This window comes from Bacillus sp. FSL H8-0534, from assembly GCF_038005885.1.
Taxonomy (GTDB): Bacteria; Bacillota; Bacilli; order Bacillales; family Bacillaceae_G; genus Bacillus_A; species Bacillus_A pseudomycoides.
Map to the genome: position 1 here is coordinate 3,443,699 of NZ_JBBOUC010000001.1, position 230,686 is coordinate 3,674,384.

The window sequence follows — 230,686 nt, forward strand, 5'->3', positions numbered from 1 at the left end:
GTACTATCGATTACGAATGACCATCGTTTACTCGTTATTTTAATTGGCTTTTCATTTGGCGCATTTTTGGAAGGAGCAGCAGGATTCGGTGCACCGGTAGCAATTACAGCAGCGCTTCTTGCTGGTCTTGGTTTAAATCCGTTATATGCAGCAGGACTTTGCTTAATTGCAAATACAGCACCGGTAGCGTTCGGAGCGATGGGAATTCCAATTACAGTTGCGGGGCAAGTAACGGGTATTGATCCCCACAAAATTGGACAAATGGCTGGACACCAATTGCCGTTTTTATCATTGTTTGTTCCATTCTTTATCGTATTTTTAATGGATGGCTTCAAAGGTATAAAACAAACATGGCCTGCATTACTTGTAGCAGGTAGTTCCTTTGCAATTACGCAATTTATTACAGCAACGTTTTTAGGACCAGAACTTCCAGATATTACATCAGCACTTGTCAGCTTAGTATGTTTAGCATTATTCCTAAAAGTATGGCAGCCGAAAGAAATCTATCAATCTAATCAAGCAAATGCTGAAGCGGCAGCAACAACGACGGCTGCATCCATGCCGAAATTAACAGTAGGAAAAGTTGTAAAGGCTTGGTCACCATTTATTATTTTGACAGTGATGGTTGTTATTTGGAGTCAAAGTTTCTTTAAAGCATTATTTGCTCCAGGTGGGACGTTAGAAAGTCTTGTCTTTAAGTTTCAAATTCCAGGTCTGCACAATTTAGTCATGAAGGCAGAGCCAATTGTAAATAAACCAACGCCTTATGAGGCAGTATTCAAACTTGATATTTTATCAGCAACTGGAACAGCAATTTTAATCGCTTGTATCATTTCTATCATTATTTTAAAAATGAGTGCAAAACAAGCTATAGAAACATTTGCAGAAACGTTACAAGAATTAAAAATGCCAATTCTATCTATCGGTTTAGTATTAGGATTCGCATTCATCGCAAACTATTCTGGTTTATCCTCAACACTCGCGTTAGCATTAGCAGGAACAGGTGGATTATTCCCATTCTTCTCACCATTCCTTGGCTGGCTCGGTGTATTCTTAACAGGATCAGATACATCGGCAAACGCGCTATTCTCCAATTTGCAAGCTATTACAGCACAGCAAGTTGGTGTGAAAGAAGTATTGCTTGTTGCTGCAAATACAACAGGTGGTGTAACGGGTAAAATGATTTCTCCGCAATCGATTGCGATCGCGTGTGCAGCAGTAGGTCTCGCTGGAAAAGAATCTGACTTATTCCGCTTCACAGTAAAACATAGTATATTCTTTGTAGTTATTGTTGGTATTATGACATATGTACAAGCTTATTATTTAACGTGGATGATACCTTAAGTAGATAGCCACCAACTTAACACAAACAAGCCAGGTGCTGAAAGTACCTGGCTTGTTTATGCCTAAAATGATACATACACTTAACCCGATGGTTACGCACGGCATGAAAGACTATTCATCCTCGAATAAATACCCTTCCAAGTTTATTGATCCCTCTATAAATAAGTATGCTGATGAAAAGAATAAAAATTGCAAAGAATTCTTCGCCTGCGTCCTCATCTTTCCAGTGAACTTCAAACAGCCAACCGATTCCGTAATTTGCAGTAATCCAGATAGAAAATAATGTCCAAAAATGCATCCAACTTCCCCAAAACAGAGCAGAAAAGAAGGCTATAATTGACGAGCCTCCAAACCAGAGGACAAAAATGATACATATTGCGAAAAACGTAAATCGGAAGATAGATCCCAAACAACCCATTATAATTTCACTCCTGATCTAAACTTTACTTTACATATGTGAATAAATAATATGACTAACTTTTTAGGTGTTCTGATTTTAGCTGAACATGGGTAAGTTTTGACCCCCACCTCAAAATTCAGTGGAAACAAAGAAGTTAGGTGGGAGATGAACTGCCTGTAAAAGCCCGATTGGTCGGGTTAATAATCAGTGGTTCAATAGGGAGTATCGACTAGCAGATAAAAAACGACATGTAAAAATTGTACTTCATGCCTTTGCATTTTTCTGATTATCGTGTATGATGGGAAAGTATTGAAAATTAAATCAGTGATAAACTAGGGGTGCCCAAGAGAAGCGTGGGCTGAGAGAGAAGTGCGAGAACTTCTTAACCCTCTGGACCTGATCTGGCTCGTACCAGCGTAGGGAAGTTAACGGCTTTACATAACTATGTCTTTATGAGCCAGGTCCTTGTTTTACTATGGACCTGGCTCTTTTTATTTTGGCATGCGCTGGTCACTAGTTCTTGTCCTTTTCACAAGTAAAGCGAAAGCGGCTCGGTCAGAATGGGAGGGGATGGAGCTTCAGCTGAAGAGGCGAAGCCACCGATCATTCTAGCTGCTGAAGCGGGAATCGAATTGCCCAGAAGGTGGCCCGAGATTCTGAGCAAGTTCGATTTGCCTGAAATGATAAAGGGGAGGAAACACAAATTATGAAGCAATCTGTTTCAGCTGAGCAAATTGAATTGAAGTCGAGTTTACCAGGAAGTCAGAAAGTCTATGTGGATGGCCCGCGTGAAGGTATGAAAGTACCAATGCGTGAGATTGAGCAAAGTGATACAAACGGTGTACCAAATCCGCCGATTCGCGTGTATGATACAAGTGGTCCGTACACAGACCCTGAGTACAAAGTAGAGCTGGAAAAAGGAATTCCAACACCTCGCCGTGCTTGGAGTGTTGACCGTGGAGATGTAGAAGAGTATGAAGGACGTGAAATTAAACCGGAAGATGATGGCGTGAAGGCTGCTTCTCAGCATACACCTGTGTTCCCGCAGATGGATCGTAAACCACTTCGTGCAAAAAAGGGCGCAAATGTAACGCAAATGCACTATGCACGTAACGGTATCATTACATCTGAGATGGAATATGTTGCGATTCGTGAAGGTGTAGAGCCTGAGTTTGTTCGTAAAGAAATCGCAGAAGGACGTGCGATTTTACCAGCAAACATTAACCACCCAGAAGCAGAACCGATGATTATCGGACGCAATTTCCACGTGAAAGTAAATGCGAATATCGGTAACTCTGCAGTTTCTTCTTCTATCGCGGAAGAAGTAGAGAAGATGACATGGGCAACGCGCTGGGGTGCAGATACAATTATGGACCTATCAACAGGGAAAAATATTCATACGACTCGTGAATGGATTATTCGTAATGCTCCTGTACCAGTTGGAACAGTGCCGATTTATCAAGCGCTAGAAAAAGTAAATGGTATTGCTGAAGATTTAACTTGGGAAGTATACCGTGACACGTTAATTGAACAAGCGGAGCAAGGTGTGGATTACTTTACAATTCATGCAGGTGTACTACTTCGTTACATTCCAATTACAGCAAAACGTACGACAGGAATTGTTTCGCGCGGTGGTTCTATTATGGCGCAGTGGTGTTTATTCCATCATAAAGAAAACTTCTTATACACTCACTTTGAAGAAATTTGTGAAATTATGAAACAATATGATGTTTCCTTCTCTCTTGGAGATGGATTACGTCCAGGTTCGATTGCAGATGCGAATGATGAAGCGCAATTCTCTGAGCTTGAAACGCTTGGTGAGTTAACAAAAATTGCTTGGAAGCATGATGTTCAAGTTATGATTGAAGGACCAGGGCATGTACCAATGCATTTAATTAAAGAAAATATGGATAAAGAACTTGATATTTGCCAAGGCGCACCATTTTATACACTTGGACCTTTAACAACGGATATTGCACCGGGGTATGATCATATTACATCGGCGATTGGTGCAGCGATGATTGGCTGGTTTGGTACAGCAATGCTTTGTTATGTAACACCGAAAGAGCATTTAGGCTTACCGAACAAAGATGACGTTCGTGAAGGGGTTATTACGTATAAAATTGCGGCGCATGCGGCTGATCTTGCGAAAGGACACAAAACAGCGCAGCAACGTGATGATGCTCTTTCAAAAGCGCGTTTTGAATTCCGCTGGCGCGATCAATTTAACTTATCGTTAGATCCTGAACGGGCAATGGATTTCCACGATGAAACATTACCAGCAGAAGGAGCAAAAACAGCTCATTTCTGTTCCATGTGTGGTCCGAAGTTCTGTAGTATGAGAATTTCACATGACATTCGTGAATATGCAAAAGAAAATGATTTAGAAACAACAGAAGCAATTGAAAAAGGCATGAAAGAGAAATCAGAAGAATTTAAAGAAGCTGGTAGTCACTTATATCAATAATTGGATTTGAGATGGGGGTACGAATGCCCACAAATAGTGGGGGATATGTACGGCTTCCGAACACCTTTTAACTTGATTGATCACGTGTATCTAATTTAAATATAGAAGAAGCCTCCTTTGCTAAGACGGTAGCAAAGGAGGCTATTGTTTTTTAGAGGGAGAAGAAAAGTTGTACCCAGTAGAATAAGAGGAATAATGTTACGATTGTTGAGAGTGGGATGACGATAAGGGATACGCTTAAATAATCTTTCCACTTCACTTTAATTTTATTTTGTTTTAGGATGTACATCCAAATGAGGGAAGCAAGTGTACCGATTGGTAATAATAACGATCCCATGTCACTACCGATAATATTTGCAAGATAAATTGTTTTTAGAGTGACTGGATCGAGTCCCATCTCGGTTAATGTAATGGTACCAATCATTAATGCGGGGTGATTATTAAAGACGTTGGAGAGAAGTGAAACCAATCCACCCATTGTAAAGCTTGCGTATAGTAGATGCTGGTTAACAATCGGTTCGAGCCACTTTACAAGAAACGTTGTTAATCCTGCATTGTGAAGCCCGTAAATAATAACATACATGGAGAATGCGAAGATCAAAATGTGCCACGGTGTCTTTTTTAAGATATCGACAGGGTTTGTACGTAAATAGTACCATCTCCATACAAGGAGAACGAGTGAACCGAGTACAGCTACAATTTCAATTGGTATGGATAGGAAGGAAGCGACGAAGAGAAGACAGCGCATAAGGAATACGAAAAGTAATACCTTTAACATAAATTTTGTCCGTTTTTGTTTTGTATCAACGGAATTTTTTCCTTTTAGAGGATGGAAATTTTTTGTGAAGAAGATTTCTTCAATATCATAAGAAGAAACTGGTAATTTTTTAGGTAGTTTTCTCTTTAAAACAGTGTACATGAGCCATGACATAAATAGTAGTCCTAGTGTTGCAGGTACGAACATCATTGCAGTGTGCATATAAAGTGTCATGTGTACGATATTTAATGCGATTAAGTTTACGATATTACTTACACCAATTGGTGCACTTGAAGCAGTAGCAATTAAAGCACCACTTAGTAAATACGGAATTTGTTGGTGTGGTTTTAATTGAAGGTTTTTGAGAAGTAAAATTAAAATTGGAGTTGTAATTAAGATGCTGCCATCGTTGTTAAATAAAAGAGTCATGAGGAAGCATAGTAATTGAATATACCAGTATAAACGGTGACCAGAACCTTTTGCTAGATTTGCCAGTTTTGCAGCCGCCCAATGGAAGAAGCCGAAGCTTTCTAATATAACGGCCATAACGATGGTTGCTAAGATAGTTATGGAGGCGCCTCCTATTTTACTAATAATATCCATAACATCCGGTTTTGATACAAGTCCTGTAAGGAGAATGATACCGGCACCAATTGCAGCGGGCCATGCTTCATTCAATCCCCGTGGTCGCCAAAAAATGATGATCATGGTTAAGAAGAAGACGACGATTGTAATCAATATTTCAGTACTCATTGTTAGCCTACCTTTCTTTTTTACTTGAGCAAATAGATTTGAGCTTGTCTCAAGTGTATACAGCATTATATTCAAAAAAAAATAAGAAGAACTAGGCATGTACCTGAATCTAGTGAATATGTGTATTTGATGTTAAAAGGCAAATATAGATACGAGAGAGATAACTAGTGCTTTTTGATAGAGAGAAGAACCTATATAAATACAAATTGAAAAAACGATTTAAAACCTATTTTTCAGATGGGAGAGAGCGTCCGCCCGAGCATAGAAGCGGTCAGGTCCTGCCCCATGCCGAGTGAAAACAAAAGGGGAGAACGAGTGGGAATCTTCTTTTGTTTTCATAGCCGCGACTTAGTATGAAGGAAAAACAAAATGGATATATATATGGTGTTTTTGTTTGTAAAGATGTAGAAATTATTTAGGGAGTCATTATTATAAAGAGAAGCTACTCTAGACATTTTAGTAAATGTTTGGAGTAGCTTCTCTTTAAATCGTTATTTTTCTTTGAGGAACGTTCGATCCTTTAAGAATAAATTCCAGAAGAAGATAAAGCCTGGAAGCAAGATCGCGATGCCGATTGCATAGAGGATGAGCAGCGCATAGAATGTTTCTTTCGTTGTAAAGCTTGTAAAGACAGTAACGTCCGGATAAATGATATACGGTAAATGCGCGACGCCGTAAGCGTAGCTAGCAAAGGCATATTGTGCAACAACTGCTAAAACAGCGATGCGAGGCCAGCCGAGTGAATCGTATTTTTTATTTGTCCACCAAAGGGAAGAATACCCGATTACAAATAAAAGAATGGAGACTGTGAACCATGGAAACTGCTTAATTAATCCTTGCATGAGCCAATGTGTTTCTGGTTCCATAACAACCAGGGCGATAATGGCTGTAACGAGCGTCGCCGGACCAAGTACGATGGCGTTTCGTCTGTAGAGTCGATACGTATCCTCTGAGCGCTGCTCTCTTGCAAAGTCAGCTAGAAAAAGAGAGGATAGGAACAACTCTGAAGTTAACCCAAATAACATATACCAATAGATTACAGGGCTTGATAGAAGTTTCCCGTATAATAGCACTTCTTTTCCACTAGAGGTCGTAATATAAGCACCTTCTGTTACTGGCAAAACTGTAATTAATAAGGCTGGAATTAAGAGCCCTGTAATACCAGAAATAAAGCGCAAGATATGCTCATACTTCGGTACGGAATATGCAAAAACCATGAATGTGCTACGAATGGCAACGAGAACTAAAATTAATGTCACCGGTACAAACATCACTGTTGCGAGTGTAAAAGCTGCTTTCGGAAAGAAGCCAAGAAATGCGACAACGACAAAGACGAGAAATGTATTCGTTACTTCCCATGTTGGTGATAAATAACGATTGGCAAGCTTTCCGGCTAGTGTCGGGTGCTTTGCGTATACCATGCCCCAAAATCCGGCTCCAAAATCAATGGAACCTAAAATGCTGTATACGAAGATGATGGCCCATAAGATGATAATCGCAATACTTGCCTCATGCACGAGGATCTCCTCCTTGCTGCCCTAGATCATTTTTTAATGGATGTCTTCTAAAGAACGTTCGTAGTACGAAAATCGTTAAAGCGCCAAGACCGATATACAAAATGATGAATAAAATAAATAAAGGCCCGACGAAATCAGCGCGCGTAGCAGCATCCATTGTGCGCTGCATCCCATAAATCGTCCAAGGTTGACGACCGCTACAACTGAAAACCCATCCAAATTCAATGCCGAGCATCATAATCGGTCCGCACGCAGCAGTGGCCCATAGAAGCCATTTTGGTAATTCTGCTCCTTTTTTTCGATAGATAAAGTACCAATATACAAGAGCGATTGCTGCTACAGCAAAAGTGAATGCAGCTGTACCAACCATTAAATTAAAGAACGTATGGGTATAAAATGGCGGCCACGTTTCTTGTGGAAATTCATTTAACCCCTTTACAACGGTATTAGGATTAAATCCAACTAACATACTTAGCATATTTGGGATTTCGAGGGCGTAGTTCAGTTCAAGAGTTTCAGGATCGACAACTCCGCCAATGGACAAAGGAGCATGTGATGTCGTTTCAAATAAAGCTTCTGCAGATGCTAATTTTTCCGGAGAATGTTCATGCAAAGCAATTGCCGATTCATGTCCAGAAAGCCACATCGTAGCACCTGTAATAAATGTAACGACAAGGCCTAAAAATAATCCTTTTTTATGATAAGCGATTTCTCTTGCACCCAGATTTCGTCTTAATAATTTAAACCCAGCGATAGAAGCAATGACTGCCGCTCCTGTTGCATAAGCCGTAATGACAACGTGAAGGGAGCTTGTGAAAAAGCTTGGATTAAAGAATGCTTTCCACGGGTCAACGTTAAAAACAGAGCCATCAGGATTCATAGAAAAGCCTGCCGGTGTATTCATCCATGTGTTTGCTGAGGTAATTAATACGGCAGATGCAGTGGCACCAAGCATGACAAAAAAGAGTGAGATTAATCTCATAAATGGTGGTAATTTATCTGCTGCATATACATAAATGGACATAAATAAAGCTTCTAAGAAGAAGGCGAAAATCTCAATCTGAAATGGAACAGAAATCACTTGACCGACAATTTTGGCGAATCCGGGCCAAAGAAGTGAAATTTGTACACCGACGATTGTTCCAGTAGGGATTGCGACACCAAGAAGGATGGCGAAAGCCTTTGTCCACCTTTTTGCCATAACGGCGTAATCAGAATCCTTTCTCCAGTGATATAATACTTCGCTTATAAAAATCATTAAAGATAGTCCGATTCCAAGTGTTGCAAAAATGATGTGGAATGCTAGTGATGACCCAAAAAAAGCCCGTGACAATGTAACAGTATCCATAATTCTACTCCTCTTCATTTTTGCCATTATTTTCTGATCGGATTGGAAAATTTATTCAAAAAAATGCCAAAAATATATATGTATTTTAAAAAGTGGATATGATATTATGATTTTGAAATCTTCAGAAAATAAAGAGAAGAATATTTTATTTGTGTTTTAGAACAAAATCTTTTATAATGCTTATGCGAACGTTAGTTCTATCTAAGGGGTTTTATTTGTAGAAGGACAAGCTAGAGTTTAACAGAATGTGGAAGTTTACGTAAAACGGAGGGGATGTTTGTATGTATCCTGAAGTCATTAGAAAAATGGCGTTTTCGAAAGAGCATAAAGATTTGTTATTAAAGTTATATAATAAAGAAATTACACGGCGTGAATATGATCACCTTGTGCAATTATTGTATCGCCCTACAAAAGAGGCTAATTAACGTGTGTAAAGGATAGAAAAGTAAGAGACAATCTAAAGGATTGTCTTTTTAATGTTTTCGTATGCTCTACTAAGATTACGGTTAGTCTTATTATAGAGGTGAGAAAAAGTGCGGAAACGTTTGTATATATGGATTGCGTTAACTTTATTTATGGTTTTAGGTGGAATTGTTTTTTGGACTGCACTACAAGGAAATCGAACAGAATATTTTATTATGAGACATATGATGAACGAGAATGGGACGCTCGCAACATATCGCATAGCTGATTCAAAGGTAGGAACGAACGAGGCTACCGGCCGTGAAGCATTATCAGAATCATCAGGGCTATGGTTACAATATACGCTTGATATGGACGATCAATCATTGTTTGATGAACAAGTAAAGGTGATCCAAAATTATTTTATACATCCAGTCCATATTGTTTTATGGAAGATTTCTGAAACAGGAGAAAGACAGGCTGGTACGAATGCTCTCATTGATGATCTCCGCATCATCGAACAGCTATATCGTGCTTATGACATGTATAAAGAAGAGCGGTATAAGCATCTTGCGGATCAAGTGAGTGATGCTGTACTACGTTATAATAAGAAGAAGAAAATCTATGTTGACTATTATGACGCAGATAAGGGCATGCAAAATAACATATTAACGACATCTTACATAAATCCAAGTGCATTCTCTTATATGAAAAAGTACGGAAAAATTTCAGAAACGCAGTATCAGGAAGCTATTCAATTTTTAGCGGATTATCCAAGACGTGGCTGGGCATTCCCGAAAGAATACAAAGAGGATGGTACATTTACATATGAAAACCGGGTGAATCTCATTGATCAATCGTATGTTGCTTACCATCGTAGTTTAGGCGGAATTTCCTCCGAAGCATATTTAGAGTTTATTAAAAAGGTATTCCGCAAAGATGGGAAGTTATACGGTCGCTATGATTTAGAAACAGGAAAACCAGTAGTAGATTTTGAATCACCAGCAGCATATGGGCTAACGATTTTATATGTATTACAAGTAGGAGATAAAAAATTTGCCCAAGAATTGTATGAGCGCATGAGTGAATTTCGGAATGACAATGTATTCAGCAGGTTTTATGGTGGATATGTGACTGGAAAAGAGAACAACACGCATATTTTTGATAATGTGTTGCCGCTATTAGCTGAGACGGAATTGAAAATGGATAAGAAGTAAAATGAAACTTTAATCAGTGGGGAGCTTTATTCCCCACTGATTATGATCCTTCACCAATCGGGATATTACTGCCGGTTACTGCGGGATAAAAATGTCACTGAAAAGTGGCATTTTTATTTTGGAGATTTTTTAAGTACGTGGTGATGAAATGCTCGAGAAATAGTGAATAACGAATTGACGGAACTTCTGAGCTGTTGATGATAAGTAACGCCTTTTTGACCAACTTAATCCAATAGTTCGTTGGCACCTTGGTTCAATAATGCGGAGCTTGTTTGATGAAAGATTAGAATTTCGTAACAAAGTTAGGTTAGGGACAAATGCAAATTTTAATTTTATTATGTTATTTAGTTGTTGCTGGTGGAATTGCTTGGATTACAAGTCACATACAGCATAAAGAAACTTCTGCAGAGCAGGTTTCTTCCTAAAAAGAAGCTGTCCAAAAAATCTTTTTGGACAGCTTCTTTTACTTTTTACTTCTTAATAATGGCAGTAAAGGCAGGAGCGTTGGCCATTTTAATACAGGCGTGGGAGAAGGTCCTGTAATCCATGTATGGAATGGAATCGTGCTACATATAACCATTGTGATGATAGAGAATGTTGCCGTTAGAAGAAATAGTAATAGACTATATAGAATTGTATTTGCCTGTATTGTAAATAGAGATAGTAATTTCGTAATTAGCTGTAAAAAGAAAAAGTGTGCTAAATAGGCTCCGTACGTGTAGTTTCCGATAAAGCGTAATGTTTTATATAAAGCACCTCGCCGCTGTACAATCATGATAGATAGTACGTATAGTATTAAAATTTCACATACAATGTACAGAAACATGGATGGCTTTAAATAGGTAGATACAGTAAGGTGAATGGAATCTACACCATAAAAGCTAAATAGTTCATAGTTGATGAATAAGAATAGAATAAAAAACAAGATTGTTATAAGTGGTATGTGTTTCATTACAAATAAGCGCCAAGCTTGAAGTGCTACAGCAGCGATTCCTCCCATGACAAAGTAAAATGAATAGAAGAAGAAGGAACGATCTGTATAATGCAAAACAGTTGATTGAGTTAGCACTTCACCGTTAAAAATATAGTGAGAAGAATACCACATTAAGAGAAAATAAATGCTAGCGAAAGCGGCCATGTATCGGTATATATCTTGCTGATTTTGTGTTCTTTTTTTAAACCAATAAAATAAGGTGCATAATAAGGGAAACAGCAAATGGATTTGGAACATCATAATGACATACCAAAGATGAGGCGCAGCTGTTCCGAGCAATAGGCTTTTTATCCCGCTTTGCACTGTAACGACTTGGTTTGTTGTCAATAAGTACACGACGGACCAGAAGAAGTAAGGAGCAAGCAAGTGAGCTGTTTTTTCATAGATGTATTCTGTATAGACCATTTGTTTTGTGTATTGCTGAATTAAATGAAATCCAACAATGAAGATGAATGCAGGTGCTGAAAATTTTGCGAGATTAAATAGCATTCCCATAATGAGAGATTGTTCTAGTAGAATATGTCCTTGATTCATTGTATATAGTAAGGAACTTTGCAAAACAACAGCAAGGAACGCAATGCTTTGCAAAACTTTAAACTCTGGGGCGCTGTGTGTCATAGTTTCCATCTCCTTTTCCATACATGATTATAGTACGAAGGAGAGGAAAGGGCTATGGAAACTTTGTGAAAGTTATAACAAATTTGTGGGTATAGTCTGATTAATTTGTAGTTATAAAACAAACTTGTAACATCAAAGAAGAAGCTAGAGTGAATATCTAGCTTCTTCTCAATTTAAGATAATTCATACATCAATGGAATAGGATCCATGATGCATGAATATATTAACCAATTGTATTAGAGATTCTATCAGGTGGCGGCGGATTAAAAGCCGTTAAGTTGTTAGAAACTCTGTCAGGTGGTGGTGGATTAAAAGCCGTTAAGTTGTTAGAAACTCTGTCAGGTGGTGGTGGATTAAAAGCCGTTAAGTTGTTAGAAACTCTGTCAGGTGGTGGTGGATTAAAAGCCGTTAAGTTGTTAGAAACTCTGTCAGGTGGTGGCGGATTAAAAGCCGTTAAGTTGTTAGAAACTCTGTCAGGTGGTGGCGGATTAAAAGCCGTTAAGTTGTTAGAAACTCTGTCAGGTGGCGGCGGATTAAAAGCCGTTAAGTCACTAGAAACTCTATCAGGTGGTGGTGGATTAAAAGCTGTTAGATTAGTAGAAGCATTGCTAAAGCTGAAAGCAGGAAGTGCTAGCAGTGCTACGGCAGGCACTATCAAAAACTTTTTTTTCATAAAAGAACCCCCTCATTAAGTATTCTTGCTAATTATCTTACTTTTTTTTACTTTTTTCAATATTTTTACCAGTCGTTCCGTTTGATAAAAAATTAACTGAGTGTTCAGTTAATTAAATGAAAAACCTTTCTTTATTTTAAAAGAAAAGGTTTTTGTTTCTAGCAATTTTTTATTTTAAAAGAATGATAAGAACTTATTACATTACTTTATTCTTAATCCAGTTTTTACCTTCAACAAGACGAGCTGTCATTACGGCACAAGCGTTATCTCCTGTTACGTTTAACATCGTTGCTGGTGGGTCAATGATTGTACTAATAGCTGCGATAATTGGCAAAGCTTCTGGTGGGAAGCCATATAGAGAAACAATTAACATTTCACCAATCATACCGCCACCAGGAATTGCACCCATTACTGTTCCAACTAATAGGGAAACAACAAGTGCGATTGCCAATGTTTTTGGACTTGAGAATTCCATATTGAAAATCCCGAATAAGAAAGCAATTTTAATTACGCCACCTAAAACAGATCCGTCTTTATGAAGTGTAGAACCAAGAAGGACAACTGTTTCACGAACGTCAGAAGAAATGCCCATTTTTTTCGTTGCTTCTAAGTTTGCTGGAATACTCGCGGCACTACTACAAGTTGCAAGTGATGTAACTGTAGGAGAGACCATGTTTTTCCAAAAGATTTGTACACCTTGTTTGCGTCCTGCAAGGTATGCGTAGAAGGTAAAGAAGACAAAGAAGTATACAAGAGAAGCTGGATAGTATACCATTGCTGCTCGGAAATATGTTCCAAGAAGCTGTGGCCCAAATTCTCCAACTAAGGCTGCAAAGTAAGCAGCTAGTCCAATTGGAGCATAGTACATAATGAAAGAAACAACTTTCATTGAAATTTCTGCACCAGATTGTAAGAAGGTAGCGAATGGTTTTCCTTTTTCGCCAACTGCTGAAGTTGCGATTCCCATTAAAATAGAGAAGAAAATAAGAGCTAGCATATTTTCACGAGAAAGTAACTTTGAGAAATCTGATACTGTAAGGATGCCAACAATTTGATCAGCAACGCTAATGCTTTTTTCAGCCTTATCAGGTTGTGTTAACTCTAGTACAACACCTTGTGCGGGCGGGAATACTTTCACAACAATAATCATAAAAATTGCAGCGATAATACTTGTAAATAAGAAAGTTCCTGCCATGCTAGACATGATTTTTCCGAAACGTTTTAATCCATCCATATTGGCAATAGAGGAAGCAATGCTAAAGAATACAAGAGGTACAACAATCGTAAACATTAAGTTTAAGAAAATGTCACCAAGCGGTTTTAAAGCAACTGCATCGGTACCCATGAAATAACCAATGAAACCACCAATTAGGATGGAAGATAATAAAATAATTGGAAAGCGATAAGCCTTCATCATATATCTCCTCCTATTTAATGTAAAAAATCATACTGAATCATTATAGCGATTTATGAGGCAGTTTACTAGGAAAATACAGATAGATGGAATAGAGTGAAAACGGGGAAAATTTTGTTTTTATGCTCGTCATATGGAAAACAATATAGACATATACATTGGTAACCTAGTAGTGGATATGAAGAGAAATGTGGATAGGATTCCAGCTGATTAAAAGTAAGGAGGGAGTTTAATGAACATTTTACTTTGCTGTGCAGCAGGAATGTCTACTAGTTTGCTTGTAACGAAAATGGAGAAAGCGGCACAGGCAAAAGGGTTAGAAGTAAAAATTTGGGCTGTATCGGGTTCGGAAATACGGAATCATATTGACGAAGCGGATGTGCTCTTGCTTGGACCTCAAGTGCGTTATTTATTACCGAAGATGAAGGAAATGTGTGAAGAAAAAGGGATACCTGTTGATATTATTCACTCTGTACATTATGGGCTTTGTAACGGAGAAGCCGTATTAGAGGCAGCATTGTCAATGAGAGTATAAGGAGAGTGGAGTAGATGGTCCGGTTTTTAGAGAAATATGTTATGCCAGTAGCAGGGAGAATTGCGCAGCAGCGGCATTTACAAGCAATTCGTGATGGGATTATTTTAACGATGCCTTTCTTAATTATCGGTTCATTTTTTCTTATTATCAGCGCTTTACCAATACCTGGATATAACGATTTTATGGAAAGTTTATTTGGGGGGAATTGGCAGAAGGCGTTAGGGTATCCAGTTAGCGCAACATTTAATATAATGTCTTTAATAGCTACTTTTGGAATCGCTTACAGACTGGGAGAACAATATAAAGTAGATGCATTAGCAGCAGGAGCATTGTCACTTGTATCCTTTTTACTAGCAACTCCATTTCAAGTGACACATATTATACCTAGTACGAAGGAAAGTGTAGTAGTAGATGGGGTTATACCTGCTGCATTGATGGGGAGTCAAGGGCTATTCGTGGCGATGATTATAGCACTTATATCTACCGAAATTTACAGGTTTATTATCCAGAAGAAGATGATTATTAAAATGCCGGAAACGGTTCCACCAGCTGTAACACGTTCATTTACTGCACTCATTCCAGGTTTTATCGTTGTGACGGTTGTTTGGATTCTGCGCTTAATTTTGGAGCAAACCACTTTTGGTAGTATTCATAATATTGTAGGGCAGCTTCTGCAAGCTCCGCTCAGTGTACTTGGAGCAAGTCTTTTTGGCGCGGTGGCAGCGGTTATTGTTGTTCATGTGCTTTGGGCATGTGGGATTCACGGGGCCGCAATCGTAGGCGGTGTTATGAGCCCGGTTTGGTTATCATTAATGGATCAAAATCGTATTGCTTTTCAGGCGGGGCAAGATGTCCCAAACACGATAACAGCACAATTCTTTGATTTGTGGATCTACACAGGTGGATCTGGTGCAACGCTAGCACTTGTTGTAGCGATGTTATTATTTGCACGGAGTCAGCAATTAAAAAGTTTGGGTCGGCTATCAATCGCACCAGGCATTTTTAATATTAATGAAATGGTCACGTTTGGAATGCCAATTGTACTGAATCCACTTTTGCTCATTCCATTTATACTTGTTCCTGTCGTTATGACATTTGTTTCTTATTTTGCAATGGAATGGGGGCTTGTTGCTCGGCCAAGCGGTGCGGCAGTACCGTGGACTACACCAATTCTTTTTAGTGGATATTTAGGGTCGGGTGGGAAAATTTCAGGAGTTGTCTTGCAAATTGTTAACTTTATACTTGCATTTTTGATTTATTTACCGTTCTTGAAAATGTGGGATAAACAAAAAGTAGCCGAAGAAAAAGGGGAGTAGGCAATTAAGATGGATATATTAGAGACGCAAGCCTTTCATTTAATTTTACATGGGGGAAATGCGAGAAGTTGTGCGATGGAAGCCATTGATTATGCAAAGCGCGGAGAATTTCAAGAAGCGGAGGCGAAATTGCAGGAGGCCTTACAAGAACTACAAGAGGCACATCGTTTACAAACGGATTTAATACAGAGGGAAGCTGGGGGGGAAAAGACAGAGATTACACTGCTCATGGTTCATGCGCAAGATCATTTAATGAATGCGATTATGGTGAAGGAATTAGCGAGTGAATTTGTAGAGTTATATAAGAAAATGTTAGCGAAAGAATGAGACCTTGCGTATGCAAGGTTTTTTTATGTTTGAAAAAGAGTCAGTTATGACGTAAAGAATACCACTTATGTACCAATCTATTTCTTTTTTTGAAATATATGTAACAATAAGGGCGTAAGGGAGGTGGAAGGCAGTGAAAATTCACCTTGAATTAAATCCATCACAAGATGAGATAGAGATTATTGTTAAAGCAAAAGAAGTGACAGATGAAGTTCAGCAACTTTTAAAAAGGATAGAAGGGGGGAATGTGAAGCAAATTGTTGGAGTATTGAAGCAACAGTATTATTTGTTAGAGCCAAAAGATATTTATTGGTTTTATACAGAGGGGCGAAAGGTAATGGCTCAAACGATGAGAGGAAGTCTTGAAGTGAAATCTCGTTTGTATGAGTTAGAAACAAAATTACAGGGTGATCGCTTTGTACGATTTTCAAAGTCTACACTCGCAAACTTGCAACATGTAATAAACTTTGAAATGTCATTTAGCGGCAGTATGTGTGCACACTTTTCAAATGGAATGAAAGAATACGTTTCAAGAAAATATGTACCGTTTATTAAAGAAGCTTTGAATATGGGAGGAGGCTAGGAATATGGTTACTTTGTTTGATAGGATAGGTGCCAAGGTTATCGCAGGAATGGCGATGGCGATGCTTTATAGCTTATTGTTTTTAGGAATTGGTTATGTAAATGGAATGGATGTATTAGAGACAAAAACACTGCTTACTCACCTTGTAGCATCAAATATTGTAGGGCTGATTTTCTCGTTTGCTTCCTTTGTATTTGAGAAAGAAGAATGGGGCATTTTAAAGCAAACAATCATTCACTTTATCATTTTATTAGGCACATTTTTACCGACTGCAATTTGGGTTGGTTGGGTTCCAAATCATCTCGTTCCGCTTCTCATTTGCACAGGTAGCTTCATCGTTATTTACTTCATTATATGGTTTGCGATGACAATGTATTGGAAAAAGAAAATTGAGGGATTGAATAATAGCTTGAAATAAAGGAATCGAAATGAAGTAGGCCATTTAGTGAAAATCATATTGTTTTGGTGGAGTTCAATGATAAATCGAGAGGCGGTTTAATCACATTTAGTCTTGTATGAATCATAACAGTACCATCAGTGAATCCACTGATGGTACTGTTATGACTGAAAGTCCTCGTTTTTCATAGTTGACATATATGAGTTCTTTCCTCTTAATTTATCCTTTTGTATATTGAAAAATATAATTCCCATAAATTTTTTCTTATTAGAAAGAAAATGAATGTTTTTATAAAAATATTTTATTTTATGTTTTAAGCACAACTAGACAACTAAACACTAATCTATTTTCATACAGATATGTGTTACAAGCGTGTTGTTTTATAACACACTATCAATATTTTGGGTAACACACTTTTCGAAAGCGATAACACACAATGAAAACACAGAGAAAAACGTTAATTTTAGGCGGTTTAAAAAGTTGGCACGGAAGTTGCATTGATAAAAGGCGTAAAGAAAAACAAATAAACAAAAATAGTTTACATGCATAGGGGGACTAATTAATGAATATTTTACTTTGTTGTTCAGCAGGAATGTCTACAAGTTTACTAGTTACAAAAATGGAAGCAGCTGCAAAGGCTCGCGGGTTAGAAGGAAAGATTTGGGCTGTATCTGGGGATGCAGTAAAAAACAATATTGATGAAGCAGACGTATTATTACTAGGACCACAAGTTCGTTATATGCTGTCTTCGATGAAAGCGCTTGCTGATGAGAGGAACGTTGGTATCGATGTTATTAATCCAATGCACTACGGCATGATGAATGGAGAAGCAGTTTTAGATCACGCTTTAACACTTAAAAAATAATTAGGGAGGGAAAGAAAATGCAAAAGTTTATCGCATTTATGGAAAAATATATTGTTCCAGTCGCTGGTAAAATCGGGTCACAACGTCATTTAGCTGCGATTCGTGATGGGTTTATCGCGGTTATGCCACTTATCTTAGTTGGTGCATTTGCATCACTTATTAATGGTTTTCCATCCGAGGCTTTCCAAAACTTTATGAAAGGTACATTCGGAGAAGTTTGGAAAGACGTCGGCGGTGGAATGTGGACAGGGTCTTTCGCAATTTTAGCACTAATTATAGCGTTTACAACAAGTTATAACTTAGCAAAATCTTACGGTGTTGATGGATTGTCAGCGGGTATTATTTCATTTGGTGCGTTAATTATTCTTACACCAACAACGCCGAAAGAGGGCGGATTGAACTTAGCTTGGACAGGATCACAAGGCTTATTCGTAGCAATCATTGTAGCGCTTCTTGTTACTGAAGCATTCCGCTTCTTTGTACAAAGAGAAATTACTTTCAAAATGCCAGACGGAGTACCACCAGCAGTTTTAAGATCATTTGCAGCATTAGTTCCAGCGTTTGTTATTTTAACAGTAGTTGCGGGTATTCAATTAGCAGTGAAATTAGCAGGTACAAGTGTTCATGAATTTATCTTTAATACAATTCAATTACCATTACAAGGTTTAGCAGGTACATTACCAAGTGCGATTGTAATTGTAATTCTTGTTCACGTTCTTTGGTTCTTTGGTTTACATGGTCCAAACATTGTTGGTGGGATTATCGAGCCATTATACTTACCGGCATTAGAAAAAAACATCAAGATGTTCCAAGATGGCGTGTCTTCATTTGATGTGCCAAACATTATTACAAAACCATTCTTTGATACCTTCGTATATCTTGGTGGTTCTGGTGCAACATTAGCATTCTTAGTGGTTGTATTAATTGTGGCAAGAAGTGCGCAATTGCGCGGGGTATCCCGATTATCAATTGGACCTGGTGCGTTTAACATTAACGAACCAGTAATCTTTGGTACACCAATTATTTTAAACCCAATTTTATTCGTTCCGTTTATTGTGACACCAGTTGTATTAGTAATTACTTCTTACATGGCTATATCTCTTGGATTTGTTCCAAAAACAGTTGCGATGATTCCATGGGCAACACCACCCATCATTAGTGGTTACCTTGTAACAGGCGGACACATTTCCGGTGCAATTCTACAGTTATTCAACTTTGTAATTGCGATGGTTATTTATTATCCATTCGTTGTATTATGTGACCGTTCTATTGTTAAAACTGAAAAAGCAGCGGCACAAGGAAATAATCAATCTGTACCTATGTAATACATGATTGTTCTCACGGGTGAAACGAGCTCGTGAGAACAATAACTTTATATCTTGTTCAGAAAGATGGCACACATCTAGAAGAACACCAAAACCAATTTAAGAAAATAATATTTTCATAGACACGTTCAAACTGAAGGGGTATTTTAATCGGTTGAACTATATAGAGAGGGCGGTATTTATGATGACTACAGCAGAACAAATCCCATTCCAATTAATTTTACACAGCGGTAACGCAAGAAGCTATGCGATGGAAGCACTGCAATATGCAAAACAGGGGAAATTAGGGGAAGCAGATGAAGCGATGGCAAAAGCGAAAGAAGCGATTAATGAAGCACATCATTTCCAAACAGAACTCATACAATCAGAAGCAAGAGGAGAAAAAAAAGAGATTAGTGTTCTTTTAATTCATGCACAAGATCATTTAATGAATTCAATGACTGTGAAAGAATTAGCAGCGGAATTTATCGACCTTTATAAAAAGCTTGATACGAAAGGGGAGTAAGATATGAGCGGAATTAAAATTGCTACAATCGGTGGTGGCTCTAGTTATACACCGGAGTTAATTGAAGGGTTTATTAAGCGTTATGATGAGCTTCCTGTTCGTGAAATTTGGTTAGTAGATATTGAAGCGGGAAAAGAGAAGTTAGAAATCGTTGGTAACTTAGCAAAACGTATGGTGAAAAAAGCAGGTTTACCAATTGATATTCACTTAACACTTGATCGCCGCGCAGCATTAAAAGATGCTAACTTTGTAACAACGCAGCTTCGCGTTGGTTTATTAGAAGCGCGCGCGAAAGATGAAGCAATTCCATTAAAATATGACGTAATCGGTCAGGAAACGAATGGTCCGGGTGGTTTATTCAAAGCGTTAAGAACGATTCCTGTTATTTTGGATATTTGTAAAGACATGGAAGAGCTTTGTCCGAATGCTTGGCTGATTAACTTTGCAAATCCAGCTGGTATGGTAACAGAGGCTGTACTTCGTTATACAAGTATCAAAAAAGTAGTTGGATTATGTAACGTTCCAATTGGTATTCGTATGGGACTTGCAAAGATTCTTGAAGTAGATGCGAGCCGTGTTCATGTTGACTTTGCTGGTTTAAATCACATGGTCTACGGATTAGATGTGTATTTAGATGGAGTAAGTGTGATGGACCGAGTGCTAGAACTTGTAACAGATCCGGAAAAGCAAATTACGATGGAAAACATCGCTGCACTTGATTGGGAGCCAAATTTCATTCGCGGACTTCGTGCAATTCCATGTCCATACCATCGCTACTACTATAAAACACGTGAAATGCTAGAAGAAGAAAAACAAGCTTCTATTGAAAAAGGGACACGTGCAGAAGTGGTGAAAAAATTAGAAGATGACTTATTCGAGTTATATAAAGACCCGAATTTAGATAGTAAGCCACCACAATTAGAAAAGCGCGGCGGAGCTTACTACAGTGATGCAGCATGTAGTTTAATTACGTCTATTTATAATAATAAAGGTGATATCCAACCTGTTAATACAAGAAACAATGGTGCAATTGCAAGCTTGCCACATGATTCTGCTGTTGAAGTAAACTGTATCATTACGAAGGATGGTCCAAAGCCGATTGCAGTAGGTGATTTACCGGTTCCTGTTCGCGGTTTAGTTCAGCAAATTAAATCATTTGAGCGCACGTCAATTGAAGCTGCTGTTACAGGGGATTATCATAAAGCGCTGCTTGCTATGACAATTAATCCACTTGTACCATCAGATAAAGTAGCAAAACAAATTTTAGATGAAATGTTGGAAGCACATAAAGAATATCTTCCGCAGTTCTTCAAAAAAGTAGAAAAGTAAAAAGCGGCGCTGACTCAGCCTGCTTTTTTTCATTTTGCAGGAGGGAAAAAATCTATGATTCGATTAATTGTAAATGCAGATGATTTTGGTCTTACAGAAGGTACAAATTACGGCATTATTGAAGGACATGTAAACGGGATTGTGAATTCTACGACGATGATGATGAACATGCCAGGGACGGAGCATGCAGTATGCTTAGCAAAAGAATATAAGGCATTAGGAGTAGGGGTGCATCTCGTCTTAACTGCGGGAAAACCTCTTCTTACAGATGTTCCGTCTCTTGTAGGTGAAGATGGATTGTTTCATAAGCAAAGTGTAGTAAGAGAAGGAAACATAAACCCTGAAGAGGTTAAAGGAGAGTGGACTGCTCAAATTGAGAAGTTTTTATCATATGGATTAAAACCAACACATTTAGATAGCCACCATCATGTACATGCATTGCCTATTTTGCACGATGTTCTGGAGCGATTAGCAGAAAAATATAACGTGCCAATTCGTCGCTGTGCACAAGAGCGAGCGGTACGACCATTTTCTGATGTGTTTTATAGTGACTTCTATAGCGATGGTGTGCAGGAGGATTATTTCGTTAAGCTAAAAGGGCGTGTGCAGGACGGAAAAACAGTAGAGGTTATGGTGCACCCTGCTTACATTGACCCAGAGCTTGTGAAGCGTTCTTCTTATGTAATGGATCGTGTGAAGGAGCTACGAATTTTAATGGAAAGTGTTTTACCAGAAGGGATAGAACTAGTGAGATTTTAATATATATGACGACATAAAACCTTTCTTTTTGGATGGGAGAGAGGATCCGGCCATGCATAGAAGTGGTCAGATCCTTTTTTAGCCCCATGCCAAGTGAAAACCAAGAGAGAAAATGAGTACAGGTCACTTTTTGATTTCCATGGCCGCGATTTAGACGTTTGAAAATCTATAGTAGAAAAGACGGTTTAGTAAGACCGTCTTTTTGTATGGCTAGATAATAGAAAGAATATAACCGCTTAAAGCACCAAGAACAACAACGATCCATGGAGGTGCTTTCCAAAATGCTAATAGACAAAATAAGAGAGAAGCGATAACAAAATCAGTTTTATTCATGATTGTGCTTGTCCAAATAGGGTCATAAAAAGCAGCTAGTAAAATACCGACGACGGCGGCATTAATGCCAAGGAGTGCCCCTTGTACATAAGACAAGCGTCTCACTTGATCCCAAAATGGTAATACACCAATGACAAGTAAGAATGCCGGGAGAAAGATAGCGATTGTCGCAATAGTAGCTCCTAGTGCCCCGTCTAGTACCGTTCCTATGTAAGATGCAAATGTAAAAAGAGGACCTGGAATTGCTTGTGTTAAGCCGTATCCTGCTAGAAACTGTTCTTTTGTCATCATGCCATTTAATACAAATTCATTTTCAAGAAGGGGAAGAACGACATGTCCTCCGCCAAACACGAGTGAGCCAGAGCGATAGAAACTATCAAACATGGTAATCCAGTGCGAAAATGGTCGTAATAGTGGTAACAAGAATAATAAGCTAAAGAATAGTAAGAGACAAAGGACAGCTGTTATACGTGAAACAGGAATATGTGTTTTGCTAGCAGATGGGATTTCATGCTTACGATATAAGACCCAACCGAGAAGACCAGCAAGTAGAATAAGCGTAACTTGTGTCCAAGCGTTTGGAAATAATAACGCAATTGCAGCAGTAATAATTGCAATTGTTGCTCGGTTACGGTCCGGTGTTAATTTCTGTGCCATTCCCCATATTGCATGTGCGACAATCGTTACTGCTACAAGTTTTAATCCATGAATCCAGCCAGCTTCCACCACATGAAATTGCTGGAGTAGTGAAGCGAAAAAAACAAGAACGAGAACTGACGGGAGTGTAAAGCCAATCCAAGCGACTACAGCTCCAAGGAGCCCGCCTCGTGATAAACCGATGCCAATTCCAACTTGGCTGCTTGCAGGACCGGGTAGAAATTGACAGAGTGCCACTAAATCCCCATAGCCCCGCTCATCCATCCATTTTCGTTTTTGTACATATTCGTGATGAAAGTACCCAAGATGAGCCACGGGTCCTCCAAAAGAAGTAAGGCCTAACTTGAGTGATACGAGAAAGATTTCTATTATTGTTTTCAAGAAGAACCTCCTAAAGAAATTTTAAATCTACGAGCATTATATAGTAAGCAGTGTGCTGTCAGGAATGATTGTTATGTAATATTTTTGTAAATATTTCTTGAGTAGAATAACCATCATGAAAAAGCATTTCTGAAAGAGTCATAATTAATCGTGTCCCGGCAATAAATTAGTTAAAGAGATACCAGCTATTCAAATTGAAATTTATATAAGGAGAATGTTGCTAGTATGACAAAACATTTTGTTGCTAAGCTGAAAGGCGGTAATGAATTACCTCCTGTAAAATCGAAAGCCTATGGGGTCGCGGAGCTTATTTTTAATAGCGACTTTACGAAACTACATTATAGGGTGATATTGAAAAATATTGAGAAGGTAACATCTTGTCAAATTCATTTAGGGAAAGGGAATCAGACCGGGCCAGTAGTTGTGTTTTTATATGGACCTGTGAAGCACGGAATTAGCGTAAATGAAGGAACGATAACGGGTGTGGTGTCCACTGAAGATTTAGAGGGACCTTTGCAAGGGAAGACGTTTGAAAATCTTGTGCAGGCAATTGATGAAGCGAATGCATATGTAAATGTTCATACAAAAGCACATGCAAGCGGAGAAATTCGTGGGAAGGTAAAAGAATATATCAGGTCCATGAGCCGGTAAATAAACATGCCCATGAATTTTGAAGTTCATGGGCATGTTTACGTTACTCTTTTTTTTCTGGTTGATTCTTTATGAAGAAGTCCATTACATAAAAAACTTCATCATCTGGAATTTGTATTTCAAATGTATTTTCAATTGGTTGCAATGCTTTTTTTACTTTCATATACATCCAATAATCATCTTGTCTACGTGCTTCTTTATCAGGATAAGGGAGGAGCTTTTCTCCCTTTTGTAGCCGGTCAATCATACAGCTCATATGCAAAATAACTCCCATTAAACTATCGGGGTTTAACTGTAAGGAGATGAGCTCTTGAATTGTATTGAGCGCGTACCGTATTGTTTTAATCATCAGTGCCCCATCATCGCGCTGCATTTGTTGTCCGAGAATATCAGCCATTTTTGCATATGTTTCTTCATAGGTAATTAATTCTTGAATCGGTTGAATGGCTTTGTAGTTTACAATATCTTGGAAATGATAAGTTAAACATGGTACTTGTACATCAAAGTTTGTCACAATACAAATCATATTGCGTTCTTTCTTTATATTTTCGATCATTTTTGTTAAATCTTTTTCATGAACGATACTAATCGGAATAATTTCTATTAAATCTTTATCGAATCGTAAATAGTTTTCAAGCATTTTTTGAATGGCCATTGCGCTTCCTTCTCCTGTTAAACAAGCTGTTAAAATGACTGATTTCATTGGAGCGAGTGGCTTTTTCTTTTCTTCTTGTACATTAAGGTAAAACGGTGTTAAGTTTTTCACGGTTTCGTATAATGCATCTAATGAGTACCCGAGTTGAGCTTTTCTTGCTGCTTCTAATGCGTGCGGCGTACTTGTCATCGAAAGAACGCGTACAGGGATATGAAATTCTGTCTCTAATATATCTCCGATATAGGCGAGTGAACCCATATCGACAAGTAAGAGAAGACCATTTATATGTCCCAGTGTTTTCATGTACACTTTTACTCGTTCTAAGAAATCTTTCGGTGATTCATGAAGCGGCATATCAATTCCTGTTACTTCATCAATACCGAGGAGTTCATTCGCGACATTTGCCATTTCTGTTGCGATACCATTGCCGTGGGCTAAAATTAATACTTTTACTTCTGTTTGGGAAGCAGGAATGGGATCAACAACGAAAAACATCGTTAAGAATCCAGCTTCATCAATTGGCATCGTTACTTGTAATTCTTCTTCTAATAGTTGAATACATTGCATGGCAACTGAGAAAGCTTCTTTATATTTCGTACGAATTTGATTCAGCTGCGGATGATGAATTTGTTTCCCGCCCTGCAGTCGTTGTAAAGTTGTCTGTACATGTAAGTTTAAAGCAAGAAAGACTTTTTCATCAAATGTCTTAGCTAAATGTTTTTCGGCTAGTTCAGCGATTTTTTCGCATACAGAAACAATATTGCGATCGACAATTTTAAAGACATTTTCATGACTTGTCTTTTGTGACATTTGATTAAAATACTGAACGAAAAAGCTTTGGAGATCATTGTCTATTAGTAATTCTAATTCTTCTTCTTCAATACCGCGTGCTTGTAATTCTTCATATTTATGATCAATGTAATCATAAATGGAAGAACGTGAATCTTCTGTTTTATGTTTGCTCCATCCTTCGTCACTCGTAAATACAAATGTTTCGTTTGGCACTTGATACAGATGACGGCTTTTTCTTTCAATAAACAAGCCTTCCTTCATGTACCATGGCAAGTCAGCACTTGAAACGCGGACATGATCTCTTTTCTTTGTTACGAAATCAGAATAGGCTTTCGCACAGGCAATTTGTACATCGGTTTTTAATTGTCCGATATTGTTTGGACATTGATAAAAGACGAAAGCACGCATTGCGTTCGGACTGACATGAATTTTTTTTCGCAGACGAATTGCTTCATTTGTAAAAAAGAGCTGCAAGAGGGCGAAGCGTTCCTGATGCGTTCGCTCACGAAGTGGTGGAAGCGTTACGGTCATCGGAATCCGTCTTGTAAAGGTTTTGAGTAAAAAAGAGTTTGGTTCTTCTGTTGTTGCAGTAATAATTAATACGCGTGCTCGGCGCTCGTTCTCTGTTTCTCCAAGGCGACGATACACACCGCGGTCAATAAATGTGAATAACATTTCTTGACCTTCTGGCGGGAGGCGGTGCACCTCATCCAGGAAGAGAATTCCTTCGTGGGCTTTTTCGATTAACCCTTTTTGGTCACTTGCACCAGTGTAAGCCCCCTTTTTTATCCCGAAAAGTTGTCCAAGCAGGAGCTGTGGATTATTCGCGTAATCCGCACAGTTAAAAACGATAAACGGTGCATCTTTTGGGAGCTGATTTACTTCAATTGCATACTCGTGCATTAAAGAGGCAAACATAGATTTCCCGACACCCGTTTCTCCAAGTAGTAATGTATGCATACCATTTGGAGGATAGAGTACAGCAGCCTTTGCTTTTTCAATCGCAATTTTGAGGCTTGTGTTTTTTCTTGCAAAGGCATCGAGTGAAGTATTATTTTGTGAATGCGTTTCCACGTGGGAGTTGGCTCCTAAATAGAAACGGACAGGGCGTGTTCCCGTTTTGGATAAACGACCATCTTTCACAAGTTTATTTAAATCGCTGCTTACATTTGCACGGTCTAGTTGTAGAAGTGTAGCGAGTTCAGATGCTGTTACACCTTCTGAGTAATTCCCTTTTTGCATTGCATTATAAATGAGGTCCATTCGTTTCATTTTTCTTCACCTCGAAACTTCGTCACTATTTAAAATTTTACACAAAAATGGGAAGTGTGGGAAGAGAAAAAGAATAAACAGCTCTAGTATATACTAAAGCTGTTACAATCTTGCGTCCTTCCAGAAATTCACTTCTGAATGAGAGGAAGGATTATAGGGAAGAAGTGTGTATCCTTTCGCCTTAAGGTAGTCAATTACCTTTGGAAGAATTTTCACTGTAACGCTAGAATCATGCATTAAAATAACTTCAACTTGTTCGTCGCTTTGGTTCATAACACGCTCTAATATAGCAGAAGGATTATGATAACTTTTCCAGTCATATGTATCGATTGTCCAATCCCACATTTTGTACTGAGCGGAAACAAGTGCATCACGATAATTCTTTTTTAAATAAGGCATACTACCATATGGAACGCGAACAAGGTGTGTATCTAAATTTGCTATATGGCGGACAATAGAGCGGGCCTGCTCCATTTCGGTAATTAAAACGGATGGATCACCAGTATATAAACGCTTTACGTCATGAGACATGCTGTGAAGACCGATATAATGACCTTCTTGTATGAAACGTTTCATTGTTTGTGGATAATGTGAAGCCTTGCCACCAATTACAAAGAAGGTTGCCTTTCCCTGCTTTTGCTTTAAGATGTTTAAAATTTGTGATGTGTATTTGTTTGGCCCATCATCAAATGTTAAGTATGCAATTTTAGGCGGAAGGGCCGCGTTCTGAATCGTAGATTGATGTGTAAGTGGGGAGTTAGCGGCTGCTTCAGTATAAGATACCGAACATGTAGTAATACTTAAAAATATAATAATACATTGAAACATTTGCTTCATCAAAATACTCACCCTCAGTCTAACAGTCATGGAGAAGGAGTTAAGATTGTAGTCTCATTATCCTCTTTACATGTATATCTTTCTCCAATAGAAGAACTCTCAAACAAACTATATTTTGGAAATAAAAAATAGCACTCTTTCTTCTTAAGAAAGAGTGCTATTTGAATATTTTACACTAATAAAGGCTATACTACAGTTATTATTCGCGTTTTTTTACTTTTTTATAGAAGGAAATAATTGGTTTGTAACGTTCGTGCACAAGACCAATTACTTCTGCTACGATTTCAGTAAAGAAGATTAAAGCGAACAGAAGGATAATGGATAACCACAATGTTGCGCTAGTGAAAATAATTGCATTTACGCTAAAGAAAATACCAAATGCGTAAATGATAAGTACCGTCGTACGATGAGAAAAGCCCATTGCCAATAGACGATGATGTAAATGCGATTTATCTGGTGCAGAAATTGGTTTTTTATTCACAATTCGTCTGATAATTGCAAATGTGGTATCAAAGATAGGTACACCTAAAATGATAATAGGAACAAGGAAACTGAATAACGTTACACTTTTGTATAATCCCAGTAACGATATAACAGAAATACAATATCCTAAAAATAATGCACCTGTGTCTCCCATGAAAATTTTTGCTGGATGGAAGTTATAGAATAAAAATCCAAGTGTACTTGCAAGTGCAATGAGTGCTAGTGGCAGAATAATAACAGCACCAGTACCCATAGGGCTAGTAAAGGCCATATATGCTAATGTTGCAAGGACGATAGATGAAATCCCAGCGGATAATCCATCTAATCCATCAATTAAGTTAATGGCATTTGTAATACCTACAATCCAAAATACTGTAATTGGATATGCAAGGATACCAAGTTCAGTATCTCCTAAGATTGGAATATACAACACCTGTACTAATAATCCACTTTTTACAATAAGTACGGCAACTAACAGTTGTCCACCGAACTTTACCTTTGCTGATAATTCGTACATATCATCTAAAATACCGATGATGATAATGATAACAGCACCTATAGTAATCGACATCATTCTTTGTTCATATAATCCACTAACAAAGAACCCAACGGCTACACCAATGAAAATTGCCAGTCCACCTAGACGAGGCATAATTTTTTGGTGTACTTTACGTGCGTTTGGCTTATCAGTTGCTCCAATCTTAAATGCTAATTTGATAACGAAAGGAGTAACAACTAATACGGTAATGAAAGATGCCAAAACAGCATAAATCACTTGTGAGTCCATTAATACCCCACCTTTTATATTTTAACGTAATTTTTGAACAAGTTATCTGAAAATTATGATGATTGTTTGCAGGCTCATAACATATGGTATCACAAAAAGATTAGAATTCAATCTTTTTTTCTATTCACTGTAATTGGAAATAGATAAAATATATGACAAGTTTATAATAAATACGATGCCGCACAAGAAGGTTATAATATATCTTATCATTAACTTGTATTGCATAGTTTTTAAATTGTGGTACAGATTTATGACATTTACATATAAGTCTGTTCCTAGTAGGGATGGTAGGATGTGACCGATTCTCTTTACTATAAGTGTTGCACGTTAAAATACGTACGTTTCGCGTTAAAATATGGAAATATAAAATGAGCCAGTAATAAAGCGGTTTGTAAAGAAAAATGTCCAATTGGAGGGCGTTATTTTACAAAATCTTAAAAAAGGAAAGGGCAGGTGTCTCATATAATAGGGAGTGAGGGCTTGCATGCTATCCTATCTCATTTTTATATATTTAAAAGCAACAACTTCATGTCTTAGTATGGGAAAAAGAGTGCCTTAAAGACATCGACATATATTCAGTTTTAGTATGAAAGGGGGAAGCCCAGAATATCTAAACTATAATCTTAGGTATTCTGGGCGGAACATCTAATGAAAATTACGGTGATAGGTACTGGATATGTAGGATTAATTACTGGAGTAGGATTAGCCACATTAGGTCATTCGGTTACTTGTTTTGATATAAATCAAGGGAAAATAGCGAAAATGAAGCAAGGGGAAATGCCAATTTATGAACTTGGTCTGGGGCAATTAGTAGATGCAGCAGTCCAAGAAAAACGATTAGCATTTACATCAAGTCAAACAGAGGCATTTAAACATTCAGATTTCATATTTGTAGCAGTAGGAACACCATCTTTACCGGATGGAACGGCAGATTTAACATATATTCGTAATAGTTGTTATGAAATTGGTATGTGTGCCAATTCAGATATAATTGTGGTTACAAAAAGTACGGTTCCTGTAGGTACGAACGATCAAATGAAAGAATGGATTCAGGAGAAGCTACAAGGGCGGCATATGATACATATGGTATCGAATCGTCATAGGAGCGGAAACAGAAGAAATCGCGCAGAAGGTAGAGAGGCTATACAGTAAGCTGTTAATTGAAACGTTTGTTACAGATATCCGCAGTGCGGAGATGATTAAATATGCTTCAAATGCTTTTTTGGCTACGAAAATTAGCTTCATAAATGAAATTTCTAATATATGTGAGAAAGTGGGCGCAGATGTGTTAGAAGTAGCAGGTGGCATGGGAATAGATCGGCGAATCGGTCCCCATTTTTTACAGGCAGGTATCGGTTATGGGGGTTCATGTTTCCCAAAAGATACAAATGCTCTCGTTCAAATTGCAGGTAATGTTGCGCATGATTTTAGATTGTTAAAAGCAGTAATTGAAGTGAATAACAAACAACAGATGTTGCTTGTTCGGAAAGCTAGAAGCGTAATGGATATGAGGGGAAAGCAGGTTGCGGTGTTAGGAGCAGCCTTTAAGCCGAATACAGATGATATTAGGGAAGCGCCGTCTCTTCTTATTATAAAAGAGTTATTAGAGATGGGAGCAAATGTAATTGTATACGACCCGCAAGCTATTTTGCATGTGCAGCAGTTGTTTGGAGAAGAAATAAAATATACAACTGATTTAGATGAGGCAATCACAGAAGTGGACGCGGCGTTTATTGTAACCGATTGGGAATGCATATGAACGTATCCATTAGAAAGGTATGTGCAACTTATGGGTGAACCTATTTTATTTGATGGGAGAAATTGTTATACTGGGAAAGATGTTGAGAAACATAGAATGGATTACTATTCCGTTGGCAGAAAGAGCATTCGTAATAGGAAAGTTTCTACCGTCTGTTAAGAACGCTTTTTTTGTCCTTTTATCTTCTCAATATATAATGGTGAGTGTAACAATACTATATAAATCCATGTTGATTAGCTGGCATATAAGTTGCGGTTATGAAAACAAAAGGCGATCTCCACTCGTTTTCTCCGTTTGTTTTCACATGGTATGGGGGCTAAAGGGTCTGACCGCTTCTATGCTTAGCTGGACGCTCTCTTCCACCTAAAAGAGAAGATTTTATGTTAGTTTTTCAATTTGTATTTATATAAATCCATGTTGATTAGCTGGTATATAAGTTGCGGCTATGAAAATAAAAGGAGATTTCCACTCGTTTTCTCCGTTTGTTTTCACATGGCATGGGAGCTAATGGATCTGATTGCTTCTATGCATAGCCGGACGCTCTTTCCCACTCAAAAGGGGAGGTTTTATGTTAGTTTTTCATATATCGTAACTAGTGAAAGAAAAGAGGCATTGAAATGACTGAACGTTTAAAAGTAATGACGATTTTTGGAACACGTCCAGAAGCGATTAAAATGGCACCTCTTGTGTTAGAGTTGCAAAAATATCCTGAGAAAATTGAATCAATTGTAGCAGTGACAGCACAGCATCGCCAAATGTTAGATCAAGTATTGAATATCTTTGGTATTACGCCGGATTTTGATTTGAATATCATGAAAGACCGTCAAACATTAATTGATATTACAACACGTGGTTTAGAGGGCTTAGATAAAGTAATGAAGGAAGCAAAGCCACATATCGTTCTTGTACATGGTGATACAACAACTACTTTTATTGCGAGCCTTGCTGCTTTCTATAATCAAATTCCGGTTGGCCATGTTGAAGCTGGACTTCGTACATGGGATAAATATTCTCCATACCCGGAAGAAATGAACCGTCAATTAACAGGTGTAATGGCAGATCTTCATTTCTCGCCTACTGCAAAATCAGCAACGAACTTGCAACAAGAAAATAAAAATGAAGCACGTATTTTCGTAACAGGAAATACAGCGATTGATGCACTAAAAACAACAGTGAAAGAAGAATATAGTCATCCAGTACTAGAGAAGCTTGGAAATGACCGACTTGTACTTATGACAGCACATCGTCGTGAAAATTTAGGTGAACCAATGCGCAATATGTTCCGTGCAATTAAACGCCTTGTTGAAAAGTACGAAGATGTACAAGTTGTGTACCCAGTTCATATGAATCCTGTTGTTCGTGAAACAGCTAACGATATTTTAGGAGATCATAATCGTATTCACTTAATTGAACCACTAGATGTAATTGATTTCCATAACGTTGCAGCACGTTCATACTTAATGTTAACAGATTCTGGTGGTGTGCAGGAGGAAGCACCTTCTCTTGGCGTACCGGTTCTTGTTCTACGTGATACGACAGAACGTCCGGAAGGTATTGAAGCAGGTACATTAAAATTAGCAGGTACAGACGAAGAAACAATCTTTACACTTGCAGACGAATTATTATCTAATAAAGAAGCACATGATAAAATGGCGCAAGCATCTAATCCTTATGGTGATGGCCTTGCTTCAGAGCGTATTGTAGAAGCAATTTTACAATATTTTAATAAAAAATAAGTAGAAAAAAGAGCCGCTCCTCATATCTGTTGATATAAGAAGCGGCTCCTTTCTTTTAAGTAGTAATCTCTACTGATGATTTCGCATTAACCATTCCGCGTTAGCGTTCGTAGACGGAGATTCCTGTTCTTTTTTCTTAGTAGATGAATTTGTTGAATTCGTATCAGAATTAGAACTTGTATTGGTTGTAGAATTCGTGTCTGTTTTATCTTGTCCTAAGTTTTTCAAAATTTCATTACGAACATTTTGAACGCTCATTTCATCTGGAATAAAGTAATAGATATCATTTAGTTTTTTATCTTCACCTTCTAATTTAATCGTTTTTATGTTAGAAGGATCGAATCCAGATAACTTATTATATAAGGCAAGTCCATCGGATACAGGTATATCAGTTTTTACATATTTTCCAACAACCTCCGCTAAATCTTTAATCTTAAAGACTGTAGAAGCGGAATTTAGTTTATGGACAACCGCGGCAAGTACTTGTCGTTGTCTTGCAGCTCGGCCATAATCTCCATTTGGATCTTGCTTTCGCATACGGACATAAGCGAGTGCTTCTTCGCCATTTAATTCTTGCTGTCCTTGTTTAAATTGAATCAGCTTGTAGTAATCTATATCAGATCGTTCCTCGAAATTAAATGGAACATCGACTGTAATGCCACCAACGGCATCGACAATTCCTTTAAAGCCTTTGAAGTCAATTTTTACGTAGTGGTCAACAGGCACACGTAAAAAATTCTCGACTGTGTCTAATGCCATTTTTTCTCCGCCGTAAGCATGCGCCGCGTTAATTTTATCTTTTTTATTTTTTCCAGCAATCGTAACACGTGAGTCACGCGGGATACTCATGAGTGAAACATTTTTTGTTTTTGGGTTAATTGTTGCGAACATAAGAGAATCTGTTCGTCCATTTTGTCCATCCGTTGCATAATCTTCAATTCCCATAATAAGGACGCTGAAAGGTTCTTTTGTAATTTCTACATCTACCGCACGTAATTTTGATTTATCACGAGTAAAGCCACTATACATCTCCATGAGTGAAGAGTAAGAGTTAAACATGTAAAGCCCTACACTACCAATTAAGGACATAAAAATGAGGTAGATAAACAATCTACGTCTGCGCTTTTTTTTCACTCTTCTTTTCTGGAGATGATGATAACGCTCTTCCATACATAAACTCCTTTTAATATATATATGTTATTGTTGCACAATGTCTTGTTCTAAATACAGCATGTCATCTTCTTGTATTGTACATTTCCCATTTGTTAGTTCAATCATCCACTCTGTGAAAGTTTGTTTTTGATCTTCTTCCACATAAGTGTCAAATGTCACATTTTCTAGGTAATGAATCTCTTTAATAGCATATTTTGAGTGGCGTAATTCATTTTCAATTTTTCCAAGTAGTGTGTAATCAATTTCTGTCTTCGTAACTCGCATTAATTTTCGTTCGACAACACCTACATAGTTAATTCCTTCACTTGTACATTTTCCATATGCACGAATTAAACCACCGGCACCAAGTTTAATGCCGCCAAAATATCGTGTGACAACAACAACGGTATCTTTCAATCCACGTTTTTTTAATACTTCTAGCATAGGTACACCAGCTGTACCGCTTGGTTCACCGTCATCATTTGCCTTTTGAATTTGATCTTGCTCCCCAATTAAATAGGCTGAGCAGTTGTGTGTTGCGTTCCAATGCTGCTTTTTTATCTTTTGAATAAATTCTTGTGCTTCTTCTTCTGTTTTCGCTCGACTTATATAGCAAATAAACCGTGACTTTTGAATGACAATTTCGTGCTCACCGTAGCCTTTGATTGTTAAATATTGTAATAACAATGATATACGCCCCTACCTTTCAATATTACTAGTACTTTTTATTGTAAAAGGGGGAGTTTTCAGATTCAAACATTTTTTGTAGGAAAATAGCAAATTCTATTATAAATTTAATATTTTTGTTGTAAATTGTCCAAGTGTTTATTATAATCTTACCCCGGCATTTTTCATACATTAATGCACCTTTTCCTATTTTCGTGTAAAATTAGGAAATAAAAACTTTTTTATAAGGCAGGTACGAAAATGAGAACAGCTATTGTTACTGATAGTACAGCATATATACCGAAGCATATTCGTGAAGAACTCAATATACATATGATTCCATTAAATGTGATTTTTGGAACGAATTCTTATCAAGAAGAAGCAGAAATTACAGCGGATGACTTTTATGTAAAAGTACGTGAACATGAAGAACTTCCAAAAACTTCTCAACCAGCAATTGGAAAATTTGTGGAGCTATTTGAAGAACTGGCAAAAGAATACGATGCGGTGATTTGTATCCATCTTTCAAGCGGAATTAGCGGGACATATCAAACAGCAACGACAGCTGGGCAAATGGTCGAAGGGATAAACGTATATACGTATGATTCTGAAATTAGTTGTGAAGTACAAGGGTTTTATGTGCGTGAAGGTGCAAGAATGGTAAGCGAAGGAAAGGCGCCAGAAGAGATTTTAGCTAGGTTTGATGAAATGAAGCAAACAATAGATGCTTATTTTGTTGTTGATGATCTCCATCATTTGCAACGCGGTGGCCGTTTAAATAGCGCGCAAGCATTTATTGGTAGCTTATTGCAAGTAAAGCCAGTTTTATATTTTAGAGATAAAGTTATTATCCCGTTTGAAAAAATTCGCACACGCAAAAAGGCACTAAAGCGTATCGTTGAAATTTTCGATGAACATGCGAGTAAAGGTATGCCGATGGAAGCTGTTATCATTCATGCAAATCGTGAAGAAGAAGCGAAAGAGTGGCAGCAAGAATTAGAGGAAAAGTACCCTCATGTTACAATCCGCATCAGTTATTTTGGTGCTGTAATTGGAACGCACTTAGGAGAGGGATCACTAGGTCTAGGGTGGTATACAAAATAATAAAAATGTAAAAGCTCTCTTTTTGTAGAGAGTTTTTTACGGATATACGTATGCCTATTTGACAAGTTAATATTTTGAAGTGATAAAATTTAATTTATATAAATACGGATTGAAAGACCGACATAAAGTGAAACTTTAATCAGTGGGGGGCTCCATCCCCCACTGATTATTAGCCCTCGCCAATCGGGCTTTTAGGGACAGTACCTTTTTTAGCCCTATTCCATGTGAAAACAGAAGGAGAAAATGAGTGGGAGTCTCCTTGTGTTCTTCATAGTCGCAATTTATATGTTGGGAAATCAAAATGCATTTATAAAAAATAAGGAAAGTTTTATTACTTACTTTTTATAAGAAACTATTTTATAATAAAGAGGAGGTGAAACATATGGAGCATAATTCTTGTTTATGTCCAAAGTTTGAGTCGGCTTTTACACTTCTTAGTAAAAAGTGGACGGGTTTAATTATTAAATCTTTGTTAGAAGAGCCGAAGCGATTTAGAGAAATTGCGGATATTATCCCAAATATGAGTGATCGTATGTTGTCAGAGCGTTTAAAAGAATTAGAGAGTGAAGGTGTAGTCGTTCGTAATGTGTACCCAGAAGTACCTGTTAGAATCGAATACGGATTAACAGACAAGGGAAAAGCATTAGAAAGTGTTATGAATGAAGTCCAAAATTGGGCTGAAAAATGGGTGAAATAATAGATTGTTCGATGAATAGAGAGAAAAAAGCACAAGGAGTGTTCCTTGTGTTTTTTTTTATAACAAATGTATGACAATTGTACAAAAAAACAGCGCGATTCCCTTAAGATTCTACAAGAAAATACAGGATTAGAAGGGAAATGTCAGGAAATTACAAACGTAATATTACATTTATTTTACAAAATCGTAACATTGATAAAATATCTCCCGAAATATGGTATAAATTTTAATAGATTATATACGGAAAAGAAAAAAAGAAAGCGGTGTAAAAACAAAATGAAAAAGCTAAAAATGGCATCTTGCGCATTGGCTGCAGGATTTATGATGTTTTCAGTGGTAACACCAAATGTATTTGCGGAAAAGATTGAGGATGTAAAAACACAAATTAACACACAAAATGATACTTTACATAAGCAACAACAAGAACGTGACGAGCTTCAAAAACAAATGACCGACTTAAATAAAACGGTTCAAGATTTAGATACGTCTGTTCAAGAAAATGCAGCAAAACTTGATGAAACAACGAAAAAAGTTGAAGAAACACAAGCATTAATCGAGAAGAAAAATCAAAACATTGCAGATTTACAAACGAAAATTGCAAAACGTGAAGAGTTATTAAGAAAGCGTTTAGTAGCGCTTCAAGAGCAACCAAATACAAACGTTGTAACAGAAGTTGTTGTAAACTCTAAAAACATTGCAGATTTAGTAGATCGTTTAACTTCTGTTTCGAAAATTCTTGAATCTGATGAAGATATCATGACAACACAACAACAAGATCAAGCAACTGTGAAAAAAGATGTTGAAACGGTAAAAGAAAAACAAAAAGAATTAAAAGAAGCGCAAGTAAAAATCGAAACTGCAAAGAAAGAACTTGATGCTGAAAAAGCGAAAAAACAAGAAGCAGTGAACGATTTAAGCGGTAAAATGGATACAGTTGTAAACAGCATGACAAGCACAGAGGGTCAATTAAAAGAGCTTGAAAAGCAAGCATTATACTTACAACAACTAGCTGAAAAAGAAGCACAAGAAAAAGCAGCGCAAGAAGCTGCTGCGAAGAAACAAGCAGAGCAAGCTCAGCAACCGGCACAACAAACTGCACCAGCAAATAATGGTGAACAAGCTAAGAAAGAAGATGTTAAGCCAGCACCAGCACCAGCGCCTGCAAATAATGGTGGACAAGCTAAGAAAGAAGAAACTAGACCAGCACCAGCTCCAAAAGGTGGGGTAATTGAAAAAGCGGAAAGTTTAATTGGTATGAAATATGTATGGGGAAGCTCTTCACCGTCAAACGGCGGATTTGACTGCAGCGGTTTAGTCTCGTATGTGTATGGATTAGGGCATCAAACTACTTCTAGTTTATGGGGTTCTGTACAAAAAATTAGCGCATCTGAAGCGCAACCAGGTGACCTTATCTTCTTGCAAGGTACTTACAGAGCAGGTGTATCTCACGTTGGAATTTACATTGGTAACGGTCAAATGATTCATGCTGCTGATGAGAAAACAGGCGTTACTCGCGGTAGCGTAAATAGCAGTTATAACCAAGCTCATTTCTTAGGTTACGGTAGATTATAAGATTTTTAACTAAATAAAACATGTGTATAAAGTCGATAGCTTACTATTTTAAAAGTAGGTTATCGGCTTTTTTGGTTTTTTACGAGAGAAAGAGAAAGGATTATAGTAGAGCTATATAAATATAAATACGCATAGAAAGACCGACATAAAACCATTCCTTTTAGGTGGGAGAGAGTATCCGCTTATGGATAGGAGCGGTCAGTGCCTTTTTTAGCCCCATGCCAAGTAAAAACAGAAGGAGAAAATGAGTGGAGAACTTCTTTTGTTTTCATAACCGCGACTTATATGCTGAAAAATCAAAACGGATTTATATAGGGGGCGTTACTATGCTAGTAGGAAGACAAATGCTACGAGAAGAACTTCCATTTTCGAAAGATGAACTAGATCGTTTGGAAAGACAAGGAGATATTTCTTTGGAAAGAGGTGTAATAAAGAAATCGTCACATTATGTATGTCAGCGCTGCGGAAATGCAGAACCGCGGTTATTTGCATCATTTCTATGTAAACGATGCAACCAAATGTGCACGTATTGCCGAAAGTGCATCACGATGGGGCGAGTGGGAGAATGTACAGTGCTCGTTCGAGATATACGAGATGTAGTATGGGAAAGTTTGCCGAATCCTTTACGGTGGGAGGGCCATTTATCAGCTGGGCAGGAGAGAGTAGCTAGCGGAGTAACAGAAGCAGTACACCAAAAAGAATCTTTTTTTATATGGGCAGTATGTGGAGCTGGTAAGACAGAGATGCTTTTTTATGGTATAGATGAAGCTTTACAAAAAGGCGAGCGGGTTTGTATTGCAACGCCGCGGACTGATGTGGTGTTAGAGCTCGCACCCCGTTTGCAAACTGTTTTTCCAGATGTACCGATTGCTGCGTTATATGGTGGTAGTTTGGACCGTGAAAAGGAAGCAAGGCTCATCGTTTCTACAACGCACCAGTTGCTTCGTTATTATAGAGCATTTGATGTTATGATTGTGGATGAAATTGATGCTTTTCCATATGCGATGGACAAGATGCTTCATCATGCAGTAGAGCAAGCGAGTAAAGAGCGAGCTGCGCAAATTTATTTAACTGCAACTCCGGAAGAAACATGGAAACGTAAGCTATGGAGTGGTAAACAAAAAGGTGTAATCATTCCGGGGCGTTATCATCGTCAGCCTTTGCCAGTCCCAAGGTTCCGGTGGTGCGGTAATTGGAAAAAGGCGTTAAAACGAAAAGAAATCCCGCATGTTGTTTTTGAATGGCTAAAGTATTATCTCCTTAAACAATCTCCTATTTTTCTATTTGTTCCTCACGTACGTTATATTGATGAAGTAAGTGTATTATTAAAAAAATTAGATGATCGCATTGAAGGTGTTCATGCTGAGGATCCAAAGCGAAAAGAAAAGGTAGCTTCGTTCCGAAAAGGAAATATCCCATTATTAGTAACGACGACGATTTTGGAACGCGGCGTGACGGTAGAGAATTTACAAGTAGCGGTGTTAGGGGCGGAAGAGGTCATTTTTTCGGAAAGTGCACTTGTACAAATTGCTGGCAGGGCCGGCAGAAGTCATCGCAGGCCAGATGGTGATATTCTTTATTTTCATTATGGAAAAACAGAAGCAATGATACGCGCAAAAAAACATATTCAATTTATGAATAAAAAGGCAAAGCAAGAAGGGTTGATACATTAATGCATTGTCTACTTTGTCATGATTTTATTTCAGAAAGCGTTAGCTGGTATTCTTTTTTTATTCAGTCTGACAGGCGGTGTATATGTGAGCGATGTGAACGGAAACTTTCCTATATTATAGGAGAAATTTGTGATGACTGCGGCAGACCATTTGAGTCTCTGTCAGAGGAGTATAGAGAAGGTAACCTTTGCAAGGATTGCGTAAGATGGCAGGAAGAGAGAAAGTTTCTACCTATAAAAAATCGATCTGTGTACGTCTATAATGATTGGATGAAGGAAGTATTAGCTCAGTTTAAATTTCGTGGGGATGCTGAGCTTGTTCGTATTTTTCATGCGCACTTTGTAGCTACATTTCGTAAGTATTTTTCAGACTGTCATGCGATGATTCCGATTCCGCTTAGTAAGGAGCGAGAATACGAGCGTGGTTTTAATCAAGCGGAATTGTTAGCATCTTGTTTACCACTTAGTTTTCTACAAACATCTTTAAGTAGAAAAGACACGGAAAAGCAAAGTAAAAAGAAACGTATAGAGAGGCTTTCAGTAGCGAATCCCTTTTATTTTCACAAAGAAGAAATGTTTATTGGGCAGCATCTTTTACTCATTGATGATGTGTATACGACAGGAATTACGGTTAGGCAAGTTGCAAAGTGCCTGTATGATGCAGGTGCTCGAAAAATTTCTAGCCTTACTCTTTGCCGTGGGTAATATATGTATGTCGAAAGATACAATAAAAAGGCGACAAGACTTCTTTGACTTGATATGTTGTCATTCGTTATAGTCAAATTATGGGGTAAATGCCCTTATTTTTAGAGTGAAGGGAATGGAACGAACATGCAAGGAAGAGTAAAGTGGTTTAATGCAGAAAAAGGATTTGGGTTTATCGAGCGTGAAGACGGTGATGATGTTTTTGTTCATTTTTCTGCAATTCAACAGGATGGGTATAAGTCGTTAGAAGAGGGACAAAAAGTAGAATTTGACATTGTAGATGGTGCGCGTGGACCACAAGCAGCGAATGTTGTGAAATTATAATTTCGAACGAAGAGTTTTGTGAGAAACATAGAGCTGGGGTTGTGGCAACGGTTTATATATATTCAATTTGATCTTCCAAAATATAAATTGCGGCTATGAAGAACAGAAGGAGACTTTCACCTATTGTCCCCTTCTGTTTTTTTTGCGTGGCATGGGGAAAAAGTCCTGTCCGCTCTTATGCAAAGACGGACGCTCGTTCTCACCAAAAAGAAATGGTTGTATATGGTTCTTTCAATTTATAACTTTAATTTGATTTCACGGCACATAAATTACGGTTATGAAAGACAAACAGAGACTTCCGCCCATTGTCTCCTTGTGTTCTTACATGGCACGGGGCTAAAAAAGTCCCTGCCCGCTACTAGCCATGGGCGGATGCTCCCTCCCACCTAAAAGAGATGGTTGTGTTTTCGGTCGGTCTTTCCGTTCAAATGATAAAAATGTTGTCAAAAAGTTGTTTCTTTTCTGTAACGAATTGTCCATACTTATATTCGTTATTTACGATGTTAATAGGGTAAAATGTAAATAGAAACGATGCATCTTTTCTTTTCAACAAAAAACGATAAAAAATTTCAATTTCCCTAACTTTTTCAAAAAAGTTAGCAGGATTTTTTAAGCCATTGTCGAAATTGTATACATAGGCTTGAAAGGAGGAATTCATCTATGAAATTCAACATTCGTGGTGAAAATATTGAAGTAACTCCAGCATTAAAGGAATATGTAGAGAAAAAACTTAGCAAATTAGAGCGTTATTTTGATACATTCCCAGAGGTTAAAGTTAATTTAAAAGTATACTCTGACAAGCAACGTGTCGAGGTAACAATCCCATTTACAGATTTATTACTTCGTGCAGAAGAAACTCATAGCGATATGTACGCTGCAATTGATTTAGTGGTTGATAAAGTTGAGCGACAAATTCGTAAACATAAAACAAAAGTAAATCGTAAATTACGTGAAAAAGGCTCTCCGAAAACTGCATTTATCCTTACAGAGCCAGCGGCAACGTTGGAGGAAGTGAAAGAGGATGAATTAGAGCTTGTACGTACAAAACGATTTGATTTAAAACCAATGGATGTTGAAGAAGCCATTTTACAAATGGATATGTTAGGTCATAACTTCTTCGTCTTCACAAATGCGGATACAAATGAAACTAATGTTGTCTATGGCCGTAAAGATGGAAAATATGGATTAATTGAAACAAAATAATAAGTAAAGAACGCAGCTGTAAAAGGCTGCGTTTTTTTATTGTTTATAAAATGTTTTACGTGTAGACTGATGAAACATATGAAAGTCTTTGAGTTTTCACTCTGTTATTTTTGGGAAGACATACCGCTGTCTCAGAATGGAACAGGAAACAAAGAAGTTTAGTAAAGGATGAAATCGCTATAAAACGCCTATTAATCAAAATTTCAGCTAATTTAGGCTATGCGTTTGGCCAGTTGTTGTCATAGCTATAAAACAAGTGTTACAATTATCATTAGGTTTATACTTTTTTTGTTTTTTTAATTAGGAGAGAAAATGCTAGAAAATAAATTTGCGTTTTATAACGACTGATTAGTGAGCAGAAATATAGAGCACGATCGGAAGTTTTATTTTAATAAAAGAGGAGCGTATTTCCTATGATCGGTATTTTAAAAAAGGTGTTTGATGTAAACCAGCGCCAAATTAAACGTATGCAGAAATCTGTGGATCAAATAGAAGGGTTTGAATCATCGATTCAATCGTTAACTGACGAACAATTAAAAGGGAAAACAATTGAATTTAAAGAGCGTCTTACGAAAGGCGAGACAGTAGACGATTTATTACCAGAAGCTTTTGCGGTTGTTCGTGAAGCAGCGACACGCGTTCTTGGTATGCGCCCCTATCCTGTGCAATTAATGGGTGGTATTGCCTTACATGAAGGGAATATCTCTGAGATGAAAACAGGGGAAGGTAAAACATTAACTTCTACTTTACCGGTTTATTTGAATGCTTTAACAGGTAAAGGTGTTCATGTTGTTACAGTCAATGAATATTTAGCGCAGCGTGACGCAGGGGAAATGGGACAACTACATGAGTTCCTTGGCTTAACAGTAGGAATTAACTTGAATAGCATGTCACGTGAAGAAAAGCAAGCTGCTTACGCTGCTGATATCACATATAGTACAAACAACGAGCTTGGTTTTGACTATTTGCGTGATAACATGGTGCTATATAAAGAGCAACGTGTTCAGCGTCCGCTTCATTTTGCAATCATTGATGAAGTCGATTCCATTTTAGTTGATGAAGCGCGTACGCCGCTTATCATTTCTGGACAAGCACAAAAATCAACAGAACTATATATCTTTGCAAATGCATTTATTCGTACGTTAGAAAATGAAAAAGATTACTCATTTGACGTGAAAACGAAAAATGTCATGTTAACAGAAGACGGGATTACGAGAGCAGAGAAAGCTTTCCATATTGAAAACTTATTTGATTTAAAACACGTTGCACTTCTTCACCATATTAATCAGGCGCTTCGTGCACACGTTGTAATGCACCGCGATACAGATTATGTTGTACAAGAAGGCGAAATTGTAATTGTAGACCAATTCACTGGTCGTCTTATGAAAGGCCGCCGCTATAGTGAAGGTTTACACCAAGCGATTGAAGCAAAAGAAGGCGTAGAAATTCAAAATGAAAGTATGACATTAGCAACCATTACATTCCAAAACTATTTCCGTATGTACGAAAAGTTATCAGGTATGACTGGTACAGCGAAAACGGAAGAAGAGGAATTCCGTAACATTTATAATATGAATGTTATCGTGATACCAACAAACAGACCAGTTGTTCGTGATGACCGTGCCGATTTAATTTTCAAAACGATGGAAGGAAAATTCAATGCGGTTGTTGAGGATATTGTAAAACGCCATAAGCAAGGGCAACCAGTTCTTGTTGGTACAGTTGCAATTGAAACATCTGAACTTATTTCAAACATGTTAACACGTAAAGGTGTACGTCATAACGTCTTGAATGCGAAAAACCATGCGCGTGAAGCAGATATTATTACAGAAGCAGGATTTAAAGGCTCTGTAACGATTGCGACAAACATGGCTGGTCGTGGTACGGATATTAAACTAGGCGAAGGTGTAAAAGAAGCTGGTGGCCTAGCGGTTATCGGTACAGAACGTCATGAAAGTCGTCGTATTGATAATCAGTTACGTGGTCGTTCTGGTCGTCAAGGAGACCCTGGTGTGACGCAGTTCTACTTATCAATGGAAGATGAATTAATGCGCCGCTTCGGTGCAGATAATATGAAAGCGATGATGGATCGCCTTGGTATGGATGATTCACAGCCAATCGAAAGTAAAATGGTATCTCGTGCTGTAGAATCTGCGCAAAAACGTGTAGAAGGAAACAACTACGATGCACGTAAACAGCTCTTGCAGTATGACGATGTACTTCGCCAACAACGTGAAGTAATTTATAAGCAACGTCAAGAAGTAATGGAATCTGAAAACTTACGAGGCATTATCGAAGGTATGATGAAATCTACTGTAGAACGTGCTGTTGCCCTTCATACGCAAGAGGAAATTGAAGAGGATTGGAACATTAAAGGTCTGATTGACTACTTAAATACAAACCTTCTTGAGGAAGGTGATGTTAAGGAAGAAGAATTACGTCGTCTTGCACCAGAAGAAATGAGCGAGCCAATCATTGCAAAATTAATAGAGCGTTATGATGAAAAAGAAAAACTTCTACCAGAAGAACAAATGCGTGAATTTGAAAAGGTTGTTGTATTCCGCGTTGTAGATACAAAATGGATGGATCATATCGATGCGATGGATCATCTTCGTGAAGGTATTCATTTACGTGCTTACGGTCAAATTGACCCGCTTCGTGAATACCAAATGGAAGGATTCGCAATGTTTGAATCCATGATCGCTTCCATTGAAGAAGAGGTTTCTCGTTACATTATGAAAGCAGAAATCGAACAAAACTTAGAGCGCCAAGAAGTAGCTCAAGGTGAAGCAGTTCATCCGAAAGATGACGGTGAAGAAGTGAAAAAGAAACCAGTCGTAAAAGGTGAACAAGTAGGACGTAACAACCTATGCAAATGTGGCAGTGGTAAGAAATATAAAAACTGCTGTGGTATTGGGAAATAAGGAAAAGTGGCGCCGACTGTTCAGCCCCGTTGGCTAAGGTTCTTTCTTGTGCGGAAGGTTCTTAGACATGAGGGGCTAGGAGGCAGAACTGGATTAAAAGAAAAGCGGAAGCGGCTCGTTCAGAATATCAGGCGCTCCAAATCGATCTTACACGAAATTTTATTTTCAAAATGGAAAAGTTTTAAAAATATCCATATAATAAAAAGGGACAAACTCTCTCTGTAATAAGCGGAGGGAGTTTCCCTTGTTTTATATAAAAGCGATAGCAATTACATAGAGGTGAAGAGCATGGAATTAGTAGAAATTAGGCAAGAATTAGAGAAAATGGCTAAGAGATTAGCGGCTTTTAGGGGGTCTCTTTGACCTTCCTACAAAGGAAAAACGCATTGCAGAATTAGAAGAAACAATGATGGGTGCAGGCTTTTGGGATGATCAACAAGGCGCACAAACTGTAATTAATGAAGCGAATGCGTTAAAAGAAATGGTTGGGAAGTTTCGTCAGTTAGATGAAACATTCGAAAATTTAGAAGTGACACATGAACTTTTAAAGGAAGAATATGATGAAGATTTACATGAGGAATTAGAATCTGAAGTGAAATCTTTAGTTCGAGAAATGAATGAGTACGAGCTTCAGCTATTATTAAGCGATCCTTATGATAAAAATAATGCAATTTTAGAACTACATCCAGGTGCTGGTGGAACAGAATCACAAGACTGGGGTTCTATGCTATTACGTATGTATACACGCTGGGCTGAAAAACGCGGGTTTAAAGTAGATACAGTCGATTATTTACCAGGCGATGAAGCAGGAATCAAAAGTGTAACATTGTTAATTAAAGGTCATAACGCTTACGGTTACTTGAAAGCAGAGAAAGGTGTACATCGTCTTGTACGTATTTCACCGTTTGACTCTTCAGGCCGTCGTCATACATCGTTCGTATCTTGTGAAGTTGTACCTGAATTTAATGATGATATCGAGATTGAAGTGCGTACGGAAGATTTAAAAATAGATACGTACCGTGCAAGTGGTGCGGGTGGACAGCACATTAATACGACGGATTCCGCGGTTCGTATTACACATACGCCAACGAATACGGTTGTAACATGTCAATCCGAGCGTTCGCAAATTAAAAACCGTGAACATGCGATGAAAATGTTAAAGGCGAAATTATATCAAAAGAAATTAGAAGAACAGCAAGCGCAGTTAAATGAAATTCGTGGTGAACAAAAAGAAATTGGCTGGGGTAGCCAAATTCGTTCTTACGTATTCCACCCATACTCTCTAGTGAAAGACCACCGTACAAATACGGAAGTTGGTAATGTACAAGCGGTTATGGATGGAGAAATTGATCCGTTTATTGATGCATATTTACGCTCTCGTATTTCTTAAGAAAAAAAGCCAACGGACTGTTGGCCTATCGTTGAGGAGATAGAGGGGAATAATGAGGTACATCTTGTCTGTATTGATAAGAGAAGGAGGAAGAGGAGTTGGGTGACAACTTCTCTTTTTGATGAGCTTGGTTTTATGATACAAGGTCGTATATTGTTTTGTAAAAAGTAAAAAATATTAAGAAGCAAGCTATAAATGATAAGGAAGCCGTATAGAATTTTTCCTTTTCTGTTTTGTAAAAACAGTATCTTTATAGTAATTTGCATTTGTTCACAGAATTGAAACAATTGGTGAAAGCTTTATATGAGTAGGGTTCTCATCCTTTTTGTAAAAAATATCCTATGGAGGTTGGTTTTTCTATAAGGGGATAGTTATTATAATGGCAAGTGAGAGCTATGTGAAAGTATGGCTATATCAATAATAAGAAGGATATCAACAATGGGGAGCGATATAAGTGAAAAAGAAATTGTTGGCTATTGCATTAGGAACATCATTAGCTTTTACTATAGGAGCATGTGGAAAGAAAGAAGAAAATAAATCTTCTAATCAATCTGCAAGTACAGATAGTGCAGAGCAAATTTTCAAAAAAAGTTGTGCAGGTTGTCATGCTAGCGACTTATCTGGTGCAACTGGACCTGATTTACGAAAAGTAGGCGGTAAATACGACGCGGCGGAGATTGAAAATATTATCAAAAAAGGACGCGGTTCAATGCCAGCGGAACTTATTCAAGGTGAGGATGCAAAAAAAGTATCAGAGTGGTTAGCAGAACATAAGTAAGAAAAGAGGAAGTGGCTTGTTTAGAATAGAAGGAAGAAGCAAAGCCACTGAGCATTCTAGCCGCTAAAGCTAGAACGTAAAAAAAGTGGAGCTGACTGTTTAGCAGTGTTGGCTAAGGGGCTTTTTTGTGTGGAAGGTTCTTAGACATGATGGGCTAAACAGTCAGTTTTTTGGGCTATTTTATAAAAAGCTAGACTTATAAGATGATTCATAAAATGATATAGACTTGTTTATGATATATATGTATCTATTTTGATTTTAAAATAGATAAACTGCTGCTATGAAGAACAAAAGGTGACCTGTACTCGTTTTCTCTCTTTGTTTTAACTTGGCATGGGGTAGGAAAAGGATCTGACTGCTTCTATGCATGGCCGGATGATCTCTCCCATCTAAAAAAGAAAGGGTTTATGTTTGTTTTTTCAATTTGTACTTATATAGTTAGGAATTAACCTTTTATCGAGGAAAGGGAGCTTTGAATAACTGCTTTTTCTTGTTTCTTTTTGCGCTGTAACATAACTGTAACAAAATTGTATCCGAATTGGAAACCTAATGATGTTACAATGTAGTTTGTAGAATTTTGCTGAAACATGTACATAAGCAACAGTGATAGACTGAAACTGCTGTTACTGTTATTTGAAACAACAGAAATACTTTAATAGGTTTGTAGTACAGCAGAGTGTAAGTAAGGGTGGGAGCTTTTGCTTTCATATTCAGATAGACAGAAAAAGTATGTCGAAAAAAATCATTAAGTATTGGGTGATAAATAATGATAAAAATGACGAATGTTTATAAGGAGTATCCAAATGGTATGAAAGCCATCGATGGACTCACAGTTAGCATTAAGCAGGGTGAATTTGTATACGTAGTTGGACCGAGTGGAGCCGGAAAATCTACATTTATTAAGATGATGTATCGTGAAGAAAAACCAACAACAGGATCTATCAATGTGAATGGACTTGTAATTGAAACGTTAGCAGAGCGAGATGTACCATATTTTCGCCGTCAGCTAGGCGTAATTTTCCAAGACTTTAAATTGCTACCTAAATTAACGGTATATGAGAATGTAGCGTTTGCTTTAGAAGTAATTGAAGAAGAGCCTGATGCAATTCGTGAGCGTGTTACTGAAGTACTGGGTCTTGTAAGCCTTGAAGATCGTGCGGACGCACTTCCAACTGAACTTTCAGGTGGAGAACAACAGCGTGTGGCGATTGCAAGGGCGATTGTAAATAAGCCAAAAGTTGTGATTGCCGATGAGCCGACAGGAAACTTAGATATTGATACAGCACTTGATATTATGAGTATCTTTAAACGTATTAATGAGCGCGGTACAACAATTGTTATGGCAACACATAACGCAGATATCGTAAATACAATTCGTCATCGCGTAATTGCGATTGAAGGCGGAAAAATTGTTCGAGATGAGATTGAGGGAGGATACGGATATGAAGACTAAAACCCTTAGTCGGCATTTACGAGAAGGTGTAAAAAATCTATCCCGTAATGGATGGATGACGTTTGCTTCTGTAAGTGCAGTAACAGTTACATTATTACTTGTAGGTGTCTTTTTAACAGCGATTATGAATATGAACCACTTTGCAACGAAAGTGGAGCAAGATGTAGAAATTCGTGTACACATTGATCCAGCGGCGAAAGAAGCGGATCAAAAGAAATTGGAAAAAGATCTTAGCAAAATTGCAAAAGTGGATTCTGTTAAATATTCTTCTAAAGAAGAAGAGTTAAAACGTTTGATTAAAAGCTTAGGTGACAGCGGAAAAACGTTTGAGTTATTTGAGCAAGATAATCCACTTAAAAACGTATTTATTGTAAAGGCGAAAGAACCAACAGATACAGCTACAATTGCGAAAAAAGTTGAAAAAATGCAGTTTGTAAGTACAGTTCAATATGGTAAAGGCCAAGTTGAAAAATTATTTGATACAGTGAACACAGGCCGTAATATTGGGATTTTGTTAATTGCTGGTCTATTATTCACAGCAATGTTCTTAATCTCTAATACAATCAAAATTACAATTTATGCACGAAGCACGGAGATTGAAATTATGAAACTTGTAGGTGCGACAAACTGGTTTATCCGTTGGCCGTTCTTATTAGAAGGTTTATTCTTAGGTGTACTTGGTTCAATTCTCCCAATTGTTGTAATTTTATCTACTTATAATTCGCTTCAAGGTATGTTTAACCAGAAGCTTGGAGGAACGATTTTCGAACTTCTTCCATATAGTCCGTTTGTATTCCAACTTTCCGGTTTATTAGTGTTAATTGGTGCATTAATCGGTATGTGGGGAAGCGTAATGTCAATTCGTCGCTTCTTAAAAGTATAAAAAGTTGCAAACATAATTCGTACAAGCTTATCATATAGTAGAAATAGGTAAAGGCATCACACAATGTGTGATGCCTTTTGCTACACCACCTGTGTGTTCTGGAAAGGGGAATTCCGCATTGAAACGTAGAGTTGCGATTATTGGAATGATTGTTGCATTTTTAATTGGTGCTGGCGGAATGTTTGCAGGTATGTATATGTTTGGAATCAATCCATCATATATGGCGCAAACAATTACAGGCGATAGTGCCAGCACGAAACAAGGGGATTTAGCTAAAATTAATGAGGCGTATGCACTGATTGATTCGCGTTATGTGGAAGACGTGAAGGATGAAAAGCTTGTTGAGGGTGCGATACAGGGTATGTTGTCGACGCTGAAGGACCCTTATTCCACGTATATGGATAAGGAAACAGCGAAGCAATTTACAGAGTCGCTTGATCCGGAGCTTGAAGGTATTGGTGCTGAGGTGAACAAAACGGATGGAAAACTGATCATTGTCTCTCCGATTAAAGGGTCACCAGCAGAAAAAGCAGGCATTAAGCCAAATGATCAAATTTTATCAGTAAATGGAAACAGTGTAAAAGATTTATCACGTGAAGAAGCGGTCTTAAAGATTCGTGGTAAACAAGGAACGGACGTTACGCTTGAGATAAAGCGTTCAGGAGTAGCAGATCCACTAGAATTTAAAATTAAACGTGAAAAAATTCCGATTTTTACTGTGTTTAGTTCTGTAAAGAAAGAGAAGGAGAAAAATATTGGTTATATCCAAATTACATCTTTCTCTGAAAATACAGCGAAAGAATTTAAAGATCAATTAAAAGAACTTGAAAAGAAAGATATAAAAGGCCTTGTCATTGATGTACGTGGTAATCCAGGAGGTTACTTAAATAGCGTACAAGATATTTTAGGATTAATTATGACGGACAAAAAGCCAATGATGCAAGTTGAACAACGAAATGGTGAGAAAAAGAAATTCTCAACTGCATTAAAAGAGAGAAAATCATATCCGATTTCAGTGTTAATTGATAAAGGAAGTGCATCGGCTTCAGAAATTTTAGCAGGTGCATTAAAAGAGGGCGAAGGATATGATTTAGTTGGTGAAAAAACATTTGGAAAAGGTACTGTTCAGCAAGCTGTTCCGTTTAAAGATGGCAGCAATATTAAACTGACAATGTTTAAATGGCTTACACCAGATGGCAATTGGATTCATAAGAAAGGAATTGCCCCAACGGTGGAAGTGAAACAGCCAGATTATTATCATGCAACGCCAATTCAAATTGAGAAAACACTTTCTTATAATTCAAATGATGTACAAGTGAAGCATGCGCAAGAAATGCTGAAAAGTTTAGGATATGTACCTGGACGTGAGGATGGATACTTTAGTAAGGAAACAGAGTCGGCTTTAAAAGCATTCCAAAATGCAAATGAAATGGAAATGACAGGTCAGCTTGATAAGAAGACAGCTGAAGCGATTCAAAATAAAATCATTGAAAAGATTCGTTCTGGTGAAAATGATCTGCAATTGCAGGCAGCATTAAAATTAATGGCGAAATAAGGAAAAATACAGGCATATTATTGCCTGTATTTTTTTGTATGTGTTTATCCCGCTACTTATGAACGGTAACACTTCTATCTCAAAATTTAGAAAAAGAAAAGAAGGTAGATGGGGGATGGAGAAAACGCCACTGATTAAAGTTTCACTTTATGATAAGATAAAAAGAAAGAATAAATGGTGGTGAAGCGATTCGTGGAGGCGTGGTCTTTTGAGATAATGCGAGCAGTTGGGCGTTTTTTCTTACACCCTGCTGTCTATGTATTTTTGATAAGTAGCATTTTTGTTGGATACTTACGTATATTACGAGAACGAAAAGATTTTTCTTTTAAAGTATATGATATTTGGTTTGAACTACGAACATCCTTATTTTCAGGAGTTGGATATGGATTCGTTGTATCCATCATAACAGTTGGAGCCGGACTAGTTATGTCGCAAGCAAGTATATGGATGATTTTAATTTGGACACTAGTATTTGGACTAGCTGCTCAATATAGATATTTATCTTCTGCTTACACATTTGGCGTGGCGATTGTAGCAGCTTTATTATCTTCTAAACTTCCAATCTCTTTCTTACAGCTTGGAGAAGGAGAAGAGAGTACCATTACATCACTTGCCATTTTACTTGGCTTGATGTTAGTAGTAGAAGGATTATTAATTTCGAAAAATGCGGTGCGGCATTCAACGCCTAAAATGCGTAAAGGAAAGCGCGGTTTAAATATTGGACTACATGAATCAAAGCGTTTATGGCTCGTTCCGATTTTTATTCTTGTGCCGGGAGATGCTGTTACACAATTTGTTTCGTGGTGGCCGGTCATTTCTGTTGGTTCACAAACGTATTCCTTATTCCTTGTACCGTTTTTAATTGGCTTTATGCGAACAATTAGAAGTGAGGAACCGACAGAAGCATTATTATTTACAGGAAGACGTATATTTGGTTTAGCGACCCTTGTTCTTGTTTTAGGAGTGATCAGTTATTGGTGGCCTGTTGTAGCTATTCTTGCGATGGGAGTCGCGATGCTTGGTCGCTTTACTATTGCGATGCGGGAACGTATAGCTGATGAAACGTGCCCAGCATATTTTGCAGCGCGCGACGATGGATTAGTTGTATTAGGTATAATTCCGAATACAGTCGGTGTAGAAATGAATCTGAAGCCCGGAGAGGTTATTACGAAAGTAAACGGTGTAATTCCTAAAAGTGCAGAAGAGTTTTATGATGCGCTTCAGTCCAAGACGACAGGGGCATTTTGTAAGTTAGAAGTACTTGATACAAAAGGCGAGCTCCGCCTTGCTCAAACGGCACTATATGCAGATGGACATCATGAATTGGGAATTGTGTTTGTAGAACAGAATCATAAGTGGGATACGGAAGCAGTGTAATTTAAAAGACCTTGTATATGTAATTTTAACAGAATTAGCGTACCATATAGGTAGGTAAGAAAAAGATACATATATAGGAGGCTGTAAAAAATGATCGTAACAACAACTTCTGTTATTCAAGGGAAAGAAATTATCGAGTACATTGATATCGTAAACGGTGAAGCAATTATGGGTGCAAATATCGTCCGCGACTTATTTGCTTCTGTTCGTGACATTGTCGGTGGCCGTTCGGGTGCATATGAAAGTAAATTAAAAGAAGCACGTGATATTGCGATGGAAGAGATGAAATCTCTTGCGAAGCAAAAAGGTGCAAACGCGATTGTTGGCATTGACGTAGACTATGAGGTAGTTCGCGAAGGGATGTTAATGGTTGCGGTAAGTGGAACAGCTGTCCGTGTGTAGAATATAAAGAAAGAAGCCGTGCTTAATGCACGGCTTTTTGTATGCTTGCTTATGTCGTATATTGTCGAAGTGCCGATATATTTGCAGCATCCTAGCATGTCGAATCATCGATATTTCTTGGGAAATGGCAGCGGCCTCGTCGAGATATAGGGAAGACATTAGAGTGCTTCCTTACAATTCCTGATTTTCTCCAATAACTGCTCATATTCTTGTTCAAGAATTGTAACATCATCCTGTCGATCAGGCATCGAAATCCGACTGATGATTTCTGTTAATTTTGTTTGCAATCGCAACAGTTCTTGCTCGGTAGTGTTTACAGAAGTTTGTTCTGTTCGATTCATATATGGAAGCTTCCTGCTCAAGAGCATGAGCGATCTTTAAGCGCATTCGTTCACCGCCACTCATTGCATCTGAAACGTTTGAAATGTTCCACTTTCCTTTTGCAAAAGTGGAAGTATCCTCCAATGTTTCCTCGCTAAATTGAGGGATAATGGCGATCGAACCATAATGTGAGACAGAACCTTCGTCCGGCTCTATTTCTTTGCTTAATATTTGTAGTAGCTTAGATTTTCCGGCTCCATTGACTCCGACAATGCCGATGCGGTCATTTCCTTGAATTTCAAGCGATTGTACTGTAAATATAGTGCGGTCACCAAAGTTTTTTTCAATATTGCGTGCGAATAAAATGGTCATAAAAAAACCTCCCTAGTTTCACTAGAGAGGATAGACGTCACCCATAGATGTAAAAAAGTGTGTAGAAATAAGCGATGCACATATTTTTACACGATCGCGATAAAAGAAAGTATCGACAAATGGACAGACTAATCCTCTTCTAGTTTTCATCATTTTGTTTCACTATGCGTGATGGATGAATAAATAAGAGAATTAGAACTTCATTGGCCGGGTTACCTTCCTTTCATAATGTTATTTTTATTGTATGCGTATACAAAGAGATTTGGCAAACTAGTTTCTGGTTATTATTTCCGGAATTGTTCATTGTATAGTTTCGCTTTTGCTAATACTTCTTTATCGTTTGAAATTTCATCCGGTGCATTAGCATCACCGATAATGTAGCCTTCAAAAGAAGAACCGATAAAATCAAAGATGTATTGAAATTGTGCGATAAGTGGTAATGCTTTTAACTTTGGATTATCTCCACCAACAATGACAACGTACATCTTTTTTTCTTTCATCTTTTCTTTAAAATGAAGGGATCTATCACGTAAACTTTGTGACCAGCGATCAACAAAGTTTTTCATATGTCCGCTCATCCCATACCAATATAGAGGTGTAGCGAAAATAATTGTGTCGTGTTCTAGCATTTGCTCAATTAGGTTTTGGTAATCATCATCTACTGGTTGAAATCCTTCTGCTTCATGACGTTGGTCTGTAATAGGATGAACGGTATGATCTCGTAAATAAACTTGTTCTGCATCGATACCATCAATCATCATGTGTGTAAGGGCTTCTGTATTTCCATTTGAACGGGAGCTTCCGTGTATAACGAACATATGTAATCATTCCTTTTCCTTCGTTTTTTTTAGGAGTGAAACATGCTTCTGTATATTCGCTTGAATATTGGAGAGCAGTGAAATTTGCTTTGTTACCTCAGCCAGCTTTTCTTCGTAAAGTGTAAGAATACTACTGCATGGATTTTCGTATAATTGTGGTTCAATTTCTAAGCAGCGCAGCATTCTTGCAGTTTCTTCTAAATTTAAGCCGAGCTGTAAGTACATCTGAATGAGTTCAACTTTTCTGGTGGCACTTGCCTCAAAATCACGATAGCCATTTGTAAGGCGTTTCGAAGGAAGCAACCCTTTTTCTTCATAATGCCTTAATGAACGTTCACTGACGCCAGTTCGCTTTGATAATTCTCCAATTCGCACTGCATTTCACTCCTTTCGTATATATTGTAAACCTTCACACTAATGTGAAGGTCAACTCTGTTTTTGTGCAAATGAATGAACGTGGTCTAAAAAGACTTGAATGGCTTTGGAAGGAATAAAGTATTTGCCACGAACGATAGAGAAAGGACGGATGAGTTTTTCGTTTGGAACTTCGACATGGAAAAGTTCTTTTGCTTGTAGCTCTTTCCTTACGGTCCAGTCAGAAAGAATTGCAATGCCGAGCCCAGCAGCAACGGCTTCTTTTACGCTTTGAATGCTGCTAAATGTAAAGAAACGCTTCATTTTTAAATGGTGCTGATGGATAAAACGATCGCTATAGGCGCGTGTTCCAGATCCCATCTCCCTGAGAATCCATACTTGATCTTGAAGTGAAGCTTCGTTAATTGCATGTGCACCCAGAAGAGGATGTTTTGGTGGAACGACTAGTTTCATTTCATCTTTCATAAAAGTCTCTACATCTATATCAGTGTATACGACTTGACCCTCTACTAAGCCAATATCGATTTGGTTGGAACGAATGCTTTGGAGAACTTCTTCTGTGTTGGAGATAAACGTGTGTACTTCCACACGCGGATTTTCATTGGCGTAGCGTGCTAATATTTTTGGGAGTAAATATTCACCAATTGTAAAACTTGCCCCGATGCGCAGTGTACCTGTAACAACGTTATGTAGTTCGTTAATTTCTTGTTTTGCTTCTTCATAAAGGGATAGCATTTGCTTCGCATGTATGTATAGAATATTGCCAGCTTCCGTAACTTGGACGTGTTTTGGAGAACGCTGAATGAGCGTAGTGCCAAATTCGTTTTCTAAATTGCGAATATGCATGCTGACGCCAGGCTGAGAGAGATTGAGCAATTCTGCCGCACGAGAGAAATGCTTTTGTTCTACGACGGTCACAAATATTTTTAAAATATCGACGTTCATGATGTTTGCTCCTTTGCTCTTTTATTATTGATCTAGAGAGTAGCTTCGGCTTTTCTATTGTCTAGCTCCAGCAGCTAAAATCTCCGGTCGTTTCGTCCCCTCGGACCAGGCGAAAAGTGCCTCGTCCGAGGGGGCCCCAACGCTCTGCGATTTTGAACGAGCCGCCTCCATTTTTTTAGTTTATCATAAGTTTTTCTGATGGTTGAGATTGAATATTGGTATTAAACTTATTATTGGAATGCTTTTATAATGGAAGTATAAGAAACATGCATGTTTTAATACGATTATTGGAGTGATCCAAAGTGGAACAAACACTTGTTATACAAAAGAAGAAGCGTCTCGGTTTTTCGCAAGGGATTGGGATTACATTGTTGATTGCGATTAGCGCGAAATATTTAGCGGAGCTTCCATTTTTAAATATTATGGGCCAATTAGTTATCGCTATTCTAATTGGAATGATTTGGAGAGCTACAATTGGTGTTCCAAGCGAAGCGATAGCGGGAACGAATTTTGCGAGTAAGAAGTTACTTCGCTTCGGAATTATTTTGCTAGGTATGCGATTAAATCTTGTTGATATTGCAAAGGCTGGGCCAAAGGTGCTAGTTATTGCAGCGATTGTCATTGCTTTTACACTTGTTGTTGTATACGCATTAACACGTGTTTTTAAAGTAGATAAAACACTTGGGATTTTAACAGCATGCGGGACGGCAATTTGCGGCGCGGCCGCGGTCGTGGCAATTGCACCGCAAGTGAAAGCGAAGGACGATGAAACAGCGGTCGGTGCAGCGATTATTGCTATTTTAGGTACAATTTTTACGTTGATTTATACTTTATTATACCCAGTTCTTGGATTATCCCCGTATGGTTACGGTGTATTTTCTGGAGCGACGCTGCATGAGATTGCACATGTCATCGCTGCTGCGGCGCCAGGTGGAAGCGCGTCTGTTGATATTGCGGTTATTGTAAAATTAACGCGTGTTGCCATGCTTGTACCAGTAGCGATTTTAATTGGCTTATGGTTTAAGCGTAGTGAGGGAAATGGGCAAAAAGGCTCTTGGCGTGATATTCCGATTCCGTGGTTTATCTTAGGGTTCTTGGCAATGAGTGCATTTCATTCATTAGGTGTTATACCGGAAGTGGTAGCAGGCTATATCGTAATTCTTGCTTATATGCTCATTGCGATGGCAATGGCGGGACTTGGTTTAAATGTAGAATTTACGACATTCCGTAAATTAGGAAGTAGAGCATTTGTAGCTGGATTGGTAGGATCTGTTTGCCTTTCTGTTCTTGGGTATATTCTCGTATATGCGTTAGGCTTTATGTAAGGTAACCAAAAGAGACATAGTGAATATGTCTCTTTTTTGAATTTTTTTACAAAAACACTTGAAAGTTACGTTACGTCATCTTTTATAATGAAAGAGGAAAGGGTGATGGAAATGATCTCGATTCAAGAACTTACAAAGGAAACAGAAGTTACGGTAAGAACACTTCGTTATTATGATCAAATTGATTTGTTGAAACCAAGCGGGAAAACAGAAGGTGGACACCGTTTATATAGTGAAGGGGACGTCATTCGTTTGCAACAAATTTTATTTTTAAAAGAAATGGGTTTCTCGTTAAAAGAGATTATGAATATACTAATGACAGATGAATTTAGCTTAAGAGAATCATTGGAAAAACAGCTTGAGTTTGTACAAGAAGAGCAGAAAAAGTTTAATCGGATGGAACGGATTTTACAAGCTGTTGTGTATTCGGCTGAGTTAGAGGGAGAGTTAGATTGGAAAATTATGTTCGAACTTATTCAACTTTCGAGGCAGTCTCCTCGTATACGTGAAATATTTCAAAAGCAAGTGTTTTCAGAGGGTGAGCAAAAACTTCTTCGCAATTTGCCAAATATGAGCGAGGAGGATGAGAATGTTCGAGAATGGGTAGATGTGTTAAAACAGTTACGCAGCTTTATGAAAGAAGAGAAGGATGCATCTCATGATGCCGTGCAAGAAACTATAAAAAAGCTAATGGCTAAGTGTTTGGAGATGGCAAATGGGGATGAAGCATTTCTAGATAAATTATGGGAAGTACGAAAGTCAAAAGAAGACTCGCAGAAGATGAATATGTATCCAATTGAAGAGGAGCTTCTAGTGTATATGGATGAGGCTTTTCGTATATATGATGAGAAGGAGCGCGGAAAATGAGTATACTTGCAGAGTATCGTTGGTATTTCTTAATTGGTGCAGAAATTGTATTTTGGATATCAGCAATTGGTTTCTTTTTACTTCGTTACGGATTTCGATTACGGAAAGCTAGTTTCATTGCTGGCATTGTGTTACTTCTCAATGAAGTTTTTATTTTAGCTTTAGGTGTCATGGATTATTATGAAACTGGTAAGTTTTCTAACTTTCAAATCATTACATTAGTGATATTGCTATATGCACTCTTTTATGGGAAAAAAGATTTAAAGAAATTAGATATACGTGTACAGAAACTCGTTGCAAGGTGGCGGAATGAACCACTTACACATATAGAAGAACCACTAGAGCTAACAGGCTGGGCTTACACAAAGCAGGAGATTGGAGAATGGAGTTTACATCTCGTTTTGTTTATCGTTGTTCATATTGTCTTTTTCTTTATGTATGGATTCGTGCCGATTGAACAGTGGGGAAATTGGCTTGAAAAAGGAATTGTGTTAAATGAGGCAGCCAGCCGTGTGAGTCAAGTTTGGGGAATTGTATTTTTAGTTGATACGGTAATTACATTTTCATATGTGTTTTTTCCAAAAAAAGAAAAAAAGCTGCTGTCCTAATGGGACAACAGCTTTTTCATTATGCAACGTCTTCTTTTTGTTCATTTTGTAGCGTACTATTTTTGTAACCGTAACTGAAGTAGACAACAAGTCCAATTACAAGCCATACTGCAAAGCCAATCCATGTTGTTGCTGGGAGCTGCAATGCTAGATATCCACAGAATAGAACAGCTAAAGCAGGAATCCATGGTACTAATGGTACTTTAAAAGCACGTGGTAGTTCTGGTTGTTTTTTGCGTAAGATGATTACCCCAATGGATACAACGATGAATGCGAATAGTGTACCGATATTTGTTAATTCTGCTAGTTTGTTTAAAGGAATGAAACCAGCAAAGAAAGCAACCATAGTTGCAGTAATCCAACTATTGATAACAGGTGTTTTTGTTTTCTTGTTCACGCGAGAAAGTACTTTTGGTAGTAAGCCATCGCGGCTAATTGCGTAAAATAAACGTGTTTGTCCATATAACATAACGAGTAATACAGTTGTAATTCCAGTAATTGCTCCTAAAGAAATGAAACCTGCGATCCAATCTTGTTGGATGTATTGTAGTGCAAATGCAACAGGGTTTTTAACACCTAACTGATCGTAAGGCACAATTCCAGTTAAAATTAATGAAACAACGATATATAAAATTGTACAGATTGTTAAAGAAGCAATAATGCCGATTGGCATGTTACGCTGTGGGTTTTTTACTTCTTCAGCAGCTGTTGATACAGCGTCAAATCCGATGTAAGCAAAGAATACAGTTGCAGCTCCAGTTGTTACGCCAGAGAAGCCGAACGGCATAAATGGTGTCCAGTTTTCAGGTTTGACATAGAAAGCGCCAACACCGATAAATAGTAAGACAACAAAGAGTTTGATAGCTACCATAATCGCATTAAAGCGAGCTGATTTTTTTGCTCCTCTTGTTAACAACAATGTCATTAGAAAGATAATACAGATTGCCGGTAAGTCTACGTATGTTCCAGCTTCAGGATTATATGCGCTTGTTAAAGCGGTAGGTAATGTAATCCCGAATCCACTTAATAATCCTTGGAAATATCCTGACCAACCAGAGGCAACAGCTGAGGAAGCTAAGCCGTATTCTAAAATTAAATCCCACCCTAAAATCCAGGCGATTAATTCTCCAAATGTTGCATAGCTATAAGTGTATGCACTACCAGATACCGGTACAGTTGATGCGAATTCAGAATAACATAGTGCTGCAAATACACAGGCTAAACCGGATAAAATAAACGATAGAATAAGTGCTGGTCCTGCGTGTTCTGCTGCGGCAACACCAGTAAGAACGAAAATGCCTGTTCCAATAATGGCGCCGACCCCGAGCATTGTGAGATCAAATGCACCGAGTTCTTTCTTTAAAGATGCCCCTTTTTGTTCTGCCTGTGCTAATAATGCTGAAATGGATTTTTTCCGAAATAGATTCATATAGATCCCTCACTCCTTAGTTGTTATAATATTCTGAAAAATATTCCCATTTTGTCGTATCGTGTCGAATCTTTGTAGTTCGTATTCTAAAGTAAAATAATATTTTTGTAAATATTTATTTTTTAGAAAATTCTACCTATTAATATTGTTCTTCTAGTTAATCTCGTGTTGAATGATAGTATAAAGCCAAAACAAGCTGGAGAGGATTTAATATGAGAAAAGGAATTGCCTTATTGTGTTTTCTATTTTGTATTGGAAGCTTAGTAGCATGTTCACAATCGGGCGGTAAAATTGATGAGAATAATGATGTGATTGCAAAAGGACATAAAATTTCTAATTTACATAAATTCGAGAAGTTCTTCATGAATGTTGAAAAAGGTAGAGCGGATAAAATATGCATTGTGAATTATACACATGAAGGAGATCCAATCTTTCAAACGCTAGAATATGTTGGGAGAGAAATCAGCTATAAGGTAGATAATTCTTATGATAAATTTGCTGGTAAAGATAAAGGAATTTACTCCGATACTTGTAAAAAGATAATGAAAGATACTCGTGAAGATATAAGGTATACGCTACATGATTGTGTGAAAGAAACAGGTCATAATGGATATGACCTGTTACGTATATCGGCAAAATAAATGGGATTAAAAAAGGAAGGGGCTTATAAAAAGAAGAAACCTTCCTTTTGCTATGTTTATCCCGCTATTTGTGGGCAGTAAGACTCCCATCTCAAGATTCAGAGAGAAACGAGGAACAACTGCCCGTAAAAGACAGATTTATTAACCATCAGTGGAGATGAAGAAAACCCCTACTGATGGAAGTTTCACTTTATATTGTCGAAAACTTTACCGAATATCTGTTCGTTTTCTTGGTTTTTTCATGGGCATTCGTGGTAAAATGAGAATACAGATTTTTTACGAGGAGGTCGGTTTTGTTTGGAACATCAATTTGAGATTGTCTCAGAATATTCCCCGCAAGGTGATCAGCCAAGAGCGATACAGCAGCTGGTAGCGGGGATTAATAATGGTAAGAAACATCAAGTGTTGCTTGGAGCGACAGGAACGGGAAAGACATTTACGATTTCGAATGTTATTAAAGAAGTGAAGAAGCCAACGCTTGTAATGGCTCATAATAAAACATTAGCAGGACAACTGTATAGTGAACTCAAAGATTTCTTTCCGAACAATGCTGTTGAGTATTTTGTGAGTTATTACGATTATTATCAACCGGAAGCGTATGTACCACAAACCGATACGTTTATTGAAAAAGATGCACAAATCAATGATGAGATTGATAAATTACGTCACTCAGCGACATCAGCTTTATTTGAACGAGATGATGTCATTATTGTAGCAAGTGTTTCTTGTATTTACGGCTTAGGTTCGCCAGAAGAATACCGTGAACTTGTGGTTTCTTTACGCGTTGGTATGGAAAAGGACCGTAATCAATTGCTTCGTGAACTTGTTGATGTGCAGTACGGTCGTAATGATATTGATTTTAAACGCGGAACATTTCGAGTGCGCGGAGATGTAGTTGAGATTTTCCCAGCATCGCTTGATGAACATTGTATTCGGATTGAGTTTTTTGGCGATGAGATTGATCGTATCCGTGAAGTGAATGCCTTAACAGGTGAAGTATTAGCAGAACGTGAACATGTAGCAATCTTTCCGGCATCTCACTTCGTTACACGTGAAGAAAAAATGAAAGTTGCCATTGAAAATATTGAAAAAGAATTAGAAGAACGTTTAAAAGAATTAAATGATAACGGTAAATTGTTAGAAGCCCAGCGTATTGAGCAGCGAACTCGTTACGATTTAGAAATGATGCGAGAGATGGGATTTTGTTCGGGGATTGAAAACTACTCCCGTCATTTGACGCTCCGTCCAGCTGGTTCAACACCATATACATTAATAGATTATTTCCCTAAAGATTTCCTAATTGTTATGGATGAGTCGCATGTAACAGTGCCACAAGTAAGAGCGATGTATAATGGGGACCAAGCGCGTAAACAAGTGCTTGTTGACCATGGATTTCGCTTGCCGTCAGCGATGGATAATAGACCGCTTATGTTTGAAGAGTTTGAAGAGAAAACGAATCAAGTTGTGTATGTATCAGCAACACCGGGTCCATATGAACTAGAGCTTACACCGGAAGTTGTGGAGCAAATTATCCGTCCAACGGGGCTTTTAGATCCGCAAATTGATGTAAGACCAATTGAAGGGCAAATAGATGATTTATTAGGGGAAATCCATGACCGCATTGCGAAAAATGAGCGTGTATTGATTACGACATTAACAAAGAAAATGTCAGAGGATTTAACAGATTATTTAAAAGATGTTGGTATTAAAGTAAACTACCTACATTCTGAAATTAAAACGCTAGAGCGGATTGAAATTATTCGAGATCTTCGCCTTGGTAAATTTGATGTGCTTATTGGTATTAACTTGTTGCGAGAAGGGCTTGATATTCCAGAAGTATCACTCGTAGCGATTTTAGATGCGGACAAAGAAGGGTTCCTACGTTCAGAGCGATCATTGATTCAGACAATTGGTCGTGCCGCGCGTAATGAACACGGTCATGTAATCATGTACGCAGATCGCATAACGAGATCGATGGGAATTGCAATTGAAGAGACGAAACGCCGTCGTCAAAAGCAAGAAGCTTACAACGAGGAACATGGCATTACACCGAAAACAATTCAAAAAGAAGTACGTGACGTGATTCGTGCAACAACAGCTGCAGAAGAAACAGAAGTGTATGAAGCTGGGCCGGCTAAGAAAATGACGAAGAAAGAACGAGAAAAAACAATCGCGAAGATGGAAGCAGAAATGAAGGAAGCGGCAAAGGCACTAGACTTCGAGCGTGCAGCTGAGCTGAGAGATTTACTGCTAGAATTAAAAGCGGAAGGGTGAAAATAGTGAGCAAAGATTTTATCGTTGTAAAAGGTGCGAGGGCACATAACTTGAAAAATATTGATGTAACCATTCCGAGAAATCAGCTCGTTGTTGTGACAGGTCTGTCTGGTTCAGGGAAATCATCATTAGCATTTGATACGATTTATGCCGAAGGGCAGCGCAGATACGTGGAGTCTTTATCCGCGTATGCGCGCCAATTTTTAGGGCAAATGGATAAACCGGATGTGGATACAATTGAAGGGTTATCGCCAGCAATTTCAATTGATCAAAAAACGACGAGTCGTAACCCGCGTTCAACAGTCGGAACGGTGACAGAGATTTATGATTATTTACGCCTATTATTTGCGCGTATTGGGACACCAATCTGTCCGAACCACGGGATTGAAATTACATCACAAACGGTAGAACAAATGGTAGACCGTGTTTTGGAATATCCAGAGCGCACGAAATTACAAGTGTTAGCACCGATTGTATCAGGTCGTAAAGGTGCACACGTGAAAGTATTAGAGGATATAAAGAAACAAGGTTATGTTCGCGTTCGTGTTGATGGAGAAATGCTTGATGTGTCTGAAGAAATTACGTTAGATAAAAACAAGAAGCATTCCATTGAAGTCGTAATTGACCGTATCGTTGTGAAAGAAGGGGTTGCAAGCCGCCTTGCAGATTCTCTTGAAAGTGCATTGAAACTAGGTGGAGGTCGTGTATTAATCGATGTGATTGGAGAAGAGGAGCTTTTATTTAGTGAGCATCATGCTTGCCCGCATTGTGGTTTTTCGATCGGTGAATTAGAACCTCGTATGTTCTCTTTCAATAGCCCATTTGGTGCGTGTCCGTCTTGTGATGGGCTTGGCTCAAAGTTAGAGGTAGATTTAGAACTTGTAATTCCAAATTGGGATTTATCGTTAAATGGGCATGCGATTGCCCCTTGGGAACCGACTAGTTCGCAATATTATCCGCAATTACTGCAATCTGTGTGTAATCATTACGGCATTGATATGGATATGCCTGTGAAGGATATACCGAAAGAGTTATTTGATAAAGTGTTGTACGGAAGTGGAGAAGAGAAGGTTTATTTCCGTTATGTGAATGACTTTGGACAAGTGAAAGAAAGTGATATTTTATTTGAAGGAGTTATTCCAAATATTGAACGTCGCTACCGTGAAACAAGTTCTGATTACATTCGTGAACAAATGGAGAAGTATATGGCGGAGCAGGCGTGTCCGAAATGTAAGGGCGGCCGCTTGAAGCCAGAAAGCTTAGCTGTTTTTGTTGGCGGAAAAACGATTGCGGATGTAACGAAGTACTCTGTTCAAGAAGTTTATGATTTCTTCGAGGGCATTGAACTGACAGAAAAACAAGAAAAGATTGCTCGTTTAATTTTACGTGAAATTAAAGAGCGCGTAAGTTTCTTAATTAACGTTGGACTTGATTATTTAACATTAAGCCGTGCAGCAGGAACATTATCAGGTGGAGAAGCACAGCGTATTCGTCTTGCAACGCAAATTGGTTCTCGTTTAACTGGTGTATTGTATATTCTTGATGAACCTTCTATCGGTTTACATCAGCGTGACAATGATCGCTTGATTCGTACACTACAGGAAATGCGTGATTTAGGAAATACGCTAATCGTTGTTGAACATGATGAAGATACAATGATGGCGGCTGATTATTTACTTGATATTGGCCCTGGCGCAGGAATTCATGGTGGGCAAGTTGTGTCATCTGGCTCGCCAGATGAAGTGATGAATGATGATAATTCATTAACAGGGCAATATTTAAGCGGTAAGAAATTTATTCCGGTCCCACTTGAGAGACGTAAAGGGGATGGGCGTAAGGTCGAGATTATTGGTGCAAAAGAAAATAACTTAAAAAATGCGAAGATGTCATTCCCGCTTGGGACATTTGTAGCAGTAACCGGCGTATCTGGATCAGGAAAAAGTACGATGATCAATGAAGTTCTATATAAATCGTTAGCACAGAAATTATATAAAGCGAAAAGTAAGCCAGGAGCTCATAAGGAAATTAAAGGCCTTGAGCATTTAGATAAAGTTATTGATATTGATCAATCACCAATCGGACGTACACCGCGCTCGAATCCAGCAACATACACAGGCGTTTTCGATGATATCCGTGATGTGTTTGCGCAAACGAATGAAGCAAAAGTACGTGGGTATCAAAAGGGACGTTTTAGTTTTAACGTGAAAGGTGGTCGTTGTGAGGCTTGCCGCGGTGATGGGATTATTAAAATTGAAATGCATTTCTTACCGGATGTATATGTTCCATGTGAAGTATGTCATGGAAAACGTTATAATCGTGAAACGTTAGAAGTGAAATATAAAGATAAGAACATTTCTGAAGTACTAGGAATGACGATTGAAGATGGGGTAGAATTCTTTGCCAACATCCCGAAAATTAAACGGAAGTTGCAGACGCTTGTAGATGTAGGGCTAGGCTATATGAAATTAGGGCAGCCGGCTACTACATTATCGGGTGGTGAAGCGCAGCGTGTGAAACTTGCATCTGAATTACATCGCCGTTCTACAGGTCGTACGTTATATATTTTAGATGAGCCGACAACCGGCTTACATGCACATGATATTGCACGACTTCTAGAAGTATTACAGCGCCTTGTTGAAAGTGGGGAAACTGTGCTTGTTATCGAGCATAACCTAGATGTAATTAAGACAGCAGATTACATTGTTGACCTTGGTCCAGAAGGCGGAGACAAAGGTGGTCAAATCATTGCGTCAGGTACGCCGGAGCAAGTTGTAAAAGAAGAGCGTTCCTATACAGGGAAGTATTTAAAAGAGATTTTAGAGCGTGATACGGCTCGTATGAAAGAGAAGATGAATGAGGTTGAGGTAGGGAGCTAAGCCAATTGGCTAGCTCCTTGTTTTTGTTTGGGAGAGGATTTAGCGTGACAGGTATACAAGTATAAGGGCTGGAATAAGTTGTTATATAAACTCATTTCGATTTTCAGCATACAAATCACGGCTACGAAGCCAAAAGGAGACTCCTACTCATTTCCTCCCTCTGTTTTCACATGGCATGGGGCGAACCTCCTATGCATGGGTGGATGCTCTCTTCCCAAAAAAAAAGAAAGGTTTTCCCTCGCTTTTTTTTATGGTTACTTGGCGTTTGCTATCCATTAGCGTATGATTAAGTATATATATCAAAAGGATGTGTAAGAAAATGAGATGGATTCTATCACTTCTTGTGAATAGCGTCGTATTAATTGTTGTATCAGGTCTTCTAAAGGGAATTGCACCAGACGCATTTTACATAGAAAACATACAAACCGCGATTATCGCGAGCGTTATTTTGTCGATTTTAAATGTATTTGTAAAACCGTTATTAATTTTAATTACGTTACCGATTACTGTTTTAACATTTGGTTTCTTCCTAATTATAATTAATGCAATTACATTAGAGATGACAGATTCTTTGTTAGGTGATGCTTTTAACATATCAGGATTTGGTGTAGCAATTCTTGCGGCAATTTGTATTTCTATTTTAAATATGCTGATTGATAAAGTAATTGTCGAGCCATTATCTGAGAAAAAATAGAAAAATGACAAAAAGAAAAACATTTCATGAATCTCATGAAATGTTTTTTTCTATTTAGTAGAAACCATATTTCTTGTTTTCAGAAAAAAATGGTACAATATCGGTTAGAATGGAATTTTACATCAAATGAGAATGAACCCGCAGCGGAGTGGAGGTTTACATATGCCGAAAGTAAGGACAAAAGATTTAATTGAGCAATTTCAATTGGAATTAGTAAGTGGTGAGGAAGGAATTCATCGTCCAATTGATACAAGTGATTTATCGCGACCTGGAATTGAAATGGCAGGATTCTTTACATATTATCCAGCAGATCGCGTACAGCTTCTTGGAAAAACGGAGCTTACTTTTTTTGATACATTAACAACTGAGCAAAAGCAAGAAAGAATGACAGCTCTTTGTACAGAAGAAACGCCGTGTATTATCGTAACGCGTAGTCAAGATGTACCTGGAGAATTATTGCAAGCATCACGTGAGTTTGGTGTGCCTCTTTTACGCTCTTCCCAAACGACGACAAGACTATCAAGTCGTTTAACAAATTATTTAGAAGGTAAGTTAGCACCAACAACTGCCGTTCACGGTGTATTAGTAGATATTTACGGCGTTGGTGTTTTAATTACAGGTCAAAGTGGCGTCGGGAAAAGTGAAACAGCACTTGAACTTGTTAAACGCGGTCACCGCTTAGTTGCGGATGATAGCGTAGAAATTCGTCAAGAAGATGAAGATACGTTAGTAGGAAGCTCGCCAGATTTAATTGAGCATTTACTAGAAATTCGTGGTCTAGGTATCATTAACGTCATGACGTTATTTGGTGCAGGGGCTGTGCGAAACTACAAGCGTATTACACTTGTGATTAATCTTGAGATTTGGGATCAAAAGAAAAACTATGATCGTCTAGGTCTTGATGAAGAGAAAATGAAAATTATAGATACAGAACTTACGAAGATTACACTTCCAGTTCGTCCTGGCCGAAACTTGGCTGTTATTATTGAAGTAGCAGCAATGAACTTCAGATTAAAACGAATGGGAGTCAATGCAGCACAACAATTTTCTGAGCGCTTAATGAGTGCGATTGAACTAGGAAATCAAGAATAAATTAGGAGAGAGAGGTCATACATATGCTGTTAGGTTCTGTACCACAGCTAGATCGTGTAGCGATTCAACTTGGGCCGTTCCCAGTCTATTGGTATGGGATTATTATTGGGACAGGTGTTTTGCTTGGACTTTGGCTAGCTACGCGCGAGGGTGAACGATTAGGTATTCCAAAAGATACTTTTGTCGATCTTGTTTTAATTGCGGTACCAATCGCGATTATTTGCGCACGCGCATACTATGTTATTTTTGAGTGGGAATATTATGTACAAGACCCAAGGCAAATTATTAATATTCGTCAAGGTGGATTGGCGATTCATGGTGGTTTAATCGGAGCGGTGATTACGGGGATTTTCTTTGCGAAAAAACGCGGTATTTCCTTCTGGAAGCTGGCTGATATTGCAGCACCAAGTATTCTTCTTGGACAAGCAATTGGCCGATGGGGGAACTTTATGAACCAAGAGGCTCACGGCGGTGAAGTAACAAGACAGTTTTTAGAAGGCTTACATTTACCAGAGTTTATTGTGAATCAAATGTATATTGATGGTGTATATTATCATCCAACGTTCTTATATGAATCATTATGGAATTTTGCAGGTGTAATTCTATTATTGTTATTACGCAAAGCGAATTTACGCCGTGGTGAATTATTCTTTACGTATTTAATTTGGTATTCAGTTGGACGTTTCTTTGTGGAAGGCTTACGTACGGATAGCTTAATGTTAGGACCGCTTCGCATTGCGCAAGTGATGTCCATCGGGCTTGTTGTTATTTCTATCATTTTCATTATTGTGAGACGTATAATGGGGCAAGCTGATAAAAGATATTCAGAAAACTAGAGAAAAGTAGCATCTTATATGAGATGCTGCTTCTTTCATATTCAGGCAGTGAAAGGATCGAGCATATGAAAATAAATACAGTGTTATTTGATTTAGATGGAACATTAATAAATACAAATGAACTTATTATTTCTTCTTTTTTACACACGTTAAATAAGTACTATCCAGATCAGTATAAGCGCGAAGATATATTGCCATTTATCGGTCCATCTTTGCATGAGACGTTTCGTTCAATGGATGAGGGCAAGGTAGATGAGATGATTCAGTGCTATCGTCAGTTTAATCATGACCATCATGATGAACTAGTGGAAGAATATGAAACTGTCTATGAAACCGTTCAGGAATTAAAGAAACAAGGTTATAAAATTGGAATTGTGACCACGAAGGCGAGACAAACAGTAGAAATGGGTTTAAAGCTTTCAAAATTAAAGGAGTTCTTTGATGTTGTTGTAACAATTGATGATGTAGAACACGTGAAACCACATCCAGAACCTATTCAAAAAGCATTGAAACTATTGGATGCAAAACCGGAAGAAACATTAATGGTTGGTGATAACCATCATGATATAGTAGGCGGACAAAACGCAGGTACGAAAACAGCGGCAGTGGCATGGACGATTAAAGGTAGAGAGTATTTAGAATCGTATAAGCCGGATTATGTACTAGATAGAATGAGTGATTTATTATCCATTTTGTCTGAATAGTAGATAAGGGGAGAGAGCAAAGTGCGACGGACAACGTGCTACCCTGTTTCAGGAGCAAATTCATTATGGAATGTGTATAAAACAGTATCCTTCTTTAAGGTAATGAAAAATTTTATTGTTATTCAAATTGCACGCTATACGCCATTTTTATCCGTGAAGAACTGGTTGTATCGCACGTTTTTACGGATGAAAGTCGGAGAGCAAACATCATTTGCACTTATGGCTATGCCTGATACTATGTTTCCAGAAAAGATTACAGTTGGAGCAAATTCAATAATTGGCTACAATACAACGATTTTAGCTCACGAATATTTAATTACGGAATATCGTCTTGGAGAAGTAATCATAGGGAATGAAGTGATGATTGGAGCAAATTCCACTGTATTGCCAGGTGTGAAGATTGGGGACGGTGCTATTGTTTCAGCAGGTACGCTTGTTCACCGTGATGTACCAAGCGGTGCTTTTGTAGGTGGAAATCCAATGCGTATCATTTATACGAAGGAAGAGATGGCAGAGAGGAGAAAGTCAATGTTAAAAATGTAACATTTCCCTTCTCTTTTTATGAATAAAAAGGAAATAATTGATTATAATATACTGTTTTGTTTTTTACGGAATCGTTTATACTTATAAATAGAAGAAGGTATGAACGAAGAAAACAAAAAACTGGAGGATATATGGGGAAAAATCAAAGAATATTTAAGGAGAACGGACAAGTTATCTCTTTTAATCAATTAGCTGATTTCTTTTATAAAAAAGGGATGAAGTCTTATCGCAATCATAAATTACAAGATGCGATTAAATATTTTCGAAGAGCGGCACAAAGTGAGAAAGAGCCGTTTATTTTATGTCAATTAGCTACGGTATTATCGGAAGTCGGTGAGTATCAAGAATCAAATCAAATTTTCTTGAAACTGATTCGTTCGAATTCTAATATTGAACAGTGCTATTATTTTGTAGCAAATAATTACGCATATCTTGGCTTGTTTCAGCAGGCGAAGAAGTATGCGGAGCAATATTTAGAGATAGCTACAGAGAAGGAATTTGTGGAAGAGACGTTAGAATTGCTTGAAATTATGGAAGAAGAATCAATGGATGCGGAAGAGTTTGAAGATGAAGATGAGTTAATTGTCATGCAGGAACAAGCGAACCGTTATATTCGCAACGGACAATTAGAAGAAGCAATTGCTACACTTGAAGTTGTTACGAAAGATTATCCGGAATTTTGGTCGGGTTATAATAATTTAGCAATTGCTCATTTTCAGTTAGGAAATGTAGATAAAGCATTAAAGTTAACAGAGATGATTTTAGAGAAAAATCCTGGTAATATGCATGCGTTATGTAATACGCTTATTTTTCTATATTCAATTGGAGAGCATAAGCAAGTAGAAGCGTTAGCGAAGCAACTAGAATCCGTATATCCAATGTCATTTGAGCATCGATTAAAGCTAGGAACAACATTCGCGACAATTGGTCACTTTGCATCGGCATATAAATGGTTAAGGTTATTAAAGCGTCAAGGTTATGAAGGAGATGTCAGCTTTTACTATTGGTTTGCATACTCTGCTTATATGATAAAAGATCAACAGACAGCGGAAAAGATGTGGCAATCTGTTGTAGAATTACACCCTGATAAAAAAGGGAAAGAGCCGTGGAATGCCCTGCATTTAGCTGATGAAGGACAGAATGTTTTGTTTGAAGAGCTGAGGAAATCTTTCCAGCAAAGTACAACGTTAGAAGAGCAAATGTTAGCACTGTATTTAATGAATGAATTAACAACACCTGAGAAGATTGGCTTTTTCTTTGATGTGACGCAGGCGAAAAATCGTGTGCCAATTGTTTCGCAACTGGCAAAATACTTCTTTTTAATGAGCAGTCATAAGAGTATTCCGAGCGAGTTACAACCGTTTGAACAATGTATTCGGATTGCGGATGCCTTATATAACTATACAAATAAAGAAGATGAATTGATTGAAGAGTGCTTACATTTCTGGTTTTGTACTTTTATACGCCTATATACATCTGGGACGGTATTTACAAACGTGTTTGGTTGGTCTGCGGCAATCGAGTATATTGTGCGCGGAGAACAGAGAAATAAAATGACACAGGCCGAACTTGGAAATATATATAATGTATCTGTGGCAACTGTGAGAAAATATGTGCAAGTAGTAAAGCGTACTCACGCGTAGGCAAATCATTGGGAAAAAACAGATGCTAACAGTATAATGAGGGTAAGTTATGGTAGGAATGAATAGGAGTGAATAGTGTGTCAGAAGAAAAAATTTATGATGTCATTATTATTGGTGCTGGGCCAGCTGGGATGACAGCTGCAGTGTATACGTCTCGTGCAAATTTAAGCACGCTTATGCTTGAACGTGGTATTCCAGGCGGACAAATGGCAAACACAGAAGATGTAGAAAACTATCCAGGTTATGAATCTATTTTAGGACCCGATTTATCAAATAAAATGTTCGAGCATGCGAAAAAATTCGGTGCTGAATATGCATATGGTGATGTGAAAGAAGTCATCGATGGCAAAGAATACAAAACAGTTGTAGCTGGTAAAAAAGAATACAAAACACGCGCAATTATCGTTGCAAGTGGTGCAGAGTATAAAAAAATCGGTGTACCAGGTGAAAAAGAACTTGGTGGCCGTGGTGTATCATATTGCGCGGTATGTGACGGCGCTTTCTTTAAAGGGAAAGAACTTGTTGTTGTTGGCGGCGGAGATTCTGCTGTTGAGGAAGGTGTGTATTTAACACGTTTCGCATCAAAAGTAACAATCGTTCACCGTCGTGATGCTCTTCGCGCACAGAAAATTCTTCAAGACCGTGCTTTCCAAAATGAGAAAGTGGACTTCATTTGGAATCATACTGTAAAAGAAATTAACGAAGAGAATGGTAAAGTAGGTAGTGTAACACTTGTAGATGTTAACACTGGTGAAGAACAAGAATTTAAAGCAGACGGTGCTTTTATCTATATCGGAATGTTACCATTATCAAAACCATTTATTGAGCTTGGCATTACAAATGAAAATGGTTATATTGAAACAAATGAACGTATGGAAACGAAAGTTCCTGGTATTTTCGCAGCTGGTGATGTTCGCGAAAAAATGCTTCGTCAAATTGTAACAGCAACTGGCGATGGTAGTATCGCAGCACAAAGTGCACAGCATTATGTAGAAGAGTTGTTAGAGGAATTAAAAACTGTAACAGAAAAATAAGGATGTAAATCCTTTTCGAAGAAGAAAGCTACCTTCGTATTGAAGTGACCCCTGTCAAGTAGACTGTATTCAAAAAGCACAACTAAGTAACCTGAGTTCTATATTTATATGGACTCAGGTTATTTAATTTCTTTTGAAATCTTTGGTGATTATAAAAGTGTATATATTTGCGCACGGCAAATTTAACCTCATCAGCTTTGCGGAAAGAGTATAAATGAAAACACTCTGACTTAAAGTGGCTGAAGAAGTTTTCTATACAAGCATTGTCCCAACAGTTTCCCTTCCGAGACATACTAGCCTTCATCTGATATTTTTTTAGTAATTGATTATATTGACGGGATGTGTATTGGAACCCTTGATCACTATGTAGGAGAATCCCTTTCGCATTTCGCTTTTTCCTTGCCTTCTTAAGTGTATCTAGCACTAATTTAAGGTCGTTTCTACGACTGATTTCATAGGCAACAATTTCATTGTTGTACAAGTCTTTAATAGCGGATAAGTATAATCTCTGTCCATTGAAAATCAAGTAGGTAATATCTGTTACCCATTTTTCATTCGGTTTTGAAGCTTGGAAATCCCTGTTCAGATGGTTATCTGAAATCACATAAGCTTCTTTTTTTCCATAATAAGGTCGTTTTCTCCTAATAATCGCTTTGATACCTAGTTCACCCATCAACCTCTGTATACGTTTGTGATTAACGTGAAGGTTATAGGTGACTTTCAGCCAAACTTGTACTCTTCTGTATCCATAAATTCCCCTAAGTTTTTTATGGCACTTCAATATCTTTTTCTTGATTTTGACATCCTCCGATTGTTTTTCAGAAGGCGTCGAGTGCCGTTTTATCCATTTGTAGTACCCACTTCTGGTTACACCGGCAATATCGCATAGAACGGTAACCGTAAAACCTTTTTCCGACATCTCGTGGATGACTTCAAACTTTCTCGCTTTGGATACAGCTTTCATTCCTCCTTTTACATCCCTAAGAGCTTTTTTAACATTTCATTTTCCGCTTCTAATCGTCTGATCTTAGCTTCTGGATCTTCTGGCTTGATTCTTGGCCTACCTACACCTGGCCCTTTCGCTTTACCACGTTTTTCTTCTAGTCCTTTGATACCTTCAGCCTCAAAGTGTTTCACCCAACGTCTTACTACTGAGTGATCAATTCCTAGTTCTTTAGCGACCGTTTTGTATCCCATTCCTTCTTTAAGGTATAAATCTACTGCTTTTTTCTTAAATTCTATATCGTAAGTTACTCTAATTTTACCCATAGAAAAAATCCCCTCCATAGTAAACAGATTAATGTGCTTTCTTTTTACTGTCTACTATAAGGGGATCATATCATATAGAAGGTAGCTTTCTTTATTTTTCGTTTGGAATGTAAAATATTTGTCAAATTTCTCATGGGACGCACAAGTAGTTATTGTTATACTAGAATTTACGAAAAAAATGATTATGGGAAATGAGGAGTTTATTCAGTATGGAATGGCGTAATATATATCGCGGTTTTTGTATGGGAGTTAGTGATTTAATTCCTGGTGTGAGCGGCGGGACAATTGCTGTTGTACTAGGGATTTATGAAAGATTGCTTGCGGCAATTAGTGGATTCTTTAGTCGTGAATGGAAAAAACATTTAGGCTTTTTAATTCCGCTTGCTGCTGGTGTGGCGGTGGCACTTTTAACATTAAGTCATGTGATTAAGTATTTGCTGGAATATCATTATGAGCCAACACAGTTTTTCTTCCTTGGTTTAATTTTAAGTATTTTACCAATGTTAATGAAGGAAGCGAATGCAAAGGAAACATTTAAAGCAGGACATATTGTTATACTAATCGTTGCAGCGGCTCTTGTAGCTGTAACAGCATTCTTTAAGCCAGATAAAGCGGCAGATCCAATTACTACGTTAACAATTTTAAATACAATTGGGCTATTTTTGGCAGGATGGATGGCGAGTATGGCTATGCTACTTCCAGGGATTAGCGGATCATTTATTTTATTAATCATTGGTGTATATCCAACAGCGATTAATGCATTAACAACATTAAACCTACCGCTAATTGCAGTCACTGGTGCAGGTGTTATGGTTGGATTTGTGGTGAGTAGTAAAGGGATTAGCTACTTATTAGCACATTTTAAAAGTGCAACATTCGCTGCAATTATTGGGCTTGTCATCGGATCGATTGCAGTAGTATTTCCTGGGATTCCAGCCGGTGGTATGTCGATTGTAAGTTCTATTATTACGTTTATTTTAGGGTTTGCGATTGTATCGTATTTTAGTAAGAAAAAGTGATTGAGAGATAGCTCTCAATCACTTTTTTTGTTATTTGTATTTATATTTTTTGTATTTTTTACCAAGAATATACGAAAGCGATCGTTTTGGTGAAAAAGTTACTTGAGCTTACTTTTCTGCTTTATCTTGCCTCTTAACATTTGGTAGGAAAGTAAACCACCTGTAAAAGTACAATTCATGACGGGCTACTTTACTTTATTTGGGGGTGTCAAATATGAAAGTGTCAATATTTATCACTTGTGTTGCAGATGTTTTTTATCCAGAAGTAGGAAAAGATGTCGTGGAAATTCTTGAAGATTTAGGGTGTGAAGTTGATTTCCCTAAAGACCAAACCTGCTGCGGACAGCCTGCTTATAATAGTGGTTATCATAAAGAAACAAAAACAGCTGCAAAACATATGATTAAAGCTTTTGCTAATTCGGAATATGTTGTAGCGCCATCAGGATCTTGCGCTATGATGGTTCACGAGTTTTCTAGTTTATTTTCTGAAAGTGAAGCAGAGTGGAAGAAAAAAGCTACTGAACTTGCAAATAAAACATATGAATTCACACAGTTTCTTGTTGAAGTATTAGGGAAAGAAGACTTAGGTGCGGAGCTTCATAAAAAAGCAACGGTTCATACATCTTGCCATATGAGCCGATTAATGGGGATTAAGGAACCGCCGCAAAAATTATTAAAATGTGTAAAGGGACTGGAAGTTGTTTCGTTACCACATAATTATGATTGCTGTGGATTTGGGGGCACATTCTCAGTGAAAATGCCAGAAATCTCTGAGCAAATGGTCGATGAAAAAGTAAAGCATATTATGGAAACCGGTGCAGAACTGTTAATCGGGATGGATTGTAGCTGCTTAATGAATATAAAAGGACGTTTAACACGCAATGGTTATCCAATTGATGTAAAGCATATTGCTCAAGTATTAAATGAAGATCGAAAATAAGAGGGGGGATATAAAGATGGGAATGAAAATTGGGAATGATCCTTTTCATAAGCGTGCTGAAACAGGTATAGGGGATCAATTCATGAGACAGGCTGTCAGGAAAGCGCAAGATGGTCTTAGAGGCAAGAAATTAAAAGCTACTGAGAGTCTTGGGAATTGGGAGGAATGGCGAGCTTTAGGGGAAGAAATTCGAAAGCATACATTAGAAAACCTTGATTATTATTTGTATCAACTGAGTGAAAATATTGAGAAAAATGGTGGTTTTGTTTATTTTGCAAAGACTGCAGAAGACGCAAGGGAATATGTAAAAGGGATTGTAAAAAAGAAAAACGCGAAAAAAATTGTGAAATCAAAATCTATGGTAACGGAAGAGATTAGTTTAAATGAAGCGATTGAAGAGGCTGGAGGAGAAGTGTTAGAAACGGACCTTGCCGAATTTATTCTGCAAGTGAACGACCACGATCCTCCATCACATATTGTTGTTCCGTGTCTTCATAAGGATAAAGAACACATTTGTGAAATATTTAAAACAAAGTTAGATTATACTGGAACATCTGATCCTACGGAAATGGCGAGGTTTGTAAGGGATTATTTGCGTGATGATTTTTTTACAGCGGATGTAGGGGTGACAGGATGTAACTTTGCTGTTGCAGAGTCTGGGTCTATTTCTATCGTGGCAAACGAAGGAAATGCAAGACTTACCACGACGCTTCCGAAAACGTTAATTACAGTTATGGGAATGGAACGTATTGTTCCAACATGGGAAGAGCTTGATGTATTAGTAACACTTCTATGCCGAAGTTCTGTAGGACAAAAGTTAACCAGTTATATTACAGGATTAACCGAGCCCGGTGGGACAGACGGACCTGAGGAATTTCATTTAGTCATTGTTGATAATGGTCGTTCTAATATTTCAGGAACAGAATTTCAAAGTATCCTTCAGTGCATTCGCTGTGCGGCTAATGTATGTCCCATATATCGGCATATCGGTGGACATGCGTATGGCTCCATTTATCCAGGACCGATTGGAGCTGTGTTGACACCACTTTTAGGAGGATATGATGAATACAAAGATTTACCTTATGCATCTAGCCTTTGTGGAGCTTGTACAGAAGCGTGTCCAGTGAAAATACCGTTACACGATTTATTAATTAAACATCGCCGCCACATTGTAGAAGAAGCGAAACAATCACCTGTGGCTTGGAACGTTGCTATGAAAGGTTTTGAAAAAGCGGTGAATAGCTCCAGATTATTTTCTCTTGCTGCAAAGACCGCTCCGTATGCATTAAAGCCTCTTACAAAAGGGGACAAGATCGAACGTGGAATCGGTCCGTTAAAAGCTTGGACGGATGCGAGAGATTTTCCAGTTCCAGAAAAACAACCGTTTAGAGATTGGTTTAAAAAACGTGAAAAGGAGAACGATAATGGCCATCCAAAATCGTGAGGAATTTTTATTCCAATTATCAGAAAAGCTTGGCAGAAAACGTCCGGAAGCAGTAAAAAAACCGAACTGGTCTTTTTCTCCGCAGTGGACTGTTTTTGACGGATTAACACAAGATGAACTTGTATTGAAATTAATAGAGCAATGCGAGGTAATCCATACACAAGTTAAGCGAACAACAAAGGCCAGGCTTGTTGAAACATTACAATCTTTTCTCACAGAATGGAATATTCAATCTGCTGTGTATTCTAATGATGAACGGTTTGAGGAATATGGTCTCAGTCAATTTTTAAGCAATGAAGGTACAATGCATTTTCGTAAGTGGGGCTTAGATCATAAAGAAGAGAACATAGAATTTGCGAAAGCTGCTGACCTTGGCATTACGTTCAGTGATATCGCTCTTGCTGAATCAGGAACCGTTGTTCTATTTAATGATGGATTAAAAGGAAGGCACGTTAGTCTTCTTCCTGAGTCATATATTGCAATTGTTCCTAAAAGTACGATTGTGCCAAGGTTAACCCAGGCTACAAAAGTCATTCACCATCAAAATAAAGCGGGAGACAAATTGCCAGCTTGTGTGAATTTCGTTTCTGGTCCGTCAAATAGTGCAGATATTGAAATGAATCTCGTCGTAGGTGTACATGGGCCAATCAGAACAGCGTATATTATTGTGGATGATCAATAAGGATTTACGTCTCTTACCAAATAATGAGTTAAAAGATTTGACTTGATCTTTGTATATTGCGTATAAGATATGCCAATTGTGAGGGATTCTATTTTGTAATCCAAAAGCGATGGGAATTAATTTCCATCGCTTTTTTGTTTCTTTAGGCCGGGAGCTCCTTCATTGTGACAAAGTGTTTTTGATAGTATAATGAAATGAGTATGTGATGAAGAAATTCATCATAAGTAGCTGAGGTGAAGAAACATGCAAAGAGTAACAAACTGTGTGTTAATCAAAGATAATGAAGTTCTCCTATTACAAAAACCTCGTCGGAACTGGTGGGTTGCACCGGGCGGGAAAATGGAACGCGGTGAAACAGTAAGAGATTCCGTTGTTCGCGAATATCGTGAAGAAACAGGTATTTATTTAAAGAACCCAGCGTTAAAGGGGGTCTTCACTTTTGTCATTCAAGAAGGTGATAAAGTTGTTTCTGAATGGATGATGTTCTCCTTTTTAGCGACAGATTTTGCAGGAGAAAACAAATTGGAAAGCGAAGAAGGCATCATTGGCTGGCATACATTTGATAAAATTGATGAGTTAGCAATGGCACCAGGAGATTATCACATTATTGATTATTTAATTAAAGGAAATGGAATAATCTACGGTACGTTTGTATATACACCAGATTTTGAATTACTTTCATATCGATTGGATCCGAGCTAAACCGTCAAGGAGGGGATACAATGACAGCGAATAATGATATTAAAATGGTAATTATTACAGGAATGTCCGGTGCAGGAAAAACAGTAGCCTTACAAAGTTTTGAAGATTTAGGATATTTTTGTGTAGATAACTTACCACCGATGTTATTGCCGAAGTTTGTTGAACTTATGGCAGACTCGAAAGGGAAAATGAATAAAGTGGCACTTGGTATTGATTTACGTGGCCGCGAATTTTTTGAACATTTATGGGGAGCGCTTGATGATTTATCAGAACGCACTTGGATCATTCCTCATATTTTATTTTTAGATGCGAAAGATAGCACGCTTGTAACGCGTTACAAAGAAACGAGACGTTCGCATCCGCTTGCGCCGACTGGTTTGCCGTTAAAAGGGATTGAGGCAGAGCGTGATTTATTAACAGACATGAAGGCAAGAGCTAATATTGTACTCGATACGTCTGAGTTAAAACCGAAAGAATTGCGCGAGAAAATTGTTCATCTGTTTTCAACAGAAAATGAGCAAGCGTTTCGTGTAAATGTGATGTCATTTGGATTTAAGTACGGTATTCCGATTGATGCTGATTTAGTATTTGATGTTCGTTTTTTACCAAATCCATATTATATTCCACAGATGAAGCCTTTAACAGGACTGGATGAAGAAGTTTCGTCATATGTGCTCAAATTTAATGAAACACATAAATTTTTAGAAAAGCTGACGGATCTCATTACTTTCATGCTTCCTCATTATAAAAGAGAAGGTAAGAGTCAACTTGTAATTGCAATTGGATGTACAGGTGGGCAACATCGTTCTGTTACGCTTGCAGAATACCTTGGAAAACATTTGAAACCAGAATATATCGTTCATGTATCTCATCGTGATGTGGAGAAGAGAAAGGGCCATTAGGGGATGAAAAAAGAGAGAAAACCTAAAATTGTCATCATGGGAGGAGGAACTGGACTATCTGTTTTATTAAGAGGATTGAAGAAATATCCTGTTGATATTACAGCAGTTGTTACAGTAGCTGATGATGGTGGCAGTTCAGGTAGATTGCGTGATGAGTTAGAAATTCCACCACCAGGCGACATTCGTAACGTACTTGTTGCGTTATCAGATGTAGAGCCGCTTGTGGAAGCTTTATTTCAACATCGTTTTACATCCGGAGAAGGTTTAACGGGTCATGCATTAGGTAATTTATTGCTAGCTGGGATGACGTCGATTACAGGAGACTTTTTCCATGCTATTACAGAAACGAGTAAGGTGTTAAATGTAAGAGGGCGTGTTTTACCAGCGGCCAACCAAAGTGTTGTGCTTCATGCAGAACTGGAAGATGGGCAAATTGTAACAGGTGAATCGAAAATCCCGTATTTTGGGAAAAAGATTAATCGTGTGTTTTTAACACCGGGTGATGTAGAACCACTGTCTGAGACATTGATGGAGATTCAGCGGGCTGATTTGCTTGTTTTTGGTCCTGGTAGTTTGTATACAAGTATCTTACCGAATTTAATCGTGAAAAAAATCGGGGACGCTGTTCTTACTGCAAAGGCGAAAAAGGTATATGTATGTAATGTCATGACACAAGCCGGTGAAACGATGGGGTATACAGCATTTGATCATGTGCAAGCTTTGCATGATCATCTTGGAGCACCTTTCATCGATACAGCGATTGTAAATAATCATGATATTCCTGCTGAATTACGTAAACTGTATGCAAAAGAGCTGTCTGAACCTGTTGTAGTTGATGAAGATCGTTTTGCTGAAAGTAAGATTCGTTTAATTCAAGATGAATTAGCAAAGTATGATGATCAAGTTGTAAGACATGATACATTAAAACTAGCTTCTATTTTATATTCGTTGTTATAAGCATGCGTTATCTCTTTATGAGATAACGCTACTCATTCATATAGGACAAAATTGTTGTTCCCAAATATCGTATAAGGAGGTGGGGCTGTGTCATTTGCATCAGAAACAAAGAAAGAGCTGACAAAGCTTGAGATGAAGGAGTGCTGTGAGAAAGCGGAGTTATCAGCATTGCTTCGAATGAACGGATCACTTTCTTTTTCAAACCGTCGTCTTTCGATTGATATTCAAACAGAAAATGCAGCAATTGCCAGAAGAATTTACACATTGCTGAAAAAAGGATATGACGTAACGGTAGAATTACTTGTTCGTAAAAAGATGCGACTTAAGAAAAATAATGTATATATCGTTCGGCTTGTTGAAAAATCACGTGAAATATTAGCGGATTTGCATATTGTAAGAGAAGACTTTTCATTTATTCGCAATATCTCGCAGGAATTGATTGAAAAGAAATGCTGTAAACGATCGTATTTAAGAGGTGCATTTTTAGCAGGTGGTTCAGTAAATAACCCAGAAACATCATCTTATCACTTAGAGGTCTTTTCGCTATACAAGGAACATAATGATTCTATATGTGAACTGATGAACGGATTTGATTTAAATAGTAAGACGTTGGAAAGGCGTAAAGGGTATATTACGTATTTAAAAGAAGCGGAGAAAATTACGGAGTTCTTAAACATTATTGGTGCACATAATGCGTTGTTAAGATTTGAAGATATTCGTATTGTTCGTGATATGCGTAATTCGGTCAATCGTTTAGTGAATTGCGAAACAGCTAATTTAAATAAAACAATTGGTGCTGCTTTAAGGCAAATCGAAAATATTCGTTACATTGATGAGACGGTGGGAATGGATGTCTTGCCAGATAAACTGCGCGAGATTGCACAATTACGTATTAATTATCAAGATGTAACATTGAAAGAATTAGGCGAGATGGTATCTGGGGGGAAAATCAGTAAATCAGGTATCAATCATCGCTTGCGTAAAATCGATGAAATTGCAGAGAAATTACGCGCGGGGGAACCGGTAGCAAAAAAATAACGGTAAAGGGGAGAAATGGAGCTATGGTTCAAAAACAGGTTGAGGTTGCATTAAAAAACGGCTTGCAAGCACGTCCGGCTGCGTTGTTTGTACAAGAGGCGAATCGTTTTCATGCTGATATTTTCATTGAGAAAGATGGTAAAACAGTCAATGCGAAGAGCATAATGGGAATTATGAGCTTAGCGATTGGATCTGGCAGTAACGTAACGATTATAACAGAAGGGTCAGATGCAGAAGCTGCTTTAGAAGCGTTGGCTGCTTATGTGCAAAATAAACAGTAAAAGCTATCGCATGTAGCGATAGCTTTTTTGGTTGGGTCAATTTGTTGTGTCGAATCGCTGATATATGGTGAGAAATGGTCGATATAAAAAAGGCTATCGCGCGTGACGATAGCCTTTTTGGGTTGCGATTCTAAACGAGCCGCTTCCGCTTTTAGTGATATCCAGCTCCAGCGGCTAGAACAGTCGGTCGTTTCACCCCTTCATTCGAGGCAAAAAGCGCCTCGGAATCAGGGATTCCAACGCCCTCCTGTTCTAAACGAGCCGCTTCCGCTTTTAAGTATATTAACGATTTGTAAAGATTTTATCGATTAAGCCGTATTCTAGTGCTCTTTCTGCTGTCATGAAGTTGTCGCGGTCTGTGTCACGTTGTAGAACTTCTAATGGTTGACCTGTGCGATCAGCAAGAATTTGGTTTAATTTTTCACGTAAGAATAGGATACGTTTTGCAGCGATTTCGATTTCAGTCGCTTGACCTTGTGCTCCGCCAAGTGGTTGGTGAATCATTACTTCACTGTTTGGAAGTGCATAACGTTTTCCTTTTTCACCTGCTGCAAGTAGGAAAGCACCCATAGATGCTGCCATACCGATACAAATTGTTGATACTTGTGGTTTAATAAACTGCATTGTATCGTAAATTGCCATACCTGCTGTGATAGAACCGCCAGGACTGTTGATGTAGATGTGAATATCTTTTTCTGGATCCTGAGATTCCAGGAATAAAAGCTGGGAAACGATTGAGTTTGCTACGTTGTCATCAATTGCGCTACCAAGCATAATGATGCGGTCTTTTAATAGTCGAGAGTAAATATCGTAAGCGCGTTCTCCACGATTTGTTTGTTCAATTACTGTAGGAATTAAATTCATCTGTTATTTCCTCCTTTGAAAGCTTTCTTAGTCTTATAATACAATTATGGTCAATAAAGGTCAAACGAAACCACTTTAAATCAAAAAAATATGTAGTTGTATCATGATTTATTCGCTATGTTTTTGGAATTCCCTGCTTATGTATCTTCAACATCATAACCGAATTATATAAATTTAAACGTAATAGGAGAAGTATAGTATTCGCAAAAAACAAAAGAACGCCTTTTTCGTAGAAGCGTCCTTTTGTTTCCTATTCTTTTAAGAGGTAGGTTACTTTATTTAAAACATGTTCGATTTGTTTTGCATTTTTGCTATACATTTGACTTGCTGATTTCGATTTTGTTTCTAAAGAAAATAATTCAAGATCAGCATGACATTTTTTTAAAGAAGCTAATAGCAATGGCTTATTTTGAGGCGAAGGCATTTGGATTTTGTCATTATAGATGTCGACAGTAAGTTGTCCGTAAGAGTCGATTTGTCCAAGAAAGACATTTTCTATTACAACTCCAATCTTCTCTAACTCCATGTGAAGCCAAGCGCGATTATGACCGCTAGCTGAAAGTGGTTCATCTAGTACATTGCCATCCATAATTACTGTATGTGTTTCCTTTTCGTTCGGCACTTTTAGTCCGATGTCTTTTGCGGTTAGTGGTTGTCTATCCTTTTTCAATAAGACGTTTAATTCGCCATTTGGCTCTAATACAGCAAATTCAACATCAGCTATGTTGAATACATCTTTTTTACGAAGGAGTTCGAGTAATTCATCGCTTGTATATTTTTCCTTTTTCAAATTATCTTCGAGTACTTTTCCATCTTTTATAAAAACAGTAGATTTTCCCTCAAAGAAGTCTCTTACTGTTTTGTTTTTTAAAGAAGCAAGTCCAGCGAAAAAAGGTACGATCGCAAAAACAAGTATACTGGAAACACCGTGGAAAAAGTTTTGTTCTAGCCCAGTCGATACTTCAGCAGCGATATCACCAATTGTCATACCGGCTATGTATTCGAAAAAAGAAAGCTGAGAGATTTGTCTTTTTCCAAGCCATTTTGTGATAGCGAATAAAATAATCAAGATACATAAAGAACGTATAATGACAAGTGGCCATTCTGGTATGTGAATGTGAGGCATATAAATTCCCTCCAGTTTGCCTAAAATCCTTTATATTGTGGTTCTTCCCGTTCTAACATCGAAATTCTGTTCTTTAAATCAGCAATAACACTATCCATTTCTAACATACATTCATGGAAAACGCGTTTTGCTTCTTCGTCAGCCGCGTCTTGTGAAAGGGTACTTAAACTTGCTTGTGCACCTTTTAAACTAGCGAGACATGTTTTTACACTAGCAACAACGGTCATGGGAACACCTCTTATCCTTTTGGTTTAAATAGTAATGCGCCGATAAATCCGAATATAATGGCTGCGGAGATACCAGCACTTGTTACTTTAAACATACCTGTTATAACGCCGACAATCCCGTGCTTTGCCGCTTCTGCCATTGCTCCATGAACAAGGGCGTTTCCGAAACTTGTAATCGGAACGGTTGCCCCAGCTCCGGCAAAATCGATTAGTGGTTCATATAAATTAAATCCATCTAATATAGCACCAGCAACAACAAGTGTTGCCATTGTGTGAGCGGGCGTGAGCTTACCGACATCAAACATAAGCTGCCCGATTACGCAGATGAGTCCACCGATGACAAAAGCCCAGAAAAATATCATTGCTCTACACCTCCAAATTCAATCGATACGGCATGGGCGATGCACGGAATGGTTTCTTCTTGTTGAAATGTAAGAGGAGACAATAAAGCGCCGGTCGCTACGACAAGCATCCTTTTGAACTCACCCTTCTTCATTCGGTTTAATAAATGTCCGTATACGACTGTTGCTGAACAACCTGCCCCGCTTCCACCAGCTAATACGGGTTGGCCTTCCCGATAAATGAGCAATCCACAATCTTGAAATTGCTCGCTCTTTACTTTTGTTCCGTGCTTATGCAGTAAATCATAGGAAATTTCACGTCCGACATGACCTAGGTCGCCCGTTACGATTAAATCATAGTGAGATGCATCAATTTGCATATCGCGTAAATGTGCTTCGATTGTATCGACAGCAGCTGGAGCCATCGCGCCTCCCATGTTAAAGGGGTCAGTTAAGCCCATATCAACAATCCGTCCAATTGTTGCGGATGTCACACGCGGTCCATCTCCTGTACTACTTAAAAGCGCAGCACCAGCACCAGTTACGGTCCATTGAGCGGTAGGTGGTTTTTGACCGCCGTATTCAGTTGGATAGCGGAATTGTTTTTCCACGGCTGTATTATGACTTGATGAACCTGTTAATAAATATTTTGCACCTTTTGCATTTACAATGCTTGCACCGAGAGCAAGGCCTTCCATAGAAGTAGAGCAAGCACCAAATAATCCAAGATAAGGAGTGCCAAGTGTACGACAAGCAAAGCTTGAAGGTGTAATTTGGTTAATTAAGTCTCCGGCGAGTACAAATTGAATATCTTCTTTACGAAGTCTTGCTTTTTCCGTTGCACGGCTACAAGCTTCTTCAAATAAAATTTTATGCGCCTTTTCATAAGAATCTTGTCCGAGCCATAAATCTTCATGAAGAGTATCAAAGTCTTCAGGGATTTTTCCTTTTGCTTCAAATGGCCCACCGACTACACCTGTTGAGATGATAACTGGTTTGTTTTCAAATACCCATGTTCGGTGTCCTTGTAACATTTACAAGCCTCCCCATTGAACAAGAATGGTTTTAATAAGAGCGATTACGAAAGCAGAAAATACACCAAATAAAATAACGGATCCTGCTAATTTAAACATGTTGCCACCTACCCCAAGGACAAAGCCTTCCGTTCGGTGTTCGATGCATGCGGCGATAACAGAATTGCCAAAACCAGTAACCGGTACGGCTGTACCAGCGCCAGCAAATTGTCCAAGACGGTCATACACACCGAATCCAGTTAGCAACATAGAGATGAAAATGAGTGTCGCTACTGTTGGGTTTCCTGCAGACCTTTCAGTGAAATCGAAATAGGTGATATAAAAGGTAGAGATGAGTTGGCCGATAAAACAGATAAGACCGCCAACAAAAAAAGCTTTTATACAATTTTTTAAAACAGGCCGTTTCGGTTCGCGCTGTTGTGCAAATTTTTTATATTCCTGTTGTACAGGTGTTAAATTTTTGTCTTTACTGGACATTTGGATCCTTCCTTTTCTTTTAGAAAACGTACAATTACGTATCGGATTTCACTTCTGATTGAATGAGTTTTAATTGCTTTTTGATCTGATCCTTGTTTACTTCTTTTTTCTTAATTTTGTTCTCCAGGTTATCTAATAGCATGAAAATTTTTCGATCTGTACTTACTTGAATATTGAAAGTAGGATACTCATCGCTCAATTGTTTTTTGATTTTGGTGCGCAGAGGTTTTAAACCGAATCTTTCGTGATGCTCTGGTTTGACAGCTATGTAAAGATCTAAGTTGGAGTTAACGGCTGTGGCTTTTATTATTTCCTCCATAGCAAGTACTTTCTTCTTTGCTTCTTGAGAGATAGACTGATTAAAGGATTCTGTACTCATCTTCGTTAACTTTGGACCATTCTTTTCCTCTGTTCGTTTCGCTTCTTCTTTTTTTACTTTTTTATCTAATGGACTACTACCACAGCCGGTAAATGAGCTGAGTAGTAGTACGAATAACGCGGTTATGATTCCAAGTTTTCGCATTACGATCATTCCATTTCTATTGCTTTATGTAATCTGAGTGAAAAAGGATGATATGGAATCATCCTTTTTCTGTTTCTCAAAAAGTGAGTGCCATGAGATGGTATAGTACTTTCACTTATTGTTGTCCGTATTGAGGCTCTTCTTGCTGAACTTCATCAACACGTGGGTTTAAAGAATCAATAATAGATTGTGTTTGTTGTGCAGCTGTTTGGAAAAGTTGTTTTGCTTGTTGGTTGTCCGTATCAAGAGCGAACCCCTCTAAGCTTGCTTGCGCACTTTTTAATCCAGAAACAGTTTGTTTTAATTTTGTAATTACAGTCATTGAATGAAGCCTCCTTAAGAATATGAATTCAATGATTATAATTTGTGAGTAGCCCCAAAAATATAATTACCAAATTTAGGATTGACGATTTGTTTTTGAAGAAATAGTGAGGAGAGCTTTTTTATATGATAGTAGTTGCGTACATTGACATAAGAAGATATAATTACCAATATATCGTTTATGCGCCCATAGCTCAGTCGGATAGAGCGGTGGTTTCCGGTACCACGTCTGCCGGGGGTTCGAATCCCTCTGGGCGCGTCAAAAAGTCTTAACTTACATTTGTAGGTTAGGACTTTTTTATTTCCTTCTTGTTATATCTGTTCATAAGATTTACTATTAGTATGTGGTTATAAAAAATGATTGTTATATATTCATTTTGATTTTCAAGCGTATCAGTCGCCGTTATGAAGAACAAAAGGTGACCTGCATTTGGTCTCTCTCTTTGTTTTCACTTGGCACGGGGCTAGGCACTGACCGCTTCTTTTTTGAGCGGATCCTCTCTTCCGCTCAAAAAATAAAGGTTTTATGTCAGTTCTTCAACTTGTATTTATATATATTTTTTATTGTTTTCTTTCAATATTATCCATTTTTCAGTTGTAAGATGTAAATTTCATTAATACATATAAATTAATAATATTTGGAATGGGTATCTGCGCAGGATTCTCCTTTTAGGAAACTTATTGTACAATAGAAACAAGGGGGAGATTAGATTGAAGGCAAGTCTTTTACAAGAACAAAGCTTACGTTTGGCCATGACACAAGAGTTAAGACAAGCGATTACAATGCTCCAATATAATGTGCAGGAATTATCGGAGTTTTTGTATGAGCAATCGTTAGAGAATCCCCTTATTGAGTTAGGCGGCTTTGAGAGGGAGAAGAAAAAGAGCTCAAGTAAAAGTACAGGCAAACAAGTTAATAATCAAATGGAAATTTACAGTGTGGATTCGACAACGATTCAGCAACACTTATTAGATCAAATACAGTATTATAAAATAGATGAAGAGCAGCGAAAAGCAGCTTCTTTCATCATTATGAACATGGATGAGAATGGTTATTTACAAGAAACCAATGAAGAATTAGCAGAACTACTTGCAGCACATATTGATGTAGTGGACTGTTCTATGGAGCTTGTCCAGTCATTAGAGCCAGCAGGGGTGGGAGCGCGTAATATTCAGGAGTGTCTATCACTTCAATTGAAGCGCTTACAAAAACGAGATGAGCTGGCAGAAATGATTGTGGATGAACATTTCGTGTATTTTGTTAAGAAAGATTGGCGGAAACTTATCCATGTTATGAAATGTAATAATGAAGAATTACAATCAGCTGTTGATTGTATTACATCGCTTCAGCCAAAACCAGGGCTTGCGTTTAGCTCTGAAAAACCGCTTTATATTGTTCCTGATATGGCTGTTAAAAAAGACGGCGATCGTCTCGTTTTACAAATGAATGAACGTAACATGCCAAGGATTGAAATTCATTCAGAGTATAGTGCACTTCTTCATAATAGTGAAAGTGAGGTTGCTTCTTATGTATCTGAGAAGTATCAGCATGTGCAGTGGATTATGCGCAGTTTAAAGCAACGGAAACAAACGCTTTTGCAAGTGATGGAAATCATTATGAAGAAACAACGTGATTTCTTTTGGCAGGGGCCAGAGTACTTAAAACCACTCTCCTTAAAAGAAGTAGCTGAAGAACTAAGTGTACATGAATCTACAATTAGCCGTGCTACCCGTAATAAATATGTACAAACGCCGCACGGATTGTTTGAAATGAAGTCATTTTTTAGTAACGCAGTGGTTACAACAGAAGATGAGGCTGTTTCTACAAAGCGTGTTAAACAATTGATGCAAGCGCTTGTAGAAAAAGAAAACAAGAAAAAACCACTTTCAGATCAAAAAATTTCAAAATTGTTAGAAGAAGAGCATGAAATCGTTATTTCAAGAAGAACGGTTGCGAAATATCGAGAACAAATGAATATTCCTGCTTCTTCTCTTCGAAAAACAATTGGATAGGTGAAGAAGATGAAGGTTGTTTTATATACGAAAACGGATTGTGGCCTTTGTGAGAAGGCAAAACAGCTGTTGAAAGAAGTGCAACATGAATATTCTTTTGAAATCGAGGAAATAGATATATATGAAGATGATGAGCTTTTAGAAAAGTATCAAATTATGATTCCTGTTGTGGAAATTGACGGAAAACAGGCGGAATGCGGTGTCATTCACAAAGATGTCATAATAAACTATATAAAGAATGCAGTTAAGAGTTGAATAAGTTTCTATCTCCTGTTACAATAATAAACGTAGCAGGGATTATTTTTTTAAACCTAGTGGGACATAAAATGTCACTACGGGACACGAAGTGACCACGAGGGAAAATGAACCGATGCAGTGAGGAGAAAAGATATGCGCTCATGGATTCAAAATACAAAAAAATTATTACCTGATCTGCTACCTGTTATGCAAACGAGAATGCAAATTCTTCAGCACATTCGTCTCATGCAGCCGATTGGCAGAAGAAATTTATCTGCAAGTCTTGGTATGACAGAACGAGTATTGCGAAGTGAAGTACAAGTTTTGAAAGAACAAAACTTAGTTCACGTCGCCTCTTCTGGAATGACTTTAACAGAAGAAGGAACAACTGTGGTTCTTGCTTTGGAAGACTTTATGAAAGAAATTTCCGGGTTAAAGGTTTTAGAAAAACAACTTAAGGAAACATTAGACTTGGATGAAGTTTTCGTTGTCCCTGGTGATAGTGATGAATCACCCTGGGTCAAACTGGAGATGGGCCGTGCTTGTGTGACTTGTATAAAAGACCATCTGACAGCGAATAATATCGTTGCTGTGGCTGGAGGAACAACGCTAGCTGCTGCTGCGGACATGATGCAACTAGATTGCAAAGATTTACATATGCTATTTGTCCCAGCGCGTGGTGGAATTGGAGAAGGTGTCGAATTAGAGGCCAATACCATTTGTGCGAAGATGGCACAAAATACGATGAGTAATTATCGCTTATTGTATGTTCCAGACCATGTAAGTAGCGAAGCATATGCGTCTATTGTGACAGAGCCTTCTGTGAAAGAAGTTCTTGAGTTGATTCGATCTTCCAATATCGTCATTCATGGAATTGGTGATGCGTTAACAATGGCACGGCGCAGAAATACTTCAGAAGCAGATTGGATGAAAATTAAAGCAAGTGAAGCAGTCGGCGAAGCTTTCGGTTATTACTTCAATGAACAAGGTAATGTCGTTCATAAAGTACAAACAGTAGGTATGCAGCTAAAAGATTTACATCATGTATCTCACGTTGTTGCAGTCGCTGGAGGATCTTCAAAAGCAAAAGCAATACAGGCTGTAATTAAACAAGGGCACACTTCGATTCTAATTACAGATGAAGGTGCAGCGAAACAATTAACAAAGGGTATTACCCTTTAATATAATCCCCCAAGGAGGAAATTTAAATGACTAAAATTGGTATTAATGGATTTGGACGTATCGGACGTAACGTATTCCGCGCAGCTCTTAACAACCCAGAGGTAGAAGTAGTAGCAATCAACGACTTAACAGACGCTAAAACTTTAGCTCACCTTTTAAAATATGACACAGTTCACGGAACTTTAAATGCAGAAGTATCTGCTAACGAAAGCAGCATCGTTGTTAATGGTAAAGAAATTAAAGTTATCGCTGAGCGTGACCCAGCTCAATTACCATGGAGCGACTACGGAGTAGAAATCGTAGTAGAATCTACTGGACGTTTCACTAAGAAAGCAGACGCTGAAAAACACTTAGGTGGATCAGTTAAAAAAGTTATCATCTCTGCACCAGCTTCTGACGAAGATATCACTGTTGTTATGGGTGTTAACCACGAACAATACGATGCAGCTAGCCACAACGTAGTATCTAACGCTTCTTGTACTACAAACTGCTTAGCTCCATTCGCTAAAGTATTAAACGAAAAATTCGGCGTAAAACGCGGAATGATGACAACAATTCACTCTTACACTAACGACCAACAAATCTTAGACTTACCACACAAAGATTTACGTCGTGCTCGTGCAGCAGCTGAAAACATGATCCCAACATCTACTGGTGCAGCTAAAGCTGTAGCATTAGTATTACCAGAACTTAAAGGTAAATTAAACGGTGGCGCAGTACGTGTTCCAACTGCTAACGTTTCTCTTGTTGACTTAGTTGTTGAACTTGACAAAGAAGTAACAGTGGAAGAAATCAATGCAGCATTCAAAGCAGCTGCTGAAGGCGAATTAAAAGGTATCCTTGGATACAGCGAAGAGCCATTAGTATCTATCGACTATAACGGATGCACAAACTCTTCTACAATCGATGCATTATCTACAATGGTAATGGAAGGTAACATGGTTAAAGTACTTTCTTGGTACGATAACGAAACTGGTTACTCTAACCGTGTAGTAGACTTAGCTGCATACATGACTTCTAAAGGTCTTTAATTCTTAAGTTTATAAGTTATCAATGACAAAACGAGGGAGAGGGTTTGTTCCCTCTCTCTCTTCTTTCGTTTTAGAAGCAAATGTGATAAGCTTTTGAATGGGTTTTGTCAATCCTAACTAGTCGGAGGGAAATCCAATGAACAAAAAATCAATTCGTGACGTAGATTTAAAAGGTAAACGAGTATTTTGCCGCGTTGACTTCAACGTACCTATGAAAGATGGCAAAGTTACAGACGAGACTCGTATTCGTGCAGCTCTTCCTACAATTCAATATTTAGTAGAGCAAGGTGCGAAAGTTATTTTAGCAAGTCACTTAGGTCGTCCAAAAGGCCAAGTAGTAGAAGAAATGCGTCTTACTCCAGTAGCTGCACGTTTAGGTGAGCTTCTTGGTAAAGATGTGAAAAAAGCGGACGAAGCATTCGGACCAGCTGTACAAGAAATGGTTGCAGCAATGAACGAAGGCGACGTATTAGTTCTTGAAAACGTACGTTTCTATGCGGGCGAAGAAAAGAACGATGCAGAACTTGCGAAAGAATTTGCAGCTCTTGCTGATCTTTTCGTTAACGATGCATTCGGTGCAGCTCACCGTGCTCATGCTTCTACTGCAGGTATTGCAGACTACCTACCAGCAGTATCTGGTTTCCTAATGGAAAAAGAGTTAGAAGTATTAGGTAAAGCACTTTCTAACCCAGAACGCCCATTTACAGCAATCATCGGTGGTGCGAAAGTAAAAGATAAAATCGGTGTAATTCGTCATCTATTAGACAAAGTAGATAACCTAATTATCGGTGGTGGCCTTGCTTACACATTCGTAAAAGCATTAGGACATGAAATCGGACAATCTCTATGTGAAAATGACAAAATTGACTTAGCAAAAGAGTTTATGGAACTTGCAAAAGAAAAGGGCGTAAACTTCTATATGCCAGTTGATGTTGTAATTACAGAAGAGTTCTCTGAAACTGCAACAACAAAAGTTGTAGGTATCGATGCAATTCCTGAAACTTGGGAAGGCGTGGATATCGGACCGAAAACAAGTGAAATTTATGCTGATGTAATTAAAAACTCTAAGCTTGTTGTATGGAACGGACCAATGGGTGTATTTGAAATGACTCCATTTGCAGAAGGTACAAAAGCAGTAGGACAAGCATTAGCAGATGCAGAAGGTACATACTCTGTTATCGGCGGTGGTGACTCTGCAGCAGCTGTTGAAAAATTCGGTATGGCTGACAAAATGAGCCACATTTCTACTGGCGGCGGTGCGTCATTAGAATTTATGGAAGGTAAAGAACTTCCAGGTGTAGTTTGTCTTAACGACAAATAAGTAGCAGCCAAAGAAAAAGGACGGTGCAAAGCATGCGTAAACCAATTATCGCAGGTAACTGGAAAATGAATAAAACTTTATCTGAAGCAGTTAGCTTCGTAGAGGAAGTAAAAGGTCAAATCCCAGCAGCTTCAGCTGTTGATGCAGTAGTTTGCTCTCCAGCTCTTTTCTTAGAGCGCTTAGTAGCGGCAACTGAAGGAACGGACTTAAAAGTAGGTGCACAAAACATGCACTTCGAAAAAAATGGTGCATTCACTGGCGAAATTAGCCCAGTAGCACTTAGCGACTTAAAAGTGAGCTACGTAGTACTTGGCCACTCTGAGCGTCGTGAAATGTTTGCTGAAACAGACGAAACAGTAAACAAAAAGACTCTTGCAGCATTTGAACATGGTTTAACACCAATCGTTTGCTGTGGTGAAACTTTAGAAGAGCGCGAAAGCGGAAAAACATTTGATCTAGTAGCAGGTCAAGTGACAAAAGCACTTGCAGGTTTAACAGAAGAGCAAGTGAAAGCTACTGTTATCGCATATGAGCCAATTTGGGCGATCGGTACAGGCAAATCTTCTTCTTCTGCAGATGCAAACGAAGTATGTGCGCACATCCGTAAAGTTGTTGCAGAAGCTGTTTCTCCAGCAGCTGCAGAAGCTGTTCGTATTCAATACGGCGGTAGCGTAAAACCAGAAAACATTAAAGAATACATGGCACAATCTGACATCGACGGCGCTTTAGTTGGCGGTGCTAGCTTAGAGCCTGCTTCCTTCTTAGGTCTTCTGGGGGCGGTAAAATGAGAAAGCCAACAGCTTTAATCATTCTTGACGGTTTCGGACTACGTGAAGAAACTTACGGGAATGCTGTAGCACAAGCTAAGAAACCTAATTTTGATGGTTACTGGAACAAGTTCCCTCACACAACGCTTACAGCATGTGGCGAGGCAGTGGGTCTTCCAGAAGGTCAAATGGGTAACTCTGAGGTTGGTCACTTAAATATCGGTGCTGGCCGCGTAGTATATCAAAGCTTAACACGTGTGAACGTTGCAATTCGTGAAGGTGAGTTCGATAAGAACGAAACATTCCAAAATGCAATTAAAAGCGTAAAAGAAAAAGGTACAGCTCTTCATTTATTCGGTTTACTTTCTGATGGTGGTGTGCACAGTCACATGAACCATATGTTTGCTCTTCTTCGCTTAGCAGCAAAAGAAGGCGTGGAGAAAGTATACATCCATGCATTCTTAGATGGCCGCGATGTTGGACCACAAACAGCAAAAGGTTATATCGATGCAACAAATGAAGTAATTAAAGAAACAGGAGTAGGTCAATTCGCAACAATCTCTGGTCGTTATTACTCCATGGACCGTGACAAGCGTTGGGATCGCGTTGAAAAATGTTACCGTGCTATGGTGAATGGCGAAGGACCTACTTATAAATCAGCACATGAATGCGTAGAGGACTCTTATGCAAATGGTATCTATGATGAATTCGTATTGCCATCTGTAATTGTTAATGAAGATGAAACGCCAGTTGCAACAATCAATGATGATGATGCAGTTATCTTCTATAACTTCCGTCCAGACCGCGCAATTCAAATTGCACGTGTATTTACAAATGAAGACTTCCGTGAGTTCGATCGTGGTGAAAAAGTACCTCACATTCCAGAATTCGTTTGTATGACACACTTTAGTGAAACAGTAGATGGTTACGTGGCATTCAAGCCAATGAACCTTGATAACACATTAGGTGAAGTTGTTGCGCAAGCGGGATTAAAACAACTTCGCATCGCGGAAACTGAAAAGTATCCGCACGTTACATTCTTCTTTAGCGGTGGTCGTGAGGCTGAATTCCCAGGAGAAGAGCGTATCTTAATTAACTCACCTAAGGTTGCAACTTATGACTTGAAACCTGAAATGAGCATTTACGAAGTAACCGACGCTTTAGTAAATGAAATCGAAAATGATAAACATGATGTTATCATTCTTAACTTTGCAAACTGTGATATGGTTGGCCATTCTGGGATGATGGAACCAACAATTAAAGCAGTAGAAGCAACTGACGAATGTTTAGGAAAAGTTGTAGAAGCGATTCTTGCAAAAGATGGTGTAGCACTTATTACTGCTGACCATGGTAATGCTGATCAAGAGTTAACTCCTGACGGTGGGCCAATGACAGCTCATACAACGAACCCGGTTCCTTTCATCGTTACGAAAAATGATGTTGAATTACGTGAAGATGGCATCTTAGGAGATATCGCTCCAACAATGCTTACACTTCTAAATGTTGAACAACCGAAAGAAATGACAGGTAAAACAATTATTAAATAATTAAATTGCACATATAAAAGGAGAGAAAATATTATGTCAACAATTATTGATGTTTATGCTCGCGAAGTCCTAGACTCTCGTGGTAACCCAACTGTAGAAGTAGAAGTTTACACAGAAAGTGGCGCATTCGGACGCGCTATCGTACCAAGTGGTGCATCTACTGGTGAGCACGAAGCAGTAGAATTACGTGACGGTGACAAATCTCGTTACCTTGGTAAAGGTGTTGTTAACGCAGTAAACAACGTTAACGAAATTATCGCTCCAGAAATCGTTGGTTTCGACGTAACTGATCAAGCTGGTATCGACAACGCTATGATCGAATTAGATGGCACTCCAAACAAAGGTAAATTAGGCGCTAACGCTATCCTTGGTGTATCTATGGCAGTAGCTCACGCAGCAGCTGACTTTGTAGGTCTTCCATTATACCGTTACCTTGGTGGATTCAATGCAAAACAATTACCAACTCCAATGATGAACATCATCAACGGTGGTTCTCACGCTGATAACAACGTTGACTTCCAAGAGTTCATGATCTTACCAGTTGGTGCTCCAACATTCAAAGAATCAATCCGTATGGGTGCTGAAGTATTCCATGCATTAAAAGCTGTATTACATGACAAAGGTCTTAACACTGCAGTAGGTGACGAAGGTGGATTCGCTCCAAACCTTGGTTCTAACCGTGAAGCATTAGAAGTAATCATCGAAGCTATCGAAAAAGCTGGTTACAAAGCTGGCGAAAACGTATTCTTAGGAATGGACGTTGCTTCTTCTGAGTTCTACAACAAAGAAACTGGTAAATACGATCTTACAGGCGAAGGCCGCAGCATGACTTCTGCAGAAATGGTTGATTTCTACGAAGGTCTTTGCAACGACTTCCCAATCATCTCTATCGAAGATGGTTTAGACGAAAACGACTGGGATGGCCACAAATTATTAACTGACCGTCTTGGCAAAAAAGTTCAATTAGTTGGTGACGATTTATTCGTAACGAACACTCAAAAACTTGCTGAAGGTATCGAAAAAGGTATCTCTAACTCAATCTTAATTAAAGTTAACCAAATCGGTACTTTAACTGAGACTTTCGAAGCAATCGAAATGGCTAAACGTGCTGGTTACACAGCAGTTGTATCTCACCGTTCTGGTGAAACTGAAGATGCTACAATCGCTGACATCGCAGTTGCAACGAATGCTGGCCAAATCAAAACTGGTTCTATGAGCCGTACTGACCGTATTGCTAAGTACAACCAATTATTACGCATCGAAGACGAACTAGGTGAAATCGCTGTTTACGATGGTTTAAAATCTTTCTATAACTTAAAAAAATAATTTAAATGTAGTTTTTAATTGTTTAAATTAAGTGATAAAAAACCTCCTATTTATGATAGGAGGTTTTTTTATATGTTTGTAATGCATGTGAGTTAACATCAATAAAACAATTTAATATAATGAACCTGTGATATAAATAGAAAATGTTTAATCAAGAGAGGAAATGGGGTAATGAGAATGGTTAAACTGACTACAGCGATAGATAATGAGGAATCTAATGAAATTACAGAATGGTTAGAAAAATACATCTTTCCAATTGATTTTCTGGAAGACTGCTACTTTGATGTAAACACCATTTTATATTCAGTCAATTTAGCCAAACATCATACAATAGTATGTTCAATTGTTCATAATTCCGAACCCGCCACTTTTTCTCCAGAAGAGCTAAACGCAGCTATATTAGAAGGGTGTAGAAAAACAGGACTAAATGAAGGGTGTTACTATTTTAACGTTAATGTTCATGATAATATTGCAAGGGTAGTAGAGAGTATTGGATCATATAGCTTAAAGAGAGCAGAAAAGAACTATGCGCTATTCCCATTGTATTACCTATTAACAGAAAACAGAGCAGTTGAAGGTGGCACAAGTTATACGGGGCTTATTGGAAGAAATAAAGATTGGATGCTAACAATTGAATTTGCAACGAAGATAAATTTCATAGTACATGGGAGTAAAGAATTTTGTGATGTAGTATATCAGGCATTATATAAAAAGGACACTAGGTAACGTATTAGTGTTCTTTTTATGTTTTTTAGGACAAATTTTTAGGGATATTGTGAACTTGATTCATATATTTAAAGAAATCTATATGAGGATATTTCTTTTTTAAAATAGTAAATCCTAAAAATCAGAAAATATAAACTTTTCATTTTAGGTCAATGTTTTTGACGTAAATTTCGCTCGGAAACCCAGTCATACCAAGGGTGTAAGCGTATAACATATGTCATTTTTGTTGTCAAGTTGATAAATTGCAGCTTTTTACAATTTATACTATGATAAGAATAGAAAACAGAAGATCGTATAAACATGAGGGATGATGAACATGAAGTTTACTAAGATTATTGTCCAAGTTGTAGCTCTTTACGTGTTTTACATGATTGGAACATGGGTGCAAGAAATGTTGAATATTCCAATTCCAGGTAGTTTGATTGGCTTATTTTTGTTGCTTATTTTACTTAGCATGAAGGTTCTTCCTGTGAAATGGTTTGATTTAGGAGCAGAAACACTTGTTGCTATTATGCCGTTTTTATTGATTCCGCCAACGATTGGCTTAATGAATTACGGTGCTTTTTTTATGAGTAAAGGAATTTCTCTTTTCATTACAATTGTAGCGAGTACATTTTTAATTATTATTGTCGCAGGACATACAGGACAATATCTTGCGAATAGAAAGGAAAAAGAATCGCGATGAGCCAAATATTAATCGGAATTGGTTGGGTTATTCTTACATTGTTATTATATCAATTATCTAAAAAGATTTATAAAGTATTGCCAACACCATTTACCATTCCAATGCTTGTAGCAACAGCATTAATGATTGTCTTATTACTTGTGCTGGATATACCATATCAACAATACATGCAGAGTGGTGGTGGCTGGATTTCAAAACTGCTTGGTCCAGGGGTGGTAGCATTTGCTATTCCATTATATAAACAGCGTCATGTGTTGCAAAAATATATTGTACCGATTGCGGGTGGTGTATTAGTCGGAACAACAGTTGCGATTGCAAGTGACTTAGTGATTGCAACGCTTATGGGAACAGATAAAAGCTTAATTTTATCTTCTTTACCAAAATCCGTAACAATGCCAGTTGCAATGAGTGTATCTGAGCAGGTTGGCGGCGTTCCATCTTTAACAGCAGCATTCGTTGTTGTTGCAGGGATTACAGGAACAATTACAGGTCCGCTTTTATTGAAATGGAGCCGCGTTACAAACTCTGTTGGTAAAGGGATTGGTTTTGGATGTGCATCACATATTATGGGTGTGATGAGAGCGATGAAAAACAATGAACATGAAGGTGTTATTGGATCGGTAACAATGACATTGACGGCTATTTTAACTTGTCTGCTTGGACCGCTATTTGCAACCATGTTTATGTAATAGATGAAAGCGAGAGCAATAGGAACAGCTCTCGCTTTTCTGTTGGATTTGTGCTACAGTTAAATTAACTGAATCTTTGTAGGAGGTACGCCAGGTGCATACGTTATTATCAGTTTTACTTATTATTGTATCGATTTTAATGATTGTTATGGTACTTATGCAGTCTAGTAATAGTTCAGGCCTTTCAGGTGCTATTTCAGGCGGTGCAGAGCAATTATTTGGTAAGCAAAAAGCACGCGGAATTGAAGCCGTATTAAACCGTATTACAGTTGTTTTAGCTGTACTATTCTTTGCACTAACAATTGGAGTTACGTACTTAAGCATATAAGTAAAGGTCTTGCTTTTTGACAGATATGAAAAAAGAAGAAGCGTTAGCGGATTCGCGCTAATGGTTCTTCTTTTTTTGTCTCATTTGTATTTCATTATTCGCAAAAAGTTTCTAATTAGATTATGGAAATGGAACTATGGTAAACTAGGGATAGAAACAATAAGACTAGATTATAGAAGAGAAAGAGGAGAAGAAGATGATGAAATTAGCATCTCCGAAACCATTTACATTTGAAGGTGGAGACCGTGCTGTTTTATTACTACATGGATTCACGGGAAATTCAGCTGATGTACGTATGCTCGGGCGTTTTTTAGAGAAAAAAGGCTATACTTGCCACGCCCCAATTTATAAAGGTCATGGTGTACCGCCAGAACAACTTGTTCGTACAGGTCCTGAAGACTGGTGGAAAGATGCTATGGCTGCATATCAACATTTGAAGGATCAAGGATATGAGAAGATTGCGGCTGTTGGACTATCACTGGGCGGTGTATTCTCGTTAAAACTTGCTTATACATTACCGATTTTAGGTGTTGTACCAATGTGTGCGCCAATGTACATTAAGAGCGAAGAAATTATGTACCAAGGTATATTGGCATACGCACGTGAATATAAAAAACGTGAGCAGAAATCACCAGAGCAAATTGCAGAAGAAATGATGGAATTTAAAAAGACACCAATGAATACATTAAAAGCATTACAAGATTTAATTCGTGACGTACGCAATAATGTTGATATGATTTATGCTCCAACATTTGTTGTACAAGCACGCCATGATGAAATGATTAATACAGACAGTGCAAACATTATCTATAATGGTGTAGAGTCCACGTTAAAAGAAATTAAGTGGTATGAAGATTCTACGCATGTTATTACGCTTGATAAACAACGTGATGAGCTACACGAGGATGTATATAACTTCTTGGAGCAACTAGATTGGTAAGATCTAGTTGCCTCTTTTTTTCATGAGGTATTAAAACCATTCTTTTTAGGGTGGAAGAGAGGGTCCATCGATGGATAGAAGTGGTCAGTTCCTTTTTTCGCCCCATGCTGTGTGAGAACAGAAGGAGAGAATGAGTGGAGGTCTTCTTTTATAGACGCAACGTAGGTTCCTGTAAATCAAAATGGGTTTATATAGAAATAAACTTTTGAGATGAGGATTACGCAGCAGAATAAATGGTGAAAAACGAGTGTTTATAGAAGTTTCACTTTATATAGAGTCAATGTTTCGGATACACTAAATAATATGAGGATTTAAAGGAGGTATTTGTGCTTGGAAGACATTATTCAAGAACATATTGATAAATTATTGTTATTTATGAAAGAAGAAGCGTATAAGCCGCTAACGATACAAGAATTAGAAGCTGCTTTTGGAATTGTAGATTCCGCTGGCTTTAAAGATTTTGTAAAGGCACTTGTTATGATGGAAGAGAAAGGACTTGTTGTTCGTACACGTAGCAATCGCTATGGCCTTCCAGAAAAGATGAATTTAGTGCGCGGTAAGTTAATTGGACATGCACGTGGTTTTGCATTTGTCGTGCCGGAAGAGAAGAAGACAGGCGACGATGATATTTTTATCCCGCCCACAGAATTAAATGGTGCACTTCATGGCGATACAGTGTTAGCTCGTATTAATTCACAATCTAGCGGATCACGCCAAGAAGGTACGATCATTCGTATTGTAGAACGTGGTACGAAGGAACTAGTTGGTACATATACAGAATCAAAAAATTTTGGATTTGTACTTCCTGATAATAAACGTTGGACAAGTGACATTTTTATTCCGAAAAGTGCATCTATGGGTGCGGTAGAAGGGCATAAAGTTGTTGTGAAAATTACAAGCTATCCGCAAGATCGTTTAAGTGCGGAGGGGGAAGTTATTCAAATTCTAGGTCATAAAAATGACCCAGGGGTAGATATCTTATCTGTTATTCATAAACATCATTTGCCATTAGCATTCCCGGAAGATGTAATGGAACACGCGAACAGTGTACCAGAAACGATTTCAGAAGAAGATTTAAAAGACCGCCGAGATCTTCGTGATCAAATGATTGTGACAATTGATGGTGCAGATGCAAAAGACTTAGATGATGCGGTAACAGTAACAAGGCTTGAGAATGGTAATTATAAACTTGGTGTTCATATTGCGGATGTAAGTCATTATGTTCATGAAGGATCTCCAATTGATGTTGAAGCAGCAGAGAGAGCAACGAGTGTGTATCTTGTTGACCGTGTAATTCCGATGATTCCACATCGTTTATCAAACGGAATCTGTTCCTTGAATCCGAAAGTGGATCGCCTTACACTATCTTGTGAAATGGAAATTAACAATCTTGGTGATGTTGTGAGCCATGAGATTTTCCAAAGTGTCATTAAAACGACAGAGCGTATGACATACGCTGATGTAAGAAGTATTTTAGAAGATGAAGACGAAGAGTTAATTAAACGTTATGAGCCATTAGTACCGATGTTTAAAGAGATGGGTCAGTTAGCGCAAATCTTACGTGAAAAACGTATGAGACGTGGTGCGATTGACTTTGACTTTAAAGAAGCAAAAGTACTAGTAGATGAAGAAGGTAAACCGACAGATGTTGTAATGCGTGATCGTTCGGTATCAGAAAAGCTAATTGAAGAGTTCATGCTTGTTGCCAATGAAACGGTAGCAGAGCATTTCCATTGGATGAACGTACCGTTTATGTACCGTGTCCATGAAGATCCGAAAGAAGATAAATTAGAGCGTTTCTTCGAATTTGTAACAAACTTTGGCTATGCGGTAAAAGGACGTGCGAATGAAATACATCCTCGCGCGCTGCAACAAATTCTTGAAATGGTACAAGGGCAGCCTGAGGAAGTCGTGATTTCAACAGTTATGCTTCGTTCGATGAAACAAGCTCGTTACGATGCAGATAGCTTAGGTCACTTCGGTTTATCAACAGAATTCTATACACATTTCACATCACCAATTCGTCGTTATCCAGATACGATTGTTCACCGATTAATTCGTGAATATATTATTAACGGTAAAATTGATAACGAAACACAAGCAAAATGGCGTGAAAAGTTACCAGAGATTGCAGAGCATTCTTCTAACATGGAACGCCGCGCTGTTGAGGCAGAACGCGAAACAGACGAACTGAAAAAAGCAGAATATATGCTTGATAAGATCGGTGAAGAGTACGACGGTATGATTAGTTCTGTAACAAACTTCGGTTTATTCGTAGAGCTTCCGAATACAATTGAAGGTCTTGTTCACGTTAGCTATTTAACGGATGATTACTATCGTTATGACGAACAGCACTTTGCGATGATTGGTGAACGTACAGGTAACGTCTTCCGCATCGGTGATGAAATTACAATTCGCGTTATTAATGTAAACAAAGATGAACGCGCAATTGATTTTGAAATCGTTGGTATGAAAGGTAGCCCAAGACGTAAACTCAAAGATCGTCCAGTTGTGATTGAACAGCCAAAAGGTGGTAGAAAGAGACGCAGTGGTCGCGGCGAACGTAATAATGAGCGCGGCGGTGCACGTGACAATGAACGTGGTAGTGGAAGAAAATACGAACGTGGTGGTCAAGGGAAAGAATCCTCTGGTCGTCCAGGGAAAAAAGATGGTAACGGTAAAAAGAAAAAGCCATTCTTTGAAAATGTCCCAGGATTTAAGAAGAAAAAGAAAAAGCGTAAGTAAGAAGGAGGGCTTTGCTTATATACTGAGCGAAGCCACTTCTTTTCTGGTGGTATCTAGTTAAGGCGGCAAGCTCTTCGTGTTTAAGAACCTTCTGCAAAAGAAGATAAAAAGCATCCTCTATGCGAAAGAACCTTAGCCGATCAGAGCCGAACATTCTGAGCGAGCACTTCCACTTTTTCGTAATTTTTGTTAAAATGGTACAAATAGAGGAGGGACATAAAATGCCAAAAGGTAGTGGTAAGGTTATTGCACAAAATAAAAAAGTATTTCATGATTATTTCATCGACGAAACATACGAAGCAGGGCTTGTCCTTCAAGGAACGGAAATTAAGTCTATTCGCGCCGGACGCGTAAACTTAAAAGATGCTTTCGCACGTATACATAATGGTGAAGTTTGGGTGTATAATATGCATATTAGTCCATATGAGCAAGGGAATCGTTTCAATCACGAGCCGCTTCGTACAAGAAAATTACTTCTTCATAAGAAAGAAATCGACAAGCTAATTGGCTATTCAAAAGAAACAGGTTATACGCTTGTTCCAGTTAAAATCTATTTAAAAAATGGATTTGCGAAAATGGCACTTGGTGTAGCACGAGGGAAGAAACAATATGATAAGCGTCATGATTTAAAAGAGAAGGAAGCGAAACGCGAAATCGCACGTGCATTCCGTGATCGTCAAAAGATGTAATACAAAAATTTACATTTGTAAAATGTTGAACGTATGATATAATAATTTTTGTAAGGCCAGTTGAACATTGAAAAACAGCTCATTAAGTAGCTATCACGAATATACTTCGTATGCTCCATTCTTATATGGGGACGTTACGGATTCGACAGGGGTAGTTTGAGCTTAAGTTGCGAGTCGAGGGGATCGGCCTCGTTAAAACGTCAAAGCCAATAACTGGCAAACAACAAAACAACTTCGCTTTAGCTGCTTAATACAGCTTAGCGGTTCCTCCCTCCATCGTCCATGTGGTAGGGTAAGGGACTCAAACTAAGTGGACTACGCCGGAGTTCGCCGTCTGAGGACGAAGGAAGAGAACAATCAGACTAGCAACTTAGAAGCCTGTCGATAGGCCGAAGAGTTCGCGAAATGCCAATATATCGACTACACTCGTAGAAGCTTAAGTGCCAATATCTTTGGACGTGGGTTCGACTCCCACCGTCTCCACCAATACATATTTGGTGGTTTTTTTATTTTGTTTGTAACAAGAAGCATAAGTTTGCCGGAACGGCAAGTTTATGCTTCTTTTTATTTGTGGCAAGGTTATGGTTAAAAAGTAATGAATTCTTTTATTATTTAAAAGTAGATTTAGTGACTATTGTTAAACAGTATATTTTAGATAGAGTAATAAAGTGATAGGGATAATTTTTTACGTTATTATTTTTTTAGGAGATGAATAATTATGATTGTTTTTTGCTATTATTCAGTTTTGTATTTTTGTACGGTAACGTTTGGATTATAAATTATTTATTTTGTATAATCATCTTTTACAATATATGGCTCCAGATTCAACAAGGGTATTTATTTGTATGCTGATAATGTCTAGTTTCTTTTTTCTGATAATAGTATGTGGAGGGGAAATTTCTAAAATATGAAGGACATGGCGAACTGCATATCCTTTTTCAATCCACTTATGAGCTACTTCAAGCGTTTCAGTAAGTGAGGGGTTCTTCTTTGCATAATAAATGCCCCTTATTAGGCTACCTCAAGTATAAAACTATTCTTAGTAGTGTCCAAGTTCATTAGGATAGAATATCCCCTTACCAAATATGAATATAAAACTTTCAATAAAAATCAAAAGAGAGGAGGATCCCTCTCTTTTAATAGTTGTGAATCATTAATTTCTGCTAGGAAAAGGAAACAGAAGTGTCACTGTATAGTGGTTACATATATAAACGATAAATCAAGAGGAACTATTTTTAAGTTCTGTATAATTTATTAGGTGATTGCAATAACAGTAGGAGTAAAGTCAATAAGAAGTACGCCTCTTTCTGCTGGCTGCGGATCCTTTCCTTTTTTAACTCCTTTAACATAGTGACTGACCTTTTGATCACAAACACCATAAGAGTCAAGAGGATTTATGAGATCAAACTCATCTAGAATGAATTTTTCATCAACATCTTCCCTTTTTAAACCGGCACAATTCGTAGTGGCAACCGTACTGGTTCCACCAATCACATTTTTATAGGTGACTAAGTGGACGAAAGTGAAGGGCTCTCCATCTTGATGCAGGGTATTTGGAGAAGCGACAGATTCCTGATCATCTTCTGTGACCATATACTTTACAAAATGTACACCAACATGAACAGGAAGTAATTTGTCATGTGTATCCCAGAAAGTTTCGTTAAAATCATATTTTATTATTTCTTTTAGGAGTTCGCTTTCTTTTATCTCCTCGCTGAGCGAGGGAAAAGCTCGGTACTCTTTAAGGTATTCTGCGTTAAAGCTTCCTTGAAAATACAGAGATTGGGGTTCTCCCTGTTCGTCATAATGATTAGGAAGCCATTGAAAATGATTATCCCAAGGATTAATAATTGCGCGTGAATATCTTCTGTACCTGTGACTCTCTAATGAGTATGTATCTACCGGTAGTCTGTCAAACTCGGCTATCATCTGCATAAGATCTTTTTCTAGGTTTTGAACAGGTAAGTTTGCAAGTTGGAATTTCTTGTATCCGTTTACTTCTAGAGCTTTCTTTTCTTTTAATAACAAATTACTCATTTTGTACACCACCTTTATTATTAAGTTAATCGTTAAAAGTTGAGAAATGAAAATCCCTATTTATAACAAAATATTTATAAAATAATAATAATCTTTAATTTTATATATGTAAAGTAAAAAAAACCCATTAATTATATATTTTTATCTTCATTAAATATATTTAAATGATGGAATTAGGTGTTTTTTTATATTTATGCAATTATTCTTTGCAAAATGAAAACGATTATTGACATTTAGAATTATTTGATTTATTCTAAAATTAGTTAATTTATGGAAAGGGATAGTGGAATGCTAATTAATAGAGTCAGAGAAATGCGCGCACGTCACAAATGGTCTCAGCAAGATTTGGCTAAAAAAATTGGGGCCACCAGACAAACGATTGGATTGATTGAAAAAGGGGATTATGCACCCTCCATAACGTTAGTTTTGAAAATTTCGAAAGCTTTTCAAGTTACAGTAGAAGAAGTTTTTTTCCTCGAAGAGAAAGGATGAGCAAAATGTTACAAAAACTTATAAAGTCTCCTATTGTTCCGATGTTTTTATTTATTCTGTTAATTACTTTTTTTATTTTTTCTCTGTATAATCCTCAGGATGAAAAACAGCTGTTGGCTAGGATATGTCTCTTTCTGCTTACTGCCTTAACTTTCATTTGGACGATCCTGATAAGATACTATAACAAAAAGCATCCTGAAAGCAGAATCCGCTTCTCTGGGCTTCTTCCTTCCGAATTTCTTGACATGGACGAAGGACAGCAATGGGTTACTCTTAAAGCATGTAGAAGTGTTTATATCTTCTTTTCAGTTGGATTGCCGGTTACTGCAGGAATTTGTTTCCTATTTTCTGAGTTTGTTCTTACTCCCTTTTTCGCCATTGGATTTTTGGGTATTGGCCAATACCTGGTGTATTGGCTGACGGTTCGTAAATTAAATAAATATTAAAAAGGAAGTGATGTAATGCTTGAATGGGCACAAGACCAATCGACTGTCTGGCAATTTGTTGTAATTTTTGTTGTTGCTTTCGCCCCTTGGATGGATGTATCTATTGTAGTTCCTATCGGTGTGGCATGGGGGTTGCCACCGCTTGGAGTTGCAATAGTGGCTTTTACTGGTAACTTGCTTTTAGTTTTACTGCTAGGATTTTTCTTTAAGCAATTTTACGCATGGAGAGAAAAAAGGAGAAAGGCAAAAGGAATTACGACTCCCTCCAAACAGGAAACAAGATCCAGAAAAATTTGGGAGCGATACGGTATTCCAGGTCTAGCGCTTCTTGCGCCAATTTTTGTCGGTACTGATATTGCCGCTGTTTTGGCCTTAACATTTGGTTCCTCTCGGACACAAGTGATAAGTTGGATGACTGTTAGCTTAGCTGTTTGGACAACTATATTCACTATCGGTTCCATGTATGGCTTTAGCTATCTAAACATTATTTAATATAGAGGGGTGAATTTATGGAACATCGGCTTTCTTTGCCAGAAGAAATGGTCCTATTAGGAGCGAATCACCTTCGTTTGAAGTATCGTTCATACACAGAAACATATAGCATTGGGTCTATATTTATTGACCTACTTTTAAAAAGGAAAATAGAGTTGGATACAAAGGGAAAAGTTATGGTTGTTGATGCTGATATAACTGGAGCTGATTATTTGGACCAAGTTATCCTTATTCTTGTCAAATCATTTAGAACGAGAAAATTAAAAGCCTGGATTAAGTATTTTCATTTCAAAACCCGGTTACGAGGAAAGATACACAATTCTATTCTTCAAGAACTGCAAAAAAAAGGGGCAATCACCTTAGGTTTAAAAGTTCCTTTTCTACCTCTACGAAAAATCACCGAGATTAATCAATCGCGAGAACAAGTTGTTAAACTGATTCATTCTCAGCTCATCTATAATAGAGTTCCTGATGAACAGACAGTTGTTCTTTTGTATTTGCTGAAAGAGACAGGATTATTAAAAGATTATTTTAATTCAAAAGAAAGAGCAGAAATAATGGACCGTATAAATGGGCAAAAAGACCAGCTTTCAATTGATATAAATTCTATTCAACGGATTGAAAAAGCCATACAGGATATTACAGCTTGTCTTGCCTCTTTAGGTGGTGCACTAGTGACTCCTTAGACGGTAATTATTCCTTAATTAAATGGTGAAGGGAGATACAAAATGAACTCACTAATTATCAATACAAATAATCTAACAAAGACCTACAAAAAAAATATAGTTGTAGATTCTTTAAACATGAAAGTCAGTCAAGGTGAGATTTACGGATTTTTAGGTCCGAACGGGGCAGGGAAAACTACGACTATTCGTATGTTGCTTGGTCTTATTCGCCCCACTAAAGGTGATGTCAAGATATTTGATAAGGACCTAAAGAAGGATCGTTTGTCAATTTTAGGGGAAATTGGATCTCTTGTTGAAACACCGACCTACTACGGTCATCTCAGTGGCTATGAAAATTTAGAAGCTGCCAGACGACTGCTACGAATAGATAATGCAGATAGAGTAAAGGAGGTACTCAAAATTGTCCAGCTAGAAGGTGCCAAGGATAAAAAGGTTAAGAATTATTCCTTAGGAATGAAACAAAGGTTGGGTATTGCAACCGCTTTGTTGAATCGCCCACAGCTTTTAATTCTAGATGAACCAACCAACGGTCTTGACCCTGCTGGTATTCATGAAATACGTGAACTTATTAAAGAAATGCCTGCAAAGTTTGGAATGACCGTTTTGATTTCAAGTCATTTACTTAGTGAAATAGAGTTGATGGCAACTCAGGTAGGTATTATTCAAAACGGGAAGATGCTTTTTCAAGATTCTATTGAGGTTCTAAGGAAAGAAAGTGAACCTAAAATTAAAATAAAAGTCGATAAGCCTTTGGAAGCAGCTAGTTCTCTTAAACATAAAGGCATTGAGGCAAATTTTGAAGAGGAAGAAGGGACTGTGTATATTCAAGAATCTTCCCCATCTATAGCCGGGGAAGCCAACAAGGTACTAGTAGAGGCCGGATTTACAGTCTCCCGCCTGGAAGGTATGAAAAAGTCACTTGAAGATATCTTCTTAGATCTTACAGGGAAAGGACAGAGCTTATAATGGGACCGATATTCTCGTCCGATTTAGTTAAAATAAAACGTTCATGGTTTTGGGGACTTGTCCTATTTTTCCCTGCTGTATTAGTAGGAGGCGTAACTCTGCTGCTGTTGCTGAATGCTGGTGATATACAGCAGGAGGTCTCAGAAGGTAGGAGTTATAACATTTGGGGTACCATATGGATGATTACATTTTACGGCAACTATTTTATTATCCACCTTTCCGTTACAATTTTATGCTCATATATTGCTAATCTAGAGCACCAGGCAAGATCGTGGAAACTTATCTTTTCTATGCCAATATCCAAGACTCAATACTATTGGACGCGCTACATGTGGATATGCTTTGGTGTGCTACTTTCGGGCTTATTTTTAATGGTTGCTATGTGCCTTTCTGGATTTTTATTTGGAGGGAGCGCTACATTTAATGCCTCCAGAATCTTTTATTTTACAATGTTTCCATATCTGACTTCTTTTGCTCTTATTGGGCTTCAGCTATGGATGTCCATGGTATTAAATAATCAGGCGATACCGATGATGATGGGAGGAGTAGGAATAGCCTTGGGGCTATTTTTGATTCAGCTGCCGGGGATTACACAATATCTTCCGTGGGTCCTGCCATACCAGATAACATTTTCAAATGAAAATATCATTACTGATTTTTCTAGTATAGTTAATTCTCCTGACTACCAGTGGGAATGGGTTTGGATTAGCGTTGGCATGGGCTTATTTTTCACTATCATTGGATCGATACATTTTTCCAGTAGAGAAGTAGATTAGGAGGAAGAGTATGTTTAAAGATGTATTATGGAATGATTGGCTGAAGCTTAGGAACTATATGCCGATTTGGATGATTATTCTGATAACACCCTTGTTTCTTACTGTTATTGGAGTGGCCAACTATGTTACTCATATCGATGTTTTTGAAGAGAATGGAATGGTAGGATGGACGGGGGCGTGGACCCAAGTCGAGTTTTTGTACGGAACTGTCCTTTGTCCGCTACTTTCAAGTGTGTATCTGGCAATGCTCTGCCGTTTTGAACATGCAAATGGAGGGTGGAAGCAGCTTTTGTCCTATCCTATTCCAAAAGTATACTTTTATCTATCAAAGATGATATGGGGCTGGCTGTTGGTGGGAATGACAAATGTTATGATGTTTTTGTATTTCCTTATATTAGGGAAAGTGATGGGGGTGACAGGAACATTTCCATATTTCGAATTTCTAGGTCTGTTTCTAAATGGATGGTTGTCCATTCTACCTCTTATAGCCCTTCAAACCTGGCTGGCGATACAATGGCAAAACTTTTCTCTTCCAATTGCCTTGAACTTTGCTTTTATAATTCCGAATATCTTTGTGACAGGTTCAAAGTATGGAAGATATTATCCTTGGTCGCAGCCTGCTTATGCTATGACACCGGAAAATCAACTTGGATTTACACAGACAACCCAAGATTTGTACCTAGCAGTAATAGGTGGTTTTCTCTTGTTTAGTTTAGCCGGAGTCTGGAATTTCATGCGTACTGAAATGAAATAAATACCTATCAAGGAGGGAATTATAGTGAAAAAAGGCACCATTATTGCCATTATGGCGGTAGCAGTAGTTGTTTTAGCTATCTTATTCTTTTTTGGACCTTTAGGGGAAATGTTTGTATAACCTACAATTTAATGTAAAAGATGAGAAGAAATATCCGGAGTCATTTATTAGACTTCGGATACTTCATTTTTAAGAACATATTCTATTTCTATACCCTTAAAAATGAAGTAGCTAAAGGAGATATTTATATAAAAAATTTCATCTAGTCGTTGTGTAAAGCTTAGTTCAGTAATCACCTCCTATAAATTACAGTTTGTCAATCTAAGCGCGACAGTTCATACTGAAAAGCTTTGTGGGCGGTTTTCCAACCTAAATATTTTTTTGTCTTTGAATAATAAGAAGCAGTACTTGATTTAGTTGGTCTTGTGAAATAGGGATCGGCAGAGAACGCTGCTATTTTTAAGTCTTTTTCCACCTGTTGATAACACGAAAATCGTTTTCCTCTATCGACTGTGACTGTTTGAAATGCAGTGGATAGGTGCATGGCAGCTATTTGTTTTATTTAGGATTCCATGGAGTCTCTGTTGGATCCGGAATATTATATATTACAGCTGTTTCTAAAAGAGACGTCCCTGTTTCATTCATAAAGTTAAGTACGTCTAGTTTAAACTCTTTAGTATAGTTTGTATAGGTAGAAACCAAGCCTGTCTCACCTTGATTTTCATATAAAGCAATCCACTTTTGGACATTACTTCGAGAAACCTTGAATTTCCTAGTGAGGCTTTTTTTACTACAATTACGTTTGTAAACAATGTTCAACTATCTTTAATTTGAACTCAGTTTTGTATTTTGACATAAAGAAGCCCCCCAATAGTTAGCTTTTTTGTCTAACAATTGGGGGGCAGTTCAATGAGATGCAGGTTTATTTCTTAACTATATGTTACCATTTTTGCTTGTTGTGACCACAACAGGCGATAAAGTTCACATTCATTAAGCAGAGTATCGTGGCTGCCGATTGCCTCGATACGCCCTTGATCCATAACAATGATAGCATCTGCATCAGTAATAGCTGCCAAACGATGGGCGATAACCAATTGGGTAATACCATTTTTCCGGAAAGTATCATTAAGTTTCTGCTCGGTTAGTGAATCCATCTGACTGGTTGCTTCATCTAAAATTAAAAGAGAAGGGTTCGTAGCTAGAGCTCTGGCTATGGCTAATCTCTGCCTTTGTCCCCCGGATAAATTTTGGCCGTTTTCCCCGATAACCGTGTTATACTTAAGCGGCATTGAAAGGATATCCTCGTGTAGTGATGCTAGTTGAGCTGCTTGCTCCAGTTGGTCTACAGGTAAGTCCTCAAAGAAAGCTATGTTTTTATAAATTGTGTCATTAAACAGGTACGTTTCCTGAAGGACTATGCCAATCTGAGTTCTTAAATCTTCATAATCCACTTGATCCATACTTTCCGATCCATAATAAATAGAGCCCTCGGAAGGGGGATAGAGCCCAAGCAGTAATTTAATTAAAGAGCTTTTTCCACTACCAGTCGGCCCTACAATACCTATTTTTTGTCCTGGTTCTATACTCAATGAAATGTTATGTAAGACAGGTGATTCCCCTTTATAGGCGAAGCTTACATCATCAAAAACTATAGGATTAGTCTTAAAATCGATTTTTGCCGCCTTTTCACTAAGTTGTAGATTTTGCTCTGTTTTTGCAGAGAGTACATCAAAGACCCTTTCAAAAGCACTGAACAAAATTTGAAAGGATTGAAAGTAAGTAATCAGAGAATTGATGGGCGTTAAAAAGGAGAGAGCTAAAGAATTAAATGCTATTAGGGCACCAATAGTCATAAATCCATTAGAAATCTCCCTCATTCCCAGCATTAAAAGAAGTAGCGGAGCAACTAAGCCAATACTGCTTACAATGCTATTTAAAAGACCACTTCGAGAAAACCTCAAGGAGAAGTAATTCATTTGCTCTGAGAATAGTTCTGTCCAGCCATTGAGAATTTTGTCTTCCCTTCGTGTAGACTTAACTAATAGAATACTACGTAGTCCTTCCATCAAATAGCTTTGAGCGGTCCCCTGAACCGCCAATTCCTGTTGTGAATAGCTTCTTATTGAACCTAAAAAGAGAAACATCAGAAAAATTTCAGTTATGGCGATTATTAAGGTTATTCCACTTAAAAATACTGACTGTGTAAACATGGTAATTAAACATATCAAAATCATTGTTACATCCAAAATTATTGCGATTCCGGTAGTTGATAGGATCTCCCGAATCATCGAGATATTGTTCAGTCTTGTTGCAAGGTCTCCTGTATTCCGTTGTTCAAAAAAGGTAAGCGGAAGTTTTAATAGATGTGTTAGATAATCTGCAGATAGCTTAGTACTGATATGTCTTTGAAGCTGTGCAAATAGAATGCTTCTAATATAGGAAAAAAGTAAGCTAGTAACAAAAATGGCTCCTATAATTAAAAAAATATTGCTGATTATAGAGGATTTTTCAAAATCCATGTACCTATCGACAATATAACCTATCATAAAGGGTACGGTCAGGCTAAGGGCCTGAACAAGGATAGAAAATACAATCATTAAAATGCTGTACTTTGGTTTAATCATAGCGTAATAGAGAAGCATTTTGTTACTGCTCTTACTACTACTGGATCCCTTATTTACTCGCTCTGTGCATTCAAACGTAAGCGCTATTCCGCTAAAATGATGCTCTAGCTCCATTAGGTTTATTGTCTTTCTGCCTTGAGCTGGGTCAATAATGGTTGCTGATCCAGAGTTGATTTTATCCAAAACCACATAATGGCTGTGGTCCCAGTGTAGGATAGCAGGCAAAGTAATTTGATAGAGTTGGTCCAGTTTTTCTATTTTAAAAGCATGGCATTTGAATCCATAATTTTCTGAGACGTTCTTTAAAGTTAATGCGCTGACTCCGTTTCTGTATGCTTGGCACTCTTCGCTAAGAATGTAAAGAGGAACTTTAAGTTCGTAGAAAGCAAAAATCATAGAAAGACAGGCTGGTCCACATTCGTTTTGACTCACCTGCCTGATAACCGGAACATTTGTCCAGCGCTTTATTCTTTTTTGCTTCTGTCTAGATGACATTATTTAACCTCCTATAAACTACCTATAGCTCTAGATACCTAGAGCTATAGGTAGTTGAAATTCAAAACTTATTTTAGTGCTGTTATAGACTCCAAGTGAGTTATTGAAGGAACGCCGTTTATATCATAAAGCTTAAGTAGCCCTAAACCGACGCCTGAAATGCCTACCATTGCACCATATGTTTCTAGGTACTGAGGGAGACCGCTTTTCCAACCACCTTGCTGAATTTCATCCAATACATGTTCCCCTACTGCATAGCTGTACTGTTTCCAAAGATCCTCTTTAAGTACTTTACTTGCCAGCAACAGTACAGCTGAATTTCCTGTATCTCCATGACAAAGGGAATGGTCTCTACCGAATCCTTCTTTTATAATGGTCTCTAAACCGACTCTGATTTCAATGTCAATAAGCGAATCGGAGTAACCTGCCTTTTTCAATAGCAGGCGGGATAAAACTACACCCGCTGCTCCATGACACCAAGCACAAGGGAGTTGAGGTAGCTCAGCGGCGCTTGGAAGGGCCCAATTTCTTTTTTCTTCCATGTACAGACTTCGCTCATAGGCTAATCCTTGTTTGAGGGCATCATATAACATTTGCTCTCCGGTAAGTTGATAAAGTTCATGCAAGGCCCAAACAATGCCAGAGGTTCCATGAGAGAAACCAGGCAATGCATCTTCGGAGACAGATATTTTCCAGCCAATTCCTGTAGCTTGAGGTATAGCTTTTTGAAGAATATGTTCCCCGAATTTCTTTGATGCTTCCAAGAAGATTTCATCTCCTGTCTGTTTGTAAAGGTCTAAACAGACAATAAGTGAGCCAGCTGAACCGTCTATAATATCCACTTCCTGCATATATGGAATAGATTCAATAAGCTTTGGCATCACTTTTTTTACTTCTTCCATTAAGGAAGGTTCATCTAATATTTTTGTTAGGTGGTTAAGCGTATAAATATTAGATAATACGCCAGTAAAAGCACCTAATGAAGCATACTTAGGGTAAGCTAATAGCTCCTGAAGAGATTCTTTTATAGGAGGTAAACATTTTTGTATATAGACCCTATACTTCGAATCTCTAGTATATTTATATAAATAACCAAAAAATAGAGCAATACCGCTTATTCCATCATATAAATCATTCCCTAGAGGAGCAATTCTCCAAAGGCTCTCTGCATTGTCAGTAAGGCGGGTCCCGATCCAAGAGACATCCTCTTTTCCATTATTTGTTCCTTGTATAGACCTGGATATCAGGTAATCCGCTACTCTTTTTGCTTCTTCTAAGAACGAATCTCGATCTATTTGGTTATCCGGAACGGAAGGGATGTAGTTTGATTTTTTATCTGATGGAGATGATTCAAGTGCCAGCATTGAAAGCTTAATAATTTGTAGCTGTTCCTCATAATCTTTTGGACCGAGCCTCTCTATTTTGTCGAGTGTTTTTGCCAAGCTACTTGTTTTATAGTAGTTTTCATAGCAACGTCCCTGGCTATCGTAGATATGGGGTTGCCCTGGTTCTGTTGTAAAATACGGAATGTCTCCTTCCAATAAGTCTGCTTTTTCCGCGAGAAGAACCTGCGTTAATTCTGGTTGCATTTCTGTATCAAGCCATAATTTCCCTAAAAGCATCTCTCTGTCTAGGCCATCCCGTAAATAGTCCGGGTGATAGCTGATAGCGAGAAGGTTACCATATCTGTTAGTGGCCCGCAATATCTGCCTTACCCTTGTATTTTTAAATCGGCTAATCTCATTTTTTAGGCAATCTTTGTTCTTGGTTAACAAATCATAAGCTTCCTTGAACCCTGCCATCATGTCATCTACATACATAGTGACACTTACCTGTTTACCATTTAATGTTGGATAATTTGAGCTGGCAGGAATTTTCATGTATCCACGCTCTACTTTTTGTTCATCTGTGTTATTCGACTGAATAACCGGTACTTTGGAAGGATAAATCTGTTCCTCACCATTAGCCATACCACTTATGTTGAGGCCTCGTCCCTCAATTTTATTGTATAATGTGAAAACTGGTAGGATATTGGTAGCCAAAACAGATTGACTTAGTGTTTTAAGTGCTACTTCTTGAGCAGTAACTGATTCGGTTGACTGTACGGCATCTTGATTAAAAAGGGTCTCTAGATCAATTAGCATTGGATATTCGCCGCTGGCAATCAGGTTCTCGTTGTGAAAATCAATAGCATTGATAGAATATAAAAGTGCCAAATAATATCCCATTCTACGATAAAAGTTTTTTACTTCCTGTTCGGCTGAGCATTCTTTATGTTCTATAAACTCACTCCAGCCGTATGTATCCCTATCTAGTAGAGTGATAGGGAGAAGTCTCAGTTTTTTCTCTTTTAATTCGTTAAACCAGCACAAAAGCTGTTGAAATTGTTCATCGATTTTTAAAGACCTTGGCTTATACACTAGGTTCATGTCATCGTTGAACTTTATGATAACTACTCCTTTCCCGCCATTGTGCGAATCGGAGATGTTCGTTTTTATATCCTCGATGACTGTTATAGGAGTACTATTAAAGAAATGCTGTTCGATTGCTTTCTTATCATGCAGAAGATGATCGTAAATTTCTGCAAAATTATCTGCCCATCTAATTGTCTTTCTTGAAAGAATTCTTACTAAGACAGGGTATTGCTTATAAAGTTGTGCTAAGTAATTTTTATCGGTTAAAAGTGTATAGGAAAAATATTTATAACGCTCTTGAGGTGTTTCTCCGACAAGAAGCTCTTTTAATCTTGCTATATTCAATTCCAAAGTTAGAGTTCGGAAGCTCACTTTGCTGAGTGTTTCAGCCAAATTACGCACAAGCTGGAAAAGTACCTTTTCTTTTGATAATGAGATACCATGTTTTTTTTCAGATAATGAGATTGCTTTTTCTATTCTCTCAACCCCGATTTTTAAAAAGGGGAGTAAAAAATTAAAAAAAGCAATTGGCTCATTTGGATTTAGAGCAATTATTTTTTGGAGAATGCGTGGCAATTCTGGTTCCTGATAATTAAATCTTTCTAATTCACCAATAATAGAAAGCCATTCAGCGCTGGAATCGGAATCATAGTTATTACTTATCATTATTTTATGTAAATCCTTGTGTTCTATATTATGTAAATGTAAGTTTTTTAAAAAGAGATCTTCGTTGTTGCCCATCCCGTCTATCCAGTTGCTAATCCGGAGATTGGAATAGTCATCAGGCTGCATTTCTTGAGCGAGATTACTAGTTGTGCTCTTTTGGACCCTTTCTTCTATGAAAAATGCCTTTTTTAAGGCTTGATTTGCAAGCATGGGATCACTCCTATATGTAAATAAAGTCTTTAATAATTATGTAAGAATAATAATAGAGGATTAGGGGTATCATATAAGAATACAAAGTACCTTTAGAATTAGAAAGAAGATAGCAATGCTATCTTCTTTCTAAAGGTATTGCAAAGAACTGAAATAAGTATTTTTGTAATAGTGCTAGCTGTTTAAATCATCTGATCATGATTCGAACAGCTTATGCTATTAGCAAGACCAGCTCCAACAAGACCATGATGGACAAATTGAGCAATCTTTTGTCCATGTACAAGTACCACCGCAATCACCAGCACCCACTACTTTATCCAGATCAGCGTCTGAAAGCTCTGCAAGAATATCTCCTGCAGGATTTACTGGCATCTTGCTAAGTTCTGCTGCTGAAAGAGTAGAACGTTTAGCTGGATCGTTCCAGTATTGGATAATTTTATCATTCATGTAATTCACCCCCCTCTGAAGTAAATTTATAACATTTTATATAAAAAAGCAATATATATTTTGTATTTTTTAAAATTTTTAAAATTTATCCGTTATATATGTATTTGACACTTAAGAGCTGTTGGTAGGTCAGATGAAAGTTTTGTAAGAGCATTTCCTGCAGGGATTACTGGTATTTTGCTAAGTTCTGCTGTTGAAAGAGTAGAGCACCTAGCTGGGGCATTCCAGTATTGGATGATTTTATCATGCGTGAAATTACCTCTTTTATAGTGAGAAATATAGTGATTTATATAAATATATATTTTATATTTTATATTTTTATTTTAGGAAATTTATCTGTTATATATGTATTTGACACTTAAGAGGCTGTTGGCAAACTGGCTGAAAGTTTTTTTGTACCCGGCATAGGTGAAGCTCTGGACTGTAAGGGTGATAGTAGCTGTAGCTTAAGACAAGGGTATGTCATAGCCTGAAGGAAGGCGGAAAGCTTTCTTTTCAACAGTCTATTTCCAAAGTTCTAACGAGTATATACGCCCCGGTTTTTTCTAAGTCTTGAATTTTGTCTGGGGGAACGTTCACATGATGTAATCAGATTGGAGCAAGTTTATATAGAAGAAGGTTATAGGTAATAGACATAGATTTTGAAAAATTCTTCGATAAGATAAAACTATGACAGACCTATGATGACACACTCTCAAAAGATTAAGCATCTTAGATTAATCTGTACATACCTACAAGCAGGAATAATGGACAACGGATTAGTCAACCTAAACACAGAAGGAACTTCACAAGGAGGATTATGATAAATTTTGTATACGGTGGTCCATTGATTCTGCTTTTATCTAATATTATTCTAGATAAATTAAAAAGTCAGGATTTTCCAAATAAGTATTTTAAGATCCAAAGCAGAACTCGGGAAATGATGTTAAGAAAGTAATATATAAAGATGGAAAACCGAATAAAAGAATTGAATTAGTACTTTATTGAATGGATAGGATGCTACAAACTCATGGATACACCATCGAAACTAAAAGAACTTGAAGGTGGGTTTACACGTAGACTGAGAATGATTCTATGGAAGGAGTGGAAGAACCGAAGAACTGGAATCGAACATCTAAGGAAATAATTAGGTGCTGGAGAGAAAGCATACAAATAGGGGATTTTTTGAAATGGATACTGCGAAAACAAGGATTGAAGAGCCTAACGATAAGATTATGAACAATTGCGTGTAATTTTGAACCGCTGTATATGGAACCGTATGTACGGTGGTTTGAGGCCGACAGAAGTTAGTCCCCTCCCTCTATCTCAATTGATTATATGTTGGGATTTTATATTTTATTTAAAATTTATTATTAATATTTAAATTATTACTAATAATATAAAAAAACTCTATTCAAAAGTTAATAAATAGTGGTAAACTTTTACTTGTATTGAGAAAAATGTATTTTTTTTATATAAAATTATTCGGTTTTTTATATTTTGAGGGAGGTCGAATATTTAGGGAATTCTAAAACTATTGAAGTCTTAAAAGAAAAACTAAGAAGTATAGACGATATAAAGGATTTTAAAATTACATTTTGTAATACTAAAACTGCTCTCAGAATAGGAGGTCTTCCTACGGTTTCCTCGTAGAATGTATCTCGGTTCAAGTGTTTAGAATCCATGGATCATGGAGGCGGTCCAGAAGCGTTTTACTAGAATGATATTTCGCTTACTGAAGACGCTCCCAGTATTCTACTTGAGATATTAATGAGAGCTTTCGGTTGTTTTGTTTTCCTGCTTCCAAATGAGGAAGCAAAGATCAATTTGCTATTTTGCAATTATAGTGATACCGAACTTCCGCATTCTGTAATGGAATTAAAAGAGATGAACTCTTTTGATGCCTTCGCAGACAAGTCTATAGTTTGTGTATTAGAAAGTCCCATACTTTCCTTTCTATGCCTCCACATTTACCCCTCATTTTAAAGAATTACTACATGTGGAGTATTTAAAGGGGCAATAAATGGTAAATCGACATGAGAATTAACAGACTCATTTTGAAATATCTGGTGACAACCAATGTTTCATTATCAGAATTGTCTATCTATTATTTACGGTGTGGATCTTTCTTCTCATGCATAAGGAAACAAAGAATCTAAAAAGCAAGAGATTATCTAAAAAAGTTGATACGCCTTTTGATTTTTCACACGATTCGTTAATTCGTATAAAAATTTTTATGATTGACAGTGACTATTCCATTCTGGCTGAATCTGTCAAACATATAATTACTGACGGATGGTTCACTAATTTATTTGAAAAAGAACCCATAGAGACACATCAGCAGCTCAGAAACAGAGGAGAAGTATCACTTAAGAGGATTGAGTTTCAGTATTTATAATACGTTAATTGGTTGAACCACTTTATCTTCGATAGGAGAGCTGCTTCTCTTAAAAGATTGAATATTGAAAAATGATAGATGTAAGATTTCTTGCATTAAATTTTCATATAATTCCAGAAAAGCAGTCGTACTCACTTATGACGGAAATTATCTTGACTTGCAGATAGAGTCTCTTTTGGAAAAAAATTCATCAACATTGTAAAAGAATAAATGTTACACCTTATGTTTACAAATTTATTCTTTATTCATTTCTGCTGCATCTCTATACAGGCTAAGCCGCAGTATATCACCATCATTTCAGACGATGTTCATTTATCAAAATGAACTCATTGATTATTACAAAATTGGTGATCTGCAGATTAGTTTGTAAGTTGAAAGTAATTATACATCCAAATTTGATTTTCTTTTACATATTTATCACTGGGAAATTCTTTTTTACTAAGACTGGAATACAACACTGCTCTTTTAGGAGAAGAAACTATTTACCGTTTTCTTGAATATTATAAAAGGTTAATGGAAGGGGTTGTCGAAAATTAAACTCTCGGAAATTAGTATTGTATCAAACGTGGAGAAACAGAAGTTATTAGTAGATTTCAATAATACCATGGCGGAATACCCGCGAAAAAAAACAATTGTAGATCTTTTCCATGAGCAAGCTATGAAGACACCAGACAGGATCGCCTTGACAATAGGAAAAGATAACCTGTCTTATAGTGAACTGCATAGAAAATCCAACCAAGTGGCTCGCCTTCTTCAGAAACAGGGGGCAGGCCGCGAACAGGTAGTGGGCCTCCTGGTTAATCGTTCGGTTGAGATGATTGTAGGTATCCTCGGTATATTAAAGGCGGGTGCAGCTTATCTTCCGATTGATCCGGATTACCCGGAGGAAAGAATCCGCTATATGCTTGATGACAGCGGAGCCGAGAAGCTGATCGTCCAGTATGCAGAAGACGTTCCCGCTCATTATTCCGGACAGGTACTGGGGCTTTGGAAACGGGAATGGGAGAAAGAAGATCCTTCGGATCTGGAAGCGGAAGCTGGTCCGGAAGACTTGGCTTATATCATCTATACCTCGGGATCTACTGGACAGCCGAAAGGAGTCATGGTGGAGCACCGGAACGTGATACGTCTCTTGTTTAACGATCAGAGTCTCTTTGATTTCTCAGAAAAAGATGTTTGGACATTGTTCCACTCCTATTGTTTTGATTTTTCGGTTTGGGAAATGTATGGCGCCCTGTTGTATGGAGGCCGATTAGTTCTTGTTCCATCTTTTGTGGCTCGTGATCCGGAGGCTTTTGCCGAGCTTCTACTTAAAGAGAAGGTGACCATCTTGAACCAGACGCCTACGGCGTTTTATCAGCTTTCTCACCAGATGAAAAAGCTAAAGCCGGCCGAGATGCCTGTCCGCAAAGTCATTTTTGGGGGTGAAAAGCTATCCCCTCTACAGCTGAAGGACTGGAAAGCGGCCTATCCTTCCACACAGTTGATTAATATGTACGGGATTACGGAAACGACTGTTCATGTCACGTATAAGGAAATCACTGAAAAAGAAATTGAGACTAACATCAGCAATATTGGAAAGCCGATTCCTACCCTTCAAGTGTATGTGCTGGGTAGCCAGAAGAACCTCCTACCTATTGGAGTTGGTGGTGAAATGTATGTGGCCGGGGAAGGTGTGACCAGAGGTTATTTGAACCGGCCGGATTTAACGGAAGAGCGCTTTGTCGAAAATCCGTTCCAGCCGGGAGAGCGGATGTACAAAACAGGCGACTTGGCCCGGTGGCTGGAAGATGGAAATCTGGAGTACCTTGGAAGAATGGATGACCAGGTTAAAATCCGCGGCCACCGGATCGAATTAGGAGAGGTTGAGACCCAGCTACTTCTCTGTAGCGGAATTAGAGAAGTTTTTGTACAAGCTTTTGAAGAGGAACAGGGACAAGCTTTGGCTGCCTATTATACAGCCGAAGAGGAATTGAGTCCTTCGGGACTCCGGATGGAATTGGCCAAAAGAGTTCCATTTTATATGGTTCCTTCTTATTTCATTCAGCTTGAAATGATGCCACTCACTTCCAATGGTAAGGTGGATCGCCACAGGCTTCCGGCTCCGAAAATGAAAGGTGTTATCCATGAGGAGCCCCGGAATCCGCTGGAAGGCCGTGTACGGTCTATCTGGGAAGAGTTTTTAGGTACCTCTCTTGGTGTAAGTGACAGCTTTTTCAATCTGGGCGGAGACTCTATCAAAGCCATCGGATTGATTAGTTTTATGAATAGGAAAATGGACTGGGCTATTCAGATTAAAGATTTGTATGAATATCCAACTATAAAAGAGCTAGTCGCGTATGCCGGTACACAAAGTTTTTCACTGGAAGAGGAACGAATAGAAAAAAGAAAAGAATTGCAGGATTCGAAGAGTAGGTTCCTTACGGAGCACGTCTCTTTAGCTTATAAAGTGGTTGATGTGTATCCAATGAGTGATATCCAGCAGGGAATGGTTTTTTATTCTTTGAAATATCCAGAAGAAGCGTTTTATCATGACCAACTTGTTTATCAGCTAGAGGATGCTTCATTTGAAGTGGAAAAATTAACTGAAGCTATGACCTTATTAATGAATAAACATGAAATTTTACGAACGGGCTTTTTCTTAGATGAAGGATCTGTGCCTCTTCAAGTTGTCTACCAGTCAGTTCCAGTCGATATTATAGAGCATGATCTATCAGTATATACAGAAAAAGAGCAGGAAGATTTTATTGAGCGTTCTCTTTTGGAAGATCGTCAGAATCCGTTTGAGCTAAAAGAGGATCCCCTTTGGAGGCTTCGGGTGTATAGGTTAAACGACCGTCAGGTCGCTTTTGCTTGGATAGTCCATCATGCCATTATGGATGGCTGGAGTGTCGCCTCTTTTATGACGGAGTTAGTAGGCGTATATTTCAAGTTGAAAACTGGTTCTGTAGAACTGTCTCAACTGAAGAGCAGCTATAAGGATTATATAGTAGACCAGATGGTTGTTTCCCAGCAGGAAGATCTAACGACTTACTGGCAGAAGGAGTTGAAAGATTTTAAGAGGCTTCAACTTCCATTTGAAGCTACACAGGAAACTAAAACAACTACTAAAGTGCTAAATCCTGAACTTCTTCAACAACTTAAACGAGTTGCTAAAAAAGAGAAGACTACTATAAGAACAATTTGCCTGACTGCCTACCTCTCTGTAATGAAGTTGATCACGTTTGAAAGTGATATAACTATAGGTTTGGTTGAGAACGCAAGGCCGGTTACTGAGGATGCTGAAAAAATGCTCGGTTGTTTTTTAAACACAATTCCTTTTAGGATTTCTATAGATAAAGAAGAGACTTGGGAGACGCTATTAAGAAAAGTTCATAAAAAACAAATTGATAAGAAAAAATTCGGACGTCTTTCGTTTAAAAGAATATCAGAAGCTATAGGTGCTTCAAGTGCTTTGGATAACCCTGTTTTTGATATTTTATTTAATTTCATAGACTTTCACACATATGAAAATATCAAGAAGCATTCCATAACCCCTAGAAAAGAGAGTTATGAAAAAACCAATACTTTATTTGATTTTTCAATTTCTACAACTCTAAATCAATTTGAAATCAGGATTGTTTCTTCTTTTTCGGATTTAATTATTAAAAGACTTTTAGGCTATTTTGAACGTGCTTTATACATTTTGATTGATAATTTAGATCAGCGGTTTAGGAATGAACAGCTTCTCGAAAATGAGGAAACATTTTCTCTTCTGCATCAGTTTAATAACCAGAAAGTTGATTACCCTCAGGAAAAAACATTGATAAGTCTTTTTGTAGAACAGGCTACTAAGGCACCAGACAAGATTGCTTTAACTCTGGGAGAAGATTGTTTGTCGTATGGTGAACTACATAGAAAATCTAACCAAGTGGCCCGCCTTCTTCACAAGCAGGGGGTAGGTCGCGAACAGATAGTAGGCCTTCTAGTCGATCGTTCACCCGAGATGATTATAAGTATCCTCGGTATATTAAAGGCGGGTGCAGCTTATCTTCCGATTGATCCGGATTACCCGGAGGAAAGAATCCGCTATATGCTTGAAGATAGCGGGGCCGAGAAGCTGATCGTCCAGTATGCAGAAGACATTCCCGCCCATTATTCCGGACAGGTACTGGAGCTTTGGAAACGGGAATGGGAGAAAGAGGATCCTTCGGATCTGGAGGTGGAAGCTGGTCCGGATGATTTGGCTTATATCATCTATACCTCGGGATCTACTGGACAGCCGAAAGGGGTCATGGTGGAGCACCGGAACGTGATACGTCTCTTGTTTAACGATCAGAATCTCTTTGATTTCTCGGAAGAAGATGTTTGGACATTGTTCCACTCCTATTGTTTTGATTTTTCAGTTTGGGAAATGTACGGTGCCTTATTGTATGGAGGCCGGCTAGTTCTTGTTCCATCTTTTGTGGCCCGGGATCCTGAGGCTTTTGCTGAGCTGCTCCTCAAAGAGAAAGTGACCATCTTGAATCAGACGCCTACGGCATTTTATCATCTTTCCCACCAGATGAAAAAGATGAAGCCAGCCGAGATGCCGGTCCGTAAGGTTATTTTTGGGGGCGAAAAGCTGTCCCCTCTACAGCTGAAGGACTGGAAAGTAGCCTATCCTTCTACTCAGTTGATTAATATGTACGGGATTACGGAAACGACTGTTCATGTTACGTACAAGGAAATTACTGAAAAAGAAATCGAGACTAACATCAGCAATATTGGAAAACCGATTCCCACTCTTCAGGTGTATGTGCTGGATGGACAAAAGAACCTCCTGCCCGTTGGAATTGGCGGTGAAATGTATGTTGCCGGGGAAGGTGTGGCTAGAGGTTATTGGAATCGTCCAGAGCTAACGGAAGAGCGCTTTGTTGAAAATCCGTTTCAACCAGGAGAGCGGATGTACAAAACAGGTGACCTGGCCCGATGGCTGGAAGATGGAAACCTGGAATACCTTGGAAGAATGGATGACCAGGTCAAAATCCGTGGGCACCGCATTGAATTAGGAGAGGTTGAAACCCAGCTACTTCTTTGTAGTGGAATCAGAGAAATTTTTGTACAAGCCTTCGAAGAGGAACGAGGGCAAGTTTTGGCCGCCTACTATACGGCGGAAGAGGAATTGAGTACTTTGGAGCTTCGAGCGGATTTAGCTAAAAAAGTTCCGTCTTATATGGTTCCTTCTTATTTTATTCAGCTTGAAATGATGCCGCTCACTGCCAATGGTAAGGTAGACCGTCACAGGCTTCCGGCCCCAGAAGTGAAAGGCACTATCCATGAGGAGCCCCGGAATCCGCTGGAAGGCCGTGTGCGGTCTATTTGGGAAGAGTTTTTAGGTACCTCCCTTGGCATAAGTGACAGCTTTTTCAATCTGGGGGGAGACTCTATCAAAGCCATCGGATTGATTAGTCTTATGAACAGGAAAATGGACTGGACTATTCAGATCAAGGATTTGTATGAACATCCAACTATAAAAGAGTTAGTCGCGTATGCTGGTATACAAAATGTTTCACTGGAAGAAGAACGTAAACGTATAGAAAAAAGAAAAGAACTACAGGATCTGAAAAACAGGTTCCTTGAGGAACACACTTCCCTAGCCCATGAGGTAGTAGATGTGTATCCAATGAGTGATATCCAGCAGGGAATGGTTTTTTATTCTATGAGAAATTCAGAAAAGGCGCTTTATCATGACCAACTTGTTTATCAGCTGGAGGATGCTTCATTTGAAGTGGGAAAATTAACTGAAGCTATGACCTTATTAATGAATAAACATGAAATTTTACGAACGTGCTTTTTCTTAGATGAAGGACCTGTGCCTCTTCAAGTTGTCTACCAGTCAGTTCCAGTCGATATTATAGAGCATGACCTATCAGTATATACAGAAAAGGAGCAGGAGGATTTTATTGAGCATTCTCTTTTGGAAGATCGTCAGAATCCGTTTGAGCTAAAAGAGGGCCCCCTTTGGAGGCTTCGTGTATATAGGTTAAACAATCGTCAGGTCACTTTTGCTTGGATAGTCCATCATGCCATTATGGATGGCTGGAGTGTGGCCTCGTTTATGACAGCGTTGGTAGATGTATATTTCAGGTTGAAAATCGGCCCTGTGGAATTGGTAGGACTGAAGAGTAGCTATAAGGATTATGTAGTGGATCAGATGGTTGTTTCACAGCAAGAAGACCTAACGACCTACTGGCAGCAGGAGCTGTCAGAGTTTAAAAGGCTTGAACTTCCATATGGGGCTGAGCAGGAAGTGGAAGCTTATATTATGGAGCTCAACCCTGACCTACTGCAGAGATTGAAGAAAGTTGCTAGGGAAGAAGGAACGACTCTAAAGACACTTTGCTTAACAGCCTATCTGTTTATGATGCGGATGATTACCTATGAAAATGATTTGACGATAGGTTTGATTGAGAATGCGAGGCCAGTTACACAGGATGCAGAGAAGGTACTTGGTTGTTTCCTGAATACAATACCTTTTCGCATAGAGATAGATGAATCTGGAACATGGCAATCACTGCTTACGAAAGTCCACCGTAAGCATGTGGATTTAAAGAGCAAAGGTCGTTTTCCTTTTAGAAAAATTGCTGAGCTGATAGGGAGAACAGAAGTAAATGAAAATCCTATTTTTGATGCCGTTTTTAACTTTGTAGATTTTCATGTGTATAACGGGTTGGAAGGTTCTCCTTTATCATATGGGGTTAATAGTTATGAGAAGACGAATACATTATTTGATTTTTCCGTGTCAACCACATTCGACCGATTTGAAATAAGAGTGGTGTCTGGTTTCTCAGAGATTGTCTTAAAAAGGTTATTAAGGTATTTTCAATTTATTTTAGAGGCGCTTTCTGAAGATATTCAAAGTAAAATTTCCACCCTTGCTCTTTTGGAACACGCGGAAATAGACAAATTACTTAAACGGTTTAATGAAACTTCGGTGGACTTTCCGAAAGATCGTACTGTAACTCAACTTTTTGAAGGACAAGCAGCGAAAGCGCCTAAAAATGTCGCTTTGGTGTTTGAAAATAAGGTTCTCACATACAAGGAACTCAACGGAATGGCTAACCAGATTGCACGTAGCTTGGTAAAGCAGGGAGTAAAGAGAGGCCAGACGGTCGGACTTCTCACGGAGCGTTCGTTTGAAATGATTGCAGGCATACTGGGCATTCTTAAATCTGGTGCTGCTTACCTTCCAATCGATCCAGGTTATCCGGCGGAACGGATTCAATATATGATTGATGACAGCGGAGCCGAACTTGTAATTCTTCACGGAGGCGTTCTTCCGTACACCTATGAAGGGAAGACCCTTACAATTGAGGAAGCTTTAGAGGAAAGCGATTCGTCCAATCTAGGTAGGATTTCCGGACCAGAAGACCTGGCTTATATTGTCTATACTTCAGGATCTACTGGGAAACCGAAAGGAAATCTGACTACCCATCGGAATGTCATCCGGACGATCATCAACAACGGCTATTTGGAAGTGAAAGAAACAGACACGTTCCTTCAGTTGTCCAATTATGCATTTGACGGTTCTACCTTTGATATTTATGCATCTCTTCTTCATGGAGCTCGGCTGGTGCTTGTTCCGAAGGAAACGGTTGGAGATGCCCTCCGGCTCTCGCGTCTAATCCAAGAAGAACAGGTAACAATTTCGTTCATGACAACAGCGCTATTCAACACGCTTGTGGATGTGGACCTTGAAAGCTTAAAGGGGCTACGAAAGCTTCTGTTTGGTGGCGAAATGGTGTCAGTCAAACATGTGCGAAAAGCATTGAGGGCAATGGGAGAAGACAGGCTCATTCACGTATACGGACCAACCGAAACAACAGTGTTTGCCACGGCCTGCCCTGTCACGGAGTCTATGGTTGACCTCCATACGGTGCCGATTGGGAAGCCGATTAGTAATACGTCAGTGTATATTCTCAGTCGTAGCGGTTATCTACAGCCGGAAGGAGTGCCAGGGGAACTGGCAATTGGCGGGGATGGAGTCTCCCTTGGATATCTGAACCAGTCTGACTTGACAGAAGAGCGTTTTATTGAAAATCCTTTTGTGCCGGGCGAGCGGATTTATAAGACGGGGGATCTTGTCCGCTGGATGCCAGATGGAAACCTTGAGTACTTGGGAAGAATAGACCAACAAGTGAAAGTCAGAGGTCACCGAATTGAGCTTGGAGAAATTGAAAGTCGACTAAAAGAATTTCCAGCAGTCCGCGAGGCGGCGGCCACTATGAAAATAGACAGTCAGAGGCATTCTTACCTTTGTGCCTATATCGTCTGGAAGGGAGAGGTATTGGAAGCTTCTTTGCGCGAGTATCTGGCAGAACACTTGCCAGCTTACATGATTCCAACTCATTTTTTCTATCTGGAGGAGCTTCCGCTTACTCCAAATGGAAAAGTGGATAAAAATAGGCTTCCTGCAGAAAGAAGTAAAGATAAGGGAACAAAGCTTTATGTAGAACCTGTCACGGACACAGAGAAGGCGCTGGCCGAAATATTTAAGGAAATCTTGCAGGTAGAGCAGGTAAGCCTGAATGATAATTTTTTTGAACTTGGAGGACACTCTCTTAAAGCTACGATTCTTTCAGCCAGAATTCATAAAATTATGAGAATAGAAGTAAGTCTGAAGCGAATTTTTAGTTTCCCAACAGTTAAAAAGCTGGCTCAACATATCGATGAGCAGTCTCAAAGCTCTTTTGAGGCAATTAGGCGTACTACCGAAAAAGAGTACTATCCTGTTTCTTTTGCGCAGAAACGAATTTATGTTTTGCAGATGATGGAGGAAAAGGGAACTCATTATAATATTCCAATACTGTTAAAAGTAGATGGGAAGCTGGAACTTGAAAAGGTTCAAGAATCATTAAACTGTCTAATTCAACGACATGAAATTTTAAGGACATCATTCCACTTCAAAGAAGAACAGCTTGTACAAAAAATTCATGATAATTTGGATTGGCCTCTGGTGCATGTCATTGCGCAGGATCCAAATATTGATATTCTTAAAAAAGAGTTTATTCGACCATTCGATTTAAGCTGTGCCCCTCTATTAAGGTCACAGTTAGTACAGATTAATGCTGAATCGCATATACTCATGATTGATTTTCATCACATCATTTCAGATGGAATATCTGTAAATATACTGCTTCAGGAGTTCTATGATCTCTATCACGGACGGGAGCTTCAAGAGGCGACTATCCAATATAAGGATTATGCGGTTTGGCAACAGAGTCAAGTTGACTCCTTAAAGCGTCAAGAGATTTTCTGGAAAAAACGTTTTGAAGGCGAAATTCCTGTGCTGGATATGCATACTGATTATTCGAGACCACAGGTACAGAAGTTCGACGGTGATTTGCTGCAGATGGATTTTAGTAGAGCGTTTACGGAAAGGATTAAACTTTTTTCTTCTCAATCAGATGTGACTCTTTACATGACTATGCTGGCAGCCTATCATGTTCTTCTTCATAAGTATACAGGCCAGGATGATATTGTGATTGGTTCACCGATTGCAGGGCGTTCTCACTCAGACACGGAAAAAGTAGTCGGCATGTTTGTCAATACTCTGGCGCTACGTCATAAATCAAATGCTGGACAATCATTTAGCGAATTTTTAAATCAGGTGAAAAATGAGGTGCTTCTTGCACAAGAACATAGTGGATATCCATTTGAAGAATTGGTCGAAAAACTGGGGATTCAACGTGTGTTAAATCGAAATCCTTTGTTTGATACAATGTTCATTCTTCAGAACATGGAGAAATTTCAAACGAATCATGATGGACTACAACTTAACGTAATGCAGTTAGAAATGGATACATCAAAATTCGACCTTAGCTGGGTTATAGATGAAACTGAAAATCTCCGTTTGTCGGTAGAATACAGCACTAGTCTGTTTAAAAAACAATCTGTGGAAAGAATGGCTACCCATTACATTCATATTCTTGATCAGATTCTAAAAAATCCGGATATCCTGATTGGCCATATCCAACTGGCTACAGAAAGTGAAAAACAGGAGGTTCTTATAAAGTTTAATCAGACCGGGTTTCAGCAGGCGAAAGTTGAAACGCTGCATGGCTTGTTTGAGCAGCAGGTGAATAAAAGCCCTAACAAAGTTGCAATTGTTTCTGGCAACGAGCGGATCACATATAGAGCTCTTAATGCACGTTCAAATCAGCTGGCCAGAGCTTTAAGGAATAAAGGGATCGGAAAAAATCAGATTGTAGGGTTGTTATTCGAAAAGTCCATTGACATGATTGTAGCCATCTTAGGGGTGTTAAAAGCGGGTGCAGCCTATATGCCGATTGATCCGAGCTATCCTGAGGATAGAATATTGTACATGCTCAATGACAGCAGATCAAAGGTTTTAGTCTGTACTAATTCTACATGTGTTCCTACAGAATTTAATGGGAGTATTTTGAAGATTGATGATATTCTAGCTACATCTTTTGAAGTTCATAATCTGAGTGAAACTGCTTCAGCAGAAGATTTATCGTATCTGATATATACCTCAGGTTCCACAGGAAAGCCAAAGGGAGTAATGGTGGAGCATAGGAATGCAGTGCGTCTTTTCTGTAATCAAAATAAAATATTTGATTTTGATGAAGAAGATATATGGCTATTCTTTCATTCCTATTGTTTCGACGTCTCAGTATGGGAAATCTTCGGTTCTTTGCTGAGGGGAGGAAAGCTGGTTGTAATATCTCAAATGGACAGCAGAAGCCCAGAAAAGCTTCTAACGATTATGGAAAAAGAGAAGGTAACTATTATGTGTCAGACACCGTCTTCCTTCGTTCCAATGTCTGCGGAACTTAATAGAACTTTCTACAACTTGAAGATAAGGAAAGTTATGCTGGCCGGAGAAGCTTTATATCCTAACCAGCTAGAGCAATGGAGACAGGTTTATCCTGATACACAGATTATTAATATGTACGGCCCAACTGAAACAGCAGTTTATGCCACATATAAAGTGATGAATCCAGCTGAAACATCTTACATCAGCAATATAGGAGCACCTTTAGAACTTACAAAAGCTTATGTACTCGATAATCAAATGAATCTCCTACCAGCAGGAGTACCAGGCGAACTCTACATCTCCGGTACAGGAGTTGCAAGGGGTTACCTAAACATGGAAGAGTTGACATGTCAGAAGTTTATGACAAATCCTTTTGAGATTGGACAAAGAATGTATCGGACAGGAGATCTCGCTCGTTGGCTTCCAGACGGAAATTTAGAATATTTAGGAAGGAAGGATTCCCAAGTCAAGATAAGGGGTTACCGAATCGAACTGGGTGAGATTGAAGCTTGCTTATTGGCTCATCCTTCAATTGAAGAAGTTATTGTTTCTTCAAGAAAAACTGAGGACGGAAACTTGAACCTCTGTGCGTATTTGATCTCAAACAAAGAATGGAGCGTTTCGGAGCTACGGGCTCATTTATTGAGAACTCTACCAGAATATATGATACCTGCTTTTTTTGTCGAGCTAGACTCTTTTCCGCTCACATTAAACGGAAAACTTGATTACACAGCACTACCTGAGCCGAAATTAAAGAAGAGCGCTGAGAATTACACTGCACCTAAAACAGAAATGGAGAAAATAATGGCTCAAACTTGGCAAGAGGTCCTACGGATTGAGGCTGTTGGTATCCATGATAATTTCTTTGAACTAGGAGGAGATTCAATTAAAGCCATTCAGATTTCGGCAAAACTTCATGAACATCGGTTGAAATTCGATATGAAGGACTTGTTTAAGAATCCTTCTATATCGGATTTGATCCCTTATTTACAGTCTAGCCAGGCTGATGAGGAACAAGGATTGATTGAGGGGAATGTTCCGCTCACGCCAGTGCAGAAATGGTTTTTTTCTCAGCAATATCATGAAGTAGGACACTTTAATCAATCCATGATGCTTTTCCGGAAAAAGCGTTGGAATCCTATAGCCGTAAAGGATAGCATGCAGAAGATTTGTGAGCACCATGATGCCCTTCGCATGGCTTTCTCACTTGAAGGTTTTTCACAGTATAACAGAGGACTGGAAGGTATAGATTTAACGATTGAAGTGCTGGAGTTTTATGGAGCAGAGAATGCAGAGGCCTTGATAGAGAAGGAAGCAACACGGATACAGGGCAGCCTTAACCTTTCAGAGGGGCCGCTTGTAAGACTTGCTATCTTCAATACCGAAGAAGGTAGTTACCTTCTGATAGTCATCCATCATCTGGTTGTTGACGGTGTTTCATGGCGTATTATTTTGGAGGACTTTTCGTATCTATATGATGAAGGAGGATCAGTTCTCCCTGCTAAAACGACTTCATATCAATCTTGGGCGAAAGAGCTATATAAATACGCAAAGAGCCAAAAGCTTCAAAAGGAGATTCCTTATTGGAGAAAATTAGAGTCGAAAATTGTCCCGCCTCTTCCAAAAGATCAAAGTGTTACAGGGGCTTCTATCTACGGGAATACTCAATTAGAAGAATTCTGTCTGGGTGAAGAAGAAACTAAAATCCTTTTAACAGATGCTCATCGGGCCTATCAGACAGAGATAAATGATCTTTTGCTTGCTGCACTTGTTCTCGCGGTTAAAGAGTGGACTGGCAAGAACAGCATGGCCGTTACCTTAGAAGGCCATGGTCGAGAAGATCTGTTAGAAAAAGTAAATTTAAGCAGAACAGTGGGATGGTTTACAAGTATGTTCCCGGTTGTTTTTGAACTAGACTCAGACCATTTTTCTTCAGTAATCAAAGAGGTTAAAGAAAATCTTCGCGATATACCAAATAAAGGTGCGGGGTATGGAGTGATTAAATATTTGGCTCTTGAAAACGATATGGACTTTAAATTTAGTCTCAAACCAGAAATCAGCTTTAATTACTTAGGTCAGTTTAACCATGAGATATTTAACATGCCAATTGGGAAACAGATTAGTATGATTAATGAGAATCCTTATCCTATTCAAATGAACAGTTATGTTTCTGGGCAGCAGCTAAGAATGATATTGCTTTATGATCAGAGGAGCTTTTATAGCAGCAGCATAAAATCCTTTGGAGAGCGTTTCATACATTATCTGACTCTATTGATTAAACATTGTGAAAGTAAGGAAGAAACAGAGAGGACTCCAAGCGACTTCAGTATGACCAAATTGACCACAAGTGATTTAGACGATATTTTTGAGGTCTTTGAAGAGAAGGATTAAATTATATTACATTGGGGGTTATAGGGTGTGTTTAATAAAAAAAACGTAAAAGACCTATACCGACTATCTCCGATGCAGCATGGGATACTATTTCATTGTTTAAATCATCCAAAGGACCATGCTTATTTTGAGCAGATGACGATGGAGGTAGAAGGAAATCTTAACGTAAAACATCTTGAAGTTAGTTTGAATAGAATCGTTGAAAAACATGATGTTTTACGTACAGTCTTTTTGTATTCAAAAGTAAAGGAGCCGACACAGCTCGTTCTAAAAAGCAGAAAAACATCTGTTCAAGTAGAGGATATATCCTACCTAAGCAAAAGTGCACAGCATGATTTTCTGATGAACTTAAAGCGTAAGGACCGGGAAAGAGGATTTGATCTTTCCCGGGATCTCCTTTTTCGGATGGTGGTAATTCGGACAGGAGACGCTACATATCAGATTCTGTTGAGCTTTCATCATATTATATTGGACGGCTGGAGCATCGGATTATTGCTTAAGGAACTGTTTGAGGAGTATAGATGTCAGCAGCACGGCCAATCAAACCAAAATGAGAAATCAATGCCGTTTAGTGCTTATATACGGTGGCTGGAAGAGCAGAATGAAGAAGAAGCAAAGGCTTTCTGGGCTGGATATTTAAATGGATATCAGAATCTGTCGGGGATCCCCTATAAAAAGTCCAATCTATCAAGTGAATATAGAAGGGAAGAACTTCATTTCAGATTAAATTCAGTATTGACAAGGAAGCTGAAAGAGTTGGCTATATCACAGCATGTGACATTAAACATTCTTATCCAGACCTTATGGGGAATTCTACTTCAGAAGTTGAATGATATTGATGATGTTGTCTTTGGCTCAGTGGTATCTGGAAGGCCGTCAAATATTTCTGAAGTAGAAAAGATTGTTGGGTTGTTTATAAACACCATCCCTGTCCGGATTTCAGCGTCAGATGATGAGACGGTTGTCGGGGCCCTTAGTCAGGTGCAGGGTGCTTCATTAGAGGCGAAAAACTATGACTTTATTTCTCTGGCGGATATTCAATCAGTGAAAGCAGCACAAGGGCCAATATTTGATCATATTTTTGCATTTGAGAATTATCCAATGGACTCGTCTGGGGTGAATGGTGATCCTAAACTAGGATTTAGAATAACCGGAGTTACAGCTTTTGAGCAGACAAACTACGAATTGGTTATTCAGCTTCATGCAGGTGAAGAGTTAAACGGAAAAATAACATATAACGGAGCTGTCTATCCTAAAGAGCTCATTAAAAGACTGCCTGTTTATCTCGAGAAGTTGGCCCAGGTGGCAGTAGAATCTCCTTCTACTGTCATTGGAAACATTAGTCTTGCTACAGAGGAAGAACTAAAAATATTTGAGAAGTGGAACCAGACTACTACGGATTATCCGAAGGATAAAGTGCTTTCTGAGTTATTTGAAGAACAGGCAAAACACTTGCCTGAACAGATAGCTCTAGTGTTCGGAGAGCGGTCTATTACCTACAGAGAAGTAAATGAAAAAGCAAACCAGATAGCTAAACATCTACAAAAGTTGGGAGTATCTCGAGGAAAGACAGTTGCTCTTCTGATGGACCGTTCGGCAGAAATGATAATCAGCATGCTTGGTATTTTAAAAACTGGCGGTGCGTATCTTCCTATCGATCCTTCATATCCTTCAGATCGAATTCAGTATATGCTGGAGGACAGTGGTACGGATCATTTAGTCGTTCAGGTACAAAAGCTAATTCCTCATTTCTTTAAAGGCCATGCTCTTGTTTTAGAAGAAGGCGAATGGATGCAGGAAGGGAAGGATGACCTTGCAAAGGAAAATGTACTAGATGACACAGCTTATATTATTTACACATCTGGTACCACTGGGAGACCGAAAGGTTGCCAGATTTCCCACCGTAACGTCATTAAAACAGTAAAAAATAACGGCTATATTGAAATTAAAACGGACGATCGGCTTCTCCAGTTAGCGAATTACGCTTTTGATGGTTCCGTGTTTGATATATACAGTGCCTTGTTGAATGGAGCTAGACTCGTGCTTGCTCCAAACAAAGCTGCTAGCGATCTTAAGGAAATTGCAAGGTTAATGGAAGAGGAGAATATTACGATATCTTTTATGCCTACCGCATTGTTTAATGTAATTGTAGATGAGCAGATATCTTGTTTGAAAAACTTGAGAAAAGTCCTGATGGGCGGCGAGAAGGCTTCTGTAAAACATGTTCGCAAAGCAGTCAATTATCTAGGAGATAACCGGATAATTAATGGTTATGGTCCAACGGAAACAACGGTATTTGCTGTTACGTATGAAGCTGATCATAAAGTAAATTCCTTAGATTGTATTCCTATAGGCCGTCCAATGAATAATACACAGCTGTATGTTGTAAGCCGCTCTGGCCATCTTCAACCAATGGGTGTTCCTGGGGAATTATATATAGGCGGAGATGGAGTCGGTAAAGGCTATTTAAACCAAAATGAGCTTACAAACAAATTCTTTATAAATAATCCTTTCGGTGAAGGTAAGGTATATAAAACTGGTGACTTAGTACGCTGGCTACCTAATGGGACTTTGGAATGCCTGGGGAGATTGGATCAACAGGTGAAACTTCGTGGACATAGAATAGAACTAAGCGAGATAGAGGCTAGGCTAGCTGAATATCCTGACATACAAAACTGTGTAGTAGCTTTAAAAGGAGAAGGATCGAATGGATCTTACTTATATGCTTATTATGTGGCTGAATTGGAAGTAGAAACTGTAGCGTTGAAGAAATTTTTACAGGAAAAGCTTCCTAGTTTCATGATTCCTGCAAGATTTGTGCAGCTGGATGAAATTCCACTCACCTCAAATGGGAAGGTGGACAAAGGTAGCCTGCCTGCTCCTAGCAGCGTGATAGAACTATATAAGGATCCAGAAACAGAGACAGAAAAAACAATAGCAGAGATTTGGCAGGATATACTCGATGTCGAGAAAGTGAGCCTTCATGATAACTTTTTCGAGCTTGGCGGACATTCACTCAGGGCCACGCTACTCGCCTCGCGTCTACATAAAGAGCTTAAAGTCGAGTTGCCTCTCAAAGTGATATTTTCGCGACCGACAGTAAAAGAGCTGGCTGATTATATACAGAGCAACCAGAAAGGCACTTTTGACCGAATTTCGTCTGTAAAGGTAAGTGATTATTACCCAGCGACATCCTCCCAAAAAAGAATTTATTTGGTAGAACAGCTTGAAGAGCACCAAAAAAATACAAGTTATAACGTCCCTGGTGTATTTGAAATTCACGGTAATTTGGATTTGCAACAATTGAATCAAGCTTTTATGTCTCTGATTCAAAGGCATGAGTCACTACGCACAACAGTCATTGCAAGAGAAGGAGAGATTGTGCAGAAAGTACATCAAAAAGCTGATTTTAGTCTAAGAATCACGGAGTGTACAGAAGATGCGGTTGAACGAGTTATAGCTTCTTTTATACAGCCTTTTGACCTTACTAAAGTTCCTTTGATAAGAGCAGGCATCATCAAGTTGAGCAGCAGACGCCACCTACTAATGATTGATATGCATCATATCATTACTGACGGAATCTCCATGAGCATTCTTATGCAGGAACTAGCAGAACTGTATATGGGGAATCAGCTTCCAGAGATTCCGCTTCAATATAAAGATTATGCTGTCTGGATGCAGAGTGCGACTCAAAAAGAGCGTCTCCATAAACAGAAATCTTTCTGGACAGATATTTTTCAGAAGGAAATGCCTATACTTGAGATTCCGACTGATTACTGCAGATCTGTGGAAAAGGATTACAGGGGGGAGATTAGCACCTTTGAGATAGCTCCTAATCTGATTCAGAAGCTAAAGAATTTATCAATCGAACGTGGAGCCACTTTATTTATGACGTTTTTAGCGGCTTATCATGTCATGCTGTCAAAGTACACAGGACAGAAAGAAATTGCTATTGGCACAGCGGTTGCAGGACGGTCTCATGCTGATACTGAAGGAATAGTCGGTATGTTTGCCCATACCATTCCATTGAGGAATGTCCTTGATGATAAATGGACTTTCTCAAAGTTTTTAAGCGAAGTAAAACAGAATGTTTTGCAAGCTTATGAACATGCAGATTATCCAATCGAAGAGCTGGCAGACCAGTTAGGTGGACACCGCTCGATGAATCGAAATCTTCTGTTTGATACTATGCTTACTTTTCAGAATATGGATACTGCTAAGTTGAATATTCCAGGATTACATATTCATCCATATAACTGGAGCTGGAGAAATGCGAAATTTGATTTGAACTGGATTGTGATTGAGGATGATGCTCTTTCCGTATCGATTGAATACAGTACAGCCCTGTTTAAAAGGGAAACGATTGAAAGGATGCAAAGACACTTTAATCATATTCTTATGCAGATTATCAGCAGTCCTGAGATGCCAATTGCTGATATTCAGTTGGCTGGAAAAGAAGAAGTCGATATTCTGGTAGAGGTGTTCAGCGGAAGAAAGGAACACTATCCGAGATCTAAAACGATTCATGAGATCTTTGAGGATAAAGCAGCTGAAGCTCCTGATCAAATTGCTATTTCAATGGAGAAATGTCTATTAACTTATAAAGAATTAAACGAACAGGCGAATCAAGTGGCCCGTAGTCTGCAGAAAAGAGGAGTCGCTCGCGGCCATACAGTAGGGCTTATCTTGGAAAGATCAGCTGAAATGATTGTAGCCATGCTCGGGGTTTTGAAAGCGGGAGGAACATATGTCCCAATTGAGCCAAGCAGTCCTTCAGAACGAGTTCGCTATATGCTTAAAGACAGTCAAACAGAATTCATAGTAGTACAGAGTGAGCAATTAATTCCAGAGGATTATATGGATCAGGTCTTAATTCTTAGTGAGAAAGCGTGGGCTCGGGAAGCCAGTCATAATCTATTGAATAAAAATGAGCCGGGGGATATAGCTTATATCATCTATACTTCAGGATCGACCGGACAACCTAAAGGAAATCTTACTGCTCATCAAAATGTTATTAAGACAATTATAAACAACGGATATATTGAAATCTTAGATACAGATCGAATACTGCAGCTTTCTAATTACGCGTTTGACGGATCTGTATTCGATATTTACAGTGCTCTGCTGAATGGAGCAACTCTTGTATTGATTCCACAGGAAACGGCATTAGATATGAAAGCTCTGTCGGGATATATCCAGAGTGAGAATATTACTGTTTCCTTTATGACGGCAGCCCTATTTAATGCGCTTGTCGACTTGGAACTTTCCTGTTTGAAAGGCATGAGGAAAATTATTTTTGGTGGGGAGAAGGCCTCTGTTAAACATGTAAGTAAAGCTTTTGACTACCTTGGAGAAAACCGGCTGATTAATGGATATGGGCCTACTGAAACGACAGTTTTTGCAGCAACATATGCTGTAGATTCGGCAGTAAAGGTTACAGGAACGGTTCCAGTTGGAAAGCCTTTAAATAATACTTTTCTATATGTAGTAAACCAATATCTCCAGCTTCAGCCTATTGGCGTTCCTGGCGAATTATGTATTGGAGGAGAAGGGGTAGGAAAAGGGTATCTGAATCTTCTAGGTCTTACGGCCGAGCGGTTTGTTAAAAATCCTTTTGGAAATGGAACGTTATATAGAACGGGCGATTGGGTACGCTGGTTACCAGATGGAAATATTGAGTATCTTGGAAGGATGGATGAGCAGGTTAAATTGAGAGGACACCGGATAGAGCTAGGAGAAATTGAAGCTAGGATACTTGAAAATCCGGATATCCAAAATGCTGTCGTGATAACAGCAAATAGCCACGAGTACGGATCCTACTTATGTGCCTATATAGTGTCAGAGGCAGAGTGGTCCGAACAGGATCTACAGACGGAATTAAAAAGGAAATTACCAGAGTATATGATCCCTACTAGCATTATAAGATTGAAAGAACTACCGCTTACGACAAATGGAAAGGTTGATAAAAGAGCGCTCCCAAATCCTTTTGTATACAGAGATCTCCAAGCGGATTACGAACTACCTGTAGGAAGAGAAATAAAAATGGCTGAGATTTGGAAAGAACTGCTCGGCATCGAAAATGTCAGTCGCACAGATGATTTTTTCAAATTAGGCGGGCACTCGCTAAAAGCATCTGTTCTGGTCCATAGGATTCAGAAGGAATTTAATAAAGCAGTATCTCTACGAGAGATATTCACTTCGACCACTCTGAAGGAAATGACCAGATTGACTTATGATTCTAAAGAAATACAGTATAAATCTATTCTTCCAATGGAAGAAAAACCTTTTTATCCAGTTTCCTCTTCTCAAAGGCGTATGTTCGCTGTAAATCAGTTGGAGGGAAGAGAATCTGGAGTTCACTATAATATGCCGGCCATTATTGAGATAGAAGGAAACTTAAATGTCGACCAATTGGCTTCTGCATTAAAGTCCTTGATAAGTAGGCACGAGTCACTACGAACTTCTTTTCATTTGAACAAGCAGGAGCTCACTCAAAAAGTTCATTCTGAAGTTAAATGGAGTATGGATTTTATGCATGCTGATGAAGGAGAAATGCCAGAACTGATAAGGTCTTTCATACAGCCTTTTGATTTAAGTTGTGCTCCTCTCTTTCGAGCAAGTCTTGTAAAACTAAAGGATAACCGCTTCATTTTGATGTTAGATATGCATCACATCATTTCAGATGGTATTTCAGTGGCTGTGCTTTTAGAAGATTTCTCTCTTCTGTATCAAGGGGAGGTACTTCCAGAAATAGCGGTTCAATATAAAGATTATGTGGGCTGGCAACGTGAAATAGCTCAGCAGGAGCACCTGAAAAAGCAGAAATCCTACTGGCTTGAACGCCTGTCAGGAGAACTACCTGTATTAGAGCTATCCACGGATTATAAACGGCCAAAAGTACAAAACTTTGAGGGGAAGACACTAAACTTTGAAGTGTCTGCTGGTGAGCTTGCAAAACTAAAGGATGCCTTCTCAAATGACGATGGCACAACATTGTATATGATTCTACTAGCTGCTTATCATGTTTTACTCTCAAAATATACAAACCAAGATGATATATTGATTGGGACGCCAATAGCGGGGAGACCGCATGCAGAATTAGAACCGGTTGTTGGTATGTTCGTCAACTCATTAGTAATTCGGAATAAATCAGCAGGGAATAAATCTTTTCAGGAATTTCTATCACAAGTTAAGCGTGAAGTATTGAATGCTTTTGAAAATGCAGATATGCCTATCGAAGAACTCATTGAACAGTTGGATATTTCCAGAACTCTGGACAGAAATCCATTATTCGATACTATGTTTACTTTGCAGAATATAGATAACCAAGTTGAAATACCTGGACTTCATTTACATCCTTATAAATGGAACTGGTCTATTTCAAAGTTTGATATGACCTGGGTATTTGTGGAAAAGGAAACACTCCAGTTTACAGTAGAGTATAAATCTAGTCTCTTTAAAGAAATAACCATTAAAAAAATGGCTAACCATTATAATCATATTTTGCAACAAATCATTAGTAATCCAGATTGTCTATTGGATGATATGGAACTGTTAACAGAAAAAGAAAAGAAACAGCTGCTGTTAAAGAACGATATTATGAAACATTATCCAAAGGATAAATCACTGCAGGAGCTTTTTGAAAAGCAAGTAGCGAAAAATCCAGATAATGTGGCGCTGATATTCGAAGACAGGAAGCTTAGCTATCAAGAGCTAAATGGAATGGCTAACCAAATCGCACATAGCCTAGTAAAACAGGGAGTAAAGAGAGGGCAGACAGTTGGACTTCTCACGGAGCGTTCGTTTGAAATGATTGCAGGCATACTGGGCATTCTTAAATCTGGTGCTGCTTACCTTCCAATCGATCCAGGTTATCCGGCGGAACGGATTCAATATATGATTGATGACAGCGGAACCGAACTTGTAATTCTTCACGGAGGCGTTCTTCCGGACACCTATGAAGGGAAGGTTCTTACAATTAAGGAAGCTTTAGAGGAAAGGGATTCTTCCAATCTAGGGAGGACTTCCGGACCAGAAGACCTGGCTTATATTGTCTATACTTCAGGATCTACTGGGAAACCGAAAGGAAATCTGACTACCCATCGGAATGTCATCCGGACGATCATCAACAACGGCTATTTGGAAGTGAAAGAAACTGACCGGTTCCTTCAGTTGTCCAATTATGCATTTGACGGTTCTACCTTTGATATTTATGCATCACTTCTTCATGGAGCGCGGTTGGTGCTCGTTCCGAAGGAAATGGTTGGAGATGCCCTCCGGCTCTCACGTCTAATCCAAGAAGAACAGGTAACAATTTCGTTCATGACAACAGCGCTATTCAACACGCTTGTGGATGTGGATCTTGAAAGTCTAAAAGGGCTGCGAAAGCTCCTGTTTGGCGGTGAAATGGTGTCAGTCAAACATGTGCGAAAAGCATTGAGGGCAATGGGAGAAGACAGGCTCATTCACGTATACGGACCAACCGAAACAACAGTGTTTGCCACGGCCTGCCCTGTCACGGAGTCTATGATTAACCTCCATACGGTGCCGATTGGGAAGCCAATCAGTAACACATCGGCTTATGTTTTAAGTCCTAGCGGTCAGCTTCAGCCGGAAGGGATTCCTGGAGAGCTATCTATTGGAGGAGACGGAGTCTCCCACGGATATCTGAATCGACCGGACTTGACAGAAGAGCGTTTTGTGGAGAATCCTTTCGTGCCTGGCGATCAGATCTATAAGACGGGGGATCTTGTCCGTTGGATGCCAGATGGAAACCTTGAGTACCTGGGGAGGATTGATCAACAGGTGAAGATTAGGGGACACCGGATTGAATTAGGAGAGGTTGAAAATAGGCTGTTGTCACACAGTGCTGTTGCTGATGTAACTGTTGTAGTCAATAGAGATGAAAAGGCTCAATTTTATCTATGTGCTTACCTTATTACGAAATCTGACTGGACTGTTTCAGCAATCAGGTACCATTTAAAAGAAACTTTGCCTGACTATATGATTCCTTCATATTTTGTTGAGGTCGAATCCTTCCCACTCACTTCTAACGGAAAAATTGACAAAAAAGCACTGCCCGAGCCGATAAGTGCGGTGCCAATCAGGGAAGAGTACTCGGCACCTCTATCAGATAGGGAAAAGCTCTTAGCATCTGTATGGGAGGAAGTACTCCGGACAGAACGAGTTGGCATTCATGATAACTTTTTTGAATTGGGAGGAGACTCCATTAAAGCGATCCAAATTGCAGCTAGGCTGAACGAGCATGGATTGAAATTCGAGATGAAAGACTTGTTTAAAAATCCAACAGTATACGAGCTTGTTCCATATATTCGGTTTGCAGCCGCATCTGCAGAGCAAGGCCTAATTCAGGGTGATGTACCTCTGACTCCGATACAGCATTGGTTTTTTGAACAGCAGTTTCCTATACCAGAACACTTTAACCAATCTATGATGCTGTTCCAAGAGGAAGAGTGGAATTGTGAAGCGGTGATGGAAGCTTTCCGCAAACTTTGCGTGCATCATGATGCGCTCCGAATGGTTTATTCTTCTTCGAAGCAGTACAGTCGGGGGACGGAAGCTATTGATTTTACTCTTCAGCGATTTGACTTTAGGGGAGTAACAGATGCAAAACCTTTAATTGAGAAAGAAGCAAACTATCTCCAAGCTAGTCTTAATCTCGCAGAAGGTCTGCTGATAAAACTGGGGATTTTTGAGACTGATGTAGGAAGTTATCTATTAATTATTATTCATCATCTTGTGGTGGACGGAGTATCCTGGAGGATTCTTCTGGAGGATTTCCATCGTCTATATGAGAAAGGAGAAGTTCTTCCACCGAAGACCACCTCTTACCGTGCTTGGGCAAGTGGGCTGTCTGAGTATGCAAGGGGCAGGGCTATACAAAAAGAGATTCCGTACTGGGAAGGTGTCGAATCTATGAAAGTGGCTCCCCTGCCGAAGGACAGGGAAAACGATGGAAGCTTCAGTAAAATAGAAGCTCTGCATTTCAGCCTTGACGAAAAAGAAACACACCAGCTTCTGACAGAAGCCCATCGGGCTTACCAGACTGAAATTAATGACCTCCTTCTTGCGGCACTTGCTCTAACAGTTCAGGAATGGACAGGAGAAAATAGGATGGCAGTCAACCTGGAGGGACATGGCCGCGAAGATCTCATAGAAGGAGCAGATCTAAGTAGGACGGTTGGTTGGTTTACAAGTATGTTTCCAGTAGTATTTGATGTATCTTCAAGTGATCTTGGCGGTGTTATTAAAGAAGTAAAAGAAACATTGCGGAAAATACCAAATAAAGGGGCTGGATATGGGATACTTCAATACCTTTCTGATAAAAGGGTGTTCAAATGGCAAGGAAAGAGAAAACCGGAGATAAGCTTTAATTATCTTGGAAGGTTTGAAGCCGAAGGCACCCAGACGCATTCTACGATGCCAATGGGTTTTCAAGTAAGCCCGATTAATCATTTTTCAAACGGACTGGACTTCAATGGTTTTATCACTTCAGGTCAATTAACAGTTCAAGTAAGCTATGATTCTCAAAAATTTCATTATAAGACTATTGAAAATGTAATTAGGCAATATGAGGAATGGCTAAAAGCCGTTATCAATCATTGTGCCGGAAAGACAGATGCAGAAAAAACACCTAGTGATTTTTCTGATGAAGAACTTACATTTGAAGAGTTAGATGCTATATCTCAGCTTATAGATAATATCTAAATTCTCGTCTTGAGAAAGTTACACTAGCTTTATGGGATGGAGGGATACTTTGAAAGAGAAGAAATTTGATGACATATATAGTCTATCTCCAATGCAGGAAGGTATGCTTTTTCATTCATTGCTCAGTGATAGTGATGCCTATTTTGAACAGATGGCTTTTAAATTCAAAGGCAGTTTAGATTTGCCTGTGTTTGAAAAATGCTTCAATTTGTTAATTGAAAGACATGCTATTTTCAGAAGCGTCTTCCTTCATGAGGGGGTTAGTAAACCTAAACAGGTTGTTCTAAAAGAGAGGAGCATAAAAATTGCTTATCAAAACCTTTCTTCTAAACCTGCAGAAGAGCAGTTTTCAATAATAGAATACTATAAATCACAAGATAAGAAGAAGGGTTTTAACCTCTCGAAAGATCTACTGATGAGATTTGCTGCTTTTCAGACTAGTAGAGAAGATTATACGTTCATATGGAGCTTCCACCATATTTTGATGGATGGGTGGTCTCTTGGAATTGTTTTAAATGAACTATTCGATTTATATGGGAAAATCCGTAACGGGGAAGAGCCAAATCTGGAAAAATCAGCTGAATTCAGTAAGTATATTTCATGGTTACACAAGCAAGATCAGAAAGAAGCTCGGGTTTATTGGGATAACTATTTAAAAGGCTACAATCAAATTGCAAACCTTCCAAGCAGAAGCACTTCTGAGGCTTTACTAGGTTATGAAAGGAAAGAGCTTGTTTTTAGGCTCGGAACCGATATTACCAAGAAGCTAAATGATTTAGCCAGACAGTGCAAGGTCACTTTAAATGTTGTTATCCAAGCAATTTGGGGCGTTCTTCTGCAAAGATATAACAATACTACGGATGCTGTTTTTGGATCAATTGTTTCTGGTAGGCCATCAGAAATACCTAGTGTTGAGAAAATCGTTGGTTTATTTATTAATGCAGTGCCGGTGAGGGTTAAAAAAATTGCCGGCCAGAGCTTCCTGCAGCTAGTTAAGCAGCTGCAGGAAGAGGCTCTTAGGTCCGAACCTTTTAGTTACGTTTCTCTTGCTGATATTCAATGCGGTAAAGAAACGGGAAATCAATTGGTTAATCATATGGTTGTTTTTGAAAATTATCCATTTGATGATTCGATTCAAAGCAGAGAAGGTATGGATAAATACGGGTTCACTTTAACGGAAGTGGACGCATTTGATCAGACAAATTATGACTTTAATCTCCTTATTGGACCTGGCCAGGATTTAATAATAAAAATTATTTTTAATGAACGTAGGTATACACAAGATACAATATATGCCATTTTTTCACATTTAAAAATGATGATAAATACGGTCGTTCATTCACCTGAGGTACAGGTAGATGAAATAGATATGCTTTCTGTTGAGGATAAAACTAGAATTTTGGAAAAGTTTAATTCTACTGGCGGAACTTATCCAAAAACTAAGACTCTCTCAGCACTTTTTGAAGAACAGGTGCTTATGATGCCTTCTCGTACTGCTCTGGTCTTTGGTGACCAGGAAGTTAGCTATTCCAAATTAAATAGAATGGCCAATCAGGTGGCAAGGAGTCTTCGAAGGCAAGGAGTACAGCGGAATCAGATTGTAGGAATCTTAACTGAGCGATCCTTAGAAATGATCGTAAGTATTCTGGGAATTCTTAAGGCGGGTGCAGCCTATCTTCCGATTGACCCGAATTATCCGGAGGAGAGAATCCGCTATATGCTTGAAGATAGCGGAGCTGAGAAGCTGATCGTCCAGTATGCAGAAGACATTCCAGCCCATTATTCCGGACAGGTACTGGGGCTTTGGGAACGGGAATGGGAGAAAGAAGATTCTGCGAATCTGGAAGCGGAAGCTGGTCCAGATGATTTGGCTTATATCATCTATACCTCGGGATCTACTGGACAGCCGAAAGGAGTCATGGTGGAACACCGAAACGTGGTACGTCTCTTGTTTAACGATCAGAATCTCTTTGACTTCTCGGAAGAAGATGTTTGGACATTGTTCCATTCCTATTGTTTTGATTTTTCAGTTTGGGAAATGTACGGTGCCTTGTTGTATGGAGGCCGGCTAGTTCTTGTTCCATCTTTTGTGGCTCGGGATCCTGAGGCTTTTGCTGAGCTGCTTCTCAAAGAGAAAGTGACCATCTTGAATCAGACGCCTACGGCATTTTATCAGCTTTCTCACCAGATGAAAAAGATGAAGTCAGCCGAGATGCCGATCCGTAAAGTTATTTTTGGGGGCGAAAAGCTGTCCCCTCTACAGCTGAAGGACTGGAAAGTAGCCTATCCTTCTACTCAGTTGATTAATATGTATGGGATTACGGAAACGACTGTTCATGTTACGTACAAGGAAATTACTGAAAAAGAAATCGAGACTAACATCAGCAACATTGGAAAACCGATTCCCACTCTTCAGGTGTATGTGCTGGATGGACAGAAGAACCTCCTGCCCGTTGGAATCGGCGGTGAAATGTATGTTGCCGGGGAAGGTGTGGCTAGAGGTTATTGGAATCGTCCAGAGCTAACGGAAGAGCGCTTTGTTGAAAATCCGTTTCAACCAGGAGAGCGGATGTACAAAACAGGTGACCTGGCCCGATGGCTGGAAGATGGAAACCTGGAGTACCTTGGAAGAATGGATGATCAGGTGAAAATCCGCGGCCACCGTATTGAATTAGGAGAAATTGAAGCCAGACTTCTTGCTGTTCCATACATTAAGGAAGCGTGTGTAATTGCGAGGAACGACAATCAGGCGCAGTCGTATCTATGCGCTTATCTGGTTACTAATGAAGTACGGAGTCAAAATTCTATACGCACTTATTTAAAGGGAATGCTGCCAGAATATATGATTCCTGCTTATTATGTCTTTCTAGACCGATTTCCCCTTACTTTTAATGGGAAAATTGATAAGGCTGGACTACCAGAACCACAAAAAGAGAGAGTTGGCAAGTATGAGGAACCAATTAATGATACCGAAAGAGAGCTTGCTGAAATTTGGAGTAAAGTACTGGACATAAAACAGCTGGGGAGAAGGGACCATTTCTTTGAGCTAGGTGGCCATTCATTAAAAGCTACACAGTTGGCTGCGGCCATTCACAAAAAGTTTGAAGCACGTATCCCAATTCAGAAGATTTTTGAAAACCCAATACTAATGGATATGGCCCATTATATTAGGGATTCAGATAAAGAGAATTTCCATGTTATTAAACAGGCTCCAAAGAAAGAATACTACCCGGTTTCTGCTGCTCAGCGCCGAATGTATGTAGTCCAACAAATTGAGGGTGGCACACAATCTACTCATTATAATATGCCTTTAATTTTAGAGCTGGAAGGAACATTAGATATAGATCGACTTTACCGATCGCTATCCAGCTTGGTTGACCGTCATGAACCTCTACGAACCACTTTTCACCTTAAGAATGATCGGTTAATTCAGCGTATTGAGTCCCATTGCAATTTTGAGCTTGAACTAAAAGAAGTAACAGAAGAGAGATTGCCACAAATTATTGATGAGTTCATTCGACCGTTTGACTTAGAAACAGACCTTCCTTTTCGGGTACTTTTGGTGAAAGTGGAACCGACTCGCTATTTTTTCATGTGGGATTTTCATCATATCGTTTCAGATGGCATTTCTGTAAACATTCTTATACAGGAGTTTATCCAATTGTATCAGGGTAAAGAGCTGCCTTCTTTAAGAATTCAGTATAAGGATTTTGCTGAATGGCAACAGACTGCTGAATATAAAAATAGAATAAAAGCCGGAGAAGAATATTGGCTGGACTGTTTCAAAAGTGATGTGCCGGTTCTTGAACTACCGACAGACTTTCCCCGTCCTCCTGTGCAGTCCTTTTTTGGTGAAACCTTAGAGTTTGAAATGGATAGTAAGTTATATCAGAAACTCAAAAGCATTTCAGCAGCAGAAGGCTCTACATTGTATATGATTCTTTTGTCAGCATATACTATTCTGCTTTCTAAATATACAGGACAGGAGGATATTGTGGTAGGTTCTCCTGTAGCGGGAAGGGAACACTCAGATTTAGAAGACGTTGTCGGGATGTTCATCAATACTTTACCACTTCGAAATGAACCAAAAGGAGTTTTATCTGTTAGAGAGTTTATTGCAAATGTTCGATCTGGAGTTCTAAAAGCATTTGAACATGCGGATTATCCACTGGAAGAGCTCATAGAAAAATTGAATATACCAAGAAATCTTAGTCGTCAGCCTCTATTTAATACAATGATGGTTATGCAAAATATGAAAATTGATGAGATTCATATTCCTGGGCTAAATGTAGCGCCATATTCTTGGCGTAGGAGGAATGCAAAATATGATCTCACATGGACCATAATAGAAGATAGTTCACTGAAGATAATGATAGAGTATAGCACTAGTATATTCAGAAAAGAAACGGTAGAGAAAATGTACCTTCATTTCTCTTATCTGCTTTCGCAGATTACTGATGATTTAGACAAACTAATATTCAATATTCAATTAGCTACTCCGTATGAGAGTAGCCGGATTTTGAAAGAGTTTAATCCTCCGGAGGCAGAATATCCAAGGGAAAAGACTATTCATGGAATATTTATGAACAAGGTAAAAAAAGCTCCAGATAAAGTTGCTTTGCAGTATAAAGAGGGTTCTATGTCTTATAGCGAACTACATAGAAAATCTAACCAAGTGGCCCGCCATCTTCAGAAGCAGGGGGTAGGTCGCGAACAGATAGTAGGCCTTCTCGTCGATCGTTCACCCGAGATGATTATAAGTATCCTCGGTATATTAAAGGCGGGTGCAGCTTATCTTCCAATTGATCCGGATTACCCAGAGGAAAGAATCCGCTATATGCTTGAAGATAGCGGGGCCGAGAAGTTGATCGTCCAGTATGCGGAAGACGTTCCCGCTCATTATTCCGGCCAGGTACTGGGGCTTTGGGAACGGGAATGGGAGAAAGAAGATCATGCGGATCTGGAAGCGGAAGCTGGTCCGGATGATTTGGCTTATATCATCTATACCTCGGGATCTACTGGACAGCCGAAAGGAGTCATGGTGGAGCATCGAAATGTGGTACGTCTCTTATTTAACGATCAGAATCTCTTTGATTTCTCAGAAAAAGATGTTTGGACACTGTTCCATTCCTATTGTTTTGATTTTTCAGTTTGGGAAATGTATGGTGCTTTGTTGTATGGAGGCCGGCTAGTTCTTGTTCCATCCTTTGTGGCCCGGGATCCTGAGGTTTTTGCTGAGCTGCTTCTCAAAGAGAAAGTGACTATCTTGAATCAGACGCCTACGGCATTTTATCATCTTTCTCATCAGATGAAAAAGATGAAGCCAGCCGAGATACCGGTCCGTAAGGTTATTTTTGGGGGCGAAAAGCTGTCCCCTCTACAGCTGAAGGACTGGAAAGCAGCCTATCCTTCTACTCAGTTGATTAATATGTACGGGATTACGGAAACGACTGTTCATGTTACGTACAAGGAAATTACTGAAAAAGAAATCGAGACTAACATCAGCAATATTGGAAAACCGATTCCCACTCTTCAGGTGTATGTGCTGGATGGACAAAAGAACCTCCTGCCCGTTGGAATTGGCGGTGAAATGTATGTTGCCGGGGAAGGTGTGGCTAGAGGTTATTGGAATCGTCCAGAGCTAACGGAAGAGCGCTTTGTTGAAAATCCGTTTCAACCAGGAGAGCGGATGTACAAAACAGGTGACCTGGCCCGATGGCTGGAAGATGGAAACCTGGAGTACCTTGGAAGAATGGATGATCAGGTGAAAATCCGCGGCCACCGCATTGAATTAGGAGAGATTGAAAGTCGTCTCTTAACTTATAGTGCCGTTAAGGAAGCCGTTGTTATTTCCGTAACAGAAGAGCAAGATTATAGCTATCTTTGTGCATATATAGTTTCTTTAGGGAAGGTTACGGTTTCTTCCATTCGAAATTATCTGCGAGAAGTTTTACCTGACTATATGATTCCTTCATATTTTGTTGAGGTCGAATCCTTCCCGCTTACTCCTAACGGAAAAATTGACAAAAAAGCACTGCCTAAGCCGACAAGTGAGGTGCCAATCAGGGAAGAGTACTCGGCACCTCTATCAGATAGGGAAAAACTCTTAGCATCTGTATGGGAGGAAGTACTCCGGACAGAACGAGTTGGCATTCATGATAACTTTTTTGAATTGGGAGGAGACTCCATTAAAGCGATCCAAATTGCAGCTAGGCTGAACGAGCATGGATTGAAATTCGAGATGAAAGACTTGTTTAAAAATCCAACAGTATACGAGCTTGTTCCATATATTCGGTTTGCAGCTGCATCTGCAGAGCAAGGCTTAATTCAGGGTGATGTACCTCTGACTCCGATACAGCATTGGTTTTTTGAACAGCAGTTTCCTATACCAGAACACTTTAACCAATCTATGATGCTGTTCAGGGAGGAAGAATGGAATAGTGAAGCGGTGATAGAGGCTTTCCACAAACTTTGCGTGCATCATGATGCGCTCCGAATGGTTTATTCCCCTTCGAAGCAGTACAGTCGGGAAACGGAAGCTATTGATTTTACTCTTCAACGATTTGACTTTAGGGGAGTAACAGATGGAAAACCTTTAATTGAGAAAGAAGCGAATTACCTCCAGGCTGGCCTTAATCTCGAAGAAGGTCCGCTGATAAAACTGGGGATTTTTGAGACTGATGTAGGAAGTTATCTATTAATTGTTATTCATCATCTTTTGGTGGACGGAGTGTCCTGGAGGATTCTTCTGGAGGATTTCTATCGTCTATATGAGAAAGGAGAAGTTCTTCCACCGAAGACCACCTCTTACCGTGCTTGGGCAAGTGGGCTGTCTGAGTATGCAAGGAGCAGGGCTATACAAAAAGAGATTCCATACTGGGAAGGTGTCGAATCCATGAAAGTGGCTCCTCTGCCGAAGGACAGGGAAGACGATGGAAGCTTCAGTAAAATAGAAGCTCTGCATTTCAGCCTTGACGAAAAAGAAACACACCAGCTTCTGACAGAAGCCCATCGGGCTTACCAGACTGAAATTAATGACCTCCTTCTTGCGGCGCTTGCTCTAACAGTTCAGGAATGGACAGGAGAAAATAGGATGGCAGTCAGCCTAGAAGGGCATGGCCGCGAAGATCTCATAAAAGGAGCAGATCTAAGTAGGACGATTGGCTGGTTTACAAGCATGTTTCCTGTGGTATTTGATGTGCCTTCAAGCGATCTTGGTAGTGTTATTAAAGGAGTAAAAGAAACATTACGAGAAGTCCCCCGCAAAGGTGCAGGTTACGGTGTACTCAATTATTTGGTTCCAGCGGAAGAAAATAAAATAAAATATAAGATAAAACCAGAAATTATTTTTAATTATCTGGGACAGTTTGAAATTAATAGCAAAGCGAAATACCCTGTGATGCCAATGGGAGAACCAGTTAGTTTGGAGAATAAACATGGCACGGGTATTGAGCTTACTGCAATTGTTACCGATGGGAAATTACAGCTTAATCTTATGTTTAACTCTATCCAATACAATGTCGGGACAGTCGAAAACATTCTTGACCAGTATAAAAGTCATCTTCTTCATATTATCAACCATTGTGTGGCAAAAGAGAAATCAGAACCAACACCTAGTGATTTTAGCATGAGTCAGCTGACTCAATCAGATTTGGATGATGTATTTGAGGCTTTAAAGAGTGTTAAGTAACTGAAAAATACTATACGATCTGGAGTGATTTGATGTTTGACGTTTCTAGGGTAAAGGATTTATGCCAGTTATCCCCGACACAAAAAGGGATGCTATTTCACGCATTAAAAGATGAAAATAATGATACTTATTTCGAACAGATGGTCTTTCTGATTGAAGGGGAACTTAATGTCCCCTTCTTGGAAGAAAGTTTCAATCGTTTGATTGAAAAATATGATGTGTTAAGGACGGTTTTTCTTTACTCCAAAATTAAAGAGCCAACTCAGGTTATATTAAAAGACCGGAGAACCAAAGTAAGCTTTGAAGATATTTCACATATGTCCCAAGAAGAAAAAACGATCTTTCTAGAAGAATATAAATTGAGGGATCGACAAAAGGGCTTTAATCTCCAAAGTGATATGCTCATTCGCCTTGCCGTATTAAAAACAAAAATGAATCAGTTTCAAATAATATTGAGTCATCACCATATCTTAATGGACGGCTGGTGTATGAGCATTATCTTAAATGATCTTTTTAAGTATTATGTCGATTACATTCAGGACATACCTATTTATCTGGAAAAAGGGCTGCCGTACAGTGCATACATTCAATGGCTGGATGAGCAGGATGATGTAGCAGCCCGAGGGTATTGGAAGAAGTTCCTTGAGGGCTATAGCGGTGTCAAGGGAATTCCATATAATTGGTCTGCGCAGGAACCCGCAGATTTTATGCATCAAGAAATAAAATTCAACTTTAATAAAGATATAACTCGGAAAATCTCTCAGCTTGCCATGTCTAAACAAGTTACAGTGAATAGCGTTTTCCAAACGATGTGGGGTATCATGCTGCAGAAGTTGAATAACACTGACGATGTTGTATTTGGTTCAATAGTTTCTGGCAGGCCAGCAGACATTCCAGATGTAGAAAAGATTGTTGGGTTATTCATAAATACGATTCCTGTAAGAATTACAAGCAGTGAGAATGATACATTTCATCAGTTAGTAGAGAAATCACAGGAGAAGGCACTTGCTTCCAGTGAGTTTGATTATGTTTCGTTGGCAGAAATACAGGAAAACACCAAATTTGGTGAACAGGTGTTTGATCATATTGTAGCTTTTGAGAATTTTCCTGTAGCTATGGACGATTTTGATCATAATCAAGAACAAAAGTTAGGTTTCCGCATTGTGGGATTCGAGGCTTTTGAGCAGACAAATTATAAATTAAGCATTCAGGTTCATTCTGGTGATGAGATTAGCGGTAAGATAATATTCAATGGTAATATCTATAACTCCGAATGGATGAAAAATATCCCTAGACATTTACAAGAGATTGCTACTCAAATCATTGAGAATCCGGAAATCAAGATAAAAGATATACAGATTATATCTGAAAAAGAGATAAAGAGACTAATAGATATGAATACTATCTGTAGGCAATATCCAAAAGAAGAGTCCATCTGTTCACTCTTTGAGGAACAGGCAGCGAAAACACCTAATAATGTCGCTTTGGTGTTTGAAAATAAGGTTCTCACATACAAGGAACTCAACGGAATGGCTAACCAGATTGCACGTAGCTTGGTAAAGCAGGGAGTAAAGAGAGGCCAGACGGTCGGACTTCTCACGGAGCGTTCGTTTGAAATGATTGCAGGCATACTGGGCATTCTTAAATCTGGTGCTGCTTACCTTCCAATCGATCCAGGTTATCCGGCGGAACGGATTCAATATATGATTGATGACAGCGGAGCCGAACTTGTAATTCTTCACGGAGGCGTTCTTCCGTACACCTATGAAGGGAAGACCCTTACAATTGAGGAAGCTTTAGAGGAAAGCGATTCGTCCAATCTAGGTAGGATTTCCGGACCAGAAGACCTGGCTTATATTGTCTATACTTCAGGATCTACTGGGAAACCGAAAGGAAATCTGACTACCCATCGGAATGTCATCCGGACGATCATCAACAACGGCTATTTGGAAGTGAAAGAAACAGACACGTTCCTTCAGTTGTCCAATTATGCATTTGACGGTTCTACCTTTGATATTTATGCATCTCTTCTTCATGGAGCTCGGCTGGTGCTTGTTCCGAAGGAAACGGTTGGAGATGCCCTCCGGCTCTCGCGTCTAATCCAAGAAGAACAGGTAACAATTTCGTTCATGACAACAGCGCTATTCAACACGCTTGTGGATGTGGACCTTGAAAGCTTAAAGGGGCTACGAAAGCTTCTGTTTGGTGGCGAAATGGTGTCAGTCAAACATGTGCGAAAAGCATTGAGGGCAATGGGAGAAGACAGGCTCATTCACGTATACGGACCAACCGAAACAACAGTGTTTGCCACGGCCTGCCCTGTCACGGAGTCTATGGTTGACCTCCATACGGTGCCGATTGGGAAGCCGATTAGTAATACGTCAGTGTATATTCTCAGTCGTAGCGGTTATCTACAGCCGGAAGGGGTACCTGGCGAATTGGTTATCGGAGGAGATGGAATCTCTGACGGATATCTGAACCAACCAGACTTGACAGAAGAGCGCTTTGTGGAGGATCCCTTCGTGCCTGGCGATCAGATCTATAAGACGGGGGATCTTGTCCGCTGGATGTCAGATGGAAACCTTGAGTACCTCGGTAGGATTGACCAACAAGTAAAAATAAGAGGACATAGGGTAGAACTCGGAGAAGTGGAAACAAAGCTTCTTGAATTCCCTGCTGTACGGAAAGCCTTTGCTACGGACTATCAAGATGTTAATGGCCATTCTTATTTATGTGCTTATATTTCAGCTGAAGGAATAATCAATATCGAAGAAATTCGTGATTATATTGCCAAAAAGCTTCCGGATTATATGGTGCCTACTTTTATTGTGGAACTAGAAAAGTTACCACTCAATGCCAATGGAAAGGTGGATAAAAGTAAGCTTCCTAAACCTCAGGTTCTCAAAGAGAAAGAGAGGAAATACTTTGAACCAGTAACTGAAACAGAAAAGGTGCTTGCAAGTATATTTGAAGAGGTACTTAGAGTGCAGCCGGTCGGCCTTCACGACAACTTCTTTGAACTTGGTGGCCACTCACTAAAGGCTATGATCCTTGCCTCTAGGATTCAGAAGCAGCTAGATACGGAAATTCCTATTAAGGCTATATTTTCTTCGCCAACTGTAGAAAAGCTGGCGTCCTTTATTACTGCTGCTGGCAAACAAGAATACCGTTCAGTTAAAAAAGCTTCTAAAAGGCCGTTTTATCCGGTGTCGTTTGCTCAGAAAAGAATGTATGCAGCTCAGAAGCTTGAAGAAGCTAAAGGTGGGACAAGTTATAACATTCCGATTATTGTTGAAGTTAATGGAGAACTTGATATAGAGCGGATTTATCAGGCATTCTGCTCTTTAATGAGCCGACACGAGTCACTCAGGACAGTGTTTCTGTTCAAAGAAGGAGAGCTTGTGCAAGAAATTTGCGAAGAAGTTGAATTCCCATTTGAATTAATCAAGGGTAATTTATTTGAAATGCCGGATATTATTGAAAGTTTTATCACACCTTTTGATCTTAGCAAGGCACCTTTGTTTCGCGTTAAAGTTGTGCAGATTAAGGAAGATCGTAATATCTTAATGATGGATATGCATCATATTATTTCAGATGGTGTATCTACGAATATCCTGTTGCAGGATTTTGCAGAATTGTATCAAGGAAATAAATTGAATGACTTACAAATACAATACAAAGATTATGCAGTCTGGCAGCAAGAACAGAGTCAGATTGAATCATTGAAAAAACAAGAACAGTACTGGTTGAATACACTTTCTGGGGAGCTGCCAATTTTAGAGTTACCGACGGATTTTGTTCGTCCGCCGATTAAACAGTTTTCGGGGAAGACATTCAGTTTTCGGGTCAATAATGAACTGGTGCTTCGTTTGAAAGAAATTTCTTCTGAAGAAGAGTCGACATTTTTTATGATGCTGCTGGCAGCCTATAATATCCTCCTTTCAAAATATACTGGGCAGGAAGATATAATCATTGGTTCACCAATTGCTGGAAGAACGCATGCTGATTTGGAAGAAGTAATCGGTGTTTTTATTAATGTTCTCCCTCTTAGAAATCATCCTGTAGGAACACTTACATTCCGAGAGTTCCTTCTTCAGGTAAAAGAACAGGTGCTGCAGTCTTATGAAAATGCCGATTATCCTTATGAAGAACTTTTGGAAAAGCTTAATTTACAGCGAGACTTTAGTCGGAATCCCCTGTTTGATACAATGTTGAACCTACAGAATATGGAAATGGGAAACTTGGAAATACCAGGATTATCTTTTAATTCCTATAGCTGGGATTACAACAATACAAAATATGATATTAACTGGGACATTGCTGAAACTGAGCAAGGAGAGCTTTATATTTCTATAGAATACAGTACAAGCCTTTTTACCCAAGATACTATAGAAAGAATGAGAGATCACTTCCTCCATCTGTTGTATCAGATAGTTGAAGATCCTGACCAAAAGCTGTCAGATATGATTCTGGTGACAGAGGAAGAAAAACATCAGCTTCTGTATACCTTTAACCAAACTGAAAAGCCGTTCCCGAATGACAAAGCAATCCATCAACTGTTTGAGGAACAGGTTCAGAGAACACCTGAGCTTGTAGCCGTAGTTTTTGGTGACGAACAGCTTACTTATCGAGAGTTGAATTCTAGGGCTAATCAGCTTGCAAGACTTTTAAGAGAAAGAGGAACGGTTAGGGAAGAGCTGGTTGGAATCATGGTAGACCGCTCCCTTGAAATGATTGTCGGTATTCTGGGTGTACTAAAAGCAGGTGGAGCTTATGTCCCACTTGACCCGTCATATCCTGAAGAAAGGATTCGCTATATCCTTGAAGACAGTGGGGTTCAACGCCTCTTAACACAAAGTAGTGTGAAAATTATGGAAGGCTTTACGGGAGAGACTATTCTGATTGATCAGCCTCATGTGTATAACGGAGCTGATGAGAATCTTGAACATATCAATCAGGCGGAAGATCTGGCCTATGTTATATATACATCGGGGTCGACCGGGAAACCGAAAGGTGTGTTAATAGAGCATCGAGGTGTAAGTAATTTGCAGCTCATGGCTGAAACATATGGCATACGGGAGGGAAGCAGGGTCCTTCAGTTTGCTTCTTATAGTTTTGATGCTTCTGTGGGAGATATTTTTCATACGCTATTATCGGGTGCTACTCTTTATATCTGTGATAAGGAGATTTTTCTTTCTGGGCAAGAGTTTGTTAAATGGTTGGAAGAAAACGCGATAAATTCAATTCCTTTTATTCCCCCATCCATGTTAAAAGCACTTCCGTTTGCTGAACTGCCAGATTTACATACGTTAAGCACCAGCGGGGAAGCGTTACCTGTAGATCTGGTGAAAGTATGGGGAAGAAACAGGAAATTTTTAAATGCATACGGACCTACTGAAACAGTAGTGGATGCTACTATTGGCGAATGCAGTCCAGAGCTGAATAAAGTGGTGATTGGAAAACCAATTGCCAATAAGCGTGTTTATATCTTTAATAAAGACCTCCAGTTGCAACCTATAGGAGTTCCGGGAGAACTCTTTATAGGAGGAGAAGGAGTAGCGCGCGGGTATTTAAACAGAGGAGATATGACAAAGGAGCGTTTCATTGTTAATCCATATCAAGTGAATGAAAAGATTTATAGAACGGGAGATGTTGTTCGCTGGCTGTCCGATGGAAATATAGAGTTTTTAGGCCGAAATGATGAGCAAGTAAAAGTCAGGGGCTACCGAGTTGAATTGGGAGAAATAGAGACCAAGCTGACCGAACATGCTTTTGTCAAAGAAGCAGTCGTTGTTCTCAAAGATCGTAATTTATGTGCCTATGTCGTTTCTGAGAGAGACTGGATGGTTACAGAGATGCGCCAGCACCTGCAGAAAGAGCTGCCTGAATATATGATCCCTTCATACTTTATAAGGCTGAATTCTCTACCGCTTACACCTAATGGGAAAATAGATAAGAAATCTCTTCCAGAACCTGATTTTACGATGGACGAAGGAACGGAGTACGCTGCACCTCTCTCTGAAATGGAGAAGCTGCTTGCAGATGTATGGAAGGGAGTTCTACGGGTGGAGCGTGTAGGGATCCATGATAATTTCTTCGAACTGGGAGGTGACTCTATTAAAGCCATTCAGATCGCTGCAAGGTTAAATGAACTCAATTTAAAGCTGAACATGATGGAAATGTTTAAAAATCCAACTATATATGAATTGAGTCCATTTATTGAGTCTTTCCAGACAGAAGCCAAACAGAGTGCAATTGAGGGAACAGTTCCTCTCACTCCTATACAGCATTGGTTTTTAGAACAGGAATTTGAAAGGCCAGAGCACTTTAATCAATCGATGATGCTGTTTAGGAAAGAAGGATGGGAGCCTGAATTGATAGAGAACTGCTTCAGAAAACTGTGCGAGCATCATGATGCATTGCGGATTGCTTTTTCTTTGGATTCTTCCTCTCAGCATAATCGGGGAATACAGGGGATTGAGTGCACTGTAAAAAACTTTGATTTTAGGGGCATGGAAAATTCTGTTTCTTTAATTGAGAAGGAGGCAAATCGAATACAGGGCAGCATCCAGTTTTCTAATGGCTCGCTTTTCAAGCTGGCAGTATTCAACACAGAAGAAGGTAGCCATTTGCTAATCGTCATTCACCACCTAATAATAGACGGAGTATCATGGAGGATCCTTATTGAGGACTTTTACCGCCTATATGAAAAAGGGGATGATTCTCTTCCGGCAAAAACAACTTCTTATCAGGATTGGGCTAATGGACTTGCTCAATACGTACCAAGCCGCAAAAATGAAAAAGAGGTTGTTTATTGGAGAAACATTCAGTCTAAGACAATACCAATGTTGCCTAAAGACTATCAGTATTCAGGTAGGCATCTATATGAAGATTTACAAATAGAAGGGATATCGTTAAACAAAAATGAAACCATCATGCTTTTAACTGAGGTACACAAGGTATTTCAGACAGAAATTAATGATCTTCTTCTAGCTGCTCTCGCAATGACAATAAAGGAGTGGACAGGAGAGAATGCTCTGGTCGTTAGTCTGGAAGGTCATGGAAGAGAAGAGTTGATAGATGGAATGGATCTAAGCAGAACGGTAGGGTGGTTTACAAGCATATTCCCTGTCATCTTTGAACTGGATTCAGGCAATATGGCATCTGTTATTAAGACTGTTAAAGAGACCCTCCGAAAGATACCAAAAAAGGGAGCTGGATATGGAGTTTTCAAGTATTTAAATTCAAGTGTAGCTATAGGAAAGACGATAGATCCTGAAATTAGTTTTAACTACCTTGGAGCTTTTGAAGAAGACGATGTTCAACTCTACTCCAGCATGCCGATGGGCCGACAAATTAGCGGAAAGAACCATCAGGAGCATTTACTTGAATGGAATGGAATGGTCGTAGGAGGAGTTTTACAGATTAATATCAGCTACAATCCAAAGGTCTTTAGGAAGAGCACTATTAAGATGCTGGGAAGCCTTTATCGTCAAAATCTAGTTGCTCTGATGAAGTTTTGTAGCGAAAAAGATGAAATCGAGCTTACTCCAAGTGATTTCAGTGAGAATGATATGACTCTAGACGAGTTGGACAATATTTTTGAAGTTTTCGAATCAAAAAAATAGCCTAGATAAATAAATTAGGAGTGAAGTAGATGTTTGACAGAAAAAACGTCAAGGATATTTATCGGTTATCCCCCATGCAGCAAGGAATGTTATTTCACACAATTAAAGATCAGAAAAATCAAGTGTATTTTGAACAACTGTCCTTTGATATAGAAGGTTCTGTGAACATAGATTTTCTAATAGCTGGTGTTAATGCTCTCATAGAAAAATATGATGTTTTAAGAACTATATTTTTATATGAAAAAATAAAGCGTCCGATGCAGATTGTATTAAAGAACAGAGAAGCATCAGTTTATACTGAGGATATTTCAAGTATGCCTGAGGCACAACGTTCGGCTTACCTAAAGGAATATAAAGAGAAAGACCGGGAGAGAGGTTTTGACCTCTCCCGGGATCTGCTTATTCGGTTTTCTCTTTTTAAAACGGGAGAAAGTACAAATCTACTACTGATAAGCAGCCATCATATTCTGATGGACGGCTGGTGTATGGATGTTGTTTTAAGTGATTTATTCAATTTCTATCATATGTATCTTAATAATCTTCCAGTAAAAGTTGAAAAAACAATCCCGTACAGCTCCTTTATTAGGTGGCTTGATGAACAAAATGAAGAAGAGGCGAGATCTTTCTGGAAGAACTATCTTCACGAATATAAAGAGATATCGGGAATTCCTTATCATAAGCTATCTAACTCTTCAGAAAATGTTAGAGAAGAGTTGCATTTTGGACTGGGAGAATCTCTTACGGGGCAGTTACAGCAGTTGGCCAATATGAATCAGGTTACGATGAATACGCTTATTCAAACATTCTGGGGTATTCTCCTGCAAAAATTAAATGATACAAGAGACGTAGTTTTCGGCTCTGTTGTTTCGGGAAGACCTTCAGAAATTTATGGGGTTGAAAAGATTGTCGGATTGTTTATTAATACTATTCCTGTTAGGATTTCAGCTACTGAAGAAGAAACGATGGTGGGATTAATTAAAAAAGTTCAAGAGCAATCCCTGCTTGCTGGAAAATATGATTATTTATCACTTGCGGATATTCAAAGCAATGGGGAAGTATCAGGTATGTTATTTGACCATATTATGGCTTTTGAAAATTATCCAGTAAACTCTTCGGAGCAAGTAGAACATGCTACGGGGGGGATTGGATTTACTGTAACAGGAATGGAAGCCTACGAACAGACAAACTATGACTTGACGATTCAGCTTCATGCAGGTGAAGAGTTAAAAGGAAAAATAACATATAACGGAGCTGTCTATCCTAAAGAGCTCATTAAAAGACTGCCTGTTTATCTTGAGAAGTTGGCCCAGGTGGCAGTAGAATCTCCTTCTACTGTCATTGGAAACATTAGTCTTGCTACAGAGGAAGAACTAAAAATATTTGAGAAGTGGAACCAGACTACTACGGATTATCCGAAGGATAAAGTGCTTTCTGAGTTATTTGAAGAACAGGCAAAACACTTGCCTGAACAGATAGCTCTAGTGTTCGGAGGGCGGTCTATTACCTACAGAGAAGTAAATGAAAAAGCAAACCAGATAGCTAAACATCTACAAAAGTTGGGAGTATCTCGAGGAAAGACAGTTGCTCTTCTGATGGACCGTTCGGCAGAAATGATAATCAGCATGCTTGGTATTTTAAAAACTGGCGGTGCGTATCTTCCTATCGATCCTTCATATCCTTCAGATCGAATTCAGTATATGCTGGAGGACAGTGGTACGGATCATTTGGTCGTTCAGGTACAAAAACTAATTCCTCATTTCTTTAAAGGCCATGCCCTTGTTTTAGAAGAAGGCGAATGGATGCAGGAAGGGAAAGATGACCTTACAAAGGAAAATGTACCAGATGACACAGCTTATATTATTTACACATCTGGTACCACTGGGAGACCGAAAGGTTGCCAGATTTCTCATCGAAACGTTATTAAAACAGTAAAAAATAACGGCTATATTGAAATCACAACGGACGATCGTTTTCTTCAGTTATTGAATTATGCTTTTGATGGTTCCGTGTTTGATATATACAGTGCCTTGTTGAATGGAGCTAGACTCGTGCTTGCTCCAAACAAAGCTGCTAGCGATCTTAAGGAAATTGCAAGGTTAATGGAAGAGGAGAATATTACGATATCTCTTATGACCACGGCATTGTTTAATGTAATTGTAGATGAGCAGATATCTTGTTTGAAAAACTTGAGAAAAGTCCTGATGGGCGGCGAGAAGGCTTCTGTAAAACATGTTCGCAAAGCCGTTAATTATCTAGGAGATAACCGGATAATTAATGTTTATGGTCCAACCGAAACAACGGTATTTGCTGCTACGTATGAAGCCGATCATCAAATAAACTCTTTGGATTGTATTCCTATAGGCGGCTCAATAAATAATACACAGCTGTACGTTGTAGGCCGCTTTGGTCATCTCCAACCAGTGGGCGTTTCTGGGGAATTATATATAGGCGGAGATGGAGTAGGTAAAGGTTATGTAAACCAAAGTGAGCTTACAAACAAATTCTTTATAGATAATCCTTTCGGTGGAGGTAAGGTATATAAAACTGGTGACTTAGTACGCTGGCTACCTAATGGGAATTTGGAATATCTGGGGAGATCGGATCAACAGGTGAAACTCCGTGGACATAGAATAGAACCAAGCGAGATAGAGGCTAGACTGGCTGAATATCCTGGCATACAAAACTGTGTAGTGGCTGTAAAAGGAGAAGGCTCGAATGAATCTTACTTATGTGCTTATTATGTAGCTGAATTGGAAGTGGAAACTGTAGCGTTGAAGAACTTTTTACAGGAAAAGCTTCCTAGTTTCATGATTCCTACAAGATTTGTGCAGCTGGATGAAATTCCGCTCACCTCAAATGGGAAGGTGGACAAAGGCAGTCTGCCGGAAATACAGGAAACTCATGACCTTCGACATCAAAAAGCAACTACACAATTAGAGCAGCAGCTAGTTGTCCTTTATCAAGAAGTTCTTAACAGGGAGAATATTGGAATCTATGATAACTTCTTTGAATTAGGCGGTCATTCTTTAAAGTTAATGATGCTTACTTCAAGAATATCTAAAGAATTAGCTGTAGATATTTCCTTTAGAGACGTATATGCTAACCAAACTGTAAAGCAGTTGGCAGACCATATAAATTCGCTAGAAAAAAACACCTTCGAGGCGATTAATCCTGCGCTTGAAAGCGAGTTCTATCCAGTATCTTATGCTCAAAAGCGGATGTATCTGGTTCAGGAAATTGAAGGGGATGACAGCACGCACTACAATATGCCAATTGCGTTGAAAATTAAAGGTGCGCTTCAGAAAACAAAAGTAGAGACCATCCTGCAATCATTAGTGGATAGGCATGAGTCTCTTCGTACCTCTTTTCATATTAAGGATGAGCAGATTGTTCAAAAAATTCATCAGCATGTTGATTTTCAGTTTGAAATCATTTCTTCCTCAGGAAGAGATGAATCAGTACTGGTAGAACAGTTTGTACGACCATTTAATTTACAAAGTGGTAGCTTATTTAGAGCGGCCTTAATTGAGAAATCAAGTGAAGATTTTATTCTCTGTCTAGATATGCATCATATTATCTCTGACGGAGTGTCTGCCAATATTCTATTTCAGGAGTTTGTATCTTTGTACCGTAATGAAAAGCTGCCTGAATTATCTGTTCAATATAAGGACTACAGTGTTTGGCAACAGAGAGAAGATCAGGAGCAGAAAATTCGAGAACAGGAGGCATTTTGGCTAAATAGGTTTACTGGAGAGATGCCGGTTTTGAACATGCCTTTAGATTTTCCAGAGCGTGCAGATAAACTGTCCAAGGGAGAGACTTTTCATACGGAAATAAATGCGGATCTACTGGAAAAATTAAGAGACCTTTCTATCAGAGGTGGAACTACGCTGTTTACAACGCTCCTGGCTTCGTTTCATATTTTCCTTTCTAAATATACCAGTCAGGAAGATATTGTGGTGGGTACTCCTATTTCAGGTAGAAGTCATACTGATCTTGAAAGAATTGTAGGAATGTTTGTCAACACATTGGCAATTCGTTTGCAGTCTAATTCTAGCCTTACATTTAATGAGTTTCTTGCCAAAGTAAAAAATGAAGCTGTCCTTGCGTTTGATCATGCAGAATATCCTTTTGAAATGTTGGTTGAAAAGCTGAATCTTTATCGAAATTCCGGTAGCAACCCACTTGTTCACACTATATTTACTTTACAAAGTGAGAGTTCGTCTGCTGATGGAATCCCTGATCTTACGGTAACCCCTTACGAATGGGAGTGGGGAAATTCAAAATATGATTTTACACTTGCTGCAACAGAGGGGGAAAGTTTAAGGATTTCAGTGGAATATAATACTGGAAAATTTAAAAGAAGCACTATTAGGAGAATGCTTAGGCATTTTGAATGGATTTTAGAACAAATTACTAAAAATCCTGATATGTTATTAAAAAGCATTGAGATAGCCACTCCGAATGAAAAGGATATGGTCTTAGAACAGTTTAATAGCACTTATAAACACATTCCAACAAATAAAACTATACATCAGCTTTTCGAAGAACAGGCAGAAAAAACACCCGGATATCCTGCTGTCATATATAAAGATGAGGTTCTTACGTACGGGGAATTAAATAATCAATCAAATAGGCTGGCCAAAATGTTAAGAAAAGCCGGAGTTGGTCCTGAAACAGTAGTGGGAGTAATTATGAATCCGTCTTTAGAAATGGTTGTAAGTACTCTTGCTATTCTTAAATCAGGAGGGGCTTTTTTGCCAATTGATCCTAAATTGCCTGTCGGTAGACAAGTTTATATGCTTGAGGATAGTTCTGCTGATTATTTGGTGGCCCATACGCTTAATCAAATTCCGGAATCTTATGGAGGGAACACTTTTTGTTTAGAGCAGCTATCCTTATCAAACGAAGATGAACCGAACCTTGAGAGTATCATCAAGCCAGACAATCTTGCCTATGTTATCTATACGTCTGGTACAACAGGAAGACCTAAAGGTGTGATGGTAGAACATCTTTCTCTCGTAAATCTGTGTTTTTGGCATAATCACGAATTCCAAGTTATGCCAAAAGACCGAAGCGTAAAATTAGCGGGATTTGGTTTTGATGCTTCTGTATGGGAGATATTTCCTTATTTAATTGCCGGATCTTCTATTTATATAGTAGAAGATGATATTAGGGGGGATGCAGTTGCCTTAAACAGCTACTTTGAGAAAAACGAAATAACCATCAGTTTTCTGCCTACCCAGTTAGCAGAACAGTTCATCCCTCTCAACAATAGCTCATTAAGAATTTTGTTAATTGGCGGAGAGAAAGTTAGAAAAGTAAGTAGTGCACCATATAGAATCGTGAATAATTACGGTCCTACTGAAAATACCGTTGTGGCAACCAGCTGCACACTCTGTGAAAATCAAAGGGAATATCCGATTGGACAACCAATATGGAATAACCAAATCTTAATTCTCAGTCCCGCTGGAAATGTGCAGCCTGTCGGTATTCCTGGAGAACTATATATTGCGGGGAGAGGATTAGCCAGAGGTTATATGAATAACCCTACTCTTACTGAAGAGAGGTTTGTGGAAAATTCTTACTCAGAGGGTAAAATGTATTCAACTGGAGATGTAGCACGATGGCTTCCAGATGGCAAGATTGAGTTTCTTGGAAGACAAGATAATCAAGTGAAGATAAGAGGATTTCGAATAGAGATAAACGAAATAGAATCCTGCCTACTTCAGTATCCATCAATTCAAGAAGCTGTCGTTTTGGCTCATGAGGATGAAAGTAAGCGTTATTACTTATGTGCATATATAGTATCGTCTAATAGAGCTGATTACAGCGAGATTCGGCGTTTCTTACTTGAACAACTTCCTGAATATATGGTGCCAGCTCATGTCATTCAACTTGATCGTATTCCATTAAATCCAAACGGGAAGATAGATAAGAAAAAGCTGTTAGAAGTTACAGAATTCACTTTACCGGTTTCAAAATATACAGCACCAAGTAATCCTCTTGAGAAAAAGTTGGTAGCTATTTTTAAGGATGTTCTAAAAGTTGAACAAATTGGCGTTCATGACAATTTTTTTGAAAGGGGAGGACATTCGCTTAATGCCACTATTCTTCTCTCAAGGATTCATAAGCAGCTTAACGTAGGAATTAAATTACGTGAATTTTTTGCTAATCCTACAGTTTTTGGGACAGCACAGCTCATGCGACAGGAAAAAAATACTCGGTACCTTTCAATTCCGAAAGCGGCAGAACGGCCTTCTTACTCAGCTTCTGCCGCTCAGAAGAGAATGTTTATAGTCGAACAGCTGGATGCCCAGAACGATGGAACGAATTATAATATGCCAATTGTTATGGAAACTAAAGGGAATCTGAGTGCGGAAAATGTTGAAAAATCGTTCAAGTCATTGATAGCTAGACATGAGGCTCTTCGTACGTCTTTCCATTTGGAGGATAGTCATCTTACTCAAGTTATTCATCATCAAGATATACCTTGGAGTTTGGATGTTGTTAGAGCATCAGAATCTGAAATTGAAAATCTTGTAAAGAAATTTATAGTACCATTTGATTTGCAAAAGGCGCCATTATTTCGTGCTGTTTTACTTGAAATTAGTCCAAATCGACAACTTATTATGATGGATATGCATCATATAATAGCTGATGGAATCTCGGCTAATATTCTTTTAAGGGACTTCTGTGCTTTATACCAAGGGTACAGCCTGCCGGACATCACTCTGAACTACAAAGATTTTGCTGTTTGGCAGAAGGAAGATGAACAGATTGAAAAGTTAAAGACCGATGAGGAATATTGGTTAAATATGTTATCAGGGGAACTTCCTGTGTTGGATCTTCCTACCGATTTTACACGGCCACCTGTAAGGCAGTTTAAAGGAGAAACCCTTGAATTTTCAGTGGATAGCTCTATTTTGAAAAAGTTGAAGGAACTCTCAGCTTCAGAAGGGGCAACTTTATATATGACTTTATTAGCTGCCTATAATGTACTTCTTTCTAAATATACAGAAAAAGAAGATATTATCGTCGGGTCTCCAATTGCCGGTAGGCCTCATGCTGATCTTGAAGAAGTAGTTGGTGTATTCATTAATGTTCTTGCTTTAAGAAATAGACCGGAAGGAAGTTTGAGTTTCCGTGAATTTCTTGCAAATGTCAAAACGGAAACATTGAAATCTTATGAATATTCAAATTATCCTTATGAAGAGCTTGTAGAAAAGTTAGATCTAAAACGGGATTTTAGCCGAAATCCTATATTTGATACGACATTTAGTTTGCAGAATTTTGACTTGGACATAGCTATAGGAGAGGAACTGCAATTTAAGCCATATGAGATTGAATGGAAAAGCTCGAAGTTTGACCTAAGCTGGATATGTCAAGAGGGAGAATCTCTTTATATAACACTAGAGTACAGCACTAGCCTGTTTACTCTGGAAACAATCAGAAGAATGAAACATCACTTCCTCCATCTGTTGTATCAGATAGTTGAAGATCCTGACCAAAAGCTGTCAGATATGATTCTGGTGACAGAGGAAGAAAAACATCAGCTTCTGTATACCTTTAACCAAACTGAAAAGCCGTTCCCGAATGACAAAGCAATCCATCAACTGTTTGAGGAACAGGTTCAGAGAACACCTGAGCTTGTAGCCGTAGTTTTTGGTGACGAACAGCTTACTTATCGAGAGTTGAATTCTAGGGCTAATCAGCTTGCAAGACTTTTAAGAGAAAGAGGAACGGTTAGGGAAGAGCTGGTTGGAATCATGGTAGACCGCTCCCTTGAAATGATTGTCGGTATTCTGGGTGTACTAAAAGCAGGTGGAGCTTATGTCCCACTTGACCCGTCATATCCTGAAGAAAGGATTCGCTATATCCTTGAAGACAGTGGGGTTCAACGCCTCTTAACACAAAGTAGTGTGAAAATTATGGAAGGCTTTACGGGAGAGACTATTCTGATTGATCAGCCTCATGTGTATAACGGAGCTGATGAGAATCTTGAACATATCAATCAGGCGGAAGATCTGGCCTATGTTATATATACATCGGGGTCGACCGGGAAACCGAAAGGTGTGTTAATAGAGCATCGAGGTGTAAGTAATTTGCAGCTCATGGCTGAAACATATGGCATACGGGAGGGAAGCAGGGTCCTTCAGTTTGCTTCATGTAGCTTTGATGCATCAGTTGAAGAGATTTTTCACACATTATTGGTTGGTGCTACCCTATTTATTTGCAGCAAAGAACAACTGTTATCTGGTGAAGAATTTGTTCGATATCTGGAGGGAGAATCCATCAGTACCCTTACAGTGCCTCCATCTTTCTTAAGGGCGCTTCCGCAAAGTGAATTGCTGAGCCTTACTACAGTGGTAACAGCTGGAGAACCTTGCTCGAAAGAACTGGCTGCCAAATGGGGCTATAATCGCCGATTTATAAATGCTTATGGTCCCACCGAAGCTACGGTTTGTACTACACTCTCTGATGAAGTAGAGGAAAAAGTAAGTATCGGACGTCCTATAACTAACAAAAAGGTTTATATTATAAATCCATTGGGCCAATTGCAGCCTATTGGTGTCCCTGGCGAGCTTTGTATAGGCGGTGAAGGACTTGCAAGAGGATATTTAAATCAGCCTTCATTAACGGCGGAACGTTTTATTGATCATCCACTACTACCAGGAGCGAGAATATATTGTACAGGTGATCAGGCAAGATGGCTTCCAGATGGACGAATTGAATATTTAGGCAGACAGGATGAACAAGTGAAAATTCGCGGTTATAGAATTGAAATTGGAGAGATAGAGGCTACCTTGTTGAATTGTCCTGATGTAAAAGATGTAAAAGTTATCTGCCGAGAAGATACAAAAGGAAATACTAGTCTCTGTGCGTACGTTGTTCTGAGCGGCGAATTGGAGGCAGGTGGACTGCGACGTTATCTGGCAAGTCAGCTTCCGGAATTTATGATTCCAGAACACTTCCTGCAGCTAGACTCTTTCCCTTTTACCAGCAATGGAAAAATAGATAGGAGTAGACTCCCAAGTCCTAAACAAAGAAGAGTCGGGAAGCATATTTTTTCTTTTGCTGATCCTATAGAGCAAAAATTATCGGATTTATGGGGAGAAATTCTTGATATTCCCAATATAGGGGTTAATGATAATTTCTTTGAATTGGGAGGACAGTCCCTGAAAGGCATAATCTTTGTTTCAAGGTTACAGCAGGAACTGAATATAAAGCTTACCTTAAATGATCTTTTTCTACACCCAATCTTGAAAGATTTAGCTGATAGTATACGCAATAGAATGAATACCGAACAATATAGCTTTACCGTTCAGGAGCCGACTGGGTCTGAGGCAAAAGGAGTAGGAACTGCTAATTTTGATCCGTCTTATAAGATTCCAGCTTATGTTAAGCCAGAATTATATACCGAACAAGAGGTTCTTATAGGCTCAGGGGATATTAAAGTTCCGGCTAAATTGACAATACCAAAGAAGAAAGGCCTAATTCCTGCAGTGGTCCTAATTCCTGGAGACGGCGAAGTAGACCATGATTCGCGCTTATATGCACTTAAGCCGTTTAAAGATATTGCCCTGGGGCTGGCGAGCCAGAATATAGCTGTTTTACGTTATGAAAAACGAACGAACAAACGTTTTAAGTTTTTTAAAGACTATACTGTATCGGATGAATTTACTGAAGATGCAGTTCAGGCAGTAAAGTTTCTAAGGGAAACAGACAAAATAGAAGTAGGTGACATTTTCCTGATCGGACACTGCCGGGGGGGATGGATGCTTCCTGACATCTTGGAGAGAAAAGAAATGGAAGGGGTAGCAGGGGGAGTTGTGCTATCTGCTCCAAATCCTCAGGTTTCTGCAGTTGAGATGCTTCTAAATAAAACAGACTTGTCCGGTTTATCTTCCGAAGAATTGAAACTGTGTAGAGAGCAACTGAGGATGATTCAATACCTTCCTATTGATAAAATTAACACGAAAGAGTTTCGCTTAGCTCCGAGTGTTAAATGGTGGCATAGTTTAAAAGATTATATTCCTAGCCAGTCCTCGATGTTAAAAGATTTTCCGTTCTTAGTGCTTCAGGGAGGAAGGGATATTAATATAACAGAAGATGATTTCGAAAAATGGAAGGAAGTTTTGTCGGAGAATAGGAATGCAGTATTTAGCTATTACAAAAAATTAAATCATGCTTACGTAGAGGGAGAAGGACCTGGAACTATGGAAGAGTATCTGCTTCCTGGTAATGTTCCTGAGTATATAGTAGAAGAGATAGGTAATTGGATCAAAGAAAAAATTAAGGTTGTGAACTAGGTAAACAGGATGCCTATGCAGTTTTAAAATGCATAGGCAATCTAGAGAGTGGGTGGTGAACATGATTGCATTATATGCAGTCAGAAACTCGGTAAGTTGGGATAGTATAGAAGTTGATAGAATATTAGAGACTATTCATCTGGCAGACAAGGTAAGAATCCTTAAATTTAAAAAAAATGAAGATAAAATGAGGGCGCTTCTAGCAGTACTTCTAGCCCGCTATGCTCTTGCTACTGCTCTTCAAATGCCGGAAGGGGAACTGATTGTTGAGCGTCTTGAAAATGGACGGCCTTTTCTTAAAGAACCAGCTGAATGGAAAGGCGATTTTAACCTTACCCATTCTGGCGAATGGGTAGTATGTGCCCTCAACTCTGCTGGGAGAATAGGAGTAGATACGGAGAAGATTGAGGAGATTGATATAAATTTATTTAAGGGTGTTCTTACAAGAACTGAGTTAGAAGTACTTACTGGCAACAAGGAAGATTCCATCCCTACTTTTTTTAGTTTATGGTCTCGAAAAGAATCATTTGTGAAAGCCTTAGGAACAGGATTATCCTATCCTTTGGAAAAAGTGGAGTTTGTCCCTATACCAGATTCTGACAGTTATCAAGTTTACCTGTTGGGTGGGAGCTTTATCACTTCTTGGTATTGTAAAGATTTTTATTTGGATAAGAGATATAGTTTAGCTGTTTGTACCGATAAACTGCCCTTCCCTGAATCCCTAAACTTTCTTGATGCCTCAGACTTATTAAGCGGGCAGATGTCGACAAGCTATGGCAGTATAAATGAATAAACAAAAATATAATAAAATTCAAGGTTAGAAAAATAAAAAAGGAGGAGTCAGCTTGAGTATCAACAAAAATAGTTTTTATTATTATAAACCCCAAAAAAGACCTTTGGTCCGGCTCTTATGTTTCCCCTATGCAGGAGGTAGTGCATTGGCTTACCGCCAATGGAATCAAATTCTTGCTGAAGAAGTAGAAGTTTGCCCGGTACAGCTTCCCGGAAGAGAAAATCGACTAGCAGAAGAGCCTATTCGGTCCCTGCCAACGTTAATCTCTTTTCTTGCAGATGAACTGGAACCTGTTCTTAACAGCTCTATACCGTACGCTTTCTTTGGTCATAGTATGGGGGCTTTAATAAGCTACGAATTGGCTATAGAAATGAAAAAACGTTCATGGCAGATGCCTATAAGGCTATTTTTGTCAGGGAAAAGTTCTCCTCAAGTATCTAAAAGGGAGACACCTACATATAATCTTCCGAAAAGAGAATTCATCGAGGAACTTAGAAAAATGAATGGTACACCAGAAGAAGTATTGGGCAATCATGAGATAATGGACCTGTTTTTACCAATTCTGAGAGCCGATTTTGAACTTGTCGATACTTATCAATATGAAAAATCAAGCATGTTAAGTTGTCCAATAACAGTCTTTGGTGGCATAGATGATCCGTCAATTAAAACAGAGGAATTGAAACACTGGAAAGAACTTACGACAAACAATTTTAATATGCACCTTTTTCCGGGCGATCATTTTTTTATCTATGAAAATGAAAAGAATTTGCTTAAGGTAGTTAATGAAGAACTAACCTATAAATTTCAGAAAACAAGGTAAAAACATTCCTTAATCTTGAAAAGGGCTGTCAGTTTTGACAGTCCTTAACTTGTTGAGAAAGAGAGGCTTTTTCTTGTAACATCATTTTTTATTAACATTTTCATATTTTGAAAAGCGACTGTGAGGATAGCCTACTCACTTATATTTCTTGATTATAGAAATCTGCAGTAGCAAAATCTGTACGACTTCATTTTATTTTTTCTATACTAAATAGATTATTTTTCTCCAGATGTAGATAGCTGGTTTAATCTAATCTTTATTCTATGCGCTTCCTATATGTGACGAGTTACATCCTTGTTCTTATTTTTTCTCATACAGTGAGAGGGAAAGGAATTTATAACAATTTTCGGATTAAATTTAAAGGATTCAAGCCAATTTCAACATGAAAAAAGCGAGTTTTCCTGTACTAAGGAATTGAATCACCAGCTTTTCTTTTAATTACTTACGTAATATTAATAATAATACTGCTCCCTGTAACGTATTATTATTAACGTTTTGCCAGTTCTCGAATGATTCGACTAATTTGGTAGATTCCCTGCTTCAAATCTTTTAAAGAGGCATAGCCATAAGATAAGCGAAGATAACGGTGGGATTCTTGACCATAAATATTCCCTGGGTTAAAAAGGATACCTTCAGATAATGCTTTTATGTAAAGCTCTCTCATTGATAATTTTGGTAGTATTTTCAACCAAATAAAAAACCCGCCCTTTGGTACATCCCATGTGGCTATATCCTTTAAATGAATGTTTAGTGCCTCCAATACTACTGTTCTCCGTATTTTAAGCTGTTCCCTTACAGATTCAAGGTGCTGTTCATATAACCCGCTTGTTAACCATTCAGCAGCAACTCTTTGAGATAACGAACTAGAACCGTAGTCAGTTTGCATTTTAATATCGGATAATCGTTCAATTACAGGTTCTGGACCGACAATCCAACCAATTCTTAAACCGGGGCTTAACGTTTTGGATAAACTACCAAGATATAATACGTGTCCATTTTTATCTAATGCCTTTAATGGGGGAGGAGGTGGAGCATCGATCCATAACTCTCGATAAATATCATCTTCAATTATCGGCAGCTGTTCTTTTTCACATACTTCAAGGAGCTTTTGACGTTGTTTTTCAGACATTAAAATCCCCGTAGGATTATGAAAACAAGGAATGGAGTATAAAAGCGCTCTACCTCGCTGTTTTTTTGATACGGTAACGGAGTTTGGAAAAAGATCGTGTTCACCCATTGGTAGACCTGTAAGCTTCATTCCAGCTGATTGAAACACATGTAGCGAATAAAGGTATGACGGCTTTTCCAGTAAAACGGTTGATCCTCTGTGTAGAAGGCCAACTGAAATCAATTGCAAAGCTTGTAATGCCCCGGAAACAATTAAAATGGAAGAAGTGGAGGCATGAATACCAAATGTTTTTAAATAGTTGCTTAACGCTTCACGTAAAGGCAGAAATCCTTTTGGTTCTTCATATCCGAAAGCCTCTATTTTTTCAGATACCCTTCGTATGATGAGCTTCATTGTATCTAAAGGAAATACATCTTTTGAAAGTTCACCCTTACTAAGCTGAATAAGGTTTGTATTTGTTTCGGCTTGATTAATCTCTTGGACAGTCGCTTGACTTGGTTTAAGTAATCCCGATTTGACATGTTCGTTCCAATCGGGCGAAGGATTTGTAGCTAGTAATGTCCATGTATTATTAACTACGACTGTGCCCATTCCTATTTTTCCTTCAATCAACCCATCTGCTATTAATTCCTCTAAAGCAGTAATGACAGTACTTCGGTTTACTTCGAACAACTTGGCTAATTGTCGCTGGCTTGGAATTTTACTTCCAATTGGCCATTCCCCGTAGGCGATTTTATCTTTTATATAATTAACAATTTTTTGATATTTAAGGGTTTTTTCGGTTCGTTTGCAATCGATACTACTCACTAAAAACTCTCCTTTCACATTCTTTTCGATTCAAAGTGGTTGGGTTAGTAATTGCTCAACTGGTTGGAGACATTTTACCAAATATTTATTAAGATGAGAAATATTAACGAGGTAGAAAAGGTATTGGCTGCTTTCTAATTCTATAAAAGGAAGTGATGAGATGGAAATTAAATGGGATTTTCGTGTTATAGTCGCTTATGGTCTTACTATTTTTCTATGGGCTTCAGCTTTTCCAGGAATACGGGTTGGATTAGAATCTTATTCACCTGAACATCTCGCTCTTTTTCGATTACTAATCGGTTCTGCATTGCTTGTGTTTATTGCTATAATCACTCGTATGCGGTTACCACAATTAAAGGATATCCCTGCTATTTTATTGTTAGGTTTTTTAGGTTTCACTGTTTACCATACAGCTTTAAACATTGGAGAGAAAACAGTGAGTGCAGGTGTTGCGAGCCTTCTTGTCTCAACAACTCCTATTTTCTCTGCTCTTTTAGCCGTTTGGTTTCTACGTGAACGGTTTGGACTATCGAGATGGATTGGATCTATTATAAGCTTTTTGGGAGTAGCTTTGATTTCATTTGCAACAGAGGGAGAGGTTGAAATCACTAGTGGGATTTTGTTTATTCTTTTAGCATCCTGTTCAGAAAGTGTATATTTTGTTTTTCAAATACGTTATTTAAAAAAGTATGGATTTTTTGCATTTACAACCTATACGATTTGGGCGGGTACGTTTTTTATGCTTTTCTTTCTCCCAGGATTAACGAGTGAAATGATGAAATCATCTATAGAATCAACACTTAGTATTGTTTACTTAGGTCTCTTCCCTACGGTTATTCCTTACCTTGCATTAGCGTACGTTACATCACGTGTCGGAGCTTCGGAAGCTACAAGTTCTCTTTACCTAACACCGGCTCTTGCATTTGTTATTGCATGGATATGGCTTGGAGAGGTACCAACTGTACTTACCGTTATAGGTGGGGGAGTCACACTATTTGGAGTTTTGTTCATCCAACTCAAAGTAGATAAATTCCAACAAAAAGCAAAGCAAAATATGCAACACGGAGAAAAAATCTAAGGAAATAAGGATGTATAATGAAAGGAAGATAACTATGATTTCCAAAGATACAGTAAGTTATATCTAATTAATTTTCTGATTAATCAATTTATTTAACTTTCGTTTTACATCTCGAATCAGATATTTAGATAGTTTTCTCCTTTACACAATTGAAAGTATCAATGAACTTTTTAATTTTAAGGGGGTAATTACTCATCGAGTGGACGTAAAAAGATAGAGAACAATTTCATCAAAAATTTCTTAGAAAATATCTGTATCCTTAAAACAATGTTAACGATTCTAACTATTACTTCTGTCTTGTCAAATTCCTTCATAGTTGCCAATATACGCTGCTAGAACCATTCAACCCCTTCTTTTGACTGAGAAATAGGAAATGCTTTTTGCAGTACACGATCTGACTCATCAATGAGATAAGCGCAATGAGTTCGTTTAGCTATATCTATTCCAATTACAAGAGTAGCATCGATAACTTGATTAATTTTGAGTAAAATCTATATAGAGTCCTCTTAATAAATGTTATAAAACTACTTAATTAATCGTAAGAGAAAGGCTATCGAGAATCTCCTGACAGTCTTCTCCTACGATTAATTTATTCTGATCCTATTTTATACTATGTTAAAGGGCCAGGAAGCTCTTCGTTAAGAGTAGACAAAAATTAAGGTAATCATAGAAAGATTATGTAAGTATTTTCTCGTGATAAAAAACCTCACTTTTTAATTTTTTTTAGAATTTCTTTACAGTATTCAAAATAATGAGCAGACTGCTTATATTTTTGGTTTTCCTTAAAATATTCTGCTAATAATTCTGAGTAGTAAATGGCATTACGGTACAAGCAGTTTTTCTCAAAATAGGGAAGTGCAATTTTTTTTGTGTAATATACAAATTCTTCAAATTCCTTGTCGTACAAATGCTTAAGTATTTTATACTCGTGTTTTAATTCTAGGCTTTTTGTTTTCCCTTCTAAACTTTCTGCCTTTTGTATCCATAAAAGTAATTGTCTATTTTCTTTTTTGTTATACAGTGCTTTTATGATACACAATATAGTTATTAATTTTCCATCGTAATTATGATCCTGTTTAAGATCCAAACTCTTTTTATAATGATCTAATGCTTTGGTTTTATCGCCTCTCAGATAATAAAAATGCCCTATATTATGTTCGATAATGCCCAAAGCATCTTCGTTCTCGACCTTCTTTGCAAGTGTGTTTGCCCAATTAAAATTTGTCTCGGCCTCATCAAATTGTTCCATCCACTGATAAAGGATACCTAAAAGTAGGTGACAGTCGCTGCTGCGGTCTAGATTATAAATCTCTCTGAATATGTCAAGTGCTTGATTGGTAAAAACGATTGCCTGAAAGTGTTTTTCAATTTTAGTTGCAGTAAGCCCCAATGAATAAAGAACATCTGCTTTTTCAAGAGAAGGTGTATCACCGTTAAAGAGGGATTCAGCTTCTTTATAAGAGTCAAAAGCGTTTTCAAACTCATTATTCAGATATTCATAGTTACCTTTAAATTTGAAATAATAGAAAGACATTTCCTTTGGGATGTTATTTGAAATTTCTGATATTTTTTTTAAAAGATTTTTAGCTTCTTGAAGCTTTCCTAAAGTTAAAAGAAATCTAATGCTGACAAGCTGAAATAAAGAGTATGGTTCAAAAGAGCTTTTAATTGTAATTTTTTTTGAGAGGCTATTATAGGTTTCAGCAGATTTCTCTGTATCTTTATTAATTATTTGCTGATACCACAAACGGATTTCCTCACACAGCTTTTGGTCTTGCTGAACATCCTCCGTAATATTTAGCCTGGTAAGTAATTCTTCTATAATATCGGAGCTAGCAGTAATCTGGCCATTCTCAATTTTAGATAAGTAGGAAACGGAAATCAATCCTGATGCCAATTCTTCTTGAGTAAGAGACATTTTTGTACGATGAAATTTAATGTTTTGCCCTACATGCAAAATTTCACCCCTCTGATAATGATTTTTTACAATAATTAGTATACAAAAATGTGAGAATATTAGAAAGAGTTAATTTATATTTTAGGGAAATTATTTTTTAAAAAGTACATTTCTTCAGAACTTAGGTTCTGTTTAAGCTTTTATGTCTCAGTCACTTGGTGTTGATTTAACATAGCATTAATTCAGTTGGTAGCTAACTTTGAAGCATTGTAAATTAAGGTTACTAGTTAAAAGTAAACTTTGGTGCATTTTTCCGTTCGATAATGAACATTGTTCAATTGAAATAATTGCTTGAGATAAGCATTTACACATTCTATAGCGGTACGGCACTTAAATATAGTTTTCTAAACTTTTGATACTTTAACTGGTGTTATATATTTTCTAAGAGCCATATTGATTTTCAAGCTTACCTTCACAAATTCTTGTTAACACTGAGAATATAAAAAATAGGAGGTAAAGTGTATGAACTACAAATGATTTTTAGAAGTTTATAATCAAAGGCCTGACCAATTATATCGTCTATTCAAAGCACAAGGAAAAACAATTGAATCTCTCCTGCATAACTTCAAGTTGTTTCGAATCGTGTTTCGGCTCTTGAATTTCACATTTAAAAACTCTACAAATAGTCATAAACCACCTTCATCTGAGGGACTAGATAAACCGAAAGTGAAAAGAATATAATGGTTATATACGCTGGGTATAGATAAAGTTATGTTACAGCATGTTCATGAAAAATGTGGAACAGGTGCACAGAACTTTGCACTGACACGAAGCTTTTTAAGTACACTAAAAAAGAATTTATTTGTATCCATAAAATAAGTAATGAAAACAGGGAAAATAGAATCATTCGAAACATAGCCTACGAGTTAATTTTGATATAATTATCTCTATTGGTATTGGAAGGAATCTGAGTAGTTACGCTTTTCACTTCGTATACATTTTGATAGAGAACATCATTAGCTAAAAGCGGGGGATCTCGACATTTCTTTGATCGTATGTATTTAATTGTTTGGTGTTTTTGTGAAAAATATAATAAATAATAGCGGCTTGATACTCCATTTTATGAATTTGGATGTAAATGGATTCGTAATTATAACCTACAGTTATTGTTTTGAATTATATAATACCTTAGAATGCTTAATTGAATTTTTAGTCAATAAGTGGAAGTAGCTCTATAATTATAACGAAAAGGGAATAAATTATGACATATAGTTAAGTTCGATAAGTCTATAAAAATGTTACTTCTTAGTTATCACAACGACGATGGAATTAATGTCATTAATAGAAAAAATAGCTTCAAATCGTTAGATTGGTTTTAAATCTCTTGTAGGTCAAACAGGATACCTTGTCGTATAATAGTCATAAGGAGTTTTCCTTCAATATTAGAATTTATGTTAGACTTATTCATTTCGAAATTCTGGATAGATACTCCATCTTTTGTGCTTAGAAGATTTGAGCACATCATTCCCCAAATTATAGAATTGATTAAATGTTTATAAAATATAAAATTTTTTATAGGAGGTTAACATGTTTAATGAAAGAGAAGCTTTAAAAGTAAGGCTTGAACAGCTTGTTGAAATGGAAGAAAGAACTCGGAAAATGTTTCAAGAAGAAAGGAAAGAAATTTTTAACCGGCTAAGGGAGCTGGACAACCAGGATAGATTATCTACTTATACAGTGGGGCATTCAGGTAAAATAGAGGATACCAAATATGAACAAATGTATAACTTAGATGAGGAGATTCAAGAGAGTTCGGAAAAAAATGAGTTTAGGAAAAAAGGGTATCACCAAAAAACATGGATTCTTAGAAATGTAGCTATAGATATACTGAAACAACATCAGGTAGCGATGCCGTTGAAGGAATTGAAGAAAGAAATTGAAACAGAAACTGGGGTAGAACTAAGCAATATTTCTTTATTTATGACAAATTTAATGAAGAAGGAAGATAATATTGTAAAAGCTACCCATGGACAGTATATGTACGTAGAGGATAACAGTTAGTACAATATTAATTGACTTGAATTTTTGACATTTACTTCAGTTTAAGTCAAGCCTACGTAGTACGGCCAGAGGTACCTGTGAAATTTCTTCAAAAAATGATTGTACCGCTTCTTTGATAGATGCTTGTGTTGGTGATGATGCCGTTTTTAACCATTTTCATAGCCGGTCGATTGGATTTAAATTTGGTGAGTACAGTGGAAGAGAGACCAACATAAGTTGATGACGATGTTCTCGCATAAAAGCTTGAATGACCTTAAAATGGTTAATGTTCACATCACCTGTAATTATGAAAAAATTTTATTTTTGTACTTGTTTAATACATACTGAAGGACTGTTAAAAAATCTCCTTTTTTACATGAAGAAGCGACTCGGTGTACGAGTTCTCCTGTTTGTGCCCCCTCGGTATCAAAGATAGTCACACTGGCATGATACCCATAAGTTAGAATTTCTTTTTGTTTTCCAACTTCATATCAGGTCGCGTGTAGACTTTGATAAGCATTGGCAGGCATTTCATCCTGATACAAGAGTACTGTATTGTCGGTTAACAGTTTTTTTAGTTATAGGGGAGATGCGGAAAAATGCTGTTTTTTCAAAGCGGCTTTGGCAAGCGTATAAGATGGCGTTTGTACCGAATTTTCAAACGCAATAACATGTGTAAAATTCCAGTTGCACTAATTTCAATATCGCAGGTGTGACGGATATACACTTTCAGAATTGGCAGAGTCCAAGATAGAGTTTTTCTTAGTTCATGATCATTTGATAAACTGATAAGAATTGTTTCATTTAAGGAGTTTTTGGTGACCCTGATTAAGGAAACTTTTACGTTCGGGAGGGAGTGATTTTACGATCTAATAAAAAGGTCCGGTCCACCTTCATTAAATCTCTTCACATATTTGGAAACGGACTGATGATGTATATTACAAATTTCATCTGCTTTTTTATCGGCTTTTCCTTCCATTATAATTTGCACAACTCCAATTCTTGTTCGAAATTTGATGTTTTTCTCCGGTTTTTTAATTTTTAGACACCCATTGATCTTGCACTTTCCGTATCTCTTTTCTTATCAAGCAGTATAGATAGTAACTGGAAAAAATTAGGTATAAGAAGATAGGAGAATTAGTCAGTTATATATAGTTTGAGAAATAAAGAGATTTAGTTGTTGAATATTATGTAATTTAATCGGAAAATTTATAAAATTTTCCTTAAAAAGCTTGATAAATACAAATTATGTATAATTTTACTAATTTGTAAAAAAAGGATATTTAATAATATATGATAAAATCAGTTTAAACGTATATTAGGGGAGAGTGCTATGGAATTTAATGAAAGAAATGCTTTATTAATGAGACTTCAACAATTGGTTGAACATGAAAAAAATCTGGTCGAACAGCTTAGAAACGAGAGGGAAATGATATTTACTAGATTAAATGAGATTGATGAGCTGGACTTCTACTACATGGAAGAGCCAGTTGCAGTAGAAAAAAGGGATTTTTTATTAGTTAAAGGCATCTATTTAAATTGATTTTTACTCTTTATCTCATGTATGAAACATAATCCAAGTTTTAATGAGCCTTTTCCTTACATCTATATGAACCTGCAGAAAGTCGTTTGTTATAGGGTGGCTTTGTGTTTGCAAATCCTAAGATTATGCAAGCGAAGTCAATTCTTATCTTTAAAGTGATTAAGAGGAGAATTCATAGTATGAAAGTAAAGTTAAATTCAAATGATAATTTACTATTTTTAGCGTGGGCCACTGCAATTATTGCGATGTTCGGAAGTTTATATTTTTCTGAAATCAGGCAGTATGAACCTTGCACCCTCTGCTGGTATCAGCGTATCGTAATGTATCCATTCACTGTACTTCTAGGAATAGCAGTGATTAGGAAAGAGTATTGGATTAGTATCTATGCTAGTGTTTTATCTTTAATCGGTGGTGTTATATCTTTTTATCACTACCTTATACAAAATATTTCTTTTTTCTCTGATAATTCTCCTTCCTGTGGAAGGATCCCTTGTAGTGGGAAATATATTAATTGGTTTGGTTTTATCACCATTCCATTCCTTGCATTAATAGCATTTATAATTATTTTCTTATGTACATACATAATTTATAAAAGATTAAAGGAGAAATAAAAAGTGAAGAAAGTGATAGTGTTTATTGTTCTAGTCGTGGCCATCTTCATTATAACTGCTTTTGTTTTTAATAAACAGCAAGCAGTTAAAGTAGAAAATAATCCTTTTGGCAAAGAAAAGCTTCATCCCGCCACTGTTGAACAGCTGGATGATTCCAATTACCAGAACCTTATCTTACCGGAAGAACTGAAAAAAGATTTAGAGAAAAACAAGGAACGCTTTGTCTACTTTTACAGCCCAACATGTTCTCACTGTAAGAAAACTACCCCTATTGTCACCCCATTAGCCAAAGACCTTAATGTTGATCTGGTTTTGTATAATGTTTTGGAATTTCAAGAAGGCTGGGATGATTATAAAATTAAAGAAACTCCTACCATTCTCTACTTTAAAGGAGGCAAAGAGATGGATAGAATAGAGGGAACTAAAAAAGAGGATGTTTTTAAGAAATGGTTTGAATCTAAATTAAACTGAAATGCAGTTGAATAAAATTGTTCAAGTAGGAGGTTGAAAATGTATGATAGAGATTAATGAAAATAAAATACCTTTAGCCATTTATCAACCTAAATTTAATTCTAATTATCAAGATGTTAAAACATTAACAGATATGCTTCTTAAGGCTGGTATGGATAGAAAAAAAGGTATTACATACATCCAAAAGGACGGCAATGAGTTGTTTTACAGTTATCAAGAATTATTAGAAGAATCTAAATGTATTTTAAATGGTCTTTATAAATTTGGGTTAGGACCTTCAAAAAGAGCTATTTTATTAGTAAATGAAATTGAAACATTTGTTCCTTTATTTTGGGCTTGTATTCTAGGAGGAATTACCCCTATACCATTAAAGGCGCCTAATGAGTATCATAAGAAAAATGCGGATATATTAAAGTTATTTAATTGTTGGGAATTATTTGAAAAACCGGTGATTATAGCGGAGCAGGAAACAAAAGAAAAATTAAATGACTTGTTTAGTGAAGGGAAACACAAGGATTTTTTTGCCACATCCATTGCTGAATTGCGAAGTAATTTACCAACAGAAAATCTTTATAAGGCGACAGAGGAAGACGTTGCATTATATTTATTAACTTCTGGTACAACAGGAAAGCCGAAAGCAGCAGAATATAAACATAGTAATATTTGTTTTAATATTATATCTTCTGTAAATGTTATCCAGGCTACAAAGAATGAAGTAATTATGAATTGGATGCCATTATATCATGGGGCTAGTTTGTTTAATCAACATATATTAGGGATGTATCTAGGATGTAACCAAGTACTTACTAGTATTGAATTCTTTTTAAATAAACCTTCTAATTGGCTTGAGTGGATAGATAAATGTAGAGTAAGTATTACATGGGCTCCTCCGTTTGCATTCACACTATTGAATGAACGTTCAGAAGATTTAGATAATAAAGAATGGGATTTTTCTTGTGTTAGATATATTTTTAGTGGTGGACAGTCTATTATATATGAAAAGATTCAAGCATTTTTTAGTTTAATGGATAGATATGATTTGAAAATTGATTGTTTCTGTCCTCAATATGGAATGACTGAAGCTTGCGGCTCTATTACTTTTGGAGATAGTCAGTGGATATGGGATTATGTAGAAATAAATTCGTCATTAGGTACAATAGAACATAAAAGTTTTAAATATCCAGATGTGAAGTGCTTGACAAACTTAGGAAGAAGCCTTCCGGGTTTACAAATTCGTATTGTTGATAAAGATGATCGATTAGTTAATGAGAAAAAAATCGGTAGAATACAATTAAAAGGCCCCATGATTATAGATGGGTATTACTCTAATCTGGAGGGGAATTTAAAAAATTTTACACCTGATGGGTGGTTTAAAACTGGTGATATGGGTTTTTTATATCAAGGGAGATTAACATTAACTGGTCGTGAAAAAGATATTCTGATTATTAACGCTAAAAATTATTATAATTATGAGGTTGAGTCTATCCTTGAAGAAGTATATGGGGTTGAACCAACATATTTAGCAGTAGGTGGAGTGCAAAATCATGAAGAAGAGAATGATCAGTTAATAATCTTCTTTACGCCAATGTGTTTTGAGTTGGAATTTATTGGTTATGTGATTGAAGATATTAAAAAACATATCACACGATACCTTGGAATACAGCCTACTCATGTTATTCCTATACAGAAAGATGAATTTCGGAAAACGGTGACGGGGAAAGTTCAGCGTTTAGGAATGATAGATGATTTCCAAAATGGTAAGTTTGACAGCGTTTTGAATGAAATTTCTGAATATCCTTTGAAGTTCACAGATGATTCATATTGTAATGAATTAATAACCATCGATTACTTTCCGAAAGAAGCTGTTTCACGTGCAAAAATGTATATCGAATTGAAGGAATTATTAAAAAAACAGTCTATTGATAATTTTCTTATTCAATTTAAACAGAAAGTTAATGCAGTCAATAAGATCGACGGCGTATTAGAAAATCATAATAATGAAATGTTGTTTAAACTGAAAAAAGTTTGGGGGAAAGTATTAAACATTAGTGAAATTGGTTTGGATGATCATTTCTTTCAAAGCGGTGGGGATTCATTAAGAGCATTTCAATTGGTTACGGCCTTGAATAAAGAACATGGAATTATAATTGGTATTAGTGATGTTTTTCAGCACCCGACATTAGAATCTTTATCAATGCTCGTGAATCAAAAGAGAAAAGTTGAAGCATTACAAGAAGCGTATCCGGTACCTCAATTAAGTAAGGAGAAATTTTATCCACTTAGCCCGTCTCAGGAAAGCCAATGGTTTGTCTATAAAACCAATCCCAATAGTCCAGTCTATACAACATCTTTTACTTTAAAATTTAAGGGGAAGTTATCTGTAGATAGTTTACAAAAAAGTATACAAGCAGTTATTGAGAGGCATGAAGCGTTAAGAGCAAGGTTTTGTATGATCGACAATGAAGTTCGACAATGGATAGATACATTCATTATTGAGCTACCAATCTTTGATCTATCTAACCCACTACAAATAGAAAAGGGACAAGTTATAAAAGAGCATATAGAGAACGAGATAAATACTCCATTCTGTTTAGAGTCTGAAAAATTGATACGAGTTAAATTGTTAAAATGTAAAGAAAAAGAACATATTTTGATAGTATCTATTCATCATATTGTAGTTGATGGTTGGTCAGCCGAAGTTTTAATTAATGAAATATTAGCAAACTACAAATCTTTTTGCCAACACGAATCATCTGATCTAGAACCACTGCCTATAAAATATATAGACTATATTTTATGGCAAAATCGTTTCATTAATGAGAATAAAGACGGTTTTAGAAGACAGTTGCAATATTGGCTGGAAAATTTATCTGGTACATTACCGATTTTAGCATTTCCGACTGATTATCCACGTCATTCACGTATTACTTATGATGGAAGAACAATAGAAAAAGTAGTAGAATCGGATTTAACTTTGAACCTATTAAAGGCTGCACAAAATTATCGAGTTACACCTTATGTACTTTTATTATCTCTATATGGCTTTCTAATTAGTAACTATACAAATCAAACAGAAGTTGTAGTAGGAACTGTTATGTCAAATAGGACTCCTAATACTGAGAATTTGATTGGTTACTTGGCAAACTCTATAGCTTTGCGTCTAGACTTATCTAATGAGTCAACATTAGAAGGATTAGTGGAGAGAGTAAAGAAAGTGGTCTTACAAGCTCAGGAACATCAACAAATCCCTTTAGAATTGTTAATTAAGGAGATAAAAGGGAAAGATCCAAGTTACACACCGATTTTTCAAACTGTATTTAATTATCAAAATAAATTTGATTACAAATACCAAACGGATGACCTTGATATAGAGTTATCACTAGAGAACAATTTTACATCTAAATATGATTTACTACTTCATGTATATGAAGAAAAAGAAATGTATCGTTTAAAGTTAGAATATAATACTACTTTATTCAATGAAGATACCATGCAAAATTTTATGCAACAGTATTGTAATTTATTGGAAAATATAGCTTTATATATTAATTAATTTATGTAAATTACATTACATTTAGAAGGAGAAGAATATATGAGTAATGAAAAGGAGATATTACCAGATTATGGGCTTGTTAAACCTATAACAATTCATCCTGATTCTAAAGTACCATATTCACTAAGTGCAGTATCTACTGATGAGGAATATGATCTTTACTTTCGTTTACAACGGAATGCATTAGATCTATTAGAATGGTCAAAAAGTTGTATAGATATATATGAAGATCACATTAAAGATTTAGAAGAAACTAATTTAACTGATAGGGAAAAATATGAAATAATAAAAGGTTGGGGAAATATTTTTCAAATTGCTTTAGAGAATTGGATAAAAGCCTGTGAGAAAGAAAAGGGAGAAGAAAGATGACAACTAAGATTGATATTAATACAGCTTCGTATGAAAGAGCAGTATTTCGTTGGAAACAAGGGCATCAAGTGTTCCATGTTATTTTGGTCTGTATGAATACACTATTAGATGATGCTGTAAAAGCAGTGGAATATAGAAAGCTTATTAAGTTACAATCTATTCTTGGACGTCTTTCAGCTCTTTATGATGCGGCGACTGTTTCCATGAAGTATACTGTGAGTTTTCCAGTCGAATGTTATGAAGAGTTTATAAGGCCTTCTATGATGCCCCCTTTCCTGAGTCCAGGATTTAGTGGAACTCAAAACAAAGAACATAAAATTATGATAGAAGGGTTTAAAGAATTGCATGAAACCTTAGTAAATCATCTTGGTCCTAAGAGCGAATGGCCTGCTACTATAATAGAGTCTTGGGAAGAATTATCAAAGGCTCAAGTAAGGAATCGGAAGAATCATGGTTTCGTTTGTCGAGAGTTTGTAGATGATGGCGTTTCACTGCTTAAGGATTTTTATAAAAATAAAGAACATTTAAAATAAATTAAGGAAAGAAGGAATTGAATTGATTACTGTAATGGAGACTTGGTATTTGAAATTAGAATTAAAGGATCAAGCAATTGAATTAATGCAACAAATGGATGATTTGTTAGGTCCAGCTGCACATGAACATCCTGGTTGGGCAGGGCATGCATCATTTTATCAAAATGATAGTGAATTGAACGAAATAAAAGTAATATATCCTTGGAAGAGTAAAGAGCTTCATATAGATTTAGTCAATCAAGAAGAAAAGTTATTAATTGAATTCAATCAAAATTATTGTGTCAAGCCGAGAGAAATACATTATTATCATGAGTTAGAAGTCGAAGTTGAGCATGAACATGATAATCATCATTATCATGTTACTAAATAATATAAATAAGTAGCAATTTACTAGGTAATGTCAAGGGAGCGTTATCTATTAATCAAAATAAAGTAAATATTTAAGGAGGTTATAATATGACTAATCCCATAAAGAGTTTGGGAGACTGGAATCCTACAAAATTTGAGGAACATGGTATAGAATTACTTGGGATGATTCGTGAACACTTTGAAAAAATACGTGAAATCCCTGTAACTTCTAATATTTCTCCAAATGATTTACTAGCGATGCTGGATCAACCATTGCCAGAACATTCTCAATCATTCGAGGTAATAATGAACGACACATGGGAGAAAATTATTCCTCATTTGACTCATTGGAATCATCCTTCTTTCCATGGGTACTTCAGTACTTCAGCTAGTTCGCCTGGAATTCTAGCTGATCTTTTAATCTCTTCTTTGAACGTGAATGCTTTGGTGTGGAAAGCAGCTCCAGCTGCTTCGGCATTAGAAAAAGTTATACTTAAGTGGATCGCAGAGATGGTTGGATATACTCCAGCTGCGGAGGGGATTTTATTAAATGGAGCTTCATTAGCGACTTTTTATGCGTTGGTTGCAGCTAGAGATCAAAGTACCGAGATAGATATAAGAACAAAGGGACTAATTGAGAGTCGAGTTTCTAAAATGCGTATTTATACTTCCAATCAGGCACATAGTTCAGTTGATAAAGCAGCTATAGCATTAGGAATTGGAACGGATAATGTAGTTCATATTTCCACGAATGGACAATATCAAATGATGGAGGATCACCTTGAAAAAGCCATTCAAGATGATTTAAATAATGGTTATTGTCCCATAGCGGTTGTAGCTACTGTAGGTACAACTGCTACAGGAGCTATAGACCCTATTGCTAAAATTTCCCGAATTTGCAAGAAATATAATATTTGGCTTCATGTTGATGCTGCTTATGGAGGGTTTTGGAATTTAGTTCCAGATATAAAGAAGAATACTGAAGATTTATGCGTAGCAGATTCACTAGTTGTCAATCCCCATAAGTGTCTATATACGCCTTTGGAAGTTACTACATTGTTTTGTAGGAGAAGGGGGGCGCTTTCAAATAGTTTTCGCTTAGTTCCTGATTATTTACAAACTGAAAGAGAAGATGGTTCAGTTGATTATATGGATTATTCATTACAACTAGGACGTAGTTTCCGTGCTCTTAAAATTTGGTGGATTATTAGAAGTTTTGGAAAAGATGGCTTATCAAAACGTCTTGAAGAAAGTATTCGTCAGGCTCGATGGTTGGAATCTGAAATAAACAAACATCCCGAATTTGAATGTACAGCCTCCTCACCTTATGCACTTATTTGTTTGCGATATTTTCCTTATGAAGTAAAAAAAGGGCTGAAAGATGCAAACGAGCAGCAAAGGATTATACTACAGAAATATATTGATGAGCTTAATCAATTATTGCTTACAAGGCTTAATCAATCTAAAAAGGTCTTTGTTTCTCATGCAACTATTAACGAGGGATATGTTATTCGAATTTCTATAGGTAATATTCATACTACCGCTGATGATATAGAAAGGTTATGGAGCATAATTCAGGAAGTTGCGAAAGATGTGAAGAAAGAATTTCCTGTTCCTGATAAATGGCTAGCTGAAATTAGTAAATGAAATGTTTTTGGGGGATATATATTAATCGGATTAACCCCGTAATTTTGGACACATGCTCTCTTTAACTCATTATTTTATAGAATTACTTTTTCTTTCACCGGATTACTTTTTTGCATATGAGGCAAGAAATAAATCTTGCCTCATATGCAAATTTTTCTGATTTGTAACGCTTCTGTTTGAGCTCTCCGATAAAATTCATTTCCTAAATGCTAGAATGATCGTACATATCTATAATAGAGAGGATATAAAAGAAACGATTTTTATATCCTATGTAGCCATACTTTATATCTGCCTCCCATAATTAGTTGGAAACAATAACCATTTGTTTACGTGTTAAAAAGTCATTGGTTTAACAAAAATGGTCACCAGCGTCTTCATATAACCGAAATAATCTCGCTTTTGTATGCCTTGTTTCCTTCAATACTCCGTATTCTATCTGTGCTTTTTCTATTGAAGATTTAGTTACTTTTATCATGGTAGCACCCCTTTTTAATATAAAATTTAGTTTCAAACTAAGAACCATTTATAATGATGTATCAGGATTTTTGAAATCTATAATTCCCGTTAAGAATTCATTTATTGTATCTTTTAATCCATTATCTTGAAGTGCTTTTTGAAAAGTGTATATATAAAATCGAAGATATTCTTATTAAGAGCTATTAAATTTACTGTTATACCATATTCGATTCAATTTGGGACCTAATGTTCATTTCAAAAAGACATCTTTAACTAGTAAAGATGTCTTTTTGGTGTTCGTATTTAATCAATCTGCAGCAAATACAAAACTTAGGGTCTTCTAATTTTCATTGTGTAAGAGCTGAGTGGATTTTGCTTCTTTTTTCTGTCCTTTTAAGAAAAACGATACAACGAGGGCAATAACTATAAAGATTAACCCAAACGTAAAAGCCCTTTGGAAGCCGGATGTTAAGCCGTTTAACTTTTCTGCTGGATTCATTGGGTTTGTTGAGTTTTGCATATATTCAGCTGTACCTGAAGACATTTTAGATATAAATATAGCTGTACCAATTGCACCAGCTACTTGCTGTAATGTATTAAAGAGCGCTGTGCCGTGTGGGTAAAGCTCTGGTGTCAATTGATTTAAACCATATGTTTGTGCTGTCATCACAAACATGAGCCCGACCATTAACACGCGCTGTGCATCAAGATAATTTGTGTCAATGTTGTTTCTGGGTTAATGCCTCTGAATAGCCACATAGCAATAGCTACTAATACAAGGCCAGGGATGATAATAGCTTTTGGACTAAATTTATCAAATAATTTACCTGCAATCGGTCCCATTATGGCACTCATAATACTCCCCGGTAGCATGATTAGTCCCGATTTAAAGGCTGTAACAAGTAAAACCGTTTGTAAGAACATTGGTAATAATGTCATTGTTGAAAACAGTGACATCATGACGATGACTATCAATACAACTGATAAAGTAAACATTGGAAATTTAAATGCACGTAGTTCTAAAATTGGATTATCGATTTTTAATTGACGAACAACAAAAATGAATAATGATATAACCCCGATAATGAAAGTGGAATAAACTTTCGGATCTGACCATCCTAAATCACCTGAGGAACTAAAGCTATACACAATACCACCGAAACCAAAAGTTGATAAAAGAATGGATAAGTAATCAACTTTTGGTCGTGTTAACTCGGTGACATTTTGAAGATAAAGATGGGTTATTGGCATTTGGATTTAAATAATATCAAGAGAAAGCTTTTACTATACCACTTTTAGATCGATTAACTAAACCGTTTCAAGTGATGGAACAGTTCTTGCAGCATGAAGAAATTGGTAAAATATTAGAGTCGCAAATGGATGATAAACAATTTATTAGCTTCATAAATTATCAAACTCGTGAAATGAAGAAACAGGAGAATCAAGAACTAAATCGAATTTGTAAAAATCATACGATACCAATGGAATTAATTATCGAATTCTATTCGGGTGTAATTACAACGTTAAGTGCATGGTGGCTTCAAAATAGAAAAAGTGTTTCAGCAGAAGAAATGGATAGATACTTTCATGAAATGATCAATCAAGATATTTTTCAATTGAAAGAGAATGAATAGAGACGTTTCTGGGACAGGGGATGTATGGAAGTATGATTTAATACTTCTAAAATTTATAGGTCAGGATAATTTTGCTATAATATATGAGCATGACATATACGTAGAGGAGTGCTAGAAAATGCGATCATTTAATGTCGATGACTTTATTGCCAGTGTTTTACAATGGATATTAAATACAGCTTTAATCATATTATCCATTGTTCTATCTATCTTTTTAATTAATGAAACAATTACATTTATACAATACATATTTTCCGCAAAGAAATACACATCCTATAAATTAGTTGAAAGTATTATTGTTTACTTTTTATACTTTGAATTTATTGCATTGATTATTAAATATTTTAAATCGAATTATCATTTTCCATTACGTTATTTTATTTACATAGGAATTACAGCTCTAATTCGATTAATTATTGTTTCTCATGAAGAGCCATTTGAAACATTATTATATGCAGGATCTATTCTCATTTTAGTGATTGCTTTATATATATCTAATATGAGGGATTTGAAGAAACATTAAATATGATTTTGATGCAAAGCTATATCGTATATGAAACCATTTTTGCATGAATTACATAAAGCATACTAAAAAGTAGTGCAGACCAAGGTATTGGTTCGCACTACTTTTTTCATTCTAGTGATGAAAAGAGACAAAATGTATGTTTACTTCCTCCTTGACCTTCAAGTTACTTGAAGGATTAGAATGTGAGTAGAGAGTTGTAAGGGAGCGTTTTGAAGTGAAAACTGTTGAGAAATGAAATGAAATGAAGAATGGAGATTGAAAAAATGAGTCAAGAACCTAAACTGCGCCCATTAGAACGAGAAGATTTGAAATTTGTTCATGAACTTAACAACAATGCACATATTATGTCTTATTGGTTTGAAGAACCTTATGAAGCTTTTGTGGAGTTGCAGGACCTATATGATAAGCACATTCATGATCAAAGTGAACGTCGATTTATAGTAGAAAAAGATAATAATATGATTGGATTAGTTGAATTAGTGGAGATTGATTACATTCATCGAAGAACAGAATTTCAAATTATCATTGATCCAAAGTATCAAGGGTATGGTTATGCAGCGTGCGCAACCCGTTTAGCGATGAATTACGCCTTTTCAGTTTTAAATATGCACAAACTTTATTTAGTAGTGGATAAAGAAAATGAAAAAGCTACGCATATTTACAAAAAAGTCGGTTTTACGATTGAAGGCGAGTTACAAGATGAATTTTTTGTTGATGGTAACTACCATAATGCAATCAGAATGTGTATTTTCCAGCATCAATATTTAGAAATGAAATCATAAGTTTTAATGTATGATGAAAAATAAATATTTATCCCGCATTAACGGACAGTAACACTCCCATCTCAAAATTCAGTGAAAGCAAAGAAGTTAGGTGGGAGATGAACTGTCCGTAAAAGCCCGATTGGTGAGGGCTAATAATCAGTGGGGGATGGAGAAAACCCCCACTGATTAAAGTTTCACTTTATGCTTAGTTATCTATAGTAGGATTGGCTCAAGAGTGGAACCAGACGGTACTTTGGTGGAGCCTTTCTTCTTAATTCCATTCAGTTATTTATTTGTTTTTAGTGGTATTATTGCAATATTGTTTGTGGCTATCATTTCGATGTTCAAAAAAGGGAAACTTAATTAATTCAATTGATGTACCGTTTTAGATATATAAAAGGAAGCATAACTTAGGGTTATGCTTCTTTTTTGATTGCCAAAGGGTATGCTTCATCGTTAGTAATAAACAAAGAAGTCCCAATCTTTATAAAAAGATGGGCTTTTTTGTCTAATCATACATCCAATTATAAGTTTTTGATAGTAGAAGGCTAATATCAACAAGAAAGTAATGATAAAGCTTTGAATGGATTAAATTTCCGTACATCAGACATAATAATGCTTAAGAAATTCCAATTAGGGTGAGAAATCGCAGTGTCAACTGCGGATATTGGGTGATTAAAATGTGGAAAATGCTTGTTTCTTATCTTCCAGATTGGAAAGTGTTTGTGCAAACTTTTATAGTATTTTTCGTTCCTTATGTGACCTCAAGAGTTTTTAGTTGGATCCGTACATTAGAGAAAGAGTGATGAGGATGAAAGAGAAGGAATCAAAGATGAGGCAACAAACCGATACATATCAGGATAAGCCTTTTCAAAACGTAACAGATTATTTTACAGGCGATTTTACCTTGGATCTAGAGCTTGTAAAAAAAGAAGTTAGTTATAACTCGGATGCCCACTTTCGAGAGTTTAACATAGGGGGGACAAATATTCGAGCGGCGCTTGTTTTTGTGGAAGGACTGTCGGATAAGGATCTCATTAATATGCATATTTTGAAGTCATTGATGTTTAATTTTTATGAAGAATATAAGAGTGCACCATCTTATGTGGAAGGTACCATTTCAAAAGAGTTTATTAAGAATCGCGTCCTTTCTATTAGTGAGGTAGAAGAAGTCTATTCTATAAAAGAGTTGATGGCAAAAGTGTTGATAGGTTCAACGGCACTTTTAGTTGATGGATTAGCAGGTGTATTAATTCTTGGTACAAAAAAAGGAAAAACACGCAATGTTGAAGAGCCGATATCAGAGGGATCAGTTAGAGGTCCACGGGTAGGTTTCACAGAAGTTTTGTCTGATAATACCGCTCTTTTACGGCTACATGGCGAAAACGGGGGATTGTCATTAACAAAATTTCATGTAGGAGAGCGGGCAAAAAAAGAGTTGGTTATTGCCTATATGAAAGAGATTGCTGATTCGGAATTGGTAGAAGAGGTTAAGAAAAGAATTCAGAAAATCAATATTGATAATGTGCCAGAATCAGGATATGTGGAGCAGCTTATCGAAGATAATTATCTCAGCCCGTTTCCACAAGCACAGAGTACGGAGCGCCCTGATCGCGTCATCGCAGCGTTGATGGAAGGGCGTGTTGCGATTTTATTGGATGGAACACCTTTTGCCCTGATTGTTCCAGTTACATTTAGCATGCTGATGCAATCGCCCGAAGATTATTATGAACGTTGGATTCCAGGCACGTTTATCCGTTTATTGCGTTTTGGAGCAGCTATTATTTCTCTTTTTGCACCTGCTTTGTACATTTCCTTTATCTCATTTCATCCTGGATTAATTCCGACCAAGTTGGCTATTTCAATTCTTGGGGGACGGGAAGGAGTTCCGTTTCCTGCAATTATAGAAGCATTATTTATGGAAATAGCCATCGAAATTTTGCGGGAAGCAGGGCTACGCCTGCCTAAACCGATTGGTTCAGCGATGGGAATTGTCGGTGGATTAATCATTGGACAGGCTGCCGTAGAAGCGGGAATTATTAGTCCAATTATGGTAATTGTAGTAGCGGCCACTGCTATTTCTTCCTTTGCGCTCGCTCATTATAGTGCGGCAATTCCACTACGGATCCTTCGCTTTGTAGCCATGTTTTGCGCTGCCATATTTGGACTATACGGAGTCATTCTGTTTTTTCTCGTTCTATGCAGTCATATAGCGAGATTGAAGAGTTTCGGCGTACCCTATGCCAGTCCAGCTGTTGTTTATCATGTAAGCGATTGGAAAGATTTCGTGATTCGCATGCCACTTCAGATGATGAAACGTCGCCCAAAAATGATGAATATGAAAGATTCGATACGAAAAGGAAGTGAAGAGGAATGATTACCAACTCTAAAGATCGAATTCCGACTTCGCAAGCGGCTGTCATTCTTATCAATTATATACTCGCAGTAGGAATTCTCACCTTGCCCAGAACAGCTGCTGAGAAAGTAAACACACCAGATATTTGGATAACCGTTATTTTAGGCGGATTAATTGCGATGATTGCAGGGATAATCATGGTCAAATTAAGTCAACAATTTCCTGGAAAAACATTTTATCAATATAATCAAGAAATTGTAGGGAAATGGGTAGGAGCGATACTTAGTCTATTTATTGTAGGTTACTTTTTTATGCTTTCTTCATTTGAAGTCAAAACGCTGGAAGGAATAACAAGTTTCTTTTTACTGGAAGGAACACCTGGGTGGGCTATTATCATGCCATTTATGTGGGTGAGTCTCTATTTAAACCTAGGCGGAATAAACTCAATAGCACGTTTATTTGAAATTATATTTCCAATTACAGTCTTTATTTTCTTGCTCACTTCCTTTATGAGCATTGGAATATTTGAGATAGACAATCTTCGTCCTGTATTAGGGTTAGGGATTATCCCAGTACTAAAAGGCTTAAAAACAACAACGCTTGCATATTCAGGTGCCGAAATCATGTTGCTCCTTTTGGCATTTATGAAACAACCACGCCAAGCTGTAAAAGTCGTTCTAATCGGAACTGCTATTCCCTTAATTTTTTATGTCACTACAGTTGTGATGGTTATAGGAACGTTTTCTGTCGATGGGGTATTAATGAGAACATGGCCTACGATCGATCTTATGCGAAGTTTTGAACTCCCTGGTTTGATATTTGAGCGATTTGAGTCTTTATTACTTGTGGTATGGATTATGCAAATCTTCGCAACTTATACAATTTGCTATTATGCTGCTGCTTTGGGACTGGCACAGCTCTTTAATAAAAATATTCATTCCTTTTTGTATGGGTTACTCCCGGTTATTTATATCGTTTCTCAAATTCCGAAAAACATTAATGATCTATTTAAATTGGGGGATGTGATTGGTAATGCGGCGATGATATTATTTGGTATCCTACCACTTCTTCTCCTTGTAATTTCAAGATGGAGGAAGAGAAAGAATGAACCGAAGTGTGAATAATGTACGACTTCTTTTGGCTTTATCATCAGTTCTTTTGCTGCTGGCTCTTACAGGGTGTTGGAGCAGTCGTGAAATTGAAGAGCAGGGGTTCGCGGTAGGGCTGGCATTTGATAAAGGGAAGGAGACGAAAGTTGAGAAAGAGATAGAAGAACATGGAGGAGGTTATCGAAAAAGGAATCTTATAACATCGACCTATCAGTTTGTTAAATCAGAATTATCAGGTAAAGGAAAGGGTGGAGGGGGACAGCAAAAAGCCTACACGAATATTTCTGAAACCGGAGATTCTCTTCACCAATCGATTCGTGAAGTCGCATTAAGAAGGCAGCGCCCTATAATCTTCCATCACACGAAAGTGATTGTTGTTAGTGAAAGTCTTGCACGAATGTATAGTTTGAAGCAGTTACTGGATATTTACATCCGTGATAATGAGATGAGACCAAGTTGCCTCGTGTTAATTAGTAAGGGGCGAGCTAGTGAGACATTGAAATCGAGGGAAGCAGGAGAAATTCCAGCGTTCCTTTTGATTGGAATTGGGGATAATCAATATAGATCATCACGGATTTTACCTCCCGTGCCGCTTGCTAAATTACCAGGAAAGATCCAATCAGGGGCTAGTTTTCTTTTGCCAAATGTGATTTCGATAAATGGAGAAGTGAAATTTGCGGGGGCTGCCGTAATCAAAGGAAAGACAAAAAAGCTGCGCGGTTTTTTGAATGAAAATGAGTTAGAAGGCTTAACATGGATAACTGGGAAAGGGAAAAGCGGTTTGGTGAAGAGTTTTGATGAAAAGACAGGGAAGCCCATCCTGTATGAAGTGAAATCTATGAAAAGTAAAATCCAACCCCACGTTAAAGGAAATAACATCTCTTTTGATGTGAACATCCAATCAGAGGGACGGCTATCTGAAAACTGGGTCGCTTCAGGAGAACCTTTTGAAAATAAATTTCTAAGAAGTGTAGAAAAATCTGCGGAACAAGAAGTGAATCGATTGGTGAAGCGGACATTAAAAAAGATTCAAAAGGAATATCAGGCCGATGTCGCTGGCTTCGGTAACAGATTAAAAATTGAGTATCCAAAAGTATGGAAAAAGGTCGAAAAAGATTGGGATAAAACATTTAGTAAGGTTCCAATCAAATATAGCGTAAAGTTAACTATTGAGGACTATGGTACGGAAGGGACTTAGAAGTGAGATTCTTTATCCCGCATTAACGGACAGTAACACTCCCACTTCAAAATTCAGTGAAAGCAAAGAAGTTAGGTGGGAGATGAACTGTCCGTAAAAGCCCGATTGGTGAGGGCTAATAATCAGTGGAGGATGGAGAAAACCCCCACTGATTAAAGTTTCACTTTATTGCATGACATAGTATGAGATAAATGAAAAAATGTTGGTGGAATAGCGAGTGACCTTCCGCCAACATTTTTTTTGTTTATAATTTCCTGTATGTTTTTACAGTACGAACACAATCTAATATAAGGTATAAAAATGAAAATTTTATTTCTAAATGAAAGCTGGAAAATGGAGGAGCACGAATGAAACATATTGTTGCTTTATTAATCAAATATACTGCAATTAGTGCTGTGTTACTCATGATATTAAGTATTTTTCAAGGTGTTTCTATTCCTAGGGTTTTGTTTATTTCGTTAGTAATTACAGGAGTAGCCTATCTAATTGGAGACTTGTTTATTTTGCCTAAGTATGGAAATACGGTTGCTACAATTGTTGACTTTGGATTAAGTTTTTTAGGAATTTGGGTATTAACTTATTTTCTTACAAATGTTAATGTGCCTCGTGGCATTACAGCAGCTTCATTTTGGTCGGCTCTTCTTATTGGTGTAGTAGAAATACTTTTTCATATCTATATGAAGAGATTGGTTCTACATGAAGATGACCAGTTACGAGGAGTATCTTATCATAAGAGATATGCTACGGAATTCTCAGAGGAGTATATAGATCACGCTATAATACAAAAAAAGCGTTTATCTGAGAAGGTGGAAGATCGAGATAATGAATGGAAATAAAAAGTGGCTTTAGTCACTTTTTATCATTTAATTATATATGATCTAGGGATTAATGGAATATTAGCTCCCATTTATATAAAAAGGAAAAATAAAACCAATTGCTTTTCTTCTCATTATCTGCCAAGCTTAAGGAGATAAAGTGAAACTTCCATTAGTGGGGGTCTTACTGCCCGTTAATGCGGGACAAAATACTTCAGAGAAAGAAATGTATAGGTGAAGAATATGATTGAAATCAAGACTTCCGCACTTAGCGATGGAGAATTTAATAGAGGAGTATTCGCAAAGCGTGATATAAAAAAGGGCGAACTTCTACACGAAGCACCCGTTATCTCTTATCCGAATGAACAGCATGAGTTTATAGAGAAAACATTACTTGCTGATTACGCATTTGAGTATGGAGTGAATCATACGGCAATTCTTTTAGGTTACGGTATGTTATTTAATCATTCTTATACGCCGAATGCGACGTATGAGATCGTTTTTGAGAATCACACGTTTAAATTCTTTGCTTACAAGGATATAAAAGCAGGAGAAGAAATTCTGATCAACTATAATGGTGATGTTGATGATGATGAATTATTATGGTTTGATAGGGAAAAAGAAGAAAACGATAAATAATTAAGTGTAAAAAGAGCACATTCGATTGGATGTGCTCTTTTGTATGGAACAAAAATAAATTTTTGAAACCAAACTGCCCTTCTATCTATCTAATAAATGAAAGGAGGGGATACGATGGATGAAATAAAATTAGTCAAAAAGGCAAGAAAAGGTGACGATGCAGCTTTCGAACAGCTTATTAGTTTATATCAAGATCAATTGTATCGGACTGCTTATCTGTATGTACAGAATAAAGAAGATGCACTAGATATTGTACAAGAAACAGTTTATAAAGCGTATTTATCCATAGAGCAATTAAAGAAACCGAACTATTTTTTGACATGGTTGACACGTATTCTTATACACAATGCCTATCAGCTATTAAGTGAAAAGAAAAAAGTGAAGAAGATAGAGGACGGAAGAGAAGCGGATACATATGGCGAGATGCCAAATAAATTACATCAAATTGAACAAAATATCGACTTACAAGAAGCAATTCAAAAATTGGATGAAAATTATCAAACAGTAATCATTTTATATTATTATCATGATCTTTCAATCAATAAAATTGCTTGGCAAATGAATATACCAGAGGGAACAGTAAAGACATATTTGCACCGGGCAAGAAAAGCGTTAAAAAATTTATTAGGGGGGAGTGAAGAGAATTGGATAAGCAGTGGTTTAATGACGAGGTAAATAAAATTGATGTTCCAAAAAAAGAATTAAATTTGACTATACAAAAAGGGATTGCTAGAGCGAAGGCGGAAAAACCTGTTAAAAGAACATATAAGAAAAGAAGAATCGCTTTGTTAACTGCCGCTTCAATCTGTATAGGTGTATTAGGCTCTGGATTTGTGTTTCCACAAATGAGCCGTGTCTTGGCGGAAGTTCCGATTATCGGGAAAATTTATTCGCATTTTCATGATACAATTGGTCAAAATCTGTCGGCAAGTAAGCTTGTAACAGAGTTAAATCAGCAGGCGGTGAGCAATGGGATTAGCGTAACAATGAATAGTGTTTATTATGATGGTGGTAGAATTGGCGTTACGTTTAAAGTAGATAATCCAGATCAAGTGGTGATAAAAAATAATCCTGGTAGTGGTTTTTATTATAACTTTAAACTTGTTGATGGAAGCCAAAAGTGGGGGAGGGCAGCTTCATTTGATGGCAAAATAACAAAAGACGGTTGGTTCGGAAATATTCATATTAATTATCCAGAAAAAGAGCTTCCCCAAAATACTACATTACCAATTACCATTACGTCTATCGGAGACACAAAAGGGATTTGGAAATTTGATATTCCAGTAAAGCAACTAGAAAATAAAATAATTCATCCGCAGCAATCAGTGAGCAGTGAAGATAAAGAACATACATTTAACTTTGAAAAGATTACAGTGGGAAAAGGATCCGTTGCTATCGACTATAAAGCAATGTATCCACTTGCCGGAGAAAATGATTTAGCAAGAATTGGAAAGGTAACTGATGATAAGGGGAATGAAATTGATTTTAAAACGTCGGGTATTGAATTTGGAAGAGAAAAGGTTGGAAATCAGATAGAATCTGATGAACGATCTATTTTCGGGAAAATTCCAGAGGGAGCGGAATTTATTACGCTACATCCGAATGTGAGATTATCTGAAAAGCCGTCTATTCAGGCTTTAAATCAAAAGACACCATTTGAAATACAAAGCACTCGTAGTGATTTAAAGATTGTCGTGAATAAAATTCAACATAAAAAACAGCGATTGATCGTACAGTATACACTTCAAAATGCCGATACAAAACATAAATCTATGGATGAATTGATAAATTGTGGGGAAGTTATGAATTTAATGGATTCTTCATATGTAGATAAGGAATTTGCACCAATTGGTCATGTTGTAAAGGGCAGTGATGTGAAGGTATTGAATAAGGAGAAGTTACAATTCCAGGCAACGTTTCAGCTAGATGGCGAATATGGTGTGAAGAATTTTAGTTTAAAGAATTATGTATTAGAAGTGGAGATGTCACCATATCATCCTGAAAAACCATTATCGCCAGTCAAAATTCAATTAAAATAATCGAAAAAAGGATGCCCTTAACATATAAGGAGGCATCCTTTTATATTACAAGAGCCTTACAGTTTTGTAATGTCTATTTTTGATATGACAAAATATAGACATTTTTATCAGTTTGAAAAGTTCCATCTTTAAACATATTTTTTCGCATTGACATGCGATATAATAGAGTTTTGTAAAGGAAGAGATTAGATTTTAAATTTTTCTATCTTAAACTTGATTATACCGGAAAATTTTTGAAGGTAAAGTTTTCTTCTCGATTTTTTGATAAGATAGAGACGGAAGCTATCTTACTAAACTATTTAGGTAATCTATGTGGTGGCCGATTATCTACTTATTTTCAGCATGGCATTACATGTAGTGTAGTGAATGAACTTGTAAGCGAAATGGAAGAGAATAAGAGAACTAGTTTTAAGAATGCTGGAACTATCGAGAGGATAGGCCATTAATTATTAATAGAAATAGAGGAATCATAGAATGAATATGCAGGAAGTATATAAATATTTACGTACAGTATTACCGGAAGAACATGTAAAACAAGATGAGATGTTAAAGAATCATACGCATATAAAAGTAGGGGGAAAAGCAGATGTGTTTGTACAGCCTACTACCTATACTGAAATTCAACAAGTTGTACAGTATGCAAATAAACACAACATTCCAATTACGTTTTTAGGAAACGGCTCGAATGTCATTATAAAAGACGGTGGTATTCGTGGAATTACATTAAGTTTGACTCATATTACGGATGTTACTGTGAACGAGCAGACAATTGTAGCACAAAGTGGTGCAGCGATTATTGATATATCAAGAATAGCATTAGAACATTCTTTAACAGGACTTGAATTTGCTTGTGGTATACCGGGATCTGTTGGGGGAGCTCTATATATGAATGCAGGTGCATACGGTGGTGAGGTAGCATATGTATTAACAAAAGCGGTTGTCATGACAAAAGAGGGAGAGCTAATTACTCTTTCAAAAGACGACTTTGATTTTGGATATCGTAAAAGTAGATTTGCCAATAATCATTACATCATACTTGAAGCTACATTTGAACTTGAGAATGGTGTATATGAAGAGATTAAAGAAAAAATGGATGATTTAACGTATAAAAGAGAATCGAAACAGCCATTAGAATATCCTTCATGCGGTAGTGTTTTCAAGCGTCCGCCTAATAACTTTGCTGGTAAGCTTATTCAAGACTCTGAACTACAAGGAACGCGAATTGGCGGTGTGGAAGTTTCAACAAAACATGCTGGATTCATGGTAAACGTTGATAATGGAACGGCGCAAGATTATATCGATTTAATTCATTTCGTTCAAAAGACAGTTAAAGAGAAATTTGGTGTTACGTTAGAAAGAGAAGTAAGGATTATTGGAGAAGATTTAAAGTAAAAGGTTTAAGGAATAAATGGCGTAATATGTTTATTTTTTTATGCTACAAGAAATAAATTGTGAATATTTTTTGGGCATAATTGACAATGTGTTTTCAATTCACTATAATTGGCTATAATTTAACATATTAAATACGTTGAAAGAGCCCAGTAGCAGTTTGTCACTGTTATCGAGAAAGCTAGGGGTTGATGGAACCTAGCACAAACAAACTTGTGAATTACACTCTGGAGTATCTTAGGTAATGCTAAGCGGAGTGGCAATCGATATTATTGCTAAGAGTGGTATGGATAGTGAAATTGTTCCTATTTGTGCAATCTGGGTGGTAACACGGTTAATAATCGTCCCTATGTCTAATGTAGACATAGGGGCTTTTTTGTTTTTTAAATTGGAATTTTAAATATTAAAGGGGATGGAAAGACATGAACATTATTGATGAATTAGAATGGCGCGATGCCATAAATCAACAAACAGATGCAGACGGATTACGTGAATTAGTAGAAGAGAAAAAGATTTCCTTGTACTGTGGTGTAGATCCAACAGGTGACAGTATGCATATTGGACATTTGATTCCGTTTATGATGATGAAACGGTTTCAATTAGCTGGGCATCATCCAGTGATTTTAATTGGGGGAGCAACAGGGACGATTGGGGATCCAAGTGGACGCCAAACAGAGCGTCAGTTGCAGACGTTAGAACAGGTACAGCATAATGTTGACGCATTAACAGCACAAATGCAAAAGCTATTTGATTTTGGCGGCAATAGTGAAGTGAAAATGGTAAATAACTACGACTGGACGCATCAAATCAATATTATCGAGTTTTTACGTGACTACGGTAAAAACTTTAGTATAAATAGTATGTTAGCGAAAGATATAGTAGCGAGCCGTTTAGATACAGGGATTTCATTTACGGAATTCACGTACCAAATATTACAAGCAATGGATTTCCATCACTTATACAAAGAAGAAGGGGTACAACTACAAATTGGTGGTAGTGACCAGTGGGGAAATATTACAAGTGGTTTAGATTTAATTCGTAAATTAGAAGGGCATGAAGCCAAAGTTTTTGGATTAACAATTCCATTATTATTAAAATCAGACGGTACGAAATTTGGTAAATCAGCAGGCGGAGCAGTTTGGTTAGATCCTGAAAAAACAACGCCATTTGAATTCTACCAGTTCTGGGTGAATACGGATGACCGTGATGTAGTTAAGTACTTGAAATACTTTACGTTCTTAACGAAGGATAGAATTGATGAATTAGTAGTGAAGGTTCAAACGGAGCCACATAAGCGTGAAGCGCAAAAAGTGCTAGCAGAAGAAATGACGAAATTTGTTCATGGTGAGCATGCACTGTCCCAAGCACTAAAAATTACAGAAGCATTATTTAGTGGGGATATTAAATCATTAACTGCGGATGAAATTGAACAAGGATTTAAAGATATGCCGACTTTCCATGCTTCAAAAGAAACAAAAAATATCGTTGAGTGGTTAGTTGATTTAGGAATTGAACCTTCTAGACGTCAAGCCAGAGAAGATATTAATAATGGAGCTATTTCTATGAACGGTGAAAAAGTGACTGATGTGAATACACATGTTACAGTAGAAAATTCATTCGATGGAAGATTTATTATTATCCGTAAAGGTAAAAAGAATTACAGCTTGGTGAAATTAGGAGAATAAAGTTTGTTATAGAGTAGAAGTGAGGAGATATCCTCATTTCTACTCTTTTTATGTACACAATTTCGTCATAAAAAGTCAGTATATTAAGATTGTTATGGAGGTTTATTTAGTTTTCATGCCGAATAAGAATAATATATAAATCGTTGCCACGAAGAACAAAAGGAGCCTTGCACTCATCATTTCTCTTTGTTTTAAACATGGCATGGGGCAAAAAAAAGGAACTGCCCGCTCCTATGCATGGGCGGATGCTCTCTTCTATCTAAAAAAGAAAGTTTTTTTAAGAATAAAAAAAAGCCCGAATCACGATTCGGGCTAGTAATCAGATTAGTAAGCTAAGCTGAATAATCCTTTAATATGTGATAAGTAACGAACGTTACTTGCTTCTTTCATTAATGATGCTGGTAAGCCTTTAAGTGGAGTTGAGCTTGCTCCGATTGTAGCAACAGCATCTTTACGACCTAGACTTGCAAGTGTTCCAGAGTTTACTGGTGCGAACTCTTCGAATGCTTTGCCTTCTAGTGCTGCGTATAAGTTGTATCCAATTAACTCACCCATTTGCCAAGCGATTTGTGCAGTTGGTGGGTATGGACGACCTTCTGGACCGAAGACAACAGCGCTGTCTCCAGCAACGAATACGTCTTTGTGAGAAGTAGATTGTAGGTATGCATCAACAGTTGCACGGCCACGGTTTACTTCAAGACCTGATTCACCGATTAATGGGTTACCTTGTACGCCACCTGTCCAAACGAATGTGTTTGCAACGATTTTTTGACCGTCTTTTAAGTCAATTTCATTGCCAGCAACGTTTGTTACAGGAAGACCTGTTAAGAATTTAACGCCGCGTGCTTCTAAGCTAGTAGTTGCACGTTCAATTAAATCGTCTGGTAATACTGGAAGGATTTTTGGACCTGCTTCAACAAGAAGTAATTTTACTTCTTTAGGGTTTACGCCGTGGCTTTTTGCAAGTTTAGGCATAATGTCAGCAAGCTCACCAACTAGCTCAACGCCAGTTAATCCGCCACCACCGATTAAGATTGTAGCATCAGCTTCATTTTTTGTTTTTGCGTATTCACGAATACGATCTTCAACATGTTTGTAGATTTTGTTTGCATCAGCAGCAGATTTTAATACCATGCTGTTTTCTTCTAGTCCTGGAATACCGAAGTAAGCAGTTTTACTTCCTAAAGCAACTACAAGTGCATCGTAAGATAAAGTAGTGCCACCAGCTAGTTTTATTTCTTTTTTGTCTACTGAGAATGACTCAACTGTTGCAATTTTAAGATCGATGTCTTTGCCTTTGAAAAGTTTTGTAAGTGGCATTGCAATAGCTTGTTCAGAAACGTTACCTGCTGCTAGGCGGTGTAGTTCTGTAATGATTTGGTGTGTTGGGTATTGGTTGATTACTGTAACTTGTGCTTCTGATTTGCTGTAATATTTACGTACATTTAAAGCGGCAAGAAGTCCGCCATAACCAGCGCCTAAGATGACAATTTGTTTTGACATAGTATGATATCTCCCGTCTTTACTAATTGTTGTTATAAGATAAATTATTTATTATTGCGTTCTGCACTAATTTGAAGATAAGCATTGATAAAACGGAACATTTTTTGTGCTTGTGGATCTTTTAGTAATTTTAACAGACCGAAAAGACCGATAACTTCAGAGCTTTCTTCAGCACGATCTTTTGCTTCGATAGCAGTTGCTGCCATGCTTTTCACTGTATCTTTTACAGGCTCTACAATCTCTTGGATTGCGCCAACAGTGTCGCTTTTTAATACTTCGTCAGTAGCAACAGTTTGAGCGAAGTCATAAGACTTAGTTAAAATGTTAACAAGCTCAGTTAATTTTGGAAGTTGTTCTACTAGTGTAGTTAATGACTCTTGTACTTCAGGTTTTAACAATTGATCAAGTACATCAAGTTGTCCTTGGCTAGCAGAAATTTGTAAAGATTCTTGTTCAGGCTTTGTTTGAGTGATAGTTTCTGGCATCTCCAATTCTCCTTTACGATAGCAATACTCTTATTTTTTTAGGAATAAAACATTCCCAAGTAACAGGTAAGCGTTAGCAAAAATTTGCAAAACTTTATACAAAGCTTCACAAAACGCAATAAAATGCCTTTAAACTTATGATTGCAAGTAGTAGACAATCATAAATTCAAAACCATAATTTCTTACCTATTATTTATGGACTGTCCGATACATGGCTTGTCCGTATAATGGAAACTTCCTTTATCGGAAAGTGTATATAATATATATCTTATATTATATACTATATACACCCAGGTTAACATAAAAATGATCCCTAATTATTTGACTTTGAGTCCATAACTTAGTATTAGCAAGGGAAAAAAGCATATATTTTATTTTACTGTTACCTAAAATATACTTAATTATAGAGAAAAAAAGGAAAAAACGAGCAAATGAATGTTCATTTTTTCCTTTTTTTCTGATTAAGATTGATCTGTTTGCGGGATAAGCATGGACGAATTCCCGTTCTTTTCAAGATGGCACTCCCCCCAAGTGCAAAGGGAATCAAGAATCGCTTCTAAGGACCGACCGTAGTCGGTAAGAGAGTATTCAACTTTTGGTGGTACTTGATTATATACCTTTCTTTGAATAACCCCATCTTCTTCTAATTCACGCAATTGCTGTGTGAGCATCTTTTGCGTAATGCCAGGCATTAAACGCTTTAATTCACTTGTTCGTTTTGTTCCTTTTGTTAAGTGACAAAGGATGACGACTTTCCATTTTCCCCCGATTACTTCTAAGGTTGCTTCTACAGGAATATTATATGTCTTCATATATTACAACCACCTTTAATGAACTTTTATATAATCATATATTACTTTTTAGTGCCTATAGCACTTTAAAGTACGTACTGTTTTTCATGTTGAACATGTTTCATAATAGCATACGTAAGATGTAAATGAGTAGTACGGTACCAAAAAGTAACTATGTTACCTTTTGGTACCTATCGCACTTTAAAGTGCGTTCTTTCGAAAAAGAATGAAACCATTCATAATAGCAGTTGTGAGCAGTAAAACTGTGTTTATTAGAAGATAAAAGGGCCTTTTTATCATACTATTATGATTGGATTTCTCATATTAAGGAGGAGTTCGATTGAGTTCATATACAGTACCGTCTTCAGATGTTCAAACAAATAGAAGAAGTGTGTTTGCTTTATTAGCATTAGCGATTAGTGCGTTTGGAATTGGTACAACTGAATTTATTAGCGTCGGTTTATTGCCATCTATTTCGAACGATTTACATGTTTCAGTTACAACAGCAGGTTTAACCGTGTCTTTATATGCACTAGGAGTAGCATTTGGCGCTCCTATATTAACGTCGTTGACAGCTAGTATGTCACGGAAAACGTTATTAATGTGGATTATGATTGTTTTCATTATTGGTAATGGTATTGCAGGAGTGGCAACAGGCTTTGGTGTACTGCTTGTTGCGAGAGTTGTATCTGCATTTGCGCATGGGGTATTTATGTCGATAGGTTCAACAATCGCTGCAGCTCTTGTGCCAGAAGATAAACGTGCTAGTGCAATTGCTTTTATGTTCACAGGCTTAACAGTCGCAACTATCACAGGTGTACCAATTGGAACATTTATTGGTCAACAATTTGGCTGGAGAGCTTCGTTCATGGTTATCGTAGCAATTGGAATTGTTGCCCTTATCGCAAACAGTTTGTTAATTCCATCTAGTTTAAAAAAAGGTACGTCTGTATCATTTCGCGATCAATTTAAATTAATAACAAACGGAAGACTATTACTTGTTTTCGTAATTACCGCATTAGGGTACGGCGGAACATTTGTAACATTTACGTACTTGTCTCCATTATTACAAGAGGTGACAGGGTTTAAAGCAAGTACAGTTACAATCATTTTGTTAGTGTATGGGATTGCAATTGCGATTGGAAATATGATTGGTGGAAAACTATCGAACCATAATCCAATTCGTGCATTATTCTATATGTTTTTCATTCAAGCGATTGTGCTATTCGTACTCACATTTACGGCGCCGTTTAAGGTAGCAGGGCTCATCACGATTATTTTAATGGGATTATTCGCGTTTATGAATGTTCCAGGATTACAAGTATATGTTGTGATATTAGCTGAACGCTTTGTTCCGAGCGCTGTAGATGTTGCATCTGCAATTAACATTGCCTCCTTTAATGCAGGGATTGCTCTTGGGGCTTACCTTGGTGGCATTGTAACGAATTCATTAGGGTTAATTCATACAGCGTGGGTCGGCGCGATTATGGTAGCTGGTGCAGTCATATTAACGGCATGGAGTATGGGATTAGAAAAACGAGATCAGGTAAAAAGTTAATATTTATAAGTGAACCATATTATACAAATGAAAAGATGATAGGAGAGAAAGAGAATATGATTAAGAATTTACAAGATCGTGTAGCGTTGCATAACGGCGTGGAAATGCCTTGGTTTGGTTTAGGTGTATTTAAAGTAGAGGAAGGACCTGAACTTGTTAATGCAGTAAAAACGGCGATTAAACAAGGATATCGCAGCATTGATACAGCGGCGATTTATGCAAATGAAAAAGCGGTAGGAGAAGGAATTCGCGAAGGTATTAAAGAAGCAGGTATCTCAAGAGAAGACTTATTCATCACTTCAAAAGTATGGAACAAAGATCAAGGATACGAAGAGACGTTAGCAGCTTATGAAGAAAGTCTACAAAAGTTAGGGCTTGAGTATTTAGATTTATATCTTGTTCATTGGCCGGTAGGAGGAAAATATAAAGATACATGGAGAGCATTAGAAAAGTTATATAAAGAAGGACGCGTACGTGCAATTGGTGTGAGTAACTTCCAAATTCATCATTTGAAAGATGTAATGGAAGATGCAGAAGTGAAACCGATGATTAACCAAGTAGAATATCATCCACGTTTAACGCAAAAAGAATTGCGGGACTTCTGTCGTGAACAAGGTATTCAAATGGAGGCTTGGTCACCTCTTATGCAAGGGCAGTTATTAGATAACGAAACATTACAAGAAATCGCAGATAAATACGGTAAAACGACTGCGCAAATTATCTTGCGCTGGGATTTACAAAATGAAGTTGTAACGATTCCGAAATCAACAAAAGAACACCGTATTACCCAAAATGCGGACATATTTAATTTTGAATTAACAAAAGAAGATATGGAACAAATTGATGCGTTAAATCAGAATCATCGCGTTGGTCCAGATCCGGATAACTTTGATTTCTAAAATGAACAGAAGAGAGGGGCACAAAAAAATTTGTGCTCTTCTTTTTAATTGCAGAAAACTAAAAATTCAAACAAATATTTACTCTGTATATGAAATAGGATATCTTAAATTTATAATATGAAATTTTCCTAGGGAGGCACATATGAACAATCATCGTACAAATCATTTCCGCATGTTAATTGTTACTGCACTATTTGCTGCTATTATTGGTATTTTGGCCCAAGTTACAATTCCTCTGCCGCTCGTTCCGATAACAGGACAAACATTAGCGATTGGTCTTACTGCTACAATTTTGGGTTCACGTTATGGCACTTTATCTGTACTGTTATATGTTTTAATTGGTGCAACTGGAATTCCTGTTTATGCTGGGTTTAGTGGCGGTTTATCCGTTTTATTTGGTCCTACAGGCGGCTTCCTATTAGCCTTCATTCCAACTGCTTTTTTAATTGGTTTGTTAACTGAGAAGACAAAGCTTACATTTTGGAATTCGTTAATGGCAAATGTTTTAGGAATGTTTGTGACATTAACGATTGGGACTGTATTCTTAAAGTATGTGGCATCGCTAGGATGGCAAGTTGCTTTCATGGGTGGTTTTGTGCCCTTCCTTATTGTAGGCGTAATAAAAGCTGCATTAGCTGCATGGGTTGGGATTAAGGTAAGAGGAGCGTTAGTACGTTCGAAATTATTATTGCAAGAAAACTAAATGATAATAGAAACACGCGTAGAATGATCTCTGCGCGTGTTTTTTTATAGCGTCTTAAGAAGGGAAAAGTAATGTATAAAAAGACTTTTTAACTAGATACTATACAGTAGTAAATTTGTTATTTTATAAGGGGTTGTGAACATGAATATTAAACAATCGTATAAGTTATTGGTTGCTTTTTTGAGTGTTTTATTTGTATTTGCGAATTTATTATTCCCACTCCAAAAAGCATCGGCAGAAGTCATGGATCATACAAAGTATCAAATGGATTGGAGCTACAGTAAATCAAAAAAGAAACCAATCCGAACAGAGCTTATTAAAACAGCAGATGGGAAAATTGCATTCTGCTTGAATGTAGATTTGAAATCACCAAGCGGTCAAGATTTACCTGAAATAGGTAAGGTGGATATTGGGGTGTACCGCGTGTTATTAAATGGATATCCACAGAAGAGTCCACAAGAATTAGGTGTCTCTGATTGGAGAGAGGCGCATTATGCGACGCAGCTCGCTGTATGGAATGCGCTGGGACAAGTGGATATTAATGATTTAGATTTTCGTAATAAAAATGTAGAAAAAGTAATGAAAGATATTGTTGCGAAAGCAAAGAGCAGTGAAGAAGTACAAGAAATTACGATGAGTGTTACGCCGTCAGAAAAGCAAGAAGCAGTATTAAAAGATGAGTTCTTCGAAACAGGTTTATATACGGTGCAAACAAATGCGAAAAGTGGAACGTACCAAGTGCAAGCAACTGGTGCGCCTGCAGGAGTTAAATTTGTGAATGAAAAGGGCGAAACAAAAACACAGTTTAATGTGGGGGAAAAGTTCCGTATTTTAATTCCAAAACAGACGCCATCTGGTGAATTTAGCTTTAAAGTATCAGGAACTTTAACAAAATTACAAGGTATCGCGCATAAAGGAACACCGAAAATTCAAGATGCGGTAGTTTTATTAGAGCGCAGTGAAGAAAAAACAAGCCCAGATTTAGCGGTAAGCTGGAAAAAAACTGAAGCACCGCAGAAACCGAATAAACCTTATAAACGATAAAAAAGCGCTGGCGTTTGCCAGCGCTTTTTTCTATTATTATTCAGCTTCTGATACAACTGTAAAGCGTTCGTTCACGTGTTTTGGATTTTCAATTTCATCAAGTGCAGCTACAGCGAAGTCTTCGTAACTTACATAGCTGTCGCCTTTTTCGTTAACAAGAAGGTGGTCTTTACCAGCTTTGTAAGAACCAGTACGTTTTCCTAATGCGAATAGAGCAGAAGGACTAATGAATGTCCAAGTGATATCGTTTGTTTGTTGTAAAATTTCTAGGTTTTTTCCTTGGTTTTGAGCTGTTGCAAGATATTCTTTAGGGAAACCTGGTGTATCAAATACACGTGTTGTTTTTGCCTCATCTACAAATAAACTTCCAGCGCCTCCGACAACAAGTAACTTCGTATTAGGGGCACCTTTCATTGCCTCAATTAATACGTTCCCTGCATCTACGTGAAGATGTTCACTTCCAGCAGGAGCGCCAAACGCATTCACGATTATGTCAAATGCTTGTATGTCATTAGCAGTAAGATCGAAAACATCTTTTTCTAAAACTTTTACATTATTCTCTGTGATTTTTGCGGCGTTTCTTACGATTGCAGTAACTTCATGACCGCGATCAAGTGCTTCTTTCATAATACGACTTCCAGCTTTTCCGTTTGCTCCGATAATTCCGATTTTCATAATATATACCTCCAAATGTTTAATAGAATAAATACCTAAAATGTATGTGCAAAAATGAATCGATGTAGTTAAGCAAGTTTGATACCACTTGTTGTAACTAGTATAGTTACAGAGTTAGTTTTTGTCAATCGCTTTGTTTATGAAAAATATTTCTTCAAGTAGTATGTGCGTTTCTAAAAATAAGAAGTCATATTTCTTAACAAGTAACACGATTGTGTTATAAAACCTAACATTTGGAAGCGATAATCTGTCGAAAAATGTTGATTTTTGAATATTTTTTAAATATAATTCAATTTATGAGAAGAAAAGGGAGGGACTAATCGTATGAATATTTTAGAACAGTTCGTTTCATCAACGAATACGATTCTTTGGTCATATATTCTTATCGCAATGTTAATAGGCTTAGGGCTTTATTTTTCTATTAAATTGAAATTCGTACAAATTACCCATCTAGGCGAAATGGTACGATTAATGAGTGATGGATTAACTGGAAAGACACGTAAAAAGGGCAGCGTATCTTCTTTCCAAGCTTTCTGTATGAGTTCAGCAGCCCGCATTGGGATCGGGAACTTGGCTGGTGTGGCACTAGCTATTTCTATGGGAGGACCCGGCGCAGTCTTTTGGATGTGGGTAATTGCAATTATCGGGGCATCTTCAAGCTTTGTAGAAAGTACACTTGCACAGATTTATAAAGTAAAAGATGGCAGCGGCTTCCGTGGTGGTCCTGCTTATTATATGGAAAAAGGTTTAAATAAACGTTGGATGGGAATTTGGTTTTCTATTCTGATTACAATTAGTTACGGTTTAATTTTCAACTCAGTACAGGCAAATACAGTTACGCTAGCATTTAAAAATGCATTCGGTTTAGAGCGTTATGTTGTAGGAATCGCATTAGCTGCATTAGTCGCAGTTATTATTTTTGGCGGCGTTAAAAGTATTGCACGTATGTCAGAAATGATTGTTCCACCAATGGCAATTATTTATATAGCAGTAGCTGTTTTCGTTGTTATTAAAAACTTCTATTTACTACCAGATGTTTTCACAGAAATCTTTAAAGGTGCATTCGGTTTAGATTCAGCTGTAGGTGGCGGTATCGGGGCTGCGATGAAGTATGGTATTCAGCGTGGATTATTTGCGAACGAAGCAGGTATGGGTAGTGCGCCGAATGCGGCTGCGACAGCAGATGTAACGCATCCAGCTAAACAAGGATTTATTCAAACAATTGGAGTTTTAGTAGATACATTTTTAGTATGTACATCAACAGCGTTTATCGTACTATGCTCTGGAGCATATAAGGCAACGAATTTAGAAGGAATTGAATTAACACAAAAGGCGCTAAGCTCACAAATTGGTCCATGGGCAAGTAGCTTCTTAGCGATTATTATTTTCCTATTTGCGTTCAGTTCACTTCTAGGAAACTATTATTATGGTGAAACAAATATCGAATTCATTAAGAAAAGTAAAACATGGTTAATGATTTACCGTGCTGCAGTAGTTGGAATGGTGTTATTCGGTTCTGTTGCGACGCTTCAAGTCGTATGGAATATGGCAGACTTATTTATGGGTCTAATGGTAATCACAAACTTAATTGCGATTACACTTCTTGGCCGATTTGCATATGCTGCGTTGACAGACTATGTAAAGCAAAAGAAACAAGGGAAAGATCCAGTCTTCCATGCAAGCTCTATTCCAGGTTTGGAAAACACAGAATGCTGGGAAGATTCTATGGTAACAAAAGAAAAAGAAGAAAAAGCTGTATAATAAGGAAAGGGCATCAGAGAGAATCTGATGCCTTTTTTTATGGTTTGTAGGAAAAACCGAACATTAATAGAGTTTTTATGTTTATTATATTTTTTTAGAAATATAAAGATGTGAGTTGAAATTTATGTTAGAATGTATAAGGTCTTTCCAGGTAAGAGGTAAGACGGGTTTTGAGGTATAGCATATATATTTTTATATGTTAGGTGAAAGTTCGGATTATTTATTTTTTATATGGTCAGACGTTCAACGTTAAATAATTTTCTATAGCGTTGAATAAGGTTTAAATGGAGGATTTTATCTATGAAATTTGTTATGTTTCTTGTAGGATTACTCGTTGTATTTATACTCGGGTTTCTTATAAGTACGGATCGAAAGAAGATTAAGTATAAACCAATTGTGGTTATGCTTGTTATTCAGTTAGCATTATCGTACTTCCTATTAAATACACAGATTGGTTATATTTTAGTAAAAGGAATTTCTGATGGATTTGGAGCATTACTTACATATGCGGAATCTGGAATCGTTTTCGTATTTGGTGGTCTTGTTAATAAAGGGGAAATTTCCTTCTTCTTAACAGCATTATTACCAATCGTGTTCTTTGCCGTATTAATTGGGATCCTGCAACACTTTAAAATTTTACCGATATTTATTCGTTCAATTGGTACCCTGTTAAGTAAAGTAAATGGTTTAGGAAAGTTAGAATCATATAATGCAGTAGCGGCAGCAATCGTCGGGCAGGCTGAAGTATTTATTACGGTAAAAGATCAATTAAGCAAAATACCGAGGCATCGTTTATATACACTTTGTGCTTCTTCTATGTCGACAGTATCTATGTCGATTGTTGGATCATATATGAAAATGATTGATCCGAAATATGTAGTAACAGCACTTGTATTAAATTTATTTAGTGGTTTTATTATCATTCATATTATTAACCCGTATGATATTACGGAAGAAGAGGACACACTTAAGTTAGAAAATAAACAAAAGCAATCATTTTTCGAAATGCTTGGCGAATATATTATGCTTGGATTTACAATTGCGATTACAGTAGCAGCGATGTTACTTGGTTTCGTAGCGTTAATTACAGCAATTAATAGCTTGTTCGATTCTATTTTCGGCATTACATTCCAAGCAATATTAGGATACATTTTCTCACCACTTGCATTTGTAATGGGTATCCCGCAATCAGAAATGGTAACAGCGGGACAAATTATGGCAACAAAATTAGTATCAAATGAATTTGTTGCGATGCTTGACCTTGGAAAAGTAGGAGGAGAATTATCAGCTCGTACAGTTGGTATCCTTTCTGTATTCCTTGTATCATTTGCAAACTTCTCATCTATTGGAATTATTGCAGGGGCAACGAAAGGGATCGATGAAAATCAATCAAATGTTGTTTCTTCATTCGGATTAAAGCTTGTATATGGTGCAACGTTAGTAAGTATTTTATCAGCGATTATCGTTGGTGTAATGTTATAGAAATAAAAAGCAGTGAGCAGAAGCTCATTGCTTTTTTATTTCATAGACATAAATTCTAGCGAGATTTGTAAGGGAGAAATTAACATATCATTTATTGAAAAAATTATGTTGCATTTCATCTGGATAACGCTTACAATTTGTTTGTGGGTGGTATCAGTTTCATACTTTAAATCAAGTAGGTAAGAAGACCACTAATTGTAAATTATAATTTATGTAAACGCTTACTGGTTTTAGGATACATTGTAAAGTAAATAGTATTTAGGGGTTCTATTTTTTTAACATCGATGGTCAGACGTCATTCGTTGGACGACCAATAACTCATGGAAAGTGGAGGATTCACATATGAAACTAGTGATGTTTCTAGTCGGTTTACTTGTTGTATTTGTACTAGGTTTCCTTGTAAGTTCAGATCGTAAGAAAATTAAGTATAAACCAATTGCAATTATGCTTGTTATTCAATTAGCATTGGCTTACTTCTTATTAAATACAAAGATTGGATTTGTATTAGTAAAAGGAATTTCAGATGGCTTTGGCGCCATTTTAAAATACGCAGAAGCTGGGGTTAACTTCGTATTTGGTGGTTTAGCGAATGATGGACAAGCACCGTTCTTCTTAACAGTATTACTACCAATTATTTTCTTAGCGGTATTGATTGGTATTCTGCAACATCTTAAAATTTTACCGATTATTATTCGTGCAGTCGGTTTCGTATTAAGTAAAATAAATGGTCTAGGAAAATTAGAATCCTATAATGCAGTAGCAGCGGCAATCGTTGGTCAAGGTGAAGTATTTATCACAGTAAAAGATCAATTAAGTAAATTACCAAAAAATCGTTTATATACACTTTGTGCATCTTCTATGTCAACGGTATCGATGTCAATTGTCGGTTCTTATATGAAAATGATTGATCCAAAATATGTAGTAACAGCACTTGTATTAAACTTATTCAGTGGATTCATTATCGTTCATATCATTAATCCGTATGACATTAGTGAAGAAGAAGATATTTTAGAATTACAAGAAGATAAGAAGCAAACGTTCTTCGAAATGTTAGGCGAATACATTATGCTTGGATTCTCTATTGCAGTAACAGTAGCAGCAATGTTAATTGGATTCGTAGCATTAATTACAGCAATTAATGGTGTATTTGATTCTATTTTCGGCATTACGTTCCAAAGCATTTTAGGATATGTGTTCTCACCATTAGCATTTGTTATGGGTATCCCAACATCAGAGATGCTACAAGCAGGACAAATTATGGCAACCAAATTAGTAACAAACGAATTTGTTGCGATGCTTGATTTAGGAAAAGTAGCTGGCGATTTATCAGCTCGTACAGTAGGTATTTTATCAATCTTCCTTGTATCATTTGCAAACTTCTCATCTATTGGGATTATCGCAGGTGCAACAAAGAGTATCGATGGAAAACAAGCGAACGTTGTATCTTCTTTCGGATTAAAGCTTGTGTATGGTGCAACGTTAGTAAGTATATTATCAGCGGTTATCGTTGGGGTTATGCTTTAAAAATAAGGAAAGCAATGGGCGCGTGAGCTCATTGCTTTTTTTGTTTAACTTACTTTGTTTAACTTACGTTTAAAAGCAGGCCTTTTTAAATATGTGCCAAGACGCCATACGTATTCAACTGGCCCTATGCGATACCTTTTTAACCAACAGGTGCTAGCATATAATTGGATGACGTAAATTACAATTGTTAAGACAATGCCAAAGAAGTAGCCGATTTTCCCATATAAACCAAGTCCATACGCATAAAAAATGGTGGTAGCAATGATGGATTGCGCTAAATAGTTACTAACTGACATTTTTCCCATGTTAGCCATATATTCTAATAAACGTGATGCTTTTTTGTAACGAAATAATAAAATGATAGAGCTTCCGTAAAAAATGGCCATGCTAAGCGGTGTAACACTGTCTTTTAACATAATGAGAAGAGGTTGTTTTGTTAATAGTTCTAAGATTTTTACTGTGAAAGAAAAAATACCGCTGATGAACCAGATTTTTTTGAGGGAAGGTAAATGTTTATCTATTTCAAACAGCCAGCCTTTTTTTCCAACATACATTCCTAGTAGGAATAGTGGAGTCATGAAAATCAGTGCGAAAAGTGTTATGAAAAATGTTCCGAAAAAGCCAGTGATCCCAATATACTTAAAAGGATCTTCATTAAGGCGGAAGCTTACATGTTCTATATAGCTACCAGTTTCATGAACCTGTTGTTCTTTTGCGATATAAGGTGCAAAGTCATCGGACATATTGGTACTTGGTTCAAAGGGATAAGACATCAGCATAGTTAGTACTAGTATGATGGATGCCCAAATGATCAATGTTTTGGGCTTTCGATTTATAAACATCATTAATAAGATTCCTATAATTCCATAACCGAATAAAATATCCCCATCCCAAATAAAAGTACCATGGAGATATCCGAGGATGAGTAAAATACTAAGGCGGCGGATATAAACCGGAAAGAAACGTTTTTCTTTTTTTATGATACTGTTTTGCAGCAAAGTAATACTAATCCCAAATAGAAAAGAAAATAGGGAAATGAAATTGTGGGTGCCAAAAAATTGAATAAACCAATTGGCACCTTCATCAACTTTTCCGAATACATAAGTAGGCTGTTCACCGCTAAACATTCCAAATTGAATTAATGTCATGTTAACAAGTAAAATACCGAATAAAGCAAAACCACGAACGGCATCGATTGCTTCTACACGTTGTTTCATAGAGATGTTCTCCTTCCCGTTTGTACTCTATATTGAAAATAATACCATTTATAATAGTAGTCCTATGTAGAATGAGCGAAGATTTAAGCTGATTTTAATCCGATGTTAAGGTGAAAAGTGATTTAAAGGAGAAAAAAATCACCTTAACGAATTCATTAAGGTGATAAGGATATTACTCAGCAGGAGGAGTAAACGTACGTTTTTCCAATTCCGCATCTAACATAAATAGAGCGTTAGAGTCGCTTGTAATACGTTTTAGTTTTTGGATGATGCTGTCGAAAGAAGCTTCTTCTTCAACCTGTTCGTCAACGAACCATTTTAAGAATGTAATTGTCGCGTGCTCACGCTCATCCCAAGCGATATCGGATAAGTTGTAAATACGCTTTGTTACTTCACGCTCATGCTCAAGTGCGATCTCAAATGAGCTTAAAACCGATTCATATTCATTGTTAGGGTTTTCGAATCCAGTAATAATGGCGCGCTCTCCGCGGTCATTAATGTAATTGTAAAGTTTCATTGCGTGGAAACGCTCTTCTTCTGCTTGTACAAGGAAAAAGTTTGCAAATCCATCATAGCTTTCTGCTGTGCAGTAAGCAGCCATTGCCATGTAAACATGGGCAGAGTAAAATTCAAAATTCATTTGGTCGTTAAGCGCATCGTGTAATTTAGTAGATAACATAAATTCTCTCCTTTGTATGTTGTCGGAACCATTATATCATAATTGATAAATATTCTCATTTGTTTTCGAAACGATTAGAAAGCTTCTCGACATGTGCCTCCATAATATCTTGTAAGTCTAAATCATATTTTTGAGAAAGGATAATGAGGTTTGCAAGTACATCTCCAAGTTCTTCTTTTAATTCAATTTTCAATTCTTCCACTTGTTTTACTTGTTCATCTGGGCGATCGCGTCCAATTTCAATGGCGCGTACAACTCGTGAAACTTCTCCTACTTCTTCTGTTAAGAAATTCAAGCGAATAAAAGAGTTATATTGTGACCAGCTTCGTTTTTCGTAAAATTCCTCAACCCATCTCTGAAATTCGGCAATATTCAATTCTTTCCCATCCCCTCAATATGTTGTACAATATTCATTGTATCATAACAATATATAGTTTCGGGGTGTAGGTATGAGAAAGATTTGTGTGTTTGCAGGTTCTAATTTAGGAGAAAGACCTGAATTTAAAGAGCAAGCAATTAAGCTTGGAGAAGTGCTTGTCCAAAATAATTGTGAACTAGTATACGGCGGTTCATGTGTTGGTTTAATGGGGGAAGTAGCCAATGAAGTGTTGCGCTTAGGCGGACGTGTCACTGGTGTTATGCCTCGTGGTTTATTTCGCGGAGAGATTGTTCATAAAGGATTAACAGAACTAATTGAAGTAGAAACAATGCATGAGCGCAAAGCAAAAATGGGAGAGCTTGCGGATGCATTTATTGCGTTACCAGGTGGCTACGGAACATTTGAAGAGTTATTTGAGGTTGTATGTTGGTCACAAATTGGAATTCATGACAAGCCAGTTGGATTATTAAATATTAAAGATTTTTATAGTCCAATTTTGCAAATGATCGATCGCACGGCAGAAGAAGGGTTTATGAATCCATCGAATAAAGAGTTAATTGTTTCGGCGGATAATGCAGAAGAATTATTGCTCCACATGAAAAACTATAAGAGACCTGTTATGGGGAATAAGTGGAAGCAGTTATCATAATAAGGTGAATAAAAAGAGGCATTCCGTTCATTTCGGAATGCCTTTAGATTTGCCTTTCATAGATTTCTTATATAAATGCCAGCCACCCCAACCACCAAGTATCGCGATACAGATAAGGAAAGGGTAGCTTCCTACATCTACGTTTATGCTTAAAATATTGGCTATCATGAAAGTAATTCCAACAGCTAATGAAGCGAAAAATACTCGAATCAAATAGTCTTTCAACTGAACCACTCCCGTCATTTGATAGTGATAGTACCTAAATGATGAATTTGGAAAAGTATTGTCTAGACGTAACTATTAGATGGCTATTTTCTATATTTTAACATAAAAACGGTTGAGATATATCGATATAATAATAAATCCCCTCAAGTGAATTGAGGGGATTTATTGACCGAGCCGCTTGCGCTTTTAATAGTATCCAGCTCCAGCGGCTAGAACAGTCGGTCGTTTCACTCCTTTATCTGAGGCAAAAAGCGCCTCTGAATCAGGAGTTCCAACGCCCTCCTGTTCTAAGCGAGCCGCTTGCGCTTTTAATATGATTATTGATTCAAGAACGCACGTAGCATCCAAGCGTGTTTTTCTAGTTCTGTGTAGATGCCAAGTAGTAAGTCAGATGTCGTTTCGTCGTCAGCATCCTGCGCGATTTCCATACCTTTTTTCAGTTCGCCTAGCATCATTTGGTAGTCTTTCATAATTGCTTCGACCATCCCTTCTGCAGTCTCTCCGTAAGCCGCTTCTTGAACAGAAGATCGTTCTAAGTATTCTTTCATTGTCGCTACTGGTTTGCCACCAATTGCTAAAATGCGTTCTGCAATTTCATCGATGTGTCCAGCTGCTTCTGTGTAAAATTGTTCGAATTTCTCATGTAATGTAAAGAATTGAGGTCCTTTTACATACCAATGGAAATTGTGTAATTTTGTAAATAATACGTTCCAGTCTGCTACCTGTTTGTTTAATACTTCGATTACTTGTGTGTTCATATGATCAATCTCCTTTTGAGTTATTATATCTTTTATTAATTTATAATTATTATAATCTAGTAATTGGTATAAATCAACCATTTACAAACATTATTTTTGAACTATATAAATACAAATTGAAAAACGAGATAAAACCGTTCTTTTTAGGTGGGAGAGAGCATCTAGCCATGCATAGAAGCGGTCAGATCCTTTTCCTGCCCCATGCCAAGTAAAAACAAAGAGAGAAAACAAGTAGGGGTCACCTTTTGTTCTTCAAAGCAGCGACTTATATGTTGAAAAATCAAAATGGATTTATATAGATGTAATGTTGTATTGCAATATGTGTTTATTTTTCCTATATGGTGGCATACATATAGAAAAAGGGAATATAGAAAGGAGAATGGAGGGCAATGGAACTCCAGTTTCAAAACGTATATCAGCAAGCTGGAAATTGGTATGTGCTGGACTCAGAGTTTCCGTGGGATATTCAGCGGGTGAAAAATGATATATTTTCACTTATTGAGAAACGCGAAATTCCAGTTATTTTTTGCGATACGTGTGATACAAATAATGTGCTTGCAAACTTAGGAGAAGAGGAAGAAGAATTTTTATTTCCTTTAAGCGGTTTTTATCATAAAGAAAGACAAATGATTTTTGTTTGTATGTGGGAACAGTATGAGCAAGTGCTCAAAACATTACTACATGAATTCAGGCATTCAATGCAACATGAGAAAAATGTATTATACATTGGAAAAGAAGCGTATGAAGCACGTGGGATTGAAAAGGATGCCCGAGCATTTGCAGAACGTAAAATGAATGAATATATAAGAAGAAACTTAAACTAAGGCATAGTGAGAGAAATTCACTATGCTTTTGTTTATCACTTACTAAAATAAAGTAATTGACATTTTTAAAGTTTAGTTCTAAACTAAAGACATCAAGTAAGCGAGGTGATGGAATGAAAACAGAAGAAAGATTAGGATTATTGTTATGGTTTCGTTTATCACGCTTTTATAACAGAAGCATTCGTGAGACAAATCAACATTTGAAAGAATGGAGTTTATCTGCTGCCCAGTTTGATGTTCTAGCCCAAATTGGTGGGCACGATCGATTAACACAGCAAGAACTCGGGCGAAAGCTATTTGTTACAAAAGGGAACATCACGCAGCTTTTAAATAAAATGGAGCAGCTTGATTGGATTAAGCGAGAACAGGAAGGTACTACGAAATACCTTTCGTTAACTGAAAAGGGCAGAGTTTTGTATGAAGATGTTGTTCCACCGCAAGAGACGTTTCAAGCAGAACAATTTGATAAGTTAAATCGTAATGAACAAAAACAACTACTAGAATTACTTCGAAAGTTACAATAAAAAATTTTAAATAAATATCTCGAATTCGAGATAATATGAGGTGAAGGATATGTTTAAAAAAGTTGATCATAAAAATATGGGAAGAGCAAATCACGGTTGGTTAAATACACATTTTCATTTTTCATTCGCAGATTATTATAATCCAGATAATATGAGATTTGGGGCGCTTCGCGTTATTAATGATGATTTAGTAGCAGCGCAAACAGGATTTGATATGCATCCGCACCGTGATATGGAGATTATTTCTTACGTTGTAGATGGTGCATTAACACATCAAGATAGCATGGGGAACCGCGGTACAATTGAGCGTGGGCATGTACAATATATGAGCGCTGGTACAGGTGTTTTTCATAGTGAACATAATTTAGGGAATGAGACATTACGCCTATTACAAATTTGGATTTTACCAGACCGCGCAGGGCACACACCAAACTACGGTGAGTTCAAGTTTGATTGGAATAAACGTGAAAACAATTGGTTCCATATGGTATCTCCAATTGATGGTGGTGCACCAATTGAAATTCATCAAGACGCAAATTTATATTCACTATCTTTAGAAATAGGAAAAGAAATCACTTTCCCTGTTAGCGAAGATCGTCAAGTTTATCTTGTGCAAATTGAAGGAAGCGGTGTTGTAAATGGTGAGACACTTGTAATGCGCGATGCAGCAGAAGTAGTTGAAGAAGATATTCGTATTCAAGCAAAAGAGCACTCACATTATTTAGCGATTGAGATGAAAAAGCAATAAGAGACACTATGAATAAAAAAGAAATAGCGCAGTGAAAATAATGCGCTATTTCTTTTTGTGCTTTTCTTAATTCCTCATACGAAACATCTTGAATACTTTTAAGATTAGAATGAAAAATAGATTTGTTAATGCTGTAACTATAAAGAAAATGGCGAGAACAAATTCATTTAACCCGTTAGTGAATAAAAACTGAGCATAGCAGAGAACGCCTAATATTGCTGAAACGATAGTAGGTAGAAAATATACGATTGCTTTTTGCTGTAGTTTTATGAAAAGGAGGAAAGTCGCTACTAAGGTTATCGGACAGAAGGAATACATAATAATTTGCGGTAACATTATATCACCACCTTTCAAAGATAAAGTATGATTCTAGTTAAGAAGGCTATGCAATTTTATCTTTATTTTTTATATGTAGATATTTTTAAGTGTAATATAATGGGAATGTTTTGCGAATTTAAAATAGGGATTTTTGGATGGAATTGTAAAAAAGTTTCTCAATATTTTTTGGTAGGAGATATTTTCCTTTTCTCGAAATGTATAAGAGTGTCAAAAATTTTTGGGGAATGGGGAGTGTTAGATTGAAAAAGCAAGTCGTTTCATCAGCATTAGCTTTATCCGTTATCGTTGGAGGTTTTGGGGCATTCGGAGCAACAAAAACACAAGCGGCAGAGCAACAAATTCAGTATCACCAAGAATTTAAAACACCGGCTTACATAGGTGAGGAATGGAAAGCACCGCAAGGATTAGATAAAAAGGAAACAGTATTTCAGTATTTAGAGAGCAAGAAAGATATGTTTAAATTAGCAGGAAATATTGACAAACATTTTAATATTGTAGGGGAAGAAAAGGACGCTGACTCGGGTACAACACATGTGAAGTTAGTTGAGAAACATAATAATGTTCCTGTATATGGATCAGATCAAACAGTTACGCTTGATAAAGACAATAACGTAAAGGCGTTCTTCGGGCAAGTTATCCCGAATTTAGAAGATAAAAATATTCCAGCTGCAGCTAGCATTACTGATGAGAAGGCGGTAGAAGTTGCAAAGGCTGATATTGAGAAAGAAATTGGCAAAGTAGATAAATATGATGGTGTGAAAAAAGATTTATATGTGTATGAAAAAGATGGACAATACTATCTTGCATACCTTGTTAAAGCGTCTATTTCAAAACCAGCACCAGGATACTGGCATTACTTTGTTGATGCAACAAATGGAAATGTGATTGAGAAATATAATGCAATCGACCATATTACTGGTTTTGGCTATGGCGTTCTAGGAAACAAGCAATCATTTGAAATTGCTCAAGATGAAAAAACAGGAGCATTTAACTTGTTTGATGGAAAACGTGGAAATGGTGTTCATACGTTTGATGCACAAAATATGGATGAGAACTGGTTTAATCTCTTCTCACAATGGCTTGGATATACAGGTGAAGAAGTAGAAAGTAAATCAAAATTCTTTGAAGATAAAGCGGCTGTTGACGCACATGTAAATGCAGGAAAAGTATACGATTATTATAAAAAGACATTTAACCGTAATTCTTTCGATAATAAAGGTGCGAGGCTGATTTCTACTGTTCACGTAGGTGAAGGGTGGAATAACGCAGCTTGGAACGGTGTACAAATGATGTATGGAGATGGGGATGGAAAAACATTCATTCCATTATCTGCAGGTTTAGACGTTATTGGACATGAGCTAACACATGCTGTAACAGAGCATACGGCGAATCTTGTTTACAAAGATGAGCCAGGAGCATTAAATGAATCATTATCTGATATTATGGGTGTAATGGTTGAGAAGAAAAGCTGGGATTTAGGTGCTGATATTTATACACCTGGTGTTGAAGGGGATGCGCTTCGTTCTCTGAAAGATCCAGCATCTATTCCGAACCCATTAAAACCTGGTGAAGGTTACCCAGATCATTACAGCAAACGCTACACTGGAAAAGCTGATAATGGCGGCGTGCATATTAACAGTAGTATTAATAACAAAGCCGCATATTTAGTATCTGAAGGTGGCACACATTATGGTGTGAAAGTAAATGGCGTAGGCCGTGAAGCAACAGAAAAAATTTACTACCGCGCTCTTACAAAATATTTAACTGCAAACTCTAACTTTAAAATGATGCGCCAAGCTGCACTTCAATCTGCGACAGACTTATATGGTCAAAACTCTAAAGAAGTACAAGCTGTAACGAAAGCTTATGACGCAGTTGGTGTGAAATAAGATGAAAAAAGACCTGACATCGATAATGTCAGGTCTTTCTTTGTTATTTAATCGCGAATACCGAGAGCGATTTTTGCCATACGTGACATACGCTCTTTTGACCAAGGTGGATTCCAAACCACATTGACCTCTATTTCATTTACTTCGGGTACATTTGTCGATAATACTTTTTTGACATCTGATACGATCTGCCCAGCCATTGGACAACCGATCGAAGTCATCGTCATTGTTACAACAGCATTATTATTTTCATCTGCTGTCACATCATATACTAAACCAAGATTGATAATATCTACACCTAATTCAGGATCGATAACAGCCTCTAAATTGGCATATAATTTTTCTTCGAACGCTTGCGACATGCACAACACTCCTAATATTAATGATATCCATTCTCATTATAAAGGAAATAAGATAAAGATGCAGTGAAATAGCTCACAGTGTTTTTTTAGAATCTTTCCTATACTGATTATAAGTATGTAGGAAGGAGAAAGATTGAAAATGAACTATGATGAAAATCCTTTTATCGTGATATGGGAAGTTACACGAGCTTGTGAATTAAAATGTCTGCATTGCCGGGCTGAAGCGCAGTATAGGAGAGATCCGAGAGAATTAACTTTTCTTGAGGGGAAGAGATTAATTGATGAAATATATGAAATGAATCAGCCGATGCTAGTTTTTTCAGGCGGGGACCCGCTTATGAGAGAAGATATTTATGAGCTAGCAAATTATGCAGTGCAAAAAGGACTACGCGTTTCGATGACGCCTAGTGCGACTCCAAATGTGACGAAAGGGGCAATACAAAAAGCAAAAGGGGTTGGACTTGCACGCTGGGCCTTTAGTATCGATGGTGCTACAGCTGAGACACATGATCGTTTTCGCGGTGTGGCAGGGTCTTTTCAGCTTACGATGGATGCGATTCAATACTTAAATGAGTTACAGATTCCCGTTCAAATTAATACAACCATTTCTAAGTATAATATTCATGAAGTAGAGGAGATGGCAGCGCTTGTTGAAAAGTTAGGTGGTGTGCTATGGAGTGTATTTTTCCTTGTTCCAATCGGAAGAGGAAGTGTAGAGGATATGATTTCACCAGTAGAACATGAACTTGTATTTCGTAAATTATATGAAATAGGAAAAAGGGCTTCATTTGATATAAAGACGACAGCTGCTCAGCATTATCGCCGCGTTGTGATACAGCAAAAGAATAAGGAAGGTAAAAGCAAGCAAAGAATGTGTTATGAAGATGCGCTGCAAAATGGGTTAACTGGAAAAATTGATGGTTTAGGACGAGCGCCAAAAGGAGTCAATGACGGTAACGGCTTTGTTTTCATTTCGCATATTGGTGATGTATATCCAAGCGGGCTACTACCGATTCAAGCTGGGAATGTGAGAGAAAAGCGTTTACGAGATATTTATCGTGATTCTCCAATTTTTCAAGCATTACGTAATCCAGATAGCTATAAAGGAAAATGTGGGAAGTGTGAATACCGTTATGTGTGTGGTGGTTCTCGCTCAAGAGCATATGCGATAACCGGTGATTATTTAGAGAGCGAGCCATATTGTGTATATGTACCGAAAGCTTTAAGAAGCTAGCTAATAAAAAATGTGAGATTCCTATTGTCTTTTTAGGATACATCATGTATACTTCTAATTAGTTGATAACGATTATCAGTATCAACTGAACATTGCTCTTCGTTATGTTGGTCATTCCCCTTTTGACTGCGTAAGTCAGAGACAAAATGTTGAAATACCTTGTGTCCTATTCTACAGAATTATGGTAATCTCCAACCTCAACTTATATACGTTAAGCATGCAAAAAGGATCCTATCCGTGAAGGGATCCTTTTTTGTGTTATGTTGTAGCAATTAATGTGTAAAGTCCAGGGACTCTATTTTCAATACCTTCTGGAGCAGAGGAAGGGAAGACCCAGCGCTGGTGTGGACCACGCTCCTCAATAAGTTCTTCAATTCGTAAGTTTGCTTTAGCAATCTCTGTAATAATTTCTCCTAACGTCCAGCGACGAATCTTCGTTTTTGGTAGTAGGTCTCGCTGCGTTTTATCCAGTAGACTGCTATAAGCAACGTTATCTTCAATAATCTCTTCATAAAAATAATTCCCGTTTGCCTGGAACATTTCATGATCTATCGCTACTAACTTTGTATAGAGAGGATGATAATCCCGAAGTATGAAAGTGCCACCGTCTTTTAGCAGCCCAGTGATTAATTTAAAGAGTGGCTGAAGATCTAAAAAATAGTGGAGTACACCTAGCTCCAATAAAACAACATCGAATGTTTTGGAAGGAGAAATGTCTAGTACATCAGAAACAATATATGTAATAGAGGTTCCTGCAGCATCCGCTAGCTCATTTGCATATTTGGCATTGCTTTCAGAAATATCTACAACTGTTACGTCAGCACCTAATAATGCGAATGCCACAGCTTTATTTCCTTTCGAACCAAGTAAATTTATGATGCGTTTTTCCTGTATATTCTCTATGTAAGGTAAGTAATAGGATACTTCATGGGCTGGATCTTGTAATAATTTCTTTGCATATTCCTTGGGTGTACCGTGCCGATTGGTCCACGCCTCATAGGCAGCAGCGTTCCAACTTTGCTTATTAATTGTGCTTAATTGTTTTTGATTCAATGAGATCGCTCCTTTCTTTAAACATGTATATATTCGGAAGGGATTATTTATTTCCTGTTTTCTTTTATAAAAAGTTTGATTTTTCTGTATTTTAATCGTAAAATACGTGTTATATATGAAAAGCATTGAAAAGGAAAAGTAGAATGAAACCATTCTTTCCAGAGAGCTTCGGGAGCTGAGAAGAAGCAAGAATGTTCATTTGAACAATGGCCTTTGAGCTGCGTCCTGAACTTATCAGATGATAATAGTAGGCGGCGACGAGAGTTGGTTCTCGTTATCAAAACCACAGTATAAGAGCGTAATATTGCTCCGTACTTGACGAGGTCAGTTGTGTGAATAGCTGACGAAATAAGGTGGTACCGCGACTGTTTATACAGCCCCGCCCTTATCTTTTTAGAAGATAGGGGTGGGGCTTTTTATATTTAAAAGGAGGAATAGATGATGAGTACTTTTATTGGTGGAGCTTGGCCGTATGCGAATGGTTCTTTACATCTTGGGCATGTTGCGGGTTTATTACCTGGGGATATTTTAGCTCGCTATTATAGAACGAAAGGTGAAAATGTTCTTTACGTATCAGGAAGCGATTGTAATGGAACTCCGATTGCTATTCGGGCAAAACAAGAAGGGGTTACTGCAAAAGAAATTGCAGACTATTATCATGAGGAATTTGAGCGATGTTTTAAGGAGCTTGGTTTTACGTATGATTGTTATACGCGTACAGATGCACAGCATCATCATGAAACGGTACAGAAGATTTTCTTACGTTTGTTAGAAGAAGGATTTATTTATAAAAAGACAGTTGAGCAAGCATATTGCGAAACGTGTACACAATTTTTACCGGATCGCTATGTGGAGGGGGGGTGTCCACATTGCCATGAACCAGCACGTGGGGATCAATGTGATGCATGCTCAGCTATTTTAGATCCACTCGATTTATTAGAAAAGAAATGTAAGCTGTGTGGAAATACGCCAGCAGTTAAGGAAACGGAGCATTTCTATTTTGCCTTGCATAAATTTCAGCCGCAGATTAAAGATGCCGTAGCAGTTGCAAAACGAGAAGGAGCATGGCGTGATAATGCAATTCAATTAACAGAGCGTTACTTAGAAGAAGGATTACAGGACCGGGCTGTATCACGTGATTTACCAATTGGAGTGCCAATTCCAGTTAAGGGATATGAGGATAAGAAAATTTATGTGTGGATTGAAGCTGTTGCTGGTTATTATTCAGCGAGTAAACGATGGGCTGAAGAAATGGGCGAAGATGATGGGGAGTTCTGGAGTAGCAGCGCGAAGACGTACTATGTTCATGGGAAGGATAATATCCCGTTCCATTCTATTATTTGGCCAGCTGTATTACTTGGGATAGGAGAAAAGGCAATTCCACGTCATATCGTTTCCAATGAATATTTAACTGTTGAGAAACGAAAGTTATCGACAAGTAAAAACTGGGCAGTATGGGTACCGGATATATTAGAGCGGTATGATCCAGATTCGATTCGTTATTTCTTAACGATTAATGCACCAGAAAATCGCGACACCGATTTTTCTTGGCGCGAATTTATTTATAGCCATAACAGTGAGTTACTAGGCGCATATGGGAACTTTGTAAATCGTACATTAAAGTTTATTGAGAAATATTATGACGGTGCGGTACCAAAAGGGCATATAAATCTAGAGCTAAAAGAAAGAATAGAGGAATTATATCGTAGTGTAGGAAATGCAATTGAGCAGGCTCATTTTAAAGTAGCAGTAGAAACAATCTTTGAAACGGTACGCTTTGCGAATAAATATTTTGATGAGCAGGCGCCTTGGAAGCAAAGGGAGGAAGAGCCTGTTGCTTGCGAAGAGACGATTTACACCTGTGTATATTTTATTGTGAATTTTGCGCAGTTACTGGAGCCGTTTTTACCGTTTTCAAGTGAAAGGGTACGGAATATGCTAGCGATTACGAATACGGGCTGGAAATGTGAAAATATATTGCCAGAGCGGATAAGTCATGTACAGCCTTTATTTGAAAGAATTGATATAAAACAAATTGAAAAAGAGGTAGAAAGGTTATATGGAGCATGAAAGTAAAAAGAGCACATGATGTGCTCTTTTTTTAGGCGCTATGCTCTATGCTCTTTTTCTTCTCCTTCCGTGCAGTCAAAATTTGTGGTGTAAAAATACCAAGCAATATGCAAACAATGCCGAGCCATTGCATCGGTGATACGACTTCATGAACAAGAGTGATAGAAGCAATGATTGCTGTTGGTAGTTCTGCAGCACCTAAAATGGTTCCCAATCCTATGCCGACCTTTGGTACACCGATGGAGAAGCAAATTACCGGTACAACAACACCGAAGAATCCAAGGAAGAAAGCGTACTTCCATAATCCAGCTTGCAAGGCACCATCCATTAAAAAGGTTGGTGGAAAGAATAAACACACAATAAGTGTAGCACTTGTTGTCATAAGGAAGCTTTTTGTATAGGGTGGTACATTTGTAGCAACGCGGCCACTTGCAAAGACATAAAAGGAAAAAGAGACAGCGGCTAATAGTCCAAAGATAATACCCTTTGTAGAGAAGTTTTGACCAAGCCCTTCAAACACACCGCCTGCAAATAATGTTCCGGCAAATAAAATAATAATAGATATTACCTTTTCGCGGCTTGGTAATGTCTTGTTAGCGACTGCTTCAATGACTACTCCAATCCAGGTAAATTGAAAGAGTAGAACAACAGCGATGGAAGCAGGTAATTCTTCTACAGAAATCGCGTAGAAAATCCCGGTCATGCTCATTGTTGTTCCGACAGCTAATAAGGTCAATGCTTGTTTTTTCGAGACTTTATGACGCGAGAAGAAAAGAACGAGCAATAAAAGTCCCACCCAACCAAATACATATTGTCCACCTAGTAACTCATGTGCAGAAAACCCGTTCATAAAGCCAAGTTTGAAAATTGTAGAAAGTACGCCGTAGCTGCAGGCGCCAAATAAAACTAATAATGAAAACTTAAATTTCTCCATAAAAAATCCTCCTTCGACAAATAAAAAACGCCCGCTGTCCAATTCAGGACAGCGGGCGAACGAAACAGAGTGAAAACTCTACAAAATTCCGCCACTCACAATCGTGTGTGAGTTTGGATATAAAACATTTGATAATGACTATGACTCTAGTTTATAGCAATCTCTTTTACATTTTCAATATAAAGTAGATGTAATTCTTTCCGCAAGTTTTGTGTGTTTTTTTAGAAATCACATGTGAGAAGAGTTGCGCGTATCTTCTAAAATAAGGATAAGTGAATTTCTAAAAGTTAACTACGCGAAAATGAGAGAAAAACGCAATTTTTTTGTATATAATAAAGGAGAAATGAAAAAATTTGAAAATATATAATAGATATTAGGAGAATTTGCATGAATATGGGGTATTTTAGTATTTCCCTTACAAAAATGTAATCTAAATGTAAGCTATTGTGATAGTTATTTCGACAATTTTTTTATACAATAATAGTAACAGTTTGAACGTGATAGATGCTGTAGATAAGAGAGAAAAGGAGAGATCGACATGGAATGGATTCATGAATTATTTCAGCAATACGGTTACTATGTAGTACTTGTAGGGTTGCTGTTAGAGTATATTGCGCTTCCGTTTCCGGGAGAGCCAACACTAGCATACGCGGGTTTTTTGGCGCATCAAGGGGATTTACAATTACCACTTTTAATTATCTTATCATGTATTGGAACGAGTGTTGGGATGACAATTCAGTACTTTTTAGGTAATAAACTTGGTATGCCGTTCGTACAGAAGTATGGGAAGTATGTGTTTTTAACGCAAAGAAAAATTGATTTAACGAGAATGTGGTTTGATAAATATGGATACTTCCTTATTTTTATCGGATTCTTTATTCCAGGTGTACGCCATTTTACTGGATACTTTGCAGGCATTATTAATTTACCATTCCGTCGCTTTGCTATAACGATTTACTCTGGTGCTCTATTCTGGGTATCTTTCTTCTTAATCGGTGGCTATTGGTTAGGTGGAAACTTACATGATATATTTGGAGTACTTGGACAACACATTGGGAAAATTATCTTTGGAGTGATTGTTATTGTAGCAATTACGTTAGGAGTTCGTTTCCGCAAACAATTAAAACGCGTATTTGTACAAAGTGCAAATTAATATGGAATCCATTCTATGTCGGAAATTGGAAGAGGTAGTGCTGATAGGCACTGCCTTTTTTATTTTCCTTTTAAGTTTCATGTAAAAGTTTGTTTTATAGAGTCATTTTGACATACATTAATGTCAAAATGACAATGATAATTGACAACTATGAGGATATTATTTACAATTTTAATTAAATAAACGAAAAAGAGGTCGAATATGAAGCTTCAAAATCGAGTGAGAGAATTTCGAGCAAAGCATCGAATGTCACAGGGTGATTTAGGGAAAGTAATTGATTCATCACGGCAGACGATTAGCTTAATTGAGCGCGGAGATTATGCGCCTTCAATTGTTTTGTCGCTGAAGATTGCGCATGTTTTTGAAGTACCGGTGGAGGAGATATTTACATTAGTAGAGGGGGAAAAGGACGATGAGAAGTAAAAAGAAAGGGAATTTGTTTACGATTTTGAAGATTTTAATGGCTATGATGGGTGGTTTTGGTGTTGGTTTTATATTAGCGGATGCTTTTGTACCCGGACGAAGAATAGTACCTGCGCCTAGTTATTTAGTAATCATTGCGCTTATTTTATTTGCCGTAGGGATTATGTATCGAATTTGGAAAACGACACGTTTCTTAAATAAATTACGTGATGAAGAGGAAAGCATTCTAGGTAGACGGTTAGGAGCACAATTAATTTATTTACGTGCAAGTGAAATCATTATACCGTCTTGGGGAGTTTATGCATACATATCTTGCTATCGCTCTTATATAACAAATACAATGTCATTATTTGAAGTTGGAAATGTAATTGCATCTTCAGTAGGGATCATTGTCGTTATCTTATTAGGCGTTATTATGAAAAATCGATACAACGCACTGTATCCAGAACAGAGCGTAACATATTCACAATCACTTGAGATGTGGGCAAAAAATGCAGATGAAGGACAAACTCACATCGTTCATGAAGCAGGGTATCGAGCTTATCAATCTACAAATATTGTTCTTGTATGCGTATGGTTGGCTGCGATTATTTATACGCTTTGGACGGGAGAAGGTTTCTTCTTTATTGGTATGATTTCATTTGTATGGGTATTGCATATTGGGAAATACATGTATGAAATGCATAAGAAAATGATTTATTAATGTTAAAGATTACTGAGGGGAGAAACAAGGTGGATATTTTGAAAAGGCCAGCTTTTTCTATAGTTATTGCTTTTGTTTGTTCAGTTATATATGGATGGATCAGACCAGAAAAAATGCAAGGGTTTATGGAAATATGGGGAGTACTGCTTATTGGAGTACTTGTTCTTGCAATTCATGAACTTGGGCATGTTATTTTTGGTCTGCTAAATGGTTTGAAGTTTAAATTTATGGTAGCAGGCCCTATTACTATCCAAAAAGAGGGAGAGAAAATACGGATAAGAGAAAATAAATTGTGGTTGTATTTTGGAGGCGTAGCTATGTTGTTACCTCCGTCTATACATACACCAAATCTTTCAAAGAAATGGGCATGGATGACGCTAGGTGGACCGATAACAAGTTTGGTGTGCGGTTTGTTAGCTGGTTATGTATACATGGTGAGCTACTACCAATTTCTTTTATATTTTTCTGTATTACATTTAGCAATCTTTTTAGCTACAGTGATTCCAATGAAGGGAATTATGCTTAGTGATGGCAAACAATTTTTAATCTTAATTAAAGGTGATGAAACGGCGCAGCAGCATTTACATAGTATTCAAGTATCTAGCGAGTTGTGGAGCTTCAAGCGGCCAAAAGATTGGGACGAAAAGTTAGTAGAAATAAGTGAAGAAAAAATAAAGGGCGATGAAGAGGTAAGAGAAGTACTGAGTGATCTTATGCTCACGTTTTATTCGCGATGTGATAGAGAAGGAATGGAAACAGGGATCGTTTGCCTAGAACAGGTTTTACAAATACCTGTTACAAAAGAAAATAAATATTTTGTTGGTGGTTTTCATAGCTGGTATTTGTTATATAAAGTGCTATATGATATGGACGATGTTTCTTTACAAGATATGAAGCAGCACGCGAAGGCTATAACAAAATTGGACCCGCATGGGTATTACCGTACACATGCAATCTTAAAATATTTAGAGAAGGATGCGGAATCCTTTCATACATATATGAAGAAGGCAGAAAGTGAGTTAAAGAATGCTGAAAAGAGTGGAGTCGGTTATTTACAATTAGAACGAGAATGGTTCCAGCTTTTGCAAAAGAAACTCGTAATCTAGGGGATATCTTACACTGAGTAAGATATCCTCTTTCCTATATATAATTTTATATAGCTTGATATAGTGAATGGTGAGGATCAAGGCTTGTCGTATTTTGTGGAACGGTCGATATATTGCAAAAAGAGGCTGGAAGATTCATCTTCCAGCCTCTTTTGTATTAAGAGTTGCTCTCGATCCCTCGACCATTTTCTTCTTCAGGATCTTGTAATAGGTTAAACACATCTGCTAAGCAAAATGCGATAAACCAAGTCCAAAGACCGTGGAAGAAAGCTGAGCTTAATTGTAATGGTAATGTGTAATTCGTCATTGAGAAGGAAATACATCCTCCAACGATTCCGATCATTGTTAATAACATTGTTTTTTGAGCATTTTCTTCTGGATTAAAGAGGAAGAAAATGTATCCGCCTAATATTGAAGCGCTTACAAGTGATTCGATTCCATTAAAAATGATATGTTCTCCAAGCTGAATGTTTGTCCAGAAGCAAATCATGCCGCCGATAAGAGCAAACAGGACAGCTACCATGTACCGTATATGTTGATTCATATGTTCATCTCCTTATGTAATAAGATGATTTGGAAGTCAAAAAGGTAGGTATAGTAATAGAAGTAAATTTTAGTTGTACGTATCTTTTTTAGAGTAATGAAGAATAATTAAGATAATTGGTCACTTTGAACCATTTCTTGTATGATGCGAAAATGATTCGTTATTACGTAAACTTGCACTTGAGATATACCCGATTTCTCGTTTCTTTTTGCTTATACAAGTAAGAGAAACTCCCAAGTCTATACATTCTTTTTTGTGAGTCTTATTGTATTATAACATATTTAGCTTAATAATAATAATAGAATTATCTGATTTTAAAATGAGTGTAAAAATAAAAGCGCAAGGAATTCGAATTCCTTGCGCCTTCTTATATACGTTTGAAACGTCCAACGATTTCAACGGTTTCTGTAATATTCATAAACGCATGATTGTCTACATGACGAATGATACGCTTTATTTCTCCTAATTCGTAACGGGTTACGACAGTGTAAATCATTTTTTTCTTATGGTTGGTATAGCCGCCGACAGCGTCTACCATCGTTACACCACGTATGCCGTGATGCAGTAGTGCGCTTTTAATTTCCTCGCCTTTTTCTGTAATTGTCATTATCGTTAATTTAATGTGTTTTGTATGTACAGCATCAATTACTTTGCTGACAACAAAACGACTAATTAATGTGTACAGTGTAATATCCCATCCGAAAATAAAGCCAGCGACAACAAGTAAGATTAAGTTGAAGCCAAAAATAATAGCACCAATCGAAATGTCTTTATATTTCGCTACAATCAATCCAACAACATCAAAACCACCTGTTGAAGAAGCAAATCGGAATATAATCCCTGAGGCTGCACCACAGATGACCCCACCAAATACAGAAGAAAGTAAAATATCATCTGATACTTGATGTACTGGGATAATGTTCATGGCAAGTGATGATACAGCCACGAAAT

General features: G+C 37.7%; 174 protein-coding genes, 1 tRNA gene, 1 other RNA gene, 10 pseudogenes, 1 riboswitch and 2 other annotated features (2 of these 189 cut by a window edge). Of the genes and pseudogenes, 129 read left to right on the forward strand and 57 right to left on the reverse strand.

The window, feature by feature from the left end:
* A protein-coding gene (locus MHH71_RS17555; RefSeq protein WP_006097488.1) for a lactate permease LctP family transporter crosses the window boundary here: on the forward strand, positions 1-1,344 show its 3' portion. 318 nt of this gene lie to the left of the window's left edge; only the last 1,344 of its 1,662 coding nucleotides appear in the window; its start codon lies beyond the left edge, outside the window; its stop codon occupies positions 1,342-1,344.
* 115 nt (positions 1,345-1,459) lie between these two features.
* Here MHH71_RS17555 and MHH71_RS17560 read toward each other — a convergent pair whose 3' ends face one another.
* Positions 1,460-1,642, reverse strand: a complete 183-nt coding sequence (locus MHH71_RS17560; protein WP_003205080.1) for a hypothetical protein — start codon at positions 1,640-1,642, stop codon at positions 1,460-1,462.
* 426 nt (positions 1,643-2,068) lie between these two features.
* Positions 2,069-2,184: riboswitch (TPP riboswitch) on the forward strand.
* A gap of 266 nt (positions 2,185-2,450) precedes the next feature.
* Between MHH71_RS17560 and thiC the strand changes: the two genes are divergently transcribed.
* On the forward strand, positions 2,451-4,211 hold the full coding sequence (gene thiC, locus MHH71_RS17565; RefSeq protein ID WP_006097487.1) for a phosphomethylpyrimidine synthase ThiC: 1,761 nt from the start codon (positions 2,451-2,453) through the stop codon (positions 4,209-4,211).
* 151 nt (positions 4,212-4,362) lie between these two features.
* Here thiC and MHH71_RS17570 read toward each other — a convergent pair whose 3' ends face one another.
* The 3 genes from MHH71_RS17570 to MHH71_RS17580 form a co-directional block, all read right to left on the reverse strand.
* A complete protein-coding gene (locus MHH71_RS17570; RefSeq protein ID WP_018781262.1) occupies positions 4,363-5,721 on the reverse strand; it encodes an arsenic transporter in 1,359 nt (452 codons plus the stop codon).
* Positions 5,722-6,212: 491 nt separating this feature from the next.
* Positions 6,213-7,238 (reverse strand): cytochrome d ubiquinol oxidase subunit II, encoded by a 1,026-nt coding sequence (locus MHH71_RS17575; protein ID WP_018765147.1) that lies wholly within the window; start codon positions 7,236-7,238, stop codon positions 6,213-6,215.
* On the reverse strand, positions 7,231-8,586 hold the full coding sequence (locus tag MHH71_RS17580; RefSeq protein WP_033799502.1) for a cytochrome ubiquinol oxidase subunit I: 1,356 nt from the start codon (positions 8,584-8,586) through the stop codon (positions 7,231-7,233). The genes MHH71_RS17575 and MHH71_RS17580 overlap by 8 nt, the downstream gene beginning before the upstream one ends.
* Positions 8,587-8,867: 281 nt before the next feature.
* Between MHH71_RS17580 and MHH71_RS17585 the strand changes: the two genes are divergently transcribed.
* A complete protein-coding gene (locus MHH71_RS17585) occupies positions 8,868-9,011 on the forward strand; it encodes a hypothetical protein (RefSeq protein WP_003205090.1) in 144 nt (47 codons plus the stop codon).
* Between the two features lie 108 nt (positions 9,012-9,119).
* Positions 9,120-10,205 carry a hypothetical protein gene (locus MHH71_RS17590; protein WP_006097483.1) on the forward strand — a complete coding sequence of 362 codons (1,086 nt, stop codon included), beginning with the start codon at positions 9,120-9,122 and terminating at the stop codon, positions 10,203-10,205.
* A 129-nt stretch (positions 10,206-10,334) separates the two neighbouring features.
* Here MHH71_RS17590 and MHH71_RS17595 read toward each other — a convergent pair.
* Together MHH71_RS17595 and MHH71_RS17600 are read right to left on the reverse strand one after the other, a co-directional pair.
* Positions 10,335-10,541: pseudogene (locus MHH71_RS17595) on the reverse strand (LysR family transcriptional regulator); the annotation flags it as partial.
* Between the two features lie 127 nt (positions 10,542-10,668).
* Complete coding sequence (locus MHH71_RS17600) at positions 10,669-11,838, reverse strand: acyltransferase family protein (RefSeq protein WP_003205094.1); 1,170 nt, start codon at positions 11,836-11,838, stop codon at positions 10,669-10,671.
* A gap of 257 nt (positions 11,839-12,095) precedes the next feature.
* Between MHH71_RS17600 and MHH71_RS17605 the strand changes: the two genes are divergently transcribed.
* Entirely contained in the window at positions 12,096-12,509 is a 414-nt protein-coding gene (locus MHH71_RS17605; RefSeq protein ID WP_340724582.1) for a hypothetical protein, read from the forward strand.
* A gap of 177 nt (positions 12,510-12,686) precedes the next feature.
* Here MHH71_RS17605 and MHH71_RS17610 read toward each other — a convergent pair whose 3' ends face one another.
* Complete coding sequence (locus MHH71_RS17610; protein ID WP_026008517.1) at positions 12,687-13,904, reverse strand: dicarboxylate/amino acid:cation symporter; 1,218 nt, start codon at positions 13,902-13,904, stop codon at positions 12,687-12,689.
* 232 nt (positions 13,905-14,136) lie between these two features.
* Between MHH71_RS17610 and MHH71_RS17615 the strand changes: the two genes are divergently transcribed.
* From MHH71_RS17615 to chbG, 10 genes are all read left to right on the forward strand, one after another.
* A complete protein-coding gene (locus tag MHH71_RS17615; protein ID WP_006096581.1) occupies positions 14,137-14,439 on the forward strand; it encodes a PTS sugar transporter subunit IIB in 303 nt (100 codons plus the stop codon).
* A 14-nt stretch (positions 14,440-14,453) separates the two neighbouring features.
* On the forward strand, positions 14,454-15,755 hold the full coding sequence (gene celB / locus MHH71_RS17620) for a PTS cellobiose transporter subunit IIC (protein ID WP_006096580.1): 1,302 nt from the start codon (positions 14,454-14,456) through the stop codon (positions 15,753-15,755).
* A gap of 9 nt (positions 15,756-15,764) precedes the next feature.
* Positions 15,765-16,082 carry a PTS lactose/cellobiose transporter subunit IIA gene (locus MHH71_RS17625; RefSeq protein ID WP_003202017.1) on the forward strand — a complete coding sequence of 106 codons (318 nt, stop codon included), beginning with the start codon at positions 15,765-15,767 and terminating at the stop codon, positions 16,080-16,082.
* A gap of 133 nt (positions 16,083-16,215) precedes the next feature.
* Positions 16,216-16,665 (forward strand): LytTR family DNA-binding domain-containing protein, encoded by a 450-nt coding sequence (locus tag MHH71_RS17630; protein WP_006096579.1) that lies wholly within the window; start codon positions 16,216-16,218, stop codon positions 16,663-16,665.
* A 4-nt stretch (positions 16,666-16,669) separates the two neighbouring features.
* Positions 16,670-17,083: a DUF3021 domain-containing protein gene (locus MHH71_RS17635; protein ID WP_003202021.1), complete on the forward strand. Its 414-nt coding sequence runs from the start codon at positions 16,670-16,672 to the stop codon at positions 17,081-17,083.
* 541 nt (positions 17,084-17,624) lie between these two features.
* On the forward strand, positions 17,625-17,927 hold the full coding sequence (locus tag MHH71_RS17640; protein ID WP_003202024.1) for a PTS sugar transporter subunit IIB: 303 nt from the start codon (positions 17,625-17,627) through the stop codon (positions 17,925-17,927).
* Positions 17,928-17,944: 17 nt separating this feature from the next.
* Positions 17,945-19,252: a PTS cellobiose transporter subunit IIC gene (celB, locus tag MHH71_RS17645; RefSeq protein ID WP_003202026.1), complete on the forward strand. Its 1,308-nt coding sequence runs from the start codon at positions 17,945-17,947 to the stop codon at positions 19,250-19,252.
* Positions 19,253-19,433: 181 nt separating this feature from the next.
* On the forward strand, positions 19,434-19,757 hold the full coding sequence (locus MHH71_RS17650) for a PTS lactose/cellobiose transporter subunit IIA (protein ID WP_006096577.1): 324 nt from the start codon (positions 19,434-19,436) through the stop codon (positions 19,755-19,757).
* A 3-nt stretch (positions 19,758-19,760) separates the two neighbouring features.
* Entirely contained in the window at positions 19,761-21,086 is a 1,326-nt protein-coding gene (celF, locus tag MHH71_RS17655; RefSeq protein WP_006096576.1) for a 6-phospho-beta-glucosidase, read from the forward strand.
* Between the two features lie 54 nt (positions 21,087-21,140).
* Positions 21,141-21,845 carry a chitin disaccharide deacetylase gene (gene chbG / locus MHH71_RS17660; RefSeq protein WP_006096575.1) on the forward strand — a complete coding sequence of 235 codons (705 nt, stop codon included), beginning with the start codon at positions 21,141-21,143 and terminating at the stop codon, positions 21,843-21,845.
* Positions 21,846-22,055: 210 nt separating this feature from the next.
* Here the strand turns inward: chbG and MHH71_RS17665 are convergent, their stop codons facing one another.
* Positions 22,056-23,216, reverse strand: coding sequence for a chromate transporter (locus MHH71_RS17665; RefSeq protein ID WP_033799236.1), 1,161 nt, complete (start codon positions 23,214-23,216; stop codon positions 22,056-22,058).
* 225 nt (positions 23,217-23,441) lie between these two features.
* Between MHH71_RS17665 and MHH71_RS17670 the strand changes: the two genes are divergently transcribed.
* A complete protein-coding gene (locus tag MHH71_RS17670) occupies positions 23,442-23,867 on the forward strand; it encodes a CHRD domain-containing protein (RefSeq protein ID WP_003202035.1) in 426 nt (141 codons plus the stop codon).
* Between the two features lie 43 nt (positions 23,868-23,910).
* Here MHH71_RS17670 and MHH71_RS17675 read toward each other — a convergent pair whose 3' ends face one another.
* From MHH71_RS17675 to MHH71_RS17685, 3 genes are all read right to left on the reverse strand, one after another.
* A complete protein-coding gene (locus MHH71_RS17675; RefSeq protein WP_006096573.1) occupies positions 23,911-26,586 on the reverse strand; it encodes a sigma 54-interacting transcriptional regulator in 2,676 nt (891 codons plus the stop codon).
* 102 nt (positions 26,587-26,688) lie between these two features.
* Positions 26,689-27,423 carry a polysaccharide deacetylase family protein gene (locus tag MHH71_RS17680; RefSeq protein WP_018781276.1) on the reverse strand — a complete coding sequence of 245 codons (735 nt, stop codon included), beginning with the start codon at positions 27,421-27,423 and terminating at the stop codon, positions 26,689-26,691.
* Positions 27,424-27,622: 199 nt separating this feature from the next.
* Positions 27,623-28,693, reverse strand: coding sequence for a glycosyltransferase family 4 protein (locus tag MHH71_RS17685; protein ID WP_003202041.1), 1,071 nt, complete (start codon positions 28,691-28,693; stop codon positions 27,623-27,625).
* A 648-nt stretch (positions 28,694-29,341) separates the two neighbouring features.
* Between MHH71_RS17685 and MHH71_RS17690 the strand changes: the two are divergent.
* Positions 29,342-30,611, forward strand: a pseudogene (locus tag MHH71_RS17690) (UDP-glucose dehydrogenase family protein).
* A 458-nt stretch (positions 30,612-31,069) separates the two neighbouring features.
* Complete coding sequence (wecB, locus tag MHH71_RS17695; RefSeq protein WP_006096567.1) at positions 31,070-32,188, forward strand: non-hydrolyzing UDP-N-acetylglucosamine 2-epimerase; 1,119 nt, start codon at positions 31,070-31,072, stop codon at positions 32,186-32,188.
* Positions 32,189-32,257: 69 nt separating this feature from the next.
* On the opposite strand, the gene MHH71_RS17700 is transcribed toward wecB, so the two are convergent.
* Together MHH71_RS17700 and MHH71_RS17705 are read right to left on the reverse strand one after the other, a co-directional pair.
* A complete protein-coding gene (locus tag MHH71_RS17700; RefSeq protein ID WP_006096566.1) occupies positions 32,258-33,358 on the reverse strand; it encodes an LCP family protein in 1,101 nt (366 codons plus the stop codon).
* 27 nt (positions 33,359-33,385) lie between these two features.
* Positions 33,386-34,027, reverse strand: coding sequence for a YigZ family protein (locus MHH71_RS17705; protein WP_003202049.1), 642 nt, complete (start codon positions 34,025-34,027; stop codon positions 33,386-33,388).
* Positions 34,028-34,267: 240 nt separating this feature from the next.
* On the opposite strand from MHH71_RS17705, the gene MHH71_RS17710 reads away from it, so the two are divergent.
* The 15 genes from MHH71_RS17710 (at position 34,268) to MHH71_RS17780 (ending at position 52,045) form a co-directional block, all read left to right on the forward strand.
* Entirely contained in the window at positions 34,268-35,110 is an 843-nt protein-coding gene (locus MHH71_RS17710; protein ID WP_006096565.1) for a DegV family protein, read from the forward strand.
* Positions 35,111-35,492: 382 nt separating this feature from the next.
* Positions 35,493-35,807 carry a winged helix-turn-helix transcriptional regulator gene (locus tag MHH71_RS17715; RefSeq protein WP_016112543.1) on the forward strand — a complete coding sequence of 105 codons (315 nt, stop codon included), beginning with the start codon at positions 35,493-35,495 and terminating at the stop codon, positions 35,805-35,807.
* Positions 35,808-36,083: 276 nt separating this feature from the next.
* Positions 36,084-37,379 (forward strand): C40 family peptidase, encoded by a 1,296-nt coding sequence (locus MHH71_RS17720; RefSeq protein ID WP_078211629.1) that lies wholly within the window; start codon positions 36,084-36,086, stop codon positions 37,377-37,379.
* A gap of 326 nt (positions 37,380-37,705) precedes the next feature.
* On the forward strand, positions 37,706-39,052 hold the full coding sequence (locus MHH71_RS17725; protein ID WP_006096561.1) for a DEAD/DEAH box helicase: 1,347 nt from the start codon (positions 37,706-37,708) through the stop codon (positions 39,050-39,052).
* Positions 39,052-39,756, forward strand: a complete 705-nt coding sequence (locus tag MHH71_RS17730; RefSeq protein ID WP_078211597.1) for a ComF family protein — start codon at positions 39,052-39,054, stop codon at positions 39,754-39,756. Before MHH71_RS17725 ends, MHH71_RS17730 begins: the two co-directional genes overlap by 1 nt.
* A gap of 126 nt (positions 39,757-39,882) precedes the next feature.
* Positions 39,883-40,080, forward strand: coding sequence for a cold shock protein CspC (cspC, locus tag MHH71_RS17735; RefSeq protein WP_001162040.1), 198 nt, complete (start codon positions 39,883-39,885; stop codon positions 40,078-40,080).
* A gap of 660 nt (positions 40,081-40,740) precedes the next feature.
* Positions 40,741-41,283, forward strand: coding sequence for a ribosome hibernation-promoting factor, HPF/YfiA family (gene hpf / locus MHH71_RS17740; RefSeq protein ID WP_003201824.1), 543 nt, complete (start codon positions 40,741-40,743; stop codon positions 41,281-41,283).
* Between the two features lie 413 nt (positions 41,284-41,696).
* A complete protein-coding gene (secA, locus tag MHH71_RS17745) occupies positions 41,697-44,207 on the forward strand; it encodes a preprotein translocase subunit SecA (RefSeq protein ID WP_006096559.1) in 2,511 nt (836 codons plus the stop codon).
* 288 nt (positions 44,208-44,495) lie between these two features.
* Positions 44,496-45,597, forward strand: a protein-coding gene (gene prfB / locus MHH71_RS17750) for a peptide chain release factor 2 (RefSeq protein ID WP_097794513.1) whose coding sequence is annotated in 2 segments (ribosomal slippage) — positions 44,496-44,567 and positions 44,569-45,597 — 1,101 coding nt in all. Because the reading frame shifts where the segments join, the coding sequence is not laid out codon by codon here.
* 454 nt (positions 45,598-46,051) lie between these two features.
* The gene (gene cccB, locus MHH71_RS17755) at positions 46,052-46,375 is read left to right on the forward strand and encodes a cytochrome c551 (protein WP_003201828.1); all 324 of its coding nucleotides are present in this window, start codon (positions 46,052-46,054) and stop codon (positions 46,373-46,375) included.
* Positions 46,376-47,141: 766 nt separating this feature from the next.
* A complete protein-coding gene (gene ftsE / locus MHH71_RS17760) occupies positions 47,142-47,828 on the forward strand; it encodes a cell division ATP-binding protein FtsE (RefSeq protein ID WP_003209063.1) in 687 nt (228 codons plus the stop codon).
* Positions 47,818-48,711, forward strand: coding sequence for a permease-like cell division protein FtsX (ftsX, locus tag MHH71_RS17765; RefSeq protein ID WP_018765117.1), 894 nt, complete (start codon positions 47,818-47,820; stop codon positions 48,709-48,711). Before ftsE ends, ftsX begins: the two co-directional genes overlap by 11 nt.
* Positions 48,712-48,829: 118 nt before the next feature.
* A complete protein-coding gene (locus MHH71_RS17770; RefSeq protein WP_078211595.1) occupies positions 48,830-50,266 on the forward strand; it encodes a S41 family peptidase in 1,437 nt (478 codons plus the stop codon).
* Between the two features lie 174 nt (positions 50,267-50,440).
* Complete coding sequence (locus tag MHH71_RS17775) at positions 50,441-51,643, forward strand: PDZ domain-containing protein (protein ID WP_078211592.1); 1,203 nt, start codon at positions 50,441-50,443, stop codon at positions 51,641-51,643.
* Between the two features lie 90 nt (positions 51,644-51,733).
* Entirely contained in the window at positions 51,734-52,045 is a 312-nt protein-coding gene (locus tag MHH71_RS17780; protein ID WP_003201842.1) for a heavy metal-binding domain-containing protein, read from the forward strand.
* A 342-nt stretch (positions 52,046-52,387) separates the two neighbouring features.
* Here MHH71_RS17780 and MHH71_RS17785 read toward each other — a convergent pair.
* The 4 genes and pseudogenes from MHH71_RS17785 to MHH71_RS17800 form a co-directional block, all read right to left on the reverse strand.
* A pseudogene (locus MHH71_RS17785) lies at positions 52,388-52,738 on the reverse strand (ATP-binding cassette domain-containing protein); the annotation flags it as partial.
* Positions 52,739-53,022: 284 nt separating this feature from the next.
* The gene (locus MHH71_RS17790) at positions 53,023-53,556 is read right to left on the reverse strand and encodes a flavodoxin family protein (RefSeq protein ID WP_006096552.1); all 534 of its coding nucleotides are present in this window, start codon (positions 53,554-53,556) and stop codon (positions 53,023-53,025) included.
* A gap of 6 nt (positions 53,557-53,562) precedes the next feature.
* Entirely contained in the window at positions 53,563-53,931 is a 369-nt protein-coding gene (locus MHH71_RS17795) for a MerR family transcriptional regulator (protein ID WP_006096551.1), read from the reverse strand.
* 51 nt (positions 53,932-53,982) lie between these two features.
* Positions 53,983-54,876 carry a LysR family transcriptional regulator gene (locus MHH71_RS17800; protein ID WP_003201848.1) on the reverse strand — a complete coding sequence of 298 codons (894 nt, stop codon included), beginning with the start codon at positions 54,874-54,876 and terminating at the stop codon, positions 53,983-53,985.
* A 302-nt stretch (positions 54,877-55,178) separates the two neighbouring features.
* On the opposite strand from MHH71_RS17800, the gene MHH71_RS17805 reads away from it, so the two are divergent.
* The 3 genes from MHH71_RS17805 (at position 55,179) to MHH71_RS17815 (ending at position 57,676) form a co-directional block, all read left to right on the forward strand.
* On the forward strand, positions 55,179-56,201 hold the full coding sequence (locus tag MHH71_RS17805) for a YeiH family protein (protein WP_003201850.1): 1,023 nt from the start codon (positions 55,179-55,181) through the stop codon (positions 56,199-56,201).
* Between the two features lie 105 nt (positions 56,202-56,306).
* Positions 56,307-57,068 carry a MerR family transcriptional regulator gene (locus MHH71_RS17810; RefSeq protein WP_033799234.1) on the forward strand — a complete coding sequence of 254 codons (762 nt, stop codon included), beginning with the start codon at positions 56,307-56,309 and terminating at the stop codon, positions 57,066-57,068.
* Positions 57,065-57,676 (forward strand): hypothetical protein, encoded by a 612-nt coding sequence (locus MHH71_RS17815; protein WP_018781291.1) that lies wholly within the window; start codon positions 57,065-57,067, stop codon positions 57,674-57,676. Before MHH71_RS17810 ends, MHH71_RS17815 begins: the two co-directional genes overlap by 4 nt.
* Before the next feature lie 19 nt (positions 57,677-57,695).
* Here the strand turns inward: MHH71_RS17815 and MHH71_RS17820 are convergent, their stop codons facing one another.
* Positions 57,696-59,105 (reverse strand): amino acid permease, encoded by a 1,410-nt coding sequence (locus tag MHH71_RS17820; RefSeq protein ID WP_006096548.1) that lies wholly within the window; start codon positions 59,103-59,105, stop codon positions 57,696-57,698.
* Between the two features lie 212 nt (positions 59,106-59,317).
* On the opposite strand from MHH71_RS17820, the gene MHH71_RS17825 reads away from it, so the two are divergent.
* The 10 genes from MHH71_RS17825 to trxB all read left to right on the forward strand — a co-directional run bounded on the left by MHH71_RS17825 (position 59,318) and on the right by trxB (position 71,442).
* The gene (locus MHH71_RS17825) at positions 59,318-59,746 is read left to right on the forward strand and encodes a DUF4362 domain-containing protein (protein ID WP_006096547.1); all 429 of its coding nucleotides are present in this window, start codon (positions 59,318-59,320) and stop codon (positions 59,744-59,746) included.
* A gap of 297 nt (positions 59,747-60,043) precedes the next feature.
* A complete protein-coding gene (uvrB, locus tag MHH71_RS17830; protein ID WP_006096546.1) occupies positions 60,044-62,020 on the forward strand; it encodes an excinuclease ABC subunit B in 1,977 nt (658 codons plus the stop codon).
* Between the two features lie 5 nt (positions 62,021-62,025).
* Positions 62,026-64,896: an excinuclease ABC subunit UvrA gene (uvrA, locus tag MHH71_RS17835; protein ID WP_006096545.1), complete on the forward strand. Its 2,871-nt coding sequence runs from the start codon at positions 62,026-62,028 to the stop codon at positions 64,894-64,896.
* A 319-nt stretch (positions 64,897-65,215) separates the two neighbouring features.
* Positions 65,216-65,590, forward strand: a complete 375-nt coding sequence (locus MHH71_RS17840; RefSeq protein WP_033799233.1) for a phage holin family protein — start codon at positions 65,216-65,218, stop codon at positions 65,588-65,590.
* 162 nt (positions 65,591-65,752) lie between these two features.
* A complete protein-coding gene (gene hprK / locus MHH71_RS17845) occupies positions 65,753-66,682 on the forward strand; it encodes an HPr(Ser) kinase/phosphatase (RefSeq protein WP_016112515.1) in 930 nt (309 codons plus the stop codon).
* Between the two features lie 23 nt (positions 66,683-66,705).
* On the forward strand, positions 66,706-67,518 hold the full coding sequence (gene lgt, locus MHH71_RS17850; RefSeq protein WP_003201869.1) for a prolipoprotein diacylglyceryl transferase: 813 nt from the start codon (positions 66,706-66,708) through the stop codon (positions 67,516-67,518).
* A gap of 65 nt (positions 67,519-67,583) precedes the next feature.
* Entirely contained in the window at positions 67,584-68,222 is a 639-nt protein-coding gene (gene ppaX, locus MHH71_RS17855; protein ID WP_003201871.1) for a pyrophosphatase PpaX, read from the forward strand.
* 21 nt (positions 68,223-68,243) lie between these two features.
* Positions 68,244-68,765 carry an acyltransferase gene (locus MHH71_RS17860; RefSeq protein WP_006096543.1) on the forward strand — a complete coding sequence of 174 codons (522 nt, stop codon included), beginning with the start codon at positions 68,244-68,246 and terminating at the stop codon, positions 68,763-68,765.
* A gap of 131 nt (positions 68,766-68,896) precedes the next feature.
* Entirely contained in the window at positions 68,897-70,408 is a 1,512-nt protein-coding gene (locus MHH71_RS17865) for a tetratricopeptide repeat protein (RefSeq protein WP_003201874.1), read from the forward strand.
* A 77-nt stretch (positions 70,409-70,485) separates the two neighbouring features.
* Complete coding sequence (trxB, locus tag MHH71_RS17870; RefSeq protein ID WP_006096542.1) at positions 70,486-71,442, forward strand: thioredoxin-disulfide reductase; 957 nt, start codon at positions 70,486-70,488, stop codon at positions 71,440-71,442.
* An 82-nt stretch (positions 71,443-71,524) separates the two neighbouring features.
* Here trxB and MHH71_RS17875 read toward each other — a convergent pair whose 3' ends face one another.
* Both MHH71_RS17875 and MHH71_RS17880 read right to left on the reverse strand, forming a co-directional pair.
* Entirely contained in the window at positions 71,525-72,406 is an 882-nt protein-coding gene (locus tag MHH71_RS17875) for an IS3 family transposase (RefSeq protein WP_006097496.1), read from the reverse strand.
* Positions 72,407-72,414: 8 nt separating this feature from the next.
* Positions 72,415-72,711, reverse strand: coding sequence for a transposase (locus MHH71_RS17880; protein ID WP_033799504.1), 297 nt, complete (start codon positions 72,709-72,711; stop codon positions 72,415-72,417).
* Between the two features lie 209 nt (positions 72,712-72,920).
* Here MHH71_RS17880 and MHH71_RS17885 point away from each other — a divergent pair, with 209 nt between their 5' ends.
* The 9 genes from MHH71_RS17885 (at position 72,921) to MHH71_RS17925 (ending at position 80,676) form a co-directional block, all read left to right on the forward strand.
* Positions 72,921-73,730: a DUF368 domain-containing protein gene (locus MHH71_RS17885; RefSeq protein ID WP_006096510.1), complete on the forward strand. Its 810-nt coding sequence runs from the start codon at positions 72,921-72,923 to the stop codon at positions 73,728-73,730.
* Positions 73,731-73,944: 214 nt separating this feature from the next.
* A complete protein-coding gene (locus MHH71_RS17890; protein ID WP_003201880.1) occupies positions 73,945-74,670 on the forward strand; it encodes a (Fe-S)-binding protein in 726 nt (241 codons plus the stop codon).
* Between the two features lie 16 nt (positions 74,671-74,686).
* On the forward strand, positions 74,687-76,114 hold the full coding sequence (locus tag MHH71_RS17895) for a LutB/LldF family L-lactate oxidation iron-sulfur protein (protein ID WP_006096511.1): 1,428 nt from the start codon (positions 74,687-74,689) through the stop codon (positions 76,112-76,114).
* Entirely contained in the window at positions 76,095-76,796 is a 702-nt protein-coding gene (locus MHH71_RS17900) for a LutC/YkgG family protein (RefSeq protein WP_018783320.1), read from the forward strand. The genes MHH71_RS17895 and MHH71_RS17900 overlap by 20 nt, the downstream gene beginning before the upstream one ends.
* A gap of 243 nt (positions 76,797-77,039) precedes the next feature.
* The gene (locus MHH71_RS17905; RefSeq protein WP_001190078.1) at positions 77,040-77,498 is read left to right on the forward strand and encodes an NUDIX hydrolase; all 459 of its coding nucleotides are present in this window, start codon (positions 77,040-77,042) and stop codon (positions 77,496-77,498) included.
* A gap of 20 nt (positions 77,499-77,518) precedes the next feature.
* Entirely contained in the window at positions 77,519-78,400 is an 882-nt protein-coding gene (gene rapZ / locus MHH71_RS17910; RefSeq protein WP_003201889.1) for an RNase adapter RapZ, read from the forward strand.
* 3 nt (positions 78,401-78,403) lie between these two features.
* A complete protein-coding gene (locus MHH71_RS17915) occupies positions 78,404-79,357 on the forward strand; it encodes a gluconeogenesis factor YvcK family protein (protein WP_003201891.1) in 954 nt (317 codons plus the stop codon).
* A gap of 87 nt (positions 79,358-79,444) precedes the next feature.
* Entirely contained in the window at positions 79,445-80,395 is a 951-nt protein-coding gene (gene whiA, locus MHH71_RS17920) for a DNA-binding protein WhiA (protein WP_006096514.1), read from the forward strand.
* A gap of 23 nt (positions 80,396-80,418) precedes the next feature.
* Positions 80,419-80,676 (forward strand): HPr family phosphocarrier protein, encoded by a 258-nt coding sequence (locus MHH71_RS17925; RefSeq protein WP_006096515.1) that lies wholly within the window; start codon positions 80,419-80,421, stop codon positions 80,674-80,676.
* 282 nt (positions 80,677-80,958) lie between these two features.
* Here the strand turns inward: MHH71_RS17925 and clpP are convergent, their stop codons facing one another.
* The 8 genes from clpP to MHH71_RS17965 form a co-directional block, all read right to left on the reverse strand.
* Positions 80,959-81,540 (reverse strand): ATP-dependent Clp endopeptidase proteolytic subunit ClpP, encoded by a 582-nt coding sequence (gene clpP / locus MHH71_RS17930; RefSeq protein WP_001049163.1) that lies wholly within the window; start codon positions 81,538-81,540, stop codon positions 80,959-80,961.
* Positions 81,541-81,790: 250 nt separating this feature from the next.
* Complete coding sequence (locus MHH71_RS17935) at positions 81,791-82,666, reverse strand: DUF421 domain-containing protein (protein WP_006096523.1); 876 nt, start codon at positions 82,664-82,666, stop codon at positions 81,791-81,793.
* Positions 82,667-82,686: 20 nt separating this feature from the next.
* Positions 82,687-82,893, reverse strand: coding sequence for a DUF1657 domain-containing protein (locus tag MHH71_RS17940; protein WP_003201916.1), 207 nt, complete (start codon positions 82,891-82,893; stop codon positions 82,687-82,689).
* An 11-nt stretch (positions 82,894-82,904) separates the two neighbouring features.
* On the reverse strand, positions 82,905-83,255 hold the full coding sequence (spoVAE, locus tag MHH71_RS17945; RefSeq protein ID WP_016112492.1) for a stage V sporulation protein AE: 351 nt from the start codon (positions 83,253-83,255) through the stop codon (positions 82,905-82,907).
* A complete protein-coding gene (gene spoVAD, locus MHH71_RS17950) occupies positions 83,252-84,268 on the reverse strand; it encodes a stage V sporulation protein AD (protein ID WP_003201920.1) in 1,017 nt (338 codons plus the stop codon). The genes spoVAE and spoVAD overlap by 4 nt, the downstream gene beginning before the upstream one ends.
* A complete protein-coding gene (gene spoVAC / locus MHH71_RS17955; RefSeq protein WP_003201921.1) occupies positions 84,269-84,745 on the reverse strand; it encodes a stage V sporulation protein AC in 477 nt (158 codons plus the stop codon).
* 34 nt (positions 84,746-84,779) lie between these two features.
* A complete protein-coding gene (locus tag MHH71_RS17960; RefSeq protein ID WP_018765091.1) occupies positions 84,780-85,268 on the reverse strand; it encodes a YhcN/YlaJ family sporulation lipoprotein in 489 nt (162 codons plus the stop codon).
* A gap of 115 nt (positions 85,269-85,383) precedes the next feature.
* Complete coding sequence (locus MHH71_RS17965) at positions 85,384-85,590, reverse strand: DUF1657 domain-containing protein (RefSeq protein ID WP_003201925.1); 207 nt, start codon at positions 85,588-85,590, stop codon at positions 85,384-85,386.
* Positions 85,591-85,772: 182 nt separating this feature from the next.
* Here MHH71_RS17965 and MHH71_RS17970 point away from each other — a divergent pair.
* From MHH71_RS17970 to ssrA, 17 genes are all read left to right on the forward strand, one after another.
* Positions 85,773-85,848 (forward strand) — tRNA-Arg (locus MHH71_RS17970).
* Between the two features lie 452 nt (positions 85,849-86,300).
* Entirely contained in the window at positions 86,301-87,602 is a 1,302-nt protein-coding gene (gene rpoN, locus MHH71_RS17975; protein WP_033799229.1) for an RNA polymerase factor sigma-54, read from the forward strand.
* Between the two features lie 9 nt (positions 87,603-87,611).
* Positions 87,612-87,857: a glutaredoxin family protein gene (locus MHH71_RS17980; protein WP_018765089.1), complete on the forward strand. Its 246-nt coding sequence runs from the start codon at positions 87,612-87,614 to the stop codon at positions 87,855-87,857.
* 135 nt (positions 87,858-87,992) lie between these two features.
* The gene (gene cggR / locus MHH71_RS17985) at positions 87,993-89,021 is read left to right on the forward strand and encodes a gapA transcriptional regulator CggR (protein ID WP_018783330.1); all 1,029 of its coding nucleotides are present in this window, start codon (positions 87,993-87,995) and stop codon (positions 89,019-89,021) included.
* A 26-nt stretch (positions 89,022-89,047) separates the two neighbouring features.
* Positions 89,048-90,052 (forward strand): type I glyceraldehyde-3-phosphate dehydrogenase, encoded by a 1,005-nt coding sequence (gene gap, locus MHH71_RS17990; protein WP_006096526.1) that lies wholly within the window; start codon positions 89,048-89,050, stop codon positions 90,050-90,052.
* Positions 90,053-90,188: 136 nt separating this feature from the next.
* Positions 90,189-91,373, forward strand: coding sequence for a phosphoglycerate kinase (locus tag MHH71_RS17995; RefSeq protein WP_006096527.1), 1,185 nt, complete (start codon positions 90,189-90,191; stop codon positions 91,371-91,373).
* A gap of 32 nt (positions 91,374-91,405) precedes the next feature.
* Positions 91,406-92,161 (forward strand): triose-phosphate isomerase, encoded by a 756-nt coding sequence (tpiA, locus tag MHH71_RS18000; RefSeq protein WP_003201936.1) that lies wholly within the window; start codon positions 91,406-91,408, stop codon positions 92,159-92,161.
* Positions 92,158-93,687 carry a 2,3-bisphosphoglycerate-independent phosphoglycerate mutase gene (gpmI, locus tag MHH71_RS18005; protein WP_018783332.1) on the forward strand — a complete coding sequence of 510 codons (1,530 nt, stop codon included), beginning with the start codon at positions 92,158-92,160 and terminating at the stop codon, positions 93,685-93,687. The genes tpiA and gpmI overlap by 4 nt, the downstream gene beginning before the upstream one ends.
* 33 nt (positions 93,688-93,720) lie before the next feature.
* On the forward strand, positions 93,721-95,013 hold the full coding sequence (gene eno, locus MHH71_RS18010; RefSeq protein ID WP_003201939.1) for a phosphopyruvate hydratase: 1,293 nt from the start codon (positions 93,721-93,723) through the stop codon (positions 95,011-95,013).
* A gap of 177 nt (positions 95,014-95,190) precedes the next feature.
* Positions 95,191-95,739 (forward strand): hypothetical protein, encoded by a 549-nt coding sequence (locus tag MHH71_RS18015; protein WP_240516921.1) that lies wholly within the window; start codon positions 95,191-95,193, stop codon positions 95,737-95,739.
* A 316-nt stretch (positions 95,740-96,055) separates the two neighbouring features.
* Positions 96,056-96,424, forward strand: coding sequence for a CidA/LrgA family holin-like protein (locus tag MHH71_RS18020; protein WP_018765084.1), 369 nt, complete (start codon positions 96,056-96,058; stop codon positions 96,422-96,424).
* Positions 96,421-97,113 (forward strand): LrgB family protein, encoded by a 693-nt coding sequence (locus MHH71_RS18025; protein ID WP_018765083.1) that lies wholly within the window; start codon positions 96,421-96,423, stop codon positions 97,111-97,113. Before MHH71_RS18020 ends, MHH71_RS18025 begins: the two co-directional genes overlap by 4 nt.
* 94 nt (positions 97,114-97,207) lie before the next feature.
* Positions 97,208-97,441 carry a preprotein translocase subunit SecG gene (gene secG, locus MHH71_RS18030; RefSeq protein ID WP_003201945.1) on the forward strand — a complete coding sequence of 78 codons (234 nt, stop codon included), beginning with the start codon at positions 97,208-97,210 and terminating at the stop codon, positions 97,439-97,441.
* Between the two features lie 199 nt (positions 97,442-97,640).
* Positions 97,641-98,381 carry an alpha/beta hydrolase gene (locus tag MHH71_RS18035; protein ID WP_018765082.1) on the forward strand — a complete coding sequence of 247 codons (741 nt, stop codon included), beginning with the start codon at positions 97,641-97,643 and terminating at the stop codon, positions 98,379-98,381.
* A 330-nt stretch (positions 98,382-98,711) separates the two neighbouring features.
* Positions 98,712-101,126 (forward strand): ribonuclease R, encoded by a 2,415-nt coding sequence (gene rnr / locus MHH71_RS18040; RefSeq protein ID WP_006096530.1) that lies wholly within the window; start codon positions 98,712-98,714, stop codon positions 101,124-101,126.
* 221 nt (positions 101,127-101,347) lie between these two features.
* Positions 101,348-101,815, forward strand: coding sequence for an SsrA-binding protein SmpB (gene smpB, locus MHH71_RS18045; protein WP_001123909.1), 468 nt, complete (start codon positions 101,348-101,350; stop codon positions 101,813-101,815).
* A gap of 127 nt (positions 101,816-101,942) precedes the next feature.
* Positions 101,943-102,301: a transfer-messenger RNA gene (ssrA, locus tag MHH71_RS18050) on the forward strand.
* 768 nt (positions 102,302-103,069) lie between these two features.
* On the opposite strand, the gene MHH71_RS18055 is transcribed toward ssrA, so the two are convergent.
* Positions 103,070-103,852, reverse strand: coding sequence for a 2OG-Fe dioxygenase family protein (locus tag MHH71_RS18055; RefSeq protein ID WP_006096531.1), 783 nt, complete (start codon positions 103,850-103,852; stop codon positions 103,070-103,072).
* A 288-nt stretch (positions 103,853-104,140) separates the two neighbouring features.
* Between MHH71_RS18055 and MHH71_RS18060 the strand changes: the two genes are divergently transcribed.
* From MHH71_RS18060 to MHH71_RS18090, 7 genes are read left to right on the forward strand one after another with little or no spacing between them, the layout of a single operon-like run.
* Positions 104,141-104,344 (forward strand): helix-turn-helix transcriptional regulator, encoded by a 204-nt coding sequence (locus MHH71_RS18060; protein WP_033799230.1) that lies wholly within the window; start codon positions 104,141-104,143, stop codon positions 104,342-104,344.
* A 5-nt stretch (positions 104,345-104,349) separates the two neighbouring features.
* Positions 104,350-104,790, forward strand: a complete 441-nt coding sequence (locus MHH71_RS18065; RefSeq protein WP_006096533.1) for a hypothetical protein — start codon at positions 104,350-104,352, stop codon at positions 104,788-104,790.
* Between the two features lie 15 nt (positions 104,791-104,805).
* On the forward strand, positions 104,806-105,282 hold the full coding sequence (locus MHH71_RS18070; RefSeq protein ID WP_006096534.1) for a small multi-drug export protein: 477 nt from the start codon (positions 104,806-104,808) through the stop codon (positions 105,280-105,282).
* Between the two features lie 17 nt (positions 105,283-105,299).
* The gene (locus MHH71_RS18075; RefSeq protein ID WP_006096535.1) at positions 105,300-105,968 is read left to right on the forward strand and encodes a GOLPH3/VPS74 family protein; all 669 of its coding nucleotides are present in this window, start codon (positions 105,300-105,302) and stop codon (positions 105,966-105,968) included.
* A gap of 42 nt (positions 105,969-106,010) precedes the next feature.
* Complete coding sequence (locus MHH71_RS18080) at positions 106,011-106,934, forward strand: ABC transporter ATP-binding protein (RefSeq protein ID WP_033799231.1); 924 nt, start codon at positions 106,011-106,013, stop codon at positions 106,932-106,934.
* Entirely contained in the window at positions 106,934-107,710 is a 777-nt protein-coding gene (locus MHH71_RS18085; protein ID WP_006096537.1) for an ABC transporter permease, read from the forward strand. Before MHH71_RS18080 ends, MHH71_RS18085 begins: the two co-directional genes overlap by 1 nt.
* A 10-nt stretch (positions 107,711-107,720) precedes the next feature.
* Positions 107,721-108,464 carry an ABC transporter permease gene (locus tag MHH71_RS18090; protein ID WP_006096538.1) on the forward strand — a complete coding sequence of 248 codons (744 nt, stop codon included), beginning with the start codon at positions 107,721-107,723 and terminating at the stop codon, positions 108,462-108,464.
* Between the two features lie 582 nt (positions 108,465-109,046).
* Here MHH71_RS18090 and MHH71_RS30615 read toward each other — a convergent pair.
* The 6 genes and pseudogenes from MHH71_RS30615 to MHH71_RS30625 form a co-directional block, all read right to left on the reverse strand.
* Positions 109,047-109,154, reverse strand: a pseudogene (locus MHH71_RS30615) (helix-turn-helix domain-containing protein); the annotation flags it as partial.
* An 18-nt stretch (positions 109,155-109,172) separates the two neighbouring features.
* Positions 109,173-109,283 (reverse strand): annotated as a pseudogene (locus MHH71_RS30620) (helix-turn-helix domain-containing protein); the annotation flags it as partial.
* A gap of 110 nt (positions 109,284-109,393) precedes the next feature.
* Positions 109,394-111,583, reverse strand: a complete 2,190-nt coding sequence (locus MHH71_RS18095; RefSeq protein WP_006096539.1) for a peptidase domain-containing ABC transporter — start codon at positions 111,581-111,583, stop codon at positions 109,394-109,396.
* 68 nt (positions 111,584-111,651) lie between these two features.
* The gene (locus MHH71_RS18100; RefSeq protein WP_006096540.1) at positions 111,652-114,873 is read right to left on the reverse strand and encodes a type 2 lanthipeptide synthetase LanM family protein; all 3,222 of its coding nucleotides are present in this window, start codon (positions 114,871-114,873) and stop codon (positions 111,652-111,654) included.
* Between the two features lie 219 nt (positions 114,874-115,092).
* Positions 115,093-115,320, reverse strand: a complete 228-nt coding sequence (locus MHH71_RS18105) for a mersacidin/lichenicidin family type 2 lantibiotic (protein ID WP_006096541.1) — start codon at positions 115,318-115,320, stop codon at positions 115,093-115,095.
* A gap of 92 nt (positions 115,321-115,412) precedes the next feature.
* Positions 115,413-115,634, reverse strand: coding sequence for a mersacidin/lichenicidin family type 2 lantibiotic (locus MHH71_RS30625; protein WP_078211853.1), 222 nt, complete (start codon positions 115,632-115,634; stop codon positions 115,413-115,415).
* Positions 115,635-116,311: 677 nt separating this feature from the next.
* On the opposite strand from MHH71_RS30625, the gene MHH71_RS30630 reads away from it, so the two are divergent.
* From MHH71_RS30630 to MHH71_RS18140, 9 genes are all read left to right on the forward strand, one after another.
* Positions 116,312-116,446: a hypothetical protein gene (locus MHH71_RS30630; protein ID WP_368493640.1), complete on the forward strand. Its 135-nt coding sequence runs from the start codon at positions 116,312-116,314 to the stop codon at positions 116,444-116,446.
* A gap of 969 nt (positions 116,447-117,415) precedes the next feature.
* Positions 117,416-117,697: a condensation domain-containing protein gene (locus MHH71_RS30635; RefSeq protein WP_327844007.1), complete on the forward strand. Its 282-nt coding sequence runs from the start codon at positions 117,416-117,418 to the stop codon at positions 117,695-117,697.
* A gap of 523 nt (positions 117,698-118,220) precedes the next feature.
* Positions 118,221-130,889 carry an amino acid adenylation domain-containing protein gene (locus tag MHH71_RS18110; protein WP_340724650.1) on the forward strand — a complete coding sequence of 4,223 codons (12,669 nt, stop codon included), beginning with the start codon at positions 118,221-118,223 and terminating at the stop codon, positions 130,887-130,889.
* 27 nt (positions 130,890-130,916) lie between these two features.
* Positions 130,917-141,617, forward strand: a complete 10,701-nt coding sequence (locus tag MHH71_RS18115) for a non-ribosomal peptide synthetase (protein ID WP_327844009.1) — start codon at positions 130,917-130,919, stop codon at positions 141,615-141,617.
* Between the two features lie 49 nt (positions 141,618-141,666).
* A complete protein-coding gene (locus tag MHH71_RS18120) occupies positions 141,667-149,307 on the forward strand; it encodes a non-ribosomal peptide synthetase (protein ID WP_176134311.1) in 7,641 nt (2,546 codons plus the stop codon).
* Positions 149,308-149,339: 32 nt separating this feature from the next.
* Positions 149,340-156,935 (forward strand): amino acid adenylation domain-containing protein, encoded by a 7,596-nt coding sequence (locus MHH71_RS18125; protein ID WP_340724656.1) that lies wholly within the window; start codon positions 149,340-149,342, stop codon positions 156,933-156,935.
* A 29-nt stretch (positions 156,936-156,964) separates the two neighbouring features.
* Positions 156,965-167,248: an amino acid adenylation domain-containing protein gene (locus tag MHH71_RS18130; RefSeq protein WP_340724658.1), complete on the forward strand. Its 10,284-nt coding sequence runs from the start codon at positions 156,965-156,967 to the stop codon at positions 167,246-167,248.
* A gap of 61 nt (positions 167,249-167,309) precedes the next feature.
* Complete coding sequence (locus MHH71_RS18135; protein WP_033799207.1) at positions 167,310-168,041, forward strand: 4'-phosphopantetheinyl transferase family protein; 732 nt, start codon at positions 167,310-167,312, stop codon at positions 168,039-168,041.
* 52 nt (positions 168,042-168,093) lie between these two features.
* Positions 168,094-168,861 (forward strand): thioesterase II family protein, encoded by a 768-nt coding sequence (locus MHH71_RS18140; RefSeq protein ID WP_006096422.1) that lies wholly within the window; start codon positions 168,094-168,096, stop codon positions 168,859-168,861.
* Between the two features lie 487 nt (positions 168,862-169,348).
* Here the strand turns inward: MHH71_RS18140 and MHH71_RS18145 are convergent, their stop codons facing one another.
* Entirely contained in the window at positions 169,349-170,797 is a 1,449-nt protein-coding gene (locus MHH71_RS18145) for an aminotransferase-like domain-containing protein (protein WP_033799208.1), read from the reverse strand.
* Positions 170,798-170,957: 160 nt separating this feature from the next.
* On the opposite strand from MHH71_RS18145, the gene MHH71_RS18150 reads away from it, so the two are divergent.
* The gene (locus MHH71_RS18150; protein ID WP_006096425.1) at positions 170,958-171,875 is read left to right on the forward strand and encodes a DMT family transporter; all 918 of its coding nucleotides are present in this window, start codon (positions 170,958-170,960) and stop codon (positions 171,873-171,875) included.
* 335 nt (positions 171,876-172,210) lie between these two features.
* Here MHH71_RS18150 and MHH71_RS18155 read toward each other — a convergent pair.
* From MHH71_RS18155 to MHH71_RS18165, 3 genes and pseudogenes are all read right to left on the reverse strand, one after another.
* A pseudogene (locus MHH71_RS18155) lies at positions 172,211-172,366 on the reverse strand (IS110 family transposase); the annotation flags it as partial.
* A 215-nt stretch (positions 172,367-172,581) separates the two neighbouring features.
* A complete protein-coding gene (locus tag MHH71_RS18160) occupies positions 172,582-173,832 on the reverse strand; it encodes a helix-turn-helix transcriptional regulator (RefSeq protein ID WP_033799209.1) in 1,251 nt (416 codons plus the stop codon).
* 182 nt (positions 173,833-174,014) lie between these two features.
* A pseudogene (locus tag MHH71_RS18165) lies at positions 174,015-174,236 on the reverse strand (IS5/IS1182 family transposase); the annotation flags it as partial.
* 1,123 nt (positions 174,237-175,359) lie between these two features.
* Between MHH71_RS18165 and MHH71_RS18170 the strand changes: the two are divergent.
* On the forward strand, positions 175,360-175,833 hold the full coding sequence (locus tag MHH71_RS18170) for a Rok-like winged helix domain-containing protein (protein WP_006096427.1): 474 nt from the start codon (positions 175,360-175,362) through the stop codon (positions 175,831-175,833).
* Positions 175,834-175,989: 156 nt separating this feature from the next.
* On the opposite strand, the gene MHH71_RS30640 is transcribed toward MHH71_RS18170, so the two are convergent.
* Entirely contained in the window at positions 175,990-176,121 is a 132-nt protein-coding gene (locus tag MHH71_RS30640) for a hypothetical protein (protein WP_371400319.1), read from the reverse strand.
* 1,024 nt (positions 176,122-177,145) lie between these two features.
* Here MHH71_RS30640 and MHH71_RS18175 point away from each other — a divergent pair.
* From MHH71_RS18175 to MHH71_RS18210, 8 genes are all read left to right on the forward strand, one after another.
* A complete protein-coding gene (locus MHH71_RS18175) occupies positions 177,146-177,355 on the forward strand; it encodes a hypothetical protein (protein WP_006096430.1) in 210 nt (69 codons plus the stop codon).
* A 179-nt stretch (positions 177,356-177,534) separates the two neighbouring features.
* Positions 177,535-177,966: a disulfide oxidoreductase gene (locus MHH71_RS18180; protein ID WP_033799210.1), complete on the forward strand. Its 432-nt coding sequence runs from the start codon at positions 177,535-177,537 to the stop codon at positions 177,964-177,966.
* A gap of 3 nt (positions 177,967-177,969) precedes the next feature.
* Positions 177,970-178,437 (forward strand): thioredoxin family protein, encoded by a 468-nt coding sequence (locus MHH71_RS18185; RefSeq protein WP_033799211.1) that lies wholly within the window; start codon positions 177,970-177,972, stop codon positions 178,435-178,437.
* A gap of 43 nt (positions 178,438-178,480) precedes the next feature.
* A complete protein-coding gene (locus MHH71_RS18190) occupies positions 178,481-181,990 on the forward strand; it encodes a condensation domain-containing protein (RefSeq protein ID WP_006096434.1) in 3,510 nt (1,169 codons plus the stop codon).
* Between the two features lie 39 nt (positions 181,991-182,029).
* Positions 182,030-182,359, forward strand: coding sequence for a hypothetical protein (locus MHH71_RS18195; protein ID WP_006096435.1), 330 nt, complete (start codon positions 182,030-182,032; stop codon positions 182,357-182,359).
* Positions 182,356-182,892, forward strand: a complete 537-nt coding sequence (locus MHH71_RS18200) for a hypothetical protein (RefSeq protein WP_033799212.1) — start codon at positions 182,356-182,358, stop codon at positions 182,890-182,892. Before MHH71_RS18195 ends, MHH71_RS18200 begins: the two co-directional genes overlap by 4 nt.
* A 22-nt stretch (positions 182,893-182,914) precedes the next feature.
* Entirely contained in the window at positions 182,915-183,262 is a 348-nt protein-coding gene (locus MHH71_RS18205) for a hypothetical protein (RefSeq protein ID WP_139358603.1), read from the forward strand.
* A gap of 86 nt (positions 183,263-183,348) precedes the next feature.
* Positions 183,349-184,887, forward strand: coding sequence for a pyridoxal phosphate-dependent decarboxylase family protein (locus MHH71_RS18210; protein ID WP_050774417.1), 1,539 nt, complete (start codon positions 183,349-183,351; stop codon positions 184,885-184,887).
* A 349-nt stretch (positions 184,888-185,236) separates the two neighbouring features.
* On the opposite strand, the gene MHH71_RS18215 is transcribed toward MHH71_RS18210, so the two are convergent.
* Together MHH71_RS18215 and MHH71_RS18220 are read right to left on the reverse strand one after the other, a co-directional pair.
* Positions 185,237-185,362: a hypothetical protein gene (locus tag MHH71_RS18215; protein ID WP_255261237.1), complete on the reverse strand. Its 126-nt coding sequence runs from the start codon at positions 185,360-185,362 to the stop codon at positions 185,237-185,239.
* Positions 185,363-185,683: 321 nt separating this feature from the next.
* Positions 185,684-186,600: pseudogene (locus tag MHH71_RS18220) on the reverse strand (MFS transporter); the annotation flags it as partial.
* Here MHH71_RS18220 and MHH71_RS18225 point away from each other — a divergent pair.
* The 13 genes and pseudogenes from MHH71_RS18225 to tyrS form a co-directional block, all read left to right on the forward strand.
* Positions 186,564-186,977 (forward strand): annotated as a pseudogene (locus MHH71_RS18225) (TetR-like C-terminal domain-containing protein); the annotation flags it as partial. The pseudogenes MHH71_RS18220 and MHH71_RS18225 overlap by 37 nt on opposite strands.
* A gap of 118 nt (positions 186,978-187,095) precedes the next feature.
* Positions 187,096-187,500 carry a phosphate-starvation-inducible protein PsiE gene (gene psiE, locus MHH71_RS18230; protein WP_003201971.1) on the forward strand — a complete coding sequence of 135 codons (405 nt, stop codon included), beginning with the start codon at positions 187,096-187,098 and terminating at the stop codon, positions 187,498-187,500.
* A gap of 266 nt (positions 187,501-187,766) precedes the next feature.
* Positions 187,767-188,285, forward strand: coding sequence for a spermidine N1-acetyltransferase (speG, locus tag MHH71_RS18235; RefSeq protein ID WP_016112470.1), 519 nt, complete (start codon positions 187,767-187,769; stop codon positions 188,283-188,285).
* 202 nt (positions 188,286-188,487) lie between these two features.
* Positions 188,488-188,634: pseudogene (locus tag MHH71_RS18240) on the forward strand (DUF3955 domain-containing protein); the annotation flags it as partial.
* A gap of 465 nt (positions 188,635-189,099) precedes the next feature.
* Positions 189,100-190,644, forward strand: coding sequence for a spore germination protein (locus MHH71_RS18245; protein ID WP_371400318.1), 1,545 nt, complete (start codon positions 189,100-189,102; stop codon positions 190,642-190,644).
* Entirely contained in the window at positions 190,641-191,747 is a 1,107-nt protein-coding gene (locus tag MHH71_RS18250) for a spore germination protein (RefSeq protein WP_033799215.1), read from the forward strand. The genes MHH71_RS18245 and MHH71_RS18250 overlap by 4 nt, the downstream gene beginning before the upstream one ends.
* Positions 191,728-192,930 (forward strand): Ger(x)C family spore germination protein, encoded by a 1,203-nt coding sequence (locus MHH71_RS18255; RefSeq protein ID WP_033799216.1) that lies wholly within the window; start codon positions 191,728-191,730, stop codon positions 192,928-192,930. The genes MHH71_RS18250 and MHH71_RS18255 overlap by 20 nt, the downstream gene beginning before the upstream one ends.
* Positions 192,931-193,277: 347 nt before the next feature.
* The gene (locus tag MHH71_RS18260; RefSeq protein ID WP_003201983.1) at positions 193,278-193,766 is read left to right on the forward strand and encodes a YndM family protein; all 489 of its coding nucleotides are present in this window, start codon (positions 193,278-193,280) and stop codon (positions 193,764-193,766) included.
* Positions 193,767-193,988: 222 nt separating this feature from the next.
* Positions 193,989-194,384: an SET domain-containing protein gene (locus tag MHH71_RS18265; RefSeq protein WP_003201985.1), complete on the forward strand. Its 396-nt coding sequence runs from the start codon at positions 193,989-193,991 to the stop codon at positions 194,382-194,384.
* 114 nt (positions 194,385-194,498) lie between these two features.
* Positions 194,499-195,059 carry a sigma-70 family RNA polymerase sigma factor gene (locus MHH71_RS18270; protein ID WP_018765075.1) on the forward strand — a complete coding sequence of 187 codons (561 nt, stop codon included), beginning with the start codon at positions 194,499-194,501 and terminating at the stop codon, positions 195,057-195,059.
* A complete protein-coding gene (locus MHH71_RS18275; protein WP_033799217.1) occupies positions 195,029-196,423 on the forward strand; it encodes a DUF4179 domain-containing protein in 1,395 nt (464 codons plus the stop codon). Before MHH71_RS18270 ends, MHH71_RS18275 begins: the two co-directional genes overlap by 31 nt.
* A gap of 474 nt (positions 196,424-196,897) precedes the next feature.
* Positions 196,898-197,815 (forward strand): UDP-N-acetylmuramate dehydrogenase, encoded by a 918-nt coding sequence (gene murB / locus MHH71_RS18280; protein WP_006096450.1) that lies wholly within the window; start codon positions 196,898-196,900, stop codon positions 197,813-197,815.
* A 127-nt stretch (positions 197,816-197,942) separates the two neighbouring features.
* Positions 197,943-198,164, forward strand: a binding site (T-box leader).
* Between the two features lie 70 nt (positions 198,165-198,234).
* Complete coding sequence (tyrS, locus tag MHH71_RS18285; protein ID WP_006096451.1) at positions 198,235-199,497, forward strand: tyrosine--tRNA ligase; 1,263 nt, start codon at positions 198,235-198,237, stop codon at positions 199,495-199,497.
* Between the two features lie 324 nt (positions 199,498-199,821).
* On the opposite strand, the gene MHH71_RS18290 is transcribed toward tyrS, so the two are convergent.
* The 3 genes from MHH71_RS18290 to MHH71_RS18300 form a co-directional block, all read right to left on the reverse strand.
* A complete protein-coding gene (locus MHH71_RS18290; RefSeq protein WP_003201996.1) occupies positions 199,822-201,000 on the reverse strand; it encodes an NAD(P)/FAD-dependent oxidoreductase in 1,179 nt (392 codons plus the stop codon).
* Between the two features lie 44 nt (positions 201,001-201,044).
* Positions 201,045-201,485: a DUF1641 domain-containing protein gene (locus MHH71_RS18295; protein ID WP_003201998.1), complete on the reverse strand. Its 441-nt coding sequence runs from the start codon at positions 201,483-201,485 to the stop codon at positions 201,045-201,047.
* A gap of 461 nt (positions 201,486-201,946) precedes the next feature.
* Positions 201,947-202,297: a winged helix-turn-helix transcriptional regulator gene (locus tag MHH71_RS18300; RefSeq protein ID WP_003202000.1), complete on the reverse strand. Its 351-nt coding sequence runs from the start codon at positions 202,295-202,297 to the stop codon at positions 201,947-201,949.
* Between the two features lie 319 nt (positions 202,298-202,616).
* Between MHH71_RS18300 and MHH71_RS18305 the strand changes: the two genes are divergently transcribed.
* The 4 genes from MHH71_RS18305 (at position 202,617) to MHH71_RS18320 (ending at position 206,480) form a co-directional block, all read left to right on the forward strand.
* On the forward strand, positions 202,617-203,834 hold the full coding sequence (locus tag MHH71_RS18305) for an MFS transporter (RefSeq protein WP_033799218.1): 1,218 nt from the start codon (positions 202,617-202,619) through the stop codon (positions 203,832-203,834).
* Between the two features lie 56 nt (positions 203,835-203,890).
* Positions 203,891-204,733 (forward strand): aldo/keto reductase, encoded by an 843-nt coding sequence (locus tag MHH71_RS18310; protein WP_167535685.1) that lies wholly within the window; start codon positions 203,891-203,893, stop codon positions 204,731-204,733.
* A 142-nt stretch (positions 204,734-204,875) separates the two neighbouring features.
* A complete protein-coding gene (locus MHH71_RS18315) occupies positions 204,876-205,436 on the forward strand; it encodes a biotin transporter BioY (protein WP_006096456.1) in 561 nt (186 codons plus the stop codon).
* A gap of 141 nt (positions 205,437-205,577) precedes the next feature.
* Entirely contained in the window at positions 205,578-206,480 is a 903-nt protein-coding gene (locus tag MHH71_RS18320) for a thioester domain-containing protein (protein ID WP_003202008.1), read from the forward strand.
* Positions 206,481-206,516: 36 nt separating this feature from the next.
* On the opposite strand, the gene MHH71_RS18325 is transcribed toward MHH71_RS18320, so the two are convergent.
* Positions 206,517-207,155 carry an NAD(P)-dependent oxidoreductase gene (locus MHH71_RS18325; protein WP_006096457.1) on the reverse strand — a complete coding sequence of 213 codons (639 nt, stop codon included), beginning with the start codon at positions 207,153-207,155 and terminating at the stop codon, positions 206,517-206,519.
* 324 nt (positions 207,156-207,479) lie between these two features.
* Between MHH71_RS18325 and MHH71_RS18330 the strand changes: the two genes are divergently transcribed.
* From MHH71_RS18330 to MHH71_RS18340, 3 genes are all read left to right on the forward strand, one after another.
* A complete protein-coding gene (locus MHH71_RS18330; RefSeq protein WP_003201744.1) occupies positions 207,480-208,916 on the forward strand; it encodes an alanine/glycine:cation symporter family protein in 1,437 nt (478 codons plus the stop codon).
* 300 nt (positions 208,917-209,216) lie between these two features.
* Positions 209,217-210,398, forward strand: coding sequence for a NupC/NupG family nucleoside CNT transporter (locus MHH71_RS18335; RefSeq protein WP_006096459.1), 1,182 nt, complete (start codon positions 209,217-209,219; stop codon positions 210,396-210,398).
* 342 nt (positions 210,399-210,740) lie between these two features.
* Complete coding sequence (locus MHH71_RS18340; protein WP_018765065.1) at positions 210,741-211,922, forward strand: NupC/NupG family nucleoside CNT transporter; 1,182 nt, start codon at positions 210,741-210,743, stop codon at positions 211,920-211,922.
* Positions 211,923-211,966: 44 nt separating this feature from the next.
* Here the strand turns inward: MHH71_RS18340 and MHH71_RS18345 are convergent, their stop codons facing one another.
* From MHH71_RS18345 to MHH71_RS18355, 3 genes are all read right to left on the reverse strand, one after another.
* Positions 211,967-213,139: a DUF418 domain-containing protein gene (locus tag MHH71_RS18345; RefSeq protein WP_078211834.1), complete on the reverse strand. Its 1,173-nt coding sequence runs from the start codon at positions 213,137-213,139 to the stop codon at positions 211,967-211,969.
* Between the two features lie 172 nt (positions 213,140-213,311).
* Positions 213,312-213,818: a ferritin gene (locus MHH71_RS18350; protein WP_006096464.1), complete on the reverse strand. Its 507-nt coding sequence runs from the start codon at positions 213,816-213,818 to the stop codon at positions 213,312-213,314.
* Positions 213,819-213,873: 55 nt separating this feature from the next.
* Positions 213,874-214,194, reverse strand: a complete 321-nt coding sequence (locus MHH71_RS18355) for a MazG nucleotide pyrophosphohydrolase domain-containing protein (RefSeq protein ID WP_016112448.1) — start codon at positions 214,192-214,194, stop codon at positions 213,874-213,876.
* 73 nt (positions 214,195-214,267) lie between these two features.
* Here MHH71_RS18355 and MHH71_RS18360 point away from each other — a divergent pair, with 73 nt between their 5' ends.
* Positions 214,268-214,846, forward strand: coding sequence for an LOG family protein (locus MHH71_RS18360; RefSeq protein WP_018782746.1), 579 nt, complete (start codon positions 214,268-214,270; stop codon positions 214,844-214,846).
* A 27-nt stretch (positions 214,847-214,873) separates the two neighbouring features.
* On the opposite strand, the gene MHH71_RS18365 is transcribed toward MHH71_RS18360, so the two are convergent.
* The 3 genes from MHH71_RS18365 to MHH71_RS18375 form a co-directional block, all read right to left on the reverse strand.
* Complete coding sequence (locus tag MHH71_RS18365; RefSeq protein ID WP_033799219.1) at positions 214,874-215,071, reverse strand: hypothetical protein; 198 nt, start codon at positions 215,069-215,071, stop codon at positions 214,874-214,876.
* 186 nt (positions 215,072-215,257) lie between these two features.
* Positions 215,258-215,419, reverse strand: coding sequence for an NADH dehydrogenase (locus MHH71_RS18370; protein ID WP_080740092.1), 162 nt, complete (start codon positions 215,417-215,419; stop codon positions 215,258-215,260).
* Positions 215,389-215,829 (reverse strand): Dps family protein, encoded by a 441-nt coding sequence (locus MHH71_RS18375; RefSeq protein ID WP_033799220.1) that lies wholly within the window; start codon positions 215,827-215,829, stop codon positions 215,389-215,391. The genes MHH71_RS18370 and MHH71_RS18375 overlap by 31 nt, the downstream gene beginning before the upstream one ends.
* 389 nt (positions 215,830-216,218) lie before the next feature.
* On the opposite strand from MHH71_RS18375, the gene MHH71_RS18380 reads away from it, so the two are divergent.
* From MHH71_RS18380 to MHH71_RS18395, 4 genes are all read left to right on the forward strand, one after another.
* The gene (locus tag MHH71_RS18380) at positions 216,219-216,653 is read left to right on the forward strand and encodes a DUF3920 family protein (protein WP_006096468.1); all 435 of its coding nucleotides are present in this window, start codon (positions 216,219-216,221) and stop codon (positions 216,651-216,653) included.
* Positions 216,654-216,766: 113 nt separating this feature from the next.
* Positions 216,767-217,177 carry a MarR family winged helix-turn-helix transcriptional regulator gene (locus MHH71_RS18385; protein ID WP_003201765.1) on the forward strand — a complete coding sequence of 137 codons (411 nt, stop codon included), beginning with the start codon at positions 216,767-216,769 and terminating at the stop codon, positions 217,175-217,177.
* Between the two features lie 49 nt (positions 217,178-217,226).
* On the forward strand, positions 217,227-217,925 hold the full coding sequence (locus tag MHH71_RS18390; protein ID WP_033799221.1) for a pirin family protein: 699 nt from the start codon (positions 217,227-217,229) through the stop codon (positions 217,923-217,925).
* Between the two features lie 578 nt (positions 217,926-218,503).
* The gene (locus MHH71_RS18395) at positions 218,504-220,153 is read left to right on the forward strand and encodes a M4 family metallopeptidase (RefSeq protein ID WP_042511553.1); all 1,650 of its coding nucleotides are present in this window, start codon (positions 218,504-218,506) and stop codon (positions 220,151-220,153) included.
* A 47-nt stretch (positions 220,154-220,200) separates the two neighbouring features.
* Here MHH71_RS18395 and MHH71_RS18400 read toward each other — a convergent pair whose 3' ends face one another.
* On the reverse strand, positions 220,201-220,515 hold the full coding sequence (locus MHH71_RS18400; protein ID WP_006096471.1) for a metal-sulfur cluster assembly factor: 315 nt from the start codon (positions 220,513-220,515) through the stop codon (positions 220,201-220,203).
* Between the two features lie 139 nt (positions 220,516-220,654).
* Here MHH71_RS18400 and MHH71_RS18405 point away from each other — a divergent pair, with 139 nt between their 5' ends.
* Positions 220,655-221,749: a TIGR04053 family radical SAM/SPASM domain-containing protein gene (locus MHH71_RS18405; protein WP_006096472.1), complete on the forward strand. Its 1,095-nt coding sequence runs from the start codon at positions 220,655-220,657 to the stop codon at positions 221,747-221,749.
* Between the two features lie 258 nt (positions 221,750-222,007).
* Here MHH71_RS18405 and MHH71_RS18410 read toward each other — a convergent pair whose 3' ends face one another.
* Positions 222,008-222,802, reverse strand: coding sequence for a class I SAM-dependent methyltransferase (locus MHH71_RS18410; protein ID WP_006096473.1), 795 nt, complete (start codon positions 222,800-222,802; stop codon positions 222,008-222,010).
* A gap of 116 nt (positions 222,803-222,918) precedes the next feature.
* Positions 222,919-223,192: a binding site (T-box leader), on the forward strand.
* Between the two features lie 51 nt (positions 223,193-223,243).
* On the opposite strand from MHH71_RS18410, the gene metG reads away from it, so the two are divergent.
* Positions 223,244-224,872, forward strand: a complete 1,629-nt coding sequence (gene metG / locus MHH71_RS18415) for a methionine--tRNA ligase (protein ID WP_033799222.1) — start codon at positions 223,244-223,246, stop codon at positions 224,870-224,872.
* Positions 224,873-224,903: 31 nt separating this feature from the next.
* Here metG and MHH71_RS18420 read toward each other — a convergent pair whose 3' ends face one another.
* The gene (locus MHH71_RS18420) at positions 224,904-225,806 is read right to left on the reverse strand and encodes an EamA family transporter (protein ID WP_006096476.1); all 903 of its coding nucleotides are present in this window, start codon (positions 225,804-225,806) and stop codon (positions 224,904-224,906) included.
* Between the two features lie 538 nt (positions 225,807-226,344).
* Between MHH71_RS18420 and MHH71_RS18425 the strand changes: the two genes are divergently transcribed.
* The 4 genes from MHH71_RS18425 to MHH71_RS18440 all read left to right on the forward strand — a co-directional run bounded on the left by MHH71_RS18425 (position 226,345) and on the right by MHH71_RS18440 (position 229,191).
* Entirely contained in the window at positions 226,345-226,959 is a 615-nt protein-coding gene (locus tag MHH71_RS18425; protein WP_003201786.1) for a DedA family protein, read from the forward strand.
* A 201-nt stretch (positions 226,960-227,160) separates the two neighbouring features.
* Positions 227,161-227,382 (forward strand): helix-turn-helix transcriptional regulator, encoded by a 222-nt coding sequence (locus MHH71_RS18430; protein WP_006096477.1) that lies wholly within the window; start codon positions 227,161-227,163, stop codon positions 227,380-227,382.
* Positions 227,372-228,085 (forward strand): DUF3169 family protein, encoded by a 714-nt coding sequence (locus MHH71_RS18435; RefSeq protein ID WP_033799223.1) that lies wholly within the window; start codon positions 227,372-227,374, stop codon positions 228,083-228,085. Before MHH71_RS18430 ends, MHH71_RS18435 begins: the two co-directional genes overlap by 11 nt.
* Positions 228,085-229,191: a M50 family metallopeptidase gene (locus tag MHH71_RS18440; protein ID WP_006096480.1), complete on the forward strand. Its 1,107-nt coding sequence runs from the start codon at positions 228,085-228,087 to the stop codon at positions 229,189-229,191. Before MHH71_RS18435 ends, MHH71_RS18440 begins: the two co-directional genes overlap by 1 nt.
* Before the next feature lie 157 nt (positions 229,192-229,348).
* Here the strand turns inward: MHH71_RS18440 and MHH71_RS18445 are convergent, their stop codons facing one another.
* Both MHH71_RS18445 and MHH71_RS18450 read right to left on the reverse strand, forming a co-directional pair.
* A complete protein-coding gene (locus MHH71_RS18445) occupies positions 229,349-229,735 on the reverse strand; it encodes a DUF3938 domain-containing protein (RefSeq protein ID WP_018765049.1) in 387 nt (128 codons plus the stop codon).
* 367 nt (positions 229,736-230,102) lie between these two features.
* Positions 230,103-230,686: the 3' portion of a YitT family protein gene (locus tag MHH71_RS18450; protein ID WP_018765048.1), read on the reverse strand. Its footprint extends 310 nt past the window's final position; the window shows 584 of its 894 coding nt (coding positions 311-894); its start codon lies beyond the right edge, outside the window — the gene reads right to left on this strand; its stop codon occupies positions 230,103-230,105.

Bases quoted from the DNA above. Each gene is read 5' to 3' on its own strand.
- MHH71_RS17560 (WP_003205080.1), bottom strand. From the start codon at position 1,642: ATGCATTTTTGGACATTATTTTCTATCTGGATTACTGCAAATTACGGA.
- thiC (WP_006097487.1), top strand. From the start codon at position 2,451: ATGAAGCAATCTGTTTCAGCTGAGCAAATTGAATTGAAGTCGAGTTTA.
- MHH71_RS17570 (WP_018781262.1), bottom strand. From the start codon at position 5,721: ATGAGTACTGAAATATTGATTACAATCGTCGTCTTCTTCTTAACCATG.
- MHH71_RS17580 (WP_033799502.1), bottom strand. From the start codon at position 8,586: ATGGATACTGTTACATTGTCACGGGCTTTTTTTGGGTCATCACTAGCA.
- MHH71_RS17585 (WP_003205090.1), top strand. From the start codon at position 8,868: ATGTATCCTGAAGTCATTAGAAAAATGGCGTTTTCGAAAGAGCATAAA.
- MHH71_RS17600 (WP_003205094.1), bottom strand. From the start codon at position 11,838: ATGGAAAAGGAGATGGAAACTATGACACACAGCGCCCCAGAGTTTAAA.
- MHH71_RS17610 (WP_026008517.1), bottom strand. From the start codon at position 13,904: ATGAAGGCTTATCGCTTTCCAATTATTTTATTATCTTCCATCCTAATT.
- MHH71_RS17615 (WP_006096581.1), top strand. From the start codon at position 14,137: ATGAACATTTTACTTTGCTGTGCAGCAGGAATGTCTACTAGTTTGCTT.
- celB (WP_006096580.1), top strand. From the start codon at position 14,454: ATGGTCCGGTTTTTAGAGAAATATGTTATGCCAGTAGCAGGGAGAATT.
- MHH71_RS17625 (WP_003202017.1), top strand. From the start codon at position 15,765: ATGGATATATTAGAGACGCAAGCCTTTCATTTAATTTTACATGGGGGA.
- MHH71_RS17635 (WP_003202021.1), top strand. From the start codon at position 16,670: ATGGTTACTTTGTTTGATAGGATAGGTGCCAAGGTTATCGCAGGAATG.
- MHH71_RS17640 (WP_003202024.1), top strand. From the start codon at position 17,625: ATGAATATTTTACTTTGTTGTTCAGCAGGAATGTCTACAAGTTTACTA.
- celB (WP_003202026.1), top strand. From the start codon at position 17,945: ATGCAAAAGTTTATCGCATTTATGGAAAAATATATTGTTCCAGTCGCT.
- MHH71_RS17650 (WP_006096577.1), top strand. From the start codon at position 19,434: ATGATGACTACAGCAGAACAAATCCCATTCCAATTAATTTTACACAGC.
- celF (WP_006096576.1), top strand. From the start codon at position 19,761: ATGAGCGGAATTAAAATTGCTACAATCGGTGGTGGCTCTAGTTATACA.
- chbG (WP_006096575.1), top strand. From the start codon at position 21,141: ATGATTCGATTAATTGTAAATGCAGATGATTTTGGTCTTACAGAAGGT.
- MHH71_RS17670 (WP_003202035.1), top strand. From the start codon at position 23,442: ATGACAAAACATTTTGTTGCTAAGCTGAAAGGCGGTAATGAATTACCT.
- MHH71_RS17675 (WP_006096573.1), bottom strand. From the start codon at position 26,586: ATGAAACGAATGGACCTCATTTATAATGCAATGCAAAAAGGGAATTAC.
- MHH71_RS17680 (WP_018781276.1), bottom strand. From the start codon at position 27,423: ATGAAGCAAATGTTTCAATGTATTATTATATTTTTAAGTATTACTACA.
- MHH71_RS17685 (WP_003202041.1), bottom strand. From the start codon at position 28,693: ATGGACTCACAAGTGATTTATGCTGTTTTGGCATCTTTCATTACCGTA.
- wecB (WP_006096567.1), top strand. From the start codon at position 31,070: ATGACTGAACGTTTAAAAGTAATGACGATTTTTGGAACACGTCCAGAA.
- MHH71_RS17700 (WP_006096566.1), bottom strand. From the start codon at position 33,358: ATGGAAGAGCGTTATCATCATCTCCAGAAAAGAAGAGTGAAAAAAAAG.
- MHH71_RS17710 (WP_006096565.1), top strand. From the start codon at position 34,268: ATGAGAACAGCTATTGTTACTGATAGTACAGCATATATACCGAAGCAT.
- MHH71_RS17715 (WP_016112543.1), top strand. From the start codon at position 35,493: ATGGAGCATAATTCTTGTTTATGTCCAAAGTTTGAGTCGGCTTTTACA.
- MHH71_RS17720 (WP_078211629.1), top strand. From the start codon at position 36,084: ATGAAAAAGCTAAAAATGGCATCTTGCGCATTGGCTGCAGGATTTATG.
- MHH71_RS17725 (WP_006096561.1), top strand. From the start codon at position 37,706: ATGCTAGTAGGAAGACAAATGCTACGAGAAGAACTTCCATTTTCGAAA.
- MHH71_RS17730 (WP_078211597.1), top strand. From the start codon at position 39,052: ATGCATTGTCTACTTTGTCATGATTTTATTTCAGAAAGCGTTAGCTGG.
- cspC (WP_001162040.1), top strand. From the start codon at position 39,883: ATGCAAGGAAGAGTAAAGTGGTTTAATGCAGAAAAAGGATTTGGGTTT.
- hpf (WP_003201824.1), top strand. From the start codon at position 40,741: ATGAAATTCAACATTCGTGGTGAAAATATTGAAGTAACTCCAGCATTA.
- secA (WP_006096559.1), top strand. From the start codon at position 41,697: ATGATCGGTATTTTAAAAAAGGTGTTTGATGTAAACCAGCGCCAAATT.
- ftsE (WP_003209063.1), top strand. From the start codon at position 47,142: ATGATAAAAATGACGAATGTTTATAAGGAGTATCCAAATGGTATGAAA.
- ftsX (WP_018765117.1), top strand. From the start codon at position 47,818: ATGAAGACTAAAACCCTTAGTCGGCATTTACGAGAAGGTGTAAAAAAT.
- MHH71_RS17775 (WP_078211592.1), top strand. From the start codon at position 50,441: ATGGTGGTGAAGCGATTCGTGGAGGCGTGGTCTTTTGAGATAATGCGA.
- MHH71_RS17780 (WP_003201842.1), top strand. From the start codon at position 51,734: ATGATCGTAACAACAACTTCTGTTATTCAAGGGAAAGAAATTATCGAG.
- MHH71_RS17790 (WP_006096552.1), bottom strand. From the start codon at position 53,556: ATGTTCGTTATACACGGAAGCTCCCGTTCAAATGGAAATACAGAAGCC.
- MHH71_RS17800 (WP_003201848.1), bottom strand. From the start codon at position 54,876: ATGAACGTCGATATTTTAAAAATATTTGTGACCGTCGTAGAACAAAAG.
- MHH71_RS17810 (WP_033799234.1), top strand. From the start codon at position 56,307: ATGGAAATGATCTCGATTCAAGAACTTACAAAGGAAACAGAAGTTACG.
- MHH71_RS17815 (WP_018781291.1), top strand. From the start codon at position 57,065: ATGAGTATACTTGCAGAGTATCGTTGGTATTTCTTAATTGGTGCAGAA.
- MHH71_RS17820 (WP_006096548.1), bottom strand. From the start codon at position 59,105: ATGAATCTATTTCGGAAAAAATCCATTTCAGCATTATTAGCACAGGCA.
- MHH71_RS17825 (WP_006096547.1), top strand. From the start codon at position 59,318: ATGAGAAAAGGAATTGCCTTATTGTGTTTTCTATTTTGTATTGGAAGC.
- MHH71_RS17840 (WP_033799233.1), top strand. From the start codon at position 65,216: ATGAGATGGATTCTATCACTTCTTGTGAATAGCGTCGTATTAATTGTT.
- hprK (WP_016112515.1), top strand. From the start codon at position 65,753: ATGCCGAAAGTAAGGACAAAAGATTTAATTGAGCAATTTCAATTGGAA.
- lgt (WP_003201869.1), top strand. From the start codon at position 66,706: ATGCTGTTAGGTTCTGTACCACAGCTAGATCGTGTAGCGATTCAACTT.
- ppaX (WP_003201871.1), top strand. From the start codon at position 67,584: ATGAAAATAAATACAGTGTTATTTGATTTAGATGGAACATTAATAAAT.
- MHH71_RS17865 (WP_003201874.1), top strand. From the start codon at position 68,897: ATGGGGAAAAATCAAAGAATATTTAAGGAGAACGGACAAGTTATCTCT.
- MHH71_RS17875 (WP_006097496.1), bottom strand. From the start codon at position 72,406: ATGAAAGCTGTATCCAAAGCGAGAAAGTTTGAAGTCATCCACGAGATG.
- MHH71_RS17880 (WP_033799504.1), bottom strand. From the start codon at position 72,711: ATGGGTAAAATTAGAGTAACTTACGATATAGAATTTAAGAAAAAAGCA.
- MHH71_RS17885 (WP_006096510.1), top strand. From the start codon at position 72,921: ATGGAATGGCGTAATATATATCGCGGTTTTTGTATGGGAGTTAGTGAT.
- MHH71_RS17890 (WP_003201880.1), top strand. From the start codon at position 73,945: ATGAAAGTGTCAATATTTATCACTTGTGTTGCAGATGTTTTTTATCCA.
- MHH71_RS17895 (WP_006096511.1), top strand. From the start codon at position 74,687: ATGGGAATGAAAATTGGGAATGATCCTTTTCATAAGCGTGCTGAAACA.
- MHH71_RS17900 (WP_018783320.1), top strand. From the start codon at position 76,095: ATGGCCATCCAAAATCGTGAGGAATTTTTATTCCAATTATCAGAAAAG.
- MHH71_RS17905 (WP_001190078.1), top strand. From the start codon at position 77,040: ATGCAAAGAGTAACAAACTGTGTGTTAATCAAAGATAATGAAGTTCTC.
- rapZ (WP_003201889.1), top strand. From the start codon at position 77,519: ATGACAGCGAATAATGATATTAAAATGGTAATTATTACAGGAATGTCC.
- MHH71_RS17915 (WP_003201891.1), top strand. From the start codon at position 78,404: ATGAAAAAAGAGAGAAAACCTAAAATTGTCATCATGGGAGGAGGAACT.
- MHH71_RS17925 (WP_006096515.1), top strand. From the start codon at position 80,419: ATGGTTCAAAAACAGGTTGAGGTTGCATTAAAAAACGGCTTGCAAGCA.
- clpP (WP_001049163.1), bottom strand. From the start codon at position 81,540: ATGAATTTAATTCCTACAGTAATTGAACAAACAAATCGTGGAGAACGC.
- MHH71_RS17935 (WP_006096523.1), bottom strand. From the start codon at position 82,666: ATGCCTCACATTCACATACCAGAATGGCCACTTGTCATTATACGTTCT.
- MHH71_RS17940 (WP_003201916.1), bottom strand. From the start codon at position 82,893: ATGACCGTTGTTGCTAGTGTAAAAACATGTCTCGCTAGTTTAAAAGGT.
- spoVAE (WP_016112492.1), bottom strand. From the start codon at position 83,255: ATGATATTTTTCTGGGCTTTTGTCATCGGTGGACTCATCTGCGTAATC.
- spoVAD (WP_003201920.1), bottom strand. From the start codon at position 84,268: ATGTTACAAGGACACCGAACATGGGTATTTGAAAACAAACCAGTTATC.
- spoVAC (WP_003201921.1), bottom strand. From the start codon at position 84,745: ATGTCCAGTAAAGACAAAAATTTAACACCTGTACAACAGGAATATAAA.
- MHH71_RS17960 (WP_018765091.1), bottom strand. From the start codon at position 85,268: ATGCGAAAACTTGGAATCATAACCGCGTTATTCGTACTACTACTCAGC.
- MHH71_RS17965 (WP_003201925.1), bottom strand. From the start codon at position 85,590: ATGACTGTAATTACAAAATTAAAACAAACTGTTTCTGGATTAAAAAGT.
- MHH71_RS17980 (WP_018765089.1), top strand. From the start codon at position 87,612: ATGAAGGTTGTTTTATATACGAAAACGGATTGTGGCCTTTGTGAGAAG.
- cggR (WP_018783330.1), top strand. From the start codon at position 87,993: ATGCGCTCATGGATTCAAAATACAAAAAAATTATTACCTGATCTGCTA.
- gap (WP_006096526.1), top strand. From the start codon at position 89,048: ATGACTAAAATTGGTATTAATGGATTTGGACGTATCGGACGTAACGTA.
- MHH71_RS17995 (WP_006096527.1), top strand. From the start codon at position 90,189: ATGAACAAAAAATCAATTCGTGACGTAGATTTAAAAGGTAAACGAGTA.
- tpiA (WP_003201936.1), top strand. From the start codon at position 91,406: ATGCGTAAACCAATTATCGCAGGTAACTGGAAAATGAATAAAACTTTA.
- gpmI (WP_018783332.1), top strand. From the start codon at position 92,158: ATGAGAAAGCCAACAGCTTTAATCATTCTTGACGGTTTCGGACTACGT.
- eno (WP_003201939.1), top strand. From the start codon at position 93,721: ATGTCAACAATTATTGATGTTTATGCTCGCGAAGTCCTAGACTCTCGT.
- MHH71_RS18015 (WP_240516921.1), top strand. From the start codon at position 95,191: ATGGTTAAACTGACTACAGCGATAGATAATGAGGAATCTAATGAAATT.
- MHH71_RS18020 (WP_018765084.1), top strand. From the start codon at position 96,056: ATGAAGTTTACTAAGATTATTGTCCAAGTTGTAGCTCTTTACGTGTTT.
- MHH71_RS18025 (WP_018765083.1), top strand. From the start codon at position 96,421: ATGAGCCAAATATTAATCGGAATTGGTTGGGTTATTCTTACATTGTTA.
- MHH71_RS18035 (WP_018765082.1), top strand. From the start codon at position 97,641: ATGAAATTAGCATCTCCGAAACCATTTACATTTGAAGGTGGAGACCGT.
- smpB (WP_001123909.1), top strand. From the start codon at position 101,348: ATGCCAAAAGGTAGTGGTAAGGTTATTGCACAAAATAAAAAAGTATTT.
- MHH71_RS18055 (WP_006096531.1), bottom strand. From the start codon at position 103,852: ATGAGTAATTTGTTATTAAAAGAAAAGAAAGCTCTAGAAGTAAACGGA.
- MHH71_RS18060 (WP_033799230.1), top strand. From the start codon at position 104,141: ATGCTAATTAATAGAGTCAGAGAAATGCGCGCACGTCACAAATGGTCT.
- MHH71_RS18065 (WP_006096533.1), top strand. From the start codon at position 104,350: ATGTTACAAAAACTTATAAAGTCTCCTATTGTTCCGATGTTTTTATTT.
- MHH71_RS18070 (WP_006096534.1), top strand. From the start codon at position 104,806: ATGCTTGAATGGGCACAAGACCAATCGACTGTCTGGCAATTTGTTGTA.
- MHH71_RS18075 (WP_006096535.1), top strand. From the start codon at position 105,300: ATGGAACATCGGCTTTCTTTGCCAGAAGAAATGGTCCTATTAGGAGCG.
- MHH71_RS18080 (WP_033799231.1), top strand. From the start codon at position 106,011: ATGAACTCACTAATTATCAATACAAATAATCTAACAAAGACCTACAAA.
- MHH71_RS18085 (WP_006096537.1), top strand. From the start codon at position 106,934: ATGGGACCGATATTCTCGTCCGATTTAGTTAAAATAAAACGTTCATGG.
- MHH71_RS18090 (WP_006096538.1), top strand. From the start codon at position 107,721: ATGTTTAAAGATGTATTATGGAATGATTGGCTGAAGCTTAGGAACTAT.
- MHH71_RS18095 (WP_006096539.1), bottom strand. From the start codon at position 111,583: ATGTCATCTAGACAGAAGCAAAAAAGAATAAAGCGCTGGACAAATGTT.
- MHH71_RS18100 (WP_006096540.1), bottom strand. From the start codon at position 114,873: ATGCTTGCAAATCAAGCCTTAAAAAAGGCATTTTTCATAGAAGAAAGG.
- MHH71_RS18105 (WP_006096541.1), bottom strand. From the start codon at position 115,320: ATGAATGATAAAATTATCCAATACTGGAACGATCCAGCTAAACGTTCT.
- MHH71_RS18125 (WP_340724656.1), top strand. From the start codon at position 149,340: ATGTTTGACGTTTCTAGGGTAAAGGATTTATGCCAGTTATCCCCGACA.
- MHH71_RS18130 (WP_340724658.1), top strand. From the start codon at position 156,965: ATGTTTGACAGAAAAAACGTCAAGGATATTTATCGGTTATCCCCCATG.
- MHH71_RS18135 (WP_033799207.1), top strand. From the start codon at position 167,310: ATGATTGCATTATATGCAGTCAGAAACTCGGTAAGTTGGGATAGTATA.
- MHH71_RS18150 (WP_006096425.1), top strand. From the start codon at position 170,958: ATGGAAATTAAATGGGATTTTCGTGTTATAGTCGCTTATGGTCTTACT.
- MHH71_RS18170 (WP_006096427.1), top strand. From the start codon at position 175,360: ATGTTTAATGAAAGAGAAGCTTTAAAAGTAAGGCTTGAACAGCTTGTT.
- MHH71_RS18175 (WP_006096430.1), top strand. From the start codon at position 177,146: ATGGAATTTAATGAAAGAAATGCTTTATTAATGAGACTTCAACAATTG.
- MHH71_RS18180 (WP_033799210.1), top strand. From the start codon at position 177,535: ATGAAAGTAAAGTTAAATTCAAATGATAATTTACTATTTTTAGCGTGG.
- MHH71_RS18190 (WP_006096434.1), top strand. From the start codon at position 178,481: ATGATAGAGATTAATGAAAATAAAATACCTTTAGCCATTTATCAACCT.
- MHH71_RS18195 (WP_006096435.1), top strand. From the start codon at position 182,030: ATGAGTAATGAAAAGGAGATATTACCAGATTATGGGCTTGTTAAACCT.
- MHH71_RS18200 (WP_033799212.1), top strand. From the start codon at position 182,356: ATGACAACTAAGATTGATATTAATACAGCTTCGTATGAAAGAGCAGTA.
- MHH71_RS18210 (WP_050774417.1), top strand. From the start codon at position 183,349: ATGACTAATCCCATAAAGAGTTTGGGAGACTGGAATCCTACAAAATTT.
- MHH71_RS18215 (WP_255261237.1), bottom strand. From the start codon at position 185,362: ATGATAAAAGTAACTAAATCTTCAATAGAAAAAGCACAGATAGAATAC.
- psiE (WP_003201971.1), top strand. From the start codon at position 187,096: ATGCGATCATTTAATGTCGATGACTTTATTGCCAGTGTTTTACAATGG.
- speG (WP_016112470.1), top strand. From the start codon at position 187,767: ATGAGTCAAGAACCTAAACTGCGCCCATTAGAACGAGAAGATTTGAAA.
- MHH71_RS18245 (WP_371400318.1), top strand. From the start codon at position 189,100: ATGAGGCAACAAACCGATACATATCAGGATAAGCCTTTTCAAAACGTA.
- MHH71_RS18250 (WP_033799215.1), top strand. From the start codon at position 190,641: ATGATTACCAACTCTAAAGATCGAATTCCGACTTCGCAAGCGGCTGTC.
- MHH71_RS18255 (WP_033799216.1), top strand. From the start codon at position 191,728: ATGAACCGAAGTGTGAATAATGTACGACTTCTTTTGGCTTTATCATCA.
- MHH71_RS18260 (WP_003201983.1), top strand. From the start codon at position 193,278: ATGAAACATATTGTTGCTTTATTAATCAAATATACTGCAATTAGTGCT.
- MHH71_RS18265 (WP_003201985.1), top strand. From the start codon at position 193,989: ATGATTGAAATCAAGACTTCCGCACTTAGCGATGGAGAATTTAATAGA.
- MHH71_RS18270 (WP_018765075.1), top strand. From the start codon at position 194,499: ATGGATGAAATAAAATTAGTCAAAAAGGCAAGAAAAGGTGACGATGCA.
- murB (WP_006096450.1), top strand. From the start codon at position 196,898: ATGAATATGCAGGAAGTATATAAATATTTACGTACAGTATTACCGGAA.
- tyrS (WP_006096451.1), top strand. From the start codon at position 198,235: ATGAACATTATTGATGAATTAGAATGGCGCGATGCCATAAATCAACAA.
- MHH71_RS18290 (WP_003201996.1), bottom strand. From the start codon at position 201,000: ATGTCAAAACAAATTGTCATCTTAGGCGCTGGTTATGGCGGACTTCTT.
- MHH71_RS18295 (WP_003201998.1), bottom strand. From the start codon at position 201,485: ATGCCAGAAACTATCACTCAAACAAAGCCTGAACAAGAATCTTTACAA.
- MHH71_RS18300 (WP_003202000.1), bottom strand. From the start codon at position 202,297: ATGAAGACATATAATATTCCTGTAGAAGCAACCTTAGAAGTAATCGGG.
- MHH71_RS18310 (WP_167535685.1), top strand. From the start codon at position 203,891: ATGATTAAGAATTTACAAGATCGTGTAGCGTTGCATAACGGCGTGGAA.
- MHH71_RS18315 (WP_006096456.1), top strand. From the start codon at position 204,876: ATGAACAATCATCGTACAAATCATTTCCGCATGTTAATTGTTACTGCA.
- MHH71_RS18320 (WP_003202008.1), top strand. From the start codon at position 205,578: ATGAATATTAAACAATCGTATAAGTTATTGGTTGCTTTTTTGAGTGTT.
- MHH71_RS18325 (WP_006096457.1), bottom strand. From the start codon at position 207,155: ATGAAAATCGGAATTATCGGAGCAAACGGAAAAGCTGGAAGTCGTATT.
- MHH71_RS18330 (WP_003201744.1), top strand. From the start codon at position 207,480: ATGAATATTTTAGAACAGTTCGTTTCATCAACGAATACGATTCTTTGG.
- MHH71_RS18335 (WP_006096459.1), top strand. From the start codon at position 209,217: ATGAAATTTGTTATGTTTCTTGTAGGATTACTCGTTGTATTTATACTC.
- MHH71_RS18340 (WP_018765065.1), top strand. From the start codon at position 210,741: ATGAAACTAGTGATGTTTCTAGTCGGTTTACTTGTTGTATTTGTACTA.
- MHH71_RS18345 (WP_078211834.1), bottom strand. From the start codon at position 213,139: ATGAAACAACGTGTAGAAGCAATCGATGCCGTTCGTGGTTTTGCTTTA.
- MHH71_RS18350 (WP_006096464.1), bottom strand. From the start codon at position 213,818: ATGTTATCTACTAAATTACACGATGCGCTTAACGACCAAATGAATTTT.
- MHH71_RS18360 (WP_018782746.1), top strand. From the start codon at position 214,268: ATGAGAAAGATTTGTGTGTTTGCAGGTTCTAATTTAGGAGAAAGACCT.
- MHH71_RS18375 (WP_033799220.1), bottom strand. From the start codon at position 215,829: ATGAACACACAAGTAATCGAAGTATTAAACAAACAGGTAGCAGACTGG.
- MHH71_RS18380 (WP_006096468.1), top strand. From the start codon at position 216,219: ATGGAACTCCAGTTTCAAAACGTATATCAGCAAGCTGGAAATTGGTAT.
- MHH71_RS18385 (WP_003201765.1), top strand. From the start codon at position 216,767: ATGAAAACAGAAGAAAGATTAGGATTATTGTTATGGTTTCGTTTATCA.
- MHH71_RS18390 (WP_033799221.1), top strand. From the start codon at position 217,227: ATGTTTAAAAAAGTTGATCATAAAAATATGGGAAGAGCAAATCACGGT.
- MHH71_RS18400 (WP_006096471.1), bottom strand. From the start codon at position 220,515: ATGTCGCAAGCGTTCGAAGAAAAATTATATGCCAATTTAGAGGCTGTT.
- MHH71_RS18405 (WP_006096472.1), top strand. From the start codon at position 220,655: ATGAACTATGATGAAAATCCTTTTATCGTGATATGGGAAGTTACACGA.
- metG (WP_033799222.1), top strand. From the start codon at position 223,244: ATGAGTACTTTTATTGGTGGAGCTTGGCCGTATGCGAATGGTTCTTTA.
- MHH71_RS18420 (WP_006096476.1), bottom strand. From the start codon at position 225,806: ATGGAGAAATTTAAGTTTTCATTATTAGTTTTATTTGGCGCCTGCAGC.
- MHH71_RS18425 (WP_003201786.1), top strand. From the start codon at position 226,345: ATGGAATGGATTCATGAATTATTTCAGCAATACGGTTACTATGTAGTA.
- MHH71_RS18430 (WP_006096477.1), top strand. From the start codon at position 227,161: ATGAAGCTTCAAAATCGAGTGAGAGAATTTCGAGCAAAGCATCGAATG.
- MHH71_RS18435 (WP_033799223.1), top strand. From the start codon at position 227,372: ATGAGAAGTAAAAAGAAAGGGAATTTGTTTACGATTTTGAAGATTTTA.
- MHH71_RS18440 (WP_006096480.1), top strand. From the start codon at position 228,085: ATGTTAAAGATTACTGAGGGGAGAAACAAGGTGGATATTTTGAAAAGG.
- MHH71_RS18445 (WP_018765049.1), bottom strand. From the start codon at position 229,735: ATGAATCAACATATACGGTACATGGTAGCTGTCCTGTTTGCTCTTATC.